Origin of the sequence: Marinomonas hwangdonensis, from assembly GCF_003721245.1 — a bacterium.
Classification (GTDB): Bacteria; Pseudomonadota; Gammaproteobacteria; order Pseudomonadales; family Marinomonadaceae; genus Marinomonas; species Marinomonas hwangdonensis.
In genome coordinates, this window is record NZ_RIZG01000005.1 from 1 (window position 1) to 230686 (window position 230686).

Consider the following 230686-nt stretch of genomic DNA (forward strand, 5'->3'; position numbering starts at 1 on the left):
TCTGATTATCTATTTTAAAGAGCGTCTGACACTTTGTTAAACTTACTTACCTTAGTAAGTGCAAACTCTTGCATGCGTCGTTGTCCGTGTCAGTGGAGGCGTATAGTACAGTCTTTATTTTTTAGCGCAAGCACTTTTTAAAAATTTTTTGTTATTTTTTAATTGAAAGACTTTTAAAACAAAAAAAGGATGCCGAAGCATCCTTTTCTTATTAACAAATTGTAGATCTACTCAACTACCCACATAACTTAACATAATACCAGCCGCAACAGCTGAGCCGATCACGCCAGCCACATTTGGCCCCATCGCATGCATCAACAAAAAGTTCTGCTTATTTGCTTCTAAGCCTAATTTATTAGCCACTCGAGCCGCCATTGGAACAGCAGAAACACCAGCCGCTCCAATTAATGGGTTTATTGCGTCTTTTGACAATCGATTCATCAACTTCGCCATTAAGACGCCAGAAGCTGTACCGATTGAAAATGCCACTAAACCTAGACTCAAAATCCCTAGCGTTTCTATATTAAGGAATTCTTCGGAGCTCAACTTGGAACCCACACCTAAACCCAACATGATAGTCACGATGTTAATTAAAGCATTTTGAGCGGTCTCACTTAAACGATCAACAACACCACACTCACGCATTAAATTACCGAAACAAAACATCCCTAATAGTGGGGCCGCTGATGGCAAAAACATTGCAACTAATAATATGACAACAACCGGAAACACTATTTTTTCTGTTTTAGATACAGGTCGCAATTGCTCCATTTTGATAGACCGCTCTTCTTTGGTCGTTAGCGCTCGCATTATAGGCGGCTGAATCAATGGCACCAAAGCCATGTAAGAATAAGCCGCAACGGCAATCGCGCCAAGCAAGTCAGGAGCAAGCCGACTAGCAACAAAAATCGCTGTCGGACCATCCGCTCCACCAATAATACCAATAGCCGCAGCATCTGCGAGTGTAAAGTCCATGATACCAAATGCGCCCAGCAATACAGCACCTATCACAGTGGCAAAAATACCAAACTGCGCAGCAGCACCAAGCAATAAAGTTTTAGGATTTGCCAGCATTGGACCAAAGTCTGTCATCGCCCCTACCCCCATGAATATGAGCAAAGGAAACAACCCAGTTTCAATACCAGCATAATAGATATAATACTGCAGCCCACCAGGCGATATCATATGACCTGCCGCATCGTAGACTGGCGCAGACATCATACCTGCACCAGGTATATTCACCAGAATGGCACCGACACCAATGGGTAACAATAAAAGGGGTTCAAACTTTTTCTTAATTGCCAAATAAATTAAAATAAGACCCACACCAATCATAACCAGCTGACCAAGTTCAAGCTGATAAAACCCTGTATCATGATATAAATTGAGAAGCTTGCTTTCCATTATTTAGTATTCCTAGCCTACAGAGTAAAAAGTGACTGGCCAACTTGAACCGAATCACCCTCTTTAATATTAATAGCACCCACAACGCCCGATCTAGGAGCGGATATTTCTGTTTCCATTTTCATGGCTTCTAGAATAATAACTGTCTGACCTTCTTCAACCTGTTGACCAGGAGCAACCAATATTTTAAAAATGTTGCCTGATAGAGGGGCCGGCACACTCTCTCCAGTGGAGGCAGCCGTCTCTTCAGAAGAAGACTGAACGGAAGGCTCTTGGACAGGGGCCGTAACTGGCTGAATATTACTAATATCGCCACCATCGGTTACCTGAACAACGAAACTCCGCCCCGAAACAGAGACAGTGTAAACACCGGACTCTTTAGAATCGACTTTGCTTGTAAACACTTCTTCTTTGGTCTCTTCGGCATCAGACACAAGGGTAGGAGTAGGCTCAAATGCGCTTGCATCACCACGGTTTTGCAAGAATTTAAGTCCAATTTGTGGGAATAAAGCGTAAGTCAGAACGTCATCAATTTGCTCACTGGATAAGGCAATATTTTTTTCTTTAGACAAAGCCAGCAACTCATCTGTTAGCTTATCCATTTCTGGTGACAGCAAATCAGCTGGGCGACAAGTGATTGCTTCAACACCATTAAGAACACGCGCTTGGAGCTCTTTATTAAACTCTGCAGGCGCTGCACCGTATTCACCTTTCAAAATTCCAGCCGTTTCTTTTGAAATGGACTTGTATCGCTCGCCGGTTAACACATTTAACACAGCCTGAGTACCAACAATTTGCGACGTCGGCGTCACCAAAGGAATCAAACCTAGATCCTCGCGAACTTTTGGAATCTCTTTTAACACTTCGTCAAATTTGTCCGCCGCACCTTGCTCCCTTAACTGGCTTTCCATATTCGTCAACATACCGCCTGGCACTTGAGCAATAAGAATCCGCGAATCCGTACCACGTAGCGAACCTTCAAACTTAGCGTATTTCTTTCTTACCTCTCTGAAGTAAGACGCTATCTCTTCTAGTTTTTCTAGATCCAATCCTGTGTCGCGATCTGTTCCTTGAAGAGCAGCCACCACAGACTCAGTAGCACTATGACCATAAGTCATAGACATAGAAGAGATTGCCGTATCAACACGATCCACTCCCGCTTCGACGGCCTTTAAAATCGTCATGTCAGACAAACCTGAGGTCGCGTGGGCATGAAGCTGCACTTCTAACTGAGTCTGGGCCTTTAGTAAACTCACCAATTCAAATGCATCGTAAGGCGTCAAAATGCCAGACATGTCCTTGATGGCGATAGAATCCGCCCCCATATCCTCAAGCGTTTTAGCATAATCCACCCAGTTTTGGGTCGTATGAACACGGCTTTTAGTATACGAGATAGTACCCTGCGCGTGCTTACCTTGTTTTTTAACCGATTTAATGGCTGTTTCTAAGTTTCGTGGGTCATTCATTGCATCAAAAATTCGGAAAACGTCTACGCCATTAACGGCTGCACGTTCCACAAATCTCCCCACAACATCATCTGCATAATGTCGGTAACCTAAGAGATTCTGACCACGTAACAACATTTGCTGTGGTGTTTTTGGCATGGCTTTTTTGAGTTCTCGAATGCGATCCCAAGGATCTTCACCAATGTATCGAATACAAGCATCAAATGTCGCGCCCCCCCAAGATTCAAGTGACCAAAAACCGATCTGATCAAGCTTTTCAGCAATAGGAAGCATGTCATCAATACGCATGCGAGTAGCAAACAAAGATTGGTGTGCATCACGCAAAACGACATCAGTAATGCCAAGAGGTTGCTTCGTAGTAGTCATATTTCAGCCTCAAAGAAATTCGAAAATTAAGTAATTTAATTAGAGTTTTTATTGTTTCTGTGTTGATGAATTGCCGCTGTAATAACCGCTACCATTTTTGCATCAACACCAACTTTACTCGACGCCTGAGCAACCGAGCGATTATTCGCAACAGGAAGAACAGCGGGCGTATCTGGAAATAAGTGATTAATCAATCTTGACATAATGGTTGTCGCAAAAATCAACACCACCAAAAATAGGAACACGGCCCCCATTCCTAACGCCATTAAACCCAAACCTTCGTCTAGCAACCCATCCATAATATCATTACCTGTATTATCATCTTGTTTGTACCAAGCCAATGTGGTCAGATGCACGCCCAAGATCGCTGTTTAATTTTTGATAACCTATTTTTTACCACAAACCAGAACAGTTTCATATTTTTTTTGCATAACAGTTAGACTTAATTCGTGAACATTTGCTCAAAACAACACTTAACAAAGACACTCAATCAAAAAACAATCGTATTAGCCGTTGCCCCCATGGAAGGGGTAATGGATCACACCATGAGAGCGCTTTTATCAAAAATCGGCGGTATGGATTATTTTGTTTCTGAATTTGTTCGTGTTACTCAACAACCTATCCCAACCAGCAGCTTTATCCGACTCGTTCCTGAACACCAAAATCAAGGCCGAACAGAGCACAAACACCCTGTCCACACCCAGCTTTTAGGCAGTAACGCCGAGCTCATGGCCGAAAGTGCTCTGCACGCTGTGCTTGCCGGCGCAACACACATTGATGTGAACTTTGGTTGCCCAGCCAAACGCGTAAACGGCCATGGTGGAGGATCGGTCTTACTCGAAACACCCCAAACATTGCATGACATCATGAGTGGCATACGCAAAAAGCTGCCAGCACATATCCCAGTGTCAGCCAAAATCCGCCTTGGCTTTAATGATGAGGCTTTACTTTTTGATAATGTGGCCGCCATTGAAGCTGCAGGAACGAACACCTTAACCGTTCATGGACGCACAAAAAAAGACGGCTACAAGCCGCCAGCTCGATGGGAAAAAATCGGAAGCATTCAAGATAAAACGGGAATGACAGTAGTTGCAAACGGAGACATTATCGATGCAAACACCTTGCTGCGCTGCCAATCTATTACAGGATGTCGACACTTCATGATAGGACGAGGCGCACTGAACAACCCATTCGCCTTTCATCAAATAAGAAAGCAACTCAATGGTGAAGTTAGTACATCCGATGCAACAGATTTTGCGGAACTGTTCGCACACTACGCATTAGCACTGCAAAATAACTACGATGACATATCAGCACTGGGGAGATTAAAGCAATGGTGCGGGCATTTGAAATTCGAATTTAACCCAGTAAATCACCACCTTTATGACTTACGACGCAGTCAAACGGTCACAGAGTTGGTTAATAAGTTCAGAGAAATAATGACAGAAAAGCCACTCTAAATAACGATATTAATTTTTAATAACACAAAATACACGTAAAGGCGCCTGTAATAACAGAATTTAAAAACGAGATAAGATTATATGGGAGGATCTAGAGACATGGTGCACCAGAGAGGATTCGAACCTCTGACCGCTCGGTTCGTAGCCGAGTACTCTATCCAGCTGAGCTACTGGTGCATAGAGATTTTTAAATTGAAATTTAATCATTTAAGAGATATTAGATTGGTGCACCAGAGAGGATTCGAACCTCTGACCGCTCGGTTCGTAGCCGAGTACTCTATCCAGCTGAGCTACTGGTGCAAATCAATACTAAACACGACACTTTTCAAGAATAAACTTTTTAAGTGTTTTTGGAAATGGTGCACCAGAGAGGATTCGAACCTCTGACCGCTCGGTTCGTAGCCGAGTACTCTATCCAGCTGAGCTACTGGTGCACTAAAAAACCCAATCTTTCTAAAGCGAAATACACTAAACAAAGACACTTGAAATGGCGGAGAGTGAGGGATTCGAACCCTCGATGAGTTTCACCCCATACTCCCTTAGCAGGGGAGCGCCTTCGGCCACTCGGCCAACTCTCCGTAACAAGTGGGCCGCATTATATACGACACATTTATCTTGTAAAGACTTTTTTAGAAATTAATTTTCAGAAACTTGATCATCTTGCTCTTTTTGAATGCGAAGATAGATCTCCTCACGGTGAACAGAGACATCTTTAGGTGCATTAATACCAATACGAACTTGATTGCCCTTAACACCTAATACAGTCACAGAAACTTCATCACCAACCATCAAAGTTTCACCAACACGACGAGTAAGAATAAGCATAATAAAATTTCCCTTTAGTTGTGTTTAAATTTTCAAAGCGGGGATTTGCCTTACAAGTCTTGTAGGGCAAATCCTACAAAATAATTGTAGCCCCTTAATAAAAAATAAACCATCCATTACGCAAAATTTTCTTTATTCTTTTGTTAAGACTCGGTCACTTCAGAAACCGCCTCACCCAACTTAAACGCTGAATGCAATGCCCTTACCGCCAACTCCATGTATTTCTCGTCGATAATCACCGACACTTTTATCTCAGAAGTTGAGATTAACTGAATATTAATCGATTCCGCAGCAAGGGCTTTAAACATAGTGCTGGCAACGCCAGCATGAGAGCGCATGCCGACACCAACAATGGACACTTTAGCAATCTTAGCATCAGAGAGCACAGCGTCAGCACCAAGCTCTTTTGCAATCATGTTCAAAGTAGACAACGCAAGATCGTATTCATTGCGATGCACTGTGAACGTAAAATCTGTCGTCCCATCTACAGATACGTTTTGAACAATCATATCCACTTCAATGTTGGCATCACTGATAGGGCCAAGAATACGCGAAGCAATACCTGGAATATCAGGAACTCTCTTCAACGTTAACTTTGCTTCATCTCTTGTAAACGCAATTCCAGAAACGGCTGGCTGCTCCATACCTTTACTCCCCTCAGTTGTTATCAACGTACCATTACCTTCAACAAAACTAGACAGCACCCTTAGCGGCACTTGATATTTACCAGCAAACTCGACAGAACGAATTTGCAACACTTTGGAGCCAAGACTCGCCATTTCAAGCATTTCTTCAAACGTAATTCTGTCAAGGCGACGAGCACTGTCCACCACACGAGGATCGGTCGTGTAAACGCCATCTACATCAGTATAGATCTGACATTCATCCGCCTTCAACGCGGCGGCAAGTGCAACACCTGTTGTGTCAGAGCCGCCTCGACCTAATGTGGTGATGTTGCCAAACTCATCCGCACCCTGAAAACCGGCCGCAACAATCACACGACCCGCATCTAAATCCGCTCTCATTGCTTCAGTATCGATTTTTTGAATTCGAGCCTTGCCATGAGCGCTGTCAGTGGTAATACGGATCTGTGAACCAGTATAAGAACGAGCGTCAAGGCCACGTTTCATAAGAGCGATCGACAATAAAGCAATGGTCACCTGCTCTCCCGTGGATAACAACACGTCCATTTCTCGAGCGCTCGGTGATGCATCAACCTGCTTTGCAAGCTCGATCAGTCTATTGGTTTCACCACTCATAGCGGAAACAACTACAACGATGTCATCCCCTTGCTGCTTATGCTTCAACACTCGGTCCGCAACGGCCTCAATACGTTCTATTGTACCAACCGAAGTGCCACCGTATTTTTGAACTAACAACGCCATATTCTTCACTACCCAAATCAAAGCTCAAACAGAGCGAATCAAGTTATACTCTTTCAGCAACCCAATCAGGCACCAATGCCAGCGCCGCAGATAAGCCATCAGGATTATTACCACCCGCTTGAGCCATATCAGGACGACCGCCACCCTTACCATCCACTAAAGGCGCAATCATCTTAATCAAATCGCCCGCTTTCACGTTTTTAGTCAATTCTTTCGTCACGCCAGCAATCAAGCTCACTTTGCCATCGTTTACCGCGGCCAATAAAATAACAGCGGATTCAAGCTTACTTTTCAGTTCATCTAGCAAGTCACGCAACGCTTTCGGATCTTCCACCTCAACCTGAGCGACCAACAACTTACCGCCATTAATGTCCACCGCTTGAGAAGCCAAGTCAGCACCAGCCAAAGCCGCCATTTTGCCTTTCAGAACATCCAATTCTTTTTGCAAACTGCGCGCGTGATCGTTCAAAGCAACCACTTTGTCTAAGACACTGTCTTTGTTGCCTTTAACAAGACTGGCGACACCGTCAAGAACCGCTTCTGTTTGGCGAGTCGTGTCAATAGCCACTTTACCCGTTACCGCTTCAATACGACGAACCCCCGCCGCAATACCGCTCTCTGTGATAATTTTAAAGAAACCGATATCGCCTGTACGACTTACGTGAGTACCACCACACAACTCGATTGAGTAATCAGACCCCATGGTCAATACACGCACTTCGCTGTCATATTTCTCGCCAAACAAGGCCATAGCGCCTTTCGCTTTTGCAGACTCAACATCCATGATGTCGGTTTCTACTGGACGATTTAAGCGAATTTGCTCGTTTACCATGTCTTCAATTTGTTCGATTTCCGTCGCACTCACCCCTTCAAAATGTGAGAAGTCAAAACGCAAACGCTCAGGATTCACCAAAGAACCTTTTTGCGAAACATGATCTCCCAAAATACGACGTAAAGCTTCGTGCATTAAGTGAGTCGCGGAGTGATTCAATGTCGTCGCCATACGCAAAGTACGATCGACTTCACCTGTTACCTGATCACCCACCGCCAAACAACCTTCTTTTAGCTCACCATAATGCAAATGTGCTTTAGCTTGTTTGGTCGTGTTAGACACTTTAAACGCGCCCGTACCACGCAACCAACCTTGATCACCAACCTGACCACCGGATTCCGCATAAAAAGGCGTCGATTTCAAAATCACAGCGGCAGACTGACCTGCTTCAATCGCTTCAACAGGAGCACCATCAACCAGAATCATTTCCACGACACACGCACCGTCTAGGTTTTCGTACCCGGTAAACTCAGTCACAGAGTCCAGCTTGACGCCGCTTGACATGTCCATAGAAAAGTTACTGGCCGAACGAGCACGCGCACGCTGTGCGTCCATTGCCACTTCAAATCCAGCCTCGTCTATTTCTAAATCATTTTCACGCGCCACATCGTTGGTCAAGTCTGCTGGGAAACCGTAAGTGTCGTAAAGTTTAAACACCGTCTCACCCGGAATAATCTTCTGATCGCCTAACTCAGAAATCGCCTCTTCAAGAATCTTCATCCCTTGATCAAGGGTTTTGGCAAACTGCTCCTCTTCTTTTAAAAGAATAGAAGACACTCGCTCTTTTAGTTTCGTTAACTCTGGGTAAGCCTCACCCATTTCACTATCAAGCGCGTCGACCAGCTTGTGGAAGAACACGCCTTTTTGGCCTAGTTTATTGCCGTGACGAATGGCGCGACGAATAATACGACGCAACACATAACCACGACCTTCATTGGATGGAATAACACCGTCAACAATCATGAAGGAACAAGAACGAATATGGTCAGCGATGACGCGTAGAGACTGCGCGCTCAGGTCTTGAGTGCCAACCACTTGCGCCGCGGCTTTAATCAGATTTTGAAACAAATCGATTTCGTAGTTACTGTGAACGCCTTGCAAAATGGCAGCAATACGTTCCAAGCCCATCCCAGTATCGACAGAAGGTTTTGGCAAAGGCGCCATAGCACCATCGGCAGAACGGTTAAATTGCATGAAAACCACGTTCCAGATTTCGATGAAACGGTCACCGTCTTCTTCAGGAGAACCTGGAGGCCCACCCCAAATATGCTCGCCGTGATCATAAAATACTTCAGAACAAGGACCACAAGGGCCGGTATCGCCCATTGCCCAGAAATTATCAGACTGGTAACGACCACCTTTGTTGTCACCAATACGTATGATTTTTTCTGCGGGAAGACCGATGTCTTTATTCCAAATATCGAAAGCTTCGTCGTCTTCTGCATAAACCGTTACCAACAGCTTTTCTGTTGGTAACTTTAAAACGACGGTTAAAAACTCCCAAGCGTAATGAATCGCATCTTTCTTGAAATAATCGCCAAAGCTGAAGTTACCCAACATTTCAAAAAAGGTATGATGACGTGCGGTATAACCGACGTTTTCCAAGTCATTGTGTTTACCACCAGCACGAACACACCGTTGAGAGGTTGTCGCACGAGCGTATGGACGTAGGTCATCCCCTAAAAAAACATCTTTGAATTGAACCATGCCCGCATTAGTAAACAATAACGTTGGGTCATTAGCTGGAATGAGCGAACTAGAATCAACAATTTGATGCTGCTTACTTTCAAAATACGATAAAAATGATTGGCGTAACTCAGAACTCTTCATAATTAGGTGAGTCTCTTTCTCTATATTCGGGACGAATTGGATTGCGTGAATAGCAGATAATGACGTACTAATTCGATGCAACAAAAGGCACAAAATAGTACACGTAAAGGATAGGTGTTTTCAAAAGAAACCGTCGCAATTTGACGCTTATTTTGTGTAATTCTTAAACGAAAGCCTCTTTTGGTGACCAAAAGAGGCTTGAGGGGAATGGCTATTTTATTTCACTGTCTACTAGATAACAATAACGAGGACGAGAGGTCATACGAGTAACCAGTTCATAACCGATAGTACCCGCGGCATCCGCCACTGTTTCCACCGGAACATTCTCTCCCCACAAGACAACAGTCTGCCCCATTTCAAGGAAATTAGACGTGTCTTTGAACTTGGCTGTAATCATGTCCATGGACACTCGACCAGCCAATTCGGCCGCCATGCCATTGATTTGCAGTGGCGCACCATTACAGGTGTGACGAGCATAACCATCACCATAACCAACAGCGATGGTCGCTAACTGATGCCTTTCCGGTGCTTCGTATGATAAGCCGTAACCTACTCTCTCGCCTTGCTCAAGCGTTCTCACGGAAATAACTTTAGAGGTTAATGTCATTGCCGGTTTCAAGCCCAAGTCTCTGCCCGTCAGCCCAACAAAGGGCGAAATGCCGTATAGCATGATGCCGGGACGAATCCACCCGCCTTCTGGTACTGCCCATTTCATGATCGCGGCTGAGTTGGCAACGCTCGCTTGTATCTCACCGATTTCACGGCGTGTTTCCTCAAAAACCGACAATTGTGTCATTGTCATACTGTCAGACACATCGTCAGCGCAAGCAAAATGCGTCATTAGTAACACTTCACCTACTCGTCCGCTCTCTCTTAGCTTGCTCACCAATTCACACGCCAGCGTTTTATCGGCTCCGAGGCGACGCATTCCAGAATCCAACTTCACAAAGATTTTTTCTATTTTTACGCCACTGTTAATGAAGCTTTCCAGTTGCTGAGCGTTCTCCATGGCAACCCAAAAACCGTTTTGCTCACAGACTGACCATTCATCCCCTTCGAAAACCCCTTCTAATAAAAGGATCGGCGACACCACATTGGCATCACGCAGGGCAATGGCTTCCTCTATGGCTGCAACAGCAAAGGCATCCGCCTCTTTATCAAGATACTGCGCCACTTTAACCGCACCATGGCCGTAAGCGTTACTCTTCACCACAGCAAAAGCTTTGCAGGTTGGATGAAGTTTTTTTGCATATTTGTAATTATGCAAAATGGCATTTAAATCTATTGTTGCCTTGAGTGGTCTTGCCATTAGATAACCTTACTTTTTATAGCGTTCAAAAGATAAATCATTCGCGTTAATTTGCGCCTTATCGCCTGCCATAATATCGGCAATCACGGCGGCTGAACCACAACTCATTGTCCAACCCAAAGTTCCATGCCCCGTATTTAAGTACAGACCATTCACACCACTTGCTCCCACTACTGGCGTGCCATCTGGTGTCATTGGACGCAACCCTGTCCAATATTCCGCTTCAGACAAATGACAACCCGCACCAAATAAATCGCTAACAACATGAGTAATGGTCTCTGTTCTTGATTTAGGCAGGTCAAGGTTATAACCCGTTAGCTCAGCCGTACCCGCCGCTCGAATCCGCCCCCCCAGTCGAGTAACCGCCACTTTGTAGGTCTCATCCATCACGGTAGAGATAGGAGCAAAATTCGCATCAGAAATAGGAACAGTAAGCGAGTAGCCTTTTACTGGGTAAACAGGGATATCAATATCACAGGCTTTTAACAATTCTTTTGAATAACTGCCCAAACACACTAAAATGGTATCAAACGCCTGCAAACCAAGCTCTGTCACCACGCCGTTAATTTTCTGGCCCTGAACGCTCAAGGACTGAATACTCGAGTTAAACTGAAACTCAACGCCTAATGACTCACACGTTTCTTTCAAAGAAAGACAAAATAGATAGCAATCGCCCGTCTCGTCACCCGTTAAACGCAGACCTCCTTTGAACTTGTCAATTACTGGTGCTAACCCAGGCTCAACCTCTAAAATCTGTGCAGGCGTGAGCACTTGATGGGGAACATTAAGCGCTTTCAGTACTTTAATGTCTTTTTCAGACGCTTCAACCTGCTCGTCTTTGCGGAATAATTGCGTCAAGCCACCTTGGCCATCATCATATTTAATGCCGATATCTTTGCGTAGCTGAATAAATTGATCTCGACTGTATTCTGCCAATGCCACCATACGCGACTTATTTACGTCGTAAGCCTTCTCTGTGCAATTGGCAAGCATTTTACTCATCCATGCTAACTTTTTGATTTCAGGCTCAGCGCTGATTTTCAATGGGGCGTGTTTCTGCATGAGCCATTTGATCGCTTTAAATGGTACACCAGGGGCAGCCCATGGTGCAGAGTAGCCAGGAGAAATCTGTCCCGCATTAGCAAAACTGGTCTCTAACCCTACTCCCGGTTGACGGTCAATCACCGTTACTTGAAAGCCTTTTTTAGCCAAGTAATACGCTGACGTAAGTCCAACAACACCCGCTCCAAGTACACAAACACGCATAAAGAACACCCCAAATCAGTAAAAGTCATTTTGACTATATTTACACAAGATATTCAGTTTTATCCTCTTATTTTATAATAATTTATAAAATATTTATCTATTAAAATGAAATAAAAAAGTTTAATACATCAAAAATGTCAAAAACATTTCTTACTGCTAAAATACTCCTCAGAAAAATGACTTTTAAGGAATCACAATGGCACACCCAACCCTGTCCACTTTTGATCAAGCCATGTCCCTTTTAAGCTACAGGGAACACGCTAGCAAAGAGCTCTTTACTAAGTTAAAAACCAAAGGACATGCTGAAGAAGACATTAGAGATGTGATTGAGCGGCTAACAGAAATGAACTATTTAAACGACGAACGGTTCGCTGAAGTTTTTGTAAGAAGCAAGATAAGCAGATCCCTAGGCGCCTATCGAATTTTGCAAGAGCTGTCACAAAAAGGCATCACTTCGGAGATCGCCAAACAAGCCATTTCCAACGCGGATATTGACTGGTTCGAACTGGCTAAACAAACAAGGGAACGAAAATTCGGAGAAGACGCGAGCAAAGACCAAAAAGAGAAAGCCAAGCAATCACGCTACCTTCAATATAAGGGGTTTAATTTCGAGCAGATAAAATACGCAATGAAGTCATCGCAATAAGCCTGACCCTCAATTATTACTTGGGGGTTATTTTTCTATTAAAGCCGCCAAGTAACGCTCTTCCAATTCGATATACTGTTTTTGTGTCGAGGCAATTTTTTCGTCAAGCTCAGCGATTTTTTGCTCTAGCTCTGCGGCGTCTTGTGACAAATCTTGGGCGTCTTGAAGTTTTAATGTTAATCGTTTTTGCTCTTCTTCGAGCTCTGCATTAAATTCTTTTAAGTTTTCTAGCTCTTCCATGTCTTGGCTGCTTAACTCGCTGTGTATCGCTGACGATGAATGAAAATCTACGTCGCTTGGCGACCTCAGTTTTCCCTCGAGCTCTTCGCGTAAAAGTCTTTGTTTTTCAAGATCATTCTCTAGCATTTCGATGTAAAGCTCAGATTCATTGACCATAAGCCTCAACGCACTTAGCTTCGCAGTCTGTTCTGCTGAGAAAGCATCAGTCTCTTCAGTAAAATCCCCCTGATACAAGAGGTCTTCCATGTTTTGCATCGCATCGCGCTCTTGATCAAAGACATCTCGAATATCAATAGACTGAATGCTGCTCTTACTGTTCTGCAGTAACGCTTTTTTTTGCTTTAGCGCTTCATCGCGCTTAGAAACATCGATCTTCAGATTATGCTTAATGACTTGTAGATTTTGTAACTTTTGTTCTAATCGTTTAACCACTCGACTACTTTCAAGTAAAGACCTTTCTAAGCGCGCAATCGATATATCGTATTCTCCAAGGTGCTTAATACCGCCTTCATTGTCTAATTTTGCACTCCGTACTTCCTCTTTTAAAAACTCAATAATAGATTTTTGATCGGCTGCTAACTGCTTAAGGTCTATGATTTTATCATCTAATTCAGAGCGCACTGAGTGGAGGAAATCAGACTGTTCTGACCCATCTAAAAACTGCTCTAAAGCATTAATATAGTGTGCGTCTTTATCCTCTCCTTCTTCTCTAAGATCTACCAAATGCAGCTTTAAACGCTCGAAAAACTCATACATACTCGCCATCTCAGCCCTAAGTAGAGCAAGAGATTCGTCAAGTTGAACCTCAACCGCCAACTGACTTTGTAATTTATCAAGCTGCCTATTTAAATCAGAAGTGATGCTCACCTGAGCAAACACCTTGTCGCCCGCTTTTTGTATGACTTTATTTAATTCTCTTAGCAAGGACTGATTCACTTTTAGGGATTTCAGTAAACCATCAATTTCTTCTGCTCGATCTACTTTGTATAAAATACTTTTAAAGGCTTCTAATAATGCCGCTAATTCGGTGTTAGGAACAGATTGCTCTATGATGCGTATTTCAATTTCTAAAAAGATAGCCCAGCATGACAAAGAGGCACGACCTGAAAAGTCTTTTGCCGAAAGCTCTGTAAGCAACTGACCGCAGATGTTTTTCTGCTGCTCTAGCAGAGAGAGCCATTGAGCTTTGTCGTCGGGTGAAATATTTTGCGTGTCGATTGTCTTCTGACTCGCAGTGTCGTCATTTATTACACTCGCATCTGCTGCCATTTTTTTTAATGAAATATAACGCGTCAACATAAAAGCAAGCATTACGCATAAAACAACACTCGAGAGAATTAATCCCCATTGCCAAATAAGCATGCTACCGCAACCTTCTATCTGCAAAAAACAAAACAAGACCTTCATCAAAGCAAGAGTTAAGAGATTTTACAACAAAAACAAAAAAAGCAGGCCTGGCCTGCTTTTCTTTATCAACAATTAATTAACGCTTTCCCATCAAAAATCGAGTGGCTCTTCACTTTCTTCAGCTTCAACATCAAGGTCACCACCCTTTTTTTCAGCTTTCGGTGTTTTAGGCAATAAGTCCTCACGGATCTTGGCTTCAATCTCTTTCGCTATTTCTGGATTATCAGCTAAATATTGCGCAGCATTGGCTTTACCTTGACCTATTTTACTGCCACCGTAGGCATACCAAGCGCCAGCTTTATCAACAAACCCTTGCTTAACACCAAGATCAATAACCTCACCCATACGATAAATACCGGCACCGTACATGATTTGAAATTCAGCTTGCTTAAAGGGAGGGGCAATTTTATTTTTTACCACTTTTACTCGGGTTTCGTTACCAATCACTTCGTCGCCCTGCTTAACAGAGCCAATTCGACGAATATCCAAGCGAACAGAAGAATAAAACTTAAGAGCATTACCACCCGTTGTTGTTTCTGGAGAACCAAACATGACACCAATTTTCATACGAATTTGGTTGATGAAGATAACAAGACAGTTCGCGTTTTTAATAGAGCCCGTTAGCTTACGCATTGCCTGAGACAACAAACGAGCCTGAACACCCACTGAAGAACTGCCCATTTCCCCTTCAATCTCAGATTTAGGAACAAGGGCAGCCACTGAGTCAACAATGATCACATCAACACTGTTTGAACGTACCAGCATATCTACAATCTCAAGCGCTTGCTCGCCCGTATCTGGCTGGGAAATAAGAAGATCGGCAATATTAACGCCTAATTTTTCCGCATAAGATGGATCTAAGGCATGTTCAGCATCAATGAAGGCGCATGTTTTGCCTTGCTTTTGCGCCTCAGCAATCACGCTCAACGTCAGCGTTGTTTTACCAGAAGATTCTGGACCGTAGATTTCACAAATACGTCCATAAGGAAGGCCACCGGCACCTAACGCTATATCTAAACCTAATGACCCCGTTGATACCGTATCGATATCCAGCTTAGAGCCTTCACCCATTTTCATGATGGCGCCTTTACCAAACTGGCGCTCAATTTGAGACAGCGCCGCGTCCAGCGCTTTTTTCTTGTTGTCTGCGATAGATGACATAGTGAAATCCTTGTGGCTACTTTTCGTTGTGACTAATTGTCGTTGTGGTAACTTTAGCGTTTTTCTACGCCAATCTCAAGAAAATACTGTATATAAAAACAGTATTTAGTTTGGTGATTTAAAACAGCGTTTTTATCCCTTGCAAAGCAGCTAAAACAGTCATTTCACGAACCTGGCTGCGATCGCCGGGGAACTGATGGCGTACCACTTTTGCTGGCTCACCACGCAACTGCCAACCTATGTAGACACAACCCACTGGTTTTTCGGCCGAACCACCCGCTGGGCCCGCCACACCGCATACCGCAACCGCAATATCACCACCCAACTGCAAAGCGCCTGAGCACATTTCTCTGACCGTTTGTTCAGACACAGCACCAAAATCTGACAGTGTTTCTGCCTGCACGGCAAGCCCTTGTATTTTTGCGTCATTAGCATAACTGATGACACCTCCATAGAACCAAGCCGAGCTGCCTGCAACCTCTGTACAAACCGCACCAATAAGTCCACCAGTGCAAGACTCCGCCGTCACCAATAAGTATCCTTTGGCCTGTAATATGTTGCCCACTTCTTGCGCCAAATCGGTCAATGTATACTTTGGATTCATTGTCATTATCCTTTAAATACCTGATAGATATCCCGTAGAATACCCCTCTAATTTTTGGATCACAATCGAGCTAGCCTACATGAGCAATACACCAGCAGATAATCACACGCCTATGATGCGCCAATATTTTGGCCTTAAGTCTCAGCATCCAAATCAACTACTATTTTATCGTATGGGAGACTTTTATGAACTCTTTTACGATGACGCAAAACGTGCTGCTCAATTACTTGATATCACCCTAACCGCGCGCGGACATTCTGGTGGTATGCCTATTCCTATGGCTGGCATTCCCTTTCACGCAGCAGAAAACTACATTGCGCGTTTAGTGAGAATGGGAGAATCTGTCGTTATAGCAGAGCAAACCGGTGATCCAGCCACCAGCAAAGGGCCGGTTGAACGCCAAATCGCTCGCATTGTGACACCAGGCACTATCAGTGATGAAGCCTTCCTTGAGGAAAAACGCGAAAACCTTTTGTTGTCTTTAGCCCATCAATCACGCAAAGGCCTTGACGTGTTTGGTTTCTCTTATTTGGACATGGCCAGTGGCCGCTTTTGCCTCTTTGAAATAGATGGCCACGAAGCCCTTTCCAGTGAACTACAGCGCCTGTCACCAAGAGAAATCTTGATTTCAGAAGACTTTCCAGCCAGAAGCACATTAAAATTGGAAAAAGGCATCTGCGAACTGGGCCCATGGCATTTCGACTATGACTCCAGTTACCGCCAACTCATTCAGCAGTTTAATACCAAAGATCTGTCTGGATTCGGCTGTGAAGCCCTCACCGCAGCGATCGCTTCTGCTGGTGCATTGCTTCAGTACGCGAAAGACACCCAACGTTCCGCTTTGCCGCATATTCAAGCCATCACGGTTGAGCACAGAAACGATTCAGTCTTGATCGATGGCGCCACTCGCCGCAACTTAGAAATCGACATTAACCTGACCGGTGGCACCACCAACACCTTAGTGGAAGTGCTAGACCAATGCGCATCCCCTATGGGAAGTCGTTTACTAAAACGCTGGCTACACACACCTGTTCGTGACTTAAATGAAATTCAAGCACGCCAACAAGCTGTCACCGAGTTGCAACAGGTGCAGGCTTATGAGCCCCTCAGAAATCCGCTAAAAAAAGTCGGGGATTTAGAACGCATTTTATCACGAGTAGCGTTACGCTCCGCTCGTCCTAGAGACCTACAACGTCTAAGATTCGCCCTAGAAGCCGTTCCCGAAATTAATGCGTTATTGGCTAAGGCCAAAGAAGAGCGCCTTAGCAATCTTAATCAACGTATTGTAGCTCAGCCCGACATCACAGACACACTGACGAAAGCCCTTGTTGAAAATCCTCCCTCTGTAGTACGAGACGGCGGCATTTTTGCTAAAGGTTATGATGAAGCGCTAGACGAACTGTTAGCCTTATCCACCAACGCAACAGACTTTTTGGCGGAAATGGAGCGCAGCGAGAAAGCACGCACAGGCATTAGTTCTCTTAAAGTGGGATTCAACCGTGTTCATGGATATTACATTGAGATCAGTCGACTGCATTCAGACCAAGCGCCTGTTGAATACATTCGCCGCCAAACACTGAAAAACGCTGAACGCTTTATCACTCCAGAACTAAAAGCTTTTGAAGACAAAGCCTTAAGCGCAAAATCCAAATCGTTAGCAAGAGAAAAAGAACTCTATGAATCCTTGTTAGATCAACTTAACCAGGTTCTTAGCGAATTACAGACCACCAGCCAAGCTCTTGCACAACTGGACGTTTTACATAATTTTGCTGAGCGAGCGGCCGCCCTCAATCTTAATTGCCCAAAACTGCACCATGGTGACGGCATCCAGATCATCGGCGGCCGACATCCTGTTGTGGAGTCGGTGATATCGGAACCTTTTGTACCCAACGATCTTGATCTTAATAGCAAACGTTCCTTATTGATGATCACCGGACCTAACATGGGTGGTAAATCGACTTACATGCGCCAAATCGCTCTGATCACCTTATTGGCGCATACCGGCTGCTTTGTGCCAGCGCAATCCGCTTCCATCTCCGTGGTTGATCGAATCTTTACTCGAATGGGTTCATCAGACGACCTTGCAGGTGGTCGATCTACTTTCATGGTTGAAATGACAGAAACGGCTAACATTTTAAACAATGCCAGCCAAAACAGCTTGGTTCTAATGGACGAAGTAGGACGTGGTACCAGCACCTTTGATGGCCTCTCCCTTGCTTGGGCGGCAGTAGATTACCTCGCTAAAGAACTGAAGTGCTATGTCCTATTTGCTACCCATTACTTTGAACTCACTACCTTAGCAGATCAGTTAGAAAACGCCGCCAACGTTCATTTAACGGCCACCGAATACGAAGATGAAATCGTTTTCTTACACAAGGTACATGAAGGACCAGCGAGTCAGTCCTATGGACTGCAAGTGGCACAATTAGCTGGCGTACCTAGAGAAGTGATTGGACATGCGAAGCACAAGCTTAAAGAACTGGAGGTCATAACAGGCATTGAAATCAAGAGCCCACACACGCACACTGACGTTAAAAGCAAAACAAAAAAAAGCTCGGTAGAAGAAAAACTCGGCGTTTATCCACCTCAACAAGCGGATCTCTTTCTTCAAGCAGAGCAAAATGCCCTCAAGCACGAGATAGAAGCGCTCGATTTAGACAATATGACACCACTAGAGGCGATGAATATGCTCTATAAACTAAAATCCCAACTGTAATGAGTATATGTTGCTGTCGGCATAAGCTAATAGCAGATAAATGTAGACTATTTACGATTGTTGCTTGCCGCGAAATAGTCTATACCTCTAAAATACGCGCAATCACTTTTTATAGCTTGTAAGGAGAAGTCGAATGGCTTTCATCGTTACCGATAACTGCATTCGTTGTAAATACACAGACTGCGTTGAAGTTTGTCCTGTTGACTGTTTCTACGAAGGTCCAAACTTTTTAGCCATCAATCCTGACGAGTGTATCGACTGCGCTTTGTGCGAACCAGAATGTCCAGCCAACGCCATTTTCTCTGAGGATGAATTACCCGAAGACCAGGAAGTGTTTGTTGAGTTAAACAGAGACTTGTCATTGATATGGCCAAATATTACTGAAAAGAAAGAGGCCCTTGCGGACGCCACCCAGTGGGACGGAGTTGAAGACAAGCTAGAACACTTAGAGCGTTAATAGCGGGATAGAAAAGTAAAAAAGCGACCCTATGTCGCTTTTTTTATGTCTAAAAAAAACAGCACATATACTGAATTTTTAAACAAAAAAAAGGGTGGCTATGGCCACCCTACTTTTTGCTCACATCCTGTTAAGCAACTCTTCCGGTGAGTAGAACATCACTGTTTGTCTCATCCTTAAGTATCCAAACTATCCCACACATGGTGCAATCCGTCTAACCACGACATCCATATAAGCTATCCTTCGCTTGCGAACATCCTAATTCGATCCTAAACACTATCCTTAGCATTTAACGTTGCACATCATGTGCTGTCATCCATGAACTTGGTTTGGATGTTTATTAATTTAACAGCTTTCAGGACGTAGTCAAATTTCTAGAAAAAAGAAATAAAACCATAAAAACCATATAAATCAATATCATAAAAACAAAACCGACCTAATCAGACATTTGAGCACATAACAAACGGAAAAGTCTGACAGACTTGTAAGAATTGGATTACAAGGAAAACCACCCAAATAGAAATCCAACCTAGACCCGAGTCTTCTTAAAACCTTATACGGCCAATAAAAACTCATCCGCCCATTTGATCGCGTCCAAATAGGTCTTTTTGAGGTCTTCTAAATCTTGCTGACTGCTAATCGTATGGCCGTTGCCATAATGCTCTACCAAATCAAGTGCATTACCTACCCGACCCGTACGATGAACAATGGCATTAATGTATTCACTCGGCAGCGGTAACTCAGCCAAGACATCATCTAACCGCATGCCGGTACAGACATCGATCATAGACAGCATGCCGGCTAAGAAGTACTTTTCTTGATTATCGTAACCACGATGCACCGCAAGCAACTCAGTGTGTTTAGCGCGCACCATGATCTGCTCCAGCAACACATGTCTGTCACCCACCATTTCCGACATGAGCAATAGATTGGTCAGCCATTTTAGTTTCTCTACACCAATCAGTATAATGGCTAAGCGTACTGAATCGACCGAAGCCACCAAGCCTGTTAACGGTGAATTGAGATAACGAAGCAGTTTATGCACCAGACCGGCATCTTGACTGACAATCTGCTCTAGTCTGTCTACACTGATCGATGAGGTGTTCAGCAGAGATGACATAAGTTGTAACAAGGTCATGCTGTTTACCTTGGAGGATTTACTCGACATCACTTCTGGCCGCTCAAAAAAGTAGCCTTGATAATAGTCCACCCCTAAAAGCCGACAGAACTGATAGTCTTCCCAGGTTTCCACCTTTTCAGCAATGATGATGGTATCGAATCCTTTTAGTGCCTCTACTTGCTTATGAAACCCCTCATGCCCAAGAGCAAGGATGTCAAGCTTGATATAGGTGGCCAACTCCACAAAAGGAATCAGCTTACTGTCAAATACAAAATCATCGAGAGCGATCGTACAGCCTAGCTTAACGAGGCGTCGTAAAGAAGCAAGCAAAGCTGCATCAAAACCCGCGTTCTCTAACACTTCGATAACGATGTTCTCGTTATTAATAGGAACGCCGCTTGGACTCAGTAGGTATTCTCGAGGAAAATTAATAAAGGCTTTGTTAGTACCGACTAAGTTATCCATGCCAAGCTCAAAGAGACTGGCAGCAATCACTTGTGACGTTGCTCCAACAGGATCAAATACATCAGCCTGATTTGCCGCCGCGCTACTACGATAAAGAAGTTCGTAGCCCATAACCGCTAAACGACTATTGATGATTGGCTGCCTTGCCACCGCAATATTGGCGTGTGCTAAAGACGCTTTTTTTGTCATAACGAATCCATTTCAAAAACAGGAGACTTGATTTACTACAATACCTAAAGATTGACATTGGGCACAGACAATAATCTTGATAACATGGCCGGTACTATAAATGCAAAATACTGTGGGGAAAATAATGCCAATATATCGCTCCAAAACGACAACATCAGGCCGCAATATGGCCGGAGCTCGCGCTCTGTGGCGTGCCACTGGAATGACTGACGATGATTTTCAAAAGCCAATCATAGCCGTGGTCAACTCTTTCACTCAATTTGTACCGGGTCATGTACATCTTAAAGACATGGGCCAGCTGGTCGCTCGTGAGATCGAAGCCGCTGGCGGTGTAGCGAAAGAATTTAACACTATCGCTGTCGACGACGGTATCGCCATGGGTCATGACGGTATGCTTTACAGTCTTCCCTCTCGTGATCTGATCGCAGATTCTGTTGAATACATGGTTAACGCCCATTGCGCTGATGCTATGGTGTGTATCTCCAACTGTGACAAAATCACACCTGGGATGCTCATGGCAGCTATGCGCCTAAACATACCTGTTATTTTTGTGTCTGGCGGTCCAATGGAGGCGGGCAAAACTAAATTGTCCGAGAACAAACTTGACCTTGTCGATGCCATGGTTATCGCTGCAGACCCAACCGCATCCGACGAAAAAGTAGCCGAATACGAGCGTTCAGCGTGCCCAACTTGTGGCTCTTGTTCTGGCATGTTTACCGCGAACTCAATGAACTGCCTGACTGAAGCGCTTGGCCTAAGCTTACCAGGTAACGGCACGACTCTAGCCACTCACTCAGACCGTCGTCGTTTGTTTTTAGAAGCGGGGCGTCGCATTGTCGACATCACTAAACGTTTCTACGAAAATGATGAAGCAAACTGGGCTCCGCGCTCTATTGCCAGCTTCGAAGCCTTTGAAAATGCCATGACGTTGGACATTGCCATGGGAGGCTCTACCAACACCATCTTGCATTTATTGGCGATTGCCCTTGAAGCTGGCGTTAAATTCACAATGGAAGACATCGATCGTTTGTCTCGTAAGGTGCCTCAGCTTTGTAAGGTTGCGCCAAACTCACCGAAATACCACGTTGAAGATGTGCACCGTGCCGGTGGTATATTTGGTTTACTAGGCGAACTGGATCGGGCCGGTATTTTACACAACCAGTGCCACACAGTGCATTCGAAAACCATGCTCGAAGCATTAGAGACTTGGGATATTATGCGTTCACCAACGCCCGAGATCATCGAGTTTTATAAAGCAGGTCCTGCTGGCATCCCTACGCAAACTGCATTCAGCCAATCTACTCGCTGGCCTTCTCTGGATGGCGATCGTGCAGAAGGTTGTATTCGCTCTATCGAAAACGCTTTCTCCCTTGAAGGTGGCTTAGCTGTACTTTATGGCAACATCGCTGTTGATGGTTGTGTAGTAAAAAGTGCCGGTGTAGACGAATCAATTCTTGTTTTTGAAGGTCGTGCCCATGTAACGGAGTCTCAAGATGAAGCAGTGAAAAACATTCTTGACGATAAAGTCGTAGCGGGTGACATCGTTATCGTTCGATACGAAGGTCCTAAAGGCGGCCCAGGCATGCAAGAGATGCTGTACCCAACGTCTTACATTAAGTCTAAAGGGTTAGGAAAAGCCTGCGCACTATTAACTGACGGTCGTTTCTCTGGTGGTACATCCGGCCTGTCTATCGGCCACGTTTCACCTGAAGCGGCTGCTGGTGGCGCAATCGGCTTGGTTGAAAATGGCGACCGTATATTGATCGATATCCCAAATCGCACGATTAATGTTTTGCTTAGCGATGAAGAGTTACAAACACGTCGTGATGCAATGAATGCAAAAGGCACAGACGCTTGGAAGCCTGTCGAAGAACGACCACGCAAAGTGTCCCCTGCATTAAAAGTGTATGCTCACTTTGCAACCAGTGCAGACAAAGGGGCTGTGCGCGACATTAGCCAAATCGAATAATTTCTAACAACATCAAGGCCGCTTCGCTAAAGACAAGCCGAGCGGCCTTTTTTCATTCATCACAGGATAACTCACTTAATGCTCAGCTATCGTCATATCTATCATGCAGGCAACCACGCTGATATATTAAAACATTTGACCGTCAGTCAAATATGTCGTCATTTTATTAAAAAAGACGCCCCTTTCTTTTACTTAGACACACACGCTGGCATTGGTCAGTATTCTCTGAAGTCAGAACAAGCGCAAAAAAACAAAGAGTACCATTCAGGCATTGCCAAGTTGCTTGACGCTAAACGCCTACCTGAACCCATTGAAGCGCTTCTTGATATTGTTCGTGACACGAACCCAACAGATACACTGGATTTTTACCCCGGCAGCCCTAAAATCGTAGACTACTACGTTCGTCAAAAAGATAAACTTCATCTTTGTGAATTACATCCTAACGACTATCCGACGCTGGCCGCCCTTTTCCCTAATAAACGCAAAGCCAATGTCGTAAAAGAAGACGGCTTTGCAGCCGTAAAAGCCATGTTGCCACCACCTCAAAAACGCGGCTTTGTTTTGATGGATCCCCCCTATGAAGTTAAAAAAGACTATCAACACGTCGTTCAAGCGTTAAAAGATGGTCATCAGCGTTTCCCTCAAGGAACCTATGCAATATGGTACCCAGTATTAAACCGTCAACAGGCCAATGAGTTTTTAAAAGCGATCAAGGCAACACGTATTCGCAATATTTTATTGCTCGAACTTTGCATTAGAGACACAGAAAAAGAGCGCGGCATGGCCGGAAGCGGTATGATTGTCGTTAATCCACCTTGGACTCTAGAAAAAGAAGCCGGGGAGTTTTTACCTATTTTAAGCAATATACTGGCAGAAGATACTCAGGCGAGCCATCAGGTCACTTGGATCACCCCTGAATAACCATCAATAGCCTAAAAGGAGCGTGCCCATGAGTCCCCCATTTGAGTTAGCGTTTAAATATATGCCAACCCCAGCGTTTATTATTGAAAGCCACACGGGGAAACTACTGGCTTACAACCGAAACTTTGAAGTTTTGTTTGAAAACTTTAATGCTACGCCAGCAGACACTTGGGACACGCTTTGCGAAGACGCCGTTTCATTGAAAGATTGGGCGAGCCTCAATGAGCAGATTCAAAATGGCCATATCAACCGCTGTGAAAGTCTCATCCGTGTGGGCGATAAACTCATCAATATGCAACTTGAGATGCAGGCTATGGGAGATTCAGTATTAGCCTGTGTTTATAATACGGATCATATGGATCTCGCTGCGGCTGAGAATACCCTACTCAAGTTTGCATTAACTGAGTCATCCGCTGGACTGTGGATATGGGAAGTCGAGTCCGATCTGGTCTCTTGCTCTAAATCGATTGCCAGCTTACTGCACTGCTCTCTTGAAAAAACACCGCATTCAACGGAAGAATGGCATAAGATTGTTCACCCAGACGATGTCAAAAGACTCGCCCGTTTAGTCGACGAACACGTTACTCACAACCAAGAACACTACGAAGTGGAATATCGCATTTTAAGAAGTGATCAAAGTTACTTGTGGGTAAAAGAGCACGGAAAAACCTACTCGAAAGATGCCAACGGCAAGGTGAAAAAGATCGTCGGCTTTGTCGTCGACATTAGCCATCAAAAAGCGCTAGAAGAACATTTGCGCAATCAAGCCACTTTTGACGAGCTAACAGGGCTGCTCACAAGAGGGGCCGCGATCACTCATTTCAAAAAACAACTGGGGTTAGCCAAACGTCAATACACACCATTGACTATGGCAAAAATCCACCTAGATGCACAAAACCGTTTAAATACCCTTCCTATGGAAGCACGCAATATTGCTATTCAGACGTCCGCTCGTTATATCTACAAAAAAATTCGCGAAGCGGACGTATTGGCCCGGGTCGAACCTGATAAATTATTACTGTTACTGCCTAACACCAGCGTGAAAGACGCTAAAACGCTGCTGAACCACATCATTCATCCTAAAGAAGATGAAAAAACCACTCTGTTAGAGGGTAATTCAGACCCGATGGATTTTTGTATTGGCATTGCCGTCTTCCCAGAAGACGGTGAAACCATTGAAGAGCTTGCCCTGAGCGCTAACCAAGCAGTAGAAAATGGCCAAGAAAAAAACAAACAAATATCCGTGAACTAGGCCAAATCACCCTGAAGGCTTAATGCACCCTATACGGCACAGTATGGGGTGCATTCCTAACCGGAAATTATGCCGCACTGGTTCTTTGGTAAACAGAAAAACGGTAGTCGTAAGGATTGGGTCCTTCCGCGTCAAATGCTTCCTCCCCTATTAAAGTAAACGACGGCCAATCTACTTCTGGGAAGAAGGCATCGCCTTGTACTTCGGCATCAACGTGAGTAATGTACAAACGATCTGCCCGTTCAAGTGCCAGTTGATAAATTTGTGCCCCACCGATCACCATCACTTCGTCCTGCCCATTCACCAAGCAAATATCTTCACCCAGAGAAATAGCGTCTTCCAGCGTATTCACCACATCAATGCCCTCTGCTTGATAAGTGGGATCTCGGCTGATGACAATATTGCGACGACCTGGTAGTGGCTTACCAATCGATTCAAAGGTTTTACGCCCCATGACAATGGGCTTGCCCATGGTCGCTTGTTTGAAGTATTTAAGATCATTCGGCAAATGCCAAGGCAAGGCATTATTAATACCAATCGTTCGGTTGGTAGACATGGCGACAATAAGTGACAACATAAGATAACCTACGTAAAAATTTGGGCTCTTCTTTACTCAAACAAAATCCAAGAGCAAAGGCTTCTGATATAATCAAGGGTTTTTATTATACGCATTTAATCGTGTTCGTCATGGCTTAACAAACAAGGCTCTTTCATGAAACAGTATCTAGATCTTTGCCACCGTATCGTCAATGAAGGCGAATGGGTTAAAAATGAACGCACTGGCAAACGCTGCCTAACCGTTATCAATGCTGACCTAACCTATGACGTGAGCAAGGGTGAGTTTCCTCTCGTCACGACTCGAAAAAGTTATTGGAAATCTGCGATTGCGGAAATCATCGGTTATTTGAGAGGCTACGACAACGCGGCGGATTTTCGTGCGTTGGGCACGAAAACGTGGGACGCCAACGCTAATCAAAACGAGGTGTGGTTGAACAACCCCTATCGCAAAGGCGAAGATGACATGGGACTTTGCTATGGCGCCATAGGCCGACACTTTCCGAAACCAGATGGTGGTCATATCGACCTGTTGCAGCAAATCATTGACGATCTTAGTCGTGGTGTGGATAACCGGGGAGAAATACTCACATTTTATCACCCAGGCGCGTTTCACATGGCGTGTCTTCGTCCTTGCATGTACAGCCATCACTTCTCTTTACTTGGCGATACACTGCATTTAAACAGCACCCAACGCAGCTGCGATGTGCCACTTGGTCTAAACTTCAACATGGTTCAAGTGTATGTTTTACTTGCTCTCATTGCGCAAATCACAGGCAAAAAACCAGGCAAAGCCTTTCACAAAATAGTAAACGCTCACATCTATGAAGACCAGCTAGAACTGATGCGTGATGTACAATTAAAACGCGAACCTTATCCACTACCAACATTAAAAATCAACCCAGAGATCAAGTCTCTCAAAGACATAGAGACCTGGGTTACCATGGATGACTTTGAGGTAGAAGGTTATCAATTCCACGATGCCATCGCTTATCCTTTTTCTGTTTAAACAAAAACACCAACCAGACATAGGGCTGGTTGGTGTTTTTAAATCCGTACCGGCTTATCGTTTAGGTGCTAACGTTTAGACTGACTTTTTTTGAGGTTTTTTAGAGGTTCTTTTTCGGGAAACGTCTTCAGCTTAAACCCTGCCACCATTAAGCCCACACCGACCAATACCATAGGAAGCGACAGCATCTGCCCTTGTGTTACCCAACCAAAAGCAAGATAACCAATCTGAGCATCGGGCTCGCGGACAAATTCCACTAAAATTCTGAACAGACCATAACAAAGTAAAAACAGGCCGGAGATACAGTAGCGAGGTTTGGCCTTTTGCGAAAAAAACCACAAAACACCAAACAGTACCACGCCTTCTAAAGCGAATTGATATAGCTGAGAAGGATGACGAGCAAGCTGCGAAGGATCATTCGGAAAAACCATCGCCCAAGACACATCCGTTGGCTTACCCCAGAGTTCGCCGCCAATAAAATTCCCGAGCCGTCCCGCACCTAAACCAATGGGCACAAAAGGGGCTAGAAAGTCCGTAACATCAACAAGGTGCTTTTTGTAACGTCGAGCAAAAAAGAACATGGCGACAATGACGCCTAAAAGACCGCCGTGAAAAGACATTCCTCCTTCCCAAATTCGCAGAATACTTAGCGGGTCAGCCAATAAGGTAGGAAATTGATAAAACACGCTATAACCAATTCGACCGCCTAGTATGACCCCTAAAGCACCATAAAAAATCGCATCACTCACCATTTCTGGTGTCCAAAGTCCGTTTGAGTGCTTCGCTCGATACATGCCAAGAGCATAGGCAGCAGCAAAACCGATGAGATACATAATACCGTACCAATGCACGGCAAGAGGGCCTATAGAAATGGCGACCGGATCAATATTTGGGTAAGAAATCATAACTTAGTAAAACGCCTCTGGCCGATTTATGCCACATTACTGGTTTTGGATGGTCGAATTAATCGCTCAATATTGGCTTCACGCATGAGTCGCGTCATAGTTTGGGTTACGGCTTCCGCGTGAGACAACATCATCACTTCACTGAGCATATGCTGAGCCTGCTCCAAGGTGATATTACGAATGACGGCCTTTACTTTTGGTAAGCTGGTGGAACTCATAGACAAAACATCGTATCCCATAGCCATGAGCAAGATAGCCCCCATTGGATCCCCAGCCATTTCACCACAGACACTTAAGCCGACACCTTCGTCTTTCACTTGATCAACAATACTGTTTAATGCTCGCAGCACAGAAGGGTGAAAAGAATTGTACAAATCGGCTACGCGGGGATTATTTCGATCTACGGCCAACAAGTACTGAGTGAGGTCATTGCTGCCCACTGATAAGAAGTCTACCAATTCAGCCAGTTCCTTAACCTGATACACGGCTGCTGGTATCTCTATCATGACACCCACTTGTGGCATGATGACGTTGTAACCTTCCTCTTTTATTTCTGCGTAACCACGGCGGATAAGCGCGAGCGCCTCCTCTACTTCGGCCACATTTGAGATCATAGGTAACATAATTCTAAGGTTATGCAGATCCGCACTGGCTTTTATCATGGCACGAATTTGTGCCATAAATATTTCCAAATGGTCCAATGTGACCCGAATACCACGCCATCCTAAAAAAGGGTTTGCTTCGTTAATAGGGAAATACGGCAACGCCTTATCTCCGCCTATGTCTAAGGTGCGCACTGTCACAGGTGCGGGGGCAAAACCCTCTAGTTGTTGGCGATAAATGCCAACCTGCTCCGCCTCGGTTGGAAAACGGTCCCTTACCATGAAGGGCACTTCCGTACGGTATAGGCCAATACCTTCTGCTCCGCGGTCTAAAGAACGCGCAATATCTGCAGACAAACCAGTATTAACAAACAAAGACAAACGATGATGGTCTAGTGTTTCACAGGGTAAATCTTTAAGCGTTTCGTACTCTTCTTCCAGCAAACGCTCTTCATCAACAATTTGCTGATAATTCTCAATCAAGGCATCAGAAGGATAGGTATAAATTTTCCCAAGATAACCATCAACAATCAGATTAACTTTATCCAACTGCGCGTAAGGAAAATCCAAGGCGCCCATCACGGTAGGTATGCCCATGGCCCTCGCTAAAATCGCCACATGGGAGTTGCTTGATCCCATTACCGATACGAGTCCTTTTATCTTATCAATGGGAATTTCGCCGAGCATAGAGGCGGTTAGCTCTTCACCGATAATAATAGAGGGTTCGCTGAAACGTTCGGCGATATTAGGCGCTTTTTCTTGTAAGTGAGACAAAATACGACGCCCAAGATCCCTAAGGTCCGACGCACGCTCACGCAAGTAAGGATCATCCATACGATTGAATTGGCTAATATGAGCCTGAATGACTTGCCTTAACGCCCCTTGCGCCCAGTTACCTTCTTTGATTTTTCGAACGATTTCCCCCGCAATGGAATTATCGTCCAGAATTTTCAGATACACATCGAATAGGGCTTTTTCATCTTGAGACAGATGCTGACTGATTCGATTACTGGCACGACGAATATCGTAGCGTACCGCATCAAGCGCCTGATAAAAGTCTACAATCTCTTGATCAAAGTCTTCTGTATAACGATCGGGAATGACATCAAGATCCGCTGGTGGAAACACCACCACACCACGCCCAATGGCGACACCGGAGCTACCCGGTACCCCCTTATAACGAAAGTCGGATCCGTTCGGTGCTGTGTTCGCATTTAACTGAGTAATAGCACCCGTGGCTTCAGCATGCGCAATGACTCCCGCCAATTGCGCCGACAGAGTAATAAGAAAAGCTTCTTCACCTTCATCAAAACGACGTTTATCTTCATGCTGTACAACCAACACGCCCAACACTTGACGATGGTGGATAATGGGAACACCTAGGAAAGAACGGTAACGCTCCTCACCTGTGCCCTTTAGGTAATGAAATGATGGGTGTATATGAGCGTCATCTAGGTTAACAGGTTCCGCTCTTCGACCTACTAAACTGACTAGGCCTTCATCGGCTTTTAAACTCACTGTACCGGCCATGTCTGCATTTAAACCGCGAGTGGCCATTAAGACATAATCCGTTGTTGTGGTATCCACTAGATAGATAGAACACACCTCTGCCCGCATTGCTCGTCTGACGCGCCGGACAATAATATCCAACGCAGCAGGCAAAGATTGGGCCGCTGTCACTTCTTGTGTAATGCGTCTGAGCAAATTTAGCATGGCTTTCCTGTCGCTCTTTCTATCTAGGTTAAATTTTTGTGTTTGCCATTTTTTTCTAAACGGCGATGTGCATTGGGGATAAGTTCTTTCAATGCTCGCCGATAAACGTCTTTCTTAAACGCCACAACCTGACCCAATGGGTACCAATAACTCACCCAGCGCCAGCCATCAAACTCAGGTGTTTCGGTGCCGTCAACACACACAGACGCGTCAGGACAGCGAATCGATAGCAAAAACCACTTCTGCTTTTGCCCAATGCATAAAGGTTTACTATTGTGTCTTAGCATGCGCTTAGGTAGACGATAACGCAGCCAACCTCGAGTCTTGCCGATGATTTCCACATGATGAGGGTCTAAGCCGACTTCTTCTTTGAGCTCACGGTATAAAGCGTCTTCAGGGGTCTCATCGGGTTTAATACCGCCTTGTGGAAACTGCCAAGCATTTTGCCCAACTCGTCTCGCCCAAAGTAACTGGCCGCGCTCGTTCATCAAAATGATGCCCACATTCGGCCTGTATCCGTCTGCATCAATCACGAGCCATCACCTTCTAATATAAGAATAAATTAGATTCATTGTTCCACAATTCCCCTATTCGCACAATTAAGACTGCTGTTATTTATTATCTGCAAGGCTATACTTTGCGTACTTTAGAAGATTTTAAAAGAATTGAGGGGAAACTGTGACACTCGCAATATTTGACTTAGACGGCACCTTATTAAACGGTGACAGTGATTACACTTGGGGACAATTTCTGGTTGAAAAAGGTTTAGTCGATACGCAAGTGTATAAAGAAGCCAACGACAAGTTCTTTAAACAGTATCAATCTGGCACCTTAGACATTTATGAATATCTCGCGTTTAGTTTGGCGCCACTGACCCAATTTTCCCAAGCCGAACTGACCGCGCTCCACCAAACCTTCATGCAGGAAAAGATCCAACCCATGATGCAAAAAAAAGCCAGTGAGCTCTTAAAGCATCACAAAGACCAAGGCCATTTTTTGTTAATGATTACCGCCACCAACCAGTTCGTGACAGGGCCTATTGGCGACGCCTTAGGCATGGATCACATTATTGCCCCCGTGCCTGAGATCGTTAACGACCAATATACAGGCAAGGTCGCGGGTATTCCGAGTTTCCAGGAAGGTAAGGTCACACGTCTAAATGACTGGCTCGCTGAGACAGGACACTCCATGGAAGGCAGCTACTTTTACAGTGACTCTCGCAATGACCTACCACTGTTAGAATTAGTCGCTCATCCTATTGTCGTTGATGGCGATGAAATATTAACAAACATAGCCCAAGAACGCGGTTGGCAGCACATATCTTTAAGAGACTAGCCGACTGGACACTCCAAAAAAAAGCGCTATCAGAAATAAATCTGACAGCGCTTTTTTACGTTCAATTCACTCACACAATAGGCTTATAGCCCCATATTATTGTGAATGCGATAAAACAAAGCTTTTAGATATTCCGTTTCCTCAATCGCTGGGTGAACCGGATGATCGGGTGCTTGTGTTCCACGATATATTAATTGCGAAAAACGCTCTAATTGGCGGCTATTGCTGCGAACGATGTCGTGTAAACGGGCCGTTTCTAAGTGCATAGAACAAGAGCCTGACACCAAGACCCCCCCTTTAGCCACCAAGCGCATCGCCAACTGGTTTGCTCGGTGATAAGCCCCCTCGCCTGCTTTAATGTCTTTACGACGAGCAATAAAGGCTGGCGGATCCATCACAACCACATCAAAACGCTCTTTATCTTCGATCAAAGACTGCATGGCTTCAAAAGCGTCACCATGCATCAAATTAGAAGCACCTTCGTATTGATTCAACTTCAGGTTTTCATCAACATGACTCAAAGCACTCTCAGACGCATCAATGAAAGTTACGTCGGTCGCCCCTGCGGACGCCGCTTGAACACCCCAGCCACCAATGTAGGAGAAAACATCTAGCACGCGTTTGCCATCGCAAAAGCCTTGCATGGTTTTGCGATTTTCACGGTGATCATAGAACCAACCCGTTTTTTGGCCATCCCAAACGGGTGCTTGAAACAAAACACCATTTTCTTGCAAGAAAACCAATTCTGGTACCGTACCAAACGCTTCTTCAACGTAGGTATCAAGACCTTCAATTTGACGCATCTTGCCATCATTTTTCATCAAAATAGCCGATGGTTTCACCACGTCTTGTAGTGCTTCGACTATCTCATTTTTCACGCGTTCCATGCCTGCGGTGGAAATTTGCACAACCAGAATATCGGCAAAACGATCCACGACTAAACCAGACAAACCATCAGAATCACCAAACACAAGACGATAATATGGCGCAGAATACGTTAATTCGCGTAAAGATAAGGCAATTTTTAAACGATGAACCAATGTCGATTTATTGAGAAAGGTGTCCGTACTGCGGCTCATAAGACGGCCGCAAATCAAAGTATTCGGGTTTATCGTCGCAATACCAAGCGGTTTACCTTGCGCTGTTTCGACAACAACCTGATCCCCTGGCGTAAATTGCTTTAATGGCGTCGCTGAGGTGTCCACCTCATTGCTGTAAATCCATTGATGTCCAGCTCTTAGACGGCGATCAGCTTGACCTTTTAGTCGAATAACACTCAAAATTTTTCACCCAGTATGTTTAAAAAAACGCTATTATAGTGACTCTATTATCAATTACTACGAAATACACGTAGTAATGCTTACATGCCTTCACATTTATAGAAGTCTGCTTATGTCATCATCAATGAACGAACAACAACTTAAACGCATCTTGCAAGGCATCAGCATTCCACCTCAACCGCAAATTATGGTGGATTTGCACATGGAACAAGCCATGCCTGATCCAGATATGGCACGTATATCGCAAATCATTTCACAAGACGTAGGCCTGTCTGCTGCGGTATTAAAGCTGGTGAATTCTGCTGCATTTAATTTACCCAGAAAAATAACCTCCATTCAACAAGCCGTAATGATACTGGGAACAAATAGTATCACCAATATAATCAATGGCCTGGCTGTAAAAAGTGAACTATCAGACGACACAATACAATCTCTGCATGGCTTTTGGGATACGGCGGTTGATGTCGCGGCTATCAGCTCCAGCATTGCGAACCAACTCAAATTTAAGTACAAAGATGAATGCTACGCCTTGGGACTTTTTCATAATGCAGGCATTCCTCTGATGATGAAGCGATTCAAAGAATATGATCTGGTTCTGAAAAAAGGCTACCAAGATCCCGAGTTCAACCTAACCAATATGGAAAACGACGCCTTCAAAACCAATCACTCCGTTGTCGGCTACTACCTTGCAAAGTCTTGGGGTGTACCCAAAAGCTGCTGTGCCGTCATAGCGAAACACCATCGCGTTGATTACTTATTTTCCCATCGTGTGCCGGGCGACAAGATCAGTTTAAGCTTTGTTTCTATTTTAAAAATGGCGGAGCACATTGCTTCGGTTTACCGCCACCTAGGGCACGCACAAGAAGATTATGAATGGCAAAAAATTGGTCACTATGTACTGGACCATTTAGAAATCAGTGAGTATGACTTTGAAGGGATTATAGAGGTTTGTCACGAACAAGGCTTAGGCACAATTTAAGACAACACCAAACAGACACACAGCCAAACAAGGATGTTATAAAGACGTGCAATGTAAGGCCTTTAAAAAAAGGCCAAGCCCTAGACTATTCTTGTAAAAACATCACCAAATGATCCAGATGGACGCTCAAGCCTATCTCTTGTCCCACCGCATGGTTATGGTGAGAAGAAGCAAAGCAATACACCACTTTTCCAGATGCTAATTTCACCCGATATAAAAAATGCGAACCACGAAACCATTTGCTAACAATAATACCCACAAATGCGCTGTCATCATCGTGCAGTATATCGTCAGGGCGCACTAAAAGATCAACCTTAGCGTTCTCCGAGAACCCATGATTTAGCTCCCCATGAATATTCCCTAAGTCAGAATGCACACAGTTAGGACCACAAACAGTCGCCGATAGAAAATCCCCATGACCAATAAAACTCGCCACAAAACGCGTCTCAGGACGATGGTAAATTTGATAGGGAGAGCCCGTTTGGTGAACCACACCCGCACTCATCACTGAGACCTGATCTGCCATCGCAAAGGCTTCCATCTGATCGTGAGTCACCAGCAAAGCGCTCATCTTTTCATGTCTGAGTATGGCCCGAATATCGGGCACAAGCTCTTCCCTTAACTTTGCGTCCAATCCCGAGAAAGGCTCGTCCATCAATAACAACTTAGGCTTAGGTGCGATAGCACGGGCCAGAGCAACACGCTGCTGCTGCCCCCCTGACAAGGAGTGAGGATAACGCCCTTCAAAACCTGCCAAGCCAACCAGATCTAATAAATATGTAACACGCTCATGCATGGCTTTTTTGGGCCATGCCGACAAACCAAAAGCAATGTTTTGCGCAATAGTCAGATGAGGAAACAAGGCAATATCTTGAAACACCATACCGATTTGACGATGTTCAGCATTCACACTAAGAGACTGATTGGCAATCACCTCGCCATCAATGCGTATTTCACCGGTCATTAATGATTCAAAACCGGCAATAGCCCGTAGCAAAGTGGACTTACCACAACCACTTGGCCCCAATAAACACCCAATCTGCCCCTCTAGCAATTGAAAAGACGCATTTTTTACCACGCTTATGCCATCGTATCCCACCGACACATTGTCTAGCTGCATTTCTTTTAACAAAGTCTGAGGGGGTAACGACGTCATATAAAAATCCTAAAAATCAGTGACCAACACGAGAAGAAATCGAACGGCTTAACAAGATAACCGGCACCAAGCCCACTAACACAATCATTAATGAAGCTGGCGCAGCGTCTATTAAACGCTCATCGGAGGCTAATTCGAACGCTCTTACCGCCAGCGTATTAAAGTTGAATGGGCGTAACACAAAGGTCGCTGGCAATTCTTTCAACACATCAACAAACACAATTAAAACCGCCGTTAACACAGACCCCTTCAGTAAAGGAAGATGAATCTGTCTTAATACCTTGTAAGGAGACAGCCCTAGAGAGCGCCCTGCCATGTCCATGCTTGGCTTAATCTTACCAAGGCCATTTTGCACAGCGCCAAGAGACACCGCCATAAAACGTACCGTGTAAGCAAACAAGAGCGCAAACAAAGTACCTGAAAAAATCAAACCAAGGTTATGACCGGTATAATCGCGAACAAAATTGATAATCCTGTGGTCTAGCCACGCCAGAGGAACAATCACGCCAATCGCAATAATGGTACCTGGCAAAGCGTACCCTAATCCCGCTATACCGACCGACACACGGACACTTCTTGCTCTGTTATTCAAACGTATCGCATAGCTCAGAACTAGGGCTAAAGACACAACTACCAGAGACGCCAACGCCGCCAAATAGAAGGAATTCCATGCCAATTCGACAAAGTTTGCACCGGGCACCTCGGCTTTAAACAGAGCCCAATAACCCAATACGATGACAGGAATAAAAAAACCCACCACGATCGGCAAAAAACAAAAGACTCTCGCCATAACCGCTTGTTTACCCCGCAGAACTACGCGTCTATGACTGGCTTTTTTCAAACCTGATGAGTGGTATTGAATACGACGACGGGAATAACGCTCTAGCAGAATTAACACGGCAACAAACATCAACAGCACACCCGCCAATTGTGACGCCGCAGTAATGTCGCCAAAACCATAAAATGTCCGTAGTATTCCAGTGGTAAAGGTACTGACCCCAAAATATTGCACTGTGCCATAGTCCGCCAGCGTTTCCATCAAGGCCAATGTCAATCCTGTCACTATGGCTGGACGAGCAAGCGGAAGAGCCAACTTAAAAAAGGCTCTTTGACTGGAATAGCCTAACGTTCGACTCACTTCCATGATATTTTCAGATTGCTCTAGGAAAGCCGCTCGACTCATCAAATACACGTAGGGATAAAGCACCAAGGTCAACATAACCATAGCACCGCCCAATGAGCGCACTTCGAAGAACCAATATTCGCCATAGCGCCACCCTGTCAGCTCCCTTATAAGGGTTTGTACAGGACCAGCAAAGTCCAAAATACCCGTGTAGGTATAAGCAATAATATACGCAGGAAAGGCCATAGGCAGCAAAAGCGCCCATGATAGGAAAGTCCGACCAGGGAATTCATACATACTGGTGAACCAAGCGCAAGGTACACCAATTAACAACACGCCAGCACCCACTCCCAGCATTAATAACAAGGAATTAGAAACGTATTCAGCCAATACGGTTTGGTAAAGGTGCGTCCATACGTCACCGTCACTGATTAGAACATTGATCAAAACAACCAAAATAGGAAGCGCTAAGACAGCGGCTACCAGAATGGCCATAATCTTTAACCCACTCCACCTAGACCGACTCGTTAAACTTGAGTGCACCACATCTGCCATTAACCATCAAAACCTGTATTTAAAGCCTGTATTGAAGAGACCACTCTTCTGCACAAGGATTCGTAAAAAGACCGAAGAAACTAGCACAACACTGTAGCTAATGCTAGCGATTCTCATTTATTTGACCGCATTCAATCTTGTATGATGCACGGAAATGTCATCAAAAAAAACGCGGGAGAATCAATGTATCAACTGATTTAAACCGTCATTCACTACCAAAGCATCGTCTAATTCGTAAACAATCCCGTCAGACAAGCCCGCGGCTTTAGACACGGCTCTTGGGAATCCTTCACGCACAAGATCCAAATCACGCTCAGTTCGAATGCAGGCATTGATGTAACAAGCTAAATTTAATACACAAGACAGTGGATCTGGATCGCCATCAGAAAAGGGGCGCTTATGGTATTGCACCGCATAACCAAGGCTGGCGGGGAATTTCCACAAATCCATCAAGGCACGACCCGCTTCCTGTGAGGTAAAGCCCAGTAAGTCTTGCTCTGCTTTTACTCTACCCGCTTTTCTATTCGCCACTAGAAGTTGAATTTCTTTCGCAATATCAGGGGCAGCAAGATGCAACAACAATCGACCAATATTATGAACAATACCGGCCGTGAAGGCCTCATCGGTTTCGACTAACGGCGTGCGCTTAGCAAACCAGTGCGCCAGTTCAGCCACTCGAAAAGAATCAGCCCAAAACTCGTTTAGATTAATCCCCTCCACTTTCGTTACTGAATTTGAAAAGCCAGAAGCAATAACCAGTGTTTTTAGCCTATCGATACCAAGCAACACCGTTGCCTCATCAATAGAGGATATCTTTCTCGACAAACCAAAATACGCGGAGTTAACCACCCTCAACACTTTCAGGGAAATGGTTTGATCATGAGACACACGCTCGCTAATATCAGCGTATTTTGCATTCGGATCATTCAATAATTGAATCAATTCACGAACAATGTCTGGGACATTAGGAAGCTTATCGGTTTGTCTCAAAAGATCTGAGGTTTGCATGCCTGGTTGCCTTTTTCATTTTCTTATTCGTTAAACACACTATGACGACAGCAGGAAACCTATTTAGACAAGCTTGCTGAGCATTAAAAGCGGTAAACGCACCATTGTTGAGAATACGATCTTTACGAAAATGACGTCAAGCCTGCCGCTCGTGCAATCAAGGTTTTCTTTAACGATGTGCTGCGGTGAAATTGCTTCATTCCCATGTTTCTTAACTGAACAAGTGCAGGTTGTTGGGTGGAAAATAAACGCTTAAACGCCTCCATACCGGCCGCCATCGCAATGTTATCTAACATGCGAGCGCGTTGATAACGTCTAAGCACGTTACTTGCTCCAAGGCATTCCCCTCGGCGATGTGCCTTGCTAAGCACCTCAACCAAAACTTTCGCGTCTGAAAAACCTAGGTTAGCGCCCTGCCCCGCAAGCGGATGAATCGTATGCGCGGCATCGCCAATCAAAGCCAACCCCGCTTTCACGTACTGCTTAGCGTGACGTTGTCGAAGGGGAACCGCTTGTCGCGGCTGGGTCACACTTAACACATCAAAGCGCGAGTTCATTGCATACTGTAAACGACGACAAAACAGCGCCTCGTCTAATGCCATCAGGGAAGCAGCTTCACTTGGAGGCACAGACCACACAATCGACACAAAGTGTCGCTGATTCACTGATGGCATCGGCAGAAACGCCAAAATACCTTCTTCACCAAAGCTTTGCCACGCGGTATTGCCGTGAGGCTGGGCAATCTCTATGGTCGCAACAATAGCATGATGACCGTAGTCCCATTCAATGGTCTCAAAATCATTTTCGATACGCAGCGTCGACATAGCACCATCAGCGCCAATCAGCACTTGTGCGTCTAAAGCGTATCCTGACGACAATTCCACTCGAACACCAGATTCGCTCAAATGATGAGATTCCAAGGTGTCCCCCAGATAAAGATCAAGAAGATTTGTCTCCCGAGCTCGTCGTATGAGTTGATCATTTAAGACCGCATTTTCTAACAAATGCCCCAGCTCAGGCATGGCCGTAGCACCGGCACTAAAATCAATATAGCCGTCCCCAAGACCATCCCACACCACCATATTGTCATAACAAGCAATACGGTCAGTCGCAATGCCTTGCCACACACCAGCCTCTTCGAGCAGCGTTTTAGACTGAGAGGAAATCGCACTCACCCGAGAATCGTAGGCTGGTGGCACAGATAAGGTATAATCGCCATGGTGCTTGTCCACAAGGGCGATACGTAACGAAGATTTAGCCAGCAAGATCGCAGACAAAGCACCGACCATGCCGGCACCGACTATAATCACATCATACGATTTTGCCATTTCACTTGCTCCGTTTGTCTTATGAATAGTTCTCTACTGAAGCCGTTTATCGACTTGCTAACATGAATGCCTCAATGTCTTGTATTTCTTTTGGTAGGCCGTGGGTCAAAACGTAAGGACCTTCGGCACGAATCAACACATCGTCTTCAATACGAATGCCAATCCCCCGCCATTTCGCGTCTACCTTGGTATTGTCTTTAGAAACGTACAGCCCAGGCTCAATGGTCAACACCATACCTTCTTCTAGTAAGCGAGACTCACCGGCTATCTTGTACGATCCACAGTCATGGACATCCAAGCCTAACCAGTGCCCTGTATTATGCATATAAAAATCGCGGTACGCTTTGCTCTCGATCAGAAAATCCACGTCGCCATGCAATAAACCTAATGTGACCAAACCTTGCGTCAGGGTTCTCACTGCGGCGTTGTGGCACGCTTCGTACGGTGTCCCTACGGTCAGCTCTTTCATTCCTGCATGATAGGCATCTAACACAACCTGATACAAAGCCGCTTGTGGTTCACTAAATCGGCCATTGGCTGGAAAGGTACGTGTAATGTCTGAGGCATAACATCCCAATTCGGCGCCCGCATCGATCAAGATCAAATCGCCATCGGCGATGACTTCATTGTTTTGAATATAATGCAGCACGCAGGCGTTGCTGCCTGATGCCACGATATTGTTATACGCAGGCTGACGCGCCCCGGATTTCATAAAAACGTAATTCAATTCTGCTTCCAGCTGGTATTCCATCATACCGGGGCGGACAGAACGCATCGCTTGTTTATGCGCCTCGACACTGATTTGCGCCGCCGTTTCCATGATAGCGATTTCTTCTGGGTCTTTACGCAAACGCATTTCAGACACTATGGGCGCTAAATCCATAAAACGTGTTGGCGCCACAGCCCCCATTCGAGCGCGAGCAGCAAGCGCATCTCGCCAACCGGCCACTTTTTCACGCAACATAGCGTCATTGAATAAATAGACTAGGTGCGTCGTGCCGTCTAAGGCGGAAAACGCCTCGCTGTCTAGCTCGTCTAATACCGCCGCTTTTTGAGCACCGAAACGGGTTACAGCCCCTTCCGTGCCAAATCGAAACCCCTCCCACTGCTCTTTCTCAGGGTCCTTGGGTAAGGTAATCAGGGTTAATTCACCCTGCCCGTGAATCAAGGCATAAGCACTGGGTTCCGGAAACCCTGTGAGATAAAAAAAACTGCTGTGGGGGCGAAACTCATACTCGCAATCATTATTACGAGTCGATAGCTCCCCGGTGCGCAACACCACCACACTGTTTTCGGGTAAAGATTGCATCAATCGCTCACGGCGAGCCTGATAAGTCTGAGTTTCGATTTTCATAATAAGTCTCGATTAATGTAAAAAACCGTGCTTTGTATGATCGGCATCGGGGTTGATGTCATGATGCTCTGTGTACAACATCATGGCAGACAACCTAACATATTCCACCAGCTCGGTTAAATCCGCTTCATTGTCATTATTGTCTTCAAGGGCGCGCATGTCAGCCTGCATGCCTGAAATATTCGCAAAATCGCGCAAAACCTGTTTTGTCTCGTCAGACAAGGTGCTTTTCTGACCGGATAAACCATAGCCTGCTAGAAATCCATGCGCCCATTGAGACAGAGTCACGCCCCGCTCACACAAATCCGCATCTTCATCGGAGATACAAGGCACAAGGGCGAACTCACCGTTTTGAAGTAACGTCAATGTCGCAGTATAGAGTTCGACAATGGCTGCGCGGCTCGCGTCTTCTTTCCAGCCTTCAATATCACAAAACTCAGCCACCATGGTTAACCAATCTTCCAATGGCAGTGTTACCCCAGACGCGAGATAGCCACATAACTGACCATGTAATTCCGCTGGTGATGCAGTAATGGATTCGCTCACAAATACATCAGCGATCAGATCGAAGTCCAATGCGTCTTTTAACCTTTCTGTGGACATGCTATGTCACCCTATTTCGGTTCAATTCTCAAAAAAAGAAGCCGCACCGAATGGCGCGGCTTCTTCTTATTTTAGTCCAATTAGCCGAGTTGCTTAAGACCTGATTCTACCGTCTGTAAAATCAGAGTATTAATCGTCATGGGGCCTACGCCACCTGGCACAGGCGTGTACGCAGCAACTCGGTCAACCAAAGGCGCCAATTCGATATCGCCAACACCACCAGGGTGATAACCGGCATCGACCACCACGGCACCGTCTTTGATCCATTCGGCTTTTATAAATTCTGGCTTACCCACCGCACCAACAACAACATCGGCTTGCTTAATAAACTCAGACAAATTCTGTGTACGAGAATGGCAAATCGTCACGGTGGCATTGGCATTTAACATCATCATTGCCATTGGTTTGCCGAGAATAGGACTACGACCAACCACAACAACGTGCTTACCTTCTAGGTTCACATCATATGCTTCAAGCAAACGCATGATGCCAGCAGGCGTGGCCGCACCGTATGCAGGCTCTTGCATTGCCATACGACCAAAACCAAGACAAGTCACACCGTCTACGTCTTTATGAGCCGCTATCGCATCAAAACACAAACGCTCATCGATTTGCTCTGGTACTGGATGTTGCAACAAGATACCGTGAACGTCTGGGTTGCTGTTTAATTCGTTAATCTTAGCTAAAAGCTGCTCAGTCGTTGTGGTTTCTGGCAATTCAATCGCCATAGAATCCATGCCTACTCGACGACAAGCATTGCCTTTCATTTTTACATACGTGGCCGACGCAGGGTCAGCACCCACTAAAATGGTCGCAAGGATCGGGGTGCAACCAGTGCGCGCTTTCAGCTCAGTGACTTGAGCTTGTAAACGGTTTTCAGTTTCTTCGGCGCAAAGTTTGCCGTCAAGAACCAGTGCAGTCATGAATGAGCTCCAGTATTTATCGCGTGGTATAAAGAGGGAGGCGCATTATACCTCAACTTTCGATTTGATATGCAATCCCGAACCGCGTTTTTTCAATATGCCAACACTTACTTAAGCCGGCTCTAAATAATCCACCAATAATTGCAAATTGCGTTGACCGCGAAATTCATTCACATCCAACTTATACACCAAACGTACTTGATTGGCGGTCTGATCTGGCCATTTTTCCAGGTCGACAAAAAAACTAATGGCGTCTAACATAAGACCACTACTGGGCTCTCGAACCATGAGTTTTAAATGTTTCTCACCAACGATACGCTGCTGCAAAATATCAAAAACACCATCAAAACAAGGCTCTGGAAACATCTGCCCCCAAGGCCCTGACAAACGGACTTGTTCAGCAAAGCTCAGGCTGAAGTCTTCGGAGGCAAGCGGGCCGTCGGTCAGCAAGGTGGCTTCTAATTGCTCTGGTGTCACCCACTCAGTAATGATGGCATCAAACGCCAATCGAAAGGCGTCATAATGGGACTCTTTAATGGACATCCCTGCAGCCATAGCGTGACCACCAAACTTACTCAGTAATTGCGGATAACGCTTAGCCAATAGATCTAGGGCATCGCGTATATGCACGCCAGGAATGGAACGTGCCGACCCCTTTAGCTCATCCTCACCCGTGCGGGCAAAGGCAATCACAGGGCGATGACACTTTTCTTTCATTCTTGATGCCAGAATCCCGATCACCCCTTGATGCCAGTCTGCATCATAGAAGCACATACCATTTGGCATGTCAGCGTCGTCACCGAGCAAGGACGCTAACGCCAGCTCGGCTTGCTCTTTCATATCAGATTCAATGGCTTTACGCTCGCGATTGAATTGATCAAGTTGTTGGGCATATTCGCGCGCTTGATGTGGATGCACCGCTAACAGGCACTCAATCCCAATAGACATATCATCCAAACGCCCCGCAGCGTTCAGCCTAGGCCCCACGACGAACCCCAAATCTGACGCCTTCAATTGAGTATGATCACGTCGTCCCACTTCAAGCAGTGCCAAAATTCCGGGGCGCGCTAGCCCTGCTTGAATGCGCTTAATGCCCTGTTGCACTAAAATACGATTGTTGGCGTCCAAAGGCACGACATCAGCGACCGTACCTAACGCGACGATATCAAGATAGTCCGCCATTTTAGGCTCTGGAATGTGCTGATCCGTAAACCAATGACGCTGTTTTAGTTCGGCTCGTACCGCCGACATCACATAAAAAATGACGCCCACACCCGCCAAATTTTTACTTGGGAAGCCACAGTCAGGATGATTGGGATTAACAATCGCATCGGCAGCAGGCAAGGCATCACCTGGTAAGTGATGATCGGTCACCACCACCTTCATACCATACTTTTTTGCGGCCAACACGCCGTCAATACTGGCGATGCCATTGTCTACTGTCACCAGTACATCAGGCGCACTCTGCTGTGCCACTTCGACGATCTCGGGGGTCAAGCCATAACCAAACTCAAACCGATTCGGAACCAAATACTCAGGCGCTATGGCGCCCATGGCCTCTAAGGCTAAAATACCAAGACTGGTGCTGGTGGCACCATCTGCATCAAAGTCTCCAACGATGAGAATTTTTTGCCCCGCTTCAATAGCATCCGCCAATATGCATGCGGCATTCGATAAATCGAATAAAGAATCTGGCCTTAATAAGAGTGGTAATCGATAGTCTAATTCTTGACTAGAACACACTCCTCGCGCCAAAAAAATACGGCGTAAACTCAAAGACATAGTCTCAGGAAGTCCTTTATCTTCAGCCTGAAAAGACCGACGCTCTATTCGCATAACTTTACCTAAGCAACTTACAAATTAACGACAAAATAAAACTGAAGCGTAACATAAATACAGTAGGATTTTTTTAGTAAGGTCATTAAATACCATTACAAAATATATGGCATTAACCTTGCTTTGTAGTTTACTGGACACATAACACAACTCTGCAACCTTTATTTAGGATGAAAAATGACTGTTTCAATCAAAACACGTTTAATTTTAATGGGCACATTACTCGCCGTGGTTCCAACGGTTATCGTTGGTCTCATTCTGAGCCAAAACGCCTTAAATAAAGGCGCGCAAGCGCTCCAAGAAAGCACACAAAAACAGCTCATTCTGTCTCGCGACCTCACAGCGCAATCGATAGAAACGTATTTTTCTTTTATTGAAAAGCAAGCCATTAGCTTGTCTCAGAACAACAGCACCATTGCCGCTGCCGAAGCCTTTTCCGATGCTTTTGCGGACTATCCTACGAACAAGGTCGCAGCCGACGAACCAAAACTTATCGATTATTACCAAAACCAATTCGACAAGAACTACAAAAGCATAAACGCCGGAGAATCAAGTAATCCCGGCAATATCCTTTCGGCTTTAAGCCCGCTTGCCAAGGCTGCTCAAGTTACCTACATCAGCAATAACAAAGCGCCTTTAGGTGAAAAAGACAGTTTAGTCAGCTCGGGCGATGGCACAACTTATGATGGCGTCCATTCAACATTTCATCCTATGTTTCGCCAGTTCCAAAAAGAATTTGGGTTTTACGATGTTTTTATTGCAGACGCTAAAACCGGTCACGTAGTCTACAGCGTTTTTAAAGAGCTCGACTTTGGGACATCATTACTAACCGGACCATACAAAAACACAGGCTTAGGAGAAGCCTTTAAAAAAGCCATCAATGACAAAAACACCACTAAAACTCATTTGATTGACTTTGCGCCTTATGGGCCATCTTACAATGCATCAGCATCATTCATTTCGTCACCTATAATCAAAAATGGCAAAGTGATTGCGGTGCTAATTTTCCAAATGCCCATCGATCGTATTAATAATGTCATGGTTCATCACGAAAAATGGGAAAAAAGTGGCTTAGGTGAAACAGGTCAAACTTACCTTGTCGGACATGATGGAATCATGCACAGTAATGAGCGCATGCTGATTCAAGACAAAGCCGCTTTTTTAGAGACGGCTAAAAAGGCAGGCTTTTCAAACAACACCCTAAAATTCATAGAAAACCGGAACACCACCATTGGTACGGTGAAAGTGAACAGCAAAGCGTTAGACAGCGCCATTTCAGGAAAAGAAGGATTCCTGATAGGCAACAACTACCTCAATACACCGTCACTCAGCGCCTTCAAACCTTTGAATATTCGGGATGTGAACTGGATTATTATCAGTGAAAAAAACCAGTCTGAAGCCTTTGCTCCTATCGTAACGCTAAAAGATAGCGTCTATTCAACTCTGGCGGTGGTTTCACTTATTGCTCTGGTTGTTGGTGCACTTCTGGGGTTATTACTGGCAAATGTTATCGTTCGACCTATTAATAACATGGTTAAACTTATGCATGACATTGCAGAAGGCGAAGGCGATTTAACTCAACGACTGCCGACAAACAGCAAAGATGAGCTTGCTGATTTAGCGAAAGGCATCAACTTATTTATAAATCACATAGATAAAACATTTTCGTCAGTAATTGCTTCCGTTATTCGGCTCAAACCTATTTCGGAAGACATTACCGATGTGAACACTCAACTTTCCATAGCAACTGACCAACAAAAGTACCAAGCAGGTAAGGTCAACGAATGCCTTTCAGAAACCAACGAGTCCACCAAACAAGTGGAAGTCGAACTGGAAGAGATTAGACAAGCCTCTAGCGAAGGCAACGTTATAGTGAACACGAGCGAGAAAGTCGTCAATCAGGTAGCACAAACCATGAAAGAGCTTTCAGTAGACGTTGCGCAAGCGGTTGATGCCCTGTCAAAACTTAAAGGCGATACTGACCGTATCGCGGGCATCATTGATGTTATTAATAGTATCGCAGAGCAAACTAATCTGCTGGCGCTAAACGCAGCGATTGAGGCCGCCCGTGCAGGGGAAGCAGGACGAGGATTTGCCGTTGTCGCGGATGAAGTTCGCTCTCTTGCCTCAAAAACTCGCCAATCGACAGACGAAGTCGCCAGCATGGTAGAAGCTATTCAAAATGGCACGCAAGAAGTCGTGAAACGCATGGAAAACAGCAAATCAAATGCCGATCAATCATCAATTCATGTGAACGATGCCATTCAATCGCTCTCACAAGTAAAGGGCGCCATGGACACTATTACTGGCAGAGTGTCACAAATTGCCACGGCAATCACCAGCCAGCAAAATAACTTCTTAGATGTGACCGCTCATTACGATGAAATGCGAAACAGCTTTGTGAAAATAAACCAGCAAACTGAGCATTCAACAATGGTAGGCAAAGATGTCATCAAGCTTTCTGATAACATCATGGTGCACATAAATCGCTTTAAAGTAACTGACAAGGATTGGTCACTCAACCGAAGAAACTTGATTCGCCAAGAATCAAAAGAACAGTAAAGGAACATTCCCTCTAGGTTGGCCATAAACTAGGGGGTCTCTTCACTTTACGAAACGCATTTCAAACAGTACAACGTCCCCCCTAATCGTGATAATAAAAACCTCTCCATCAATATGTTTTTCAAATTAACATTGATAAAAAGCATAACACGAAAACATGTTATCTGGCTCTGACCTGATTGCGACCTGCCCTCTTGGCGCTGTATAAACGATCGTCGGCTAAGGTTATGGCGTCATGTAAGGGGGTTGATTCATTCATGGTGGCAACACCCACACTCAAGGTCATGCGAAACTTGTGATCTAAATACACAAATTCATGATCTTCAATCTCTTGACGAATCAATTCGGCCAAGTCAAACGCGTCTGATTTTGTACAGTCACATACGGCCAACAGGAACTCCTCTCCCCCCCAGCGTGCTGCCAAACCTTTCTCTGGAAGGGACTGCTGAATCATCCGAGACAATTCTTTTAGCGCATAATCGCCAGCGTCGTGGCCATATTCATCGTTTACGCGCTTAAAGAAATCCACGTCAGCCAACAACAGATGAAAACTTTGATAAGTGCTTTTTTCCAAACGCTGCATTATTCCCCTGCGGTTCAATAAGGCTGTCAGCGTATCCATGTAGGCCAGACATTCAAGCTCAATAGACGTCGCCTTAAGCTCATGATTAAAGCGGGACATACAGTATTCATAAATCGCAGACAGAAATATGACAACCATTAAAGAAAACAGAATTCTCGATTTTAGCGCTGGATCATAACCAAAATCCGCAAAATGATTGTTGGTAAAATATAAAACGATAATAAGTGCCAAGGTGAACAAGGCCAGCTCTATTAAGCCGCGCTTTAACCCCTGCAAAAAAAGTGCTACCGCCGGGACACAGTAAATCCATACATGACCCGTCCCTTTCACACCACCTGAATAGATCAGGAAAATCATCAGTATATAAAGTGGGTAGATGACAAACTTACCCGATAAAACATGATTATGCGTTCTACGCAAATAGACATGGTTGGCCGTATATAAAAGCGCAACCATTAATAAGCAAAAGCCTAGTACATATTCTTCCTCGAAGAGGGCCGCCACGCCCAAAGGCAGTGTAAAAATAACACCGACAGAAGAAAAGAGATTGATGATAAACGTCCTACGCACATCATCTGAAAAAGAGCCACTGACATTACCAACATACAGAGACGTTAGCCAAAATGCCTTCGCCTTATCGTCTCGGACATAATCTTTGGCATTTTTTTTTGGAGGAAGATCATTCGCCATACAAACCCGCCACTCAATAACCATCAGATGAATTCACAACATATTAATCTAACGACAAAGATAGGCGCTGACTAATTTAGAATTTCATTCTATTACAAAGAATAAAAAATCACTGCTAATAATCATGCTAGGTTACAAATAGCAACATTGGCAAAAAGACGAAGACTTCAGACGACATCTAGGCTGGATATAAACGTGACAACAAGACGGGGACAACTGTCTCTACTTTTAAAATTCGCTCACCCAAATGTACCGATTGCATTCCTGCTTCTAGCCATTTTTCTATTTCAAACTCATTCCAACCGCCTTCTGGCCCCAAAGCCAACACACAAGGTTCTTGGATATCAACAGGACAAGACTTTGCCAAATATGGATGAGCTAATAGGCCGACTTTACCTTGCAATAAGTCCGGCAACTGATCTTCCACGAAGGGTCGAAAGCGCGGTATTAAAGACCAATTTGGCATGACGGTGTCCTTGGCTTGCTCTAAACCTTCCAATAAACATTGCTGAATAGACTCTGTCTGTAAAACAGGGCTTTGCCAGTAACTTTTTTCCACCTTAGCCGAATGTATGAGATACAAATGCTTCACTCCCATTGCGGTGATATTCTGCAAGGTTCGCTTTAGCATGTTGGGCCTAGGCAAGGCCATCACTAAAATCATTGGCAAAGGTTTAGGAGGAGATGAAAAAAGCGTTAAGGCGTGAATATAGCCAGCTTGATTTTCTACTGGTGGCTGATAAACCCCTTCGCCTATTTTCCCGTTCAACAGCCCAACCCTAAGCACATCACCTTGCTTTGCCTTAATCACTGTTGAAATATGACTTTGCTGTCGCAGCGTCAGCCCATAACGACCATCACCAAGGGCATTTTTCGGATCGAGTAAAATAATATTCATAGAAAAGGCACAAACAGAAAAAAGGAAAAGAAACGGCCAATCGAAGATTGGCCGTTATACACTTTATTGAGGAAGGATAAGCTAGATATTATCAGCCACAAAAGCCTGAACGTCACTCAAACTGTTGTCCAATACGGTGTAAGACTCATCTCGTTCAAAGAGGTCTTTCATGTGTTCAGGTAACACAGGCGACTCACAGTTTGCTTTTTCAACCGCTTCAGGAAACTTCACCGGATGCGCTGTCGCCAAGGTAATCATAGGAACACTTCTGTCCTTCCAACAATGACGCGCTGCTTCAAGACCAATGGCTGTGTGTGGGTCAAGCAGATATTGTGTCTTAGCAAACACATCTGAAATGACGTCACACGTTTTCTCGTCATCCACTTTATAACTGTCAAAGTTGTCTTTCACGAATGACCAAGCAGTATCATTAAGGGACACATCTCCCTTATTAAATCGCGCCATCAAATCGTCAACCGCTGCCCCATCGCGCCCATGAGCATCAAACAATAGACGCTCAAAGTTACTCGATACCATGATGTCCATACTAGGCGACAGAGTCACATTCAAAGACTGACGACTCATATCATTTTCTGCAATGACGCGATGCAAAATATCATTCTGGTTGGTGGCTACCACAAGCTGATCAATGGGCAAGCCCATTTTCTTCGCCAAATACCCAGCGAAAATATCACCAAAATTTCCGGTCGGTACAGAGAACGACACCTTACGATGAGGCGCTCCCACTGACAATGCAGAAGAAAAATAGTACACAATCTGCGCCATAATGCGCGCCCAGTTAATGGAGTTCACCGCACCTAATTTTGCGCCCTTCAAAAAGGACTGATCGGCAAAACTGGCTTTCACCATACTCTGACAGTCGTCAAAGTTGCCCTTTACTGCGATGTTAAACACATTATTGTCAATGACCGTAGTCATTTGACGACGCTGTACTTCTGACACTCGTTGATAAGGGTGCAAAATGAAAATATTTAAGTGCTCTGAATGGCGGCAACCTTCAATCGCCGCAGACCCTGTGTCGCCAGACGTTGCACCGAGGATCACCAGTTTGTCTTGACGCTCCGAGAGCACATAATCCATCAGGCGACCAAGCAATTGCAATGCAAAGTCTTTAAAGGCCAGCGTTGGACCACGGAACAACTCAAGAATCCATTCGTTATTGCCCACTTGCACCATAGGGGCAATCGCCGCATGATTAAAGCTCGCATAAGCCTCTTCAATCATGCCTTTAAAAGCATCTGCTGGTATATCTCCTTCAACAAACGGCCACATGACCTTAAACGCCAATTCTTGGTAACTCAAACTTGCCCAAGAAGCGATTTCATCTTGACTGAAGTTTGGCAAGGTTTCAGGCACGTACAAACCACCGTCGTTGGCCAAGCCGGCTAATAAAACATCGCCAAAAGACAGCGCTGGGGCTTTTCCACGAGTCGATATGTATTTCATTATGTTTTTCTCTCTTACGCCAAATTTTCAACACGGATTCGTTGCACAGTACCGGCAACGTCCGGTAAAGCTTCAATTGCGGCAATTGCAGCATTCATATTACGTTCTTTCACATCATGCGTCATCACGACTAAAGGCACCAATTCGCTGCCTTCACGTTCGCGCTGAATCAAGGATTCGATGCTGATCTCATTCATCGATAAAATCTGAGTAATGTTTGCCAACACGCCCGCACGATCTTTGATCGTCATATTCAAAAAGAAACCGCACTCAATTTCTTCCACTGGCAAAATGGGCACACTAGACAAAGAATCCGCTTGGAATGCCAAATGTGGCACTCTATTCGTAGGGTCTGCCGTTAAAGCACGAGCCACGTCAATAACGTCCGCGATCACCGATGAGCCTGTGGGCAGAGAGCCAGCGCCAGCGCCGTAGGTCAATGTAGGACCTACTACATCACCTTGTACCATAATAGCATTCATGACGCCGTTCACGTTTGCTAACAACTGCTTGCGAGAAATCAGGGTAGGATGGACGCGAAGTTCAATACCTGCTTTAGTTCGGCGTGCAATACCTAAGTGTTTAATCGCATAACCCAGTTGATTCGCAAATTCTATGTCTTCCGAGGTAATACGACTGATACCTTCGGTGTAAGTTTTTTCGAACTGCAGCGGAATACCAAAAGCAATGGATGCCAAAATCGTTAATTTATGTGCCGCATCAATACCTTCAATATCAAATGTCGGATCGGCTTCTGCATAACCAAGCGCTTGTGCTTCCGCCAACACTTCGTCGAAATTGCGGTTCTTTTCCGTCATTTCCGACAGAATAAAATTGCCTGTGCCATTAATAATACCGGCCAACCATTCGATTCGGTTAGCAGATAAGCCTTCGCGTAACGACTTAATGATGGGGATGCCCCCAGCTACTGCCGCCTCAAAAGCCACAATCACGCCTTTATCACGGGCTTTAGCGAAAATCTCGTTCCCATGTTCTGCAATCAAGGCTTTATTGGCCGTAACAACGTGTTTGCCATTTTCAATCGCGGTTAATACTAACTCTTTGGCAACAGAGGTGCCGCCAATAAGCTCAAGCACAATATCAATTTCTGGGTTATTCACCACATCAAATATATCACGGGTAACCTTGATGCCTGTTGTGTCACACATATCGTTATCGCGACGAGCACCCACTTGCTCAATAACAATACTGCGACCAACACGTCGTGTGATTTCTTCTGCATTATTGAGAAGAATATTAAAACTACCGGACCCCACTGTCCCCAGCCCGCAAATTCCGACTTTTACCGGTTTCAAAACAATACCCCACAGAAATAGTTTATTTTTTAATGACCACAATCGACGCCATAGTGCGCCTTGTTACGTAAATTCAAATATCTTTTATTATAACGCTAGCTTCTATCAAACCCAACGCTGAAGCGACTGAAGAAAACTCATGAGTCGCGGAATTTTCCGCGATAACGTTACAAGCCAAGTCGCTTTATTAGCTCAGGGGCTGGCAAGTAGCCGGGCAGAAAAGTGCCATCATCAAACACTATGCTTGGCGTACCGCGAACGCCCATTTCATTCCCCAGTTTATATTGGTCTGCCACTGGATTTACACAGGTATTTTGCGCTATTTCTGCGCCTAATTTAACCTGTGTCAGCCACTCTTGAGGGTCATCCGAACACCAAACACTGACCATCTTGTTGTAAACCAAAGAGCCTACACCAGCTCTTGGGTAAGCCAAATATCTTACCGTCACACCGGCGTCGTTTAGCGCAGGAACTTCTCTGTGTAATAGCTGACAATAGCCACAATCCACATCGGTAAAGACCGTAATATGAGCTTGCTCATTGCTAGCTTTATAAATAATCATTTGTGATTCAGACAAGGACTCAATCTTAGCGAATTTGGCTTTTTCCGTCTCATTAATCAAGTCAGTACCATCAACACGGTACAAGTCACCCGCCACAAAAAATTGACCATCTTTCGTCACATGAAGTGTTGGGCCATCTTTAAGGTTGACGACATACAATCCCGATGCCTGATGAAATTCCGAGTGCTTAATGTCATATTGAGGTAACGCAGCTTTTATTGCAGACAATACAGCAGATTGGTCGGCCAAAGCCACATTGACAGAAGAGAGTAGTAACAGGCTCAGCAAAGTGGATCGAGAGAGCGAGCCAGAAAAATTTAACATAGAAACCTCAAAGACATCATAATCGATCTCCATTAGGCCATACGAGGGTAGGTAATTTCCATAAAAAAAGGCGACTAAAGTCGCCTTTTTTTAAATCGGAAAAATTAACGCTTTGATAATTTTTCTTTGATACGTGCAGATTTACCAGAACGCTCGCGTAGGTAGTAGATCTTAGCTTGACGCACGTCACCGCGGCGTTTAACTTCGATGCTTTCAACCAATGGGCTGTACGTTTGGAAAGCACGCTCAACACCAATACCGCTAGAAATTTTACGAACGGTAAATGCTGAGTTAAGACCACGATTACGCTTAGAGATTACAATGCCTTCATAAGCCTGTAGACGCTCGCGTGAACCTTCTTTAACCTTAACTTGAACAACAACAGTATCACCAGGACCGAAGGCTGGGACATCTTTTGTCATTTGTTCAGCTTCTAACTGCTGAATCAGTTTAGTTTTATTACTCATGGATGTGACTCCTAATGATATGGTTTCTTACCAGCATGAAGGTTCTTCTTTCTGATAAGCTCGCAATTCCTACTCTGCCGAGGTTGAATCTTCAGTTTCGCGAATAAACTCTTCTAACAACATCTGCTGTTCCTTGTCCAACTCAAGGTTCTGCAGAAGGTCTGGCCGGCGTTGAAAAGTTCTTCCGAGCTTTTGCTTTAATCGCCAGCGTCTAATCTCCTCGTGGTTGCCACTAAGCAGCACCGATGGCACAGGTTCACCATTCAATACTTCGGGGCGAGTAAAATGCGGACAATCCAACAAACCATCAGCAAATGAATCTTCATCCGCAGACGCTTGTTTTCCTAACACTCCTGGCACCATACGAAATACGGCATCCATGAGCACCATTGCCGGTAACTCACCACCACTTAGGACAAAGTCGCCAATCGACCATTCTTCATCAATTTGAGACTGAATCAAACGTTCATCAACGCCTTCATAACGACCTGCTACCAGAATAAATTCTGCTTGTTTAGCAAGCTGTTGCACGCCTTCTTGCGTTAACGTACGCCCTTGAGGGGATAGATAAATAACTTTTGCATTGGGTACCGATAATTTGGCACTCGCAATGGCATCTTTGAGAGGCTGCACTTTCATGAGCATCCCAGGACCACCACCATAAGGACGATCATCTACTGTCTTATGCTTGTCATGGGTAAAATCACGGGGATTAAAATAATCCACCTCAACTAACCCCGACCTAATGGCTCTGCCTGTTACTCCATATTGAGTAATGGCCTGAAACATTTCTGGAAAGAGCGATATAACGCTAACCTTCACCTTGTGACCTCGGTTTGACCATTAAAACCCTGGATCCCAATCAACTACCATTTCCTGCTGCTCTAAATCAATATTTAAAACATAAGTACCTGGCGCATAAGGAATCAAGCGCTCTTCCCGATCAAAGCTACCTTCACAAGCCCGGACAACAATTACATCATTCGCACCAGTTTCCATAAGCTGAGAAACCTTTCCTAAGAGGACGCCCTCTTTTGTACTTACTTTGAGACCTTCCAGCTGACTCCAGTAATATTCACCTTCATCGAGTTCTGGTAGCTCTGCTGCATCAATGTAAATGTCCATACCGCAGATATCTTTTACTTGATCTCTGTCGCTATAGCCTTCGACTGATGCCACCAAACCACGCCCTTGCAGACGACCTTGGCTTAATTCTACAGCCTTCCACCCGCTTGGAGTTTTCAGCCACCAATGCTTGTAATCAAAGATCCCTTGCATTGGATCGGTATGAGAGAATAATTTCACCCACCCTTTGACACCATATACAGATGTAATGCGTCCAACCACAAGGGCTTGCTCAGGAGCGGCCGCTTGTTTTAACTTAGACATAGCATTACCTCTGTATTAAGCGCTTTTGCCAGCTTCTTTAATAAGCTGAGCAGCACGGTCAGAAAGTTGAGCGCCTTGGCTAACCCAATGATTTACGCGCTCTAGATCTACACGTAAACGTTCTTCTTGACCACGAGCAACAGGGTTAAAGAAACCCAAACGCTCGATATAACGACCATCACGTGCACGACGGCTATCAGCCACGTTCAAATGATAGAATGGGCGCTTTTTAGAGCCACCACGAGAAAGACGAATAGTTACCATATGATTGGTTCCTTATTGCTTAACGAAACACCTCTTGCCGAGTCGAATTTTTGACTCATACTACAAGAAGGCGGCATATTCTAGTCGATAAACTAGAAAAACAAAAGAGCGATTTACTCGCCCTTTCAATTAAATTAGAAGTTTTTTATAACCCCTAATAAAAACAAGTAGATAGCGGCGTTATTTAGGGAAACCGCCGCCGCCTGGAAAACCGCCTGGCATCATCCCTCCTAAACCACGCATCATTTTTTGCATCCCCCCTTTGGCGGACATTTTTTTCATCATCTTTTGCATTTGCTTATGCTGTTTAAGCAGACGATTTAAATCTTGGATTTGCAGTCCGGCGCCGGTTGAAATGCGTTTTTTTCGAGAGCCATTAATCACGTCAGGATTTCGACGCTCTGCAGGTGTCATGGAATTAATTAGGGCTTCCATTTGCACGAACATTTTATCGTTCACTTTATCTTGAATATTTCCCAATTGCCCCATACCTGGGAGCTTATCTAACATAGAGCTCATACCGCCCATGTTCTTCATTTGCTGCAACTGTTCTTTAAAGTCTTCTAAATCAAAGCTTTTGCCTTTCTTTAGCTTTCCAGCTAGCTTTTCTGCTTTTTCTTTATCAACTTTTTGCTCGGCTTGCTCGATTAGGGAAAGCATATCTCCCATACCAAGAATACGTGAGGCTAAGCGGTCTGGATGGAAAGGCTCTAGAGCATCGGTTTTCTCACCTACACCTAAAAACTTAATCGGCTTACCCGTGATATGACGAACAGATAAAGCGGCACCACCACGAGCATCACCATCTGTCTTGGTAAGAATCACACCGGTAAGCGGTAAGACATCCCCAAACGCTTTTGCCGTATTCGCCGCATCTTGCCCTGTCATGGCATCAACAACAAACAAGGTCTCAATCGGATTAACCGCCGCATGTAGTGCCTTGATTTCCGCCATCATGTCTTCGTCAATAGATAGACGACCTGCGGTATCGACGATTAATACATCTTTGTGGGCTTTCCTAGCATAATCGATTGCGTTGTTAACGATATCGATTGGCTTCTGCGATAAATCGCTCGGGATAAAGTCAACGCCCACTTCACCCGCTAAGGTCTCAAGCTGTTTAATCGCAGCAGGACGATACACGTCTGCACTGACCACAGACACCGATTTCTTTTCTCGCTCTTTTAGATACTTAGCTAGTTTAGCCGCCGATGTGGTTTTACCCGCCCCCTGCAAACCCGCTAGCAAGATCACTGCCGGCCTTGCTACTCTCAGATTGAGGCCATCGTTGGCCTCACCCATCACGCTTTCAAGTTCTTGTTTGACAATCTTTAGAAAGACTTGCCCAGGACTTAAACTTTTGGACACTTCTGTGCCAATGGCGCGCTCTTTTACCGCAACAATAAAATCTTTTACAACAGGCAAAGCAACATCAGCTTCTAACAAAGCCATGCGCACTTCGCGCAACACCTCTTGAATGTTGTCTTCAGTTAATTTAGCTCGACCTCGAATGCGATCAAGCGAAGAAGTTAAACGATTCGATAAATTGTCGAACATATTGCCCTCAAATTTTGCTCTGAATGGAAAAAACCTTCGGTTTCAGTTTATCCAAGATGAAATTGCCTCTATTATAACGGATAAATGATTGTCACCCTATACCTTTACTCGACGGAACCTTTAGTTTCATGACTCAATTATCGCTTTGGCTTGCTTGTTTTGCTTGTATTATTGCTGGCGCGGCGTATTACTTTCGTCCTGAAAATCGCTATACCCAGCACATAGGCACGGCTGCGATTGTGGTCCATACGGTTTCCCTTATCCAATTACTATCTTCTCGCGATGGCTTTAACTTTTTAACCATCGGCCTTTTAATAGCCCTGATTGGCAATTGCTTACTCTGGTTTAGTAATCGTGACAAAGATTTATCTTTATTGTTATCGGCGGCTTTCCCGCTAGGCGCCATCGTTATTGCGCTCAATGCAATTGAGCCTTGGCAATTAACCCAGCTATACAGCAGCTCCTGGGGAACCAGTGTCCACATTTTAATTGCCGCCGTCGCGTACAGTTTGTTTACAGCAGCTTGCGGAGTGGGAATACTACTGGCGGCGCAAGAATATCAACTCAAACATCATAGACTAAAGCAGCTCCTGCGAGTGCCACCACTGCAGACGCTTGAAAGACTGATGTTTGAGTTTATTTGGGCTGCATTTGTGATGCTAACCATAACCATCATCACGGGCTTCTATTTCATTGAAGACATGTTTGCTCAACACCTTATTCACAAAACTTTTTTCACTATCGCGTCTTGGATCGTGTTTACTGGGCTTCTTTTGGGAAGACATATCGCTGGCTGGCGCGGCCAATTGGCTGTGAAACTGACGCTAAGCGGCTTTTTTCTCCTTATGCTTGGCTATTTCGGTAGTCGCATAGTCCTGCAGATACTGCAGAATTAAGCGACTCTAATCATTAAAGAAGTTTGACAGTGCGATGTTAAAAACGAATAATTCATTCATCTTAATAATTGAGGCGATTCCTTCTTGAACGATATCCCCTTAAGTGTTCTTGGCGGAACACTTTTTTGTCTACTAATACTGTCTGCTTTTTTCTCAAGTTCCGAAACAGGCATGTTGTCGTTAAACAAATATCGACTAAAGCATCTTGTGAAAAGTAAGCACCGATCGGCGATAAAAGTCAGTTCACTTTTAGAGCGTCCTGACAGGCTGATAGGCGTCATCCTTATCGGAAATAACTTTGTTAACATACTCTCTTCAGCCATCGCTACCATTATCGCCGTCCGCATTTGGGGTGATGCTGGTGTCGCTATCGCGACGGGAGGGCTTACCTTGGTCATACTCATATTTGCCGAGGTAACACCCAAAACATTAGCCGCTATACACCCCGAAAAAATCGCTTTTCCTGCATCTTGGATTCTATCTATTTTGCTCAAGGTTCTTTATCCATTAGTTTTTTTGGTCAACACACTATCCAACGGCTTATTGCGCCTTATCGGTGTAAATGCATCGCAAGGAAGTCATGACACACTTGACTCAGAAGAACTTAGAACCGTTGTTAATGAAGCCAGTGGCCTGATACCTGCCGCTCACCAAGAAATGCTTCTGTCCATTCTAGACTTAGAAAACGTATCCGTTGAAGACATCATGGTTCCTAGAAATGAAGTAATTGGTATCGATCTTGAAGACTCAATAGAAGACATCATCGAACAAATCTGCCAAAGCAGACATACGCGCATGCCTGTCTATAACGGTGAAATCAATAAGATTATCGGTATCTTGCATGCTCGCCATGCTGCCATGTTTTTGCGTGACCCAGCACCCACGAAAGCCGCACTTTTAAAAGCCACTGTCGAACCTTATTTCATTCCTGAAAGCACGTCTTTAAATACTGTTTTGCTAAACTTTCAGAATGATCACCAACAGATGGGTATTGTTGTGGACGAATATGGCGATGTACAAGGCATCGCTGCTCTAGAAGACGTACTGGAAGAAATTGTTGGTGAATTCACCCCTCCTACATTAGACGAAGAGGAAGAAATCCAAACTTTGGAAGACGGCTCTTTCAGAATTGAAGGAACAACCCATATTCGCGAAATCAACAAAACATTACACTGGCACCTACCAACAGATGGCCCAAAAACTTTGAATGGTCTTATCATTGAAACTCTGGAATTCATCCCAGAGCATCCTATTAGCTTATGGGTAGGTCACTACATGATAGAAATTCAGGAAATTGAAGACAAAGTTGTCAAATACGCCAAACTTCAGCTGAAGCGTTAAGGAGAGACCGATGAGATACTGCCCACAATGTGGTCACACAGTGAACATGGTCATTCCTGCTGGCGACAACCGCATCAGACCAGTATGCCCAAGCTGTGACTACATCGATTACGATAATCCAAGGCTAATCACAGGCACCATTCCGCTTTACAAAGGAAAAATATTACTCTGTCGGAGAAATATTGAGCCACGCCTTGGTTTCTGGACATTGCCGGCAGGCTTCATGGAAAACCAAGAAACCACAAGCGAGGGTGCATTAAGAGAAACATTAGAAGAAAGTGGTTCTGTGGCAATCTGCAAACAAGCGTTCAGCATGATAAGCATTCCTAGAATAAATCAAGTCCATTTGTTTTACCTTGCTGAATTGGAAAAAGACGACTTTCGTCCAACAGAAGAAAGCTCAGAGGTCGCATTATTTGGACTTGACGAAATCCCTTGGGACGAACTTGCTTTTAGCAGTGTCACTAAAACGATTGAATTTTTCATCGCAGACCACGAAAAAGGTCGGTATGGTTTCCACGAAGATACCATTCATTTCAACACTGTATCGAAATAAAGTGATAGGCCACCTCTTCATAGGGGTGCGCCAACAATAAAGCCGCTAAAACACTCGCCTTCACAGCCTCACTCAGCACCATTTCCACTCGATACTCATCAACAAACTCTAATTGGTCGACCTCACCAAGAAAAGGCGTCGCTCCTTTTGCTGGCTTAAACTGACCTTGCCCTTTCACTTGCCAACAGCAAGAATCATAGTTTCCCATCGAACCAGCTCCGGCAGAAAAAACAGCTTGCTTAACTGACTCCAAATGAGATTCAGGCACATAAAATACCAACAAATACATGACACCTTCCAACGATTTACTTTAGGCCAACAATCCATCTCTCTAATTCACCAAAGGCTAACTTGCTCCTGACTCTGCGGCAAAACCAAAGCGCTCTGGTAATTAGACGTCAACAAACAAACTTTTTCATCCAATTTAGCCGCCAGTGTAGGCGCGGCAATGTTATCCGATGAGTGCACAAATACACTTGGCGTGAGTCCTTCAGATAGCCACTGAGACAATTTAGCCGCCCATTGATTTAACCACGGCTCATTACGCGGTAGATCAGGGTGCCCAATAAAACGTACGACTGGATGATTCGCAGTCGCTATAGGATGGCAAGGCACTCTCGGCTTCTTCTTCTGAGCATCCATCAAGCTTTCGCAATACGCTTCTGTAGAAAAAACTGGTCTTGAATCCATCACCACTCGATTCACTCCGCGCGATGATAGCGCCGACAAAAAGCTTGTCTCTGTCTCACTTTTGTCAAAATACACTAAATGACGCACCTCCACCGACAAAGGTGTGGACAGCGTCCACATATCACATAGTGCTAGCATCGTATCTAGAGCACGCTCGTCGTATACTGCGGGGAACTGCAACATAGTTGGGCCAAGCTTAGCTTGTAATGCTTTTAGAGACTCCATAAAGACCGACCAATCTCTTTGAACCTCACGCCAAGGCCGCTCCGTCAATCGATGAGTAACCGCTTGTGGCGCTTTAAAGCTAAACCTAAAACCGTCCATAACCGACTCATACCAACGTAATAGCTGAGCATCGTCTACCTTAGTGTAAAAAGTGCTGCCAACTTCGACTGTCGAGAATACCTGCGAATATCGGCCAATCCGCGCTGCACTTGGAAGTGAGGCAGGATATAGCCAATTAACCCAAGCTGGATGCTGCCATTGCGCCATACCGTATCGAATCATGGCGCTGGCATTTGACGATATTCAATAACATCAATCACGTACGTTTTTTCACCACTCGCTAAATGGATAATAACCTCATCCCCCTCTTGCTTTTTCATCAATGCTCGAGCAACAGGTGAATCAATACTGATATAAGCATGATGATGGTCTAGCTCATCAGGACCAACAATTCGGTACTGCCGAACCTCCCCATTTTCATCTTCCAATGTTACCCAAGCACCAAAAAACACTCTTGTTTGATCAATCGGAAACCTATCTACCACAGTACAAATATCCAACCGTTTTTCCAAATAGCGCACTCGGCTGTCTATTTCTCGTAATTGTTTTTTTCCGTAAATATACTCTGCATTCTCAGAACGATCCCCTTGAGCCGCTGCTTCACGCACTGTCTCGGTGACCGCTGGACGCTTATCCTTCCAGAGATACTTGAGTTCAGCCAATAAAGCTTGGGCGCCTTCTTGCGTAATGTAAGCGGATTTTGGTGGAGAAGGTGGACGATATCGACTCATAAGCAACCTTTATCTCTTGCAAAAATAACAGCCTCGTGAGGCACCAATAAAAATGCCGCCAACATATTATTGGCGGCACTTGGTATAACGAAAAAGTTAAACGTTACGATTCTTGTTTGTGAACATGCACATCCATTTGTGGATAAGGGATACCGACACCTCGCTCATCGAAGGTATATTTGATTTTTTCTAGTAAATCCGCACGCACTGTCCAATAATCGCCGGAAGCCACCCAAGGACGCAAAAAGAAATTCACTGAACTATCTGCCAATTCAGATACCGCGATCAAACAACTCGGCTCTTTTAGAATCCGCTCATCCGCGTCGACTATTTCTTGCATTATTTGTTTTGCTAAACGAATGTCAGCGTCGTAGCTAATACCAATTACTAAATCCAAGCGGCGCGTCGACTCTCGTGAGAAGTTCACAATAGATCCGTCCATCACCGCTGAGTTTGGCACTATAATCACTCGATTATCGGGCGTTTTAAGGTAAGTATGAAACAGCTCTATGCGATTCACCGTCCCCATTTGACCGCCCGCATCAATAAAATCACCGGAGCGAAAAGGACGCAATAGAATAATCAGCACGCCTGAAGCAAAATTAGATAGCGAACCCTGCAAAGCAAGACCTACCGCCAAACCGGCCGCACCTAGAATGGCGATAAATGAGGTAGTTTGCACTCCAATTTGACCTAATGCCATTAGAGCAACACCGGCAAACATTAAAGCGTATAAAATACTTGATGCAAACCCGGCCACAGCCTGATCTACAGACGCTTTTAACAAGCGCTTTTCACACCATTGAGAAACCTTCGACGCGATAAATTTACCCACGAAGAAAACCACAAGACCAACCACTAGATTAACCATATTGTCGATTAACCATGGCGTCCATTCGGATCCCATTTCAAGAAATGCATTTATGTCATTCATATTGTCCGAATCCTGCCCTATTCCATTTAAAGAGTATTAGATTAAAAAATCTGACTTATGCTGCCACTCATCGAGCAATTTTTCCAGCTCAGAAATGCCTTTCTTACTAAAAGTAACACAAGGTCGACCATTGACCAGATGCGTGCCTTTTACCTCGTACTCATCGATCAACACACATTGCTCACGCAATTTGTCCAGCTGCTCATTATCCAGAATGCTTATGCCAATAAAGGTGTGCCACTCGTACTCTGGCAATACTCCATTCACGGCTTTTTTCATAAGGTTAACACATTGTGGTTGTGTCATTTTGTGATAAGGCAACCCGGATTTGTGGCGAGTAAAAAAGAACATCAAAATAACAAGAAGCAGGAAGCAAAATACAGCTGAAACAAGTACGTTAATCATAGCGATTAGAGTGAGTAGCTCATCAATGACGATTTAGCTCGTAACAGATGCTCACCATGCTCCTGTTCGTAAGCTTGCATCTCCTTGAGAAATTTATCCTTTGCTAACTTAGGCAGATCTTTCCACTGTTCATGAGTCGGAATATGAGCCGTCTTTTCTGTCATTATGTAAAACGCTGAAATATCCTCATGGTCCGCCAAATTCACACCAAGCTGATCCAACAAATGCTTTATGCGAATGCTTGCTTCAACCCAGTTGAGTTCATTTGACCCTGCTGCCATGAGCAAAACGCGAATACTATCCACTCTTTTCTGGCGCTCTTCTTCATATCGAGCTTCGCCAGCACGAATCTTTTCTTCTCGGACTTGGCTTAATTTGAGCTGTTGACGAATAAACCAAAGTGAGATGACAATAACAACGAGTGAGCAAAGCAGAGCGATTAAAAACGCGTCAAAAGACATAAAGAACCCAATCCAATCAGTAAGAAGAAAAACACTAACACCAATGCCTTGCTTAAAAACGGCACAAAAAGATTTAGTTTAATGTGCTGTTTAACCACACAGAAATATCCTGTATTTGATCAGGACATACTGAATGAGGCATCTCATAAGACTGGTACGATACTCGGTAACCTTTGGATGACAAAAGATCTCTTGCCTGAATACTTAAAACGGGAGCAACAACAGGATCCTGTGAGCCATGATGAATCAGAAACGGCGTTTTTCCATTCACACAAGTGTCGGCCCCTAGTACTTGATCGCCGTTCACTAAATAGGTCGAAAGTGCGAGCACTCCAGCCAAGACATGCTGAGTGCTGAGCGCGACTTGATAAGCAATCACACCGCCTTGAGAAAAGCCCGCCAACACAATTCGGTTGGCAGCAATACCTTTACCAATCTGATCTTGTATTAACTGCTCAACCTGACGACAAGACTCATCAATGTTGGCCATATCCACTTTTCGCTCTAACGTCATTTCAAAAATATCGTACCAAGCCCGCATTGACATACCGCCGTTGATCGTCACAGGACGCTTGGGAGCATGGGGAAACACAAAACGCACGCTCAACTCCGGCGACAAGGACAGCAGTGGCACTAGTGACTCAAAATCATGCCCATCAGACCCTAAACCGTGTAACCAGATAACGGCGGCATCAGGCTGCTCGCCTATCTCTACCAAAACAGATGGCAATAATTCACTCATGTACATTCTCCAAAAAAATAGGCTATCGCACTGTGCCATAGCCTATCATATAGCCAATTTTCACTCGACATTCCTTTTTAAGATAAAAGGGGTATTAATGCTCCGCAGGAAAACGCATACCCAAAACACCTTGTTGATGATCTAACGAAAACAACACATCCGCTTTCTCAGGCATTACAGCTAACATATGCCGTGTGAGTCGTTCGTAGTACTGCATAAACTGCTTCAGCTCATCACTGGACATAACTTTTAAATCTATTGTGTCCAATAAAATGCCGTGTATGTCATTAAGATGACTTTCTAGTAAGCGCTCTTGCTTATTCCGCCAATGATAAACCACTTCATAATCAGGCGCTTGCATCCACGCCATCAAATCGATTTTAGAAAACAGAGCTTGATAACGACCTGTTAATTGCTGGTTAATAGCATGGCGCCATTGACCTTCTTTATCCATATTGGCTTCAAGCGCATTGACAGCCGTCATAAGATTTCCACTCATTGGCGGCGCCCCAACACACCAACCTTCAAACAATACAAGGTCAACAGGGCCTTGCACTTCTTGCCACAAATGCACAGGTTTACGCTCATCAGTCGACTTATCAAAACAAGGAAACTTCATCACCTCCCCTTCTTTTAACTGCTTTAAACGCTCAAACAGTATCAAAGCAAGATCCACATCGTGCGTTCCAGGCACACCCCGCACAGAAAACAAATCGTGCGTTTGTTTGGCAAACTTAAGTCTGTCATGATGAGTGCTGTACAAATCATCTAAACTGAGCACGATACAGTTCAAATCGAAACCTTTCGTCAAGATGCGACTGATAACATGACAAAATGTGGTTTTACCACAACCTTGTGCACCGCCAACCCCAACGACTAAAGGACCACGACCCGCTTTGGCTTTTTGACTTAACCAAGTCGAAAAGGGCAAATACACACTATTTAACTGATCGACAAGCGACGCATCGGCGTACAAACGACTCAGCGTCTGTTCAACTTCAAAGCGCAACCGCTGTGACAGCAGCCCAGAAGTCTCAATACTGGCCTTATTCACATTACTTTGCAGTTTATACATATCAACTACCTCCGTATTACTCACCGGTTAAGTGTAGTCAATCATCAGAATTGTGGTTGTTTTTTGTACAAAACAAATTACTTGAAAAAGACAAAACCCTTAACAGCAACACTAGGTAAATAACGGTAAAACCAGCTGACGAGGCTCGATCGATGACAAACGAAACCCCACGCCAATAAGACGCACTGGACGACGGTATCGCTCAAAAGCCTGTTTTAACAGAATAGAAAAAATCTCATCGGACCGCGGTGCTTTAATAGACTGCTCTATTGTGGTCTGTTTAAAATCGACAAATTTCATTTTAAGGTAGTATTTACTCAGTTGAGGCTCCAAACCTCTTCCTGCCATGCGTTTTTTTAGATCGGCCAGTAACATTGGCAAAACCATTTGGCACGCTTGCAAGTCGGGTAAATCCTTTGAAAAGGTATGTTCTACAGAAAGACTTTTTCTCTCCCTGGACACTATGACAGGACGATCATCAATGCCCAGTGCGAACTGCGACAAACGGAATGCCATACTGCCAAAATTTTTCTGTAAAACCGCAAAATCCAGTTGCTGCAAATCCGCACAAGTAAAAACACCCAAAGCAGCTAGCTTTTCTTGAGCAACACGGCCAATCCCAGAAATAAATTTAACTGGCACAGTAGATACAAATGCAGACTGCTTTTCCGGCGTTATAACGGTCAAACCATCTGGTTTTTCCCAATCACTGGCCACTTTTGCAAGAAACTTATTTGTGGCGACCCCTGCAGACACAGTTATACCAATCTTGCTCACGATCTGTGCTCGAATGTCTTGAGCAATGCGTGTGGCACTCCCCTCGAAAAAAGTCGATCCAGTCACATCCAGGTAAGCTTCGTCGAGTGACAAGGGCTCAATCACGTCAGTAAATTGGCGAAAAACTCGATGCATCTGGATCGATGCTTCACGGTATTTATGCATATTACCGGGCAGCACACGCAAAGACGGACACAAACGCTTGGCCACCGACGTCGGCATAGCGGAACGAACACCATACTCGCGTGCCACATAATTCGCCGTCGACAATACCCCTCGCGCACTTTCTGAACCGCCAATCGCAATAGGAAGATCCCGCAAACTTGGATCGTCACGCATTTCGATAGCAGCATAAAAACAATCTGCATCAATGTGGATTATCTTACGATTCAGTGGCATAACACTCGACATATCATTCAGTTAACAAAGGAGTAAACACAGTGTAACGCACCGAACCTTCACAAAAATATGCAATAAAGCCCACTCTTTAGCCGCTTCATACACACGAAGGCTAGGCTTGCTCTCCTTTATAATGTGACTCTCTAGTTCAAATTAGTTCAAAATTTACCTTTTAAATCAAATTACTGATAAAAAACCAAGAAAAAGCGCATTTTAGGGCGACCAAACATGGACGCTGCAACGTAAAATAGTTTACATTTTGCTCATACTTTATCGTTGTTATTTAGATAAATGAGCTGTTTTACGACTGTGGTCATTGTATCATCGGTGTCTAAACAGACATTAAACACTTTTCTTGCAACGCTTGTACTAGCATGGAAATACACAAAGGGCACTACCATGACACCACTAATTCGCACCCTTCTACTTGCCATCGGCGCTATAACGCTAGTGGGTTGTCAAAATCTAGGAGGTCAGAATGCGTCAGGGCAACCATGTACCAGCGTCGCCCCCTGTAACGGCAACGGCATTGGCGGTAGCAACACGTCAGCACCAATCAACCAAACAGGTGCTCTAAACGCTAACAATAGCATTGCCGTTATCAAACAAGAACCTATCATAGTCACTGCAACAGGTTATGCCGCTATGATGACAAGCAAACGCCTAACCCAATCTCAAGCTCGGATTATGACAATGCGAAGCTCAATGCTGGACGCCTATAGAAACCTATCAGAACGGGTTTACGGTTTGAAAATCGATGGTTCAAGCTCATTAAGCAACATGGTAATGCAAAATGATGAATTAAGAACCTACGTTGATGCCTATCTTGTGGGCGCCAAAGTCGTGGCGCAACGGGAGCATGAAGATGGCACTTTTGAAACAGTAGTAGAAATGGCACTTCAAGAGAACTTTCGTCAATGTTTAGGTTCGAACAACTTACAATCTGACCCAAACTGTCAAATTCAACCAGGCTATCGTGCGGTAAATGTTCAGAGTTCAACCCCAACCACCAATTTTTACAGTATTGAATAAGCCTTATTTATGATTATTCGCTCGTTTATTGTTGTTTCTTTTCTTTTATTTTCAGCGTTCTCACTTGCAAGAAGTGTGGATGCTGTGGGTGAAGCCGTTATTTATAACAACGATATCGCCGATGCTCGCTACAGAGCGACTCAACAAGCGATTAAACAAGCCGTTTTGGAGTCAGGTTCAAGAGTCAACATCAAAGATGAATTACACAACGGTGAACTCGATTCCAGCATAGAAATTCGCAGCTCAGGATACGTGCAAAAAGCACGTGTTTTATCCGAGGAACAAAATGGAGACTTCCTTAAAGTCATTGCTCGAGTAGAAGTCACCCCAGACTCACAGTGCAGCTCTGGCCCCACAAGCTACTACAAAAAAACCGTTGGAGTAACGGGCTTTGAACTGCAAGTGCCTCAACAAGCCAGACTGGGGGAGCTGAGCAACATTTCTCGCGAACTACCCAAACATTTGGCCGACGAAATAAACCGACAGGGCTATTTAAGGGCTTTGACGGCGACCAATGTAGCCATTTACCCGGATCTAATTAACGCCCCCTCATCCACTAACTATGACGGCTCACTCACAAACGTGACACGCATCAGCGAGCAGCTTGGTGTGCAATACATTGTCAGTGGCGTCATCAGAGACATCGGTGAAATCTATTTACGATACCCCAATGACAGAGACATCAAAGAGGCCGAAGAAGAAGGCATAGATAAAGAAAGAAAGTTTGTGGTCGATATATATATCTATGATGGCTTTAGCGGTGCGCTTTTGTTTGAACACAGATACAATGAAATTGGTAATTGGGACATTTCAGATCACGCAAGAGTGGGGTTTGGCGGCGCGAGGTTTTGGACCATTCATTATGGCAAAGTCGTGCAGCAAGCGTTAAAACAAAGCTCTATTGATATCAGTGAGCAGCTGCGTTGCCAGCCTTTTATTGCCAACATTTTTCGTACAGAGAACAATAGAATACATATTTCAGCTGGATCGTTAGCCGGAATTAAACAAGGTGATAAATTCAATATCTATCGCCGATATGAAGTGTACAATCAGCTCCAGTCTGCTCAGACCCAGCTGAATAATGCCAATATCAATGTTACAATTAAGCAAGTACAACCCAACTTCTCTGTTGGTGAGCTCGTTGTAGATTCTCGTATTTTAAACGTGCAGCAACAAGATGTCGTGATTGCTTGGTAATAACAAAACAGAACGTCACTAATTGACGAATTACATTTAGGATAAACGCAATGAATAATGAGTTACTGCACCACCTTGAACAACGCATTAACGAAGCCGTCGAAGAGATTGGCTCTCTACGCAAGCGAATTTCTGAGCTTGAAATGCAAAACTATGAATTAAGTGAAGAAAAAAGCGAAATGGAATCAACACTAAATCAAACAAGAGAACAACAGTCAAACTGGGAATCTTCTTTGTCTCAAATGCTGAATCGCTTAAATCAAATGGACAACAAGCAATGAAACCACTTTTACTTGCAGCTTTAGTACTAATGAGTGTAAACGCATCAGCTGAAGGCCAAATTGCGAGTTTAGTGAATTTTGAATCGGCAGCGGCTCGTCCAAATGCTTCAGACGGCCAGAGCAACATCACTTCCATCTTTAGTACCTCGATGGAGTACACCCTGCCGGAAAACATCTCATTCTATGGCGGGTTTTCTTTTGTTTTAGGGGAAAAGTTTGAGAGTGCGGTGACCTTAGGCTCACGCTTTTATAGCTCCACACCAGCATTTCAATTGCTTCCTGGTATACCAATGTGGTCTTTTCTAGGAGGGGGCGTATCCTTCTTAGAAGACACGGTATACTACCCAGAGGCTGGGTTCCGCATTGCAACATCAGACTCTTCGCGCCTTGATGTTTTTATAAAAATTCTTAACAGCAGCAACGATACCTACGATAAGCATGTGATGATTGGCGCCGGATTGACGTTTTAACCATAATGAAACTAACGTTTGCTATTATCATCGTTTTTTCCGTTGTGATTGTTTTTAACTGGCAACCAAACGACCACAATATTGCGGTTACGTTGCCAAGTGACGGGCAGCTGAAAGAGATGATTGGCGTCAGCAATACACCTAGTATCCCGCTTACGCCAATACAACACTGAGCCTTGTGTCTTTATGGAACAACTTATTGCAAAACTTGAGGTGAAAATTGACTGGCTTACCCAGCAATTAGAAATCGCCCACAAGGAAATAGAAAAACTTAAAGGTTACAACGACCTTTCCATTGACAGCAGCGCGTCAATGGATCTTTTGCATCAAATGGCCGATCGCTCACCAGAAGATCAACTGCAGCTCTATATCGAAGACTCTCTCGATCTTTTAAATACCGCATCAACCCCTGAGCAAACAGCAACAGACGTTGTTGATATTCAACACACCTCTGATTTGCTGCACGAGCATGCTGATAACAGCAGCACCACAACCACGACAATAGAACAGATTGATTACATGACCATACAAGAACCTGAGCTTAACGGCTTGCAACAAGACGACCAACTAGTCAACCACGACACTAGCGTACCAGAAGCAAGTGATAGCACGGCACAGACGGCCACCTTGACGCCAGAACAAAAGAAGCGTCAAAAAAACCAGAAAAACAACCGCCGTCTAATCAAGATGCTAGAAGACCGTTACCCCAAGGCGTTTGACTGGAATCAGCCTAAGCCTCTAAAAGTCGGCATAGACAAAGATATGGTGTTGGATGAAGACTTTAACAGCAGCAAACAAAAACGCGCCCTAGCCGCTTATACGCGCTCTGATCGTTATAAAAAATGCTTACTTTCAGGTCAGCCTCGCGTCGATCTAGAAGGGGTTGCAGTCAACAATGAACCTGCTTTGCCAGAGTCAATGATGCCTGCTGCGAAAACGGCAAAAACTCCCACCACTGGTCGCCCAGCAAGACCTAAGCCAACCAACAACAAAGCAGCTGGCAATAAACCCTCATCTGCAAACAGACACAAAGAAAAACCTCAACAAAAGGACAAGCGCAACCAACAAGCTAAGGTAGCGAAGAACCTTCCGCAACAAGATGAGGCTTACGACAACCTCACGCCAGAAGAACGCATGAAAGCAAAACTGGAAAAACTGTTAAATAAATCGTAAAAAGTGTTTACAGAATAAAGCGCTGCGTATATTATATGCCGCGCTGCTGTGGAGGGGTTCCCGAGTGGCCAAAGGGAGCAGATTGTAAATCTGCCACGAAAGTTTCGGTGGTTCGAATCCACCTCCCTCCACCATCTAATTCTTTTCTTTATAGATCAACATCCTATTTACTAAACAACATTCATTTTCAGCGCATTGCGCACCGCAAAAAGACCACCCTTTAGTTCATCCCATACTTCAGCTCTAGTAGCACCACAAAAAACCCATCCAATATCCATTAAAACACCGCACCTAGAATCAACTCAACCCCACCACAGCAAGCAAAATTACACACCACAGAAGACTAACGAGAAAATCTTTAGCAACGAAAGACATACACAAGAAAGAACAACAAAAAACAACCAAACAAACTCTTTGCACAAGAACGTGGAACGTGGAACGTGGAACGTGGAATTTATTGAATCGAAAAATTTTAAATTGAAAAGATTTTTTTGTATCTAAGAAGGGAAAAAGAAGAATGGTGGGTCGTACTGGATTCGAACCAGTGACCAATTGATTAAAAGTCAACTGCTCTACCAACTGAGCTAACGACCCGCTCTATGAAGATGTATTGCACAACGCTATTTTCAGTACCGATGGTCGGAGTAGAGGGATTCGAACCCCCGACATCCTGCTCCCAAAGCAGGCGCGCTACCAGACTGCGCTATACTCCGATGGCTCCTCGAACTGGACTCGAACCAGTGACCCAATGATTAACAGTCATTTGCTCTACCAACTGAGCTATCGAGGAATTAATCAGGAGAGTACAGATTATAAGTAGCGAGATAGTGGTGGGTCGTACTGGATTCGAACCAGTGACCAATTGATTAAAAGTCAACTGCTCTACCAACTGAGCTAACGACCCGACTATCAAGTAATGGGGTGGACGATGGGGCTTGAACCCACGACCGCCGGAATCACAATCCGGAGCTCTACCAACTGAGCTACGCCCACCATTACTAATGGTGATGATAAAATTAGTGGTCGGAGTAGAGGGATTCGAACCCCCGACATCCTGCTCCCAAAGCAGGCGCGCTACCAGACTGCGCTATACTCCGATTGGCTCCTCGAACTGGACTCGAACCAGTGACCCAATGATTAACAGTCATTTGCTCTACCAACTGAGCTATCGAGGAACTAATTTTATCTTTGCTGCAACATACTTCCCAAAGGAAGATGGCGGAGGAGGAGAGATTCGAACTCTCGGTAGGCTATTAACCTACGCCAGTTTTCAAGACTGGTGCATTAAACCGCTCTGCCACCCCTCCGTTGCGAGCGAGGTGTATAATACTGATTTGAAATTTCAGTGCAACCTCTTTTTAAAAAAAAATCGTTTTTTTTCGCTCACATCGCTTTTTGATGAATTTACTTAGTGCATATCGACGTAATTTTGATCAGCGCCAGCCCGAATCCAGACATTAGAGTACCAATAATAGCTCTGCCCTGTTGCATCCGGCATGGTGCAGTTAATACGGCCTCGGCCAACATTAAAAGGCTGTTCAGCAGACGCCACTACTTTAGTGTCCGATTGCCAGTCAAGCTTAGCCTTACCTTGGCCTGACACGTAGCACACCAAGTCTTTTAACCGATAATTTCCCTCTTTAAAGGTTAAACCTAATGTCACCGCTTGATCTGAAGCAAAATCCCCTCCAGTTTCTTCTGATAACAAGGGCATTGGCTTAGCGTTCAACTTTGTTTTCAACGTTGATAAATTCGCGTAAGGCCCGGCTGCTGGAAAACGAGGTAAGTTGTCAAAATTAGAGTCTGCACTGACAACGCCAGACTGCTGACCGAATGCAACCATCCCCCTCTCTCTCAGCAAGGTACGGACTGCTTCATTTGACTCGCCGTAAGGGTACGCAAACATTTTTGGAGATACACCAAGCTTTTCTTTCAGCAGTCGTTCTACTGAATCGACCTCTTCTGCCATGCGCAAAAGCCAAGCGTCTTGCGTTTCCCCTTCTTCTTTCCTAGTCATATATGGATGATTAATAGAATGGTTAGCAAATACCCCATTGGATTTTTGCATTTCTATTATTTGATCCCAGGTTAAAAAGTGGCGACTGCTACGCCCAATGGGGTCAGTGTTAATAAAGACGGTAAAAGGAAAGCTGCGTTCTTTTAGTATGGGAAAACCGGCTTCATAAATACTTAAGTAGGAATCGTCAAAAGTAATCGCCACGGCCTTCTTCGGCAGCGCTTTATTGGCCTTTAAATCGTCAAGTGCGGTTTTAAGATCAACCACTTGAAAGCCCGCATTTTTAAGATAATCCATGTGTTCAGTAAACTGAGCTGGCGTTACCGATGTCGACTTTGGCGTACTCTCGCTGACATGATGATATTGCAGAATAGGTAAATAGTCTTGCGCTTGTGCGGCCACACTGACACTCAACGCCGCCAGTAATAAACCTGATCGAGTTTTAATAAACATACGTTCCTCCGTTAATGACTCTAGGCACATTCTACGGGGGTCCTTGCCACATAACCAGTAGCAAGAAAATCGTCAACTGTTATGCCCGATTTAGCATGCCACTGCATCTACTCTTCTTGGTGACACACTTCTACACTCAAAGACATGTCACAATGAATATTAGGAGCACCCATGAGCAAGGCCCATTTCTATCAACAACTGGATCAGCAACTCCACACGCTAAAACAAGAGGGTTTGTATAAACAAGAGCGACCGCTCATCACACCGCAAGACAGTGAAATTACCACAGCAGATAGAACCCCTCTTATCAATCTATGCGCCAATAATTACTTGGGGCTCGCAAGCGCAGAGCACGTTAATCGCGCCGCTCACGATGCATTAGATAAATACGGCTATGGAATGGCCTCAGTACGCTTTATCTGTGGCACACAAAACATTCATACCGAGCTAGAAAAAAGCCTCAGTGACTTTTTACAAATGGAAGACACCATTCTGTACTCGTCCTGCTTCGATGCCAATGGCGGCCTTTTTGAAACATTACTAGATAAAGACGACGCCGTCATTAGCGATGCACTGAACCATGCCAGCATTATTGATGGTATTAGACTCTGCAAGGCCAAACGCTACCGCTATGCAAACAATGATATGCATGAATTAGAAGCTCAGCTCCAGCAAGCCGATCAAGACGGTGCAAAAACCAAACTTATCGTCACCGATGGTGTGTTTTCTATGGATGGCATCATCGCTGACCTAAAGTCGGTGTGTGATCTTGCTGATAAGTACGATGCCTTGGTAATGGTAGACGACTCCCATGCGGTCGGCTTCTTGGGTGAAAACGGCCGCGGCAGTCATGAATATTGCGGTGTATTAGGCCGCATTGACATCATTACGGGAACGTTAGGAAAAGCCCTTGGGGGTGCCTCAGGTGGTTATACCAGCGCCTCTAAAAGCATTGTTGATTGGCTGCGTCAGCGCTCGCGCCCATACCTCTTCTCCAATTCGTTAGCACCTGTTATTACGGCCACCAGCCTAAGTATCTTAGAATCACTAAAAACAGGCAGCGCAGCACGCAAACAACTGAAAGCCAACAGTGAGTACTTCCGCACTCATATGAGCGCTCTCGGTTTTAATTTGATCCCCGGCGATCACCCTATCATCCCCGTAATATTAGGTGACGCTAAACTTGCCCAAGAAATGGCCAATGCGCTATACAAAGAAGGGATTTTTGTAACGGGCTTTGCCTACCCTGTTGTGCCTATGGGCAAGGCCAGAATTCGCACCCAAATGTCGGCATCTCTGACCACAGAACAACTCAACCAGGCCATTGCGGCCTTTGCCAAAGTGGGCAAGAAAATGGGCATTATTGATACTCACACCGCCATCACTGACAATATAGACAACACTGAAAGGGTAGGAAAATGAAAACACTGTCTAAACTTCATGCTAAACCAGGTATTTGGATGACCGACGCCCCTCACCCAGAGTGTGGTCATAACGATGTGATTATTAAAATTCGTAAAACCGCCATTTGCGGCACCGATATGCACATCTATCAGTGGGATGATTGGGCGCAAAACACTATCCCTGTTCCCATGACGGTGGGGCATGAATTTGTTGGCGAAATCGTAGAAATCGGCCCAGAAGTAACCGGCTTTAAAATCGGTGATCGCGTATCAGGTGAAGGACACATTACTTGTGGTCATTGTCGAAATTGTCGTGCAGGACGTCGCCATCTTTGCCGTTCGACACAGGGTGTGGGCGTTAATCGTAGTGGTGCTTTTGCCGAATATTTGGTCATTCCAGGGAGCAATGCTTTCAAAATTCCCGATACCATCAGTGATGACCTAGCAGCTATTTTTGATCCGTTTGGCAACGCAGTGCATACCGCATTGTCATTTGATCTCATTGGTGAAGACGTTCTAATTACCGGCGCCGGCCCCATTGGTGCTATGGCGGCCGCGATCGCCAAACACGTTGGCGCTCGCAACGTGGTTATTACCGACGTAAACGACTTCCGCTTAGATTTAGCAAAAAAAATGGGTGCTACTCGAACGGTCAATGTGAGCCGAGAGTCCTTAACCGACGTCATGGCTGATCTGGGTATGCACGAAGGATTTGATGTGGGCCTTGAAATGTCCGGCAACGACATGGCGTTTCGCTCCATGCTGACGTCCATGAATCACGGTGGGAAAATCGCCATGCTGGGAATTCCCGGAAAAGACACCCTTATAGATTGGAATCAAGTGATCTTTAAAGGCTTGGTGATCAAGGGTATCTATGGTCGTGAAATGTATGAAACATGGTACAAAATGGTCGCTATGCTGCAGTCTGGTTTAGACATCAGCCCCATTATTACTCATCATTTTTCCGTGACCGATTTCCAACAAGGCTTTGACATCATGGGATCAGGAAAATCAGGCAAAGTGATACTTGATTGGAATTAAATTACTCTGGGTTATTGCGTCTAGAAGGTGATCGCGTTAGCGTCATTCTTTTAGACGCAAACAGAGCAACAACATGTTAGAGATAGGCACTCAAGCTCATCCCCGCCCCCATCAAGATGCGCTTTACATCTTGCTACACCGCAATCAGGTTCTGACGGAAGAAGGAAAACAATTTCTGATTCCTTTTACGCATTTTCAGCCCAACGCCAACATGAGCGCAGTGTATTGTGGAAAATGGCATGGTCAAGATATCTTTGTTTGTCGCTTTGAGTCTATACCCAAAGGGTTTAGCGAAAGCGGGCTCAGAGAACTGCTTTTTTTACAAGATCAAGATCACTACATTTTATTAAGCCGTGCCCACCAGCTCGCCACTTGGGATAGAGACCATCAGTTTTGTGGCCGCTGTGGTACGTCTATGACAGAAAAACATCAAGCTGAACACACCAAGATCTGCCCTTCTTGTCAGTTAAGACACTATCCACGGATTTCGCCCTGCATCATTGTTTCTATCCGCAAAGATGATCACATATTACTCGCCCGTGGCCCACAAGCCCCCAAGGACAGGTACAGCAATATCGCGGGCTTTGTTGAGGCTGGCGAAACGCTTGAGCAAGCGGTTGCCAGAGAAGTAAGAGAAGAAGTCGGCTTAGAAATAACCAATATACGTTATGTAGACAGCCAACCATGGTCATTTCCTCATCAGCTTATGGTCGGATTTTTTGCTGACTACAAAAATGGTGACATCGTCCCCGCGCTAGGCGAAATAGAAGATGCCAATTGGTATTCCATTGATGCCCTACCCAATATCCCGAACAATGCGACCATATCGGGACAATTGATTCATGCGCATGTCGCACACATTAAAGCTCAGCGCTCTTAATACCAATAATGAAAGGACAATAGGTAAACACTTACTGTCCTTTGCCACTTTTTTGTCATATTTAAACGTTAGTGTAGTTCCTCAAATTTTACCCTTCTGGAGAGATTACCATGCGTTTACCGATTGCATTACCATTATGCGCCACCGTTGTCTTGCTCAGCGGCTGCACCACAACTCATTCAGACGCTCCGTCCGCGACGTCTTCTATCGAGCTCAGCTTTTTAGGACGTTATGAATCTGGTGTATTTGATGCAAGTGCGGCTGAAATTGTGGCGTATGATGCAAGCACACAAGAAACTTTTGTGGTGAACGCAAACTCGGGGGAAATAGACGTTTTATCGATGAAAAATCCCGCATCTCCCACCAAAATAACGACATTGGATGTTAGTAAGGACGTCACGAATTTAACTGGAATCGTGCTCGGCGCGGCCAATAGTGTCAGCGTTCATGATGGCATAATGGCCGTTGCTATTGAAGCCAAAGTAAAACAAGACATGGGATACATCGCTTTTTATAAAGTTGATGGCCATGAATTCATCACAGCCGTCAAGGTAGGCGCTTTACCGGATATGGTGACCTTTACTCATGATGGTAAGCAGGTTGTTATTGCCAATGAAGGCGAGCCAAACGATGAATACACGATCGACCCTGAAGGCAGCGTAAGCATTATCTCGCTTCCAAGTGACATCAATACATTAAGTCAAAAAGACGTCACTAACGTTTCATTCCGTGACTTCAATAATGGTGGCCCACGAGCTGCAGAACGCCCAGCAGGTTTGCGTATTTTTGGCCCAAATGCCAGTGTCGCTCAAGATTTAGAACCAGAGTACGTTACCGTATCCGAAGATAATCGCTATGCTTTTGTGTCCTTACAAGAAAATAACGGCATTGCGAAAATTGACCTCAAGCAAAAATCGGTAGAAACCATTTGGGCATTGGGTACAAAGGACTACAACCAACCTGGCAACGAGCTTGACATAAGCGATAAAGATAACACCATTCAGCTAAAAAACTGGCCAGTATTGGGCTTATACATGCCTGATAGCATCGCATCCTATAGCGTTTCAGGCAGCACCTATATCGTTTCCGCCAATGAAGGCGACTCAAGAGATTACAAAGGTTTCAGCGAGGAATACCGAGTCAAGGACCTTGCCGAACTAAACAGCCGTCTTGCGCTCACCAGCTCTCTACAGCATAGCATTGAAGGTAAATTAGAGGACGACAACAACCTTGGTCGTATGAAAATGACCAGTACGTTAGGCGCGAAAGATTGTGAGCTAGTCAAAGGCGCACCAACCAACTGCACCTTTACTCAACTATACGGCTACGGTGCACGCTCATTCTCTATCTGGAGCGGCGAAACGGGCGAGCAAGTGTTTGATAGTGGTAGCGATTTTGAACGTATTACCGCCGAGAAACTAGGTAAAAATGGCTTTAATGCTTCAAACGACTCAAATAAAGAAGACGGCCGCAGTGATGACAAAGGACCAGAACCAGAAGCGCTCACTCTCGGTCAAATCGATGGCCGTACCTATGCATTCATTGGTCTAGAACGTGTTGGCGGCATCATGGTTTACGACATCACCACACCGGCAAAAAGCCAGTTCGTACAATATTTAACCAGTCGCAACTTCAGCGAAAAAGTAGAAACCTCAGCCGCTGGAGATCTTGGTCCAGAGGGCATGAGCTTTGTCTCAAAAAACGACAGCCCAACAGGCCAAGCCTTATTAATTGTTGGTAATGAAGTCAGTGGAACCACATCTGTTTACGGTATTTCACCCAAAAAATAACCCTTTATTACAACACTGCCAGCCCCCTATTTGGGGGCTTTTTTATGATCGACAGCAAACCAAATTCCACTGGGGTTTCCTAACGACTTTCTCTATACTAGGCGCCCCCTTTAACCCTGTTTAATGAGAGTGATGTGGAAGATTTACTGCATTCAATAGAACAAAAAGTAAAACCATTAATCGGTTTAGGTAAAGTAGCGGACTACATTCCCGCACTGGCAAATGTAGACCCAAACCAGTTTGGCATCGCCATTTACAGCAATGATGGGGAGCTTTATTACTCTGGGCAGGCCAACACTGAGTTTTCCATTCAAAGTATTTCAAAAGTATTTAGCTTAACCTTGGCGATCAAGCACTATGGCGACAGCATGTGGCAACGTGTAGGGCGCGAACCATCCGGTAACCCTTTTAACTCTCTCGTGCAATTGGAGTACGAAGCCGGTGTGCCTCGCAATCCGTTCATCAACGCAGGCGCCCTTGTTATCTGCGACATGAATCAGTCACGTTTTGCCTCCCCCCATTATGCGATGCGAGAATTTATACGCCGCCTAGCCAATAATCCAGAATTACGTTCAGACAAAATAGTCTCCGATTCAGAATACGAATTTCGCTCCCGTAACGCGTCTATGGCGTATTTAATGAAAGCCTTCGGGAATTTTGAAAATGATGTCGAAACCGTACTGCACAATTACTTCGATAACTGCGCCATGCGGATGAGCTGTGTGGATCTGGCCAAAGCCTTTAGCTTTTTAGCGAATAGGGGCTTCTGTCAGCACACAGGGGAGCAAGTACTGTCACCCAAAGAGACGATGCAGGTTAACGGTCTGTTGGCCACCAGCGGCTTGTACGATGAGGCAGGCAATTTTGCCTATCGTGTTGGGCTGCCAGGTAAAAGTGGCGTTGGTGGTGGTATTGTCGCGATTGTCCCCAATCGATTTTCCGTCTGTGTTTGGTCACCAGAATTGAATAAATCTGGCAACTCACTGGCTGGCATGGCCGCTCTGGAAGCCTTGTCTGAAAGCATCGGCTGGTCCATTTTTGGCTAGCCTGTCATAGGTGAGCACACCAACCCCAGCAAACAAAAAAGGGCTTATGAAAGCCCTTTTTAGTCACACTTATTTTCATCACTCTTAGCCAGTTAACCCATGTGAACTCAATCCGTGATGACTCTATAACAAGGCACATACGCACTGCCTGGTAGTTTCATCCGCTGCTGACGCACAAACGCCTGCAACAAGGTATCGAGCTTAGCCAATAACGCCTTGTCACCATGAATCTCGAAGGGTCCAAACTCTTTGATATAAGCGACTCCTTGTGCCTTGACATTGCCCGCGACAATAGAAGAAAAGGCACGGCGAAGATCCGCCGCCAACAAATGCGTGGCTTGGTTAAAGTGCAAATTCAACTCACGGACATTGTCATGGGTAGGTTCAAACGGATATTGAAATTCTTCTGGTATGTGTAACTTCCAGTTGTAATAAAAAGCGTCTTGGTGATCCCGACGGTATTGGCGAACCTCTTCCATTCCTTGTTTAATGATTCTCGCCACTTCTACTTCATCTTCGATAATAATACGGTACTTGGCTTGCGCTTCCACACCGAGCACATCACCGATAAAAGCATGAATCTGTTCAAAATACTCGGCACTTTCTTTTGGTCCTGTAAACACCAAAGGAAAAGGAACATCGGCATTTTTAGGATGCAACAGAATGCCTAAGATATATAAAATTTCTTCAGCGGTGCCAGCGCCTCCAGGAAACACCACTATGCCATGACCAACACGCACAAACGCCTCTAAGCGTTTTTCAATGTCTGGCAATATCACCAACTGATTGACGATAGGGTTCGGAGATTCTGCCGCAATAATGCCGGGTTCTGTTAACCCCAAATACACACCATTCTTAATCCGTTGCTTGGCGTGCGCAATAGCCGCGCCTTTCATTGGCCCTTTCATCGCTCCCGGTCCGCAGCCCGTGCAAATATTGAGCTCACGCAGGCCTAACTCATGACCAACACGCTTAGTGTAATCATATTCGTGGCGGGCTATCGAATGCCCTCCCCAACAAACGACCATGTCTGGATGTTTGATTCGACGAAACACGTCGGCATTACGAAGCAATTCAAACACCACGTTGGTCAGCTTTTCTGAACTGGCGTTTTCCAGTCCACGCTCTAAAAGGTACTCATGTTGGGTAAAAATGATATCGCGCAATACACTAAAGAGCATTTCCCGCACACTGCTAATCATTTTACCGTCAACAAACGCACTGCTTGGCGCATTTTTAAGCTGCAGCTTTACACCACGCTCTTGCTGAACAATACGAATATCAAAATCACTAAACTCTTCCATCGCCGCCTGAGGGTCGTCAGAATCACTGCCACAGTTTAAAATGGCCAAAGCACAACGATGAAACAAATCATGAAGCGGACCCGATTCTTCGGATAAGCGAGCGATCTCATCTTGAGATAACATTTCCAACGCACCCTTAGGTGCCACTAACGCATCAATGCGATCTTCGTACAACATGATCGCCCTCCTTACTTAGTAGTGTCTCTTGTCGAAGTCTTTGTCGGTGTCGTGACAAAAACCCATTTGTATCCTGAGAAATAAAGTATCTCAAGTCGTCTTTGTTATAGTGGGCATGCTGACGTCGTTAATCAAGCACTGACTGACAGCAAACTTAGGCTTGACGTTAACGAAAAACAAAAAGAAGCATCGTAAAACAAGGGGCTGGATTACAAAGGAGACAAGGGGCCACCTTTCTTAATGGCTTGTTGATAGCCTTCTCGCGCTTCAACTTGGCGAATATAACGGCCAATATTAGGGTATTGTGAAAGGTCTATGCGTGAGCTGGAAGCTTGAAGTGGAAAACTCATTTGCACATCAGCCGCAGTAAAATGCTCTCCAGTAAACCAAGTACGATTCGCTAGGGTTTCCTCTATCATCGCCATTTGCGGTTTGATACGCGGTGCAATAAATTTTTGCTGAATTTTGTTACTCAATGCCTTTGCTATGGGTTTTACAAAAAATGGCATTGGGCTTTTAGCCACCTTCATCATCACCAACTTCATCACCAGCAAGGGCATCAAAGACCCCTCAGCGAAGTGTAACCAGTAACGATAGTCCAACAAAGCTTGACCACCTGAAGGCTTAAAGTGTTGTTCTGTATCGTATTGGTCTAACAAGTACTCAATAATCGCTCCAGACTCGGCAACAGTGACCTCACCATCCGTAATGATAGGGGCTTTACCCAGTGGATGGATGGCTTTCAATGACTCGGGGGCCGCCGATGTATCCGGGTCACGCTGATATTCAATAATCTTGTACTCTAACCCCAGCTCTTCTAGCATCCATAAAATACGCTGCGACCTTGAACTTTCTAAATGGTGAACCGTGATCATAATTTTCCTCCTTCAATGTGAATAAAAGCCGATGCTAGAGTACGAACAAAGAGTACAAACAAAGGTCAGATCTTTCATACGCAGATAAGTAATAACTAGATGACTTATACACGCCGAATCAGAAAAACACCTTCCCTTCTTCTCTGAGGTATTGGATCAGTACTTGCAATTTCTTAGGTAAATGACCAAACGGATATTGTAGATACACTGGCGTAGCATCCGCCTGCCAACCGTCTAAACAGCGAACCAACACACCAGGGTGATGCTCCAAACGTTTAGCTACCATAAAGTTGGATAATACGCCCACCCCTTTGCCTTTTACCACAGCATCCGCTTGCAAAGTATGTTGGTCAACAACCAAGCGTGAAGCGGGCAAACGAAAACGGACGATACCATCAATAGCATGGTGCAAACTTATCTCTTCATCATGACTGTTGAGCAGATCCACCCATTGACAGGAATTCAAGTCATCAGAGCACTGTAGCCCTCCGACCAAACTTAAATAATCAGGGCTTGCGTACACACCATTAGACAAGCAGCCGATCTTCTCAGCGCGTAAACGGTCGTCTGTTGGCTCTCCTAACCAGATACTTAAGTCATTTATCTCAGAACCTTGGCTTACCCCATGACCCGTTTTTAATGACATATTGATATTAGGGTAGCGCTCTAAAAAAGCAAACATTAAGCCAGAAAACCAACCTCTGACCAAAGCATCGTGTACATACAAGGTAATGCTCCCAGACACCTCTTCTTTGAGCTCCTCTATAGCAAGCTGCCCTTCTAAAGCCGTTTTTAATATTGCCTCAGCATAAGGTAAAAATTTAATACCTGGCTCATTGGCCAGTAATTGATTCGCTTGGCGTCTTAACAAGGGTTGATTAACAGCCCCTTCTAGATGGCTAATTCGTCGACTTAACGTCGACTTAGACACCCCCAACTTATGAGCGCTTTTCCTTAAACTACCTGTTTTCATTACCGACACAAACGCCTGAAGCTCATTCAGATCGTACATCACACTCTCCTAACCTAGCCTGAGATAGGCATGTTGCAAAAATAGAAACACGGCGTACCACCCAATTATTGCCATATTACCCGATAATACGAATGATAAATATTATCAATACAGTTCACTTTTCTATAATACAAAATACGAGCGCAAATAACTAAGGAGAAAATGTTCACCATGGCCCCTTCACCACAGCATTACAAACTCACTCTATTAGCGACACTAATCGGTATGTCGGCCTCCACTCAATTGATGGCCGAAGATGGGGCAACCCAAGAAGCTCTTCGTCTTGATAAAATGGTCATCACCGCCTCGGGTTATGACCAACAAATAACAGATGCACCCGCATCTATCACAGTAGTGACTCAACAAGAGCTTGAAAAAAAGGCTTATCGAGATGTGACCGACGCTTTAAAAGATGTCCCCGGTGTTATGATAACGGGCGGTGGCTCAACAAAAGATATTACTATGCGTGGTATGAGTGGAAAATATACTCTTATCTTAGTGGATGGAAAACGCCAAGGTTCTCGTGAAACAAGACCCAATAGCGATGGCCCAGGTATCGAGCAAGGCTGGACGCCACCTCTGTCTGCTATTGAACGCATTGAAGTTATTCGAGGCCCAATGTCCTCATTGTATGGGTCCGATGCCCTTGGCGGTGTTATTAATATCATCACCAAAAAAGTACAAGAGAAATGGGGCGGCGAGCTATCGTTAAGCACCACCGTTCAAGACAACTCGACATCAGGAGACAGCCAACAAGCAGATCTGATGCTGAGTGGTCCTTTAATAGAAGATAAACTTGGCTTGCAACTTTATGGACAGATTTCACAGCGAGACGAAGATAGTATTGTCGACGGCTATGCCGACCAAGAAATTACAAATGGCACAGCGAAACTCTCTTGGGCTATGTCAGAAAATCAAAATATAATATTTGAAGCTGGTAAAGAAACGCAAAACCGAACAAGAAGCATTGGTAAATCTGTCTCGCCAGGACCAAGAGCATCTAACAGCGACACAAACTATAATCGCGAACATTACGCGATCAGCCATAATGTCCACGTAAATAACAATCAAATCGAAACGTATTTAACTCGCGAAGAAATAGACAACCCCAGTCGCAATATGAATTATCAAAGTACTGTACTTAATAACAAAACGGTCTTGCCGTTCGATGATCATATACTGACTCTTGGTGGACAATACGAGTATCAAAATCTAAAAGATGAAGGTAACCAGATCTCTGGTGGGATCAATGAATTAACTCGTTGGAACGCATCACTGTACGCAGAAGATGAATATTTTGTGACTGACAATCTTTCTATCACAGGTGGATTACGCTACAACGAAGACGAAAATTACGGCTCAAACATATCACCACGCATCTACAGTAACTGGTCTTTTGCACCGGATTGGACACTTAAAGGTGGTATCAGTACCGGTTATCGCTCTCCAGACCTGCGTCAAGGTACAGATGGTTGGGGACAAGTAACTGGCGGATCAGGCTCGTCAGTTCCAGCTGTCATTTTAGGTAATTCAGATTTAAAACCTGAAGAAAGTACAAGTCATGAACTAGGTCTTTACTGGGATAACCAACACAGCACTCAAATCAGTGCAACCGTCTTCCAAACAAACTATAAAGATAAAATTACCGAAACAAGACTTTGCAATGCTTCTTGTACTTATCAAGGCGAGAATTACCGCTTTATCAGCGAGCGTATCAACGTAGATCGTGTGGAAATGCAAGGCGTTGAGTTTACTTTATCCCATGAATTCAACAACGCTGTTTCAGTAACAGCAAACTACACCTATACCAATTCTGAACAGAAAACGGGCGATTTTGCTGGCAAACCCTTAAACCGCCTACCAAAACATATGGCCAACACGACATTAAACTTGGATGTGACACCTAAACTTACCTCTTGGACCCGTGTTCACTATCGTGGAGAGTCGAGCGAGGGGCTAAATCCTACCTCAATGCAAGAAGCACTTCCCTCCTACACTTTCGTTGACACAGGAATCAGCTACAACATCAACGAGGCTATTTCCATCTATGCAGGTATTTATAACTTACTAGATAAAAAAGTCGATACTGAAAACTACGATACGGTATTAGATGGTCGAAGATACAACGCAAAAGTAAAAATGACGTTCTAAACGAAATGTATTCTGTTTCATCTTAATGCCTTATTCGCACGCAAAGACCGCACTCAGCTTGCGGTCTTTTTTTGGCGTTATTTAACTGATAAACAAATTACAGCGTAAAAAACCACAATTTACACCATCGTATGGTGATCAAGAACCATCGCTGGGGCGCCTTCTTTCTCAATAGAATCAAAATCAAACGTCACACAGATTGACGTACCCACTTCATCATGACGGCGCTAGCCTTGACTGCAACCAATTAATCCATGCTCTCTACGCTGTTCTGAGCATAGAATTCCCATTGTATCGATTCTAAAACCGCTTCAAAAACCAAGCGCCCAAGCACTTCGCCAAATAAAACATGCTTACCACAAAACGCAACTCGCCTGGCTTCGTTAGCAGAGGCCACTGCTACGGAGTCCGTCCCTGTTCCTGTTGCAACTTCATTGGAAATTGGGCTAAGAATATTCGCTTTCTGTAACGCTGCCACTTTAGCTTCTGTCACTATCAATATTGACTCAATCATGGCGGCGGGTATCAGCGTCGCGGTCGTTATAACGATGATATTAATCGTTCCTAGCTCGTCTGGCTCATCAGACATTTGTCGATACTCCGCGGGATCGCCCACACGGCGTGCATTTGATAACCCTGCTGTCACAAGTACCGCAATACTGACACCTTGATGGGTTTCCTCTTTCATCACAAAAGAGTCCATTGAGGCCGCGGTCATCATTCCCACTGCCTTCCCCTGCCAACCATGATCACAGCAGTATCTGGCCAGAGACTCTTCAGGACGCTCTGGTGAGTCCATCGTCAATGGGACATTTCGATTTACAATATGAGAGGCTTGAACCATTCCGCCATTAAGCACCGCTGAACTGACCACAGTAAACGGCTTTTCAAATCTAACGTGAACATGCTGTGGTAAATGTTCGAACGAAAATTGGGCGACATTATCAAGTGGCATACAAATTAATCCTTACGCATCGCATTCGTATTTCTTGTCGCAGGTTATGTAAAACTAGCGGATGTGAAAATGGCTCATCAGTCATTTGCTATTTTTCCTTTCTGCAGCTAAAAAAAACGCTACCGATGGGTAGCGTTTTTAGAACACATAACGTTTAACCTGCCTCGTAATCAGTTTTGGTTGATGAAGTAGTTAATTACGTACGCTGGAAGTTCTGCAGCTGGCACAACGATTTGCTCCATAGTGTCACGATCACGAACCGTCACTGGGGCGCCTTCTTTCTCGATGGAATCGAAATCGACCGTTACACAGATTGGTGTACCAACTTCGTCATGACGACGGTAGCCTTTACCTACGTTACCCGTGTTTTCATAAAGAATACGACCAAGACCCAATTTCTGCAGCTTGTTTTTCAATTCTTTAGCAAGGGCAACGATTTCTGGTTTGTTTTTCTTAAGCGGCATGATAGCGACTTTGATCGGCGCTAGGTGCGGTTTGAACTTAAGTACAGTACGAGAAGTGCCGTTTGGTAGTTCTTCTTCTGTGTAGGCTTCTGTCATTACCGCCAATAGACCGCGGTCTAGACCAGCAGAAGGTTCGATACAGAAAGGCACTTCCCATTTGTTTTCTTCAAGATCGCGAATCGCCAACTTAGCCGTTGAATGCTCGTTCTTTTTCACTTTCGCAGAAAGACCGAACTCTTCTTGTGCTTTAGTGTGTGAACCTAGATCGTAGTCAGTACGGTTCGCAACACCTTCCAATTCTTCAAAACCATGTGGAAACTTGTACAAGATATCCACAGTCGATTTTGAGTAATGAGCCAAGTCATCACCCGTTACATATTCAAACTGAATGTTTTCTTCTGCTAGACCTTGATCCAACCACCATTGTTTGCGTGCGCCAACCCAGAATTCGTGCCATTTTTCATCTTCACCTGGCTTACAGAAGAATTCCAATTCCATTTGTTCGAATTCACGAACACGGAAGATGAAGTTACGCGGTGTGATTTCATTACGGAACGATTTACCAATCTGCGCGATACCAAATGGCAAAGTGCGAGAAGTCGAATCAACCACGTTTTTGAAGTTCGTGAAAATACCTTGTGCGGTTTCTGGACGAAGGTAAGTGTAAGACTCTTCGTTCACCATTGGACCGACGTTGGTTTTGAACATCAAGTTAAAATCACGTGGCGCCGTCACATTGGTCGAACCACAGTTATCACAGACCTTGATGTCTTTCATGTGGTCAGCACGCAAACGAGATTTACATTCGTGACAATCGACCATGGGATCAGTAAAAGTATCTTCATGGCCCGAATATTTGTAGACGTGTTTGTTTTGGATAATCGCAGCATCCAAACCTTCTACATCGTCACGCTCGTACACCATTGAACGCCACCAAGCGGCTTTAAGATTATTTTTTAGCTCCACGCCCAACGGACCGTAATCGTAAGCACCTTGCATACCACCGTAGATTTCACTGCCTTGGAAAATAAATCCGCGACGTTTACACAGGGAGACGAGTTCATCCATTGTTTTAGCTGGCATTTCTAAACACACCTTAAGCAAAATTGATTTGAAAAGGCACAACGACCATAAAGGCATCATGCTCAAATGATTTTAATCCGTCATTGTACTCTTTGACCGTATTCTGCTCAATGGCGATTATCGTACAGCGGCAGAAACATAACATTGCAAAACGAAAATATTCGCCATGAATATGGCTGGCATTTATAAAGGCATTGCTATTAAAATAGCTACCATACGAATTTCTTACACATTGTATTCATCTAAGTTCAGGACACTTTATGCCAACGCCCAAGCTCTCTATAACCACTCTATTGGGTGCCCTTGGCGTCATTCCCTTTGCGGTAGCCACCTATTTGAGCTGGGCCGATTATGATTTTTGGGGAGTTTCGGCGTATAAATTGTTTAGTACCTACAGCGCGATTATCCTGAGCTTTCTAGGCGGCGCCTTGTGGGGCCAGCTGATTCATGACGAATCCCGTCAATCCGTCAAATACCTTCTTATCTCCAGCAATGTTATTGCCTTGGTTGCTTGGCTTGCCTTATTGTTGGGTACCCCAACCCTAGCGATTGCCCTACTCTTACTGGGTTATATCAGCATTTTTTGGGTAGAAGCAAGGTCATTAAAACTCATCCTCTCGCCTAATTCTACTTACCTCAACATGCGACTCGTCATTACCTCTATTGTCTGTGTTTTGCATATTTTCATGCTGTATCCGCATTATTAAAGATTCAATAAACACAGCGCCATAGAACACACGATATAGACCACAAACAATGATCTTGTTTTCTGCTCGCTGCGTATAAACCTAACAAGTCTTATACTTATGCGAGTGATATATCATGTTAACCATTTTCTACGACGGATTTTGTCCACTGTGCACTGCAGAAATGGACACCTTGAGAAAATTAGACAATCAGAAAAAATTAACCCTTGAAGACATTCACGCGGAAGATTTCAGACAAAAATTTCCTCACATTGACCCTATCGAAGCAGATCGAGTGCTGCATGGTCAACTCGCCAACGGCCAAATCATCAAAGGCTTAGAAGTCACTTGCTTAGCATGGAAATTGGTTGGTAAACACAAATGGATGCAGGTACTACGCTGGCCTGTGGTACGCCCCATTGCCGATGCCTCGTACTTATTTTTCGCGCGCTACCGACACCAGATATCGTCCTTTGTTAGCGGTAAACCGCGCTGTGAAACCTGCACAAAAGACCGATGCGACCTGTAAGAACTGGCGATCTGATTCATCGCCCCAAAAAAGCACAGCCAATCGCGTTGTAAACGCCCGTTACTATTAGGATACTTGCCATGTCATTTTACGCTCTTATTATTGGCGCCAGCAGCACCATTGCTCAAGCCGCGATCAAACAGTTCGAAAGCAATCCGTTATGTTCAGGTGTACTCACCGTGAGTCGCCGCCATCCAAGCAGTGCGGAATCCGACGGCGCGATGTCGAACAAGGTCCATTGGTTTGAGACGGACTACAGTGAAAGCAGCATCAGTGAGGTTTGTCAGCGTCTTGCGCCTTATGCCGGCAATATTACCAAGGTGATGATTTGCAATGGCCTATTGCACAACGACAGTATGATGCCAGAGAGAAAACTTGAGGAAATAAGAGCATCCCAATTGGAAGCGATTTTCCATGTTAACACCGTGATTCCGATGCTTTGGCTAAGTCAATTATTGCCTGTTTTACAGGGTAAACTCCCTACTCAAGTGGCTTTATTCAGTGCTCGCGTAGGCAGTATTTCTGATAACAAAGCCGGTGGCTGGTACAGCTACAGAGCCTCTAAGGCTGCGCTGAATATGCTGATACAAACTAGCGCGATTGAATACGCCAGAAGAGCCAAAAACGTAAAACTCTTCTCTTTCCACCCAGGAACAACCGACACGCCCTTATCCAAACCCTTTCAACGCTCTGTACCTGATGGCAAACTCTTCACCCCAGAATACGTTGCCACGCAATTAATAGACATCATGGATACGGTCCCGATGGACAACAAAGCGGCTTTTCTAGATTGGAATAACCAAAGCATTACTTGGTAACACAGCGACACTTTGGCAGCGCTTAAATCGTTAACAACGAAAGGCGATTTAAGCGCTAACTGGCGTCTTCATGACCAATGTCTGTTCACTTAAACCATGTCCACACCTAAACCATGTCCAAACTTAAAAACACTCGCATATTATCCGCATTGGCGGCTGGTGAACGATGCACTACCCCGCGCCCTTCTAAAGCCGGCCAAGTATCGCCCTTCATCACAGCGACATCCCCTACCTTAAGACGATTAATCTGGCCATTTTTTCGCAATCCACTGCTGTGATCTGCTGAGCGATCGATTTGCCCTACAAAGCGCCTGTCTACGTGGGCATCATGCAGCCACTCACTGCCATTGCCAAGATAGGTAGAAACCAAGCGACAGGGAATCTTATCCACGTGAAAACGCGGACACATCGTCCGTGACAAGACATTGAGTCGAACACCAACTTCATTAAGATCAAACAGACAGGCAAACATATCGACTAAGAGTACGACGTCGTCAATAAACGTCTCTTTTCCTGCGGCGTCAGGCAAAACCCGATTCAGCAAAGCCCGCGTTTTTTCTGTATCGCCTTGCGCTTGAAAAGAAAATTGTGGGGTTAACGTCACCAAGGAAGCAACATACTCAGCCAATTCACCCAACGGACGCTGCCAAATAGCCATCGCAATACCGTTTTGATAGATATCCGCTAAAACACCTTGATCGGGCGACTTAGCCACCCCCATGACAGAGAAACGCGCCAGACTGTCTTGATACACCATTTTCTTCCTCTATAAATCACGCCACATAAACACAAAAATGCCCATGACTAAATGTTATGTTATAACATAAAATAAATAAAGCCTTGAATAAACACAATAGAATCCTATATGTTTATGCAGCATTTTTAGAGATTCACACTATGGAACAGCTAGATTCAACCGACCGTAAAATCCTCAATTTACTGCAACACGATGGGAACCTAAGCGCTACCCAAGTTGCGGAGCGCATTGGTTTGTCACAATCGCCCTGCTGGCGGCGCATCAATCGATTAGAACAAGAAGGGTTTATTGACTCCACAAGAGCCATTTTGAATAGAAACAAGATTGGGTTAGGCATTGTGGTTTTGGTCAACATCAAGCTGTCTTCCCACGGCCGAAAGATGCTGGATGAATTTGAGCAAGCCATTGTCGACTTTCCGGAGGTCGTTGAATGCTGGACCATTTCGGGTGCCATGGATTACAGCCTAAGAGTGGTTTCCAAAAGCATTGAAAGTTACGAGCACTTTTTGCGCACACACTTGTTGCAATTACCGCATATTCAAGAAGCCCAAAGCCACTTCACCATGCGAGAAGTCAAAAACATCACCACACTTCCTCTGAGCTAAGAGCGAACCATTAAGAACAGATCGCTCATGATGAAACACTAAGAGCCAGCTACTTGAGCAATGGGTCGTCTTTTGGCAAATGCTTTTGAATCCATAGCGCCAGTTTATGTTTCATACTAGGCAAGTCTTCTTTATCGGCAGGCAAAGCAACAATCAATTTATCGAGCACAAGCAAACGATAAATAGACTCGGTTTTTTCATTCGCCGACATGGTGGCTGAAAACCCATCATAGCCCCGTTTCAAAGCATAATTTTCACCCACTTGGATGGCTTTCTTACTCAAGGCGGCTTCATTTTTAATTTTTTTCATAGTTTTCCTTATCTCTCGCTTATGAGTCCATCGCTATGTCAACAACTTGACTCTAACAGCTTTCTCTCTTAGGTCGTGCATTTCATTAAATATAGACCTAAAAATACTTAATAAACATAATGTTAACGATATTTTTGCTTATAAGAGAGTATTTTATAAGACTATTTATAAGACTAAAGGATAAGAAGAAAAACGCATTATTGTCGACAATCTTACTTGATAAACCCCTAAAACCCGACTATAACTAGAAACATTGTCAACAATGAAGCCATTTGTTTTTATGAACAACCTTATTTCAATCAAATCTGCGACCCTGTCTGAAGACATCGCTCAGCAGCTAACGAACGCCATTGTGACAGGGCACATCCCTCAAGGCAGTAAAATCTCTGAGCCAGAACTGGCCAAACAATACGGCGTCTCTCGCGGTCCGCTGCGAGAAGCCATTGTAAAGTTAGAAGGACTTGGGTTGGTCACGCGCACCGCCAACGTGGGTGCTCGCGTCATACAACTGAATATTCAGGACATGTTGGATACCTTCACCATGCGCGAAGCATTAGAAGGTATGGCGGCCAGATTAGCGGCCACTACCATGAGCGGTGAGGAAGTAAAGAGCTTATACCAGTTAATCGACAAACATCAAGCACACCTAGACGCAAACCAAGACGACCACTATGTTCAACAAGGCGGAAACGATGACTTTCACCTGCGCATCATTCACGCCAGTAGAAACACCAAGCTGATCCGTCTGTTAACCGAAGAATTGTATGCCGTTATCCGCATGTATCGCCGTCACACCGCGGATCAACGCAGCGATCCACGCCAAGCATTGCGTGAGCACAGGGCCATTTTAGACGCCATCGCGAATCATGAAGGCGACTTGGCTGAACTGCTGATGCGTCGTCACATTAGCCGCGCCAGTCACCTATTAAAACAAGCGATGGAGCACGTCTCTGTTGCTTCACCTAGCTAAAAGACATTCATTTGAAAGAGGAAAAAATAATGACAACACATTCCGCTGGCGCTCGTTTTAGACACGCAGTCGCAACACAATCCCCTTTGCAGGTCGTGGGCGCGGTCAATGCCTATTGCGCCATGATGGCAGAACAAACTGGACATCATGCCCTGTATCTGTCAGGCGCAGGCGTCGCCAATGCGTCCTATGGTTTACCAGACCTTGGCATGACAGATTTACATGATGTGCTAGAAGACGTACGTCGTATTACCTCGGCATCCAACTTGCCCTTGTTAGTCGACATCGACACAGGATTTGGCGGCGCTTTTAATATCACCCGAACCATTCAGCAAATGGAAAAAGCCGGTGCGGCAGCGGTGCATATTGAAGACCAAGTACAACAAAAGCGCTGCGGTCATCGCCCAAATAAAGCCATTGTCAGCCAAAACGAAATGGTTGACCGCATAAAAGCCTGCGTAGACGCTCGCATTGACGACAACTTTGTCATCATGGCACGTACCGATGCCTTGGCGGTAGAAGGCATGGAATCGGCCATCGAGCGAGCCATCGCTTGTGTTGAAGCCGGTGCTGATATGATTTTCCCAGAAGCCATGATCACCTTGGACCAATACAAAGAATTTGTCGCTGCTGTGAAGGTTCCCGTATTGGCCAACATCACTGAATTTGGCGCGACACCACTTTTCAGCAAAGAAGAGTTGGCCAGTGTAGGGGTGGATTTAGTGCTTTACCCATTGAGCGCTTTTCGCGCCATGAACAAAGCGGCGTTAAATGTCTATCAGCATCTGCTGAGTGACGGCCACCAGCGCAATGTGGTCGACAGCATGCAAACGCGTAATGAGCTTTACGAGTTTCTTAACTACCATGAATACGAAGACAAACTAGACGCCCTCTTCTCTAAAAAATAAGAGCCTAAAAAATAACAACAATCATCAGGAGTAAAACATGGCTAAAGTACTTTCTGGCGCCGGCCTACGAGGCCAAAGCGCAGGTGAAACCGCACTTTGCACCGTGGGTAAAGCCGCGGCTGGATTAACCTATCGTGGTTACGACATAGATGTATTGGCCGACAAAGCCAGCTTCGAAGAAGTGGCCTACCTTTTACTGTACGGCCATTTACCGAATCGCACAGAATTGGCGGCCTACGAAGAAAAGCTCATGGGGTTGCGTTCACTGCCAGAGACCTTAAAAAAAGCCCTAGAACTGATTCCTGCAGACGCTCATCCGATGGATGTGATGCGTACTGGCTGCTCTTTTCTTGGCAACCTAGAACCCGAACTGACCTTAGAGGATCAACATCAAGCCGCCGATCGTCTCGTCGCTACGTTACCCGCGATTGTTTTGTACTGGTATCGCTTTAGCCATGACGGTGTCCGTGTCGACACATTAAATGCCCATGTTCCCTCGCTGGCAGGGCATTTCCTCACCATGCTGCACGACGAAGCCCCGAATGCGCTTCATACCCAAGTGATGAACGCTTCTTTGATTCTGTATGCTGAGCACGAATTCAACGCCTCCACCTTTACCGCTCGTGTCTGTGCCTCTACGTTATCCGACATGCACTCGTGCATAACGGGCGGCATTGGTAGCTTGCGTGGTCCACTTCATGGCGGTGCAAACGAAGCGGCCATGGACATGATAGAACCATGGAAAACCCCAGAAGAAGCCGAAGCGGCATTGCTGCACAAATTAGCCCACAAAGAAAAAATCATGGGTTTTGGTCACGCTATTTACAGCGAGCGCGACCCACGCAATGACATTATTAAAAAGTGGTCGAAGAAACTCAGCGACGCCGTCGGCGACAAGCATCTTTATGCCGTCTCGGAACGCTGCGAAGCCGTCATGTGGCGCGAGAAAAAACTCTTCTGTAACGCCGATTTTTTCCACGCCAGCGCTTATCGCTTTATGGGTATTCCAACCAAATTATTTACGCCGATTTTCGTATGCTCCCGCGTAACCGGCTGGGCTGCTCACGTCATGGAGCAAAGAGCTAACAACCGTATTATTCGACCTAGCGCCGACTACACAGGGCCAGATCATGCTGACTGGATCGATATAGACGACCGCGCTTAATTCAACACACGACCCGATAGCACCCTATTTTCAATAAGGACAAAAAATGAGTAACAACGTAGATTTGAACAACCGCCCAGATTATGACCAAGTCATTCAAGACATCGCGGATTATGTACTGAACTTTAAAGTAGAAAGCCAAGAAGCCCTCGACACAGCCCGCAACTGTTTAATGGATACGCTCGGCTGTGGCTTGCTTGCCTTGCGCTTCCCAGAATGTACCAAGCACCTCGGCCCCATCGTACAAGGCACAGTGGTACCCAATGGTGCTCGTGTACCGGGCACGTCTTTATCGCTCGACCCCGTTAAAGCCGCCTGGGACATTGGTTGTATCATTCGCTGGTTGGATTACAACGATACCTGGTTGGCGGCAGAATGGGGACATCCTTCCGATAACTTAGGTGGCATTTTGGCGGTCGCGGATCATCTTTCACAGGTTCGACTATCAAAGGGCGACAGCCCAATGACCATGCGCGAAGTGCTAGAAGCCATGGTCATGGCCCATGAAATCCAAGGTGTTATTGCCCTAGAAAACTCGTTCAACCGTGTGGGTTTGTGTCACGTGCTTTTAGTACGGGTGGCGTCGGTTGCGGTCGTTACCAAGATGATGGGCGGCGACAGAGAACAAATCATGGCGGCGATCTCACAAGCGTGGGTCGATGGCTCGGCGCTGCGCACTTATCGTCATGCACCAAACGCTGGCTCGCGTAAGTCTTGGGCTGCAGGCGATGCCACGTCCCGCGCGGTGCGCTTAGCGGACATGTCGATGCGAGGTGAAATGGGCATTCCTGGTGTGCTAACGGCTGATCAGTGGGGCTTTTATGACGTGTCTTTCTCGAAAACCAACAAAGACCAAGCCATCAAGCCAAATGACAAACGTCAGTTTTCTTTCTCGCAAGATTACGGCACTTATGTGATGGAAAACGTCTTGTTTAAGATCTCCTTCCCTGCCGAGTTCCATGCCCAAACGGCAGCCGAAGCCGCGGTGACCTTGCATCCTTTGGTGAAAGATCGTTTGGCAGAGATCGATAAGATCGTTATTCGCACTCATGAATCGGCCATTCGCATTATTTCCAAGTCCGGCCCATTGGCGAATGCCGCCGACCGTGACCATTGCTTGCAATACATGGCCGCTGTGCCGCTGGCCTTTGGTAATTTGATCGCCGAGCATTATGAAGATGACTTCCATGCAGCCAACCCCATCATCGATGAGCTGCGTAACAAGATGGAAATCGTCGAAGACAAACGCTTTACAGCCGAATATTTAGAAGCCGATAAACGTTCTATCGCCAATGCGATTCAGGTGTTTTTTAATGATGGTAGCAGTACTGAAGAAGTGGTGGTGGAATACCCAGTCGGACACCGTCGTCGTCGTGAAGAAGGCATTCCTTTGTTAGAGCAGAAGTTTAAAAACAACTTAGCAACGCGTTTTCCAAGCCATCAATGCCAGAGCATTTTTGCCCTTTGCAAGGATCAAAAAGCCCTTGAAGATACAGCTGTAAATCGCTTCATGGATTTATTTGTCATCGCCTAAATTCGTTTTCATAAACGAATTCGTCCATTCAAAAGCCGTTACAACATAACGGCTTTTTCTTTTTTCTGGTTTTCATAACCTCCTCTGTTTTTACTCAAACAGGTCATTAAAGCGTCACTGTTAGCGTTTACTTTATGCCTTGCTTGCTATTCATGCTGTTTAGTAACTTAAAACCATCAAATGAGAAATAATATCATTTGATGTTTTGGTCTTATTTGCTAGAGTAGCGGCCATTAACCCACCATTCCAACAGTAAAACCCAATGACATAGGATGTTCTACTCATGATGACGACCATACGTAATATGCGCTTACCAAACCAAGTCAGCCTTGGCGCACTGGTGCTTATTTCCGTAATTTTTGTGTTGCTGTTTCTCGCAATCAGCAACCTTCTTAATAATAAGATTAATGGCATTGTTACCCACCATCAAAAAAACGAAGTCGCGCTCGTAGCGCATGAGCTCGAAACGGCATATGACCTAACTAAGCACAACCTAGAACGAACTTCTGACTTGATCAACATTACACTGTCGCCGCTAATTCGTCGTCAAAATCAGACGATTATGATGAATGACCGTCCTATTGAAGCCAATGCGACAATATTACAAACCCTAAAAAACCGCTCTCAATCCGAGATATTGCTAGCGGAGCGGAACAATAATCAGTACTCGGTAATGTCCTCGTCATCTAACCTGAACGTGTCGCGTTTTAGCACACCCGCGACATTCGGGACATTTGGCAAGCTAACAATCAACCAGAAATCTTACTTAACCAACATCACTCCGTTAGACAGCGATAAGAGTGTGTACATTGTGAATCTGATCCCTCTTGATCGGGTGATCAATGGTATGGCACAGCACCTCAAAACACTGTCTTTTGGCCGACAAGGCTATGTGTTTGTTGCAGACACCGGGGTAAGCGAAGGCAATATGCTGATTCACCCCAGCACGAGCGTCACGGGAAAAAACCTTTTCACTCTGTTCCCTAGCGTCAAAAACGAATTTCAAAAGATGTTCCAAAACGACAACGGTGTTATCTATTACAAAGTGCAAATACAAGGACAAGATGCGGACGAACAAGAGTCCAAAGCGATTTTTCAAAAGGTAGAAGGTTGGGATTGGGTGGTGGCGATCAAAACCTACACCGCTGAGTACCAAGCAGACATCAATGCCATCCTCTACATTACAGCCGCCGTTGCTGCGGCGGGAGCCATACTATTGGCGCTGTCATTGTGGTGGTTTATTCGACGCGCTTTACGCCCTTTGATCAACATCAGCCAAGGGTTAAAAGCCATTGGGCAAGGAGACTTAACGTTTCGCTTTCAACGTCAAGCGCCCTCTACAAGTAATAATGAGCTACATCATCTACAAATTGCCGCTCAAATCATGCGCAAAGACTTACTTGTACTAATCAAACAAGTCAGTGAATCCAGCCGCGAGTTATTGGCCTCTTCCAAGCAAATCAATGACGTCAATCAACACTTAAATGACAGCGCCACGAAGAGCACACAAGCCTGCACGGAAGTCGCCTCCGCTATCGAGCAGGTCTCTGCCTCCACTCAAGAAGTGGCTAACAGCTCGATTGAAGTATCCAGTGAAAGCAATTCTGTTAATAATGTGACAGAACAAGGTTTTGCCGCAGTACAGCAAGTGGAACGAACCGTTGGTAACCTATCCAGTTCGTTTGAGCACGCAGCACAAACCATTGCCGAAGTAGAAAGTAGCACCACCAACATTGGTGCGGTTGTCAGCGTTATCAACTCAATCGCGGAACAAACCAACTTATTGGCATTAAATGCCGCCATCGAAGCCGCACGCGCAGGAGAACAGGGTCGTGGATTTGCGGTGGTCGCTGATGAAGTGCGAGTGTTAGCACAACGCACCCAACAATCTACCGAAGAAATTCAAACTGTTGTGTTACGCTTACAAGAAGGCAGCCGTTCTGCAGTGAGCACCATGCAAAACGGACGCGATCAGGTTGCACTCAGCGTCAAGCAAACCACAGACGCCGCTGAACTCTTATCTCAAATCCGTCAATCCATGGGCGTAGTAGCCAAAGGCATTGAAAGCGTCGCAGCAGCAACAGAAGAACAAAGCGTGGCCGCCATTCAAATAAAAGGCAACACCGGACATTTGTTTGAATCCGCACAAGCCACACTCGACGAGGTAAGAAACTCGCAAACCCACAGCAATCGCATCGGCGAGCTAGCGCGTCAATTACGAGAGCACCTAACCAAATTTAAAATAGACTAGCTGGAAGAATATGAACGCAGCGTCGTTGCATCGACAAAGATTACACCGCCATTGCGTGTTAAGTCTTGCGCCTTGGCAAGAGACGCTTGATCGATTCTCTGCGCTGTGTACTCCTGCGGTAGATGGCTTAATTGTGAGCCATCTTGCTGTGGAACACCCTTTCCTTCCCCACATGGGGTTTAATGCACTCAACAAAACCCTAGGCCAAAGTTACGGGGCGGTGCTGCTAGACCTAAGCCAGGGGTTGCATTTATCCGCTTTGGCTATGGTGGCCGGGACTGTCAACGGCGGCGGTTTGTTTGTCATTCACCTTGGTGAAGATTGGCGACACAGCGCCGATCTTGAACTCGCTCGCTGCCTGCCTTGGCCCTTGGAGGCAGAAACACAAACCAGTTTTTATAAGCCACTTTTTTGGGATGCATTAACTCAACCAGACTCGCCCTTTTCCACACAGTGGCCAGAAACATGGTGTCACAGTCTGACCTCTGACGAGCCAAATACCGTAACAGAGGAACAGGCGTCGCTTATTTCCAATATGCTCTCGACGCTCAATGATACCAGTGTCCATCTGCTTTTAGCGCCCAGAGGCCGAGGCAAATCTTATGCGCTTGGGTGCTTTTTAGCGCAGGCACAACGCCATGGATTGAGTGTGATGTCAACGGCGGCCACGCCTCACAATGTGGCCACTTTAAAAGCCGCGTTTGAGCAAGATTCTGAAATACTGCCATTTCAAGCACCAGATGCGCTGCTTGCATCAAACCAAACATACGATGTACTCGTGGTAGACGAAGCCGCTAGCTTACCCTTACCGATTTTAGACAAGTTGCTCAATAAAGCCGCTCACTTGGTATACAGCAGCACAGACTATGGTTACGAGGGATCAGGGCGCGGTTTTGGCATTCGCTTTGTCGAGCAGCTTGCTCAACATCAAGGACAGGTGTTTTCCCATGGTTTAACTCAGCCTATTCGATGGGGAGAAAACGACCCACTGGAATCCTGGCTGCACCTCTGTTTATTTTCCGATTATCACGCGTCGTTTTATCATCCGCAACAGCCAGCGACAGTTCGGGGACGAGCATGGTTGCAATACCCGCAACTGTTAGATCAAGCCTTTGCTTTATTAGTTAGCGCTCACTACCAAACGACACCTGACAATAAAAGATGGCTCGTAGACGACCCCAGTGTGCTGACCTTTTTGCAATACCAACAAGGACGGCTCATTGGCGTTGCCTTGGTGATTGAAGAAGGAAGCTTGCCCGACGAACTTGCCCAGCAAGTGGCGCAAGGAAGGCGACGCCCTCGTGGACACCTGCTACCACAATCGTTACTGGCACACGAAGGCATTGAAGACGCTGGCGCTTTTTCTTATTGGCGCATCAGCCGTATTGCCATTGCCGCCGCACAGCAACGCCAAGGCCGAGGCAGCCAACTGGTGCAGAGTATACAAACCAAAGCCAAGGAAGACGCCATCGACTTGGTGTGTACCAGTTTTGCCGCGACAGCAGACGTCATCGCATTTTGGCAACACAACCATTTTCACAGTGTGCGGTTAGGAACCAGCCAAGACCACGCCAGTGGAAGCTACTCGCTGATGATGCTGCATGGCACCTCAGCTAGAGCGGAACCCAAGCAGAACCTATGGCACGTTTTTTTTGCTCGCCACTGGCACACGGATTTGACGCTAGGCTTGCGAGCATTGCCAGACGACGTCTGTAAAGTATTAACCCAAGAATGCGCCTTCTTAGACAAAGATTCACTGCACGAACTCAACCACAAAGACCTCGCGGATTTACGCTTTTTTTGTGATCATCACCGACCCTACGACACCATACGAACCGCCCTTTACGCACTGGCATTATCACTGCTTGAGCGAGATCAACTGAATACCCAAACGCCAAAAGACAGCCAACTATTGGGCTGTGCTTTCAACACACTGTCAGAAAAAGACGCTCATAGACTAGGCTTTGACGGCAAAAAAGCGTTTTATCGTGCCCTGAAAGAGCGAGTAAGTCGTGAGTTAGAGAAATTACCGATGACACATTAGGATGGTGCCCAGAGACGGAATCGAACCGCCGACACGAGGATTTTCAATCCTCTGCTCTACCAACTGAGCTATCTGGGCATATAAGAAACAGATTATCTAGAGTGTAAACACACCGTTGAGGCCAAAAAAAAGCCCGCTAATTTAGCAGGCTTTCTCTTTGATCATGGTGCCCAGAGACGGAATCGAACCGCCGACACGAGGATTTTCAATCCTCTGCTCTACCGACTGAGCTATCTGGGCAAGTGGTGCGTATTATAGAGAAACCTTTTTTGCGGTCAATAGTTTTTTTAAAAATAATTTAAAAAGTTAGTTTTTCCTCTCACTCTGGTATTATCACTCCAATATCAAGGAGATACCTTCATGCTTCACATTGTACTTTATCAACCAGAGATCCCACCTAATACGGGAAACGTTATTCGTTTGTGTGCCAATACTGGCTACCAGCTGCACCTCATTGAACCTCTCGGGTTTGAGCTCGATGATAAAAAGTTACGTCGAGCTGGGCTGGATTACCATGAATTTTCTCCAGTAAAACGCTATGCCGATTTTCAAGCCTTTCTTGATCAAAATACCATTGGTACTGTTTACGCCCTAACCACAAAAGGCAGCCGTACCCACAGCGAAGCCCATTTTGTAGAAAACGATGTCTTGGTTTTTGGACCGGAGACACGCGGACTGCCCGCTGAATTTATCGAGGCATTACCCTTAGAACAAAGACTGCGTTTGCCCATGCAGGCCAGCTCTAGAAGCTTAAACTTGTCCAACACGGTTGCGGTTATGGTCTATGAATCGTGGCGTCAGCTAGGCTATGCTCAACCCAGTAATCCGAATAACTCAGGCTCGTAATGAACACACTCGCACTGCTACTGCGACGGAACGCAACCCGCCGTACATTTCGTAAAAAAGTCCATCTGCACGAAACGAGTGACATTAAAAAGCGCATTCTCTTGTTTATACTTGTCATTGTCTTGCACAGTCTGGCCATGATCTTCTTTGAAGATCTAGATTGGTGGCAGGCTTTTTGGCTGACAATGACCTCAGCCAGCACAACAGGATACGGAGACATTTCTGCCATTACATTTTGGGGGCAATTCTCAACCATAGTGCTGATTTATGGCATGGGCATCACCTTGCTCGCACAGACTGCCAGTGACTACGTGGAACTCAGACTGATGCGCAAAGAAATGCGTATCAAAGGCCGAATTAAGTGGGATGAAATGGAAAATCATATACTGATCGTCAATACCCCAAAGCACGACGCAGAACGCTACCTCAGCTTGCTCGTTAATCAAATAAACATCACACCTGAATTACAAGACACGCCAATACAAATATTAACCACCGACTTCCCTGAAGGCTTACCGATTGATTTGCGCGCAAAAGGCGTGGTTCACCACACAGGCGATCCATTGGAAGACGGCAAATTAGAATGCGCAGGGGCTAAAAAAGCGAAATACATTATTGTGCTCTGTCAGGACATTCACAATAGCCACTCTGACAGTTTGACTTTTGATACCCTGCATCGTATTCAGGCATTAAAAGCGCCTGCTTTTGTCATGTCAGAGGCCATTAACGATTCAAATCGCTCTCGATTTAAAGCAGCCGGTGCAAAAGCCGTAATTCGCCCTGTACGAGCTTACCCTGAGATGCTTGTGCGCTCATTGATCGCCCCTGGAACAGAGCAAGTATTGGAAGATTTATTCCGCCATCAAGGCGACCACACGATTAGATTGGACGTGCGTATCTCAGGCATCATGTGGCGAGACATTGTGACCACGTTAATCGAGAAAGACGTGGGCACAGCACTAGGTTACATAACGCAAAATGGTGACGTCATTACTCACCCACAAACCTATTCCGTGATTGACGCCGAAGGCCTGATCATTTTGATTAACGATGATCAAATCATTCCATCCCTACAAGAGATAGGGCGTTTTTTTCACTCTTAGCGCAACAGGCAAACGCATAAAAACTTGGGCTTCAAACTTGCTTATCTTGTAGTTTGAGCCCGATGATCTCGATCTGATCACCATGCATTTGACGAATGGTAAGGCGTATATTGCCAAAACGAACACGGTCTCCTACCACGAGATGTTTGCCAAGCTTACGCTGCAACAAATCTGACGCGGTGTCATCTGTACTCAAACCCTCTAACGGCACACCATACGCCTTTGCCAAATCAACCAAGGACGCATCACCGCGAATCGCGAATTCACCAAAAAAGTTTTGCAGCAAAAACGAACTAGACGCCTGCTGAGAAAATATCTGCGCCACATCATTCACGTCATCAGGGTGCAACAACATCCAAATTCTGTCACCTAGCTTCAACACCGTTTCAGCGTTTACTACAATAGGACGCTGTTCACGAACCAGAGACACTAGCTGAGGAGTTGATACTGTGACGCTGGGGACATTTTGTACGATAGATACCGGAATACGTATGCCTTCCGTTTGTACCAAAAACTCATACAATTCCAAAGAGTGATGGGCATCATTTTCAATCAATGAAAAACGCGTCGTTGGTGCGGGCGCAGGCGGAACGGATACCTTCAACCAACGCGCCACAACCGGCACAGTCGACCCTTGTAACAACAATGAGATCAACACCACGGTGAACGTAATTTCGAATAACAATGCTGCGTTTGAAAGGCCTGCAATCACTGGATACAAGGCCAATACAATAGGCACAGCCCCTCGTAGACCTACCCAGCTAATGTAGAAACGCTCTGACCAACGAAAACCAAAAGGCAGCAAGCACAGCATAACGGCGAGTGGACGCGCCACAAAAATAAGGAAGGTGGCAATAGCGAGTGCCTGTAAACCATGGGTTAACAAGTTTGACGGTGTCACCAACAAGCCTAACAGCAAAAACATGCCTGCTTGGGATAACCACGCCAAACCATCCATGACCTGTGAGATAGACTCTTCATGCTTAATACGGCCGTTACCCACCGTTAAACCAACCAGATACACAGCCAGAAAACCACTGCCACCAATCAGATTAACGCCTGAAAAAACCGCTAATCCAAATGAAATAATCAGCAGCGCATACAAGCCTTCAATAAGGGGAACACGGCGCAGCACCAACAACAAAAGCTTACCACCGAGCAGCCCAAGTCCGCCTCCTATCGCAAACTGCTGAACCATTTGCCCTAAGAAGAGCCAAACACTCAAAGAGTCTGAACTTTGTAACACGCCCGTTAACATCACCACCAGCAGAATAGCCATGGGATCATTGGCACCCGACTCTATTTCTAGCGTTCCACCAACGCGCTCGTTTAACTTCACACCGCTATTGCGCAGCAAACTGAAAACCGCAGCGGCATCGGTAGAGCCAACCGTCGCCCCCAGCAACAGACCGTAAATCAGCTTTACGTCAAGCAACCAGGCAGCAAAGCCACCCACAGCGGCAGCGGTTAGGATCACCCCAAAGGTAGCAAGAGATAAGGAAGGCCATAAAGCCACACGAAAGGTACTGGCTTTAGTTTGCATACCGCCATCGAGAAGAATGACGGCTAATGCAAGGTTACCAACAAAAAAGGCAAGATTTGGGTTGTCAAAACCCAGTCGGCCCAGACCGTCTTCACCTGCCAACATCCCGATACCGAGAAAGACAAGCAACAAAGGTAGGCCGAAACGAACGGTAAATGAACTAGCCAGAATGCTAATTAATAACAAAATACCGGCTAGAAAGATAAAACTGTTTGTATCGATAGTGGCAACACCCTTCTATCGGTTAAAGCTGCCCTGTGAGTGTTAAGTATTTTTCCATTAACTGTTCTTCCGTTTCCTTACGGTTCGGATCAAGAGGAATACAATCAACAGGACATACTTGCTGGCATTGGGGCTCATCAAAATGACCAACACATTCCGTGCATTTAGAGGGATCGATCACATAGATCTCATCACCCGCAGAAATGGCCTCATTAGGACATTCTGGTTCACACACGTCACAATTAATGCATTCATCAGTAATAATAAGAGACATTTTTCTCTCCTAAAACCGCCATAAAACGTACGGCGATCTCTTAAAATACGCACTGCTCGCGCATCAAATCGTTTGATAATGCTCTTGCAGAACTCGCTTCACTTCTGGATTAACAAACTGACCAAAATCACCGTTCAAAGAAGCAATTTCTCGCACTAAGGTCGAAGAAATATAGGAATGCTTTTCTGAAGGCGTTAAAAAGATACTTTCCACATCTGGCGCGATAGCACGGTTCATGTTCGCCAGTTGGAATTCGTATTCGAAATCCGACACGGCACGTAAACCACGAATCACCACTTGACCTTTTACCGAACGAGTAAACTCGGTCAATAAATTATCAAAGCCCACCACTTCTACATTAGGGAGGTGCGCCAGCACGTGTTTAGCCAATGATATACGCATCTCATGGGAAAGCGCTGGACGTTTTTTAGGGCTTGCAGCAACCGCGACGATAACCTGGTTAAACAGCTTTGATGCGCGCTCAACTAAATCCGTATGGCCATTTGTAATAGGATCAAATGTCCCCGGATAAACCGCAATAGTACTCATAGCTTTCATCCAAAAAAAATTAATAAGGGAGAAAGAGAAAAACGCTGACAAGCCACCATTCGTTCAAATTCCCGTCTAGGGTCCGCATCATATAGGAATACGCCCGTGTTCTCAATTCACAGCGAGCGTCTAGATTATTCCTTGTTCTTTACTGAGTCTACTATCAAAGCTAAATACTATAAGGCGCCAATAGCTGCTTCAAGAACGAAATCGCCAGAAAAATAAAAATTGGCGATAAATCCAACCCACCAAGGGGCGGGATAATACGCTGACAAGCCCGATAAAGTGGCGCCGTAATCTGACCAATCAAAAGCGCACCAGGATGGCTCGCCCCAGGCGCCACCCAGCTTAAGATCACTGAAATAAGCATAGCCCAAAAATACAAATCTAAAAGATGATACACAGTCCCCGCCACTGTATAGATGGCATAACCCACCGCTGGGATAGTTGCACCACTCATAAACACGACTAACAGTACTGTCAAAAACTGCACAAAAAACGCCAACACTAAAGAAGCGGTATCAACACGGCCTATAGCCGGAATCACCTTTCTCAATGGCAAAACAAAAGGACTGGTCGCTTTTACCACACCCTGACTAATAGGGTTATAAAAATCAGCCCGTGTCAGCTGGAGCACCAACCGCAATAACACAATAAAAAGATACAGGTTACAAACAACCTTGATCAACATTACAAAGGGATCTGAATACATGATTAACCGTCCTTACTTTCATTTTTTGAAGCCGAAAAATCGCTTGCTAGTGACTTAGATCGGTTAACACAGGCTGTCATGGCATCAGCGACGATTTTATCTATATCAGACGCTTCAAACGAGAGTAACGCTTGCTCTGTTGTACCATTCGGCGAGGTGATATTCTTACGCAATTGAGAAATAGGTTCATCCAGATCAATGACCATACGCGCGGCCCCCATCATCGTCAGACTGGCCAATTTGCGACTGGTTTCCTCGTCTAGCCCCTGCTCGACGCCATTTTTAATCATGGCTTCTAAAAAACGGAAAAAATACGCTGGCGCACTACCAGAAAGGCTGGTGACTGTGTGCATGTGCTCTTCTTTTTCTACCCAGACAGAGTCGCCCACGCTGGAAAACAGTTCTGTCACCCAGCTTTTTTGTTCGTCACTGGTGTGCGCATTGGCAATCAGTCCTGTCATTCCTGCACCAAGCTGTGACGGTGTATTGGGCATACTGCGAACCAAGGCAACCGGTTGACCTAACCAATGCTCCATGGCACCCAGCTCAACACCTGCGGCCACAGAAATAAACAATTGATCCGCACGCACATGGGCAGCAAAAGCGTCTATCACGGCCTGCATCTGTGCTGGTTTAACACACAGAACTATGACGTCAGCACGCTTTAGCGCTTCGCCATTGTCTGCCAACATAGAAATACCAAAGGTCTGTTGGTAGTGATCACGTTTTTCTGCGGTTCTCGATGTTCCGATGATTTTGTCAGCGGGGTAGCCACTAACAAGCATACCGCTAAAAATCGCTCTCGCCATATTCCCTACGCCAATAAAAGCAATACTTGGTGTCATCTTGTTTCCTAATTTATCGTTCTTTGAATTGGCTCAAAAAGCCCTATATGTAAATCGTGTCGCTCCATGAATCACGACGCGTTAACAGGATGCGCTCTTTCCCCAAAGATAGCGGTTCCCACACGTACTAAAGTGCTGCCCGATTCAATGGCGGCCGCCAGATCCCCAGACATACCAATCGACAGCGTATCGACACTAGTATGCGATTGCGACAAAGCCAGAAAAGCCTGTGTTAACGGCGCATACACGGCACACTGTGCGGCGTGATTCTCTTGCGGAGCCGGAATTGCCATTAGGCCTCGCAGAGAAAGGTTAGGCAAGCTGGTCACCAAAGCAACCATGGCGTCTAATTCAGCTAAAGGAATCCCTGACTTGCTCTCTTCACCGCTGATATTCACTTGAATACAGACATTTAACGGAGGTAAGGACGCACCACGCTGCTCACTCAAACGACGCGCAATTTTTTCACGATCCACCGAATGAACCCAATCCATAGTCTCTGCAATCGCACGAGATTTATTCGACTGTATTGGGCCAATAAAGTGCCACTCAATGTCTGTTAAGTCAGAGAGCGCGTGGTACTTATCAACCGCTTCTTGCACGTAGTTTTCGCCAAACGCTTTTTGCCCCAATGCGTAGGCCGCTCTAATAGAAGACAGCGGTTTTGTCTTGCTCACCGCAAGCAATTTCACATCACCTGCAGCGCGCTGATACTGACGCGTTAGCTGCTCAATATGCTGCGAAACCTGGGTGAAACGCACGCCAATAGCATCAGTCTCCTCGTTATTGATCTCAATTGTCATATCGATCATGCTCCTTTCATTAGATAAAGGGTATTTTGCCATAGGATAGAGGGAGTTGAGCGTGCATTTAAACCACACAAACTAAAAACACGTTTTTTCATCAAATGCCCCTTGCCGAGAATGAGAAACACCACTCTCGCCATCAGATCTAATAAAATGCCGCACTGGTTTCATAGTACTCACCATGAAACTCAAGACGATACCCAGAGTGCCTTCCCAATACACCCGCCGCGAGCAATGCCGCTTGATGAAGCGATCGCAAAGAAGAATGCTCTGGATAAAACGCGATACCAATGGCCACTCCGCCATTAATTAAGGTATTTTTTTGAAATTTCGCCAAATTAAGCGACGTCAGAATTTTTTCTGCTACCACCTCAGCATCGCTGTGGTGCTGAATGCGAATCCCCATCACCAACTCATGCTCATCGTACCGCGCCACAAGATCATTGTCTCGCACCGTATCTCGAATCACATCAACGAGCGTTTTCAACTCACCCTCATCCACTTTTGAAGAAGACAGCAAACGGATCGAAAACACCGCCGCGCGTTGAAACTGACGACGAGAATCTTTTAACACGATATTAAAACTGTTATCAAAACTATGACGACGCAATAGCCCAGTAGAGGGATCTCGATAATTCTCTTCTAACAGCAAAAAGTCCGCTTTTTCACGCTCAAAAATGGCTCTTATCAGAGCCGTATGATGGCACAACGCCAGCTCTATGAGCGACTCCTCCAAACGATGTGCCTGTTTCTGAAAGACCAAAGCAAGATAGACGGTACCGTGATGGTCCACGGCACTCGTCATAGCGACCTCTTCGAACGCATTGTCAGCGAAAAAAGACGACCATACGTTCCAGTCTGACGCTTGCCTGATGCCCTCAAAGTAGCGCATAGGACAAGATAAACTGGCCGCAAACGTGATCACCGCCTGAGGAATAGACGTTAGACGACCATGGCGATTTAATAAGACACGGTTCGTCGAATCTTGTTGGGGCAGATACCAGTTAGCACAATGTTTATCACATGTAATGAACAAGCAGTAAGAGTGAGACAACAAGGCCTTAAGATTCGCCTCGGCACGATTGAACAATGAGCGCAGTAACGTCCCTTGAGACAGCGCCTGTAAGATATGCGGTGTGGCGCTGTGTATTTTTTTGAGCATATCATGCTCCAGCGAGACGGTACGGTTTTTCACTAACGCAGGTTCCTTGAGCTCTCGTTTTGAGGCGTCATTGGACATCATCCACTATCCTATCGATACAAAGTGTTAAAAGCTTAAAAGGTAAGTCGCTGTAAAGCATCCTTACCTTTTATTTGTTTGTCTGTTCTTTATCTCAGCTTTTTATCTCAAACAACTTGATAAACGCGTTGGCCCGAAATATAAGTGGCCATAACACGGCCGACAAATTCTTCTTCTAAATACGGCGAGTTATGGCCTTTGGTTTTGCGCGTTTCATAGGACCATACCCAACGTGCCGTACTATCAAACAAGATAAAATCCGCAAAACTGCCCACAGACAAGGAGCCTGCCTCCAAACCAAAACACCCTGCAGGACCGGAAGTTAAACAGGTTAACACCGTCGAAAAGTCTAAATCGCCTTCGTCCATCAATTGCATCGCTAAAGGCAAGAGGATTTCAACATTCGCCATACCAGGCTCTGTGGCCGCAAAAGGCGCAATTTTTGCCATTTTTTCATGGGGTTGATGATCAGAACAAATCGCTGAAATCACGCCAGCCTTGATCCCTTCGATCAAGGTTAAGCGGTCTTCGTCACTTCGTAACGGAGGCAAGACGTGGTATTGGCCATCAAATCGACTCAATACTTGATCGTTAAGCAACAAATTGTGCACGGCAACATCGGCGGTGACATCAAGACCCGACGCTTTAGCATTCGCAATCATTTCAACCGACTTCGCACAAGACAAGCGCGCAAAATGCGCACGCACACCGGTTTTTTCAACCAGCAAGAGATCTCGCATTAGTGCAATCGTTTCGGCTTCTTCCGGAATACCAGCCAAGCCATGCATAGTGGATACCAACCCTTCATGGGCGCAGCCTCCTTCAGAAAGGCTCGACTCATCAGGGTGGAATACCACTAACAAATCATGCGTAGCCGCATACTCAAGCGCTCGTGCTAGCACCTTGGTGCTGGCTATAGGATAACGGTGGTTTGACAAAGCAACACAACCCGCGTCAGTCAACGCCACCATATTGCTTAGCTGTGCACCTTCAAGCCCCTGAGTAAGAGCACCTAATGGAAATACATTGGCCATGCCGGCGTCGTCGGCTTTGTCCTGAATGAGCGCCGCAACTGCTGGCGTATCAACAATAGGACGCGTATCGGGTGGGCAAATCAAGGTGGTGACACCACCTGCGACGGCCGCTCGACCCTCGGTCGCAATACTGCCTTTTTGCGTTTGTCCAGGCTCCCGTAACGATACGGCAAGATCAACCAAACCAGGTAACACCCACAACCCTGAGGCATCCAGTATTTCCGCCTCATCAAAGCCTTCTGGCGCGTGTCCAATCGCGACAATTTTTTGATTGTCGATAAACAGATCCGTTACCGTATCGATACCCTGACTTGGATCGATCAAACGACCATTTTGAATACGTAATTTCATGTTATTTTTCTTCCCCTGCTGCAGACGAATCAGCACTTTGTAACTGCCCACTCATCGCCATAGACATCACCGCCATCCGCACCGCAATCCCATTCGTTACCTGATCCAGAATAACCGATTGTTTGCCATCAGCAACTTCAGAAGAAATCTCTACACCGCGGTTAATCGGCCCTGGGTGCATAACAATGGCGTCCGGCTTTGCCCACGCCAGCGTTTCGACCGTTAGACCATACAAACGATAAAACTCACTCTCGCTCGGCAATAAAGCGCCTTTCATACGTTCTTTCTGCAGACGCAACATCACGATCACATCCACGTCTTTCAGGCCCGCTTCTAAGTCATGACAAATCGTCGCTCCCATCTCGGCAAAGAAACTTGGCACCAAGGTCTTAGGCCCCACCAAGCGAACTTCACTGACCCCCAAAGTGGTCAGGGCCTGCAACTGCGAACGAGCAACCCGAGAATGCAAAATATCGCCGACAATCGCGACTTTTAACCCCTCAAAACCGCCCTTGTGCCGACGAATTGTCAGCATATCTAGCATGGCTTGAGTTGGATGAGCATGACGACCATCGCCCGCATTAATAATCGCGATATTGGGTGTGCAATGCTCAGCAATAAAATGTGCCGAACCACTGTCTGAATGGCGCACAATAAACATATCACTTTGCATGGCTTCTAGATTTTTCAGCGTATCCAGCAAAGATTCCCCTTTGGAGGTCGCCGATGTCTCTATGTTCAGATTTATCACATCCGCTGACAAACGCTTGGCCGCTAGTTCAAAGGTTGTACGGGTACGAGTGGAGTTTTCAAAAAATAAGTTAACGACCGTCTTACCACGTAAAAGCGGGACTTTCTTAACCGACTGTTCACCCATGGAAAGAAAAGATTCTGCTCGATCCAGAATCTCTGTTAACAGAGTTTTATCGAGACCGTCTAGCGTTAAAAAATGCTTAAGCTGACCGTGTTCATTTAGCTGTACTGCCCGAGGCTCGGATCGCATCATGGTTTGCTTTCCTTAAACTGCAAAGACAAAATCGTCTTTTTATTATGTGTTCTAAATAAGAAAATGCCCAGCGCAGACAAGCTACAACTGGGCACCAAAGGCATAAAACGGCTGTCTCGCCCTTTTACTAGAGCAAGATGTCATTAGATGTAAAACGCTACCGTCAAACCTATTCATAGGTTAATTGTCGTCTGTGTTTAACAAAAAATAAAGCCTTGTTCGCCATTTTAATGGGCGTCAATCAAACAAACACTTAGCGGTTGAGGCCCTGTCAGCTTGACTCTTTGATCAGGATTAAGCGTTAACTGCTCACCGACAATGTCAGCTGCAATCGGCAACTCATGCTGCCCCAGGTCATATAGAATGGCGAGGGTAATACTCGCAGGTCGACCGAAGTCAAAAATCTCGTTCATCGCAGCTCGAACCGTGCGCCCAGACATCAACACATCATCCACAAGAATCACATGACGATCTTCAATCGCAGGCAAAGACGTCTGATTGACCTTAGGATTTAACCCCGCTTTAGTAAAGTCATCGCGGTAAAACGTAATATCTAACGTGGCTAACGGCTCGTTAGTAGGCACCGCAGACAGTAATTGTTCTGCCACCCAAACACCACCAGTATGAATACCAACGACAATGGCGTTTTCAATGTTTTTCTTCTCACAGTACGTCGCCAATTGTGTTTTCATTGACGCAAGAGAGCGCTCTAAATCTAACTTCATTATTCCCTCATACCTCGTTACTCAATTCGCTCATGTGTACAAAATCCTAGATGGCTTCAGCAAACCAGGTTTCTAAAATCATCTGAGCAGCCAAACCATCTACGGAGTTTTCTTTAAAGTTGCGATTGCCTCCACGGGCAATCACCTGTCCTTTGGCTTCATAGGAAGACAATCGCTCGTCTACCATATAATACGGACGATTAAAGCGTCCATGGAGCCGTTTAGCAAACTTGCGCGCCCGCTGGCACATTTCATTTTCAGCACCGTCCATGTCTAACGGCAAACCCACCACAAACGCATCAGGTTGCCATTCTTCCACTACACGAGCGATTTCATCCCAATTCGGAATACCTTCTTTTGCTTTAAGAGGCGCCAGTGGTTGCGCGGTCCCCGTTATCGTTTGTCCAATCGCTACGCCGATGCGCGTTGTACCAAAATCAAAGCCCAATACTGAACGAACAGTATTGGGCTTATGATCATTATCCGAAGACGATGTCGCCGTCATTAACCATGCCCTATATCCGGTGAAAGTCGTGCCATATCAATCCCCAGTACGCGTGTCGCCGCGGTAAATTGCATATCGCTTGGTGTATGGAATAATACGTCTAAATCCGCCTCACATACCAGCCAATCATTATTGGCAATCTCGGATTCTAACTGTCCAGCGTCCCAACCCGCACAACCAAGCGTAATACGGAAGGCTTCTGGCCCCTGTCCTTGCGCTATGTCTTCTAACGCTTCCAAAGACGCAGATAATGAAATCTCGTCCGTCACGCGCAGTGTTCGCTCCCAGGATTTATCCGCCGTATGAAGGATAAAACCACGCTCCGCCTCCACCGGCCCACCATTATAGATAGGCTCCGAACGTAATAACGGGGCATAAATAGTCAGACCCAAGTGGTCAGCCAGTTCAGTAAAATCCACATTAGCAGGACGATTGACAATAATGCCCATCGCACCTTCGCTGTTGTGTTCACAAAGATAAATAACCGTATGTTCAAAATGTGGATCATTTAAATGTGGCATAGAAATTAAGAAGTGATTTTTAAACGAGTCGAAAAATGCATTCATAGTCATGGGCCCTCTTTAATTGATGACAACGCAAACATGGCGCTGATTACTTAAACTTAAGAAGTACTTGGATCTAAAAACAACAAGATGCCAAAGAGGCAAAATAGACAGTAAAGAAGTGCAATTGAGAAGACGGTAAATTAACTGACCGACCCCTTCAGTATAGAGAAAGATAAAAAATAACCTAGCCCCAAAACACAATTTATTATGAAAACTCTGGTCAAAACACTTCAAAAGCCCGATTCCAAGCAGTAAACTGGTGATGTTTTTATACTTGAGACCCATAACATGCTTACCCTTTCATCCAACACGGCGCACACAAGATTGGCTCACGCCGACTTACTTGATCGTGCTCAAGTGATGAGTTTGGCGCGGTGGTTTCAACATTTCCAAGCCGAAACGGTCGATTTACGCTATTTCTTCCACAGCGGATGGTCTTCTTAGTTTTCCAATCAGAATACGATTTCTTCATGACTGAGTGTTTTGCGACAGCAAGGCTCCTATCTCAACTGAATAAAAACGGCTCATGCAACTCATTGGCAACAAGGAAAACAAGATGCAACTGCAAGCGATTGATTACCACAGCGATACAGCACAACAAGACTTTGTAAAATCTCTTCGAGAAACTGGCTTTGGGGTGTTGAAAAACCACCCTATCCAACAAAACTTGGTTAGCGCCATTTACCAAGAATGGCAAACTTTTTTTGACAGCGAAGACAAACACCAGTATCGCTACAACAAAAGCACCCAAGACGGCTTTTTCCCCGCCGATGTGTCTGAAACCGCGAAAGGCCACACCAAAAAAGACATTAAAGAATACTTCCACTACTACCCATGGGGCCAATGTCCACCCGCCCACAAGGCCATGCTGGCACAATATTACGCCGAAGCAACGCATCTGGCGGCAGAGCTACTGGCTTGGGTTGAAAAACACTCCCCAGCTGACGTAGCCAAGCATTACTCACAATCGCTTTCTAGCATGGTAGACGGCAGTGACCAAACCTTACTACGCGTCTTGCATTACCCGCCACTTAAGGGGGATGAAGAACTTGGCGCAATCCGCGCTGGCGCCCACGAAGACATTAACTTATTAACCATTTTGCCCTCTGCAAACGAACCTGGTCTTCAAGTGAAAGCCAAAGACGGCACCTGGATGGACGTCCCTTGTGACTTTGGCACGCTGATTATCAACATTGGCGACATGCTGCAAGAAGCGTCCGGTGGCTATTTCCCATCCACCTCCCACAGAGTCATCAACCCAGAAGGGGCAGACAAAACCAAATCTCGGATTTCTCTGCCCTTGTTCCTTCATCCAAAACCCGAAGTCGTTTTGTCGGAACGCCATACCGCAAAAAGTTACTTACATGAACGCTTGGTAGAGTTGGGCGTGATCTAAAGACCAAACAAGATGTCATTAAAAAAAATGGATGATCATCGATCATCCATTTTTTGTTTAAGCCGCATAGATAAAGTTGACTACTTTAAAGATCGATCCCTTTGGCTCTAAGCAATTCATTCACGTCGATAATCTTGCCTGTTTTTACCGACTCCTCTGCGGCACACCCAACTACAACAGACCAAAAACCTTCTTCTACCGTCGCGCTGTTGGTTTTTTTGCCTGCCATTTGATCGGCAAATGCAATGTGCTCGAACCAAGTTGCACCGTTGTGACCGGAGGCTTCGATCAATTTAGGGTAGCTTGGCTGTGATGTTTTAGACGGACGATTCTGACCACAGAAAACTTCCATTTCAGTCCGCAAACGTGCGTTTTCACTGAAGTCTTCGATCTCAGCCGCTTTCACACGACCTTCATCGCCGCACACCAATAGCTCTTCATGGAACATAGGGGCAAACATGCAAAGGTTGAAACCTGCGCGAACGCCATTGGCGTATTCAACCGTCACAAAAGCGCTATCAAGAATGTCAGATTTTTCGCCTTTGAATTCAAAGTCACGGAAGTTGGTAGACTGGGAACCATTGGCATAAACACGTACTGGACGAGACTGGGCGAACAAGTTCATTAAATCAAAGTAATGGCAGCATTTTTCTACTAGCGTACCGCCAGAGAACTTAGAGAATTTATTCCACTGATTTACTTTATCAAGAAACGGAATACGGTGCTCCATGATGTTAATCATCTTCACTTCGCCCACCGCTTTACGTTCTAGAACTTCGTGAATGGCTTCGGAATAGATAGATTTATAACGGTACTGCAAACCGATCTGCAAAACAGCGCCGTATTCTTTCGCCATTTTGGTAATTTCGTAGGCATCTTCTAACTTGGTCGCCATCGGCTTTTCCATGAAGATGTGTTTGCCCGATTTGATCGCTACTTTTAGGACATCAAGGTGAGTAAAGTTAGGCGTACAAATTAAAATACCGTCAACTTCTGGGTCATTACACGCCGCTTCTAGACTGTCATAGACTTTGAAATCTTCATCGGTGATTTTGGCGAATTCTTCTTTGGCTACTTTAACGCTGCGCTCGTTTAGATCGAACACACCATGAATAGCAGAACGACCAACGCGAGTCGCCACACGCATGTGTTCCATACCAATCATGCCGCAACCAATCAGGTTCACACGAAACTGCGCTGGCTCTTTGGCGAAGAAGTGACGCTCTTCTTCATTGATGTAATGAAAAGCTGGGCCAGTGTAACTGAATAGCTGTCCGTCGATTTTTTCTCTGCTCATGGGGTCTCACCTAACTTAGAATTATTTTGTAAGGCTAAGATAGGAAAAGCGCATCATTATGTCTAATATATGTTAATCACATACTTAATATGAAAAAGATATCATGCGCTTTAGAAAACTGAATTATTTTATTACCGTGGCGGAAGAGCTGCATTTTGGACGCGCTGCGGCTCGATTACATATTGCCCAGCCACCACTGTCACAACAAATTAAAGCCATTGAAGATGAACTTGGCGCCGTACTTTTTGAGCGCAGCAGCCAAAAAGTCTCTCTGACGCCTGCCGGAGAAGCTTTGCTACCTCAAGCAAGAGCACTGTTGCAGAACTGGGAAAAGATACAAGAACAAGTTCGCAGTGTTGCCAACGGCACAGCTGGTAACCTATCGCTTGGGTTTGTTTGGGCGGCTGGCACACCGCATTTTTCTAAGGGCATCGCGCAATTCAAACAAGACAACCATGGTGTGACACTCAATCTAGAAGAAATGACCACAGCCCATGCCCTAGATGCTTTAAGAACAGAGAAAATCGACTTAGCCATGATCTTTCTTAACCCACTGATGGATATCACGGATCTCGAACACCAAGAGTATGAAATACAAAAACATCTGCTCGCTTTACCTGACAACCATCCTCTTGCGCAAAAAGACAGTGTGCCTCTAAGTGATTTGCACCAGCTGCCGTTTATTTCCTTCACCAGACAAGCTCACCCATCGTTATACGATCAGATTATGCACTCTCTTCATGCTGCAGGAGTAGAACCCAACATTGTACAAATTGCTCGATTGACTCAAACCACTCGCACCCTAGTCGCCGCAGGCGTCGGCGTGGCGCTTGTGCCTGAATCCACCCAATTCGATCAGCGGGAAGGCTTAACCTATCGCCCGATTGATGGCGTGCTACCAGAACTCGCCATCCACTTTGTATGGCGTAAAAACAGCCTAACGCCCTTAATGGAAAGGTTAATTACTCACCTTCACGCGCAAGTACTAAGATAATTAGGCTCGAACATTCCTAAAAAAACAGCAGACAAAAAAAGCCAGTGCAAGCACTGGCCTAATGAAAAAATCACTGTTCTGAAGAATTTATTAAGATTAGTTCTGTGCCATGTAGGCTTCATCAATAGATGCTTCACACGCTTTCACTGCATTTTCTGTAGTTTCAACCCACTTAGCACCATATTCGTTAACAAACCAAGCACGAACAGGTTTCGCGGCTTCTTGGAACTGAGCTTTTTCTTCAGCCGTTGGTGCATAAACGGTACCACCAGACGCTTTAAATTCATTATACGCATCAATCTGACGGCGTTTTGGCATAACGGTTGTGACTTCACGCAGGGCATCAAAACCATCCATCATGATATGCTGAAGATCTTCAGGCATGTCTTTCAGAGAATCGTTATTCATCCACCACATAGACGCCATATAACCGTGACCATCTAAGGTCATGTATTTAATGTGCTCGTTAAACTTCATGCCCATGATGTCGGTAATACCGTTTTTTGTACCTTCCACCAAACCTGTTGCCAAGGAGGTATACACTTCTGGCCAAGGCACAGCGGTTGGGCTGCCACCCATGGCTTTCACAAGCTGCATTTGGATGGGTGAGTTGATCGTACGGATCTTCAAACCTTTTACATCAGCGGGTGTTTTAATCTGTTTTTTCGTCGTTGCGAAGTTACGCCAGCCACCCGTATTACCAATGGTCATCAAGCGCATAGTACCTGTACGATCCAGCAATTCTTTACGGATTGGACCAACCAACATTTCATTATTTAAGGCGCATTCAGCAACCCGATCAGTTGGAAATATATAAGGAATATCAATCGCTTGAATTTCAGGGAAGACATTGGCTAAACCGCCCGTCGTGGTATTAAACACCTGAATCAAATTGGCTTGCAGAGCTTCAATACATTCTGTTGGATTACCACATAGTTGACCGCCTGAATAAATATTCACCTGAATACGACCGTTAGATTGCGCCTCTACATAATCTTTTAACACCACTGCGCCGTCATAATCTTCATCGCTGGTATTTGAAAGATGCACAATATTGAATTCATAATCCGCCGCAAGCGCAGGCATAGCAGCAAGAGACAAACTCGCTGCCATAAGCGTTGGAACAAAAGCGGCTGTGGTCTTTTTTAGTAGATCGGTTTTTTTCATTTCGAAAGCTCCGTTTTTTATTATTGGATCACGTATTCTTATTCTTGGATCACATTAGTGGCAAAACAAGCCAATAGAACATTTATTAGCAGATCATCAGATGATTATTGATAGTAAATGTGCTCTTATCTTGTTATAACTTGTTTTATATCTTATATAAGACATAAAGTGCAAGAAAAGAACAGATTTTTTTACTTCATTTGCGTATTCTAAGAGCCAAAATTACAACAGGTTAAGCCATGACAGACACAACATCGAAGCCATCACCTATCTTCAAACCTCTGTATAAACAAGTTCAAGAGTTGATTACAGAGAGGATTATTGAAGGCGTTTGGAAACCAGGTGAGATGTTGCCCAGTGAGTTCCAGCTGGCGGATCTACTGGGTGTCAGCCAAGGAACGGTTAGAAAAGCGCTCAATGCACTCACCGAAGATAACGTATTATTTCGTCGTCAAGGCGTGGGGACTTTTGTGTCGGAACACACCTTACAAAAAATGCTGTTCCACTTTTTTCATTTTAAAAGTGATAATGGCGATATTCCCGAATTACCGTACGCACAGTTGCTCGAAACACGATTAATCACACCAGACAACCGTCTACAAAGCGTTTTTAATATCGCTTCAGATGAAAAAGTCATCGAAATTCATCGTGTTCGCTCTATTAAAAATACGGCCTCCATTCGTGAACTGATTTATCTGCCACATCGTTACTTTATGGATTTAGACAAAGAAGAAAAGCTACCGCATTCCCTGTATCACTACTATCAACAACATTTTAATATTACTGTCCACAAAGCCACAGACAGACTTAAAGCAGTGCTGGCCGATGAGCAAGACCAAAGCATCCTAAACGTGGCCGCAGGGCAGCCTTTATTAGAAGTAACACGAACAGCTCGTGCCTTAGACGGACGTACTGTGGAATACCGAGTCAGCCGAGCCAATAGCCAAGATCTGCATTATCTTGTTGAACTGAATTAACACACAGCTTCTGAAAACACTAAAAGAGCGCGCTGAGCCGAAAGCCAGCGCCCTCTTTTGGCTTGCTAAAATCCCTGCCACATCAAGCTCATGCCAGACAGTAGCAACAAACTAAACGCAATAAAACGCATCGCTCGACCAGAAATAGGCAGTGGAAACTTCCTAGCGACCAACGTCGCCACAACGACGACAGGAAAACCAAGCGCACATAACAACCAAGTCTCAGTATCGACGCCTCGCGTCAGGCTAACCGATCCCACGCGCAAGGCCGCCGTACAACAAAAGATCCCTAACAAGGTTGCGCGTATTCTGGCCTGATCATCTGGCTGGCGATACATCATAAAGGTAATTGGCGGACCAAAGGTCGCAAACATGCCGCCCATGACCCCACCAATGACGCCACTAACAGCAAAGGCTCCAGCAGAAGACGCTCTTCTCACCTTATGAGCTTGAAGCATCATCACTAAACTGCTAACGACAATGCACAAGCCTAAACTAAACTTCAACCACCCTATCGCGTTTTCACCAAGGTAGCCAAGCAGCCATACACCAAGATATATCGCAGGCAAACACGGCAGAATAAACCCCCAGAAAGCACGAAGGTTCACCTGCTTCCAATGTCCGCCATACAAGCCTATGCCCGCATTAATAAGGCTCAACACACTCACTGCAAACGCTGTCACTTCAATAGGCGCTAAACCTAAGGCTGACACGCTGCTCACGACAATCAGCCCAAAGGCAAAACCAGTCGTCGCTTGAATGTAACTGCCAAGAGCAAAAAACAGTAATAGAAGCAGGCTCGAACTATCCATAAGCATAAAAGCCTCCCTCGTTTGTTACCTTCTTAAATACTCCGAGAACTAATTGCTTACGTCCCATCAGGAGGCAAAGCCAAGTAAACGAGGCAAAGTCATCGTCAAGGCTGGAATGTACGTAATCAGAATAATAACCAGAATATGCACCGCCAAATACGGCAGCATTTCACGACTAATCCGCTCTACTTTTTCACCACTGACACTGGAGGCAACGAATAACACCAACCCCATTGGAGGCGTCGCTAAGCCTATGGTCAAGTTCACACACATCACAATCGCAAAGTGCAAAGGATCAATGCCGAATTGCGTCACAATAGGCCCAAGGATTGGCCCTAAAATTAGGATGGCTGGCCCCGCATCTAAAAACATGCCAACAAGCAACAATAAAATATTAATGATTAACAAGAGTAACAGCGGGTTTTCTGTCAATGTCACCATAATATTGGCGATTTTTTGTGGCGCACCGGACAAACTAATTACCGCTGAAAATGCCACAGCACTACCGACTAGGAACAAGATCACTGCAGACGATTTCGCTGTTGCATAAAATAAACTCGGCAAACTGCTCATTGTCATGGTTCGTGACAAAAGACTGACTAGCAAGGCGTATGCCGCCGCAACCGCTGCGGCTTCGGTTGGTGTAAACACCCCAGATAAAATCCCACCTAGCAAGATAACGGGCGTCAGCAGAGGCCAAAAAGCCTGCTTAACCGCCGTACCACGCTCTTTCCATGTGGCTTTTTCAGAGGCCACTTTGTATCCTCGGCGACGAGCCAAAAACCAGGTCATGATCATTAAGCTTACGCCAACCAAAATACCTGGAATAATGCCTGCCGCAAACAAACCACCGACCGATACGTTCATCACAAAGGCGTACAGAATCATGATACCGCTGGGTGGAATAATCGGACCAATCACCGAAGAGGCCGCCGTCACGGCCGCCGCAAAACGACGCGAGTAGCCATTCTTTTCCATCGCGGGAATCAGCATTTTCCCTAAGGCCGAACAATCCGCCACGGCTGAACCACTTAAACCGGCAAACAACATGGAAGACAAAATATTGATTTGCGCCAGACCACCGCGCAAATGACCGATAAAGGCTTGGCTTACCTGTACCAGCGACAAAGTAATACCACTGCGGTTCATTACCTCACCCGCCAGCATGAAAAACGGAATAGCCATTAGAGGAAAGCTATCAATGCCGTTGTATAGACGCTGCGTCAGCAAGAGATAGAACATCTCTTTGCCTTCCAGAAATAGACTCAGACCCGGCGCAAACAACAAGGCAAACGCGACAGGCATGCCCAAAAACATGACAGAAAGCAAAATCCAGAAAAATGAAATGCCCATGGGTTATGCCTCGCTTTCGCTATCAGACAACACAAACTTGTCGCCATTAGATTCATTAAAAAGACGCGTAATACCAATCAAGAAAAGCTCGGTATACACCAACATCATGACGCCAAAGCCAACCGGCATCGCCATATAAGACCAAGCTTTGGTAATCGGCAGCGCCGTGGCTAACATACGCGTTCCCTTTAAGGCAAAATCTAAACTTTTATTAAAAGCGTAATACAAAACGATTCCGACCAGCACATACAGCACCAACTCTAGCAACACACTCAATCGTCTAGGCAAAGACCCCAAAATAATATCGAGGGCCGCGTGTTGTTTTGTACGAGAGACAACAGGTAATGTTAAAAACGTCATCCAAACCATCAAATAACGTGCGAGTTCTTCCGACCAAGGCAAAGAGTCATTCAGCACATAACGACAAAAAACCTGTACCAAAATAATGGCAGTCATAACCGCCACAGCGGTGATCGCCAAATACTTGAACACAAATATCAGGGCCGAATTCAGCCGCCCTAATAGCGTTATTATTCTTATTAATAAAAGCATAGAGACACCTTTATGAGTTCTTCATTTGCGCCAAATGCGCCTTACACTGTCCCAACATATTGGCGAGATCGTTTGCAATCGACACAAAACTAAAGCCTATTTCTAACGCCCACTTCGCATCGTCAGGGGTTGGCATCACGGTTCCTACGGGTATTCCAGCTTGGTTACAGGCGGTCACACAAGCCACAATTTTGGCACGCACATCAGGATGATTTACTTGACCAGGCAAGCCCATTGTCATCGACAAATCACCTGGGCCGATAAATACCGCACTGACGCCATCAAGTTGGCCGATTTCCACCGCCAACTCTAACGCTTCAACGGTTTCCAATTGGGGAATCAAACACACTTGCTCATTGGCCGCCGCAGGGTAATCTTCACGCGTGGTATAACGGGCCGCACGATGCATTTTGGCAAAGCCACGTTTGCCCAATGGCGGATACATGCTGGCCTGAACAATGGCTTTCGCCTCTTCCACCGATTCCACAAATGGGAAATACAAGGTCATACCGCCTTGATCTAATACCTGTTTAATGGCAATTGGATCATGGCTGGGCATACGAACCACGGCGGCTGTTGGTGTTTGCTCAATCGCACGTAAAATGGGCGTCGTGTCATGTACACTGGCAGGGCTGTGCTCTAAATCCACCACCAAATAGTCATAGTTCAAAAACGCCATCGCTTCAGCAACGGTCGGGCTACCAGACAAAGTCCAACCACCAACCAACTTCTGACCGTCCAGTAAACACTGTTTAAATGGGTTAATCGTCTTGCTCATTTAGAATATCTCCGGTTCATCGATGACAGCGTCACCTTGTAAAAAGTCAAAATCGCACCCTTCATTGGCTTGGGTGACATGAGTTGAAAACATAGCGCCATAACCACGGGCAAACTTTGGCGGTGGCGGTGCCCAAGCCGCTTTTCGTGCGGCCATTTCTTCGTCGCTGATCTCTAAATTCAGCGTGCGTTTTTCTACGTCCAAGGCGATCCAGTCACCGGTTTGAACAAAGGCTAACGGCCCGCCAACATAAGATTCCGGCGCAACGTGTAAGATACAGGTGCCATAATGAGTGCCGCTCATGCGAGCATCCGAAATACGCACCATGTCGCGCACACCTTTCTGTAAAAGCTTCTTCGGAATCGGCAAACCGCCCCACTCAGGCATGCCCGGACCACCAATTGGCCCCGCATTTTTCAGCACTAAAACGGTGTTTTCATCCACATCCAGATCCGGATCGTCGATCTGCGCATTCATTTGCGCGTGATTTTCAAATACCAAGGCTTTACCGCGATGATTCAATAAATGCGGGGACGCTGCAGAGGGTTTACACACCGCCCCATCTGGACAAAGGTTTCCAGTGATCACGCCAATGGTGCCGCGGTCATTGACTGGGTTATCTAGAGAACGAATCACGTCTTCGTTGTAAATTTCTACGCCTTCCAAGTTCTCACCCAAGGTGCGACCATTTACATTGTCTTGATCCAAGTGAAGAAAGTCTTTTAGGCGCGTCAATAACGCTGGTAAACCACCCGCGTAGAACAGATCTTCCATTAGGTATTCGCCCGCTGGCATTAGGTTGGCGATGACAGGCACTTTACGCGCCCATTCATCAAACAACGACATAGGCAAATCGATGCCCGCACGCCCAGCCATAGCGATCAAATGGATAATACCGTTGGTGGAACCACCCAGCGCAACATAGGTCACAATGGCGTTTTCAAAAGCTTCTTTGGTGGCGAGAGATTTAGGTGTCAGGTCTTCAAACACCATTTTGGTAATGCGTTCGCCCGCAAGAGAGCAAAGACGTTGGTGAGCCGAATCGGCCGCCGGAATGGTCGCAGAACCGGGTAAACAAAAGCCCAAGACTTCCGCCATAGAGGTTAACGAAGACGCGGTTCCCATGGTGTTGCAGGTACCCACCGAGCGCGTCATTTTGGCTTCCAATTCAAGCCAGTCTTCATCACTCAAATTACCGGCACGCTTTTCATCCCAATATTTTCGGGTATGAGTGCCCGTACCAATTTTTTCGCCTTTGAAATTACCGTTTAGGCTCGCACCTGCTGGAATATAAATAGCAGGAATATTCATACTGATGGCGCCCATTAATAGGCCCGGTGTGGTTTTGTCACAACCGCCCATTAAAATCGCGCCATCAATCGGATGACTGCGCAACAGCTCTTCGGTTTCCATCGCAAGGAAATTTCGGTACATCATGGTGGTTGGCTTCACCATCACTTCGCCAAGTGACATGGCGGGCATTTCCAATGGATAACCACCAGCGCGAATGATGCCCTCTTTGACAAACTGGGCACGCTCTCTAAGGTGAGTATGACATGTACTGATGTCACTCCACGTATTAATGATGCCTATCACTGGGCGGTTCATGAAATCGCTGCGCTTGTAGCCCGTTTGTTGCGTGCGTTGTCGATGCGCAAACGCTCGCATATTGTCAGGAGCAAACCAACGCTGACTGCGCAGGTCTTCGATACGTTTTGCCATGATGTGGTCCTGTTTTTTCACTGTTTATTTTTATCATTTGCCGTATTAAGGATCGTGGCTTGTTTACGGCTTCTTAAAACTTGTGATATAACTCTTATATAAGACATAAGAGAAGTCAAGAACTATCCCCTTACTGATTAAAAATAGTCTCTTGAAATAACGACCTAAAACAAAAACCAACTAGAGGTACCGCAATGCTTGAACTAAAGAACACAGCACTCCTGCAAACAAAATGTTTAATCAATGGAGAGTGGGTCGAATCTTCAGAAGGCAACACGCTAGATGTATTCAATCCAGCAACAGGTGAATTAGTCGCAACCGTTGCAAGCGTTGGTCCTGCTGAAACACAACAAGCGATTGCCGCTGCTGAAGCCGCGCAAAAAACATGGAAAAAGAAAACCGCCAAAGAACGCGCTGCATTATTACGCCGCTGGCATGACCTATTAATGGCAAACCAAGAAGACCTTGCAAAGCTAATGACCGCTGAACAAGGCAAGCCATTAGCCGAATCTCGTGGCGAGATCGGCTACGCGGCGTCGTTTATTGAATGGTTCGCAGAAGAAGGCAAACGCATTTATGGCGATATGATTCCAACCTACGCGCCAGATCGTCGTATTCTAGTCATGAAAGAACCCGTTGGTGTGTGTGCCGCTATTACACCTTGGAACTTCCCCGCGGCCATGATCACTCGTAAAGCTGGCCCAGCCCTTGCTGCGGGCTGTACCATGATCATCAAGCCAGCTTCCGAAACGCCATTAAGCGCCTTAGCCATGGGCGTTCTTGCCATCGAGGCCGGCATCCCAGCAGGCGTGATTAATATCGTGGTGGGTAAAGCGAGCCAAATCGCCAAAACGCTAACGGACTCATCCGTTGTTCGTAAGCTCACGTTCACAGGTTCTACGCCTATTGGCAAATTGCTGATGAAAGACTGCGCCGACACCATGAAAAAAGTCTCTCTTGAACTGGGTGGCAACGCGCCTTTTGTTGTGTTTGATGATGCCGACATCGACGAAGCCGTTAAAGGTGCCATGATGTCAAAATACCGCAATGCCGGACAAACTTGTGTTTGTGCCAACCGTATTTATGTTCAAGCTGGCGTATACGATACCTTTGTTGGGAAATTCGCGGCGCAAGTAGCCGCCATGAAAATCGGCCACGGAACTGAGGATGGCGTTGAACAAGGCCCACTGATTAACCGCGCCGCGGTCGATAAAGTCGACGAGCATGTACAAGATGCTATTAGCAAAGGCGGCAAAATTGTCACCGGTGGTAAACGTCATGAACTGGGCGACAATTTCTATCTCCCAACGGTTATTGCCAATGCTACGCAAGACATGCTGTTTGCCAAAGAAGAAACCTTCGGGCCTTTAGCGCCAGTCTTCAAGTTTGAAACAGAAGACGATGTGATCGCGATGGCGAACGACACAGAATACGGTCTAGCGTCTTATTTCTACTCTCGAGATATTGGTCGTATTTTCCGTGTCGCAGAAGCGTTAGAGACAGGTTTGGTTGGTGTTAACGCTGGCGTCATCGCCACAGAAGTGGCGCCATTTGGTGGTTACAAAGAATCCGGCTTGGGTCGTGAAGGGTCTAAATACGGTATTGATGACTACATCAACACCAAGTACGTTTGCCTAGCAGGTTTGGATAAGTAACGGATAACTCAAAACCCTATGCAAGGTATGCCCATTCAGATATGGGCATACCTATCTTTTGTCGACCGGAGAAACATACATGCCAACATTAACCAACCAATACCCTTCCTTAAAAGACAAGGTCGTTTTTATTACAGGCGGTGGCTCAGGGATTGGTGAATACCTTGTTCATCACTTTATGGAGCAAGGCGCACGTGTTGCCTATATCGATATTGATGACACTAGTTCTAAGACGTTAAACCAAAAACTGAACGATGAGTTCAAAGTAACCCCTTGGTTTAGAAAAGTCGACGTGCGTGATATTTACGCATTGCAATCCGCCATCGACGACGCAGCCAAAGAACTCGGCCGCTTAGACGTCTTGATCAATAACGCTGGCAAAGACGATCGTCACAAAATAGAAGATGTCACCCCCGAATACTGGGATAACTGCCTAAACATCAACATGCGCCCGCATTTCTTTGGCATGCAAGCCGCCGCTAAATGGATGAAAGAAGGCGCCAGTATTATCAATATGGGCTCCATCAGTTGGATGCGTGGCCGTGCTGGGATGGTGGGTTATACCACATCAAAAGGGGCGATTCACACTATGACGCGCACCATGGCACGAGAGCTGGGTCCACGCGGTATTCGTGTTAACTCGATTGTTCCAGGGGCGGTGGTGACAGAACGTCAAAAAGCACTCTGGTTAACCCCTGAATTGGATCAAGAGTTTATCGATGTGCAGTCACTTAAATTCCGCATTCAACCAGACGATATTGTCGCCATGGCGTTGTTCCTAGCTTCTCAGGACAGCCGCGCCTGTGCAGGACAAAACTTTATCGTTGATGCTGGGATTGTCTAGCAAACAGGTGATTTCCCCGATCCCCCAAAGCAGCGGCACGTAAATCATTATGAGCCGCTTTTCTTTTCTATTATTTAAAACCCTGTCTAGATACCTCATAAATCGCTTAGATTCTGTAAACAAAAAGCATCTGCCTTGTTTTCTCTCGTCAAACGCTTTTAATTTCCGACACTGCCCATAAGAATAGTCAGTATTAAACATCGAGGACATAGCCATGAAAGAACCATTGGATATTCAATTCATCTCTGACGTCATGTGCCCTTGGTGCGTGGTCGGTTTGGGAAACCTTAACCAAGCATTAGAACAGCTGAATGACACAGTCAATGCGACCGTGACCTTTCAGCCGTTTGAGCTCAATCCAAACATGCCAGCAGAAGGTCAAAACCTCACCGAACACATCACTGAAAAATACGGCATCAGTAAAGCGCAGTCAGAACAAAATCGCGCCATGATTCAAGCACGCGGCAAAGAGCTCGACTTCGATTTTAACTTCACAGACGAAAGCCGCATACGCAATTCGTTCGATGCCCATCGTTTACTTCATTGGGCAGGCTTAGAGGGCAAGCAAGCTGAGTTAAAAGCGGCTTTGTTTAAAGCACACTTCAGTCACAATCAAAACATCAACGATTACAGCACCCTAGCGCACCTTGCGGCCAGTGTGAACCTAGACCCCGCCGCCGCAAAAGGCATCTTGGAAAATGGACATTTTGCCGAGGAAGTGCGTGAGCAAGAAGCGCTGTGGCAACAGAATGGCATATCCTCAGTACCAACAGTCATTATCAACAACAAATACGCCATTTCTGGCGGACAGCCTGCCGATGTGTTTAAAAACGCCATCGAAGAAATACTGGACGCACAAAAACAAGCTTAACAGCAAAAAGCCCCATGTCGACGACATGGGGCTTTTTGATTCACACTCACTAAACGTATAAAACCACCTAATAATATCCATATCAAAGTAGACATGCTGAGCCTTCCTAAAGGCGGTGGTTGTTAAGGCTTAAACAGAATTTTACTGTGGCAATTTTTCCATCACAAAACGCTTAAAAAGCGCCTTAATCAGCATGGCATCAAGCTCAATATTAAATTCCACGCCAAGTATATGACCAAGCGATTCAGGGCTTTCGATGAGACATACCCGCTCGCCTTGACGGTCTCTGGTGGTCAAATGCGCATTCACCAAGGTGACCATCTGGTGTTCCTTTTTCAACGTCACCATAAGATGCTTTAAAAACACTGCATTAGGGTGTTTATGGGAGTAAAAATGCCCTAATTCACAATCGGCATCGGTATAAACCGCACTGTCAAAGCGATACAGGGTAAAAAAACCATCGTCTTTTAAAACCTGTAAATCGTACTCGTCCTTATCGGTCGCTAGAATACGATATCGATCTAAACCCGCTGTTTGTTCTGTGTTTATCACTAACGCTATGGGCGTTATGGGCCCATTACCGCCAAAGCCGGTATCTACCAAATAACGCACACTATCTAGGGTTAACACAGTCACCCTATGGGTTCTGCCGACGTCTCTATCGAGATGATTATTCAGCACCCGAGCCAATTTAAGCTCTACCTCATAGCCCAAAGCGTGTAACAGCTCAAACGTCAGCTTGTTATGCTCAAAACAATAGCCACCCAAACCGCGCGTGACGATTTTGTCACTGATCTCGTCAAGATCCAACGAAATCCCCTCACCCAACACCACGGCTAAATTATTAAAGCTATACCGAGCCACATGTGCCGACTGCAGCTGACGCACAAACGCCATATTCAATACATCGGGGACCGTTAAACCGAGATCAGATAGATAGTTCTGTAAACTGAGTGGTAATGACATAGTGACTTCCTCGGTTACCGACGCGCTTATGCAACTTGCCGTGTTTTTTTCGGTATTGGGTTTAAATTGTTTAGCCCTTGATTCGCAAGGCTGTGTAGAAACGGGAGAAAATCCGACTGAGTATTGTGTCTAGACTGGCTTCCAGTTGCCGTAGACCAACCAGACAAGACACCCTATGTTTAACGTGATACTAACCCAAAGAATGAGCTTAAACGGCTGCTTCCGCGATTTGTGTTTTAGTGTACGCTGGGCCAATAAAGCGCCAGGCCATCCCCCCAGCAAAGAGAACACATGAAGCGTCTTTTCTGACGTTCGCCAACGCCCTCTTTGAGCAGCCCGCTTATCCCAAGCGAACATCAAGTAAGTCACAATGCTCAATATAAGATACAAAGAGATCAAAAGTACGGCACTGTTAAATAAAGCCATCGTTCTTTCCTAACCTTTCTACTCGCCAAATTTTAATGACGGATGGACTCACAAAGCTATCGATAAGACCTGAATTACGGCTTAACCCTTAATATCGTGTTCTCCAGAGGTTTTCTGCTTTTGATTGTATTGTTAGGGCCTTGGTTGAAGAGATTGCTTTTCTTTTAGGTACAGATAAAGAGGCAGCCCAAACGAAACACCCACTAACAATGTTCCCAACAAAGCGAAATATCTGTACTTTACTTGATACCTCTGTCCATCAACGACGATAAAGCCTAGTAACGCAACAGCCGACACCAATACATCAAGCCAAGCAAAGATACTGATTGGATTAGCCACTGCGTTACTAACTAAAAGTACAAAATCAAAACCATTGGCAAACAACCAAGGAACAAAAGCGCCATACGGCAGCAACACACCTAATAATACGAGAACTAAATAAAACCTAGCCATCTATCCATCCTTGTAGACATATCGTAGCAAGCCCTAACGCCGCGTTAGGGGGTAATCGATACAACACCGAAGATTAACACCACGCTAAAATAACTTAAACCAGCACACAAAAAATACCTAACTCAACCTGCTTCTTTTTACTTAACCCACTTGCAACCATGTTATAGGATTCAGAGAGATAATAACGTAGCTCATCGTCAAGGTGGCCTTCGGTATCAGTTTGCTGAATCCATTTCATGCCTCGACTTGCAAAATAAGGTGCAGGCCTGTAACCATCACAATGGTTCAGAAAATCAAAATTTAAGTCTGACACTTTAAAAGTAAAGGCTGATTTCCCTTCCGAACCCCAGCCTCCGACGGCAAATACTTTATCGCCAACTTTCCAAACATCGGAATTGCCCCATTGAACAACATAGGTAGTCGCGGGGAAAGAGCCGCAAAACGCATTAAATTCACCGCCGGTCATATTGTTCCCCTTTAAAGCCTTTGTTATGCACTACAAACCACCGGCTAAATCCAGAAAGTGACCAGTAGAAAATGGATTAACACTCATATCCTTCTATTTTCACACAATTCCGACCCGTTTTTTTGGCAACATAAAGCGCCTTATCTGCGCGTTGCAGTAGGCTGTCTAGGTCATCATTGGTCTGATAAAGGGCACAACCAAAACTACAGGTGATCTGAAAGGTCTGTTCGTCATGAATAATGACACTGGTTTCGATTTTTTTTCGGATGCGCTCAGCGACTAAGAGCAAGGTTTTCAAGTCAGTACAGGGAGTAATAATAGCAAACTCCTCTCCCCCCATTCTGGCAGCAACATCATTTGACCCTATGCTTTCACAAATTGACTGAGCCATACTTCGTAAGGCCTCATCGCCTGCTGCATGCCCGTAACGGTCGTTCACGCTTTTGAAAAAATCAGCATCCATCTGAATCATGCCGCATAGGGTATTGCCCTGCTGTGACTGAGAAATAATGTGCTTTCCGCTTTGGATAAAAGATCGTCTGTTTGCGATGTTTGTCAGAGCATCGGTGCGAGCCTCTTTTTCTGCTCTTTGCTTCTCAGATACCAGTTGCCGTGTTTTCTCCTCAACCTGTTTTCCCAACTCTGCCGCATGGTTTTGTACCAGTAATAAATAATCCTGTTTTATTTTTTCATTGGCTTTGTGTGTCTGTCGTGCCTGTAAAGTCAGTGTTATAAAAAGTAGTGTGGTCTCAACAATGGCTGCGATAATTGGGATATGCAGCGCGGTAATATCCTGCACTAAGAACCCATTATCCCGAAACGGGTAACTGAAAACCGCATAGGTATATAACAACCATGCACCACTAAATATGAGCGCCAACGAGTTACCTTGCCGCCACCTTAATAGTCCAGAAAAAATCAGCAACGGGAAGCCCAGCATACTGACTTTCAGAAAGTCGATGCTCAAACTGTACATCCCAAGATAAAAAAGTGGGATTTGAGACAGTCCCACCAGAACATTCAGCCTTAACAAAATATCGAGTTTTGGCAGATACTTTTTCGTCTGCAAAAACGCCCGCCCAAACATCATGGCAAACGCGACCATCAAGCCGGAGTAGATCCAGAAATGCTCTATCAAACTCGTGCTGTTTGTAATGTTGGGAATCAGACCGGAGGTTTTCCCCCACACCAGAATAGAGAAGAAAATATAGCCACTGTAATACAGGAAACTCGATTGACGCAGACTGATAAAAAGAATCAAAGACAGCAACATGATAATCAGGAAAATACCAAATGCCGTGCTATAAAAGACAATCTCAAGGGTCTTTGTGGATTCAAGCTCTTTGGGGTTCCATATTAGAAAATCCACATAAACCGCTTGTCCGGTTTTATCAACCGTTTTAACAAAATATTGCCGAGTTTCACCGGGCTTTAAAGTTGTTTCAAAAACGGGTCTCAGCTGATTCAGCGGCCGTTTAGCCCCCTCCTCTCGGATCGAAGAAAAAACTTCATCAAACTCTTCTAGAGAGGATTCATCCCGCTGAAAAAGCCAAATATCTTCAGGAATGTGGTTAAGATATTCTAGATAAAGGGTATGCTCTTCATCGGTTGGGTTATGCAGTTTAAACGCCATCCAAATCGAACTGCGAGGGTAACCGATACCGGAATAGCCTGATTCAACAACCTTAAATTGGCCCTCCTCTTCTAAGGCGGCCGCTTCATACACAGTTAGGCGGTATTCTGGGTCTTCAAAATAAGAGATTCGAGGAAACACAGAAACGCCACCTTCCGAGCCAGTAATACTGACCGCTTCTGTCTTTGCCGCAGACGTAGGGGATACCGAGAAAGCGAAGAAAAAGAACCCAAAAATTAAACATAATCGTCTTATTGTCAAAATACTCCGCGCCTCTGTAATGATGATCATCTAGTCAGGTTAAGTTTATACCAGCATTATAGAAATTGAATCTACCAGTGTACGCTGAGTAAAATTATTTCAAACTAACCGCCATGATGCTCGAATCACACAAAAAAAGGCAATCTATTGCTAGACTGCCTTTGGTTTTTTCTTACTGTGGGTGTAAAAAACGCTTTGTAATTATTGACCGCCTGAGACGGCAAAGCCGCTAAAGCCACCCATTGGTAAATCGGCCATTAAGGTTGCCGCGCCTGTCGTCAGATCTATAGAGTAAAGGCCGGCTTTTGATGCACCTTCAAGCTGTAATATTGCATAAGCCGCGTCAGAACCTTCTTTGGCAGAAACAATATCGAAGCCACCCATTGATGATAGGTCAACAGCCTTGCCATTGATGGTGATCTTAGCGACGGTTTTTAGTTCGCCAGCATTATTAGCAAGGCTGACCAATGAGTCTGTTTTACTGTCTAATGCAAACTGGAAAGTGCTCGACGCTTTAGCTCCGGCAATGGCGTTCGTGTAAGCATTGGCAAAAATTTCAGGCGTCATGCCTTCGTTGCGGTCGCCTTTTACATAAAAAGTAGAAGTGAATTTTAATACAGAATTGGCACGCTTATCTTGGTCACCAAAACCGATCGGGAAATACACCAAGTTTGTACCGTCAGAACCCACCATACGAACAGCATCGATGGCGTTATTAAAATCCATCGCCGTGGCGGTCGCATTCTTTGAAATCATGGCGCCATTTGTGAAGGTAGCACCCAGATCGGTTAGCTTGCCGGTCTTAGCATTAACAGCATAAACCGCGCCGTTGGAATAACCTAACAACTCGCCAGTAACGGGGCGATAAGCCACGGCATCCAGCTTATTGCTTAGCATAAAGGTGTCCATTTTAGCGGGAGACGCAATAGATCCAATTATTATCAAAGTCGTTCCATTGTTGGCAAGAGCGTATCCAGCGACATGGCTATCTTTGTCTGATGTTCCATAAAAGTTAGTTGAACAAGCAGAAACTGCGAAAGCAGTGGCGGCGGCAAGAATCGTCTTTTTCATCATAATCATCCTGTATGAGTTGTATTAGTAAACTAGGTGTCACCCAATTGGGCGGCTCATACAGAGATACTCATCTTTTAAAAAAAGGTTTCAGATAAACGTCATTTTTTAAAAATAATCTTCGGGGCGATAAAAAGGTAGGCACCAAATATTAGAGTCAGATAACAATATAGTTTAAATTGTTCCTGACCCTAACTCTTCCTCTGGCAATAATTGTTCCTCGCTCTTAAATAGCGACGCCTATTACTTGAATTTCAACGCACGTAAGCCATTGGCGACCACAAGTAAGCTCACCCCCATGTCAGCAAACACAGCCATCCACATGCTCGCTTGCCCCTGAAAAGCCAACAAGATGAAGATGAATTTTATCCCAATGGCCAATGCAATATTTTGCTTAAGCAAGCGCATACAGAATCTCGACAAACGAATATAGGTGGCTATTTTAGACGGGTCATCATCCATCAGAGCAATATCCGCCGTTTCAATGGCCGTGTCCGTTCCTGCCGCGCCCATCGCCAACCCCAAATTTGCCTGAGCCAATGCAGGGGCATCATTAATGCCGTCTCCGACCATGGCTACTTGTTGCCCTTCCTCCATGATTTTTTTAATGACATTGAGTTTATCTTCAGGCATTAAGTTGGCTTTAACATCTGTTATACCGACCTCCTGCGCGATAGCCCCCGCCGTGTTCAGGTTGTCTCCACTGAGCATAAGGGTTCTCAGACCCAACGAATGTAAGTCTCGAATGGCCTCCTGACTATTTGGCTTTACAGGATCAGCGACTCCAAACAGTCCCAAAACACGAGCATCTTCTATCAGTAACACACAGGACTCACCTTGCGATTCGATCCTTGCAACGTCTGCTTTATAGGCCTCTAGCGGCACACCCATGGCGCGTGCAAGACGATCATTTCCAAGACCATACCTATGCTTATTAAACTCCACCTGAAGACCTTGACCCGGCATTGCAATCAGCGTCTCTACCGTCAATCGTTCACCGACATACGCCAACGTCAGCGTTTTTGAAACAGGGTGACTTGAATGCTGAGCAATACTGGAGGCTAGCTGCTGTAACTCTTCATCCGACATCCCACTAAGATTCTTAAAGGATCTTAGCTCTGGCTGCCCCTGCGTCAGCGTGCCGGTTTTATCAAATGCCACACGATTTAGCCGACTGCCTGCCTCTAAATGACTCCCCCCTTTAATCAAAATCCCTAAGCGTGCTGCCCTAGCAAGGCCACTGACAATCGTGACAGGCGTCGAAATAACCAACGCACAAGGACAGGCAATAACCAATAAAACAAGGGCTCTGTAAAGCCAATCAAAAAAGGCTCCCCCGAAAAAAATAGGCGGTACCAGCGCTGTCGCCAAGGCGATAAAAAAGATAATCGGGGTATAGACGCGCGCAAACTGATCGACCAAACGTTGTGTAGGAGCCTTATCCGCTTGCGCTTCCTCGACACGCTTAATAATACGAGCCAGCGTCGTATTCGCTGCCTCAGCTGTCACTTGAAACTCAAACAACTCAGTTTCATTCAGAGTTCCTGCATACACCGAATCGCCCAATTGTTTTTCAACCGCCAAACTCTCGCCCGTGATCGCGGCTTGGTTAATAAACGTGTGCCCCTTCACAATGCGGCCATCCAAACCAATTCTCTCACCTGGCTGCACCTGAACACGCTGACCGATTTTCACCTGTGTCACCGGAAGGCTCTGCCAGTGTCCATCGCTCATCAAGATCCTAGCAGTATCAGGTGCCAGTGATAATACGCTCTGAATCGCATGGCGAGCACGCTCAACTGACTTTCCCTCAATCCACTCGGCCAAGGTAAACAACACTAAAACCATCGCGGCTTCCGCCCAATGCCCGATCAACAATGCACAAGTGACCGCTAAGCTCATTAGAGCATTAATGGTTAAGTCGAACTTAAGAAGCGACAACCAACCTCGCTTCAGAATGTCTGTTCCACACAACGCAATCGCCGACAACGCCAACATGAGACTGATCCAGCCCCATCCCGGAAGAATCCATCCAATCACTTCCGCCAGCAATGCGGCACCTCCCGCGAAGAATAGCTTGATATAAGGTATGGGGCTGACTTTCGCTGGAGCAAGACTTGGTGTTTCATTACTAGAACAGGCTGATGAGCCGCAACAATTCGACATTTATTGATCTCCTTAGGTTTTATCACTATAGTAAAAACCCTAAAGTTACTTCAGGGTCAAGCTCGGGGAGAAAATATGCATAGCATTGGTCAACTTGCAAAACGGGTTGAATGCCCAGTGGAAACGTTGCGTTATTGGGAAAAAGAAGGGCTGCTTCCCACGCCCTATCGTGGAGAGAATAATTACCGTTGGTATCAAGACAGTCATCTTGAGCGCGCTTTGTTTATTCGTAACTGTCGTAATCTTGATATGAGCTTAGCGGAAATCCGTCAACTCTTAAGTTACAAGGATCAACCTGACATACGCTGCGATCAGGTCAACCGATTATTGGATGAACACATTTCGCATGTCACGGAGCGTATCGCCTCGCTTACCTTACTCAAAGACACCCTGGAGAGTTTAAGGCAGCGTTGTGTGACCGAAAAAAATATGGATGCATGCGAGATCCTTGTGGGCTTGAGTTGCGATCAAGCACAAGGCACCACAGATAAGTGCTCATCACACCTACGCGGAGCCCATCCTGGCTCAAGTCGGAGTATTTAAAGGCAAGGTAGAGTCAAAATTGTTAGAAACGTGAGGTGAGCTTTTTATAAGCAGCGTCTTTATCTCGCTTACCAACGGCCTCATTCAAAAGAGCCGTTGGATTTTTCTTTAACTCTAAAATACTAGCAGAGCAACTTACTAACACTTGTCTCATAACCCCACCACAAAAGCACTAAAATAAGACCTGAATTTAAGCAATGACTAGTGGCTTGCAAAAGAGGCATAACCCCGGAATCACAACAACCGAGGCATAGTAAAAACACCACGCGTTGGCTGTTCCTCTTGAAGCGTTTGTTAGCTTACCTTTTTACCTATTTCGTGCGATTTAATCATATTGATCACTTCGTGTGATAGGTTATACTCCAACTAGACCTAAGACAGTGGAGAGTAACCATGCGTACATTAACAGCGAATGACGCTAAACGAAATTTTGGTGAATTGCTTCTTAATGCTCAACGCCAACCCATTAAGATCAGTAAAAACAGCAAAGATGCTGTTGTCGTGATGTCTATACATGACTACGAAGAGCTTGAAATGATGAAAACAGAATATCTTAAACATTGTTTCAACGCGGCTAAAGATGACTCGGCAAAAGGCAATGTCGTTGATGGTAAAGATTTTTTGAATGAGCTGTAACAAACAATATGCACAGTAAACAATATAAACTGAGTCGTTTGGCTCAAACTCATTTACGTAAAGTAAAAAATTATACCATCAACAATTTTTCTGAATTACAGTGGCAACGTTATAAAGAAACACTACTTTCTGGCTTTCAAATGCTCGCCGATAACCCTGATTTAGGACGAAGCTGCCATGAAATATACAGTTACGGCTTTTACTTTCCGATTGGAAAACACACTGCTTACTTCACAAAGGAAGAAAATTTCATCTTAATCGTAGCTGTATTGGGGCAATCTCAGTTACCGCAAAATCACCTGAAATAATAAACAATGATGGGCGATGCTTTCGATTGGTAAACTAACGCCGCCATAAACCGCGCGAGCTTGCGAGTGTCGGGCGACCGTAGGGAGCGAATTTAATGGCCTTGTTATAGAGCTAATTCGCTTTCTTGAGGAACTGGCACAGCAGACTCCAACCCTAAAATTTCTGAATACAATGTAATTAAGTGTTCGATAGTCAAATCTAATATTGGTTCATACATGAAAGAGTTAAGGTGAATATTAGAGCTAACAGTAATGCTAACCTTCTCAAGGGTTTTGATGGCTTGACTATAAGGCAATTCGTTTGTGTATGACTTTATTAAAGTACCAAACTGATTCATTGATTGACACCAATAATTATTATCGGATTTTATTTTCCGCATTTCTTCGATAAGGAAAATTTCAGATTTCATTCGAATAACTATTGATAAAACCACTTTATCTTCTAAATTAAGCCCATCATGGTTAGGCCTATTTTTAATCTCATTTGCTTTATTGAACAGTAATTCCTTGAAAGATGTTGCGTCGTTAGTAGGGTAATTCGTGCCAAACAACCTATTATAGATATCATAATAATCGCCAATAGTAATTCCGGCTGTATCCTCTTTCCAGTGTAATAGACTAGTAAGCTTCAAATAATCGGGATCAGCTTCACCTTTAATATACTCGATTAAATTTCTTGTAAAAGGTACTGTCGCACAAAGGATGAACTCACTATTAGCTATTTCTGTTTTCCACTTTCCAATAAAGTAGTTTTTGATACCTTCAGCTTGAGAAAGCTCTATGCCATTTTCAGTTCTGTTAGCCATTAAACATCTTTGACGATGAACAAAGTTATTTGCCAAAGTTCTGAAAAAATCAAAATTATGAGTAAGAATTAATTGTGAAAAATGTTCAATTTTAGAGATATCCTCAAGATATTGAACAATTGCATGCTTATTTTTGTAGTCGAAAGAGTCTGCAACGTCGTCAATAATAAAAAGCGTCTCAGCTGATTTTCGTTTTCTATCTTCTACTTCAAAGATAAAATTTAGAAGATAGAGTGCGCGTTTCTCCCCTTGGCTTAAGGACTTTATTTCGCTTCTGGTACAGTCTACTTGATCATCACCATCTTTGAACGTGAACTTTAATTTTGCCTTATCTCGTCCTAAAGCGGCTTCAACTTGGTTGAATAATGACAAAGTAAATGGCATATCGACAAAACGATTATTAAAAAGCTCTATAGCTTTAGACCAATTCGGAGCTTCTGTTGCAGCGTCTAATTCGATTTGACGTAACTCAGCCTGATTGGCAGAGAAATCCTCTAGAAATGCGCCAGAATCTGGACTGTTTTGAACATAAAAAGCCCACAAACTCCTCTTGAACTCTGCTTGGTTCTCAGGCTTTGTATTATGTAAAAGCAAATCAACTTCCGTTGCAGAAATATTTTCCAATAATGTAATCAGTGCTTGCGTTTGTGCATTTTTAGCTAAGTTGCCTCTTAACGTTTTGAGCTCAGCATCACTGTCGATTGATTCATGTACAATCCTCATCTTTTCTTGAAGTTCTTCGTAATCAATTGAAGAGACATCACCTTTTAGGTGAACTTTATGCCCACCGGCAAAGTACCCTTGTTTATTTAAGGTGTTAAATGAAGTATCAGCTTTTGCAGGGTTAAAGATTCCGCGACTATAAATTGTTCCTGCTTGATCAAAGAGCTCTTGATATCGTTGATTAAACTCATTGGATTTTGATAAAAACTCAGGACTTTCTAATATTGAAATAGCTTTAGGGTCAAATATCTCATTATAAATAAAGCTTTCTAGATCATCCCCAATGACAACTCCTTTTGCTAACTCTATTGCCTTTGCAAAATCATCCGTTTGAAAGTCATTTTTCAGTATATTTTCGATATCATCTTTTTTAACTTTTGATTTTTTCTGGAGTGATGTTTCGAGCTTTGATTTCAACTTATTAATATCTGAGACTAGTGAGTCATATCTAGCTTTACTTTCTTGATTAATAAGAATGTTCGTTACAGCTTCGTTGTCGGAGCTAATTTCTATTTCAGATTTAAGAACGTATATTTGTTCCTTTTGTATATCGATATTATCAACTTCAACAATACAAGTAGGTTGGCGGTTAAAACGTTCTTCTTTTGGCTGGTCGCCTTTTGATAAAGCATCAAAAGTTCTAGAAAACGATGTTTTCATTAGTCCATTTGGGGCATAGATTGAGTAAGCTTTAGCTTTTCCTCTGGCACTCGATAAATCAAAAGTTTCATTTAATGAAGAAATACCGTAACAGTTTTCGAGATGTACTTTTAGGTTATCCATAACTCATCCTTTTAATTATTCACCGAGACCAGATTTATCACCCAGCCCTATAACGTTGGAGCTAAGGGGCGGATTTGGCGAAGCCAAAGACGTCCCACTTGAGCGATTTGTTGTACGCGCACTACCGCGCATTAAATACGGGCCCTAAAAGGGCCATAAGAGGACCAATGCCGCCAGAATATAGGTGATCTATATATTTGCGATATAGAACTCTGCGAATTGTGGTTTCATCAGTTCCACAAGAATTGCGAATGTATTCTACGATTGAGTCTAGTTTGCTTTTCGCCACCTTTCGTGGCGAATCTCCAGTAATGTTCTGATATCTAGGGAGCATGATATGGTTGTCTAGATTTACGGTTGTCCCATAAAATTCGACAATCAGTTCATTGACGTTCATGTTTGAATGAAAAGCCTCTAACATGTCTGTAACGCCAATCTCTGGCGTGCATGGAAGGAACGAAACAGAGTTCATGACCCGACCATATAAATCTGTTATAGACCGAGTGTCATTTCTTCTGGCTGCTGGTATTGCCTCAGTTCGGACATCATCATCCAAGAAAACATGGCGCTTAACGTGGGTTGGGATAATTAACGCTGATCTTTCTAGCATCTGCATGACTTGATAGTAGCCACCAACGGGCACAACTTTGTACATTGGCTTATGGGTATTCCTGTTTTCCTCAAACTTTCCGCAAAGTTGCTCAAGTAATAATTTTGCCTCTTCATCTTCGGCAAAAAATATGAAGTCGCTTTTGACCTCTTCGTCAAATGCGATTTCACCAAGAACTTGCGCCGGAAATACATTTGTTTTTGTTGTGTACGACCCTTGTTCATCTCTGGAAATGAAAATGATGTTTCTTCTGTTGATATTTTTTATCAGAGTTGATGAGTGCGTAGAGAATATAACTGTTAAGTTTTTGTTTGTGGCTATTTGATTTATCTTATTTAGCAGCCTTACTTGAGCTTGAGGATGCAAGGCCATCTCAACTTCATCAATTAAGATTAATGAGTTGTTTTCAGCGGTAGACATTTTCTGGGCGAGTTTAAGCACGCATAACTCGCCAAGACTAAAGTTTTTTTCTGAATAGTAATGGGTTTCTCTTCCTGCTCTGTACGGTAATAGAAATGCTTGGTTTCCTGTCCCTCTTCTGGTGTTAACGAACTTTAAGCCATTCCACTTATTGTCGTGAAGGACGGAAGTTAGGAAGTCTGTAATATCATTATTTGCCTGATTAATTCGCCTTGGAATTATTTCTTCCGCATACGGCTCTACTCTGCTTCCATCTGCTTGAATAAAATGAATGCTTGGATATGGAAACTGGGAGAGGATATTTGCGTTACTCCTTGGTGTTGGTGGCCAGCGTTTTCCTCCATAGGAGTATGTGACTTCTTGTCCGTTAATTTTGTACCGTACTTTCGCATCATTAAACGTATCCAATCTTTCTTGCATAGCGGTGGTTTTGTAGTGGTCTTGAAAGGCGCGGCCATGCCTTATTCGATATAAGGCGGCTAGCAGGCTAGTTTTCCCCGAGCCGTTTAAGCCGGTGAGAAGCCAGAGCCCAGCACTCGGAATATCAAATTCGAGATTGGAGATTCCTTTCAGATTTTCTAATTCAACTCTCATTTATTATCCACTTCATGAATTGCGTATAACATTTTAATAATGCGCATGCGCAACTGCACTGTTTTTAATTTCCATATAAATCCCTATAAAAAACTGATTCTATGGCACTTTTTAACCTTTCCCACAGGCTGGTTAATTGAAAATCCGAGCGTGCGGGTTTACACATTTATCCACAGCGCGTTATATGGGCTGGGTTTTATGTTGTTGATTGATACTAAAAGACTTTCTGGCTTGCTGCCAGTACAAACGGGCAAAAATGTGATTGTTTTTTAGGCAAAGCGTGCCAATAATTGGCAATCAAAAAAATAAACTGTATATTTGTACAGCCTTAAATCAATTATCCACAAGGAATGTGTGATGTCTTCTAGTCCTTTTATGAATTTTATTCGTAATGAGCTGCGGCTACGTGGCTATAGCTTAAAAACAGAGAAGTCTTACCTGTATTGGATTAAATATTTTATTCGATTCCATAAGCTGCAACACCCACAAAACATGGGCGCAGAAGAAGTAAGAGCATTTTTATCATTTCTGGCAGTGGAGCAACATGTCGCCATTAACACCCAAAAATCTGCCTTGAATGCCCCCGCCTTTTTGTACAACAAGTTACTGGATCAACCATTGGGGGATTTAGGGTTTCAGCATGCTAAGCAAGGTCGACGTCTGCCCATTGTTTTAGCCGCTAACGAGATTCAGAAAATACTAAGCTGTTTGAATGAACGGGACCATTTGATTTTTTCATTGCTGTATGGATCGGGGCTTAGGGTTAGTGAATGTTTGCGTATTCGCATTCAAGATATTAATTTGGATCAGGGCAGTTTGGCGGTAAGGTGCAGTAAGGGTAATAAAGACAGAACCACCATTCTGAGCCGTAAGTTAGCCGAGGCGTTAAACAAGCAAAAAGCCTATGCACAACAAATTCAACAAGATGACAACGCCAAGGGATATGGCCCTTCTTTGCCCTTTGCGCTGTCTAAAAAGTACCCAAACGCCTTTCGTCAATTGAGTTGGATGTTTTTATTTCCCTCTACATCAATTAGTCCGCACCCTGTGACTGGTGAACTATGCAGGCACCATTTGCATGATTCAGTACCTCGTAAAGCATTGAAAAAATCGGTCAACAAGGCAGGGATCAATGAAAAAAGAGTTAATTGCCATACTTTCCGCCACTCTTTTGCAACTCATTTACTCATGGCAGGGCGAGACATAAGAACGGTTCAAGAGCTGTTAGGCCATAACGATGTGTCGACAACACAAATTTATACCCATGTTATAGGACAGCATTTTGCAGGAACAAATAGCCCTCTTGATCAAATTTTATGACATAAGGAGTGTGGAAGCTGTTATCGCTTTTTACTCAACCATTTAGCCCTGCGAGTGTGGTAGACGGGCTTTCGCCAAAGAGTTGTTTGTAGTCTTGTGCAAATTGGCTTAGGTGCCAGAATCCCCATTGGGCAGCGATATCGCTGACGGATTGGCTTTTGTCGGCTTTGACAAGGGCGCGACGTACGCCGTTTAAGCGGCTAACGCGTAGGTATTGGATGGGGCTGATGCCAAGGATGCTTTCAAAACTGTATTGCAGAGTTCGGCGGCTGACGTTGGCTTTTTCGCACAGCTGAGTGACGGTCACGGCTTCGTCAAGGTGGTGGTCTAAAAACTGCCGTGTGCAATCAACGACGCGTTTTCGATGGGGGTAACTGGGTGTTTTGGCGGGCTGCGGGGTTTCGACTTTTAATACTTCTAACAAGGCCATCATCACTATGTCTTGCTGTAGACGTGGCGAGGTGACTTGGTTTTGCGGTGCCAGTAAACGCGCCAGTAAAAAACGCGCTTCGTCCAACGTTTTGTCTGGTACGCCTAAGCGACCATATTGGGTCAGTTGTTCCCAATTCAGTTCTATGCCGTGTATGGAGGCAATCTGAATCAGTGATGACTTATCCACTACTAAGCCATACAAATCATAATCTTGAGGGGTGGAAAGTTGAAAATCACAATTGCCTGGCTGGCACATGATGGTGTTGGTCTTGATGGTTAGACCATTGATTCGGCTTTCTTCTTGACCTGACAGCGGGATCCCAAGCCAGACAGAATCTGGCCATACCACGCATTTTTGCTGCAATGCCTGACTGGTGTGTTCGCAGAAGACTTGCAACCCTTCTAACGGTAGTTCGGTAATCCGGCCATAGAATCGCCCACGGCTAGTTTGATCGTATTCTTGCTGCCAATTCGTTAAATTGTTGGCGTGCAAATCCGCATCATAGGCTTCGGATACACGTAAAATACCGCTCTCTTTTGGTGCATTCATCATTGAATTCAACATTTCACTGCCTGTCTTTTTTTCTTCTAATCATTGAAAAACATCAAGATAAAAACCTAAATCATTGAAAAATATACACTAATCAATGTTTGCCATTATTCGATAACGCCCACTTATAAAACGACGTACCGTTAGTAATAGCAAAACTTAGGCCTTTTTCAATGATTAATTTTTGGCCTACCCTTTTTTAGACTAGATGTGAGTAACGGTTATGAGTCATCCACATTCTTCTTATCAATTTCGTCATATTTTGGGTGAGCGGACGTTTGGTTTCGTTGATCTTGCTGATCTGATGGCAAAGGCGACACCGGCTCGCTCAGGCGATCGCCTTGCGGGGGTGGCCGCCCACAGCGCAGAAGAGCGCGCCATTGCCCAAATTACGTTAGCAGATGTGCCCCTCAAACTGTTTCTTCAGCAAGCGCTTGTTCCCTACGAAGACGATGAGATCACTCGGTTAATACTCGACGATCATGACAAGCAGGCTTTTGCGCCTATTTCACATCTTACCGTGGGGGGCTTTCGTGATTGGTTACTCAGCGATTTGGCCACCAGCGAAGTGCTGACGTCAATTCGTTCGGGCGTGACGCCTGAAATGGCGGCGGCGGTGAGTAAGATAATGCGCAATCAAGATTTGATCCTGGTCGCCAAGAAATGCCATGTGAAAACCGCGTTTCGCAACACCATTGGTTTGCCAGGCCATTTGTCGACGCGCTTGCAGCCGAATCACCCCACTGATGATTTAACCGGCATCGCGGCCAGTATGTTAGACGGTTTGCTGTACGCCAATGGCGACGCTGTGATTGGCATCAACCCCGCCACGGACAACGTGCAGCAAGCCACGCGCTTGATCAAGATGATGGACGAAGTGATCCAGCATTATGAGATTCCCACTCAGTCTTGCGTGCTTACGCATGTGACTAACACCATCGAATGTATCGAGCAAGGCGCGCCCGTGGATCTGGTGTTCCAGTCCATTGGTGGCACCCAAGCAACCAACGACAGTTTTGGTTTTAATCTTGCCACACTGGCCGAAGCGCAAGACGCGGCCTTGTCGCTGAAACGCGGCACGGTTGGCAACAACGTCATGTATTTTGAAACGGGCCAAGGCAGTGCGCTGTCGGCGAATGCCAACCACGGTTTAGACCAGCAAACCTGTGAGGCCCGCGCTTATGCGGTAGCACGTAAATTTAACCCTTTGTTAGTGAATACCGTGGTTGGCTTTATCGGCCCTGAATATTTGTACGATGGCAAGGAAATCACCCGTGCGGGGTTGGAAGACCACTTTTGCGCCAAGCTACTTGGCCTGCCTATGGGGTGTGATGTTTGTTACACCAATCACGCTGAGGCCGATCAAAACGACATGGATAATTTATTGACACTTTTAGGTGTCGCTGGCTGTACCTTTGTGATGGGCATTCCGGGTTCAGACGACATCATGTTGAACTACCAAACCACCTCGTTTCATGATGCCCTGTATGCACGCCGAGCGCTTGGCCTCAAGCCAGCTCCGGAGTTTGATCTCTGGTTAGCCAAAATGGAAATCTTCAAAAACAACGAGCAGTTCATCCTCAACCACCAGCTGCCGGATGCGTTTCATAAGTCACTGCATAAAATGATTGGAGGCAAGTCATGAGCCAAGACACCACTCATTCGGATAAATCGTTCCCAACACACCCACATACGGAGCCCGTTACAGAAAATGCGTGGAGCAAACTCAATGCCTTTACCGATGCTCGAGTGGGTCTTGGTCGTTCTGGCATCAGTGTGCCCACTAAGCATTTGCTGGCGTTTCAGCTTGCCCATGCGCAAGCCATTGATGCGGTTCACACGCAGCTGGACGCGAAACGCCTAGCCGAAGAGTTATCTGCGCAAGCATGGGCACCAAACGCGGCTCCTTTTCTGTTACACAGCCGTGCAACCGATCGAGCCACCTATTTGCAACGCCCCGATTATGGCCGCCGACTCGATGAGCATTCGGCGCATATTTTGGATCAACACAGCGCCGAGAACACAGCAGAATACGATCTTGCCATTGCTATTGTTGACGGCTTGTCTTCTTTGGCGATTGAACAAAACACCTTGCCATTTTTGCAGGCGTTGTTTGCTCATCTCGACACTAACGCCACTAACAAAAGCAACACTAAGAGCAACACAAAGACGAACACCAACAAGCATGCGCCTTGGCATATCGCGCCCTTGTGTTTGGTTGAGCAAGGCCGCGTTGCCATTGGTGACGATATCTGTGAGCGTTTAAACGCTAAATGCGTCCTGGTGTTGATTGGTGAACGCCCAGGGTTAAGCTCTCCCGACAGTTTAGGTTTGTACCTCACTTGGGGCGGCAAGGTGGGTTATACCGATGCCTACCGTAACTGCATTTCCAACGTTCGCCCAGCGGGCTTGGTTTACCAAGAAGCCGCACGCAAGGCTTTTTATCTATTAACCGAAGCGCGGACCTTAAAGCTGTCTGGCGTCAAGCTAAAAGACAGGTCCGACGACGACCTCATTATGGACACGAGCAAAGAATCAAAAAACTTTCTCATTACTTAAGGAAAAGACACCACACTTAATACTCTCAAACCAAACAGCATCAAGAATAATAATTAAAAGCAAATACTCACAAAAGGAACCACTATGACTGATCACATTGATAAGGAATACCTGGCCAAGCGCCAGTTGAAAAGAGGCTCCGCGGGCTGGATTCTGCTTGCGGGCTTGGGCGTGTCTTATGTTATTTCAGGAGACTTCGCTGGTTGGAACTTTGGCATCGCCGAAGCGGGCTGGGGCGGATTCGCTATTGCGGCAGGGCTGATGGCGGTGATGTATTTCACGCTGGTTTTGGCCTTGGCGGAAATGTCGGCGGCGATCCCTGCGGCGGGTGGCGGCTACAGTTTTGCACGTCAAGCAATGGGGCCAACGGGCGGTTATTTGACCGGTCTGGCGGTATTAATTGAATACGCTTTGGCGCCTGCCGCCATTGTGATTTTTATCGGTTCTGCGGTAGAAGCCTTGTTAGGCTTTAATGGACCTTGGGTCTACGCCGCGTTTTATCTGGTCTTTATCGGCATTCATTTAGCCGGTGCAGGCGAAGCGCTCAAGGTCATGATGGTGATCAGTGGTTTGGCAGTAATTGCCATTCTAGCCACCGCGGTGGCGCTGATTGGTGATTTTGATAGCAGTCGTTTATTTGATGTGCCTGTCACTGATGCCGTTGGCGCGTCTGAATTTATGCCAATGGGTTGGTATGGTATTTGGGCCGCATTGCCATTTGGTATGTGGTTGTTCTTGGCAGTGGAAGGTGTTCCTTTAGCCGCAGAAGAAGCCAAAGATCCAGCGAAAGACGTGCCAAAAGGCATTATCGGCGCGATGATCTTCTTACTGTTTACCGCACTTTTGGTGGTGTTTTTATTAGCCGGTGCTGCAGGCGCCGATGCGATGGGTAAGAGCGCCGTGCCATTGGTTGACGCGCTTAACTTCGCTGGACACGGCACGCTCGCTACCGTAGTCAACGTATTGGGTCTTGCTGGCTTAATCGCGTCTTTCTTCTCTATTATTTACGGCTACAGCCGCTTGGTCTTTGCTCTGTCTCGTGCGGGCTATCTCCCAAAAAGCTTGTCAGTGACGGACAAACGTAAAGTCCCTGCTCGTGCTTTGATCGTACCGGGTATTTTGGGCTTCTTGGCTTCTTTGACAGGCGAAGGCGATCTTATGCTTGCCATGGCCGTGGTTGGCGCGACGGTGTCTTATGCTTTGATGGCACTAAGCCACATTTTGCTTCGCATCAAACAGCCAAACATGGAACGTCCTTATAAAACACCGGGCGGTATTTTCACCTCGTCTATCGCCTTTGTCTTATCGCTATTGGCTTTGACTGGTGTTTACGCTTACGACCCACGCGCGTTTTTCTACACGCTAGTCTTATTCGCCATCGGCGCAGCTTACTACTTCTTGTACAGCAAAAACCGCCTTGTGGCGAAAACCCCAGAAGAAGAGTTCGACATGTTAGCCGCGGCTGAAGCCGATCTTGTGACTACCTCGCCCTAATAAAACGTCAACGCGCGACTAAGCGCCATCATACAGTGCCCTTAAAAGCCCTGCATTACTTTAATGCAGGGCTTTTTTAAATGGCTCTCCGCTGCATTGTTTGCACGCTAATTGCATCAAAAAACAATGACATACAAATAATGGAACACACACCATGAAACACTATTTAGAACGCGATTACGCCGGCTATGGTCGCCAAGGGATGCCAAACGTTAACTGGCCCAACAACGCCCGAATTGCAGTCCAGTTTGTTTTAAACTTTGAAGAAGGCGGTGAGCACTGCGTCTTACACGGCGATGAACACGCAGAAACCTTTCTATCAGAAATATTTGGGGCGCAGCCTTTTAAAGATCGTCATATGAGCATGGAATCGCTCTACGAGTACGGTTCTCGCACTGGCGTGTGGCGCATACTTAACGAATTTGAAAAACGCGGCTTACCACTGACTGTTTTTGCCATTGCCACCGCATTACAACGCAATCCAGAAGTGGCAAAAGCCTTTGTTGAAGGAAAACACGAGATTGTCTGCCATGGTTTAAAATGGATTCATTATCAGGAAATGCCGATTGAGCAAGAGCGCGAGCACATGCAACAAGCACTCGCCCTAATCGAAGAAGTCACTGGGGTTAAACCCGTTGGCTGGTACACAGGACGCGACTCACCAAACACTCGTGCCTTGGTCGCAGAGCAAGCGCAACTTAAATACGACTCAGACAACTACGGCGACGACCTACCCTATTGGGTAAAAGTTGATACGCCAGATGGGGGTAGCAAACCGCATCTGATCGTGCCTTACACGCTTGACTGCAACGACATGAAGTTTTCTTCGCCATACGGCTTTAACCACGGGGAAGAATTTTTCCAATACCTGAAAGACAATTTTGATTGTTTGTATGAAGAAGGCGCCACCGCACCGAAAATGATGTCTATCGGCATGCATTGTCGAACACTCGGCAAACCCAGCCGCTTCATGGCATTAAAGAAATTCCTAGACTATGTACAATCCCACGACCAAGTCTGGATTGCCCGCCGCGAGGACATCGCCGATCATTGGATGGAACATCATTCGCCTGTTTAGCCATAAAGAATGGCGACGCTTCCTTCTTAAAGGCGTCGCCATTCTTTGATATAAACACGCTAAAAAGTCACATATTCCGGCACAGTCACAAAAATCGAGTGACGAACTTCGTTAAACAAGGCTTTACTGCAATGGCCTTCGCCTTCTGTATCCTCTAGCAAGACAACATCACCCGCGCCAAACTGACGGGTTTCCCCGGACGATACTTTAAACTCACAACGACCTTTGATGATGAACAATAATTGACGCTGCGGTGCTGGATGCCATTTGAAATCATAATCACTAGGCGTTTCACGGAAGATCATCTCACCCGCTGGAAAACGCTCCGACAAAAAGCCAATTGGACCACCATCGCGGACATCTATCGTTAAATCACCAAAGTGACTCTTGCCCTGATCATCGTTAAAAATGCGCGTAAATTGCATCGAATATTCCTCTATTTGCCGTAATTCTATTTAGCGTAGTAATAAGCGTCCATGCAATTCAATTGGCTTGCGCATTGTCTCGTTCCTCGACACGTCAGCGCCAATTAAATGCATTGAAGCTTTTAACCGAAGAAGGCTAGCCCCCAGAATAACGTGAAAGCGATTCTTCGAGCTTGCTCGGGGAGCGAAACGTTACTGGGGAGCTACTTTCGCGTACACTCGCGAGCGAGGCGTGATTCTGAATAGCCCCACAAAACCGTTAGGCCAAACTCTGTAATGTCTGGCTAAGCACCGCTAAGGTTACGGCCACATCTGGTGTATCAATGGCTTCCGCTGGATGATGACTAATGCCTTTATCGCAACGCACAAACAACATGGCCACAGGACAAATATCGGCAATCGCCATAGCGTCGTGTCCCGCTCCAGAGAATAGAGTATGTACTGGGATATTTTGTGTTTCGATAGCATTGCGTAGCACGCTTTGCAATTTGGCATCACAATGCACAGCGTTGGCGGCATGAGTGGCTTTGCGTTCAATACGCACATTACGACGTGCAGCAATGGCTTCTAATTCTAGCAATATTTCGTCGAGAGCTATGTCGCGTTTGTCATCAAATTCGCTGCGGATATCGAGAGAAAATCCCGTGTTACCAGAGATGACGTTCACGCCATTGGGACGATTTTGAATACGTCCGACAGTGGCAACAATGCCGTGATTCTGTGCGACTTTTTCCACTGCAAGAATCATCTCACTGCTCGCACAAAGGGCATCTTGACGCAGATTCATCGGTACTGTGCCCGCGTGCCCCGCCATGCCAGTAATGTTAAATTCAAAGCGTTTTGCCCCAGCGATGGCACTTACCACGCCAACGGGCAAATCCAGATTTTCTAACACCGGCCCTTGCTCAATATGCAGCTCAAGGTAACCCAGTAAGTTGTCGGTTGCGATAGCGGCATTGGGAATGCTCGCAAAGTCCGAGCCGAAATATTTAAGCGCTTGCGATAAGCTAATGCCGTCGCTGTCTTTTACATCCGCCCAGCTCGCTGGCCATTGGCCTGTCAGTGCTCGACTGCCTAACAAGGTCGAACTAAAACGCGTGCCTTCTTCGTCACCAAATCCCACCACATCAAGGTGAAACGGCAGACGAATACCGGCTTGGTTCATCGCTGCGATCAAGGTCACAGGCGTAATCACGCCTAACATGCCATCATATTTGCCGCCATTTGGCACAGTATCCAAATGACTACCCATGATAAAACGCGGTGCCTCTGGGTTAGCGGCTTGCCAGCGTCCCCAAAGATTCCCCGCTTCATCCTGCCAGGTTTGCATACCTGCGTCTTGCATCCAACCGCCCACCAATCCATTGGCTTGCTGATGTTCTTTGGTGAGATAACGACGATCTAGGCAAGTGTCGCTTTGACTGATTTTGCCCAGTTCGTCGCAGCGGTTCATGACCAACTGAGCGAGTTTGTTATAATCAATCTTTAGACTGTCAATTCCTAGACCACCATTCATTACTTTTCTCCACTGTAAACGGCCATCGCCGCATCCACTGCCGCGCCTGCTGGTAACGCAAACCCTGCACGACGCAGCACGGTTTCAAGCGACTGCAATGTATGCAACACCGCGTCTTGGCGAGCGTTATAACCCATGGTACCAATACGCCAAACCTTGCCTTTTAATGGGCCAAAGCTGGTGCCGATTTCAATGTTAAAAATGTTCAGCAGATCATGGCGAATTTTTTCGCCATCAATGTTGTCAGGAATATACACACCCACTACGTTGGTCATCTTGTGTTTCAAGTTACCAAATGGCTTCAATCCCAAGGCTAGAACGCCTTGTAGCATGGCCTCGCCTGCTAACTGATGACGCTGAATTACCGCATCTTGGCCTTCGTTAAGTAGCTGAATCGCACATTCACGAGAACCAAACAACATGGTTGCGGCTTCCGTATGATGGTTCAAACGCTCGTCACCCCAATAATCCATGATCATTGGCAAATCAAAATAGTTCGAGCGAATACGCATACCAGACGAACCTTGGTGATGCGCATCACGAATCCCCGCTTCCACATGAGCACGTTTGCGTACACAAGATACAAAACGATCGCTTAAAGTAATCGGCGCACTGCCCGATGGGCCGCCAAGACATTTTTGCAATCCCACCGTCACAGCGTCGATTTTCCACGCGTCCACTTCCAACGGATTACCGCCGATAGACGCCGTCGCATCGGTGTAAAACAACACATCGTGAGCGCGACAAATCTCGCCTAGCTCTTCTAATGGCTGAAACATAGTGGTCGACGTATCGCCTTGTACAATCGCCAATAATTTTGGCTGTACTTTTTTGATCGCGTCTTCGATTTGCTGTGGATCAAAGACTTCGCCCCAAGGCACTTCGATGGTGTGAACCTCGGCATCGGCACGTTCGGCAATTTCCGCCAACAAATGACCAAAGCGACCAAAAATAGGGATCAAGACTTTATCGCCCGGTTCTAAACAAGACACCAAAGCCGCTTCGATGCCAGCACGAGAGGTACCATCGATCAAAAAGGTTTGCTGATTTTTGGTATTAAACACGCGACGATACAGTTCCATGACTTCGTTCATATAGCTGGTCATGGTGGGATCGTATTGCCCCACCAACTGAGTCGACATCGCCGTCAACACACGCGGGTAACAGTTAATCGGGCCTGGGCCCATTAATAGTCTGGGTGGAAAAGAAAGTGGCTGCATGAATAATCTCCTAACCTAACACTTGATAAAGCATTTTTACGCCAGTGAAAATCAACACCACAGCGAAGACTTTCTTCAATTTAGCGGCGTCTAAACGTTGGGCTAATCCCGCGCCAACGGGGGCAAACAATACCGTCAGCGGAATAATGCAGGCGGCGCCAATCACATTAACTAATCCCACGGTTCCGTAAGGGGAATCTTCTGGGCTTTGACCGAAGGCCAACATAATAAAAGCGGCAGGCAAAGAAATAATCAAACCTACTGCAGCGGCCGTGCCCACCGCACGGTGTGCTGGATAATTACAAAAAGTCAGCATAGGAACGGTTAACGTACCACCACCAATGCCCACCATAGAGCTGAAAAAGCCAACACAGCTGGCCATCACGCCTTGCCCTGCTGTACCGGGTAACGATTTGAACAGACTGTCTTTTTTACCTAACAGCATATTGAGCGCCGACAAGGTGGCGATAATACCGAACAGTAACGTCAGCCATTCGCCATCAACGCGTGTCACGACAAAGCTGCCGACCATCACGCCTAAAAAGACAAAAAAGCCCCAGCGTTTCAATAAGTCGAAATCCACATTGCCTTTGGCGTTGTGAGAGCGAATCGAGCTGATCGACGTGGGAACTATGGTGGCCAATGACGTTGCCGTCGCTACCAACATAGCCGTATCCGCGCTCACGCCTAACCCTTGATACAAGAAAAACAACACCGGCACGATAACAATACCACCGCCAACGCCTAACAAGCCGGCTAAAATCCCGCCCACCACACCCGTGGCCATCATGGCGAGAATCATGGAATAGTTTTCCATTATGAATGACATCTTTCTGTTTGCTCCTAAGTGAGATTGTTACGTAAAAAAGTATGACTAACGAACCGTGCTATTAACGCAAAGCACCACTAATGGCAGAACCATCACTGCGTGGATCCGTCGCCGCATCGGTATGACCGTCTTGATGCAGCACAACCGCACCAGCGTGACCCATTAATTCATTACACGCATCGACGATCACCAAATCGTGTCCACGTGCGACCAATTCTTCGGCGGCGATATCAGCAAAATCTCGTTCGATTCTTAAGTTATGACTGACATCACCCCAGGTTCGACCAAGCAACCAACGACCTTCGCTGATAGCTTGATCCAACGGCAGATTGTGATACACATAACGACTAAACAGGGCAGCTTGCGTCTGTGGCTGACCTTCGCCACCCATAGTGCCGTAACTCATACGACGACCATCGTTTAATTCGGCAAAAGCCGGATTCAGCGTATGGAAAGGTTTGAGGTTCGGACCAAGCTCTTGTAGAGAACCTTTTTGCAAAGCAAACGACGAGCCACGGTTGTTCCACACAATGCCAGTGGCAGGACTCACTACGCCGCTGCCAAATTCCCAATACAAACTCTGAATGTAGCTGACCATGCGGCCTTCACTGTCACACGCGCCCATCCAAATGGTGTCGCCCTGTTTGGCTTGATGTGGCCAAGGTTGCGCACGCTCTAAGGCAATCTCGTGACACATTTTTTCCAATTGCTCATCATCCAGCAAAGACGCCAAATCCATGGCTAAACGCGATTCGTCGGTGACAAATTGATTACGGGCAATAAAGGCTTGCTTGGTGCATTCAATCAACAAATGCGCCATGTCGGTGGCGGTTTTACCCTGTGTATAAAGCTTGTCATACAAGGCCAAAATCAATAAAGACGCGATACCTTGCGTCGGTGCAGGCAAATTATACAGAGTGCCAACGCTGGTTTTGACCTGCAAAGGTTCTACGCGTTTTGCCTGATAAGAATGAAAATCCGCCAAGCGAATCGGCGAGCCTGCGCTGGCTAAATCTTTCGCCAAACGTGTGGCAATATCACCATGATAAAAATCGTCTAAACCTTTTTCAGCAAGTTGTTCTAGTGTTCTTGCCAGTACTGGCAAGGCCAACATATCGCCTTGTTCGTAGATGCCACCAGCGTTTAAAAATGCCTCAGCGAAACCCTGCACACTGACTAAGTCAACAAAGGTTTTCTTACTGGCGTCAACGTAGGTTTTCGTCGCCTCACTGCCGTTTTTCGCCAATTGAATCGCATCGTCAAGTAGGGTTGATAACGGTAAGTTTTGTGCGTTGGAGGCGGTTTGCCATTCTTGACTCACTGCTAAGGCTTCTTGCCAACCAGCAACAGCGCCAGCCATAGTCAAAGCGGCCTTCCCACCACGAGCGGGAATGCTGTCGTGACCGCTGTAAAATTCCAGTGTCGCTAACTCCGCCGCTTTACCAGACGCATCAATGCCAACTGGTGTTTTTTCAGGCTCACTGATCAACCAAAAACCGTCGCCACCCAAGCCATTCATATGCGGATACACCACGGCTATCGTCGCCGCTGCAGCCACCATGGCTTCTATCGCTGTACCGCCTTGCTCAAGGATTTTTTGTCCCGCTTCTGTGGCTTTAAAGTGCGGTGCCGTAAAAGCGATCGTATTTTTATTCATCTTGTTATCACTCTCAAAAGGTTACTCTAAAAAAGGTTCGTTAAAACCTAGCGCAATAGGGTTTTTGCAAAACGAATGAGCGCCAAATCAGAGCCTTTTGAGCCGATTAAAGACAAGCCGCACGGCGCGCCGTCTAGGGTACAGACGGGCAAATGCAACTGTGGCAATCCGACTAACCCGGCTATAGCGGTTATGTCCATCAGCTGATTTCGATAGGTCGCTAGCACATCCTCATTGGCGTTCAACAAGGGCGCTATACCAGGTGTAGTCGGAATAATCAGTACTGTATCTTGAATTGCACTTTCTAACCAATCGCTAAAGTGCTTCCTTTGCTGTTTCGCAGCCGCCACATCGACTTCGGAAAGGGTTTTACACCAGTCAAAGCGCAATTGAATATCGGGGGCGAAAACCGCTCGGTCTTTGTCTAAACCGGCAACTTCATTGACCCAATCACCATGTTCCTGCCAAATTTCCGCGCCTTGCAAGGTACGAAATGTCTCACTGGTTTTCCATGCTATTGTGTCTATCACAAGCGAGGCTTCATTTAACAAACGGCCTTGTTCACGCCATGTTTGTAGCTGAGCTTTTAACTCTTTTACATGGGCCACTTGACCCATTAAATTCATAGCAATCAAGACGTTAGTAAATTCTTTTGGTAGCTTACTTTTCAACAGAATACTGGCGGTTTTTTCTAAAGTGTTTAGATCTTTAGTCAGCCAACCCACTGTATCGAAAGAAGGCGCAAGCGCCACCATATTATCAACGGGAATAACACCATGCGTCGGACGTAATCCGAATAATCCGTTGTAACTTGCAGGCACACGAATCGAACCGCCAGTGTCTGTGCCTAAACCAATATCAGCAAGGCCTGACGCCACCGCCACCGCTGAACCCGATGACGACCCGCCTGGGAGACGATCGGTTGTCATCGGATTTGAGGGTGTTCCGTAATGAATATTTTGGCCATTCAGGCTATAAGCCAACTCGTCCGTTATAGTTTTACCGCAAAAATTTGCCCCTGCATTAAGCAAAGCAGCGACACTTGACGCGGTTTTTGTCGGAATAGGATGAGTGGCAAGCCAAGTCGGATTACCCGCAGACGTCGGCAGCCCCGCCATATGAAACAAGTCTTTCACCGCCAAACGTAAACCGCTTAACGGTAAAGCATTATCAGTGACCGCAGACTCACTCCAGACGGCGTTGGAGAGTGTCAAAAAAGGATTGTCTACCATGAAATGTTTCATATGCCCTCCACTTGATTAATACATATGAAACAATCGTTTCAACAACCTGTCAACTGAAACAAAAAGAAATTCTTTTTTTTCTGCAAAAATGTCGCAAACAGTGTGGGTTAGTTTCTTTTAAAAAAATTACGGTTCGAGCTCATCCAAATCTTCATACAATGCCGAAATCGCCTGCGTCTGACGGCCCGCCGCATCACCCAGAAAACCAAACACGCGATTGCACAACATAGAGATTAGACTCATTGGCGCGGCATAACTGTCGAACGGGCTTTCATTACCAAGATGGCAAACGAGTACATGAGAGACTTGTTGATTATAAATCTGTCCCGTTGGGTCAGTAATCAACACCGTCGTTCGGCCTTGCAAGGCTTCAACGATTTTTTTGAATTGACGAGTACGGCGCCTAAAACCCAATAAAACAATCACTTCATCATTGAGAATATCGTGTAGATCTTCCCCTAATGTTTGACCCGGTTGCGGCAGCAAACGAACGGAATGACGCACTTGTTGCAACTGCTGACGAAAATGCAACGCCAACGGATACGCATTACGAAAACCAATCAAGGTGACGCGTTTCGCATTGGCCAAGCGCTCGCTGATCTCGTTCAGGGTATCTGGTCGCAAGCCTTCAAAGGTCAAAGACAAGTTTTTCAGCTCTTGCGCCGTTTGATCCAAGGACGAACCTTGGGTGAAAATCGGCACACCACTTTCGCGCAACGCCAATTGCGCCTGCTTCGCACCTTGTTGGGACTCATAACCCAGTTGACGAAAAAAACGACTCACGGTCGCTTTTGACGTATGGGTGTTTTCCGCAATCTCGGCGGAGGTTTGACTCACAATCGCCAAAGGGTTCTGTTGTAAATAGTTCGCTATGGACCGCGCTGAGGGAGACAGCGTTGGGTAAGTCTGCTCGATCAGGGATAGCACATCCTGCTTTGTCGCCACGTATTAACCTCAATTCGGAAATATTTTGCTCTACGGTAATGGATTATCATTCTGCTGCCAACTTAGATTATCGACTTTAGGCGTCTTAGAGACGCTTGCACCAAAAAATCAACTTCGCCCCATATTGGCGCACAATATAAAAACAGAACGCCCTATTTCATCGCCTGGCCTTATCGTGATCGAGCTTGATATCGAGGCACTTTCCGTCGTTTTTGCTGTGATTTGTTACACAAACCCATAATCGAGAAACTTTTGTTTCATATTGGCATGGGTGTTGCAAATTGTGTTTCAGGCATTCACAAAAACGAAACAGGAACCCCAACCATGAAAAAATTGAGCAAACTATTAAGTAAAGCTGTCATCATCGCTGCCGCTGGCTTCAGCGCACTCAGTGCCAGCGCTGACGTCTTACAAGATATTAAAGACCGTAACCTGATACGCATTGCCGTTCCTCAAGACTTCCCGCCTTTTGGCTCTATCGGTACCGATTTGAAACCACAAGGCATTGACGTAGACATGGCCAACTACATTGCTAAAGAGATGGGCGTAAAAATCGAAATCGTTCCCGTCACCAGTGCCAACCGTATTCCTTATCTACAAACCAAAAAAGTGGATTTGGTGATTTCCAGCCTTGGGAAAAACCCAGAGCGTGAAAAAGCCATCGACTTTTCCGTGCCATACGCGCCTTTCTTTTTAGGCGTGTTCGGCTCTAAAGAGGTAGCCGTGACAGACATCAGCCAGCTAGCCGGTAAGACGGTTGGTGTGACTCGTGGTTCAGTGGAAGACTTGGAATTGGAGAAAAACGCGCCTACATCCGTTAACGTACGCCGTTTTGAAGACAACAACACCACGCTAACCGCTTACTTATCTGGCCAAGTAAACTTAATCGCTACAGGTAACTTGGTGGCGGCTGAGATTGCCAATCGTCAGCCACAACATGCCCCAGAGAACAAATTCATGCTGAAAGACTCGCCTTGCTACATCGGCATGGCAAAAGGGGAAGTCGCACTTCAAGCCAAAGTGAATGAGCTTATCCAAAAAGCCCTGGCATCGGGTGAACTCAATGACATTTCCATGAAATGGCTAAAAGCCCCCCTTCCAAAAGGCTTTGGCGCTTAAGGGTTTTGTTATGTTGTATTTCTCTGATCTATTGCAATACAGCGACGTCTTCTTCAGTGGTCTTATGACCACTGTTGAACTGACCGTGCTGACCACTTTTTTGGGCGTAGCATTGGGTACAACTTGTGCGACTCTACGCCAATACGGCAATCTCGCAGGCCAACGAATCGTCTCGGTTTATGTGGAACTGATCCGTAACACGCCCTTTATTGTGCAATTATTTTTTATCTTTTTCGGCTTACCCGCCATCGGCATTATGTTATCCCCTTGGGAAGCCAGCATGATCGCTTTGACCATTAACTTAGGCGCGTACAGTACCGAAATTATTCGCGCAGGCCTTGCGAGTATTTCCAAAGGCCAAGTAGAAGCCGCGAAGGTGCTGGGCTTAAACTTTCGCCAAACACTCACTCGGGTGATTTTCATTCCGGCATTTGAAAAGATATACCCTGCACTCACCAGCCAATGCATCATTGTTATGTTGGGTTCGGCGGTGATTTCGCAAATTTCCGTGCAAGACTTAACCTACGCTGCCAACTTAGTGCAGTCGCGTAATTTTCGCGCCTTTGAAAGCTATTTGGTAACGGCCCTGTTGTACCTCGGCTTGTCTATTTTGTTGAGGTTTGCTTTCAACGCATTAGGAAAGCGCCTATTTGCTTATCGTTCGGTGCAATAAAGACAACCTCATGAGGCTAGCCCAATGATCGAATTTTCTAACTACGACATTTTGCGCAACTTATTGTTTGCGACACAATGGACGATTTTGTTGTCACTCGCGGCGTTTGTCGGTGGTACTACCGTCGCGCTCGCATTAACCGCCATGCGTTTAACGCGCAACGCAATCATGCGCACTCTGGTGCGTATGTATGTGGAATTGTTTCAAGGCACGCCATTGCTGATGCAAATGTTCTTGTGCTTTTTTGGCTTATCCATGCTTGGTTATGAGATCTCCGCTTGGGGCGCTGCGATTTTATCGCTGACATTTTTTACCAGCGCTTTTTTAGTGGAAATCTGGCGTGGCTGTATCGACACACTGCCAAAAGGCCAATGGGAAGCCAGCCGTTGTTTGGGTTTGAGCTTCTTACAAACCTTGCGCTTTATTATCTTGCCGCAAGCGATTCGCGTGGCGACAGCGCCAACCGTGGGTTTTTCAGTACAAGTTATTAAAGGTACCGCGCTGGCGTCGGTGATTGGTTTTGTCGAACTGACTAAAGTCGGCACCATGCTAAACAACGCCACCTTTGAACCCTTTAAAGTCTTTACGCTGGTCGCGCTGATTTATTTCATGCTCTGTTATCCACTGTCTTTGTACAGCAAGCATTTGGAGAAAAAATTCAATGTCTCTCGTTAACTTACATCAAGTCCATAAATACTATGGCGATCATCATGTTCTTAAGGGCATTGATCTTGATATTAAAGCCGGTGAAGTTGTCTCCATCATAGGTCGAAGCGGCTCAGGTAAAAGCACCCTATTACGCTGCATTAATGGTTTGGAACAATACCAAAAAGGTGGCATTACCCTGGATGGCAAAGAAGTCACCACAGATGACATTCAAGTACGTCGTCTTGCCCTAAGCGTGGGTATGATCTTCCAAAACTTCAACTTGTTCCCACATATGACGGTGGGCGAAAACGTCATGCTTGCACCGACCATTGTGTTGAAGAAAAGCAAAGCCGAGGCCGAAGCCACCGCTCGCGCCATGCTAGAAAAAGTCGGACTGGCTGAGAAATTCGACAGTTTCCCAGAAAAACTGTCTGGCGGTCAGCAACAACGTGTCGCCATCGCCCGCGCCCTGGCCATGTCACCCAAAGTCTTGCTGTGTGACGAAATTACCTCAGCCCTCGATCCGGAACTCGTCGGTGAAGTATTAAAAGTACTCGAACAATTAGCAAAAGAAGGCATGACCTTAATCTTGGTCACTCATGAAATGAACTTCGCCCGCGACGTAGGTAGCCGAGTTGTCTTCATGCACCAAGGCAAAGTCTGGGAGCAAGGTGATTCAAAAACCCTCTTATCCAACCCACAGACAGACGAACTGAAACAGTTTATGGGCGCCGTGCTTTAACGTTTCGGAAATCAAGGATGGAATACAGTCGAGGTATCATGACGGCCTTTAAGAAAACACCGCATGATGCCTTGGAGAATGTATCTCAAATCTTATTGGTTGATATCTCTAATGCGAATCGCCATACGCGATTTAATCGGCACCGACTTGAAGCCAGTGACAGCAGTGGCTCACCCTGTCTTTAGAGCCAGCGGCGCACTTGAGTCTTGTATTGGTGATAAGACTCAGCAAACTTTTCTTGCATAAAGCGCTCTTCTGGTACGATTTGAAAACGATTCATGTAGATAATAAAAGCGGGCAAAAACAACATAGAAACGACATTGCCTAAAAACAAACACCACCCGCATAACGCCAGTAAAAATCCTAAATACATTGGATTACGGCTGTAGCGATACACCCCACGCACCACCAAATGACTTGACTGATCCGGCACCCTAGGGTCGACCGTTGTACCGGATTTTCTAAACTGTAAAACGCCAGCAATGGCGATACAAATACCAAGCAAAACCATAGCAGCCGACCACAAGTCCACATAGGGAAAGGTAAAATGTAAATTCATCGCAATGCGCGACACCGCCCACATACCAACGGCAACGACCGCGACCAAGACAACAGGGGGAATTTTAAGCTCAAGGTTTTTCATGACACTCTCTTTTGATCATCAACAGCACCAAGCGATTTTTCCATAAAGACGTTCAGTAGTGGCTCTGGATAGCATCCCAATGGCCCACATTTTATATAGTGGACTTCCCAGAGCTTGCTTAATTGGCAGGGCTTTGTCTTTCGCACTGAAGGTGACCATTTACTCATTGCCAACATCGTGTGCTTCGACATTTTGACTAAGTTAAATAAAAATCACCAGCTCTGACAACAACGCTCAGATCAGCATTTCATAATGCTAACCTTTTTAACAGTCCACAATCCACTTCGTCATGATCCAACCCAAATACCGACGACCAAGACCATTCACCGGGGTTGAGCACAAATCCATAGTTAAGCGTTAAACCAGATTCAATCTTGATGTCACCAAGTAGAGCATCATTTTGGTCGGTGATGAGATAATGTTCGCTGACCACTTCATCGCCAGCGATTAGCTTTTCTGCGACTTTATTGGAGTAAATAAGCAGTCGAATAGGTTCAACGGATTGAATTCCAATATTGTCGCCTCCGAAGTCACCAGCTGCGAATCGAATCGGCGAGGAAACACAGGCCGCTTGGTCTTCTTGTCGATTATCTTTTTTGGCGATAAGCACACCTTTTCCAGCGATACCTCGCAGCTGCAATAAAGTCCCAACTTTCGGCGACTCGATGTAAACCACGGCTTTTACGTCATCTGAAAATGCTAAGTTACTTTCATTCGTGGTTTTTGCTTCACTGCTGCAAGCAGAAACCGACAAAAGTAGCAAAATTGAGCATAACATGGTGGATAAGTGGGGTAAGTTATTAACATCTTTCATGTTTGGCTCCTGTTTATAGCATGGGGTTATTTTGTGGATAATGTCCAAAATCGCTGTCAGGTTCACTTGGTAAGGCCAATAACATCAGCAAAACAAGCATGCCTATCGCGGGAACCAAAACCACCAGCAACCACCAAGCGGAACGGTTGGTGTCATGTAATCTACGTACAGTCAAAGACAGCATGGGTAAAAAAACTAACAAGCTATAAAGCGCCTCTTTCCATGTCGATTGAAAGACTATTTCCAACACAACAAACACAACCGAGATCAAACAGTTCACTAAAAAGAACATCCAAAACGCTTCCAATGATGCTCTTCCTGAAAATTGCGCATAACGTTTCCACGCATCAAAATACCAGTTCATACTTTTCTCCTTTGACTAATCCCGAGGGATATTGAAGGCTTAAAAGTACGTTACGAAAAAAAGATTCGCGTCCTAAATCAGGTTTAAGGACGTTCTTGAAAAGGATCTAGGACATAATAAAGATCAGAGTGATAAAAGATGGAGCCAAAATGATCGCTATTCCCTTACCTTTTGTGATTGCCATGTTGTTATCTATGTTGGCGGTTTTGTTGTTTATTCGCCGAGAAGAAACCACGCCATCGGCGTTTGTTTTTATCGCGTTATGCGCTCTAACGATAACGGTCGTTGGCTTACGCTGGACGTTTGATTATTCGTTATTTCGTTTAATTCAACCTATCTTGGCGTCTTGTATTCCCGTGACGGCCTGGTACTGTTTTTCGAGCGCTCACCAACGCTACAAACTTAAAGTGTGGCATTTATTGCCGCCTATTTTTGTCACCTTGGCGTCTTTTACCTATCCATTCTGGCGACCACCTTTGGACCCAGTTTTAACACTGCTTTATGTGGGTTATGGCGTTGCGCTGATTCATGCGTCGTTTAAAGCATCGAACCTGCCTGAACAAGTTCGTTTATCCGATATCGACAACGCCTTAAAAGCCGAACGTATTGCGGGTGCCATGCTGTTAATATCCGCCATGATTGATGGCGCTTTGGCAGTCGATTTTTCTTTTTTTGCGGGCGAACATGCGCTGATAATCCTCTCTATTGGTCATGCGGCATTACTGCCTATTCTGGCTATCAGTGTCATTATGATAAGCCTAAGTATCGCGCCCAGCGTTAACGAAGTGTCCGACCTAAATAAAAAAACACCGCTCGCAGAAGAATCAAAAGACAAGCCACAGCATCCGTTAACAGACGATGAAGTGAAAGACATAGTGCACAAAATAGACGTGCTGCTTAGCACCAAAGAAGTGTTTCTCGATCCAGACTTAACACTCGATAGACTCGCCAGAAAAGCCTGTATTCCAGCGCGTCAAATCTCCGCTGCCATCAACCAAGTTTACGGTCGCAACATTTCACAAGTAGTGAACGAATATCGTATTGAACGAGCCAAAACACTGCTGCTCTCAACCGACAAAGCCATCACCCAAATTTATATGGATTCAGGCTTTCAGACGAAGTCTAACTTCCATCGAGAGTTTTCACGCGTAACACAACAGACACCGAGCGCCTTTCGGCGCGCGAGTATGAAGAGTTAAGACGTTTTGAGAAAGTGGATGATGTCTTGATACATCATTTGATGAAGTTCATCCCGAGATCGTTCATTACCGTCTTGGCAAACAATGCCATCGCCCGGTTCTTCCTCTTCTATCATTTCAATGGCGCCGGGCTTGCAAAGCTGCATAAAGCTAAAGTGCGCCGCGTCTGGATAGACAATGTATTCACGATTATTTGAGGGGATATACTGCGCGAGAAAACCTGACTCTTCCGCTTGTGGTAAATCGCCAATATCGACACCCGCCGCAAGGATCAAGGTAGGAGTGGTTAAGGCCTGTAAACTCTGACGTGACAAGCTTCGCGCCAAGCCCAAATCCAAAGAAATAACTCGCTTGATTCGCTCATCTTTTAAGCTGCCAGTTGGCTCGCCAGTTTGAGCTCGATCCAAACCCAATTCAGCCGTCAAACCACACACACGGGGGCTGTCTTTAAAAGCACATTCTTGCTTTAGCTGATCACGATCAAATTGCGCGCCAGCAAGCTGCATCACAGTCCAACCGCCTAATGAATGGCCAATAGCGGTGATGTTGTCGGCACCGATATTTGACAGTAGATAAGACTCGTTTAAAAACCAATCTAACAAACGCGATATATCCTTTGGACGTTGCCACCACTGAGTCGCCGCTTGCACGGAATGATCAAAAGAGGTGGTACCGGGATGATCAAGCGATGCCACAACAAAACCGTCTTGTGCCAACTTCGTGGCGAGCCAATTTTGATTACGCCAGTTGCCACGATAACCATGAGAAATCACTACTAGAGGAAACTTACCCGCCAGCGGCGTTCCAACTCGTACCACATCGGTTCCCAAAAACGCCGCATTTTCCGCGATTCTTTCAGTGGGAAATGTCGTCTGTGATGGGTACCAAACACTGGCTTTTAACGGCCTATCGCTTTCTGTGTACAATTGAACCTGATCAAACCCTACCGCATACGCCAAGGTATTCGTGGCCCAACAGGTAACCAATAAGATGAAACTCGCAAATCCTCTCATGATGTCGCTCCTCTTCAAGGTACTTTTTAAAAAAGTCACTATGAAAGGAAAATATTGGCAAAGCGTCCTAAAACAGGATTGAGGACGTTATGAAACCGGATAACTGTCTTCGAAATTAGGCAAACCGCAGTAAAGCGTGCTAATGAACAAGCGTTTGCTGCACTTAAAGGACGGATTGCTCTAGGTTCCGATGCGAACTTAACCATAGTCGACCTTAACGCTAAACGAGAAATCCGCAGCGATTGGATCGCTAGTGTCAGCGGTTGGACACCCTATCATGGCAAAACCATAACAGGCTGGCTAATTCATACCATAGTGGGCGGACAACTTGCCGTAGAAAATGAAAACTTGATTGGAAACCCCGTAGGGACAGTTATTCGCCTTATGCCCATGGTTTTGTAATGTCGGTGGTTATTGCTTGGTAAACATTTATAATGAGTGCTGTTCCCATCTACGACGTTGCTAAAAGGTTTTCTAATGGATAAAAACGCGCTGAATACGTTAAAAACGCTGACTGGTAGCCACCTTTTCCGAGAGGCAACGACGGTGCCGATCGACGAAGACCGTTTTGTTCAATCTGAAGCCATAAAGCGAGAGTGGGAAGAAAACAACAAGTATTGCGGCTTAGGAAAGTTTGCGGCGATTGTGGCTTTGGGCTGCGTTATTATTCGGTTGTTAATGATTAATCCAAAGCCTTTATTTGAGTTGGTCCCCATCTATGTATATTTAGGGGTGGTGGTTTCGATGGTGCTTGGGTATGTGGTTATTTTATTTTTCGCCTTGGCATTCGGTTTTAAAGCGCGCAAAGCGACACGGAAAAAATCCTTAAAAGCACACTTTGAGGCAAGTGGTGTGGCTTTTTTTGAGCGTCTTGACGATTTTTCCGTGCCAGCCATCAGGAAGGTCAATGAGGATGTACAACTCGCAAAAGAAGGCGATGCCGATGCACTTTATCGACTGTCTGAGACTTTATTGAGTGGTAAAGTACTCAAAGCGAATTATAAAATGGCGGTTTCATTGGCCGCGCTGGCGGCGGAGTTAGGCAACAGCCGCGCGGGGCTGATTGTCGCAAAAGCGTTTAATCATGATCTCTATGAAAAGTTAAACCACCACCCTGATAACGCTAACGCCCGTGATATTCAAAAAGATCTCGCGCTCTATATCACCTGGCTTCAAAAAGCCTCGCAGCTTGGCTCTTACGAAGCAACGAGACGATTAAAAGAAATGGGAACAAAAGCGACAGATAAGGTGACGCCCTGCTCGGCACAAGACGTGATTAATACCGTGCTCGACACAGAGCTATAGCGACAAATCGGCCAGCCGAAAGGCGGCTATTTTATGCACTTCACTCATGGCTCGATCAAATTCAGTTTGCAAGTCGTTGGGCATTCTTGATTCAAAACCTGCCAGAATCTGCTCTTTAGTGGCCCCTTTAACGGCCATGATGAAAGGGAAACCAAACTTGCTATGGTATTGGTCGTTTAACTGCAAGAAGTAGGCGAGTTCTTCTTGCGAACACTGATCCAGCCCCGCCCCAGATTGTTCAGATTTTGATGCTGGCGTCAACGAACCAGACAACGCGGCTTTTCCTGCGAGATCAGGATGGGCGCGTAGTAGCAGCAATTTTTGTTCGTCGGTACTTTGGTCCACAATGCCGCGCATAGCGGTTTGAATCTTTTCCATGTCATTAAAATATTCACTTGGATGCTCAGATTTCTGTCGCCATAATTGTTCTGCGACCCAAGATGAATGCTCGTAAACACTGGCGAACAAAGCAATGAACGCCGCTTCGTTCAGTTGACTACAGCTAACTGACGGATGGTGCATAATAGGACTCCAAATCCAGACGTTTTGCGCCACATAAACACATGGCATAAATATTGAACCCGATGAAAGCGTATTCTTGAATACATTTCACTGGCTAACACGTTACTTGCAAAAAACAGGCAAGCTAAGCCATCTTTTTTATATTTTATAGGGTAAAACAATGGGCTACTTAACCACTCACATTTTAGACACTACCAAGGGCATCGCTGCAGCGGGCGTAAAAATACACCTTTATCAGCATGGCGCCGATGGCCAACGACGTCTTCTTCACAGCACTGTGTCCAATAACGATGGACGTTGCGATCAGCCCCTGTTGCAAGCGGATCTCTTCTCTGTGGGGGTTTATGAGCTGGAATTTGCCATTGATGAGTATTTTTCTGCTACTGACCCTAAACAAGAACACGAGCCGTCGGCTCCCCACTTTTTAAACACTGTGGTGATTCGCTTTGGTATCAACGACGAAAACGCCCATTACCATATTCCTCTGTTGGTCTCGCCTTACTCTTACAGCACCTATCGTGGCAGCTAACAAGCTGTCATCAGACCATAGCCTAAGACGTGACGAGCCACAATAGCGCAAAAAACCAACACGCTGCACCAAGATAATTCAATTTCTGTCCTATCGGTCAAAGTAAAAACTGTCTCGCTTTTTACTTTGACGATGCTTCCATCAGTACAGCCTCCTAAAACAAAGGTTTCGCAGATTAAAATTCAGGTTCATTTGTTTCATGGCCTGTTTATTGCCTTTTACTCCATTAACAACATCCACAAAGCTCACAGCAACGAGCTCAGACATTCAGGAGTAAGGCATGAAAGCACTCATTATCGGCGCGGGAATCGGTGGCATGTCAGCGGCGGCAGCGTTAAAACAACAAGGCATCGAATGCGCTATTTTTGAAGCGGTAAAAGACATTAAACCTGTTGGCGCCGCATTGTCGATTTGGTCTAACGGTGTCAAATGTATGAATCATTTGGGCATGGGTAGCATCATGGACGAACTGGGGGGGCCTATGCACAACATGGCTTACCTCGATGGTTTAAGCGGAGCAGTGATGACGAAGTTTAGTCTCGCGCCTCTAGTGGAGGCCGTAGGTGAACGTCCCTGTCCTGTATCGCGCGCTGACTTACAAAGCCAGATGATCGATTGGTGGGGGCGCGACAGCATTCAGTTTGGTAAGCGCATAGAAAAAGTCGAACAAAGCGACACCGGCGTTACAGCGTATTTTACCGATGGCACTCAAGCATTTGGAGATTTTATGGTCGCCGCCGACGGCACACATTCAGCGGTGCGTGCTCATGTGCTGGGCTATCAAACGGAACGCCGCTACGCCGGTTATGTTAACTGGAACGGGCTAGTGGCCATAGACGAAAGCATTGCACCTGGCAACCAATGGACAACCTTTGTGGGTGAGGGCAAACGCGTTTCCATGATGCCAATTGCCGATGATCGCTTTTATTTCTTCTTTGATGTTCCACTGCCAACCGGACTGGCACAAGACAGAAGCACAGTCGTGAATGACCTGACCGGTTATTTTGCTGGCTGGGCTGAACCGGTACAAAAACTGATCGCAGCGATTGACCCCGACACCACAAACCGCATCGAGATCCACGACATCGAGCCGTTTGATACCTTGGTAAAAGGCAACATCGCCCTGCTTGGTGATGCCGCGCACAGCACCACACCAGACATAGGCCAAGGCGGCTGTTCAGCACTGGAAGACGCCGTTGTCCTTGGGCAATGTTTTAGCGCGGAAGCGAAAAACGTATCAGGCATGCTTGCGGCACTGAAAAACTACGAAGAAGCGCGCCGCCTTCGCGTCAAAGATTTGGTACTAAAAGCCCGCAAACGCTGCGACGTCACTCACGGCAAAAACATGCAAGAAACCCAAGCATGGTACGACGAACTCAGACGCGAAACAGGCGAAAACATTATTGCCGGCTTACGTACCACCATCTTAGAAGGGCCTCTTGCGTAACTTGTACAATCGGCACCCTACTCTCACTGTTTAAACTGCCATTGTGGTAGTTGGGTGTCTGGGTGCGATAAACGAATAAGGTCGGCTTGATAAGTGGTTTCTATTTGGTTTCCTTTGCTGAGTTGACTCGGCGTGCCATTAAAAGTGACTCGACCTTTTTCTAGAAGAACCAGATTGTCACCATACAGGGCAGCAAGATTAATGTCGTGCAAGATACAGAAGATTCCCAGACCTTTTTGAGTGAGTGTTTTTAAGAGTCTTAATACCTTTTGTTGTTGATGAAGATCCAATGCAGAAATGGGTTCGTCTAAAAATAGGTATTTTGGCTCTTTCGTATATTTGTCTTGGTTTGAATTTGGGTCTGCATACAGCTGCACTAGGACTCTGGCGAGCTGAATACGCTGTTGCTCACCACCCGACAAATTGGCGTAGCGGCGGGGCTCGGTGTCAGCCATGCCAACATCCATTAAGGTCTCATGTATTAAGGCATTGGCTTGTTGATCAGACAAAGACCATGGCGCGAGCCCTAGCGATACCACTTCTTTGACGGTAAGGGTAAATGGCATGTGTATCTGCTGGGTCAATACCGCGCGTTTTTTAGCTAGATCTGCCAATGACCAATCCGCCAAGGGTTTATTATCTAAGTGGATGTGTCCGTTATCGGCGTGAAGCGCTCCAGAACAGCATTTTAATAAGGTGGATTTTCCCGCGCCATTAGGGCCAAGAATGATGGTCAGTTGGCCCGGTTGGATAGACAAAGACACTTGATCCAATAGGGGTTTTCCAGATCGGCCGAGAGAAAGTTTGTTAACGGTTAACATTAGCTGGTTGCTCGAATATTTTTTAACAGTAGCCATAAAAAGAATGGGCCGCCAAGTAGGCTGGTGACCAGACCGACAGGCAATTCGGCTGGAATAACCAAGACTCTGGCGAAGGTATCTGCACTGGTGAGTAGGCTAGCGCCCAGTAACGCCGAACAGGGAATCACGATGCGGTTATCCGCGCCGAACATCATGCGAATTAAATGTGGCACCATGAGACCAATGAAACCAATCAGCCCGGTGAATGCCACGGTAACGCCGACACATAAGGCCACAACGGCAATAAGTTTCACCTTAAAGCGTTCCACATCCAAACCCAAATAGCGGGCCTCTTCTTCCCCAAGTAATAGCAAATTCAGGTTTTTCGATTGACGCCAAACGTAGCAGAGCAAAGGCAGCAGAATGCTGGCGACAACGGCGACCTGTTCCCACCTTGCGCCACCTAAGTTACCCATTGCCCAAAACGTCAACGCGCGTAATTGTTCATCGTTGCTTAAATAAGTCAGCAAACCCGTTGCAGAACCAGACAGTGCATTGATAGCAATGCCCGCCAACAATAGATGCAAAACAGAGACTTGGCATTTGTGTTTAGACAACTGGAAAATGAGCCAGCAGGTTAATACCGCCCCTAAAAACGCAGCGCCGCTCTGCATATAGGACTGCGCCCAAAGAGGTAAACTGCCCGAAAATGGGTTGAGAACAATCAAGATACCAACAAAGACAGAGGCGCCAGATGAGACCCCCAGCAACCCAGGGTCAGCCAGTGGATTACGAAACAAGGCTTGCATTAATGCACCAGACACCGCCAATGCCGCGCCGACCAACACCGCCATGAGCAATCTAGGAAGCCGAACCGTCATGAGAATTTGCTTGTCTATCTCGCTCATAGAGGAAAAGAGTACGTCTTTCCAAGCGATCGAATACGCGCCCTGCGTTAAAGCGAATAACCCGACCAGACACAAAATAGCCATCAACATTGGATACGGGATATGAGAATATGAATGAGATTTCATGGCACCCATTCTTCAAGCTGATGATGCAGAGATTGGATTGCCTGCGGTGTCCTTGGCCCAAGTCCTAAAGCAAGCAAGGCGTCCAGTGATAGAAGACGTTGAGCTTTGCCAGCGGGCGTGGCGAGCATACCGGGCAATGACCAGATAGCGCGCTCTCCAACTTGGCTAAGACCTTGTTGCGTGACCACTATGGCGTCTGGCTGCGCCCGCAAAATGGCTTCGGGAGTTAACGTCTTAAAACCGTTTATGCTGCTAACTGCATTGGTGGCCCCCGTGAGTCTAAACAAGGTGTCTGGGGCGGTATTCTTGCCAGCCACCATTGGCGCACCGCCTATTTGCAGTACAAAGAGTAAACGTGGTGGGCGTTGTTGCGCCCATTGTTCAGGTATCTTTAATTGATTAAACGCCTGTTCCACTTGGTGGACCACGCTTTTTCCTTTTACTTCTTGATTTAACGCCGTCGCCACTTGGGTGATTTTATCCAGTATGCCTTGTTGCGTATCGGGAGCCTCTATGGTCACTAGATTCATGCCCGTATCTTTTAGTTGTCGTAACACTGTGGCCGGCCCAGCGGCGGGGGTGATCAACAAGGTATCTGGGTGTACACTGAGCACGCCCTCTGCGGATAAGGTCCGTTGATAACCTACTTTAGGCATCTGATCCGCCGCCTCTGGATAAATACTGCTGGTATCACTGGCCACAAGTTGAGATTCGGCCTCTAGCAAGTAGACAATTTCGGTGATGGTACCGCCAATACTGACAACCCGTTGTGCCGCATTCGCGCCGGTAGACATAAGCCCCGCCAACAAGGCTACCCATAAGACGCGAGAAATATGACTAGAGCGCATTACTCGTCTCCTGTCGCTGTTTGCTCTGTTGGGCGTGCGGACGTTTTTCGATGAAATGGCTACTTTTAAGGGAATGACTTTCTTTCACCGCGCTGACGATTTCTCGCCATAATGGCAGCTCTGGTTGACCCGGTTTGCGTTTGCCAAATAACGTAACAATGGAATCGCCGTTGGCGTTGAACGCTTCAATTGATGTAATAAGACCGTCACGGCTAGGGCGCTCGATCACCCACGCCTCTGCAATTTGATCGACTCTTAGATGAAGGTTGAATTTAGGATCCAAAACATTAAACCACGGACCTTGGATAAGTAGTTTATGAACACCACCAGAGTAAATTTGAATAGCGCCCGCATTGCCAACAAACACCATGATCTCAGCGTTTTTAGCCTCGGCTTGAGTAAGGGCATGGGCAAGGCTATCTGATGTTAGTGAGGTTGCCCAATGTGAACCGATTTGAGCCAATGCCTGAGTACGAGAAAGCCCATGTTTCTTTAGCATGCCATGGTATTCATGGACATCGTTTAAGCGAGCCCAATCGGCTGCGAAAGCTGCTTGATCAAAGCCTTCGGGCAGCTCGGTTGGTGTGGTTTGTGGCCTTGCTTGAATAAAGGTTGGGAGCTCTGGGTTGGTGTCTTTGAACGCTTCAACAAGGCGTTGCCATTCATCATGGTTGGACGCTTCGGTGCGATATACTTTGTGAACAGCCACACCGTGCTGATTGAAAAACTGCAGGCTGTGGCGACCATTTTCAAGCAGATAAAAAGCACAATGCCATTGACCGATGAACAAACGCAAGTCGATGTCTTTGGACAAGACTAGGCCGGTTTTCCTTTCTTCGTCAAATTGGAAACTGTGGTAAATGCCTGTCGTTTCATGGACCGCTTGGTCGTTGCGGGTGATGGTCATGACATCGCCGACGTTTTTCAGCTCAGCAAGTAGAAGATGAAAAGGCGCACGCAGTCGCCAAGCGTCTATATCTTGCCGACAAGCCACTAAATCCCCTTCGGTGATGTTGAGCTCTTTGGCAAGCTCTCGGGCTCGTAAGGTTGAGCCTGCGGCAACCGCCGCTTGGTATTGAGAATAAGCAAAATGCGGGGCTTTATTTATAGGTAATGTTTGAGACATTTTCATAATCCATGTAACAAGAGTGGTGTTGAATAATGGTTTTTTGTTTTGCTTAAAACGATAGGGTCGCGTCTATGCCAAAGTTTCTTCCGGCCCGTGTATAGCGATCTAGGTTTGTATTGTTCACAGCAATGTTGCGAACATCATTCCAGTTCGAGTATTTTTCATCCGTCAGATTGAACAGACCGACATTAAATTGCAGGTTTTCTGAGGGTTTGTAATAAGCGGTTAAATCAACAAGCTGATAGTCGGACGTTGCCAGCCATTGCTTGCTATTCGTGATGTCCTCTGCCTTTTTACTGGCAGCCCAAGTAAGATTGAGTTTACCGCCCCATTGCTCTGAAGGCGCATCGTAGCCTAACCCAAGGACGGCACTCATCGGTGAAATGCTGTCTAGTGGCTCGTTATCTTCTAAGTTATCACCCTCTGCATAAGCAATAGCACCATTTAACGTCCAACCTTCTCTAAGCGCTTCAAAGCTTTTTGATAGATGTAAGCTACCTTTAAATTCGACACCCTTGATAACCACTTGATCAATATTGCTGTTAGTAAATTCTCCTCGTCGATAAGCGGCAGAGGAACCCAAGGACACCTGCTCTATAAAGCGACGATAGTCGTTGTAAAACGCCACCAATTCAGCAGCACCGAGACGATTTTCTGCTCGCACACCGGCTTCGACGAAAAGACTTTCTTCTGGTTTTAGGTTTGGATTGGGCTTAATCCTATAACCATTTCCACCCACCGAGTTTTCAAAGTAGTAGTAAAGCTCGTTTAAATTTGGCGCTCTAAAACCTGAGCCAGCTTTACCAAACAAGGTATAGGTGTCGTTAATCGCAAAGTCAGCCGCAAGCTGTGCCGTAATGGCTTCGTTTTTATTGTCACCCCATGAGTCAATGTATTCATCGCCCTTGGTGGTGTACTGGTAATTGTCGTAACGAATGGCAGGAATAAGTGTGAGTTTATCTGTCACAGACCAATGGTCTTCTAGATATAGGCCAAAGATATCGGCATCAGCCAATGGAGCAAAGCGCGAGACTGTTGTCGTACCAGAAACCCTATTTTTATTTAAATTTTCTAAAGATTTAACGTCATAATTAACACCATAGCGAATGTGATGTGCGTTGATTTGCTTCATCAAATCGGCTTTTACACTGATGATGTCCTCATCATAAAAGCGGTCAACCAGTCGGTTATTGGTAGATATATGGGTTTTATTGGTGGTTTTGGTGTTTTGGTAATCCCATTGCCACATCAAGCGATCATATAGGGTATTAGCTTGTGTGTTTTCATGGAACAAACCAACACGGCGGCGAATGCTTTGATCCTCTAGGCCTCGCTGTTCAGTGGCCGTACTTTCTGAGTAAAGGGTTGCTTTTGTGTTGCTATGAAAGTATTCCCCCACCATACCAACGCGGTTGTGATCGTTGAGTTGAGCCTGCACCTTGGCAAGCAGATTGTCTGATCCTGTGTTGAATGGATCTACTGATCCTCGTGTGGCACCAAACGATCGATCTTCTCCTGCGTCACCCTTGTGGTTTTTATTTTCGTGTCCGTCACGGTGTGTATAAAGCAACAAAGATTCTACTTTGCCTGTGCGGTTTGCGGCTGTGATGGTTTGATGAAACTCGTCAGAAGCGCTTTTGTAGCCCATTTTTAACGAGGCGCTCGTGTCATTGACTTCTGGAGCTAAAAAGCGACTTGGCTCTTTGGTTTGATATTTCACCACGCCACCTAGGCCACCACTGCCTTCAACTATGTCGCCACCCTTGATGATTGTTGCTGATTCCAATGAATCCGTGTCTAGGGTGTTGCGCCCCGCGCCCAGATACGCGATTTGACCACGACTGGCTGGCGGCGCATAGGAATCGGCTTGCGGTACGCCATCGATGCTAATTTTAATTCGATCGCCTTCTAAACCACGAATATTAATACCGCTGATACTGGAGCGAGAATCTCGACTGGCTTCAACTCCTGGCTCATAACGAACTAAATCGTCTAGGTTGCGTGTCAGGGTTGCTGCCAAAGTATCGCTATCAACTTGCGACACCGAACTGCCAGCTTTAGAAGATGGCTCTGCGACATAACTGGCTTCTATCATAATCGTATTTAGCTGAGTGTCTTGTATTAAGGAATCAGCAGAAAAAGCTGGGGACGCCGCCATAATGGACAATGCAAGGAAAGACAGGGAGGTAGGTAAAGCCGTTTTAGTCATGTTACTTCTCATTAGTTAATTAAATTGTCTTTTTGGTATCAAATCCTTTTATGAGAATGATTATCACATACGTAAATACAAATGAGAATAGTTTTTATTTGTAAATTTAGTTGAACGGACAAGATTAGATAACGGCGGATTTTTTGCCTTTGTCGGCAACATCAAGTAAAACAACAGCTTCTCTTTTATCTGCCCTGTAGCCATTACTAAAGCGAGTATTGCGATAACATGACTTTTCCAACACAAGGCGCCAAACTTGCTCTTGCCGCTTGGTTAGAAGCCCACTCTGATTTTCGACTCTCAGCTCATGCGAGCGATTTATCTACGGCGCTAAAAACACTAGATACCACTCCTCAGCCCACCAGCTATCTTGCTCAGTTCTCACGTCTAAAAGGATATTTCAATCGTGCGGTTCTAGGTTTGTTGATCGTGGCGTTTCTGCTGGGGTTAATGGCGGTTCCTCCTGCTTTCGCGACGGGGGAATCCAATCAGGTCAATATTTTTTGGTTGTTGATTATCTTGCTGGGATTTCATGGGCTAAATTTTGTCGTTTGGCTGGTCACCATAGTGGCGACCATGGGGCGGCAAACAGAAAGCCAAGGGATGCTGTTAAGTCTATTGATTTTTCTCAACAAGAAGCTAAGTAAGCACTCACATATTCACACTGAAGTGAGTGCCGCTTACTTGCACTGGCAGTGCCCTGCCCATTCCAATAAGTGGTTGGTAAGCGGTGTTTCCCACGTTGCATGGGCGAGTTATCTACTCGCTGGCTGGATCATGACTTTGTTGTTACTACTAACCAATCAGGTGAATTTTGTCTGGGAAACCACGCTGCTCAGTGACCACGCTTTTCTTCAGCTCACTCAATCGTTGAGCCTATTGCCGCAGTGGTTTGGGGTGGCGGTACCCAACCAAGTGGATATTCTCGCAAGTCGGGTCGATCTAATGTCACAAAGCGCCTCTACCAGACAACACTGGGCCAATTTTTTGCTGGCCAGTATTGCCTTTTATGGGGTACTACCACGGCTCTTATTCATGCTCGTAAGCTTAGCTATGTATCATTTTAAACGAGCAAGACAGCCTTTGAGTACACAAGAGCAGATTATTCTGAATCGTTATCAACAAGCAGAAAATCAGAACCGTACGGTTCTCGATGCCGATCCTTCGCCAACACAGACTCTCTCTCGCCATGCAAACACGAAAGAGTACACTAAACTGCCTCGTCGCGCTTTTTCACAACGCTGGGCCTTATTTGAATGGAGTTCGGCGCAACCCGAGTGTTTGAATACGGCTCGCAGTTTGACCTGTTTAAACAGTCGTGAAGAACAAGAAGCGTTTTTAAAATCGTCCAGTGATGAGACAATTTACCTGTTAGTGGACGGTGAACAAAGCCCAGACCGTGGCAGCCGACGATTTTTTAGTCAAGCGAGCAAGGTGCATCCCTCATTGTTTATGGTGATTTCAAGCCCTGAACAAGCTAAGTTTACTGATGATTGGCAGCGCCTTGCCAGAGAAGTCCAGATGACTGTTACCTCACTCACGCAAAAGGAGTAAACCGTGTCGATTTCCCTTTTAGTCGTTGGTCACGCGAACACCGGTAAAACATCCTTGATTCGTACCCTGCTACGCCGTCAGGACTTTGGTCAGGTAAGCGACAAAGCGGGGACCACTCGTCACGTAGAAAGCGTACAGATAAAAATCGGGCATCAGTCTGTCATGACGTTAACCGACACACCGGGGTTTGAAGACTCTATTGGCCTGTGGCATCTTCGCCATTCGAACGAGTTTCGTTCTTATCAAGGTGCCGATTGGTTATTACCCTTTTGCGCCAGCCATTACGCACAAGAGGAGTTTGAGCAAGAAGCCAAAATACTCAAGCAGCTTACGCAAGCCGACATTATTTTATACGTGATTGATATACGCCAAGCCCCTCTGGGGAAATATTTGGATGAGTTGGCGCTATTGGCCAGCGCCAGTAAACCCATTATTCCTATCTTAAACTTTAGTGCTGCGCCCAGCGCTCACCTAGAAGCTTGGCGCAAAGTCCTGGCAGAGCGGCATTTACACGCGGTAATAAAGTACGACACGGTGGCATTTTATTTTGAAGATGAAAAACGCCTCTACCAAAGCATTCAAAGCTTGATGCCAGAAGACTACGACGCCATCACCCAGCTTATTCAGTCACGGGAAGACGCCGCTCGGCTGCGTCAAACCATGGCGATCAGTCAGTTAACGGCCTTGTTGATTAAAGCGGCCAGCACGCGTCTTGAGTGTGCAAGTTACCCGCCAAAGGCGGAGGATTCTTCTACTTTTGAAAACAAGATTCGAGCGTTAGAAAGTGGTTTCCTCAGTGGCTTATTGCGTCTTTATGAATTTCAGCCAGAAGACATGGTGGCTACCCCACTGGCGATTGAAAACAGCCTTTGGCAACAGGATATTTTTGATACTGACACGCTCAAGGAATGGGGCATAGAAACTGGCACCAGTGCACTAAAAGGCGCGGCTATTGGTGCCGGGATAGATGTCATGTCGGCGGGGTTAACCCTAGGCACGGCCACCACGCTAGGCGCTCTTTTAGGAGCAACGTGGAAAACAGGCCAGCATTACAAAGACACACTCATGAGCAAACTCACCAATCGCTATTATTTGTGTGTCGATAGCCCCACGCTGACTCTCTTGTGTTTGCGGGGATTGAGCGCCATTCATCATTTGCATCAACGGGGACACGCGTCTCAGCAAGCTTACTCACTCAGCCATAAGACACAACACAAGGATCTAATCGAACAAATGCAACCGTATTGGAAGCAGGCACAGCAACACCCAGAATGGGAAAAACGCGATTTGCCCGAAACGCACCCCAGCGTTAAAGGTTTGCAAAACCTATTAGAAAAAGCGCTTCTTCTTAGCGATAACTAACTTTTTCCCAATGGCGAGTCCAGTTGTCCATGGCGAGCAAGCTCTTGATCTAGGCGTTGCTGTGTCTCGTGCATCTGTTGCTCGCACTGTTTTATCAGGGCCACCACATCCGTCTCTTGTAAGCCTACGGTGTCTATCGGGGGCAACATTTCGACCAGTACCTTGCCATTGTTTAAGCGATTCAAGCTCACTTGACCGTGGGTGCTACTGCACACCACAGGAACAATTGGCACACCCGCCTGAACTGCCGCATAAAAGGCACCACGCTTAAAAGGCAACCAACCACGCCCCCGGCTTCGTGTGCCTTCTGGAAACATCCAAATAGACAGACCGGTTTTTTTCATACTGAACACAACTTGATCAATGGTGGCGATGGCTTGTTTGCGGTTTTCGCGATTAATCAGGATATTACCACTGGCCCAATACAGGGCGCCAAAGAAGGGAATCCAGCGCAAGCTGGTTTTACCCACGGTAACCACGCCTTTGGGGACCACAGCCGCCAATGTAAACAGATCGTAGTTGTTTTGGTGATTAGCGACATACACCGCCTGAGGAATGTTTTTTGCGGACTCAGCGACTCGACCTTCAACCGATAGGCCAAACACTGGAGCCACTTGGGCGAAAACACGACCCAAATAATGCACGCGGTTTTTAGACCACAAGGTCAGAAGACAATACACAATCCCTAATAGGGTCACGCCCACAATCAAAAACAACAACACTAACATTCGAATCAAAAGCAGCATATCGAAGTAGACCTTCCTTCGCAGTCTTAAAATTACGTTAGACTAAATTGGCTTAATTTAGTTCGACTTAGTTTACTTTATTAACCTAACTCAACTTTTATGGAACGCCTTTCGCCACTTGAAAAACTCTGCGGCAACCAATGGTTTAGAGAAGAAATAGCCTTGTATTTTATCACATTGATAGGTGTTTAATAGCGCCACACCTTGGGCATTTTCTGCGCCTTCGGCCGTCACTTGCAAGCCCAAACTGTGGGACAAATCTATGGTGGCTTTGGTAATAAACTCATCGTCTTTGTTGGTATCAATAAACTGAATAAAAGCGCGGTCTATTTTTACTTCATTGACCGGCAGCTCGCGTAAATAAGACAATGAGGACTGACCTGTACCAAAGTCATCAATGGCCAGATGTATGCCCATGTCCCGTAGCGCTTTAAGCACACGAATAACTTTCACTCTGTCTTTCATCACCGCACTTTCGGTCACTTCCAGTGCCAAGGATCGTTCCGGTAAACCGTGGGTTTTTAATGCTTGTGCTACCATATCGGGTAAGGTTTCATCCAAAAGATCATGGGCCGATAAATTCACTGCCACACGGATTTCATGCCCTTGTGCCCACCAGATTTTCAGTTGCGCCAATACGCTATGAATGACCCACTTGGTGAGTATTTGAATGCTCCCGGAGCGTTCCAACAGCTCAATAAATTCATCGGGCGGAAGAAAACCCAGCGTTGGATGAATCCAGCGTATTAAAGCTTCGGCTTCATGGCAGTCCTGAGTTTTGCCGCTGACTTTTGGCTGATACACCACAAACAACTGGTTGGCGACCAAAGCCTCAGGCAAATCCCGTATGATACTCAATTTTCGACGATGATCTTCATCCTGACCCGCTTCATAAATGACAACAGATTCATTCTCTGCTCGTGCCTTGTCGGCCACAATGTCCAATCGTCTCATGGCACTGTTAACACTGTCTGTGGCGTGCTCGAAGGGCAGTACCGCAATACTGATGTCCAAACGAACCATAGAACCTTTCTCAGACTCACATTTTTCACTCATCATGCGATCATCGTGGTCACAGCTCACTTCACACTCTTCGTTGAACAAACGCTTCAAATCGTCACAATCTTTGGAGGTAATATTGTGCTCTGTGATCAGCAGAAATTTATCGCTACTTAATCGAGCCAGTATCTCTGTGGCACCATTCCAACGCTGCAACCGTTCGGCCATCTTGGTCAAGAGTATGTTGCCCACATCGAAACCCAGCATGTTATTAATCTGTTTGAAGTGGCGGATATTGATAAGTACGAGAGAGCCTTCTTGCTTAGGCAGAGCCTGTATTAGGTAGCGCTCTACGGCACTTTGATTCACTAAGCCCGTCAACGGATCATGCCAAGCCTGATACGTCAGCTCTTCCTCACGGGCTTTAATCGATTCCTGCATGACCTCCATAGTATTGGAGAGCACGCCAAATTCGCCTGCCATCTTAGGGGCCGCAATGATCTTTTTATTGGTACCACGGCCGATTTGAGTGGCGTACTCCACCAAGCGACTGATAGGTTGAGTCATATTTCGCGCCAACCCGATACCAAACAACAAAGCCAAAGCTAGCGCGCCAGCAAAGATCAACACTAACTGGTTGCGTGTACTATTATAACTTTCTAGCCAAGGTCCATAGGGTAAATGAATCAACCCCCATTGGTCGGGTACCCCCAAATCCACACCGAGCGTTAAGTATTTTTCATCGCTCGAAAAAACGGGGTTATTAAGCAGGTTGATCACACTATCAATGTCTCGAAAAAGCGCTTGTTTGTCTGCCAATGGTAAGGTGGACCAGCCGGCTAAACGATAAGTGTCATCGCTTTCAGAAACAAAACTGATATCAAGTCCAGTGACGTTTTTGATTTGTTCTGCGAGCGCTTGGTCTAGCAGAAACGCCATACCCACCCATGCCACCACATTTGGCGCTCTGACCGGCACCAGCACTAATTGATAGGCACGACTACTCAGATTGATCATGGTACTAATTGACGCCCCACCCGTTCGACGCGCTTCATACACCAGATCAGCAATGGTACTGCCAACGTTAAGCTCCTGAGTTGAGGTGATCAGCTCGCCAACCGGGGATACCAGCAATGACACATCAGCGTTGATGCGAGCTCCGTGGTTTTGCAAAACAGAACCTATCGTGGCTGTTTCTCGAGTCGCAACGGCTTGTTTAAAACCAAAATCAGAGGTGAGAATTTCAACGCCCTTGGTTAACTGTTCAGCACGGGCCTCTAAAAATAAGTCAAATACATTGCGAGATACGTCAATCGAATCGACACCTTGTCGATAATTGTCTTTTTTTAAGGACGACAACACCGCTAAGGCGGTTCCCAACTGGGCCAACGCAAGCAATATTAAAACAAACACAATCAGTCTTGCTTGAAAGCTCTTCAACGGTGAAACCTCTGTGATAATGGTGGTCCATTTAACTAAGCATGCATGGCTGAACGCGTCTCTTCAAGGCAATTTTTACCTAATAATAGTCCGTTTTATCCAGACCATTCGTTTTCTTAGACTGTTCGCTTTGCTCAAACCATCAGTTTTGCCAGTAATTGCTTTTCCAGTAGTCCATTTGGTCTTCTTCTAAAAAACTCCAAGCAACAAATCGACTAATTTTTTGTCCCTGTGCCATTTCAATGGTCTTCACTTGGCGTGCGTTCACTTCTTTCAAAGTACGGTAAATAGCGTCTAGATTGCTTTGACGCGCCACCAGAGAGGTAAACCAAAAACAACGATCCGCGTATTGCACGCTTTCTCTAACCATTCGACATACAAATCCCGCCTCTCCACCATCGCACCACAGTTCTGCCGCGGTACCGCCAAAGTTCAATATAGGTTTTTCGGTCGTCGTTTTCTTACTTTTAACACCACGCCATTTACGCTGAGATTCATCGGTCATGGCCGTTTCGCTAGTATGAAATGGCGGATTGCATAGTGTTAAATCAAAGCGGTCTTTTTCTTTCCAAACGCTGTCAAATATCTTAGCCGCTTGTGTTTGCAGGCGGACGGTGATTGCGCCTTTCAAACACGCATTGGATTTGATGATGGTGTCACAGGTGGCGACCGCAACAGGATTAACATCGGAGCCGACAAACTGCCAAGCGTATTCTTGATGGCCGATGATAGGGTAAACACAATTGGCCCCAACGCCCACATCCAGTACCTTGACGCCTTTACCTCGGGGAATCACGCCCTGGTTACTGCTGGCTAATAAGTCGGCAAGGTAATGTATGTAGTCCGCTCTTCCAGGAATGGGAGGACATAAATAGCCGAGCGGAATATCCCAAAAAGCCACACCGTAAAAATGATTCAACAAAGCGCGGTTTAACGTTTTTACCGCCTCTGGGTTAGCAAAATCGACCGACTCGTTTCCATATTGATTTGGTTGAATAAAAGCCGAAAGTTCAGGACAAGAGTCGGCTAACAGCGCAAAATCATAACGCGCGCGATGGGGATTACGCGGGTGCAATTCCAACTTATTGGCACGCTTACCTTTCGTATTCTTGCTTTTTAAAACCACTGTTATGCCATTTGTTTAAATCAAAGTATGAGTATAACCGAATTTCTTCGTTGCAATGAAACGCATTATTATCGTCAAATACAGGCCGATTCACCCTAAGCACTTATAACCACAGGGTAAATGGGATAACCGAAATTCCCAAGATAAGCGCAATTGCCACTAAAGTAAAAAAAGCTTCTGCTGGGTTTTGGCGTGCATGTTGCAAGTAACCGAGTATCCACTGCCCCGCTGAAATGGGCCTCATGGTTTGAGCTCGAGCGATCTGATCTTGACGAATTAATTCTAAGGCTTGCTCTGCTTGATCCTTATCTTTGACCCAAAGCCCCGCCATAGATATTTGCCAACGACCCGCCGTAGTTTCATAAAAGGCGATATCATGATCTGTGAGCAGCTGACGAATCTCATCGGCTTCCTCATCAGGCACATATTTAAGTCGAAAAACCAACGTCGCCATTTCACCTAACCTTAAGCAAGAAAATACAGCGCTAAAGGGTAAGAGATGCTAGCAAAGAATACAATCTCGTGAGATGGGCTTTTTATTGGCAGATACTGAAGTTGGAGTTATAAAACAGGCTTATTGAATCATGTTTTGCTCTAACCAAACAATGACATCTTGTTCCGGCAGTGGGCGACAGAAATAGTAACCTTGCACTCTATCCACACCCAAGGCTCTCACTGCTTCAAGCTGGTCTTCTCTCTCCACACCTTCCGCCACCAGCTCCATGTTGAGTTCTTTCGCCAGTTTTGTCATCGACGTTAATATTTGACGGGTGAACTGATCATCCTGCAGACTACCAATAAACACTTGGTCTAATTTTAGTGTGTCGTAAGGAAAGCGGCGCAAGAAATCCAATCCAGCATAGCCAGTGCCAAAATCATCCACTGACAGACCTACTCCTAACGCTTTAATATGCTCAAAGCGACTGACCATAACAGGTAAATCTATCGCATTTAGAACACTGGTTTCTGTTACTTCAAGCGCTAAGCGGCCTTTCAATTCTGGGTATTCCGTTAAAATGTGTGCCAGCGTACCGGCAAACTCTTGTTTTAATAAGCTATGTCGATCAACGTTGACAGATATACTAATTCCACTCAATTGCTTGGGGTATGCACGATAAAAAAAACCTACTTTGCGGATAACCATCCAAGTCAGTTCGTCGATCAAACCGAGCTTTTCCGACATCTCTACAATAAAAGGCGGAGACACATTACCATGATAAGGAGAATGCCATCGAATGAGTGCTTCCATCGCGTATTTCCCTCGCCCATTAATTGGTACGATAGGTTGAAAGTGCACATCAATCGCACTCTGTCTTATGGCTCTTTTCACACAGTGACGCAAAGACTCTCGATAATAAATTCGCAGAGCATAAATCACGCTGCATAGTACAAATAGAAGAATCCAACACACTATCAGCAAGGGCATGAATAACCAAAAACGCTCCCAATAGGCATTGTAAGAAACATACGAAACCAATCCCATTGACCAATCATCAAGAGACATTGCATCTTGAAACAATACGCTACTGTCAGAAGAATCCTGCTTAGATGACAGTATTCGCTTGCCTAATGTTAGTTCGTAGCCATAATCAGACGGGAAAATCGAATCAAGAATGGAAGAAATACTCTGCGGAGGCGCCAAACCATTAACCCCAATACCATTTTCACCCTGATAAAAAGCAAAAAAAGTCGACTCTCCCAGTGTGTTTGAATCCATTAAAGACACAGTACTTCGCTCTTGGCTGTTTTGGATACGAGACACAATGCTCTTATAGAGAGAGATATTGATAGGCCCAAGACTAGAGCAATAGACTTTGTAATCCCCATTAAATAACCCCAGCTCTTTAAAGAAGGGAGAATAAAAAGAGGACTTACGTAACCGATCAACATCTTCTTGTTCGCAAGATAAGGCACTGTTGTCGGTAATCTGCTTTAACTCGATGAAAATTTCATCCATTTGAGTCGATAGAGCGTGTTTTGCTTGAGTTGTCCGATTGTTTAGATCGTTGAGTAAAAAGACATAGAGGCCCAGCGCAGTAAGAAATCCACTGAACAACAAGGTGAATAAGCTAAAAAAAACAATGGCTTTTTTTCTGGCTAATAAAAAATCCATGGTGGTGTGCAACATGCGCTACTGTCTCTCCCTTTACACGCTCACAATATACACTGATTGAGACACATTCGTCATTAGTGTAATGTTCAAGCTTTTTTATCATCACACGAATAAAGAAAAACACCAACAAAAAAGGCCGCCAAAGGCAGCCTTTCTTGACCATAAAAAATACTAGTTGTTTGTCTTGGCTTTCTAAAAATCAAAGCGTCGATAGAATCACCTCTCTCACTGAGGTGTTTTTTGAATAACAATGGATAAGTAGCCTACCTCAAAACCAAATTTTGTCATGATGGATTCATTCATCACCACATCATCTTTGACCATATACATACGATCATCCACGTTAATGTCTAAAATACGTCCTTTGTACGGCACTTGAAGCACGTATTTCATGAACAAAGCATTACCTTCAATATTAACTTCTCCAGAGCCCACCACATCATTGGCGGTTGCTGTGTAATTGCCTTGCTCGTCTGGGGTCATGATCCACGTTCGATTCTGGATTTCGCCATCATCAAACACAAAGACTTCTGCTAGAGTGCCGACACCGTCTTCCCAGCTGCCTTCTAAGGTAGCATTAAAATAGCGAATCACTTCGCCACTGCGATTTTTTAAAATACCATGGGCAGTGAGAGGCCCAGAGAAAAAGCCCTGTAAGTCAAACTTTGGGGTATTTTTGGCGTACAACGATATATCAGGCGTCGAACACGCTGACAGCAGCACCAGAGACAAGACGCCAACCATGAATGTTTTTACAGAGCGAGAAAACTTTTTCATCCTATTTTCCTTTGATTCGCTAACAAAATTGTTACACAGCTAACACGGCATCAATCGAGACTGAGTTGATTAGTACAGTGTTCATAATGAAAATCTAAAAATATCTGTACTGAATATCGACACTTTGGTATTTGCCATTTTCATCACAGATGTTGGCGCGCCCAGTAAAGCGTAGCAAGGTTTTCTCGGCTGGGTCATAAGCGACTATGATGGGATCTACTGCCATTCTGACAAACCATGAAACCGGTGTTAACGTGAAACAGGTCGCCTCGGCTTGCGTTCCCGCAATGCATTCCGCTAAACCAACACGAAATGAAAAGTTTGATTGTTTACTGGGGACCAGATATTCAATGTCCATTTCTTTGCCTGAGGTTAACGTATCCCAGTATTGTTTAACAAAGGCGTCAAAACCTGCGTCGACCACCATACCTGGCACCAGCAGAAGGGTGTCTTGTTTAGGTTCCGCACTGCGATTTTCTAGATAGTTCACTCGCAGCGCATTGTTTTCTTGCTCGACTTCTATTCTTTCACCGTTTCGCTCATTGAGCTGGATGAAACTTGGGGTAATCCTAGAGTGAGTAAAATCAAGTGTTTTATTACCAAACACTACCCCGTCTGGCTCTGAGTATTCCACTTCATGGCGATCATCACTGATTCTCTGGTGAGTTTCTCGATACAACAAGGCGCCTGTTTTTAAGCTGTAAGCACTCCCCACGATTTTCTCAAACGGCACTTGGTTTTCAAGGGAGGCCGTATCCAATACAGTATCTTGCGCGTCAGACGATTCGGCAAAGCACGAAGCACTCAGTGAAAACGTCAAGCACATTGCTAAGAAAGACCGCTTAAACGGTAAAGACATCAAGAGCTGAATCATTTTCCTACCCTTATTTATTAACGTGAAGTATCAAACAGCGACCATTTTTCACTTAACCAAAAGCCCAATGGCAATACTAACGCCCATACTATGGCGACCACCGCTAACGTCAGCCACACAGGCTCTGCCAAGCTGACACCCGCCAAATTCGCACCAGCAAAATAACTCAGTACTGGGCCTGTGGTTCCCATTAAGGCAGACAGGGCATAACGAGCCCGAAGAAACGCTAAGCTGTGAACAAACAAAGTAGCAACGGATACCCAAAGACACATCAGCCATACTGGTGGAAGCCGTGCTGTTAGGCTGTTGTCCGCTTGCACTATCGTATCTACACTGGGTAAAAATAAACCCAACTGAAACAAAGTCCCATCAATCACCACACCCAGCGCTAAAAAAGCCACTATCAGGCGCCATTCACGGCGCGTGTGCATAAAATAAACATGGTGCAATACCAAAAACATTAGGGTCGCCGCTACCGCCCAAAGATTGCCCGCCAATACACACACGAACCAAACAAGCTGAAATAAAATGGCATTCAAAAGAGGCTTAATGCCATTTATCTTTTTCATTTTGATTCAATCGACAAACGATGATCTGGCTTGGCAAAAATAAACTGCCCAGTGCTGATCGCTCTTTCTTTAAAGCCGCCTTCGCAATACGCTAAATAAAAGTCCCACATACGACAAAAGACATCATCAAATCCCATATTGGTTACTTCATGGCGCGCGGCATGAAATCGTGTTCGCCAATCTGCTAAAGTTTTTGCGTAATGCTCAGTGATGTCTTCTAAACCCACAATTTGCATGTCGGTTTTTGATGCAATCTTATGAGCAATCACCTGATTAGATGGCAAGCAGCCACCTGGAAAAATATAACGTTGAATAAAATCCACAGATCGGCGAGCGTAATCATAACGCTGGTCTGCAATCGTGATGGCTTGGATAACCATGACACCATGGGGTTTCAGCAGCTCGCTGCATTTGGAAAAATAGCTGTCGTAGTATTCATGACCCACGGCTTCAATCATCTCGATTGACACCAGTTTGTCGTAGGTGCCTTTCAGGTCTCGGTAATCTTCCAGCAATAAGGTAATTTTATCTTGCAAGCCTTCTGCTTCCACTCGGGCTTTCGCAAACTCATATTGCTCTTTAGAAATCGTTGTTGTCGTTACCTGACAGCCATAGTGCTTAGCCGCATGAATGGCCATGCCGCCCCAGCCTGTACCGATTTCTAGTAGGTGGTCTTTTTCGCTCAACTGCAACTTTTGACAAATACGATCCAGTTTATGCACAGATGCTTCTTCTAGTGTCGCACCTAATTGTGGATAAATGGCGGAAGAATACATCATGGTGGGATCTAAAAATAAGGAGAAGAAATCATTCCCTAAATCGTAGTGCGCCGAAATATTTTCTTTGGAACCGGATTTGGTATTGGCGTTTAATTTGTGCGCAATCTTAGCGCCGATACGACTCCAAATAGGACGTTTTGCGTCCATTTTGTTGATTAAATTGAGGTTGGCCACCATTAACCGAATAACAGCAACAACATCGGGAGACGACCATCCACCTTTCATATAGGCTTCACCAGCACCAATACTGCTGTTCAAAAAAACATCTCGATAAGTATGAATGTCGTGAACCTGTACTTCAGCAACATACTGAGCGCTCTCTTTATCTTCACCAAAAGTATAAATGACGCCTTTTTCTTCCAGTGTTAAGTGGCCGACTTCCAGTTTATTCAGCATCGCAAATACCATTTTGCGAGCCATGCTATCAAACCATGTTGCTGTAACGTTTCTCTTCTTCACTTTTTCGTTATCCATGCTAACGGAGTTCATGACGATTAATCTCCTACTGTGTTTGCTACTTTGTGGTAGACGATGAATCCGGATGTGAATAGAAAGGCACTCTTTTCACCCATAATTTTAATGCTTGCCAATAAATACCAAATACAACTTTCATCGTCATAAACGGGTAATTAAGTAATATTTTAAACATAGACGAAGGCGTTATTGGCATTCGTTTCAATGACAAGGTGGCATCAAATACGCATTGCTCGTCTAACAAAGTCTTGTTCTGCATGTGCACCGCTAATTTTTTATCGGGCGTATTACTACGCCAATCGTAAAAATGGTCCATCGGATGAAAAGGCGACACATGCATGGCCTTATTTATCTGGGTACGATTAGTGGTCTGGTTTGGATCACATTTCAGCACATAGGCAATCTTTTCGCCCCATGGCGTATTGGTCACCTCAAGCAACATGGCTTGCAGCTTATCTTCTTTGTCAAAGCAATAATAAATCGTGATGGGGTTCACAATGAAACCAAAATAGCGACAATTGGTGAGCATTCTCACCGCCCCTGACAAATTCAAACTTAGGCGCCGGTTCACCTCATCAAGAACCGCCGCTTTTATGCTTAAAGATGCATCACCAAAGTAGTCTTTTCGTGAAAATCGTGCCAAAGACCATGCTCGTGTAGACCACCAAGGACTCATAGCTAAGACATCATCGAGTTCATCAAGGTCAAAATACATCATAAAAACACGATATTTAAACGCATGATGACGGGGTGCAAACCGTCGATGTCGGACGCTGCCATAATAAATCGCACTGTGCTTGGGTGTGAAATTTACCATGACACTCCCAATCCGTTGGCAACACGCACCCCACTCCAGCAGCCGTCTTCGTGAAAACCATTACGCCAATAAGCACCACAAAACCAAGTTTTATTCACACCATTAATGTCAGCCCAGCGATCTTGCGCCTTAATGCCATCTAAGGTGAAAGTGGGGTGTGCATATTGGAAGCGACCGATAATCTTCTCTTCAGCAATCATATCTGTTTGGTTTAACGTCACTACATAAGTCGCGTCGCTCGAAAAATGCTGCAGAATATTCATGTTGTAACTTAGGGTCGCGTGCTTAGTACTGTCTGTTCCTAAATGATAATTCCAGCTCGACCAAGCCAATTTTTTGTTTGGCAACAAACGTGTGTCCGTATGAAGCACAACATCATTATTACGGTAAGGAATGGCGGACAAAATCGTGTGTTCATCTCTGGAAGGGTCTGATAATAGCGCCAGTGCTTCATCGCTATGACAAGCAAACACGACTTGGTCAAAGACTTGCTGTGTACCATCAGAGAATTCGATAACGACGTCGTTTTCCGCGCGTCTCACTTTAGAAATGTTAGCATTCAGTTGGATATTGTCTTTAAACGAAGCGGTTAACGGCGCCAAATACGCGGAAGACCCCCCTTCAATCACTCGCCATTGAGGACGATCGTTTACGCTTAATAAGCCATGGTTTTTGAAAAATCGTACGAAAAACACTAGGGGGAAATCCATCATTTCATCCAATGTGGACGACCAAATGGCGCTACCCATAGGAATCAAATAATGACTTGAAAAACGACGACCATAGCCTTTTTCCGCAAGGTATTCACCTAAGGTGACACCTTCTTTTAGTGTGCCGCTTTCTAGATCCTGAATCGCTTCTTTATTAAATCGAAGAATGTCTTTTAGCATTCCTAAGAAAGGGACATTGAGCAAATTACGACGTTGGGCAAATAAGGTATTGAGATTATTGCCGCCATATTCTAAACCTGTGCGCTGACAGCTGACACTAAAGCTCATCTCAGTTGCTTTCGACTTTACCCCAATTTCGTCCATCAAACGGATAAAATTAGGATAGGTCCAATCATTAAACACAATAAAACCGGTATCGATAGAACGGTTACCGTCACCTTCGGGCACATCAATCGTCGCTGTGTGTCCGCCTATGCGTTCAGCTGACTCGTATAAGGTGATGTCATGTTTTTTCTGAAGTAAATACGCGCTGGTTAAGCCTGAAATCCCTGAACCAATAATGGCAATTCTCACTCACTGTCTCCTTGAAACATGTTTTAACATCAGACGTAACACAAAATTTGGCTTGACTACACTGATCATGAATAATTCATCTGAACTTATATTAGACTTTTTATCTAAATGGAATATTGAATACAGTATCTCATTTCTTCTTTGGTGCCAGCATAGACAACCAGAGCTTAGGAAAGTGCCTACCGGCCCACAGCATCATGGATAAACGCTTAGGAAAAGCAAATTCGAAAGGCCGTGAACCTAAGGCTTTGTACATTCTTTTCGCTGCATCATCGGCTGACATTAAAAACGGCATGGAAAAGGTGTTTTTTTGCGTCAGTGGCGTATCAACAAAACCGGGTAACAAACACGTTACATCAATATCAAAGGGTTTTAAATCCATTCTCAGTGAAGATAAAAAATACCGTACGGCCGCTTTACTGGCGCCATACGCTTCCGCTTGAGGGAACGCGGCTTGAACAGCCTGCGAACCTACTCCAACAAGATGGGAATGGGGTGTGGCCTTAAGCAAAGGCAAACAGACATCCACACTATTAACCAAACCAAAAAAATTGACGGACATCACGCGATCCATCATTTGCCAGTCTGGCTCACTCTCTGTTAAATCTAAATACTCACACGTTCCCGCATTGAGTACCGCACATTCTAGATGTGTTGTGTGAGCAAATATCGCCTGTCTTGTGCTCTCCACTTGGCTGGCATCGGCAATATCAAAAGGCAAAAAAACCAAATCAGCGTGCGCTTCCAATAAAGGTGTTAATGCTTTTTCGCTTCTTGCACTGGCGATGACCTTCCAACCATCATCTAAATACTGTTTTGCTAATGCAAGCCCAATTCCGGAACTGGCTCCCGTAATCCAGACGACATTTTTTTCTCCGTTTTTGCTGACAGATGCACTCACCCTCTTCTCCTTAAAATCACATTGCTAGCCGCTTCTTTAGTCCTTTGATCGCTGTTCCCAATAAAGGAACATGCTCATAAAGCATCTGACCTAAATCGTATACGTCTTCATGAAAATAGATCCGCTCGTCGAATTGCACTTGGGTGATGCCCCGAACCGTAATGGTTTTGCAGCCCAGCTTTGGGTGTTTAAAATGCATATTCCATTTGATATAAGCCATATTGTCAGAAACAATTTGATCTAAATACTCAAACCGACCGCTTCTTACGTTAGCAGACATTTCGGTTAAATAGGCATGAAGAGGCACAACCCCTCTAAGTTCATGTACAGGGTCTTTAAAAAAGATGTTTTCAGAGTAGATTTCATCAATTTTGTCGAGCTGTGGATTTTTTACGTCTAAGTAAAAGGCTTTAAAGCGCTCTATCAATAGATAATTCGAATCCTTTTTGGCGTCCGTCATACTGTCTTACCTTGGCAACTGTCTTAAACGACAGAAATTTATATTCATTAATAGTTTAAAACGCATGAAAACGCACTTTGGATCACATGCAAACCCTGTCTCTCACAACAAAAGCCCTTTATTTACAAATTTCATAAAGAAAAATGATCCGCTCCTTTAGACATAGCGTATATTTGTTATACAGCAACATAAGCATTCCTTTTGGGAGCACTATGAATGGAACGCGCACCATTACTTCAACCAGATGAACAAAGGCTGACAGACATTTCTGCCATTGCCGAACGTAGGGATCAAGCGGCTTTATCGCGCCTATTTGATCACTACGTTCCCAAGATTAGATCATTTTGTCTTGCGGCCCAACCGGGCGCAAACCTAATGGCTGATGACATTGCTCAAGAGGTAATGATACGTATATGGAATAAGGCTCATACTTACAAACCTGAGTCGGCCTCATTAAATACCTGGGTTTTTACCTTGGCAAGAAATGCACGTATCGATTATTTGCGTAAGAACAGCCGTCATCAATCCGATATCGATCCTGAATATTTGTGGCAGAACATAGTGGATGAAAATGCCGATCCATTTAAAGACGCACAACATAAAAGGGATCAAGAAAGAATTCAGCAAGGACTCAACAAGCTCCCACCCGATCAGAAAGAAGTTTTGTTGAAAGTTTATTTAGAAGGTAAAACGCACAAGGAAGCCGCCGAAGAGCTTTCCCTGCCTTTGGGCACGATCAAATCTCGAGTGCGCCTTGCTTTACACAAACTCACTATTTACATTAAGAGGTAGTATCGATGATTAACTACCATCCATCGATTGAAATTTTAACCGATTACGCTGCGGGTTCACTACCTTTAGCCCATTCTCTGTGTGTTTCCACTCACTTAGAACATTGCAACGAGTGCCAGCAACAAATTAAAAAACTAGAAACACTGGGCGCTCACTTGTTTGATCAAGGGCACACCGAACATCGTCAGCTGAGCAATTTAAAGGACAGCTTTTTCAAACGCTTAACAGAAGAGCCTGAAGATCTTGTGGAATCACCTCAAGCGAACAAAAAACCGGTCAATGAAGACGTGATGCAATGGGACGATTACAAGATCCCCAATAGCTTACGTCAATTTATTACCAAGGGTTACAACGAGCTTAATTGGATGCGACTTTCTCCCTCTTTCAAGATCGCAACCCTTTACAACGAGGAAGGCGGTGCCCAAGTGGCGCTCACGAGAATAAAAGCAGGCGCTCACATGCCAGTGCACACTCACACCGGCGACGAGATCACCCTGGTATTACAGGGGGCTTTTTCCGATGAAAGCGGTGTGTATCGTAAAGGTGACTTTATTAACCGTGATGCCAGTCACAAGCATCAACCTATTGTCACTAAAGACGCTGAGTGCATTTGCTTAACCGTATTGGATGCCCCCATCGAATTTACTGGCTGGTTTGCGCGTTTACTGAACCCATTGATTCGTCGTTACCACCCTCATTCACATTGATGCCAACCGATAACTTCTGTTAACCGCAGCGAAAATTCACTTACGTTGACAGAAGTTATCGAATAGTAAGCAAAAATAGTGAAAATCTGATATAGTGCCTGTTCAAACTATCTACAAGGACTATTTATCATGGCAACTAAAAAGAAACAGCCAGCTGCTTCGGAAACTTCGGAATCCATTGAAAAGCAAATGCAAGAGTTTCTTGCTCGTGGCGGTCAGATTGATAAAATCAATTCAGGGGTTAGCGGCCAGTCGCAACTAACAGGAACACGTCATATTTCATTGGGCAACAGCAAAACCAAAGCTCAGTAAACACTATGGACATTTTACTTATGTAAGTGTCCATTGTTACTTTTATGATCACCGCCAACAATCGTTTTAGAGATGAGCCCAATAGGAAGCAGAAATCATGCTAACCGACTCTGATCGTAATTTTTTTCGTCCAAAATGGCGCAGAGTGATAACCACTCTTTTCTGTGTCGCTTGGTCTGTTCTAGAGTGGGTCTCAAACGAGCCAGTCTGGGCACTTATCGCAGTAGGCATTACAATTTACTGTATTTGGAACTTCTTCTATAACTTTGACGAAGACACCCCGTCAGAACAATAATCTTTTTTTTACCCCCTTCACATCTACCTTGTTCATCTTTTCGCCATATAAACGTCATGTCTTTGTCATGGTGACGCTCTACCCTCGATATTAAGATCCTCAAAAATTATTCGAGCGGAGCATTATTGTGATACACGTCGAGCAAATGATTGCGAATAAATCACCTCAGTTTTTCGATAAGAGCCCATTCATCACTCGCCCAACGTTAAGCATTTTAAAACGCTTATTCCACGAAAATGAAGTAAACCAATTCCTGGAAAAAAACAACGGCTGTGCTGGCTTCGAATTTATTGACAGGGTGCTGGATCATTTTAACTTTGGCTATCAAGTAAGCCAGGTAGATCGACGCAATATCCCCGCAAGTGGCCGGGTGATGATCATCGCCAATCACCCTCTTGGGGCATTAGATGGCTTGGCCCTATTAAGACTGATTGGTGAAATACGTCCTGATGTGAAAATCGTCGCCAATGATCTGTTAATGGACTTTGACGGTTTAAAAAAACTCGTACTTCCTGTCGATAACCTAGGAGGCAAAACAGGCCGACAGCAACTCAAGGCCATCATAAATTGTCTACATAATGAAGAAGCCGTGATCATTTTCCCCGCCGGTGAAGTGTCCCGTCTGTCACCCAGCGGTGTAAAAGACCAACAATGGAACCAAAACTATTTAAAGCTGGCGCAAAAAACCAACAGCCCGTTGTTGCCCGTTCACATCGGCGGACGCAACTCTATGCTGTTTTACACCAGCTCTTTTCTATATCGCCCTCTTTCTACAATACAACTTGCCAATGAAATGTTTCGTCAAAAAAATCGCTGTATTCCTATGCAAGTTGGTCAGGCAATCCCCATTCAAGAACTGGCACAATTACCCTTAAGCGATAAAGAAAAAAACAAACTGGTAAAACGCCATCTGTACAGAATTGCCAAGGGTAAAAAACCCTTACTCAAAACCGAAAAAACCGTTGAGCATCCACAAAATAGACAACGGATAAAACAAGAGCTTAAGTTAGCCGAACACCTTGGCAGTACAAAAGATCATAAGCAAATTTACTTATTTGACTACGATCCGGCCTCTGTCACCATGAAAGAAATCGGTCGCCTCCGTGAAATCGCCTTTCGCAAAGTAGGCGAAGGTACAGGTGAGCGCTCTGATCTGGACAAATTTGATCAATACTACCGCCATTTAATTCTTTGGGATGAAGACGAATTGGAAATTGTCGGTGCTTATCGTATTGGTGAAGTCGCTCGCTACATGAAATCAGACACGCCTAACCGCATCTACAGCGCAGAACTGTTCCGCTACTCTTGCGATATGGAGCCTTACTTTGAGCAAGGAATCGAATTGGGGCGCAGTTTTATTCAGCCAAAATACTGGGGCAAGCGCAGTTTAGATTATTTATGGTATGGCATTGGTGCGTATCTCGATAAACACCCAGAGATTCGCTACATGTTCGGCCCTGTGAGTTTAAGCAACAGCTACCCTCAGGTAGCCAAAGACTTTATTGTGTCTTTTTATCAACTGTATTTTGCCGATAAGGAGCACTTGGCACGGCCTTTCACACCGTACCAAGTCAATCCAGAGCACGCTGACATTATTTCCAACCTATTCAACGGCAACGACTATGAAGAAGACTTCAAAGTATTGAAAGAACAGCTCAGTCACTTTGGAGCGAGCGTACCCACGCTCTTCAAACAATACAGTGAATTATGTGAGCCTGGCGGCGTTCGCTTCTTAGACTTTGGTGTCGATGCCGATTTTGGCTACTGTGTGGACGGCTTAGTCCTAGTCGATCTGAATACCGTCAAAGAAGCGAAAAACAAGCGTTATCGCGGCCACAGCCAGATTGAAACCCTAACCATCAAACAAAGCCAAGAATTACGACCTTGAATTATGATGATGCTCACGGGAATGACGCGAGGGATGCCGATGTTTGTCAGACTCGCCCGTTTTATAAAACATCAAATAAATTACTTTCACAATTAACATCATGGTTAGCACAATTAAAACGATCATTTGAGCATCCATAAAACACCTCATTATTGTTGTTGGTGTTTCTTCAGTATAGAACACCGAGGCGTTTTATGCGTATTTTTGCATCAATAGCGCATTACTGGCCTGAAGCTTGCTAGTGTTAAGCAGGTTATTGGTAAAAAAATGTCTGACTGTTTTTATGATACTGTGGATGATGGAGAGCAAAATGATTGAAAAAACCTATTTAAAAACCAAACCGGAATGTAAGGTGAAATTTGTTTTACCTGCAGAACAAATCTGTGATGACAAGAGTGTCTTTCTAGTGGGCGACTTTAATGAATGGGATACTTCTTCACACCCCATGCGGAAACAAAAGTCAGGGGTATTTGCCGCAACGCTGAACCTTAAGGTAGGCCAGACGTATCAATTTCGTTATGTAACCGAATCACAACGCTGGCTGAATGATGACAGCGCAGATGGCTATAGCAATAGCCCCGTTAGCCCAGATCAAAATAGCGTTTTAAGCCTTTGATTCCCCTTCGCTTAGCATTAAATCCGAACCTATAACGCAAGCATTTATACAATACAAGACGGTCAAAAGATCGTCTTGTATTGTCCTACTAAAAAGATAGAATTCCCCACTTTCGCGCTCAGTTTTTGGCCTCTGTCTGCCATTTTGCTGAAAAAACCTGTACAATGTTTTTTATTAAACGCTCATTTAATAAAAAATTCACATCATAGCGCACAATGTTAATTGCGCTAAAACCATCAAAAGAGAGGCTTATCATGGCACATCAGCAGCAATATATTCATGGCCGCTACCATGCATCTACTAGCGGAGAACACTTTGAAACAATCAACCCAGCCACAGGCGAAGTGATTGCAACAGTAGAGCATGCAGGACCAGCTGAGCTAGATGCTGCCATTGAGTCTGCTAAGCAAGGCCAAAAAGTCTGGGCGGCGATGAGCCCTGTCGAGCGCGGACGTATTCTTAAAAAAGCCGCTGAACTATTGCGTGAAAACAACGAAGAGCTTGCCCGACTTGAAGTACTCGACACAGGGAAACCCTTACAAGAGGCCATTTGCGTGGACATTCAAACAGGCGCGGATGTAATCGAATATTACGCAGGCCTAACAGATAAGATTCAAGGGGATTACCAAGATCTTGGCAATGGCAACTTCTTCTACACTCGCCGCGAGCCACTGGGTATTTGCGCTGGCATCGGCGCGTGGAACTACCCAATTCAAATTGCCATGTGGAAATCCGGTCCGGCCTTGGCCGCTGGTAACGCAATGATCTTCAAACCGTCTGAAGAAACACCACTTACGGCGCTTAAACTGGCTGAAATCTTTACCCAAGCTGGCTTACCCGATGGGGTTTTCAATGTCATTCAGGGCGACGGTCGTACAGGCCAACTGATCACCTCACACCCAGACATCGCCAAAGTCTCTTTCACGGGTGAAGTAGGAACAGGCAAAAAAGTCATGGCCGCTTCAGCGCAATCGTTGAAACAAGTCACCATGGAACTGGGCGGTAAGTCTCCGATGATTATCTTCCCTGATATGCCAGTGGATCAGGCCGTGTCTGCCGCCATGTTGGCGAACTTCTACACCCAAGGCGAAGTGTGCACCAACGGTACTCGCGTATTCGTTCACGCTGACATGCTAGACGCCTTTACCAAAGAACTAAAAACACGCACCGAAGCCATGATCATTGGCGACCCAATGGACATGAATACGCAAGTCGGCGCCTTGATTTCCAAAGACCACATGCAAAAAGTCTTAGGCTATATTCAAGCCGCTAAAGACGCTGGGGCGACCTTGTTATGTGGTGGTTACCAAGTCACGGAAAATGGCTTAGACAAAGGCGCTTTTGTGGCTCCGACTGTCTTCACCGACTGCACGGATGAGATGCCACAAGTACGTGATGAAATCTTCGGCCCTGTGATGTCAGTGCTGAGTTTTACTGACGAAGACGAAGTGATCGCCCGCGCTAACGACACCAAGCTTGGCTTAGCGGCTGGCGTCTTCACCAAAGATTTCGCCCGCGCTCACCGTGTCATTGGCCAGATGCAGGCGGGCATTTGCTGGATCAACGCGTGGGGTGCCTCCCCTGCGGAAATGCCAGTAGGCGGCTACAAAGAGTCTGGTATCGGTCGTGAAAACGGTATTGAAACCTTGTACCACTACACGCAAACAAAGAGTGTCTTTGTTGATCTTAACGACATTCAAAGCCCTTACTAAGCGAAGCGCTTAACTCTTAATAGATGAGACAAGTCATGGCAAATGAAATCTACGATTACATTATCGTCGGTGCTGGCTCCGCAGGGTGTGTGCTAGCAGACCGACTGACAGAAAGTGGCGAACACAAGGTATTGCTACTCGAAATGGGCGGCTCAGATAAAAGCATTTTTATCCAGATGCCGACGGCTTTGTCCTACCCGATGAACTCCAATAAATACGCGTGGCAATTCCACACCGAAAAAGAGCCAGGCCTTGATGGCCGTGAAATGCATTGCCCACGAGGCAAGGTATTAGGCGGTTCATCGTCCATTAACGGCATGGTGTATGTTCGTGGCCACGCTTGCGATTTTGACGAATGGGAAGAAAACGGCGCTAAGGGTTGGAACTATCAAACCTGTCTGCCCTACTTCAAAAAAGCCGAAACTTGGAAAGGTGGCGAAGACTTATACCGTGGTGGCCAAGGCCCATTGTCAACCAACAATGGCAACGACATGACCTACAATCCTCTTTACCAAGCCTTCATCAACGCTGGCGTACAAGCTGGCTATGGCAAAACCGACGACTATAATGGTTACCGTCAAGAAGGCTTTGGCCCAATGCACATGACGGTAAAAAATGGCGTGCGAGCTTCGACCTCCAACGCCTATTTACGTCGTGCCATGGCGCGCCCTAACCTAACACTCAAAACCGGTGTACTGAGTCATAAAGTCCTCTTTGAAAATGAAAAGGGCGATGGCAAAACAGCCACTGGCATTGAGTTCAGTAAAAATGGCCAAGTTCAACAGGTCACCGCCAGCAAAGAAGTTATCTTGTCGGCGGGTTCCGTTGGTTCGCCCCAATTATTGCAATTGTCTGGCGTGGGCCCCAAAGACGTCTTAGAAAAAGCCGGCGTTCCTATGGTCCACGAATTGCCTGGTGTCGGTGAAAACTTGCAAGACCATTTGGAAGTCTACTTTCAATACCGCTGCAAACAGCCTGTTACCCTAAACGGCAAATTAGACTTGATTAGCAAAGGATTCATTGGCACACGCTGGATGCTGTTCAAAACAGGGCTCGGCGCGACCAACCACTTTGAATCCTGTGGTTTTATCCGCTCTCGTGCGGGCCTTAAATGGCCGAACATTCAATACCATTTCTTGCCTGCCGCCATGCGTTACGATGGTAAAGCCGCCGTTGAAGGCCATGGTTTTCAAGTACACGTTGGCCCGAACAAACCAGAAAGCCGAGGTACACTGTGGATTGAGTCGGCTAATCCAGCGGCCAAACCGCGTATCTTGTTTAACTACATTTCCACCGAGCAAGACAAACAAGACTGGCGCGATACCATTCGTTTAACCCGTGAGCTGCTGCAACAAACGGCGCTAGACGAATATCGTGGTGAAGAAATTCAGCCGAGCGACAAGGTACAAAGTGACGCACAAATCGACCAATGGGTAAAAGAAAACGTCGAAAGCGCCTACCACCCTTCTTGTACCTGTAAGATGGGTGACGACAACGACCCAATGGCCGTGCTGAACGAGCAATGCCAAGTCCGCGGCATACATAACCTACGCGTGGTGGATTCGTCGATCTTCCCAACGATTCCGAACGGTAACTTAAACGCCCCAACCATCATGGTCGCGGAAAAAGCCGCTGACATGATACTTGGCAAAAAAGCATTACCAAGCCTAGACGCTCCCGTTTGGATTCACCCAGAGTTTGAAACCAAACAACGCTGATTAACGTGCTAACTATCGTGTTACGCACCAAACGAAAAAGCCCGCATAACAATGATGCGGGCTTTTTTTTAGCTTATGACTAGCGTTTAAACCAGCGCCACACAAAGAGCACTCTGATTAACGCGGCGGCGACGTAGGTCATGGCGCACGCCGTGAGGATTTTTTTCACTTTTGGCAGATCTTCCTGCGGTATGTACTGACCTTCCGTCAAAATAGGTAGGGCTTTATTAAAACTGGCGTCCCATTCTTCGGGTAGGATCGCCAGTTGCACTATGACTGCCAAAAAGCCTGATAAACCAACAACGACGGCATGCAGTGGCACCGCATAGGGCACTTGCAGCAGCAAGGTAATAGCAGGCCAACCAAGCAATAAGATTGCGGTTACGCGCCGTGCCATGTGCGCCAGGGGCAAGTAGCGGGTACTGAGTCGTGAGATAGGTTGCTTTTTTTCATGGGCAATCGCATGACCTACTTCATGAGCAGCCACAGCAACCGCCGTTAAAGAGCGACCATGCAATACACTGGGACTGAGTCGTACTACGTGTTGCCCATAATCAAAGTGATCTTGGCCCTCTTGACTGGTTTCAATTTTCACTTGATTCAACTCAAAGCGTTTAACCAGGTGGTGCGCCAATTCTCCCCCAGTACCAGGCAAGTCTTTACGCTCTGTCGCGTAACGCTTTAACGTAAACTTGACCCAAGCGCTCGGCCCTACGATCAGAGTGAGTGCTAACAAAATACCGATTATCCACAACATAGTTTCACTTTTCTCATGTTATTCCGTCTTTGAAATACGCGCGGCCATTTTGGCCTTTCTGACTGTCATCACTTACACTGTATAAAATAACGATTAACCAATAAGAGTCTGCTATGAAAAACCCTTTAGTTGGTCCTATTCTCGCTATTTTACAGTCCCATCCCAATGGGGTCAGTGAGTTTGACATTCTTAAAACATTAAAAACTCAAATAGCCGAGTTTAACCAGCTGGCCGACGATGCCAATTTACAGCTTTTCCGCCAACATTTCCTGATCATGAACGCCTTGTATCAACTGCAAAGCCGCCTTTGGCAGGAAGAAAATCTGACCTTAAGCATCAGTGCGATGCGAATTCATTTACTCAGTGCCACACAAATAAGCCAATCTGACAGCACGACATTAAGCGACAGTGTGGAGGCAAAGTTAGCCGCTTACTACCTAGATTGGAGTGAGTACGAAAAAACCGACGCTGGCGAGGTGTCGCGCTTACTAAACAGTTTCTATAAGGGCATCAGCCTAGAAGGCAACCGAGATTCGGCCCTTAAAACCTTAAATATACAGCACCCTAATCCCAGTAAAACCGATATCAAACAACAATACCGCAAACTTGCCCAGCAACATCATCCGGACCGAGGCGGAGATAAAAATACCTTTATCGGTTTAAGGCAAGCCTATGAATTGCTGATGTTTTAACAAGGTTTAAACAACAAGCTATACGAATGAACCTCGCCCTTTGTTTGTGGTCTTATTCATTCCACCTTGCTACTTTATACGACATTTTATAGAAATAGGGCTTATGATTTTTTCTTCTGTTTACCTACGTTTATCTTGTTTCGCCTTGTTAGTGACCCTAGCGGGTTGCAGTGTTAATGAAATCGATTATTCCAATGACTTTGAAAACAATGGTCGAGATGCCAACGGCTTAAAACGTGACAGCTTATACTTGCAAGAAAGCCTTCCACCTGGGTTACCTTATCCAGACGACCATTTTCAGAGCGGTCTTGCGCAACAAATTGCCTATTTAAACCGTATTCCAGAAAAGCATTACATGCTGGAAAATATTCAAACCAGCGTGACTGAGTTAAAGCAGGTGGCCACTGAAATAGACCACTGGTTACGTAATCCGACTCAGCAACCCAAACTGATTGCTCACCAATTGGCGGGGCAAGACCAAAGAGGCAATGTTCAAGTTACCGGTTATTATGTGCCTGTTATGCCCGCTCGGCAGGAATCTGATGATGTATTTCGTTACCCGCTTTATCGAAGACCCGCACAACGCGACGAAAACGGACAATTTCCTTCCCGAGAAGCCATCGATTTTGAAAACGCCCTAGCTGGCCAAGGACTCGAAATAGCCTACACGGCGGATCTCATTGATAACTTTTTTCTGCATGTTCAGGGCTCTGGCGTTATCGAGTACCAAAATGGTGAACGCAAACTGTTGTCTTGGGGCGGCGTCAATGGTCACGCTTATCGCAGCATAGGTAAGGAATTAATAGAACGAGGGGAGATAGATAAAGCCAGCATATCAGCACAAAGCATCCGCCAATGGTTGCTGGTCAACCCACACCGCCAGCGTGAAATTTTATCAACTAACCCAAGCTATTTGTTTTTTAGCGAAGGATTAAGTCAACCCGTTGGCGCAGCAAACGTGCCACTTACCCCGCTGTATTCTGCGGCAGTCGATACTAGCCTAATCCCACTTGGCTCTGTTTTATTAGCCAAATTACCGAATTTAGATTCATACGGAAATTTGATTGGTCATGAGTTTCGTCTGCTGCTAGCGCAAGACAGAGGCGGCGCCATTAAAGGGCCTGGGCACATAGATTGGTATCAAGGAGTGGGAGATGAAGCACTGATCAATGCCGGAAATTTAAAACACTTTGGCAAAGTCTGGTTGCTACTCCCCCAAAATCCACAGCAAAAACTCATTGCCCAATGAATTTTTTTATAGCGCGCGTTTTATCTAAAATCACTTAATTTAAAAGACACGGGGAGGTTGATGCGCAGCTCACTCTCCGTCATGCCTTTTGGAAAAGCGGGCAGTGGCAGTGACCGTTTTATCATGTCCAACACCGCATCATCCAGACGTTTATGTCCAGAGCTTTCGAGGATGGCAACCTCAGACACAGAGCCGTCCGCATGGGCAACAAAGGATAAGGACACAACGCCTTCTTCGTTGCGACGACGCGACGCTCTTGGGTAACGCTTATTTTGCGCCAAGACTGACGTTAGCTCGGTAAAATAGCTCGCTTTGGCACCTGGGTCTCCCCCGCTGCTGGCAGCATTCGCACTTCCTGTGGTGGCTTTTTGACTCGCAGTCGCGGCAGGGGCCGTTTGTACGGGCGGTTGTGCCGCTGGTTTTACTTCAGGTGTCGGCCTTGGTTGTGGCTTAGGCTCTGGTTTTGGTTTCGGCTTGGGTTGTGGCTTAGGCTCTGGTTTAGGTTTCGGTTTAGGCTCAGGCTTCTTGATCTCAATAGGCGATTCTTGTTTAACAACAACAGGCTCTGGCTCCTGAACCACTTCAGGTTCTATCACAGGCTCTTCAACCACTTCAGGTTCTACCACAGGCTCTTCAACCACTTCAGGCTCTTCAATTACTTCAGGTTCTTCAATTACTTCAGGTTCTTCAACCACTTCAGGCTCTTCAATTACTTCAGGTTCTTCGATTTCTTTAGGTTCGACTTCTTGCTGAACGTCTTCAATAGGCTCCTCTACAACGTCTTCAGTCTCTTTGACTTTCTCCTGAGCCGCCGTTGTTTGTGCCGCCGCTCCAAGGTCACCCAACATGCCAAGATCAAACTCAATGCCTTGAGAACCCGCTGATTGGCTGCCTTCTGTTGGATGATAAAACACCGCATAAAAAGCCCCTGCGTGAAGCGAAAGCGCCAAACCACCGGCAATCACCCAATGACGCGTGGAAATCATTCTTCTCCTCGCTCTAACTGTGTGGCCAAGCTCACCTTGGTCAAACCCGCCAAACGAACCTGATTAAATACTGGGCGCAGTTTTTCTAAAGAAATGGCGCCGTCTGCTTTGATTTGCACCCAAAAGGCCTCTTTGTTCTCTGCTGCAGTAAATTGTTGCTCTAAATAAGCTTGTATCTCATCTAGTACAAACCTTTCATCGTCCACATACAAGCTATCGCTATCATCCGAACCGACCACAATAACAACATTCGGGTCCGTCACGGCGCGCGTATCATTAATAGAGTAAGGCGGCATCACAGCAATAGGATCGGCTTTTTGGATTTGACCGGCTACCATGAAAAACACCAACATCAAAAATACCACGTTAATCAGTGGCACCATGTTGTCATCCTTGTTGGCGGCCCGCGCAGCGTATTTTTCGCCTATTTTCATTTTGTCTCCGGCATAGCAAAGGCATTCGCAATAGACACAGTTTTTGCGCCATTGAGCTTTAAACGATCAGCCAGCTGCATCAAGCTCTGAAGTGTCACCCCCTCTTCTGCTTTGATGATAAAAATGGCCTCATTGTGGTCAGCAATCAGCGTTTGAAAATACGCTTGATCAGCGAAACGAATCGCTTGATCCTCTACCCACACCTGAGCATCATTTTGCTTCAACGTTAGGATGATGTTGTCCTTTTCTTCTTCGGATTTTGGCGTATCAGGTGTCATAGACAGGGGCGTGTCAACAATACGCCAAGGCACAAAACTGGAGGTCAACATAAAAAACAACAATAAAATAAACACCACATCAATCAGTGGCGTTAAGCTAATGGCATTTTTTCGTTTAGGTTGAGAAAGGTTAAGCGGCATGCAACATCTCTTTGGTGGCTTTCGCGACCAAATGCTTCGCTTGTTTACTGGTGAACACCTGCGTTACTGCGTCGTTCATGTTGTGCGTAATTCGTTCTACTTTACGTTCGAGCCAGCTTTGTAGGGTGACAACAGGAATCGCAACAGCCAAACCCACCGCCGTGGTTAATAGCGCCTGCCAAATGCCACCAGACAATACCGAAGGGTCTACCTGACTGCCCGCTCCTTCCATTTGTTGGAAGGCGGTAATCATCCCCAGTACGGTTCCTAACAACCCCAGCAGTGGGCTTAATGTTGCAATGATTTCCAATGGACGAAAGTACGAGCGCAATTGATTCAGCTGTTTCATGGCGCGTCGCTCTACTTCTTCGCGAATCAAGTCTACGCTAGTACTCGACGCTAATAAGGCGCGCATGGTGTAACCAACAAGCGCATCGATCGGACGCTTTTCATCTAACTTTTCAAGCGCACTGTCAGCGCATTCGGTACGCCATACGTCCAAAGCCAAATTGGTCGTTTTCAAGCTTTCAGCACGCAGCGACGAAAACTGCCACAACTTCAGCAAAACAATCGTCAGCGCGACGACAGAAAACACCATCAAGATCCATACGACAGGCCCACCGACCTGCAAAAAATCGATCACTTTCTGCTGTACTGAATTTTCCACGAGGCTCTCCGATTGATTATAAAACTTTACTAATGTTATTCATTCTCAATCTCATTTTCAACAAACTTGATATTTTTCTATTATACCGTTGTCATAGTGTGATTATTGAACAAAAAAATCGACTCATCCCATGATAAGTCGATTTTTTATTCCGCTCTTTTGGCTTTGAATGATATCAGTCGTTTTTCTTTAACTATTTAGTACGCTTGCATCAAACCAATTTCACGCGTTTGTTCGCTGATAACGGCCTCAGCCATCTTTTTTAATACAGGGTCACTGCTAAATTGCAATAGCACTTCGGCCATAGAAACAGCGGCTTCATGATGAGGAATCATGCCTTCCACAAAGTCACGGTTCACATCGCCACTTGACGCTACACGATTCATATCCGACATCATTTGTGCATTGACCGCGTCATAGGCGGCGATTATTTGCTCGGCATTACCGGATGGGCGCGGATCACCATAATTCGCCAACCAACTATTCATAAACGCAATCTCGGTCGACTGAGCGGCAATAATGTCTTGTGCTAATGGTCTCAAGGCGTCTGAAAGCTGTGAGGAAGCCAATAGCTGCTCAGCCATGTCAATCGCCCCCTGGTGATGCGGAATCATGCCGACAACAAAATCGTAGTCCACATCACCAGTTAACGCGATGGCATGCATGTCCATCATCATGGTTTGATTCGCATCATTAAACACAGATTTATCCATGTGTCCATGCTGTGCAGCATGCTGACCCTGATGGCTTTGGTGATTTGCATTGCCTTGATGGCTGGCGTGCTCGTCCATGTCTTCATGAGACGGAAGCGAACATCCCGCGACCACTAAGGTCACAGAAAACAAACTGGCTAAAGCGCATTTTTTAAATATAGTCATAATACTATCTCACGTGATTGTGTGCATGACGGCAAGCATAAAGATTCAATGAACTGAATACGGTTAGGTTGCCAACAGTTTTGAGGCCATGAAAAAAGGCCAGTCAGTACGCAATTAATGTGATAAACGCGGAGGGGGAGTAACGGGTTCTGATACGTTATTTCGCCACTGTTGAGTCAGCGACAAAGGAGGCCAGGCGATGATCGCGGTGGCGAAAAGCATAACGGGAGACGGCAAGGCAACAAGCGCACAATGATCAACACAATCCAAGTAATGTTTACTATCGGCATGACCCTCAGCGCCTAATGATGAGTACTTATCCGACATGGACGACACCGACGCCGTACCATGAGTAGAATGAAAAGATTCAGACATCGTTGCCCCTTGATGTGACATAACACCATAGGAGCTTGCTTGAATGGAAGCGGACAACACCAGCCACACCCCAGTCAACAAACACATTACGATCATTACAAAACGAGGCGCTTTTAACACGTCATCTAATCCCCACTAAATATGCTCTCAGCATACTCGGCAAACACGTCATGGGCAAACATCACTATCTGTTTATTCAAAGTAAAAGCCGGTAAATATGATCTAGCTCACACAGGGTAAATACCACTCAACTAAAAACGCCGCTCCAACTGCGCTAACGCGCGTTGGTAAAAACACCAGGCACACCAACCAGCCAGTATATTTGCGACTAACACGCCGATGAAGAGGCCTTTGAGACCCGCAAGCTCTGCACCTATCCACAAACAAGGCAGAAAGAAAGCAAACAGCCGCAGTGCCGATATAGCAAGTGCGTTGTAAGGTTTACCAAGCGCATTGGATACTGACACCATCAACATACAAATTCCCAAGGAACCAAGACTGATAGGCACCAGCATAAGATGCCAGGTTAAAATATCCGATACGATTTGTTCGCTGGTCAGCAAACGAGCTAAGGGTGCCGCTGCAAAAAAGGTGGCGATAGCCACTAACAACTGAAAACCGAGTACGAAACGACACGCCAACACTACAACGTAGCGAATATCATCGAGTCGCCCTTCGCCTAACAAACGCCCTATCATGGGCGGCATAGACATGGTCAGCGCCAACACAGCCACAATTGAGAAAAACTCAAAACGCGAACCCAGCGCCCAAGACGCCACGGCAGCCGTACCAAATCCCGCAATCAATTTCGTTGCCAACATGGAAGATACTGGCGGTAACAACTGGCTGACCATCGCAGGTCCCATAATATGGCCAATCGCCGCTAAACTTTTACGAATGTTAAGGTCCTGCCAGTCGAAACTCATCCAGTGCTTATTCGCCACCTGTGGGGCAACAATCAAAAGACCAATACTAAACGCTACTGTAGTTGCCATAGCGGCGCCATTTAAGCCGAGCCCAAATGTAAAAATAAAAATCGGATCTAGCAGCAAATTCAAAAGACTGGTGACCACCATCATGATGCCGGGCAACAAGGTATTCCCGTTGGAACGACAAATGCTGTAGTAAAAATAGATCAAGGCCCCGACCCAAGCACTCAACAACCAGTGAGGCCAATAAGCATCAATAATAGGATAGACAGCATCTGGGGCGCTCAATAACGCCAAAATCGGGTATCGGAAAACCCAAATAAGCCCCCCAAAAAACGCAACCCCTACGCCTCCCATTATGAGGATGAGCCCTCCTAATTGCTTAGCGTAACGAACATTACCGGCCCCTAAAGCTCTTGAAATAATCGACGTTGTGGCAATACCCAAGCCAACTTGTAAACCAATCACAATCATCTGAATGGGCAAGGTAAAACCCTGTGCTGCCAGTGGTAAAACCCCCAACTGACCAATAAAAGCACTGTCTACCAACTGAAAGCTCATTAACGACAAGATGCCAAACAACATAGGCCAAGTCATAGCAAACAGCTGCTTGGCAAGCGGCGCAGAGGAAGAAACCTGAGAGGACATAGACATACTCGTAAGAAAAACAGATCGCCTATTCTATCTCATTTCAAGGTTTTACTGAATTTGTGCCCATAACCCAACATCACCAAAGCGATAAACGAGAAGAGCACGAAACCACTCGCTAAAGGCACGGCAGTAAAATTGTAGAACTGACCAACCGAGGCCGACAGTACAATGGCAATAAGACTCGATAAAGAGGAAATCAATGAGGCGCCCAATCCAGCCATCTTCCCGAGTGGCTCCATCGCCATCGCATTCACATTACCAAATATCATACCTAAGCAAGCAAACATCACCATGCCTAATCCCATAAAAAGCGCAAACGGTGGCACCCCATCAAAAAACAGAGAAACAATAAGTAGCACACAAGAGGTCAATAACAAGACGCTCAGGGCGGAAACAACACAGGGCAACATGCCGACTCGCTGCACTATTTTACCATTTGAAAAACTGATGATGGACGACCCAATTGCCAGCATGGCAAAAAAGAGCGGAAAGCGATTTCCCGTTTGATACACATCCTGAAAAATCGATTGTGCCGTGCTAATGTGCAGTAGCAAGCCCGCAAAAATGCAACCTAACAATACAGTAAATGCCATGACATCCCGACGACCCACAATAATACGCACATCCGCCATTAAACGTTTTCGGTTAAGTGGGATGCGATTTTGTGGCGCCAAGGTTTCGGGTTGGCGAAAGAGCAACCAGCCGCCAGCCATCGCGGCCTGCATAATCAGTAACGCAAAAATCCAATGCCAATTTGCGACTTGAATCACCAGCTGCCCAATCGCAGGAGCAAGCAATGGCACCAACATAAACACCATCATCACAAACGACATAATACGGGCCATGTCAGCGCCCTTATATAGGTCTCGAACCAGTGCACGGGAAGCAATTTTCGGGCCTGCGACACCCAAACCTTGAATCATACGACCCAGTAAAAACACCTCAATAGAAGATGCTAACAAGGCAATAACAGCGCCCAATATATAAATACCGATGCCAATTAAAATGCTTTTTTTACGACCGATCGCATCCGACAAGGGACCAAAAATGATCTCACCAAACACCATCCCCAAAATCATCGCTGACACTATCCACTGCGTCTGCTGATAATCCACAATCGCCAAGGATTCCGCTATAAGTGGAAACGCCGGCAGCATGGCATCCATACTCAGCGCAGTAAGAGACATCATCAAAGCAAACAGTGCAATGAATTCTTTTTCTGGTAACTTTCTTGATTGCATAGGTCTAAATCTTTCAAACTTGATATACAAAACAGCCCATACTAATTAAACAGAACTGTTGTGTCGCCTCTTAATAAAATACATAGCGCGTAACTTGTCGATAAGTGTCTTCGGGCGCAAGTAAGATTGGCGGAAAGTGAGGCTGGTTTATCGCATCTGGCCAATGCTGTGCTTCAAGCGCAAGACCTGAGTAAGCCGATAAAACGCCTTGGTTAATATTTGATTCGACATCTAGTTGGATATGACGACCGTCATAGATCTGTAATCCTGGCTCAGTGGTTTGATAATCAAGAGTTAGCCCAGTAATGGGCGCTTTAAGCGTCGCAACGGTTTGTAATGGACGGCGTCCAAGCGAAAGACAGAAGTTTGTATCAAGCCCGGGGTAATCGTCACGATTAATACGGCGTAACTGATTAAAATCCAAGGTGCTGCCTGCGGTTGGCGTCACTTCGCCTGTTGGAATTAACCCTGCATCGACTGGTAAGTAGTGGTCAGCGTGAATGCGGAGCTGATGATCCAAGATAGAGCCTTTGCCATCAAGATTGACATAACTGTGGCCAGCAAAATTACAAATTGTGAGCTGATCCGTGGTTGCTGTGATTTCCATTTCCAATGTGGTATCGATCAGACGGTAAAATACGTTGATAACCATGTTTCCTGGATAGCCCATTTCTCCGTCAGCTAGAGGCGTTTGCAGCTGAACCATGTCGTTCGTTTGCTCGATGATAGACCAGTTTTTACTGCCTGTGCCTGCAGGGCCGCCATGTAGATGGTGGGCTTCAGGTAAAGTAGGCGGGAGTTGATAGGTTGTCCCATCGATTAAGGCATGCCCTTTATTGGTTCTGTTTGCTACTCGGCCGACAACCGCACCAAAGTATTTTGCTCCTTGAAGATAATCAGTCAGTTTGGGCGAACCTAGAACTAAAGAATGCTCGTAGCCATTTAAATAGACAGATTGAATGCTTGCGCCTAATGTCAAAATAGACACCTTGAGCTGGGCGTTATTTAGCATGATAGATTGAATTTGGTTTAAATCTGGCGCTCTGTTCACAGAAGTATCCTTTCAAATAAACGGGAGCCGAAGCTCCCGAAAGTGTAGATAGATCGCTATTGGATAAATTAGATATTTTCTAACAAGTCGTTAATACGATATTGCGCTGTTTTCAGTGCATCGTCTATTGATTTGTTACCACTAATCGCGGATCCCAACTCTTCACCAAGAATATCTTGGATCGCAAATTAACGAAGAACCAGAACATACCAATCAAATAGAATAAATGTTGTTTTTCATATCTTTTTCGGTATGCCGTCGAGTGAAACAATAAAAGGCAAATAAGCGTATTAGCTGCTGCAGGGCACGCACAAATTTCGTATGATAATTTTACTGTGTATTTATGCCATTCATTCAGAAGGACTTTATGGAATTCACTTGGATTTTATTCGCGTTTGTTTGCGGCTTAGCCGTTAAAACAATCAATCTACCGCCACTCATTGGCTTCTTGCTCGCTGGTTTTTTACTCAATTTTCTGGGCATGGAATCCAATAGCACCTTGGACACACTTGCTAACATCGGCATTACCTTGATGTTGTTTAGTATAGGTTTGAAGCTTCATGTTAAAGACTTACTCAAACCTGAAGTGTGGATAGGTACGCTCAGTCACATGGGCGTGTGGACGCTGATGTTTACGGGCATCGCCTTAGGTTTAGGGGCGTTGAGCTTACCGTATTTTGATGTCCTTGATTTTAAAACCGCGGCACTCTTAAGCTTTGGGTTGAGTTTTTCCAGTACCGTTTGCGTGATGAAACTTCTCGAGGAAAACGGCGAGCTGAGAACTCGTCATGGACAACTTGCGCTCGGCATATTGGTTATGCAAGACATAGTCGCGGTGGTATTTCTGGTCGCTGCAACGGGAGAGATTCCGTCTATCTGGGCGATTGGCTTGTTGGGGCTATTATTCCTGCGCCCCTTGATCAATAAGTTAGTTGATAAAGCGGGACACGGTGAAATGCTCCCTCTAACGGGTGTATTTTTAGCGCTGGGTGGGTATGAATTGTTTTATCTCGTCGGCGTCAAAGGCGACTTAGGTGCACTGGTATTTGGCATTTTGCTCGCGTCCCACCCAAAGGCAACAGAAATGAACAAGTCATTGATGAATTTTAAAGATTTATTTCTGATCGGATTTTTCTTATCCATTGGTTTTGCGGCGCTCCCAACGCTTAACATGATTGGCATGAGCCTGATCATCACCTTAATCATTCTAATAAAATTTGCGCTTTTCTTTGTCTTAATGACAAAAATGAAGCTACGCGGCCGTACCTCTTTTCTGTCTTCTCTCATTCTCTCTAATTACAGTGAGTTTGGCTTAATAGTGGTTGCACTGAGTGTTTCTAATGGTTGGTTAGCGACAGAGTGGTTGGTTATTTTGGCCCTCGCGGTGTCTTTTTCCTTTGTCATTACCAGCATTATCTACCGTAAATCCCATCGTCTGTATCGCCGAAATAAAGAAGTTATCCGCCAGTTTGAAAGCCGACAATGTCTTCCTGAAGATGTTTTCGTACAACCCCAAAATGCCGATGTGCTGATTATCGGGCTGGGGCGCGTGGGCCGAGGAGCATTTGACTCTTTAAAAGGGTTGCTTGGAGATTCCGTCGCAGGAATGGACGCCGATCGAAACCGTATCAAGATCATGCGAGAAGCCAACGAAAACGTCTTTTACGGCGATGGTGAGGACGCGGATATGTGGGAACGTTTTAATACCGATGGTATTCGCCTTGTGATGCTAGCGTTGCCCATTGCAGAGGACAGTACGAATATAGCCATACAGCTGCGTAAGGCTAACTATACTGGCCAAATCGCTGCCATCGCGCGCTACCAAGACGAGCGAGACGTTCTCATCGCATCGGGTATCGACACGGTATTCAACTTCTACACTGAAGCGGGTACGGGCTTTGCGGAAGAAAGTTTGGCGCTGATTCGGACAGCAGAAAATACAGCGGCGACAGCTTAAAATAAGCCATCACTACAAAAAAGCCATGCTAGTCACCTAGCATGGCTTTTTTTTATTTATCTCGTTATGCAGATCTAGCTTCATCTATCTTGGCTTTGACTGCTTCGGCTTTTTCGGTCAGTTCCGAATAGAGTCGGATGTCGCCACCGCGTTGAGCTTGCATGGCTTTTTCGAGTAGTTCGCCATATTCTTTATCGAGTTTTTTAATTGGGTCGGATTTTAGAAAAGAGAACATAAATGAGCCTATTGCTGTGGGTTAATGGTGTTCATACGGACTCTATTCGAGTTTAGATCCTTTTATTCTTGCGAATCACTAAAACAAAAACGCCAACCAGATTGTCTCTGATTGGCGTTTTGATTTTTTAGACATAAAGCGCTATTCGCACTTAAATATCGAGGAAGTCCATGATTCCTTCGGCTGCTTTACGGCCTTCGTCAATGGCCGTGACCACCAAGTCTGAACCGCGCACCATGTCGCCACCAGCAAAGATTTTTTCATTGGTGGTTTGGAACATAAACTTACCCTTGGTTGGGGCAACCACTCGACCACGCGCATCGGTTTCAATGCCAAACTTTTCAAACCAAGGCGCTGGGCTCGCTTGGAAACCGAAGGCGATCAAAACAGCGTCCGCCGGAATGATCTGCTCGCTGCCTTCAACGATTTCTGCCGTACGACGACCATTTTCGTCTGGCTCACCCATTTGGGTTTCCACCACTTTAACGCCTTCCACCTTGCCGTCACCAATGATTTCGACAGGCTGACGATTAAATAGGAAGCGTACGCCCTCTTCTTTGGCGTTTTGCACTTCTTTACGCGAACCCGGCATGTTTTCTTGGTCACGACGGTAAGCACACGTCACGCTTTTTGCGCCTTGACGAATCGCGGTACGGTTACAGTCCATTGCGGTATCACCACCACCCAAGACAACCACTTGCTTGCCTTTTAAGTTAATGTAGTCCGCTTCGTCTTCTTCGAAGTCCAAACAGTGGTTGACGTTAGACACGAGATAATCGAGGGCATCGTAAACGCCTGGCATATCTTCGCCTGGGAAGCCGCCTTTCATGTATTTGTACGTCCCCATACCTAAAAACACGGCATCGTACTCTTCTAACACATGCTCGAACGGCACATCATCACCAACGGAAGTGCCCAACACAAACTCGACGCCCATTTCTTCAAAAATTTCACGACGACGGGTCATGACGCTTTTTTCCAGTTTAAATTCTGGAATACCAAAGGTCAGCAAACCACCGATTTCTGGGTATTTATCAAATACCACAGGCTTAATGCCGTTACGTACCAAGATATCCGCACAAGCTAGACCAGCAGGACCCGCTCCCACAATAGCGACCGTCTTGTTCACAGGCACCACATTCGACATATCTGGGCGCCAGCCTAAAGCAAACGCGGTGTCTGTAATGTATTTTTCAACAGAACCGATTGTCACCGCACCAAAACCACCTTCACCAAGCGTACAAGCACCTTCACAAAGACGATCTTGTGGACACACGCGACCACAGACTTCTGGCAAAGAGTTGGTCTGATGACTTAACTCTGCGGCTTCGATAATGCTGCCTTCACTGACCAATTTTAGCCAGTTTGGAATGTAGTTGTGCACTGGGCACTTCCACTCACAGTAGGGGTTGCCACACTCTAAACAGCGGTGCGATTGATCTTTCGCACTTGTTTCCTCAAAAGGTTTATAAATTTCGACGAATTGTGCCTTACGAGTGATTAAAGGCTTCTTTTTAGGATCTTTACGATCCACTTCGACGAATTGAAATACGTTGTTCAAGCGCTCAGACATAAGCTGCTATCTCCTCGGCTGCCTGTAAACAAGCAGCACTTCTCTCAAATGGGTCAGACTGATTCGTTCTTGGTGCGGATTGCTGATCACCTGTCACACAACCCAGCACCATAACCATGTATTTTATTCCGGACGTTGACGAGTGTTCGCCAAGAGCGCACCTAAACTGGCGGCTTTGGGTTTCACTAGCCAGAACTTGCCAATGTAGTCATAGAAGTTTTCTAAGATCTCATGGCCCCATTCGCTGTCTGTTTCTCGCACGTATTCTTCGATCACAGAGCGAAGGTGTGAACGGTATTCTTCGGTTAACTCGGTACCAATGCGGTGGATTTCCACCAGCTCGTGATTGTATTTATCCACGAAGGTACGATCCAGATCGAGCACGTAAGCGAAACCGCCTGTCATGCCAGCGCCAAAGTTGTAACCTGTGTTACCTAACACGGTGACCATACCGCCGGTCATGTATTCACAACAGTGATCGCCCGCGCCTTCAATAACCGTATGGGTGCCCGAGTTGCGTACAGCAAAACGTTCACCAGCGGTACCCGCCGCAAACAATTTACCGCCAGTGGCACCGTATAAACAGGTGTTACCAATAATGGCAGAATCTTGTGACTTAAAGTGTGAGCCACGTGGTGGACGAATGACCAGCTTACCGCCTGTCATACCTTTACCAACGTAATCGTTCGCATCACCTTCTAGGTACATGTTTAAACCGCCTGCGTTCCATACACCGAAACTTTGACCAGCTGTACCCGTCAGCTTCAAGGTTAATGGCACGTCAGACATACCTTGGTTACCGTAACGCTTCGCGATCTCACCAGACAAACGGGCACCGATAGAGCGATCACAGTTAGTCACCGTAAACTCGAACTCACCGCCTTCTTTCTCTTCGATCACCTCTTTCACTGTCTCCCACATTTTCAGCGCTAATAGGCCTTTATCATGAGGTGGGTTAAGTGGTGTGACACAGTATTGTGGTTTGTCCGCTGGGATCAGGTCGTTGTTTAAAATAGGAGACAGATCCAGGTTGCGTTGTTTATCGGTCTCACCCGGTAACAATGCCAATAGATCTGTACGGCCAATCAAGTCTTGTAGACGAGATACGCCAAGCTTCGCAAGCCACAAGCGCGTGTCTTTCGCCATGAACAAGAAGAAATTCTTGATCATTTCAACGGTACCAATAAAGTGATCGTCCCGCAGACCTTGGTCTTGTGTCGCAACCCCTGTCGCACAGTTATTCAAGTGACAAATGCGCAGGAATTTACAGCCCATGGCCACCATAGGCGTAGTACCAAAACCAAAGCTTTCCGCGCCTAAAATAGCGGCTTTAACCACATCTAGGCCAGTTTTTAGTCCACCGTCTGTTTGCAGACGAATTTTGCCACGAAGATCATTGGAGCGAAGCGCTTGTTGCGCTTCTGCTAAACCCAATTCCCAAGGCGAACCCGCATGACGAATAGAGGTGATTGGTGATGCCGCAGTCCCCCCATCGTAACCAGAGATAGTAATTAAGTCCGCGTAGGCTTTCGCCACACCCGCCGCAACGGTTCCCACACCCGGTTCAGAAACCAGTTTTACTGACACTAACGCCTCTGGGTTGACTTGTTTCAAATCGAAAATCAGCTGAGCTAAATCTTCTATTGAGTAAATGTCGTGGTGAGGTGGTGGTGAAATCAGGGTCACACCAGGAACAGCATAACGCAGACGCGCAATCAAACCGTTCACTTTACCACCAGGTAACTGACCGCCTTCACCGGGTTTTGCCCCTTGTGCGACCTTAATTTGCAACACTTCAGCATTCACCAGATATTCTGGCGTTACACCGAAACGACCAGAGGCAATTTGTTTGATCTTAGAGCGGCGCTCTGTTCCATGACGAGCTGGGTCTTCCCCACCTTCACCAGAGTTAGAACGACAGCCGAGTTCATTCATCGCTTGCGCCAAAGCTTCATGGGCTTCTGGCGACAAGGCACCTAATGACATACCCGCGGAATCAAAACGCGGCAAGATGCTTTCAATGGATTCTACATCGTCCACAGAAATGGCTTTGGCTTTCTCAGACAAGGCAAACAAATCACGCAACATAGACGCTGGACGCGTATTAACCAACTCCGCGTATTTGGTGAAGTCCTCAAACTTACCACTGCCCACTGCCGTTTGCAGATTGCGCACTACGTCTGGGTTAAACGCGTGGTATTCCGCGTTATGAACGTATTTTAAGTAACCGCCATGCTGAATGGGTTTGCGCAATTTCCATGCGTTGCTTGCGATTGTCGCTTGCTCACGTTGAAAATCTTCAAATTTTGCGCCCTTGATACGATTGGCTACCCCTTTGAAACAAAGATCCACAACAGCGTTATCCAAACCAATGGATTCGAACAGCTGCGCACCTCGGTAGGATGCCATAGTCGAAATACCCATCTTAGATAGGATCTTCATCAGGCCTTTATTGATGCCTTTGCGATATTTAGAGTGGCACGCTATGGGGTCACCTAATACTTCGCCTTTATCGATCATGTCGTTGATTAATCGATAAGACAAATAAGGGTAAACCGCTGTCGCACCAAAGCCTAATAGGACAGCAAACTGATGAGGATCACGAGCAAAACCCGTGTCTGCAATGATATTGGAATCACAGCGTAAACCCACATCAGACAAATGGTGATGCACCGCTCCAACGGCCATAGGCGCTGGAATAGGAAGATGGCCTTTCTCAATATCACGGTCAGTTAAGACAACCATGACAGCACCATTTCGCACCACATCTTCTGCACTAACCTGCAAATTTCTGATGGCTTGCTCAAGAGAAACGTCTTCTGGATTATAATTGGTGTTCAAACGCACCAAACGGAAGCGATGATCCTCTAATGCCAGTAAACGGCTGTATTTGCGTGGCGACAATACCGGCGAAGACATGATAATACGATTGGCGTGCTTAGGCGTTTCTTCAAATAAGTTTCGCTCAACCCCGATGCAGGTTTCCAATGACATAACGATAGATTCACGTAATGGATCTATTGGGGGGTTGGTGACCTGAGCAAACTTCTGACGGAAATAGTCTGTCAAAGGACGTGTCTGACTCGACATCACGGCCATGGGCGTATCATCCCCCATGGAACCAACGGCTTCGTGACCACTTTCAGCCAAGGGACGGAAAATCTGCTCGCGCTCTTCAAAAGACACCTGAAACATCTTTTGATACACCAACATCTCGTCCTTGGTAAAAGGAATAAATTCTTGCGTGGATTCTTCCAGCAGCGATTCAACACGAATGGCTTCTTGCTTCAGCCATTTTTTATAAGGATGAAGGGACTTCAGACGGTTATCAATGTCTTGGGTGTGCAGCATTTTACCAGTTTGTGTGTCGATCACCAGCATTTGACCTGGTCCTACACGACCTTTTGCTACGACATCTTGAGGCTTATAATCGTATGTTCCAATTTCAGACGCCAAGGTAATGAAACCATTTTTGGTCACTACCCAACGAGCAGGACGCAAGCCGTTACGATCCAGCATACAGATAGCATGACGACCATCCGTCATAACCAAACCGGCTGGGCCATCCCAAGGCTCCATGTGCATGGAGTTGTATTCGTAAAATGCACGCAACTCCGAGTCCATGTTTTCTACGTTTTGCCATGCTGGTGGAATAATCAAACGCGCCGCACGGAATATGTCCATCCCCCCAGTGACCAAAACTTCTAACATGTTATCCATAGAAGAAGAGTCGGATCCCGTAAGGTTTACCAAAGGCTGTAAATTTTGTAGTTCAGGTATTAAAGGCGAACGCAACTTATTGGCACGCGCCAAGGCCCAGTTACGGTTACCTTCTATGGTATTGATCTCACCGTTGTGTGCCAACATGCGAAATGGCTGAGCAAGTGGCCATTTTGGCAAGGTGTTCGTCGAGAAACGTTGATGAAACACACAAATAGCGGTCTGCAGTTTTTCATTGCCCAAATCTTTGTAAAAAGAGGGCAAATCTACTGGCATCATTAAGCCTTTGTAAGACAATACTCTGTCTGACAAGGAACACACATAGAAATTTTCATAGTGTGCCAAAGCGATTTCTGTCTGACGACGAGCCACAAATAAACGCGTCGCAAACGTACGAGCGTCCATTCGATTGCTGTCAATGAACACTTGCTCAATACGCGGCAAACACTCTTCCGCAATACGGCCAAGGCAAGACGAATCAGTTGGCACTTCTCGCCAACCAACCACATTGAGCGCCTGATCTTGCAATTGCTTGGTCAGTTCGTTGCGCTGTTCTTCTGCTCGCGCTTCATCTTGATCCAAAAACACCATGCCAATGCCGTACAAGTCCGACAAGGTGTGTTGAAATAAATTGATTGCTTCGTTGCGCAAAAACGCATCCGGCTTCTGAATTAAAAGACCACAACCGTCACCCGTTTTTCCATCAGCGGCAATACCACCGCGGTGCGTCATACTTGTCAAAGATTGGATCGCTGTTTTTAATAAATCATGGCTTGGATTGCCTTCCATATGAGCAATTAAACCAAAGCCACAGTTGTCTTTGAACTCGCCAGGACGATAAAGGCCTGCATTCATACACCAACTCCCACAGTTGAAACGTAAAAAATAACTCTTAGATATAAATCGGCTAGTTAGATGGCGGGGGTAAAAAATGTGAGCGGTAAGAAATTCTCTTTAAGAATGACTACCATTTCCCCAATATGCCATCAAAATTGGAAAATCATACTACCCCGACGAAGGGAACTACTCAAATCGACTTAGGCCTAGGTTATGTTATTTTGGCGTTTTTTAGAGGGGGTTTAGCGTCATATAATCAGGACTTAGAGGATTTTCTACGGCTGGGGTTTTTGCAAACAGAAATTTCCACTGTTCATTGAGGTTTTTCAGAGGAATACAGTGATTTTTACCAAATAAAGCAAAAACTCGAATAAAACGGCATAATGCGGCACTTTTACCGCACTAAATCCTGCTTTTACAGCCCGAAGAACCGTTTAATCCACTCAGTATCCAAACTAAATGACAGCCTATTTTGGTTTATTGAGCCTTTTGGATGTCGCCTTGTATACCACGAGCGCTTCTCGCCCAAGGGTTTAAACTACGCAGGTCCTCAGGCAGAGACTCGGCGGCGGCGATGGCTTCACTCCGGTTTCGGTAAATACCATAAACCACGACAAACCAATCTTTGTCATTGTGTTTTGACTTGAAGTAGCCAAATGAGTCCACACTGCCTTGATCCCGAATAAACTCTCGAACGGTATTTTGGTTATGAGTTCCTAACAACTGTAAAGTGTAACGATTCGGGTTTTGCGACAACCACCATTGTGTTTTATCAAATCTATCTGGCGTAACGGCAGGCGTGCTTGGCACTACTGGAGCGGGCGGTGTGGGCGCTACGGGGGCCGCTTGGTTTGATGCAATGGGCGCTTCGGAGCGAATCGGCGCCGAGGGGATCGCTGGGGTGGTCATAGAAGGACGTGGCGCTGCTTGGCTCTCAGACATACTGATCGGAGGTACCGACGTACCTGCAGGAATAGGAGGCAATATAATTTCGCCTTCTTGACCAATTCGGCGCTGCATAGCGTCCATTCGAGCGAGCGTTTCAGCGGAGGATTGCCCCTGTCTGGGCGCCAACGGGATAGCATTGCCGGTTCTGTTGTTTGCAACACTGGTATTAGAAGTACTGGATTGGTCGGAAAACAAAACGGCGACTAGAATCCCCAACATGACCAATGACAACAAAGCCATATGCGCCAGTGGAAACCCCATTGCTAAATTCAAGCGAAATGCCGATTTCTCAGGTTTATTGCCATTGCCCATCATAGTCTGGGCAATTTGATTGATCCGACCGGGATATCCTCCCGATTCTTGATGGATTTGTTTCACCTGTTTGTCATTAAACGGTAAATTGATCCCGCCTCCTACCGCACGGACACGGTGCAACAGGTAAGCACGAGTTTGCTCTAACGAGTAAGGCGCAAGCGTAAAGGAATGACTTAATTGCTCATAACGAGAACGCTGATAAGCATCTAAATTGCGAGAAAGTGAATACTCACTAAACAAAACTACATGAGGAACCGTTTGGCTTTCTGTTGCCAAAGACATCATGTCAAGCAGCATACTGACCGCGTCTGTGTTTAGCTCCTGAGCATTATCAATAAGCACTAAGGTCGACTGCCCTTTCTGATCCAGATCGTGAGAAAGTTTCAGCAAAGGACCAAATGTGGTTTCATTGGGTGGTTGTGTAAAATGACCAGCAAACCCCACATAAATGGCTTGTAGCAGCTGTCCTGCGGTCATCAACATAGTGGCTTTAACGTGACTCACCACTGTGGTGTCATCTTGATGCCGAGCAAATTCCATTAAAAAGCGGCTTTTCCCACTGCCCTGTGGCCCTTGTACAACAGACAATAAACTGCTGTAGCGACTCAAATGCTCCAGTAAGGCCAGCTGCTGATTACCTTCTTCACTGGCGAAATAAGCAGAACCGTCTTTCGAGCCGAAAGGATCCCTCAGCGTCGCCTTTGGGGGCTGATTGAGCGCATCCTCAAGATCAAACTGGAAGTCTGGCTTAGACATATGAGTCCTTCAACAGTAAATCACCAACAATAAATAACCCAAAATCACTCACAAACAATCAGTAAATAGACAGTCAATCTGGACGCTGGTTAAGCGTTGACGGCTTGCTTACTGGCTTCTATAGCATCTTCAAGACAAGCGTTGAAGGCGTCTATAGGGAAATCTGACGTCACCACAGCCGTGCCTAACTCAGCAAGTAATACCAAACGTAGGTTGCCATCTAACACTTTTTTATCCAGCGCCATACGCTCAATAAACTGATCTGGCGTCATAGTACTCGGTGGCAAGGTGGGCAGATTGGCCGCTTGAAATAATGCCACAGATCGACTCACATCTTGTTCCGTTAGGCTGCCCATACGCCAAGAAAGATCAACGGCTAACACGCTGCCGGCAGCGACCGCTTCACCATGCAACCAGTTACCGTAACCCATTTCGGTTTCAATGGCGTGACCGAAAGTGTGACCTAGGTTCAAAATAGCACGAAGACCACCCTCTCTCTCATCCTGCGCGACCACATTCGCTTTTGCTAAACAGGAACGATAAATGGCATCACTGATTTTGTCATTGTCCAACGCCATTAGCTGAGGCATGACTTGCTCCAGCCAATCAAAAAATGGCGTGTCGCAAATCAGGCCATACTTAATCACTTCCGCCATGCCCGCAGATAACTCTCGCTGAGGCAGCGTTGATAAGGTTTCAGTATCTATGATCACCGCTTGCGGCTGGTAAAACGCGCCAATCATGTTCTTTCCAAGCGGGTGATTCACTCCAGTTTTGCCGCCCACTGACGAATCCACTTGAGACAACAAGGTTGTCGGCACTTGAATAAACGGCACACCTCGCTGATAGGTCGCAGCAGCAAAGCCCGCCATGTCTCCTACCACGCCTCCCCCTAAAGCAATTACCGTCGTAGTGCGGTTATGCTTGGCTTCTAGCAAAGCCGACATAATAATCCCATAGGTGTCTAGTGTTTTATAGACTTCACCATCTGGCAAAATACAGGTATCAACGTGGTAATCTTCAGACAGCATAGACACCATAGACGCCAAATACAAAGGGGCGATGGTATCATTGGTCACTATCATGACCTGCTTGCCAGAAATAGCCTCATCGAAAAGGGCTTTTTGATGACGAAGGCCTTGGCCGATATAAATAGGGTAACTGCGATCACCCAGATCAACGGTTAACGTTTGCATCAGGATACAATAATCTCCGTATTAAGATGGCGCTTGATCGCCGCCAATACTTTGTTGGCGACCGACCTTGGATGACGCGCATCGGTTTCAATAACCAAAGTCGCCACCTCTTTGTATAAAGGGTCACGTACTTCAAACAGTTTTTTTAGGGTCGCTCGTGGATCACCCGTTTGCAAAAGAGGACGGTGGGTACTTTTTGAAGTCCGATACAGTTGCTGAGCGACCGAGGCGTATAAGTACACCACTAACGCATTTTCATGCAGAATATCTCGATTTTCTTCGCGCATAACGATACCGCCACCCGTCGCCAATACACAGTCTTGGGTTTTTGACTGAACTATGTCGGCTAGTGCTTGAGTTTCACGGCGACGAAAACCGTCCTCACCTTCTTTTTCAAAGATCCAAGAAATGTCGGCACCGGCGTTATCTTCTATCACTTTATCTAAGTCATAGAATTCTTTGCCCATTGACTGGGAGATCAAGCGACCTATCGTCGTTTTTCCCGCGCCCATGGGCCCTACTAAAATAATATTGGGGACTTTTGTCATTGTATTCAATTACATCGGAATTAAGCAGATTTAGACCGTGGCCTAGTTATCTGACATTTGTAGCAGCTTTGGTGTAATAAATACAAGCAATTCAACCTTTTCTTGCTGTTCAGTACGCCTTTTAAACAGAGCACCCACCCAGGGAATGTCACTGAAAAACGGCACACGACTTTCATACTCAAAACGCTCTTCGCGAAAAATCCCGCCTAACACCAGTGTTTCTTGGTTTTTCACCACAACCTGCGTGTTTAGACGATTTGTTTTTAAGCTAGGTACGCCATTGACGAGATCACCAACAGAATCTTGGTGAATATTGAGCGACAATAAAATGTGGTTGCCTTCTTTTACAAGGGGGGTCACCTCTAAAACCAAAGCGGCTTGACGAAACTCGACGCTCACCTTGTCGTCGTTGACAGTCTGATACGGCACTTCTGTTCCTGATTCAATGCGGGCAGCTTGACCTTCGGAAGTGACGATCTTTGGCTTCGAAATCACATTAGCAAGCCCCTCACTCTCCATCATATCTAGGGTAAACCCCAATAGCCCCGACCCACCCACACCAGATAGCCCCAAACTGGCTGAGGGTGCCAAGGCGCCTAAGTCCACCGCACCGCCGATAGACGAACGAATACCGTCTGATAATTTGGCTTGCCAGTTTACCCCAAACTGGGATTGGGCCGTCCGACTCACTTGGGCGATCTGCGCACTAATTTCTATTTGCCTAAGGGGGGAGTCAAGCCAGACTAAGGTTTCTTCAATGTCAAAGAAGGAATCGCAGCGATTCGCAACAATAGAATTGGTCCTATTATCGACAATGAAAGACAAAGCGGGGTACAAAGCCTGCAAATGCGCACCCACCGTTTCCGCCTTAGCGTGTTTTAGTACCCAATAAGCCCTAGGGCAATGATCAACAGCGTCTTCATTTTTTGCGACTAAAGACGGTGTGTCAGGCAGCAACACTGCGACTTTACCCTGCCATTCAAGTTTTACATTAGGATGTTGAGCCACCGCTTCCATAACGCCTTTCCAACTGGCGTCTTTAATAGAAAGCGTTAAAACCGTATCTATTTCTGGGCTGATAATAACACTTTCATTCATTTTCGACGCCAGCCAAGGCAGTACTTCTTGCAGTGAGCGTGACTCAAAATACACATCCATCGCTGGCAACGCACGAGAGAACAAGAGCGTTCCGAGCAATCCAAGCAACAATAACACTTTCCTTTTTTTAGTCACCTTGCCCCCCTGTAGTGGCTGTCACTATCGTTTGCGGCACCCCATCTATTGCTACCAAGGTAATGGACTGCAAGCTCACAGACTGAACGGTGACACCCGCTTCTGGCAACCAGATTCCTGCTGTGACCCATTGGGGATTATTCTGATAAGAAATCAACGCCGAGGCATGCGCGTCATTTCGCATGGTCGATAGAATCTGCCAATCATTAGGATGAAAGCGGTCTGTTCGTAATCTGACAGGCAACCAGTTTTGATAAGTTCGATTGTTAACAGGTTGAGCCATGCTCATCTCTAATCGCCCGTACCATTGACCATTTGTCTGCCTTTTCCACACCGCCGAGCGCAAGGTGAGAGCAGACTTTTCTTCAACGGTTTCCTGAAAATGTTGCCACTCCAAAATTGAGGCCGTGCCCTCAACTTGCCATTGCGTTGGCAAACCCTTCAATGTGGCAATGACCTTGTGTTGCACCCAAGGCATATCGCTGAACACAAGCTGCTTTATGCGTTGAGCTTGATGCTGCGTCTGCTGCCAAGCTGTATCTATTTGGCTTTCTATCAATGAGTGAGTATTCACATCGCTCAGCGATCTTGATAAAACGGGGTACCAAACCGCTACTTGCAACCCAAGCAACAAACACACAAGGGAGGCTTTTATATCAGACGACAAAAAAACGTTATTTTTGATGTATTTTGATAAAGGCATCGACCACCTCCTTTTGATAACTGAGAGAAGTGGCTTGATGTGGCTGTTGATCAAGTTCCCAGTGCCAGTCCGGATAACGCCTACGCCACTGGGTCAATAATCTATCCAACTCTTGCTGAGGTAGCGTCATGTGCAAATGGGTTGACGGTGTTTCTGCTATAAAGTGACCAATCCGAACGGAATCAGGTAAACCTTGTACCAAAGACAGTGTTGAATGGACAAAGTCATCGGAACTCAACACCGACAACCATTCTTGCTGAGCAGCGCGTTTCTCCTGATAGCGCGACACCATCTCGCTTACCTTCCCCTCGAGGTGCGCGTAGTACAAAAACGCAGTACTGTGTATAAGCAAGCTCAACCCAATCAAACCGATCCAAAGTCGTCGGGCGTGTTTACGTTGCTCTGCTTCGGGTTGATACACCGACAGTGAGTACTGCGAGCACCGTGACCAAGACAGTCCATTTTGCGCAACTTGGTTACAACGACTCCATGGCACCAACAAACATGCTTGAGTCCGTCGCTTAAACGGTGCTAATAACCGCTCAACCCACTCAGACGAGCAGGCAAAAACCGTTAACACGGCGGCACCTTGATCAACCTCTTGATACTGATAACAATAAAACAGCGAATCTGGTGCAGAGAAAGTGGTTTCTGTTGCGAAACTAAGGGCGGCTAAAGGTCTAAGGGCTGGCGATATGCGATCTTCAATTCTATGCTCAGAGACAGACAACCACGCATCGGGCACTACGACAATGCAACGACCTGCTTTTTTCAGCGTATCGACTGACAGGGTTTGCTGAATAGAAGCGAGCTTAGTGGCATCAGGGAGCGCATTGTCTGAAACGCTAGGCTGGAACAATCGAGTGTAATTGGCGGGGTCAACGAGCGTACAACACTCAGCAGAATAGATCGCTAGCTTAAAGCGAGATGAGAGCTTCATATTTCATCCTTGAAATGACAAGCAAGTGTGTATTTTTTGTGTGATAACTTTATTTGATTTTTAAACAATAACACGATTTGATGCAAATTTAACCGACTATTGACGGTTTATCTTCGGTATAATCATTCTTTTTTACCCAGCACTTACTTAGGTTAATATGGCTAAGACACTCAAAATACTTCTTCTTCTCGGCGCTCTTGGCGCACTAAGTGCGGTTGGCATTGTTTACGCTGTGTATTACAACGTGAAAGACAATATCCCCTCCGTTGCCGAACTAAAAGATATTGAGTTGCGCATTCCCCTTCGTATCTACACCTCTGACAATAAGCTAATTGGTGAATTTGGTGAGCAGCGCCGTACGCCTATTCAGTTTGAGGATATCCCTGAAAACTTGGCTAATGCCATCTTGGCGGCTGAAGACAGTAATTTTTACTATCACCCAGGTGTTGATATTATCGGCTTAGGTCGAGCCGCCTTTCAGCTAGTGACGACCGGAGAAAAGCAAGGTGGCGGCAGCACTATTACCATGCAGGTGGCACGTAACTACTTTTTATCCTTCGAGCAAACTTACACACGCAAATTTACTGAGATTTTTATTGCGTTAAAAATGGAGCGCGAATTAAGCAAAGAAGAAATTCTTGAGCTCTATGTGAATAAAATCTACTTGGGTAATCGCGCCTACGGATTTGAAGCCGCCGCACAAGTTTATTATGGCAAGTCACTTGATCAACTCGACCTTGCGCAGCTTGCTATGATTGCGGGGTTGCCTAAGGCCCCTTCTCGCTTTAATCCAGTTGTGAATCCTTCCAGATCTCTTATCCGACGCAACTGGATACTCCAGCGCATGTTGTCGCTGGGCATGATAGATAAAGACGCCTATCAAACCGCGGTAGAATCTCCTATTACGGCAAAAAATCACGGCGTGAGGCCGGACATTGAGGCAAACTATATCGCCGAAATGGTCCGTTTAGAACTGTATGATACCTTCGGCGATGATCTTTACAATAACGGCATGACGGTATACACCACAATCCTTTCAGAACGTCAAAAAGCCGCTAATGATGCCATTTATCAAGGCGTACTCGATTATGATATGCGTCACGGCTACCGTGGTTCTATTGAAACTCGAATCGATTTAATCGACGCCCCACTCGATGAACAAACTCAAGCCCTGCAAGATATTCCACGGTTCCGCGACTGGCAAACAGCCTTGATACTGTCTGTGGAAGAAACGACGGCTGACGCTCGCTTAGCAAATGGAGAACGCACAACTCTACCATGGGATTCCATAAAGTGGGCAAAAGCCTATATTAATGAAGACACTTGGGGCCCTGCTCCAAGTAAGGTAGCTGATGTATTAGTGCCCGGCGACATAGTTCGTCTTCGCCCCGACAGCGACGTTGAATGGTTGTTAGCGCAAAAACCTACCGTACAAAGCGCATTAATTTCGTTGAACAGCAAAGATGGCGCTATCGAAGCCTTGGTGGGTGGATTTGATTTCTTTGTGAATAAATTCAACCGGATAACCCAGTCAAAGCGCCAGCCAGGATCTAACTTCAAACCCTTCGTTTATGCTAATGCTTTGGATAAAGGTTACACCGCCGCCAGCATTATTAACGATGCTCCGGTGGTATTTAATGATAGTAATTTGGCGTCTGCGTGGCGGCCAACAAACGATGGCGGTAAGTTTTATGGCCCTACTCGCCTACGTCAAGCACTCTACCGCTCACAAAATGTGGTATCCGTTCGACTGCTTGATGAACTGGGCATACAATCTACTTTAGAGTTTTTAAAGCGATTTGGATTCGATCCAAATGAATTACCACACAACCTTTCCTTATCTTTAGGCAGTGCGAACTTATCGCCGTTACAAATAGCGACAGGCTACGCGGTTTTTTCTAATGGAGGCTATCAAGTGCAGCCTTACCTAATTAGCAGTGTTATCGATCGACACGGGGAAAGTATCTTCGAAGCCACTCCCGTTACCGTCTGTTCTACCTGCACTCCGCTGGAAAAAACCACCGACAACGAACTTCAAATGGGTTTATTTGAAACGACACAAGGTATTATGAGCCTTCCTATGGCGCCACAGGTATTAGACCCAGAAGTAAACTTTATCGTTTACGATATGTTACGCGATGTTATCCAATATGGTACCGGACGACGCGCCCGCGTACTCCAACGAGATGATATAGCAGGTAAAACAGGCACCACCAATGAAGGGCGTGACGCCTGGTTTTCAGGTTTCAATGGAGACATTGTCACATCAGTCTGGAGTGGCTTTGATAATTCAACACCGCTTGGGCGTGGCGAATGGGGTGGTTCAGTTTCATTACCGTCATGGATAGACTACATGCGCAGCGCCTTAAAAGACTCACCACCTGCGTACGTACACAAACCGTCTTCGTTAGTAACCGTTCGTATTGATCCCAATACGGGGGAACGAGCTTTACCAGGACAAACTGATGCGATTTTTGAAATTTTTAGACAAGAATATGTACCACCCCAACGCAACCTCCCTCTCCCCATTTTAAATAATGGGGTAGGCAGCGATTCACAAGAAAGCCCTCAACAGAACAACATTCTAGAAAATCTATTTTAGCCAAGGTGTTTTTGACCACAGCATTTTTGAACGCTGTATTTTTAGGCTGAAAGAAGCAAAAAAAAGCGATGCTCTGTTAAGAGCATCGCTTTTTTATACTAAAAAATCGCTTAGGCACCAAAGTGCTCAAGGTTTTCAAGCGGGTAGAAATCTGGGTATGGAAGCATTGCTACGCCAGAGTCCACTGCGGCTTGAGCCACAGCGGCAGAAACAACGTTCAGCAAACGAGAATCCATCGGCTTTGGCAAGATGTATTCTTTGCCAAAACTTAATGGTGCACCGCCGTACGCTTCAACCACATCCGCTGGCGCTTCTTCTTTGGCCAAATTCTTCAGTGCATGCACTGCAGCCACTTTCATTTCCTCATTGATCTTAGTCGCACGCACATCGAGCGCACCACGGAAAATGAAAGGGAAGCCAAGTACGTTGTTTACTTGGTTAGGGTAGTCAGAACGGCCTGTTGCCATGATCAAATCATCACGCGTGGCGCGAGCCAACGCTGGGTCAATCTCTGGGTCTGGGTTAGAACAAGCAAAAACAACAGGGTTAGCCGCCATTTTTGATAGCTGCTCAGCCGTCAATAAATCTGGACCTGATACACCGATAAATACATCAGCACCATCGATCGCGTCATCAAGCGTACGCTTATCTGTATCAATCGCAAACATGGCTTTAAACTGATTCAAGTCATCACGACCTGAGTGGATCACGCCCTTACGATCCAATACAAAAATATTGTCACGTTGCGCACCACAAGCAATGATCAGCTTCATACACGCTGTTGCAGCGGCACCCGCACCAAGACACACAATCTTCGCATCAGCAATGTCTTTACCTTGAAGCTCAAGCGCATTCAACAGACCCGCTGCGGTAACGATCGCTGTACCGTGTTGGTCATCGTGGAACACAGGGATAGAACAACGCTCAATCAGCTGACGTTCAATCTCAAAACACTCAGGCGCCTTGATGTCTTCAAGGTTAATACCGCCATAGGTATTGGCAATACGAGCCACTGTATCGATAAAGGCTTGTGGACTTTCAGATTCTACTTCTACGTCAACCGAGTTAATGCCAGCAAAACGCTTAAACAATAGCCCCTTACCTTCCATAACTGGCTTACTGGCCAAAGGACCTAAGTTACCTAAACCTAAAATAGCCGAACCATCAGAGATCACAGCAACCAAGTTACCTTTACCAGTGTAGCGGTAGGCATTTTCAGGGTCTTTCGCAATTTCACGGCAAGGCTCTGCTACACCAGGACTGTACGCTAATGCAAGGTCACGTGCTGTGGCTGTTGGCTTGTTAATGGTAATGCTTAATTTTCCTGGAACTGGGAATTCATGATAATCCAGTGCAGCTTGCTTTATATCTTCGGCCATTATGATGTTTCCGTCTCTTATGGTGTAGTTAATTAATATTATCGTAGACAACTGGCGTTTTACTCATGGGCTTTTTCAAAACCAATGCGGTAACGCCTTATAATTTTAGATTGTCAGAATAGTCGATCTCGGCACCACTTTAAAGCACAAACCCATAGGTAATTTCTATATTACCAAAAAGCCGTTAACGACTTAGGGTCTCGTAAATCATTAGGGTGCCTTACGGTGAGAACCCAAGATTTAAAAGCGGAGTGTCGACTGTTTCTTTGATGCTGCCAGCCCCTTACCTCCACGACTTTACCTTCGAGGTAAAACACTTTTTGTGCAGGCCAATAATCAAGGACATTAGGTGGCAGATTAATAACAAGATCCTGGTCGGTCTCTAACCACCAACCCCCTCGGTTCTTTGTTACAGATGTGATGGTAACACGAGAAAATGCAAAGCCAGCTTTTGGCTGCCACTGCAAATTTTGCTGCCATAATCCCTTTTTAGCAACTCGGGCCGCATTTTCTGCCGCCTCAAAACACGCTTGATAATCTAAGTTGGGAGGGACCGCGATGCGATAACCAAGCCCTCTGGATAGTAGCTGACTCGCCACTGAAATACGATCTTTATCGAAGAGATAGTACAAATAACGACCGTATCGGTCGCGATCACTTTTCGCCGGCTCAATATAAACAAACGACCCAAGATGCGAGCGAACAAACTGCGTCGCCTCAACCGCAAAAGGCTCATGATTGCCTTTTTTGTGATCCAGTTCTGGGGTATCGATACCAACCAAACGTACTTTTCGACCGTCACTTAGATGGATGGTATCGCCATCCACTACTCGTTCGATTCGAGCCTTTTCAAGTGCGCCTGTTGCCAGACACAGCTCATCGGCATCGGCCGCTACCGACAAAAACAAAAAAAGCGCCAAGTAAACTGGGCGCTTTTTTAATGCCATCACTATCATCCCACCAATTACTTAGTAGTACGACGTGCTCCGAAACGCTTGTTAAAGCGATCAACACGACCACCAGTGTCCAACATTTTTTGCTGGCCTGTGTAGAATGGGTGACAGTTGCTACATACGTCGATGTGCATGTCTTTGCCCGCTGTGGAGTTAAGGCTCATCGTGTTACCACACGTACAAGTTGCTGTAAGTGCAGAGTAATTTGGGTGGATATCTTTTTTCATTGTCGTTACCTTAAGGTTTGATGTGCCGCCACTTGGTCGAAATATATGGGCTATTGCCGCGCCAAGCACCGCACGGTTTCTTGTACAAAAAACGTTGTACAGACATTATACAGTGGTGCTAAGAGTCGCGTATTTTAGGCATCTATTACGCAATCAGCAACCTTTTTATTGTGCTTTTCCTGCTAAAATTGCGGCTCGCAACCAGCAACCGGTCTGACGTACACTTAACGCTAGATTGATTACGATTCTTTTTGCTTATTAAACAAAGGTCTACCTTAACGCATGCCAGAGGCGCTACTTACATCTCACCCCTTTATCAAAGTCGCGCTACCCGTGCCGATGCGGACGCTATTTGACTATAAAGTCCCTAAAGCAACGGCTCTTAGACATGAGTTGCAACCGGGGATGCGGGTCAAGGTTCCCTTTGGAAACAGCAGTCGTCTTGGCGTTATTGTGGCGTTGAGCCACACCAGCGATTGGGAGCATGACTTGGTTAAGCCACTGACATCGCTGTACGACGAAGCACCTGTCATCAGCGCCGAACTCATGGCTTTGTGTGAATGGGCCGCTCGTTACTATCATCATCCTATTGGCGACGTTATTTTTCATGCCCTACCTGTGCTATTACGAAAAGGCGAAAAAGCCGAGTTTCGTACCGAAAATTGGTGGTTTACCACAGCACAAGGGCAAGCCTTTTCATTGGATCAATTAAGCCGAGCACCGCGCCAGCAAGACTTCCTCAAAGCCGCTCAACAGCACCCGAATGGCTTAAGCCAACAAGCAGCGGCCGTATTAGACCTTGCTCCCGCTGCAGGAAAAAGTTTGGAAGACAAAGGATTATTGCGCCGAGAGCCTCGCTCTTTTAATAAAGGCGGAGAAAGACACGCTCACCAGACCCAAGTTCCTCCCACACTAAACCCAGAACAATCTCGAGCCACTGACCATTTATTGGACCATCGCCACCACTTTCATGTTGCCCTGCTTGATGGCGTGACTGGCAGTGGCAAAACCGAAGTATTCTTACGCTTAATCGAAAATCTGATTAAAGAAGACAAGCAAGTTCTGGTGATGGTGCCTGAGATAGGACTCACACCACAAACCCTAAAGCGCTTTGAAGTGCGGTTTAATACCGATATTGTGCTCATGCATTCCAACATGAATGATAGAGAGCGATTAGATGCTTGGCTATTGGCCGCCAGCGGACATGCTAAAATCATTATAGGCACTCGCTCTGCGGCGTTTATGCCCGCGCCGAACCTTGGCTTAATCGTCATTGACGAAGAGCATGATACTTCTTATAAGCAGCATGAAGGGTTTCGTTATCATGCTCGTGATCTAGCCATAAAACGAGCACAAGCATTGGACATCCCCGTCTTATTGGCCTCGGCTACGCCGTCCTATGAGAGCCTAGCCAACGCCATACAAAAACGTTTTGCTTGGTTAAAATTGCGAAACAGAGCGGGCAATGCCCACATCCCTCAAATGGAACGTGTAGACCTACGCGGCAAAACTCTGATTCATGGTTTTAGCGAACATGCTCTAGCCAGCATGAAGCTTTGCCTAGAGCGCAAAGAACAAGTACTGGTGTTTTTAAATCGTCGAGGTTATGCACCCACGCTCATGTGCCATCAATGTGGCTGGATTGCCGCTTGCGATCATTGCGATGTTAATCTCACCGTACATAAGCGCGCCAACAAACTGCACTGCCACCATTGCGACACACAAAAAGCCTTGATTCACACTTGTCCAGAATGCCAGTCAGAAGAACTATTTACGGTGGGTGAAGGCACAGAACAGATCGAAACCCAACTGGGCACGCTGTTTAAAGACACCCCTATCTTACGTGTTGATCGTGATAGCACTCAACGCAAATCGGCAATGGCAAAGCTGACACAAAAAATCCATGAACACGATCAAGCCATTCTTGTTGGCACACAAATGCTGGCGAAAGGACACCACTTTCCCAATGTCACACTGGTGATCATTATGGATGCAGATGCAGGGTTATTTTCTTCTGATTTTAGAGGCATGGAGCGCACCGCTCAGCTCGTCACTCAGGTTGCTGGACGCGCTGGACGCGCCCAAAAAGCCGGCCACGTTTTATTGCAAACCTATCACCCAGATCATGCGGCCATCGAATGCTTGTGCACTTTGGGGTATGAACACTTTGCGATTGATGGTTTGTCAGAACGTAAGTCGCTTTCTCTCCCTCCATTTTTTCACCAAGTGATTATCCGCGCGGAGTCCAGCAACGAACAAGAAGCCATGCAACTATTAACCGCGATGAGAAACGACCTTGAACCACTGTTTGCTAAAGGCGTGTATCTTGTGGGCCCTTATGCTGCCATCATAGTTCGCAAAGCTGGGCAACATAGAGCACTCATCTCCATAAAAGCAGCCCACAGAGCGCCACTTCATGAGGCAACACAAAGGATGACCGATTGGCTAGAGCAGTCGACAAAACATCACAAAATTCGTTTTGCTATCGATGTCGATCCACTGGAAACTTACTAAGCTTGCCCCCATAATGTGCGACTTATACGCAACCTCATTATTTTATATAGCAAAAAGCCAAGATTATGTTTAATCCCGTACAGATAGCGACCAAACGCACGCCGCCAAGAAAAGGCGCAACACGTCGATCACCGGCACCCCGCAAACGAAAAACGGCTTGGTGGTTGTGGCTGCTTGTCCCAGGCATTGTTGTCGCGTTTATTTTTGGCCTAATGCAGCTGAATCAGGTGTCACCAGACGCAAAACCTGCCGCCTCCCAGCCCGCCAAGGTCACACCTAAACCGGTTGCTCCAGCACCCGCTAAAAAAACCGTAGAAGCGGCACCAAAAGTTGAGGTAGCGCCCAAAAAAGATACCTTTGAGTTCTATCAAATTTTACAAGACAGCAAGGTCGATACCAGCCACGTAGACGCTTATCAATCTACACCAAGAGGCGAGCAAGATTATTACTACATGTTACAGGCAGCTTCTTTCAGAAATCCCGAAGACGCAGACAGAATGCGCGCGCAATTAATTTTATCTGGGTTAGTCGAAACCAGTGTTCGCGAAACAACGGGGCAGAATGAAAAACCTTGGTTCCGTGTCATTCTTGGCCCCTACGATTCCCGCTCAAAAATGAAGCGGGCAGAAGACAGATTGGTCTCTATGGATATTTCGCCTTACTCCTACAAAGTAGATAAAGAACAATAGCGGCGCCTTGCTTGAAATTTATTTGTCTGCCCCCATTTTGTTAAGATCGAAATGGGAGTAGACAATGACCACAATTCTAACTGTACGAAAAGGTAATCAGGTTGTCGTAGGCGGCGATGGACAAGTCTCTTTAGGCAACACCGTGATGAAAGGCAATGCTCGAAAAGTGCGTCGTCTTTACCGTGGAGAAGTGATAGCAGGTTTTGCTGGCGGAACCGCTGACGCCTTCACCTTATTCGAACGCTTCGAAGGCCAACTCGAAAAACACCAAGGCCATCTTGTTAGAGCTGCCGTAGATCTTGCCAAAGACTGGCGTTCCGACCGAGCGCTGCGAAAACTAGAAGCCATGTTGATTGTCGCAAACAAAGACAGCACCTTAATCATCACAGGCACAGGCGATGTCGTCGAGCCACAACATGGTGCCTTGGCAATTGGATCAGGCGGCAACTACGCCGAAGCCGCCGCACGCGCCTTAATCGACAACACCGATTTATCCGCAAAAGACATCGTTGAGAAAAGCCTTAACATTGCTGCCGATATCTGTGTATTCACCAATCACAGCCTAACCATAGAAGCGATCACCATAGACCCGCAGCTCGAAGATAAGTCTGAATAAAGCACTGTCTGACGCGACGCAGCAACCACCATCACAGATTATAGAAGAGAATTGACCATGAGCAGCATGACCCCAAGAGAGACGGTTAACGCCTTAGACAATCATATTATCGGCCAACAAGAGGCCAAGCGTGCCGTAGCCATCGCGCTGCGCAACCGCTGGCGTCGCATGCAACTTCCTGAAGATATGCGCGCCGAAGTAACGCCGAAAAACATTCTTATGATAGGGCCAACGGGTGTGGGTAAAACCGAAATTGCACGTCGTTTGGCTAAACTATCCAACGCACCCTTTATCAAAATCGAAGCCACCAAATTTACCGAAGTAGGCTATGTTGGCCGTGATGTAGAGTCTATTATTCGTGATCTGGTCGAAATGGCTATCAAGATGTTCCGCGAACAAGAAACCGAAAGATTGCGCCACAAAGCAGAAGACGCCGCAGAAGACCGGATTCTGGATGTGTTATTACCACCGGCTCGTGGCGGCGATCCAGAATTGGAAGACAACAGCACGCGTCAGATTTTTCGTAAGAAATTACGTGAAGGGCAATTGGACGACAAAGATATCGACATTGACGTTTCTGATTCCCCAATGGGTGTAGAAATCATGACACCGCCAGGCATGGAAGAAATGACAAGCCAACTGCAAAGCATGTTTTCAAGCTTGGGCTCTAAAAAAACGAAAAAACGCAAAATGAAGGTAAAAGACGCCTTGCGCCAGGTTCGCGATGAAGAAGCAGCCAAACTGGTCAATGAGGAAGAACTCAAAGCACGTGCCGTTGAAGCAGTGGAGCAAAACGGTATCGTTTTCTTAGATGAAATCGATAAAGTCGCAAAAAGCTCAGAACGCTCTGGCGGTGAAGTGTCCCGTGAGGGCGTACAGCGTGACCTATTACCTTTGGTAGAAGGTTGTACGGTGAGCACTAAATACGGCATGATCAAAACCGATCACATCTTATTTATTGCCTCTGGCGCCTTTCATTTATCCAAACCATCCGACTTGATTCCTGAGCTGCAAGGCCGCTTACCGATCCGAGTCGAACTGGATGCTCTGACAGTCGACGATTTCAAGCGCATTTTAGTCGAGCCAAGCATGTCCTTGACCAAGCAATATGTGGCACTGGCTAAAACAGAAAGCATCAACCTAAACTTCACCGAAGAAGGCATCCAGCGTATTGCCGAGATCGCGTTTCAAGTAAACGAACGCACGGAAAACATCGGGGCCCGTCGCTTGCATACGGTACTAGAACGCTTATTAGAAGAAGTGTCTTATTCTGCCAGCGACATGCCGAATGACCAAACTGTGGACATCACCGCGGCGTATGTGGATGAACAGCTTGGTGAAATCGCCAAAGACCAAGACCTCAGCCAATACATTTTATAAAGCATGACAGTGAGCCTTCCATGAAGGCTCACTTAAAAAGGAAAGCAAGCATGGCCACCCCCGCGCCAACCAAAATTCACTACCATAAGCAATCTCGCGAGTTGGCGGTCACATTCGCCGATGGTCAAGCGTTCCGCCTAAGTGCTGAATATCTGAGGATTCACTCACCTTCTGCCGAAGTTCGTGGACACGGTATGCAAATACCCATTTTACAATACGGTAAAAAAAACGTGGCCATCCATAATATCGAAGGAGCAGGTAATTATGCTCTAAAAATATCCTTCGACGATGGTCACGATACTGGCCTTTATACCTGGGAATACCTCTATAATATTGGCAAAAATCACGATGAACTCTGGCAAATGTACCTTGATCGCCTTGAAAAAGAAGGTAAGACGCGGGACACTTCTGTGATTCAGATCCACCAGCTTTAACGGCTTGTCATACTTCCATCTACCTCAGGAACATTTTATGAGTTCACTCAGTTTATCGGCGCTTAGTGTCATTGAAAAAGCGATTAATCTAGCGCTCAAGCAA

The 230686-nt window shown here is 45.7% G+C and carries 216 protein-coding genes and 15 tRNA genes (1 of these 231 cut by a window edge); 83 read left to right on the plus strand and 148 right to left on the minus strand.

Annotated features, from left to right (window positions below; genetic code table 11):
* Positions 1-231 precede the first annotated feature (231 nt).
* The 3 genes from EBI00_RS09380 to EBI00_RS09390 are packed head-to-tail and all read right to left on the minus strand — an operon-like array spanning position 232 to position 3592.
* Positions 232-1404 (minus strand): sodium ion-translocating decarboxylase subunit beta, encoded by a 1173-nt coding sequence (locus EBI00_RS09380; RefSeq protein ID WP_123095686.1) that lies wholly within the window; start codon positions 1402-1404, stop codon positions 232-234.
* Positions 1405-1421: 17 nt separating this feature from the next.
* On the minus strand, positions 1422-3236 hold the full coding sequence (gene oadA / locus EBI00_RS09385; RefSeq protein WP_123095687.1) for a sodium-extruding oxaloacetate decarboxylase subunit alpha: 1815 nt from the start codon (positions 3234-3236) through the stop codon (positions 1422-1424).
* Positions 3237-3271: 35 nt separating this feature from the next.
* A complete protein-coding gene (locus tag EBI00_RS09390) occupies positions 3272-3592 on the minus strand; it encodes an OadG family protein (RefSeq protein ID WP_241557002.1) in 321 nt (106 codons plus the stop codon).
* A 177-nt stretch (positions 3593-3769) separates the two neighbouring features.
* On the opposite strand from EBI00_RS09390, the gene EBI00_RS09395 reads away from it, so the two are divergent.
* Positions 3770-4696 carry a tRNA dihydrouridine synthase gene (locus EBI00_RS09395; protein ID WP_241557003.1) on the plus strand — a complete coding sequence of 309 codons (927 nt, stop codon included), beginning with the start codon at positions 3770-3772 and terminating at the stop codon, positions 4694-4696.
* 100 nt (positions 4697-4796) lie between these two features.
* Here EBI00_RS09395 and EBI00_RS09400 read toward each other — a convergent pair.
* The 9 genes from EBI00_RS09400 to EBI00_RS09440 all read right to left on the minus strand — a co-directional run bounded on the left by EBI00_RS09400 (position 4797) and on the right by EBI00_RS09440 (position 12143).
* A tRNA-Arg gene (locus tag EBI00_RS09400) sits at positions 4797-4873 on the minus strand.
* A gap of 46 nt (positions 4874-4919) precedes the next feature.
* Positions 4920-4996 (minus strand) — tRNA-Arg (locus EBI00_RS09405).
* Between the two features lie 57 nt (positions 4997-5053).
* Positions 5054-5130: transfer RNA gene (locus EBI00_RS09410), tRNA-Arg, on the minus strand.
* A gap of 54 nt (positions 5131-5184) precedes the next feature.
* Positions 5185-5274 (minus strand) — tRNA-Ser (locus EBI00_RS09415).
* Between the two features lie 58 nt (positions 5275-5332).
* A complete protein-coding gene (gene csrA / locus EBI00_RS09420) occupies positions 5333-5521 on the minus strand; it encodes a carbon storage regulator CsrA (RefSeq protein ID WP_123095688.1) in 189 nt (62 codons plus the stop codon).
* Between the two features lie 143 nt (positions 5522-5664).
* Complete coding sequence (locus EBI00_RS09425; protein ID WP_123095689.1) at positions 5665-6906, minus strand: aspartate kinase; 1242 nt, start codon at positions 6904-6906, stop codon at positions 5665-5667.
* A gap of 43 nt (positions 6907-6949) precedes the next feature.
* The gene (gene alaS / locus EBI00_RS09430; RefSeq protein ID WP_123095690.1) at positions 6950-9568 is read right to left on the minus strand and encodes an alanine--tRNA ligase; all 2619 of its coding nucleotides are present in this window, start codon (positions 9566-9568) and stop codon (positions 6950-6952) included.
* Positions 9569-9779: 211 nt separating this feature from the next.
* A complete protein-coding gene (gene alr, locus EBI00_RS09435) occupies positions 9780-10877 on the minus strand; it encodes an alanine racemase (RefSeq protein WP_123095691.1) in 1098 nt (365 codons plus the stop codon).
* 9 nt (positions 10878-10886) lie between these two features.
* Positions 10887-12143: a D-amino acid dehydrogenase gene (locus EBI00_RS09440; RefSeq protein ID WP_123095692.1), complete on the minus strand. Its 1257-nt coding sequence runs from the start codon at positions 12141-12143 to the stop codon at positions 10887-10889.
* Between the two features lie 196 nt (positions 12144-12339).
* Between EBI00_RS09440 and recX the strand changes: the two genes are divergently transcribed.
* Positions 12340-12789 carry a recombination regulator RecX gene (gene recX / locus EBI00_RS09445; RefSeq protein ID WP_123095693.1) on the plus strand — a complete coding sequence of 150 codons (450 nt, stop codon included), beginning with the start codon at positions 12340-12342 and terminating at the stop codon, positions 12787-12789.
* Positions 12790-12816: 27 nt separating this feature from the next.
* Here the strand turns inward: recX and EBI00_RS09450 are convergent, their stop codons facing one another.
* From EBI00_RS09450 to EBI00_RS09460, 3 genes are all read right to left on the minus strand, one after another.
* Positions 12817-14391: a coiled-coil domain-containing protein gene (locus EBI00_RS09450; protein ID WP_123095694.1), complete on the minus strand. Its 1575-nt coding sequence runs from the start codon at positions 14389-14391 to the stop codon at positions 12817-12819.
* Positions 14392-14526: 135 nt separating this feature from the next.
* Positions 14527-15597, minus strand: coding sequence for a recombinase RecA (recA, locus tag EBI00_RS09455; protein ID WP_174714916.1), 1071 nt, complete (start codon positions 15595-15597; stop codon positions 14527-14529).
* Positions 15598-15715: 118 nt separating this feature from the next.
* Positions 15716-16201: a CinA family protein gene (locus EBI00_RS09460; protein WP_206612577.1), complete on the minus strand. Its 486-nt coding sequence runs from the start codon at positions 16199-16201 to the stop codon at positions 15716-15718.
* A gap of 79 nt (positions 16202-16280) precedes the next feature.
* On the opposite strand from EBI00_RS09460, the gene mutS reads away from it, so the two are divergent.
* Positions 16281-18917, plus strand: coding sequence for a DNA mismatch repair protein MutS (mutS, locus tag EBI00_RS09465; protein WP_123095696.1), 2637 nt, complete (start codon positions 16281-16283; stop codon positions 18915-18917).
* Positions 18918-19050: 133 nt separating this feature from the next.
* A complete protein-coding gene (gene fdxA / locus EBI00_RS09470) occupies positions 19051-19374 on the plus strand; it encodes a ferredoxin FdxA (RefSeq protein ID WP_123095697.1) in 324 nt (107 codons plus the stop codon).
* Positions 19375-19927: 553 nt separating this feature from the next.
* Here the strand turns inward: fdxA and EBI00_RS09475 are convergent.
* Positions 19928-21148: an EAL and HDOD domain-containing protein gene (locus EBI00_RS09475; protein ID WP_123095698.1), complete on the minus strand. Its 1221-nt coding sequence runs from the start codon at positions 21146-21148 to the stop codon at positions 19928-19930.
* Between the two features lie 124 nt (positions 21149-21272).
* On the opposite strand from EBI00_RS09475, the gene ilvD reads away from it, so the two are divergent.
* The 3 genes from ilvD (at position 21273) to EBI00_RS09490 (ending at position 25290) form a co-directional block, all read left to right on the plus strand.
* Positions 21273-23117 (plus strand): dihydroxy-acid dehydratase, encoded by a 1845-nt coding sequence (gene ilvD / locus EBI00_RS09480; RefSeq protein ID WP_123095699.1) that lies wholly within the window; start codon positions 21273-21275, stop codon positions 23115-23117.
* 78 nt (positions 23118-23195) lie between these two features.
* On the plus strand, positions 23196-24038 hold the full coding sequence (locus EBI00_RS09485) for a 23S rRNA (adenine(2030)-N(6))-methyltransferase RlmJ (protein ID WP_123095700.1): 843 nt from the start codon (positions 23196-23198) through the stop codon (positions 24036-24038).
* A 28-nt stretch (positions 24039-24066) separates the two neighbouring features.
* Positions 24067-25290, plus strand: coding sequence for a PAS domain-containing protein (locus EBI00_RS09490; RefSeq protein ID WP_123095701.1), 1224 nt, complete (start codon positions 24067-24069; stop codon positions 25288-25290).
* 67 nt (positions 25291-25357) lie between these two features.
* On the opposite strand, the gene folA is transcribed toward EBI00_RS09490, so the two are convergent.
* A complete protein-coding gene (folA, locus tag EBI00_RS09495; RefSeq protein WP_123095702.1) occupies positions 25358-25867 on the minus strand; it encodes a type 3 dihydrofolate reductase in 510 nt (169 codons plus the stop codon).
* Positions 25868-26002: 135 nt separating this feature from the next.
* Here folA and EBI00_RS09500 point away from each other — a divergent pair, with 135 nt between their 5' ends.
* Positions 26003-26854 carry a thymidylate synthase gene (locus tag EBI00_RS09500; RefSeq protein ID WP_123095703.1) on the plus strand — a complete coding sequence of 284 codons (852 nt, stop codon included), beginning with the start codon at positions 26003-26005 and terminating at the stop codon, positions 26852-26854.
* A 68-nt stretch (positions 26855-26922) separates the two neighbouring features.
* Here EBI00_RS09500 and lgt read toward each other — a convergent pair whose 3' ends face one another.
* Genes lgt through EBI00_RS09515 form a run of 3 tightly spaced genes read right to left on the minus strand, consistent with a single transcriptional unit; the run spans position 26923 to position 30607 of the window.
* Positions 26923-27759 carry a prolipoprotein diacylglyceryl transferase gene (lgt, locus tag EBI00_RS09505; RefSeq protein ID WP_123095704.1) on the minus strand — a complete coding sequence of 279 codons (837 nt, stop codon included), beginning with the start codon at positions 27757-27759 and terminating at the stop codon, positions 26923-26925.
* Positions 27760-27785: 26 nt separating this feature from the next.
* On the minus strand, positions 27786-30074 hold the full coding sequence (gene ptsP, locus EBI00_RS09510; protein ID WP_123095705.1) for a phosphoenolpyruvate--protein phosphotransferase: 2289 nt from the start codon (positions 30072-30074) through the stop codon (positions 27786-27788).
* Between the two features lie 23 nt (positions 30075-30097).
* Entirely contained in the window at positions 30098-30607 is a 510-nt protein-coding gene (locus EBI00_RS09515) for an RNA pyrophosphohydrolase (RefSeq protein ID WP_123095706.1), read from the minus strand.
* A 145-nt stretch (positions 30608-30752) separates the two neighbouring features.
* Here EBI00_RS09515 and EBI00_RS09520 point away from each other — a divergent pair, with 145 nt between their 5' ends.
* A complete protein-coding gene (locus tag EBI00_RS09520) occupies positions 30753-31409 on the plus strand; it encodes a histidinol-phosphatase (protein WP_123095707.1) in 657 nt (218 codons plus the stop codon).
* 83 nt (positions 31410-31492) lie between these two features.
* Here the strand turns inward: EBI00_RS09520 and EBI00_RS09525 are convergent, their stop codons facing one another.
* Complete coding sequence (locus EBI00_RS09525) at positions 31493-32689, minus strand: class I SAM-dependent rRNA methyltransferase (protein ID WP_123095708.1); 1197 nt, start codon at positions 32687-32689, stop codon at positions 31493-31495.
* Between the two features lie 112 nt (positions 32690-32801).
* Here EBI00_RS09525 and EBI00_RS09530 point away from each other — a divergent pair, with 112 nt between their 5' ends.
* A complete protein-coding gene (locus EBI00_RS09530) occupies positions 32802-33668 on the plus strand; it encodes an HDOD domain-containing protein (RefSeq protein WP_123095709.1) in 867 nt (288 codons plus the stop codon).
* A gap of 85 nt (positions 33669-33753) precedes the next feature.
* Here the strand turns inward: EBI00_RS09530 and EBI00_RS09535 are convergent, their stop codons facing one another.
* The 8 genes from EBI00_RS09535 to recJ form a co-directional block, all read right to left on the minus strand.
* On the minus strand, positions 33754-34824 hold the full coding sequence (locus tag EBI00_RS09535; RefSeq protein ID WP_123095710.1) for an ABC transporter ATP-binding protein: 1071 nt from the start codon (positions 34822-34824) through the stop codon (positions 33754-33756).
* A 16-nt stretch (positions 34825-34840) separates the two neighbouring features.
* Entirely contained in the window at positions 34841-36442 is a 1602-nt protein-coding gene (locus EBI00_RS09540; RefSeq protein ID WP_241557004.1) for an ABC transporter permease, read from the minus strand.
* A gap of 240 nt (positions 36443-36682) precedes the next feature.
* Positions 36683-37510, minus strand: a complete 828-nt coding sequence (locus EBI00_RS09545) for an HDOD domain-containing protein (protein WP_123095712.1) — start codon at positions 37508-37510, stop codon at positions 36683-36685.
* Between the two features lie 122 nt (positions 37511-37632).
* Positions 37633-38838, minus strand: a complete 1206-nt coding sequence (locus tag EBI00_RS09550) for a UbiH/UbiF/VisC/COQ6 family ubiquinone biosynthesis hydroxylase (protein WP_123095713.1) — start codon at positions 38836-38838, stop codon at positions 37633-37635.
* A gap of 46 nt (positions 38839-38884) precedes the next feature.
* Positions 38885-40192, minus strand: a complete 1308-nt coding sequence (locus EBI00_RS09555; protein WP_123095714.1) for an aminopeptidase P N-terminal domain-containing protein — start codon at positions 40190-40192, stop codon at positions 38885-38887.
* Positions 40193-40204: 12 nt separating this feature from the next.
* Positions 40205-40795, minus strand: coding sequence for a UPF0149 family protein (locus EBI00_RS09560; protein WP_123095715.1), 591 nt, complete (start codon positions 40793-40795; stop codon positions 40205-40207).
* A gap of 80 nt (positions 40796-40875) precedes the next feature.
* A complete protein-coding gene (gene folD / locus EBI00_RS09565; RefSeq protein ID WP_123095716.1) occupies positions 40876-41718 on the minus strand; it encodes a bifunctional methylenetetrahydrofolate dehydrogenase/methenyltetrahydrofolate cyclohydrolase FolD in 843 nt (280 codons plus the stop codon).
* Positions 41719-41829: 111 nt separating this feature from the next.
* Positions 41830-43554 (minus strand): single-stranded-DNA-specific exonuclease RecJ, encoded by a 1725-nt coding sequence (gene recJ / locus EBI00_RS09570; protein WP_123095717.1) that lies wholly within the window; start codon positions 43552-43554, stop codon positions 41830-41832.
* A gap of 177 nt (positions 43555-43731) precedes the next feature.
* Here recJ and EBI00_RS09575 point away from each other — a divergent pair, with 177 nt between their 5' ends.
* Positions 43732-46116 carry a methyl-accepting chemotaxis protein gene (locus tag EBI00_RS09575; protein WP_123095718.1) on the plus strand — a complete coding sequence of 795 codons (2385 nt, stop codon included), beginning with the start codon at positions 43732-43734 and terminating at the stop codon, positions 46114-46116.
* 160 nt (positions 46117-46276) lie between these two features.
* Here EBI00_RS09575 and EBI00_RS09580 read toward each other — a convergent pair whose 3' ends face one another.
* From EBI00_RS09580 to ffh, 10 genes are all read right to left on the minus strand, one after another.
* Positions 46277-47389, minus strand: a complete 1113-nt coding sequence (locus EBI00_RS09580) for a GGDEF domain-containing protein (RefSeq protein ID WP_123095719.1) — start codon at positions 47387-47389, stop codon at positions 46277-46279.
* 178 nt (positions 47390-47567) lie between these two features.
* Entirely contained in the window at positions 47568-48287 is a 720-nt protein-coding gene (locus tag EBI00_RS09585; RefSeq protein WP_123095720.1) for a 16S rRNA (uracil(1498)-N(3))-methyltransferase, read from the minus strand.
* An 81-nt stretch (positions 48288-48368) separates the two neighbouring features.
* The gene (thrC, locus tag EBI00_RS09590) at positions 48369-49754 is read right to left on the minus strand and encodes a threonine synthase (protein ID WP_123095721.1); all 1386 of its coding nucleotides are present in this window, start codon (positions 49752-49754) and stop codon (positions 48369-48371) included.
* 14 nt (positions 49755-49768) lie between these two features.
* Positions 49769-51070, minus strand: a complete 1302-nt coding sequence (locus tag EBI00_RS09595; RefSeq protein WP_123095895.1) for a homoserine dehydrogenase — start codon at positions 51068-51070, stop codon at positions 49769-49771.
* Positions 51071-51237: 167 nt separating this feature from the next.
* Positions 51238-51957: a thioredoxin fold domain-containing protein gene (locus EBI00_RS09600; RefSeq protein ID WP_123095896.1), complete on the minus strand. Its 720-nt coding sequence runs from the start codon at positions 51955-51957 to the stop codon at positions 51238-51240.
* Between the two features lie 104 nt (positions 51958-52061).
* Positions 52062-52424 (minus strand): 50S ribosomal protein L19, encoded by a 363-nt coding sequence (gene rplS / locus EBI00_RS09605; RefSeq protein WP_123095722.1) that lies wholly within the window; start codon positions 52422-52424, stop codon positions 52062-52064.
* A 69-nt stretch (positions 52425-52493) separates the two neighbouring features.
* Positions 52494-53246 (minus strand): tRNA (guanosine(37)-N1)-methyltransferase TrmD, encoded by a 753-nt coding sequence (gene trmD / locus EBI00_RS09610; protein ID WP_123095723.1) that lies wholly within the window; start codon positions 53244-53246, stop codon positions 52494-52496.
* A 21-nt stretch (positions 53247-53267) separates the two neighbouring features.
* Positions 53268-53813, minus strand: coding sequence for a ribosome maturation factor RimM (rimM, locus tag EBI00_RS09615; protein ID WP_123095724.1), 546 nt, complete (start codon positions 53811-53813; stop codon positions 53268-53270).
* A gap of 15 nt (positions 53814-53828) precedes the next feature.
* Entirely contained in the window at positions 53829-54077 is a 249-nt protein-coding gene (gene rpsP / locus EBI00_RS09620) for a 30S ribosomal protein S16 (protein WP_123095725.1), read from the minus strand.
* A gap of 180 nt (positions 54078-54257) precedes the next feature.
* Complete coding sequence (gene ffh, locus EBI00_RS09625) at positions 54258-55634, minus strand: signal recognition particle protein (protein ID WP_123095726.1); 1377 nt, start codon at positions 55632-55634, stop codon at positions 54258-54260.
* Between the two features lie 128 nt (positions 55635-55762).
* Here ffh and EBI00_RS09630 point away from each other — a divergent pair, with 128 nt between their 5' ends.
* From EBI00_RS09630 to EBI00_RS09640, 3 genes are all read left to right on the plus strand, one after another.
* Entirely contained in the window at positions 55763-56530 is a 768-nt protein-coding gene (locus tag EBI00_RS09630; RefSeq protein ID WP_123095727.1) for a cytochrome C assembly family protein, read from the plus strand.
* An 84-nt stretch (positions 56531-56614) separates the two neighbouring features.
* Complete coding sequence (locus EBI00_RS09635; protein WP_123095728.1) at positions 56615-57871, plus strand: HlyC/CorC family transporter; 1257 nt, start codon at positions 56615-56617, stop codon at positions 57869-57871.
* A 10-nt stretch (positions 57872-57881) separates the two neighbouring features.
* Positions 57882-58427, plus strand: coding sequence for an NUDIX hydrolase (locus EBI00_RS09640; protein ID WP_123095729.1), 546 nt, complete (start codon positions 57882-57884; stop codon positions 58425-58427).
* Here the strand turns inward: EBI00_RS09640 and EBI00_RS09645 are convergent.
* From EBI00_RS09645 to dinB, 9 genes are all read right to left on the minus strand, one after another.
* The gene (locus EBI00_RS09645; RefSeq protein WP_123095730.1) at positions 58408-58716 is read right to left on the minus strand and encodes a YqfO family protein; all 309 of its coding nucleotides are present in this window, start codon (positions 58714-58716) and stop codon (positions 58408-58410) included. The genes EBI00_RS09640 and EBI00_RS09645 overlap by 20 nt on opposite strands.
* Before the next feature lie 47 nt (positions 58717-58763).
* Positions 58764-59624 carry a DUF72 domain-containing protein gene (locus EBI00_RS09650; RefSeq protein ID WP_123095731.1) on the minus strand — a complete coding sequence of 287 codons (861 nt, stop codon included), beginning with the start codon at positions 59622-59624 and terminating at the stop codon, positions 58764-58766.
* A complete protein-coding gene (gene greB / locus EBI00_RS09655) occupies positions 59621-60133 on the minus strand; it encodes a transcription elongation factor GreB (protein ID WP_123095732.1) in 513 nt (170 codons plus the stop codon). The genes EBI00_RS09650 and greB overlap by 4 nt, the downstream gene beginning before the upstream one ends.
* A gap of 103 nt (positions 60134-60236) precedes the next feature.
* Complete coding sequence (locus EBI00_RS09660; protein ID WP_206612578.1) at positions 60237-61067, minus strand: mechanosensitive ion channel family protein; 831 nt, start codon at positions 61065-61067, stop codon at positions 60237-60239.
* 36 nt (positions 61068-61103) lie between these two features.
* On the minus strand, positions 61104-61346 hold the full coding sequence (locus EBI00_RS09665; protein WP_241557005.1) for a hypothetical protein: 243 nt from the start codon (positions 61344-61346) through the stop codon (positions 61104-61106).
* Positions 61347-61477: 131 nt separating this feature from the next.
* Positions 61478-61933, minus strand: a complete 456-nt coding sequence (locus EBI00_RS09670) for a DUF2489 domain-containing protein (protein ID WP_123095734.1) — start codon at positions 61931-61933, stop codon at positions 61478-61480.
* Positions 61934-62006: 73 nt separating this feature from the next.
* Positions 62007-62675, minus strand: a complete 669-nt coding sequence (locus tag EBI00_RS09675; RefSeq protein ID WP_123095735.1) for an alpha/beta hydrolase — start codon at positions 62673-62675, stop codon at positions 62007-62009.
* Between the two features lie 94 nt (positions 62676-62769).
* A complete protein-coding gene (locus EBI00_RS09680) occupies positions 62770-63750 on the minus strand; it encodes a hypothetical protein (protein WP_123095736.1) in 981 nt (326 codons plus the stop codon).
* A gap of 111 nt (positions 63751-63861) precedes the next feature.
* Positions 63862-64926: a DNA polymerase IV gene (gene dinB / locus EBI00_RS09685; protein ID WP_123095737.1), complete on the minus strand. Its 1065-nt coding sequence runs from the start codon at positions 64924-64926 to the stop codon at positions 63862-63864.
* A gap of 399 nt (positions 64927-65325) precedes the next feature.
* On the opposite strand from dinB, the gene EBI00_RS09690 reads away from it, so the two are divergent.
* The 7 genes from EBI00_RS09690 (at position 65326) to EBI00_RS09715 (ending at position 69213) form a co-directional block, all read left to right on the plus strand.
* On the plus strand, positions 65326-65958 hold the full coding sequence (locus EBI00_RS09690) for an LPP20 family lipoprotein (protein ID WP_123095738.1): 633 nt from the start codon (positions 65326-65328) through the stop codon (positions 65956-65958).
* Between the two features lie 9 nt (positions 65959-65967).
* The gene (locus EBI00_RS09695; protein ID WP_123095739.1) at positions 65968-67155 is read left to right on the plus strand and encodes a flagellar assembly protein T N-terminal domain-containing protein; all 1188 of its coding nucleotides are present in this window, start codon (positions 65968-65970) and stop codon (positions 67153-67155) included.
* Between the two features lie 50 nt (positions 67156-67205).
* Entirely contained in the window at positions 67206-67436 is a 231-nt protein-coding gene (locus EBI00_RS09700; protein WP_123095740.1) for a cell division protein ZapB, read from the plus strand.
* The gene (locus EBI00_RS09705) at positions 67433-67906 is read left to right on the plus strand and encodes an NRDE family protein (RefSeq protein WP_123095741.1); all 474 of its coding nucleotides are present in this window, start codon (positions 67433-67435) and stop codon (positions 67904-67906) included. Before EBI00_RS09700 ends, EBI00_RS09705 begins: the two co-directional genes overlap by 4 nt.
* Positions 67907-67911: 5 nt before the next feature.
* The gene (locus tag EBI00_RS15985; RefSeq protein WP_158600743.1) at positions 67912-68079 is read left to right on the plus strand and encodes a hypothetical protein; all 168 of its coding nucleotides are present in this window, start codon (positions 67912-67914) and stop codon (positions 68077-68079) included.
* Positions 68080-68092: 13 nt separating this feature from the next.
* Positions 68093-69079, plus strand: a complete 987-nt coding sequence (locus EBI00_RS09710; RefSeq protein WP_123095742.1) for a ProQ/FINO family protein — start codon at positions 68093-68095, stop codon at positions 69077-69079.
* Positions 69080-69129: 50 nt separating this feature from the next.
* Positions 69130-69213: transfer RNA gene (locus tag EBI00_RS09715), tRNA-Tyr, on the plus strand.
* A 384-nt stretch (positions 69214-69597) separates the two neighbouring features.
* Here the strand turns inward: EBI00_RS09715 and EBI00_RS09720 are convergent.
* From EBI00_RS09720 to EBI00_RS09760, 9 genes are all read right to left on the minus strand, one after another.
* Positions 69598-69673: transfer RNA gene (locus tag EBI00_RS09720), tRNA-Lys, on the minus strand.
* Positions 69674-69715: 42 nt separating this feature from the next.
* A tRNA-Pro gene (locus EBI00_RS09725) sits at positions 69716-69792 on the minus strand.
* Position 69793: 1 nt separating this feature from the next.
* Positions 69794-69869, minus strand: a tRNA-Asn gene (locus tag EBI00_RS09730).
* 38 nt (positions 69870-69907) lie between these two features.
* Positions 69908-69983 (minus strand) — tRNA-Lys (locus EBI00_RS09735).
* Positions 69984-69996: 13 nt separating this feature from the next.
* Positions 69997-70072: transfer RNA gene (locus tag EBI00_RS09740), tRNA-His, on the minus strand.
* 27 nt (positions 70073-70099) lie between these two features.
* Positions 70100-70176: transfer RNA gene (locus EBI00_RS09745), tRNA-Pro, on the minus strand.
* A gap of 2 nt (positions 70177-70178) precedes the next feature.
* Positions 70179-70254, minus strand: a tRNA-Asn gene (locus EBI00_RS09750).
* 41 nt (positions 70255-70295) lie between these two features.
* Positions 70296-70386: transfer RNA gene (locus EBI00_RS09755), tRNA-Ser, on the minus strand.
* Positions 70387-70487: 101 nt separating this feature from the next.
* Positions 70488-71549 carry a polysaccharide deacetylase family protein gene (locus EBI00_RS09760; protein WP_123095743.1) on the minus strand — a complete coding sequence of 354 codons (1062 nt, stop codon included), beginning with the start codon at positions 71547-71549 and terminating at the stop codon, positions 70488-70490.
* A gap of 171 nt (positions 71550-71720) precedes the next feature.
* Between EBI00_RS09760 and EBI00_RS09765 the strand changes: the two genes are divergently transcribed.
* The 5 genes from EBI00_RS09765 (at position 71721) to glsB (ending at position 77709) form a co-directional block, all read left to right on the plus strand.
* Entirely contained in the window at positions 71721-72971 is a 1251-nt protein-coding gene (locus EBI00_RS09765) for a glycine C-acetyltransferase (RefSeq protein WP_123095744.1), read from the plus strand.
* Positions 72968-73993: an L-threonine 3-dehydrogenase gene (gene tdh / locus EBI00_RS09770; protein ID WP_123095745.1), complete on the plus strand. Its 1026-nt coding sequence runs from the start codon at positions 72968-72970 to the stop codon at positions 73991-73993. Before EBI00_RS09765 ends, tdh begins: the two co-directional genes overlap by 4 nt.
* A gap of 73 nt (positions 73994-74066) precedes the next feature.
* Positions 74067-74873: an NAD(+) diphosphatase gene (gene nudC, locus EBI00_RS09775; protein WP_123095746.1), complete on the plus strand. Its 807-nt coding sequence runs from the start codon at positions 74067-74069 to the stop codon at positions 74871-74873.
* 110 nt (positions 74874-74983) lie between these two features.
* Positions 74984-76663: a choice-of-anchor I family protein gene (locus EBI00_RS09780; protein ID WP_123095747.1), complete on the plus strand. Its 1680-nt coding sequence runs from the start codon at positions 74984-74986 to the stop codon at positions 76661-76663.
* Between the two features lie 134 nt (positions 76664-76797).
* Positions 76798-77709: a glutaminase B gene (gene glsB, locus EBI00_RS09785; protein ID WP_123095748.1), complete on the plus strand. Its 912-nt coding sequence runs from the start codon at positions 76798-76800 to the stop codon at positions 77707-77709.
* 107 nt (positions 77710-77816) lie between these two features.
* Here glsB and ppnN read toward each other — a convergent pair whose 3' ends face one another.
* The 3 genes from ppnN to EBI00_RS09800 all read right to left on the minus strand — a co-directional run bounded on the left by ppnN (position 77817) and on the right by EBI00_RS09800 (position 81077).
* Positions 77817-79190, minus strand: coding sequence for a nucleotide 5'-monophosphate nucleosidase PpnN (ppnN, locus tag EBI00_RS09790; RefSeq protein WP_277749206.1), 1374 nt, complete (start codon positions 79188-79190; stop codon positions 77817-77819).
* A gap of 209 nt (positions 79191-79399) precedes the next feature.
* A complete protein-coding gene (locus tag EBI00_RS09795; RefSeq protein ID WP_123095749.1) occupies positions 79400-80065 on the minus strand; it encodes a glutathione S-transferase family protein in 666 nt (221 codons plus the stop codon).
* Between the two features lie 118 nt (positions 80066-80183).
* Positions 80184-81077 carry a LysR family transcriptional regulator gene (locus EBI00_RS09800; RefSeq protein ID WP_123095750.1) on the minus strand — a complete coding sequence of 298 codons (894 nt, stop codon included), beginning with the start codon at positions 81075-81077 and terminating at the stop codon, positions 80184-80186.
* A 171-nt stretch (positions 81078-81248) separates the two neighbouring features.
* On the opposite strand from EBI00_RS09800, the gene EBI00_RS09805 reads away from it, so the two are divergent.
* Positions 81249-83228: a ligand-gated channel protein gene (locus EBI00_RS09805; protein ID WP_123095899.1), complete on the plus strand. Its 1980-nt coding sequence runs from the start codon at positions 81249-81251 to the stop codon at positions 83226-83228.
* 247 nt (positions 83229-83475) lie between these two features.
* Here the strand turns inward: EBI00_RS09805 and EBI00_RS09810 are convergent, their stop codons facing one another.
* Positions 83476-84183: an adenosylcobinamide amidohydrolase gene (locus EBI00_RS09810; protein ID WP_123095751.1), complete on the minus strand. Its 708-nt coding sequence runs from the start codon at positions 84181-84183 to the stop codon at positions 83476-83478.
* Between the two features lie 170 nt (positions 84184-84353).
* Complete coding sequence (locus EBI00_RS09815; protein ID WP_123095752.1) at positions 84354-85730, minus strand: glycine--tRNA ligase; 1377 nt, start codon at positions 85728-85730, stop codon at positions 84354-84356.
* 260 nt (positions 85731-85990) lie between these two features.
* On the opposite strand from EBI00_RS09815, the gene EBI00_RS09820 reads away from it, so the two are divergent.
* The 3 genes from EBI00_RS09820 to EBI00_RS09830 all read left to right on the plus strand — a co-directional run bounded on the left by EBI00_RS09820 (position 85991) and on the right by EBI00_RS09830 (position 87763).
* Complete coding sequence (locus tag EBI00_RS09820; RefSeq protein WP_123095753.1) at positions 85991-86437, plus strand: DUF3429 domain-containing protein; 447 nt, start codon at positions 85991-85993, stop codon at positions 86435-86437.
* Positions 86438-86552: 115 nt separating this feature from the next.
* Entirely contained in the window at positions 86553-86945 is a 393-nt protein-coding gene (locus EBI00_RS09825) for a thiol-disulfide oxidoreductase DCC family protein (RefSeq protein ID WP_174714917.1), read from the plus strand.
* 80 nt (positions 86946-87025) lie between these two features.
* A complete protein-coding gene (locus EBI00_RS09830) occupies positions 87026-87763 on the plus strand; it encodes an SDR family NAD(P)-dependent oxidoreductase (RefSeq protein ID WP_123095755.1) in 738 nt (245 codons plus the stop codon).
* A 106-nt stretch (positions 87764-87869) separates the two neighbouring features.
* On the opposite strand, the gene EBI00_RS09835 is transcribed toward EBI00_RS09830, so the two are convergent.
* Complete coding sequence (locus tag EBI00_RS09835) at positions 87870-88520, minus strand: DUF1826 domain-containing protein (RefSeq protein ID WP_123095756.1); 651 nt, start codon at positions 88518-88520, stop codon at positions 87870-87872.
* A 140-nt stretch (positions 88521-88660) separates the two neighbouring features.
* On the opposite strand from EBI00_RS09835, the gene EBI00_RS09840 reads away from it, so the two are divergent.
* A complete protein-coding gene (locus EBI00_RS09840) occupies positions 88661-89125 on the plus strand; it encodes an Lrp/AsnC family transcriptional regulator (protein ID WP_123095757.1) in 465 nt (154 codons plus the stop codon).
* A 49-nt stretch (positions 89126-89174) separates the two neighbouring features.
* Here EBI00_RS09840 and EBI00_RS09845 read toward each other — a convergent pair whose 3' ends face one another.
* Positions 89175-89435: a DUF5062 family protein gene (locus EBI00_RS09845; protein ID WP_123095758.1), complete on the minus strand. Its 261-nt coding sequence runs from the start codon at positions 89433-89435 to the stop codon at positions 89175-89177.
* 262 nt (positions 89436-89697) lie between these two features.
* On the opposite strand from EBI00_RS09845, the gene EBI00_RS09850 reads away from it, so the two are divergent.
* From EBI00_RS09850 to EBI00_RS09875, 6 genes are all read left to right on the plus strand, one after another.
* Positions 89698-90405, plus strand: coding sequence for a GntR family transcriptional regulator (locus tag EBI00_RS09850; RefSeq protein WP_241557006.1), 708 nt, complete (start codon positions 89698-89700; stop codon positions 90403-90405).
* A gap of 29 nt (positions 90406-90434) precedes the next feature.
* Positions 90435-91313 carry a methylisocitrate lyase gene (prpB, locus tag EBI00_RS09855; RefSeq protein WP_123095759.1) on the plus strand — a complete coding sequence of 293 codons (879 nt, stop codon included), beginning with the start codon at positions 90435-90437 and terminating at the stop codon, positions 91311-91313.
* Positions 91314-91350: 37 nt separating this feature from the next.
* Entirely contained in the window at positions 91351-92478 is a 1128-nt protein-coding gene (gene prpC / locus EBI00_RS09860; protein WP_123095760.1) for a bifunctional 2-methylcitrate synthase/citrate synthase, read from the plus strand.
* A 46-nt stretch (positions 92479-92524) separates the two neighbouring features.
* The gene (prpD, locus tag EBI00_RS09865; protein ID WP_123095761.1) at positions 92525-94012 is read left to right on the plus strand and encodes a 2-methylcitrate dehydratase; all 1488 of its coding nucleotides are present in this window, start codon (positions 92525-92527) and stop codon (positions 94010-94012) included.
* Between the two features lie 283 nt (positions 94013-94295).
* The gene (locus tag EBI00_RS09870; RefSeq protein WP_123095762.1) at positions 94296-96263 is read left to right on the plus strand and encodes a methyl-accepting chemotaxis protein; all 1968 of its coding nucleotides are present in this window, start codon (positions 94296-94298) and stop codon (positions 96261-96263) included.
* A 10-nt stretch (positions 96264-96273) separates the two neighbouring features.
* Complete coding sequence (locus EBI00_RS09875; RefSeq protein WP_123095763.1) at positions 96274-98307, plus strand: tRNA(Met) cytidine acetyltransferase TmcA domain-containing protein; 2034 nt, start codon at positions 96274-96276, stop codon at positions 98305-98307.
* A gap of 2 nt (positions 98308-98309) precedes the next feature.
* On the opposite strand, the gene EBI00_RS09880 is transcribed toward EBI00_RS09875, so the two are convergent.
* Both EBI00_RS09880 and EBI00_RS09885 read right to left on the minus strand, forming a co-directional pair.
* Positions 98310-98385, minus strand: a tRNA-Phe gene (locus EBI00_RS09880).
* An 86-nt stretch (positions 98386-98471) separates the two neighbouring features.
* A tRNA-Phe gene (locus EBI00_RS09885) sits at positions 98472-98547 on the minus strand.
* A 120-nt stretch (positions 98548-98667) separates the two neighbouring features.
* Between EBI00_RS09885 and trmL the strand changes: the two genes are divergently transcribed.
* Positions 98668-99153, plus strand: a complete 486-nt coding sequence (trmL, locus tag EBI00_RS09890; RefSeq protein WP_123095764.1) for a tRNA (uridine(34)/cytosine(34)/5-carboxymethylaminomethyluridine(34)-2'-O)-methyltransferase TrmL — start codon at positions 98668-98670, stop codon at positions 99151-99153.
* Positions 99153-100256 (plus strand): potassium channel family protein, encoded by a 1104-nt coding sequence (locus tag EBI00_RS09895; protein ID WP_123095765.1) that lies wholly within the window; start codon positions 99153-99155, stop codon positions 100254-100256. The genes trmL and EBI00_RS09895 overlap by 1 nt, the downstream gene beginning before the upstream one ends.
* A gap of 31 nt (positions 100257-100287) precedes the next feature.
* Here the strand turns inward: EBI00_RS09895 and EBI00_RS09900 are convergent, their stop codons facing one another.
* The 12 genes from EBI00_RS09900 to EBI00_RS09955 form a co-directional block, all read right to left on the minus strand.
* Positions 100288-102021 (minus strand): potassium/proton antiporter, encoded by a 1734-nt coding sequence (locus tag EBI00_RS09900; RefSeq protein ID WP_123095766.1) that lies wholly within the window; start codon positions 102019-102021, stop codon positions 100288-100290.
* A 22-nt stretch (positions 102022-102043) separates the two neighbouring features.
* Positions 102044-102295, minus strand: a complete 252-nt coding sequence (locus EBI00_RS09905) for a YfhL family 4Fe-4S dicluster ferredoxin (RefSeq protein WP_123095767.1) — start codon at positions 102293-102295, stop codon at positions 102044-102046.
* 63 nt (positions 102296-102358) lie between these two features.
* Positions 102359-102844: a pantetheine-phosphate adenylyltransferase gene (gene coaD / locus EBI00_RS09910; protein ID WP_123095768.1), complete on the minus strand. Its 486-nt coding sequence runs from the start codon at positions 102842-102844 to the stop codon at positions 102359-102361.
* 169 nt (positions 102845-103013) lie between these two features.
* Positions 103014-103556 (minus strand): YggT family protein, encoded by a 543-nt coding sequence (locus EBI00_RS09915; RefSeq protein WP_123095769.1) that lies wholly within the window; start codon positions 103554-103556, stop codon positions 103014-103016.
* A 2-nt stretch (positions 103557-103558) separates the two neighbouring features.
* Positions 103559-104401 carry a pyrroline-5-carboxylate reductase gene (gene proC, locus EBI00_RS09920; protein WP_123095770.1) on the minus strand — a complete coding sequence of 281 codons (843 nt, stop codon included), beginning with the start codon at positions 104399-104401 and terminating at the stop codon, positions 103559-103561.
* Between the two features lie 71 nt (positions 104402-104472).
* The gene (locus EBI00_RS09925; protein ID WP_123095771.1) at positions 104473-105204 is read right to left on the minus strand and encodes a YggS family pyridoxal phosphate-dependent enzyme; all 732 of its coding nucleotides are present in this window, start codon (positions 105202-105204) and stop codon (positions 104473-104475) included.
* A gap of 148 nt (positions 105205-105352) precedes the next feature.
* Positions 105353-106450 (minus strand): GGDEF domain-containing protein, encoded by a 1098-nt coding sequence (locus EBI00_RS09930; RefSeq protein ID WP_241557007.1) that lies wholly within the window; start codon positions 106448-106450, stop codon positions 105353-105355.
* 104 nt (positions 106451-106554) lie between these two features.
* Entirely contained in the window at positions 106555-107832 is a 1278-nt protein-coding gene (locus EBI00_RS09935) for a dihydroorotase (protein ID WP_123095772.1), read from the minus strand.
* A 1-nt stretch (position 107833) separates the two neighbouring features.
* The gene (locus EBI00_RS09940) at positions 107834-108838 is read right to left on the minus strand and encodes an aspartate carbamoyltransferase catalytic subunit (protein WP_123095773.1); all 1005 of its coding nucleotides are present in this window, start codon (positions 108836-108838) and stop codon (positions 107834-107836) included.
* Positions 108839-109065: 227 nt separating this feature from the next.
* A complete protein-coding gene (gene pyrR / locus EBI00_RS09945; RefSeq protein WP_123095774.1) occupies positions 109066-109563 on the minus strand; it encodes a bifunctional pyr operon transcriptional regulator/uracil phosphoribosyltransferase PyrR in 498 nt (165 codons plus the stop codon).
* Positions 109564-109609: 46 nt separating this feature from the next.
* On the minus strand, positions 109610-110068 hold the full coding sequence (ruvX, locus tag EBI00_RS09950) for a Holliday junction resolvase RuvX (protein ID WP_123095775.1): 459 nt from the start codon (positions 110066-110068) through the stop codon (positions 109610-109612).
* Positions 110068-110640, minus strand: a complete 573-nt coding sequence (locus EBI00_RS09955; RefSeq protein ID WP_241557008.1) for a YqgE/AlgH family protein — start codon at positions 110638-110640, stop codon at positions 110068-110070. The genes ruvX and EBI00_RS09955 overlap by 1 nt, the downstream gene beginning before the upstream one ends.
* A 282-nt stretch (positions 110641-110922) precedes the next feature.
* On the opposite strand from EBI00_RS09955, the gene EBI00_RS15990 reads away from it, so the two are divergent.
* Together EBI00_RS15990 and EBI00_RS09960 are read left to right on the plus strand one after the other, a co-directional pair.
* The gene (locus EBI00_RS15990; RefSeq protein WP_158600744.1) at positions 110923-111078 is read left to right on the plus strand and encodes a hypothetical protein; all 156 of its coding nucleotides are present in this window, start codon (positions 110923-110925) and stop codon (positions 111076-111078) included.
* 112 nt (positions 111079-111190) lie between these two features.
* Positions 111191-112030 (plus strand): 2OG-Fe(II) oxygenase family protein, encoded by an 840-nt coding sequence (locus EBI00_RS09960; protein WP_123095776.1) that lies wholly within the window; start codon positions 111191-111193, stop codon positions 112028-112030.
* Between the two features lie 85 nt (positions 112031-112115).
* On the opposite strand, the gene EBI00_RS09965 is transcribed toward EBI00_RS09960, so the two are convergent.
* Entirely contained in the window at positions 112116-113327 is a 1212-nt protein-coding gene (locus tag EBI00_RS09965) for a Gfo/Idh/MocA family protein (RefSeq protein WP_123095777.1), read from the minus strand.
* 103 nt (positions 113328-113430) lie between these two features.
* On the opposite strand from EBI00_RS09965, the gene EBI00_RS09970 reads away from it, so the two are divergent.
* Entirely contained in the window at positions 113431-114321 is an 891-nt protein-coding gene (locus tag EBI00_RS09970; RefSeq protein WP_123095778.1) for a LysR substrate-binding domain-containing protein, read from the plus strand.
* Positions 114322-114417: 96 nt separating this feature from the next.
* Here the strand turns inward: EBI00_RS09970 and EBI00_RS09975 are convergent, their stop codons facing one another.
* Positions 114418-115488 (minus strand): TRAP transporter substrate-binding protein, encoded by a 1071-nt coding sequence (locus tag EBI00_RS09975; RefSeq protein ID WP_123095779.1) that lies wholly within the window; start codon positions 115486-115488, stop codon positions 114418-114420.
* Between the two features lie 239 nt (positions 115489-115727).
* On the opposite strand from EBI00_RS09975, the gene EBI00_RS09980 reads away from it, so the two are divergent.
* On the plus strand, positions 115728-116465 hold the full coding sequence (locus tag EBI00_RS09980; protein WP_123095780.1) for a GntR family transcriptional regulator: 738 nt from the start codon (positions 115728-115730) through the stop codon (positions 116463-116465).
* A gap of 65 nt (positions 116466-116530) precedes the next feature.
* Here the strand turns inward: EBI00_RS09980 and EBI00_RS09985 are convergent, their stop codons facing one another.
* The 5 genes from EBI00_RS09985 to araD are packed head-to-tail and all read right to left on the minus strand — an operon-like array spanning position 116531 to position 121682.
* Positions 116531-117283 (minus strand): TSUP family transporter, encoded by a 753-nt coding sequence (locus tag EBI00_RS09985; RefSeq protein WP_123095781.1) that lies wholly within the window; start codon positions 117281-117283, stop codon positions 116531-116533.
* A gap of 60 nt (positions 117284-117343) precedes the next feature.
* Complete coding sequence (locus EBI00_RS09990; protein ID WP_123095782.1) at positions 117344-118630, minus strand: TRAP transporter large permease; 1287 nt, start codon at positions 118628-118630, stop codon at positions 117344-117346.
* A gap of 3 nt (positions 118631-118633) precedes the next feature.
* Positions 118634-119182, minus strand: a complete 549-nt coding sequence (locus tag EBI00_RS09995) for a TRAP transporter small permease (RefSeq protein ID WP_123095783.1) — start codon at positions 119180-119182, stop codon at positions 118634-118636.
* A gap of 10 nt (positions 119183-119192) precedes the next feature.
* The gene (locus tag EBI00_RS10000; protein ID WP_123095784.1) at positions 119193-119960 is read right to left on the minus strand and encodes an HpcH/HpaI aldolase family protein; all 768 of its coding nucleotides are present in this window, start codon (positions 119958-119960) and stop codon (positions 119193-119195) included.
* Positions 119961-121682, minus strand: coding sequence for an L-arabinonate dehydratase (gene araD / locus EBI00_RS10005; protein WP_123095785.1), 1722 nt, complete (start codon positions 121680-121682; stop codon positions 119961-119963).
* 194 nt (positions 121683-121876) lie between these two features.
* Between araD and EBI00_RS10010 the strand changes: the two genes are divergently transcribed.
* The 3 genes from EBI00_RS10010 (at position 121877) to EBI00_RS10020 (ending at position 125052) form a co-directional block, all read left to right on the plus strand.
* Positions 121877-123337, plus strand: a complete 1461-nt coding sequence (locus EBI00_RS10010) for an NAD-dependent succinate-semialdehyde dehydrogenase (RefSeq protein ID WP_123095786.1) — start codon at positions 121877-121879, stop codon at positions 123335-123337.
* Between the two features lie 79 nt (positions 123338-123416).
* A complete protein-coding gene (locus EBI00_RS10015; protein ID WP_123095787.1) occupies positions 123417-124181 on the plus strand; it encodes an SDR family NAD(P)-dependent oxidoreductase in 765 nt (254 codons plus the stop codon).
* A 214-nt stretch (positions 124182-124395) separates the two neighbouring features.
* Entirely contained in the window at positions 124396-125052 is a 657-nt protein-coding gene (locus EBI00_RS10020) for a DsbA family oxidoreductase (protein ID WP_123095788.1), read from the plus strand.
* A gap of 141 nt (positions 125053-125193) precedes the next feature.
* Here the strand turns inward: EBI00_RS10020 and EBI00_RS10025 are convergent, their stop codons facing one another.
* From EBI00_RS10025 to EBI00_RS10055, 7 genes are all read right to left on the minus strand, one after another.
* Entirely contained in the window at positions 125194-126018 is an 825-nt protein-coding gene (locus EBI00_RS10025; protein ID WP_123095789.1) for an arylamine N-acetyltransferase family protein, read from the minus strand.
* Between the two features lie 129 nt (positions 126019-126147).
* Entirely contained in the window at positions 126148-126444 is a 297-nt protein-coding gene (locus tag EBI00_RS10030) for a DUF1294 domain-containing protein (protein WP_123095790.1), read from the minus strand.
* A gap of 132 nt (positions 126445-126576) precedes the next feature.
* Entirely contained in the window at positions 126577-126897 is a 321-nt protein-coding gene (locus tag EBI00_RS10035; protein ID WP_123095791.1) for a DUF2834 domain-containing protein, read from the minus strand.
* 94 nt (positions 126898-126991) lie between these two features.
* Positions 126992-127363, minus strand: a complete 372-nt coding sequence (locus EBI00_RS10040) for an MmcQ/YjbR family DNA-binding protein (protein ID WP_123095792.1) — start codon at positions 127361-127363, stop codon at positions 126992-126994.
* 76 nt (positions 127364-127439) lie between these two features.
* Entirely contained in the window at positions 127440-129257 is a 1818-nt protein-coding gene (locus EBI00_RS10045; RefSeq protein WP_158600745.1) for a sensor domain-containing diguanylate cyclase, read from the minus strand.
* Between the two features lie 201 nt (positions 129258-129458).
* Complete coding sequence (locus tag EBI00_RS10050) at positions 129459-130331, minus strand: DUF4394 domain-containing protein (protein ID WP_123095794.1); 873 nt, start codon at positions 130329-130331, stop codon at positions 129459-129461.
* Between the two features lie 240 nt (positions 130332-130571).
* Complete coding sequence (locus EBI00_RS10055) at positions 130572-132494, minus strand: heavy metal translocating P-type ATPase (RefSeq protein ID WP_123095795.1); 1923 nt, start codon at positions 132492-132494, stop codon at positions 130572-130574.
* A gap of 75 nt (positions 132495-132569) precedes the next feature.
* On the opposite strand from EBI00_RS10055, the gene cadR reads away from it, so the two are divergent.
* Positions 132570-133037, plus strand: coding sequence for a Cd(II)/Pb(II)-responsive transcriptional regulator (cadR, locus tag EBI00_RS10060; protein ID WP_123095796.1), 468 nt, complete (start codon positions 132570-132572; stop codon positions 133035-133037).
* Positions 133038-133059: 22 nt separating this feature from the next.
* Here cadR and EBI00_RS10065 read toward each other — a convergent pair whose 3' ends face one another.
* On the minus strand, positions 133060-133191 hold the full coding sequence (locus EBI00_RS10065; protein WP_479680896.1) for a hypothetical protein: 132 nt from the start codon (positions 133189-133191) through the stop codon (positions 133060-133062).
* A gap of 239 nt (positions 133192-133430) precedes the next feature.
* Here EBI00_RS10065 and EBI00_RS10075 point away from each other — a divergent pair, with 239 nt between their 5' ends.
* Together EBI00_RS10075 and EBI00_RS10080 are read left to right on the plus strand one after the other, a co-directional pair.
* Positions 133431-133673 (plus strand): type II toxin-antitoxin system Phd/YefM family antitoxin, encoded by a 243-nt coding sequence (locus EBI00_RS10075; RefSeq protein WP_123095797.1) that lies wholly within the window; start codon positions 133431-133433, stop codon positions 133671-133673.
* Positions 133674-133681: 8 nt separating this feature from the next.
* Positions 133682-133981, plus strand: coding sequence for a type II toxin-antitoxin system RelE/ParE family toxin (locus EBI00_RS10080; protein ID WP_123095798.1), 300 nt, complete (start codon positions 133682-133684; stop codon positions 133979-133981).
* Positions 133982-134085: 104 nt separating this feature from the next.
* On the opposite strand, the gene EBI00_RS10085 is transcribed toward EBI00_RS10080, so the two are convergent.
* A complete protein-coding gene (locus tag EBI00_RS10085) occupies positions 134086-136293 on the minus strand; it encodes an ATP-binding protein (protein ID WP_123095799.1) in 2208 nt (735 codons plus the stop codon).
* Between the two features lie 121 nt (positions 136294-136414).
* A complete protein-coding gene (locus tag EBI00_RS10090) occupies positions 136415-137917 on the minus strand; it encodes an ATP-dependent nuclease (RefSeq protein ID WP_123095800.1) in 1503 nt (500 codons plus the stop codon).
* Positions 137918-138274: 357 nt separating this feature from the next.
* Between EBI00_RS10090 and EBI00_RS10100 the strand changes: the two genes are divergently transcribed.
* On the plus strand, positions 138275-139237 hold the full coding sequence (locus EBI00_RS10100) for an integron integrase (protein WP_123095802.1): 963 nt from the start codon (positions 138275-138277) through the stop codon (positions 139235-139237).
* A 34-nt stretch (positions 139238-139271) separates the two neighbouring features.
* On the opposite strand, the gene EBI00_RS10105 is transcribed toward EBI00_RS10100, so the two are convergent.
* The gene (locus EBI00_RS10105) at positions 139272-140234 is read right to left on the minus strand and encodes a helix-turn-helix domain-containing protein (protein WP_123095803.1); all 963 of its coding nucleotides are present in this window, start codon (positions 140232-140234) and stop codon (positions 139272-139274) included.
* A 208-nt stretch (positions 140235-140442) separates the two neighbouring features.
* Between EBI00_RS10105 and EBI00_RS10110 the strand changes: the two genes are divergently transcribed.
* The 4 genes from EBI00_RS10110 (at position 140443) to puuE (ending at position 145350) form a co-directional block, all read left to right on the plus strand.
* On the plus strand, positions 140443-141864 hold the full coding sequence (locus tag EBI00_RS10110; protein ID WP_123095804.1) for an ethanolamine ammonia-lyase subunit EutB: 1422 nt from the start codon (positions 140443-140445) through the stop codon (positions 141862-141864).
* Positions 141861-142778, plus strand: a complete 918-nt coding sequence (gene eutC, locus EBI00_RS10115) for an ethanolamine ammonia-lyase subunit EutC (RefSeq protein WP_123095805.1) — start codon at positions 141861-141863, stop codon at positions 142776-142778. Before EBI00_RS10110 ends, eutC begins: the two co-directional genes overlap by 4 nt.
* 84 nt (positions 142779-142862) lie before the next feature.
* Positions 142863-144272 carry an ethanolamine permease gene (gene eat, locus EBI00_RS10120; protein ID WP_123095806.1) on the plus strand — a complete coding sequence of 470 codons (1410 nt, stop codon included), beginning with the start codon at positions 142863-142865 and terminating at the stop codon, positions 144270-144272.
* Positions 144273-144426: 154 nt separating this feature from the next.
* Positions 144427-145350 carry an allantoinase PuuE gene (gene puuE, locus EBI00_RS10125; RefSeq protein ID WP_123095807.1) on the plus strand — a complete coding sequence of 308 codons (924 nt, stop codon included), beginning with the start codon at positions 144427-144429 and terminating at the stop codon, positions 145348-145350.
* A 59-nt stretch (positions 145351-145409) separates the two neighbouring features.
* Here the strand turns inward: puuE and EBI00_RS10130 are convergent, their stop codons facing one another.
* From EBI00_RS10130 to EBI00_RS10160, 7 genes are all read right to left on the minus strand, one after another.
* A complete protein-coding gene (locus tag EBI00_RS10130; protein ID WP_123095808.1) occupies positions 145410-145775 on the minus strand; it encodes a cupin domain-containing protein in 366 nt (121 codons plus the stop codon).
* A gap of 259 nt (positions 145776-146034) precedes the next feature.
* Positions 146035-147291, minus strand: coding sequence for an allantoate amidohydrolase (locus EBI00_RS10135; protein WP_123095809.1), 1257 nt, complete (start codon positions 147289-147291; stop codon positions 146035-146037).
* Positions 147291-148511: a pyridoxal-phosphate-dependent aminotransferase family protein gene (locus EBI00_RS10140; RefSeq protein ID WP_123095810.1), complete on the minus strand. Its 1221-nt coding sequence runs from the start codon at positions 148509-148511 to the stop codon at positions 147291-147293. Before EBI00_RS10140 ends, EBI00_RS10135 begins: the two co-directional genes overlap by 1 nt.
* A gap of 10 nt (positions 148512-148521) precedes the next feature.
* A complete protein-coding gene (locus tag EBI00_RS10145) occupies positions 148522-149340 on the minus strand; it encodes a sulfite exporter TauE/SafE family protein (protein ID WP_123095811.1) in 819 nt (272 codons plus the stop codon).
* Positions 149341-149401: 61 nt separating this feature from the next.
* Entirely contained in the window at positions 149402-150997 is a 1596-nt protein-coding gene (locus tag EBI00_RS10150) for a gamma-glutamyltransferase family protein (protein WP_123095812.1), read from the minus strand.
* 47 nt (positions 150998-151044) lie between these two features.
* On the minus strand, positions 151045-152241 hold the full coding sequence (locus EBI00_RS10155; protein WP_123095813.1) for an amidase: 1197 nt from the start codon (positions 152239-152241) through the stop codon (positions 151045-151047).
* A 126-nt stretch (positions 152242-152367) separates the two neighbouring features.
* On the minus strand, positions 152368-153186 hold the full coding sequence (locus EBI00_RS10160) for a MurR/RpiR family transcriptional regulator (RefSeq protein WP_123095814.1): 819 nt from the start codon (positions 153184-153186) through the stop codon (positions 152368-152370).
* A 324-nt stretch (positions 153187-153510) separates the two neighbouring features.
* On the opposite strand from EBI00_RS10160, the gene EBI00_RS10165 reads away from it, so the two are divergent.
* From EBI00_RS10165 to EBI00_RS15995, 5 genes are read left to right on the plus strand one after another with little or no spacing between them, the layout of a single operon-like run.
* Positions 153511-154305, plus strand: a complete 795-nt coding sequence (locus tag EBI00_RS10165) for a transporter substrate-binding domain-containing protein (protein ID WP_123095903.1) — start codon at positions 153511-153513, stop codon at positions 154303-154305.
* Positions 154306-154315: 10 nt separating this feature from the next.
* Entirely contained in the window at positions 154316-154978 is a 663-nt protein-coding gene (locus EBI00_RS10170) for an amino acid ABC transporter permease (RefSeq protein ID WP_123095815.1), read from the plus strand.
* 24 nt (positions 154979-155002) lie between these two features.
* Positions 155003-155653 (plus strand): amino acid ABC transporter permease, encoded by a 651-nt coding sequence (locus EBI00_RS10175; RefSeq protein WP_123095816.1) that lies wholly within the window; start codon positions 155003-155005, stop codon positions 155651-155653.
* A complete protein-coding gene (locus tag EBI00_RS10180; RefSeq protein WP_123095817.1) occupies positions 155640-156368 on the plus strand; it encodes an amino acid ABC transporter ATP-binding protein in 729 nt (242 codons plus the stop codon). Before EBI00_RS10175 ends, EBI00_RS10180 begins: the two co-directional genes overlap by 14 nt.
* Positions 156369-156385: 17 nt before the next feature.
* Complete coding sequence (locus EBI00_RS15995) at positions 156386-156553, plus strand: hypothetical protein (RefSeq protein WP_158600746.1); 168 nt, start codon at positions 156386-156388, stop codon at positions 156551-156553.
* Here the strand turns inward: EBI00_RS15995 and EBI00_RS10185 are convergent.
* The 3 genes from EBI00_RS10185 to EBI00_RS10195 all read right to left on the minus strand — a co-directional run bounded on the left by EBI00_RS10185 (position 156550) and on the right by EBI00_RS10195 (position 158189).
* Positions 156550-157011 carry a methyltransferase family protein gene (locus EBI00_RS10185; protein ID WP_123095818.1) on the minus strand — a complete coding sequence of 154 codons (462 nt, stop codon included), beginning with the start codon at positions 157009-157011 and terminating at the stop codon, positions 156550-156552. The genes EBI00_RS15995 and EBI00_RS10185 overlap by 4 nt on opposite strands.
* Positions 157012-157258: 247 nt before the next feature.
* Positions 157259-157825 (minus strand): hypothetical protein, encoded by a 567-nt coding sequence (locus tag EBI00_RS10190; protein ID WP_123095819.1) that lies wholly within the window; start codon positions 157823-157825, stop codon positions 157259-157261.
* A 13-nt stretch (positions 157826-157838) separates the two neighbouring features.
* A complete protein-coding gene (locus EBI00_RS10195; protein WP_123095820.1) occupies positions 157839-158189 on the minus strand; it encodes a DUF805 domain-containing protein in 351 nt (116 codons plus the stop codon).
* A 149-nt stretch (positions 158190-158338) separates the two neighbouring features.
* On the opposite strand from EBI00_RS10195, the gene EBI00_RS10200 reads away from it, so the two are divergent.
* A complete protein-coding gene (locus EBI00_RS10200; protein WP_123095821.1) occupies positions 158339-159388 on the plus strand; it encodes a helix-turn-helix domain-containing protein in 1050 nt (349 codons plus the stop codon).
* Here EBI00_RS10200 and EBI00_RS10205 read toward each other — a convergent pair.
* The gene (locus EBI00_RS10205) at positions 159385-160401 is read right to left on the minus strand and encodes an alpha/beta hydrolase family protein (protein WP_123095822.1); all 1017 of its coding nucleotides are present in this window, start codon (positions 160399-160401) and stop codon (positions 159385-159387) included. The genes EBI00_RS10200 and EBI00_RS10205 overlap by 4 nt on opposite strands.
* A 477-nt stretch (positions 160402-160878) precedes the next feature.
* Between EBI00_RS10205 and EBI00_RS10210 the strand changes: the two genes are divergently transcribed.
* Positions 160879-161706, plus strand: coding sequence for an SEL1-like repeat protein (locus tag EBI00_RS10210; protein ID WP_123095823.1), 828 nt, complete (start codon positions 160879-160881; stop codon positions 161704-161706).
* On the opposite strand, the gene uraD is transcribed toward EBI00_RS10210, so the two are convergent.
* Positions 161701-162228: a 2-oxo-4-hydroxy-4-carboxy-5-ureidoimidazoline decarboxylase gene (uraD, locus tag EBI00_RS10215; protein ID WP_174714918.1), complete on the minus strand. Its 528-nt coding sequence runs from the start codon at positions 162226-162228 to the stop codon at positions 161701-161703. The genes EBI00_RS10210 and uraD overlap by 6 nt on opposite strands.
* A gap of 160 nt (positions 162229-162388) precedes the next feature.
* Between uraD and uraH the strand changes: the two genes are divergently transcribed.
* Together uraH and hpxO are read left to right on the plus strand one after the other, a co-directional pair.
* Positions 162389-162757: a hydroxyisourate hydrolase gene (uraH, locus tag EBI00_RS10220; protein ID WP_123095824.1), complete on the plus strand. Its 369-nt coding sequence runs from the start codon at positions 162389-162391 to the stop codon at positions 162755-162757.
* A 280-nt stretch (positions 162758-163037) separates the two neighbouring features.
* The gene (gene hpxO / locus EBI00_RS10225; protein ID WP_123095825.1) at positions 163038-164204 is read left to right on the plus strand and encodes an FAD-dependent urate hydroxylase HpxO; all 1167 of its coding nucleotides are present in this window, start codon (positions 163038-163040) and stop codon (positions 164202-164204) included.
* Between the two features lie 23 nt (positions 164205-164227).
* Here the strand turns inward: hpxO and EBI00_RS10230 are convergent, their stop codons facing one another.
* The 5 genes from EBI00_RS10230 to EBI00_RS10250 are packed head-to-tail and all read right to left on the minus strand — an operon-like array spanning position 164228 to position 170224.
* The gene (locus EBI00_RS10230; RefSeq protein ID WP_158600747.1) at positions 164228-165025 is read right to left on the minus strand and encodes a heme ABC transporter ATP-binding protein; all 798 of its coding nucleotides are present in this window, start codon (positions 165023-165025) and stop codon (positions 164228-164230) included.
* Positions 165025-166038 (minus strand): FecCD family ABC transporter permease, encoded by a 1014-nt coding sequence (locus EBI00_RS10235; RefSeq protein WP_123095827.1) that lies wholly within the window; start codon positions 166036-166038, stop codon positions 165025-165027. The genes EBI00_RS10230 and EBI00_RS10235 overlap by 1 nt, the downstream gene beginning before the upstream one ends.
* Positions 166035-166886 carry a heme/hemin ABC transporter substrate-binding protein gene (locus EBI00_RS10240; RefSeq protein WP_123095828.1) on the minus strand — a complete coding sequence of 284 codons (852 nt, stop codon included), beginning with the start codon at positions 166884-166886 and terminating at the stop codon, positions 166035-166037. Before EBI00_RS10240 ends, EBI00_RS10235 begins: the two co-directional genes overlap by 4 nt.
* Positions 166876-168012: a hemin-degrading factor gene (locus EBI00_RS10245; RefSeq protein ID WP_158600748.1), complete on the minus strand. Its 1137-nt coding sequence runs from the start codon at positions 168010-168012 to the stop codon at positions 166876-166878. Before EBI00_RS10245 ends, EBI00_RS10240 begins: the two co-directional genes overlap by 11 nt.
* Positions 168013-168064: 52 nt before the next feature.
* Entirely contained in the window at positions 168065-170224 is a 2160-nt protein-coding gene (locus tag EBI00_RS10250) for a TonB-dependent hemoglobin/transferrin/lactoferrin family receptor (RefSeq protein ID WP_158600749.1), read from the minus strand.
* Between the two features lie 228 nt (positions 170225-170452).
* On the opposite strand from EBI00_RS10250, the gene EBI00_RS10255 reads away from it, so the two are divergent.
* Complete coding sequence (locus EBI00_RS10255) at positions 170453-171778, plus strand: DUF2868 domain-containing protein (RefSeq protein ID WP_123095831.1); 1326 nt, start codon at positions 170453-170455, stop codon at positions 171776-171778.
* 3 nt (positions 171779-171781) lie between these two features.
* The gene (locus tag EBI00_RS10260; RefSeq protein ID WP_123095832.1) at positions 171782-173140 is read left to right on the plus strand and encodes a DUF3482 domain-containing protein; all 1359 of its coding nucleotides are present in this window, start codon (positions 171782-171784) and stop codon (positions 173138-173140) included.
* Here EBI00_RS10260 and EBI00_RS10265 read toward each other — a convergent pair.
* From EBI00_RS10265 to EBI00_RS10325, 13 genes are all read right to left on the minus strand, one after another.
* The gene (locus EBI00_RS10265; protein ID WP_123095833.1) at positions 173137-173886 is read right to left on the minus strand and encodes a 1-acylglycerol-3-phosphate O-acyltransferase; all 750 of its coding nucleotides are present in this window, start codon (positions 173884-173886) and stop codon (positions 173137-173139) included. The two genes, EBI00_RS10260 and EBI00_RS10265, sit on opposite strands and share 4 nt — an antisense overlap.
* A 90-nt stretch (positions 173887-173976) precedes the next feature.
* On the minus strand, positions 173977-176325 hold the full coding sequence (locus EBI00_RS10270) for a bifunctional diguanylate cyclase/phosphodiesterase (protein ID WP_123095834.1): 2349 nt from the start codon (positions 176323-176325) through the stop codon (positions 173977-173979).
* Positions 176326-176467: 142 nt separating this feature from the next.
* The gene (gene rlmF, locus EBI00_RS10275) at positions 176468-177451 is read right to left on the minus strand and encodes a 23S rRNA (adenine(1618)-N(6))-methyltransferase RlmF (RefSeq protein WP_123095835.1); all 984 of its coding nucleotides are present in this window, start codon (positions 177449-177451) and stop codon (positions 176468-176470) included.
* A gap of 103 nt (positions 177452-177554) precedes the next feature.
* Positions 177555-177905 carry a DUF6164 family protein gene (locus tag EBI00_RS10280; RefSeq protein ID WP_123095836.1) on the minus strand — a complete coding sequence of 117 codons (351 nt, stop codon included), beginning with the start codon at positions 177903-177905 and terminating at the stop codon, positions 177555-177557.
* A gap of 120 nt (positions 177906-178025) precedes the next feature.
* The gene (locus EBI00_RS10285; RefSeq protein WP_123095837.1) at positions 178026-179579 is read right to left on the minus strand and encodes an EAL domain-containing protein; all 1554 of its coding nucleotides are present in this window, start codon (positions 179577-179579) and stop codon (positions 178026-178028) included.
* Positions 179580-179789: 210 nt separating this feature from the next.
* On the minus strand, positions 179790-180341 hold the full coding sequence (locus tag EBI00_RS10290; protein ID WP_206612580.1) for a DUF3833 domain-containing protein: 552 nt from the start codon (positions 180339-180341) through the stop codon (positions 179790-179792).
* 94 nt (positions 180342-180435) lie between these two features.
* A complete protein-coding gene (locus tag EBI00_RS10295) occupies positions 180436-181215 on the minus strand; it encodes a hypothetical protein (protein ID WP_123095838.1) in 780 nt (259 codons plus the stop codon).
* Positions 181216-181232: 17 nt separating this feature from the next.
* Positions 181233-181784: a DUF2878 domain-containing protein gene (locus tag EBI00_RS10300; protein WP_241557009.1), complete on the minus strand. Its 552-nt coding sequence runs from the start codon at positions 181782-181784 to the stop codon at positions 181233-181235.
* Positions 181781-183052, minus strand: coding sequence for an SAM-dependent methyltransferase (locus tag EBI00_RS10305; RefSeq protein WP_123095839.1), 1272 nt, complete (start codon positions 183050-183052; stop codon positions 181781-181783). The genes EBI00_RS10300 and EBI00_RS10305 overlap by 4 nt, the downstream gene beginning before the upstream one ends.
* Positions 183053-183077: 25 nt before the next feature.
* The gene (locus tag EBI00_RS10310) at positions 183078-183854 is read right to left on the minus strand and encodes a DUF1365 domain-containing protein (RefSeq protein WP_123095840.1); all 777 of its coding nucleotides are present in this window, start codon (positions 183852-183854) and stop codon (positions 183078-183080) included.
* A complete protein-coding gene (locus EBI00_RS10315) occupies positions 183848-185098 on the minus strand; it encodes an NAD(P)/FAD-dependent oxidoreductase (RefSeq protein ID WP_123095841.1) in 1251 nt (416 codons plus the stop codon). Before EBI00_RS10315 ends, EBI00_RS10310 begins: the two co-directional genes overlap by 7 nt.
* A 130-nt stretch (positions 185099-185228) precedes the next feature.
* Positions 185229-185999, minus strand: a complete 771-nt coding sequence (locus EBI00_RS10320; RefSeq protein ID WP_123095842.1) for an SDR family NAD(P)-dependent oxidoreductase — start codon at positions 185997-185999, stop codon at positions 185229-185231.
* Positions 186000-186015: 16 nt separating this feature from the next.
* On the minus strand, positions 186016-186459 hold the full coding sequence (locus EBI00_RS10325) for a nuclear transport factor 2 family protein (protein WP_123095843.1): 444 nt from the start codon (positions 186457-186459) through the stop codon (positions 186016-186018).
* Between the two features lie 216 nt (positions 186460-186675).
* Here EBI00_RS10325 and EBI00_RS10330 point away from each other — a divergent pair, with 216 nt between their 5' ends.
* From EBI00_RS10330 to betA, 8 genes are all read left to right on the plus strand, one after another.
* Positions 186676-187251, plus strand: coding sequence for a sigma-70 family RNA polymerase sigma factor (locus EBI00_RS10330; RefSeq protein ID WP_123095844.1), 576 nt, complete (start codon positions 186676-186678; stop codon positions 187249-187251).
* Between the two features lie 5 nt (positions 187252-187256).
* Positions 187257-187958, plus strand: coding sequence for a ChrR family anti-sigma-E factor (locus EBI00_RS10335; protein ID WP_123095845.1), 702 nt, complete (start codon positions 187257-187259; stop codon positions 187956-187958).
* Between the two features lie 129 nt (positions 187959-188087).
* A complete protein-coding gene (locus EBI00_RS10340) occupies positions 188088-188270 on the plus strand; it encodes a hypothetical protein (RefSeq protein WP_123095846.1) in 183 nt (60 codons plus the stop codon).
* A 97-nt stretch (positions 188271-188367) separates the two neighbouring features.
* Positions 188368-188565 carry a hypothetical protein gene (locus EBI00_RS10345; protein WP_123095847.1) on the plus strand — a complete coding sequence of 66 codons (198 nt, stop codon included), beginning with the start codon at positions 188368-188370 and terminating at the stop codon, positions 188563-188565.
* A gap of 127 nt (positions 188566-188692) precedes the next feature.
* Positions 188693-190453, plus strand: a complete 1761-nt coding sequence (gene olsF / locus EBI00_RS10350) for a bifunctional ornithine lipid synthase OlsF (RefSeq protein WP_174714919.1) — start codon at positions 188693-188695, stop codon at positions 190451-190453.
* A 310-nt stretch (positions 190454-190763) separates the two neighbouring features.
* Positions 190764-191069, plus strand: coding sequence for an isoamylase early set domain-containing protein (locus tag EBI00_RS10355; RefSeq protein WP_123095848.1), 306 nt, complete (start codon positions 190764-190766; stop codon positions 191067-191069).
* Between the two features lie 254 nt (positions 191070-191323).
* On the plus strand, positions 191324-192781 hold the full coding sequence (gene betB, locus EBI00_RS10360) for a betaine-aldehyde dehydrogenase (protein ID WP_123095849.1): 1458 nt from the start codon (positions 191324-191326) through the stop codon (positions 192779-192781).
* A 35-nt stretch (positions 192782-192816) separates the two neighbouring features.
* Positions 192817-194499, plus strand: coding sequence for a choline dehydrogenase (betA, locus tag EBI00_RS10365; RefSeq protein WP_123095850.1), 1683 nt, complete (start codon positions 192817-192819; stop codon positions 194497-194499).
* 79 nt (positions 194500-194578) lie between these two features.
* Here betA and EBI00_RS10370 read toward each other — a convergent pair whose 3' ends face one another.
* On the minus strand, positions 194579-195256 hold the full coding sequence (locus EBI00_RS10370) for a zinc metallopeptidase (RefSeq protein ID WP_123095851.1): 678 nt from the start codon (positions 195254-195256) through the stop codon (positions 194579-194581).
* 113 nt (positions 195257-195369) lie between these two features.
* On the opposite strand from EBI00_RS10370, the gene EBI00_RS10375 reads away from it, so the two are divergent.
* On the plus strand, positions 195370-195948 hold the full coding sequence (locus EBI00_RS10375; protein ID WP_123095852.1) for a DNA-J related domain-containing protein: 579 nt from the start codon (positions 195370-195372) through the stop codon (positions 195946-195948).
* 103 nt (positions 195949-196051) lie between these two features.
* Positions 196052-197197, plus strand: coding sequence for a murein transglycosylase A (mltA, locus tag EBI00_RS10380; RefSeq protein ID WP_123095853.1), 1146 nt, complete (start codon positions 196052-196054; stop codon positions 197195-197197).
* A gap of 20 nt (positions 197198-197217) precedes the next feature.
* On the opposite strand, the gene EBI00_RS10385 is transcribed toward mltA, so the two are convergent.
* The 9 genes from EBI00_RS10385 to EBI00_RS10425 all read right to left on the minus strand — a co-directional run bounded on the left by EBI00_RS10385 (position 197218) and on the right by EBI00_RS10425 (position 204828).
* Complete coding sequence (locus tag EBI00_RS10385; protein WP_123095854.1) at positions 197218-198183, minus strand: energy transducer TonB; 966 nt, start codon at positions 198181-198183, stop codon at positions 197218-197220.
* A complete protein-coding gene (locus EBI00_RS10390) occupies positions 198180-198617 on the minus strand; it encodes an ExbD/TolR family protein (RefSeq protein WP_123095855.1) in 438 nt (145 codons plus the stop codon). Before EBI00_RS10390 ends, EBI00_RS10385 begins: the two co-directional genes overlap by 4 nt.
* Complete coding sequence (locus EBI00_RS10395) at positions 198614-199036, minus strand: ExbD/TolR family protein (protein ID WP_123095856.1); 423 nt, start codon at positions 199034-199036, stop codon at positions 198614-198616. The genes EBI00_RS10390 and EBI00_RS10395 overlap by 4 nt, the downstream gene beginning before the upstream one ends.
* Positions 199026-199703, minus strand: a complete 678-nt coding sequence (locus EBI00_RS10400) for a MotA/TolQ/ExbB proton channel family protein (protein WP_123095857.1) — start codon at positions 199701-199703, stop codon at positions 199026-199028. Before EBI00_RS10400 ends, EBI00_RS10395 begins: the two co-directional genes overlap by 11 nt.
* Before the next feature lie 197 nt (positions 199704-199900).
* Entirely contained in the window at positions 199901-200581 is a 681-nt protein-coding gene (locus tag EBI00_RS10405) for a DUF305 domain-containing protein (protein WP_123095858.1), read from the minus strand.
* A 114-nt stretch (positions 200582-200695) separates the two neighbouring features.
* Complete coding sequence (locus EBI00_RS10410) at positions 200696-201076, minus strand: hypothetical protein (RefSeq protein WP_123095859.1); 381 nt, start codon at positions 201074-201076, stop codon at positions 200696-200698.
* A 131-nt stretch (positions 201077-201207) separates the two neighbouring features.
* Positions 201208-202533, minus strand: coding sequence for an MATE family efflux transporter (locus EBI00_RS10415; protein ID WP_123095860.1), 1326 nt, complete (start codon positions 202531-202533; stop codon positions 201208-201210).
* 38 nt (positions 202534-202571) lie between these two features.
* Positions 202572-203777, minus strand: a complete 1206-nt coding sequence (locus EBI00_RS10420) for a multidrug effflux MFS transporter (RefSeq protein WP_123095861.1) — start codon at positions 203775-203777, stop codon at positions 202572-202574.
* A gap of 70 nt (positions 203778-203847) precedes the next feature.
* Positions 203848-204828, minus strand: coding sequence for an aldose epimerase family protein (locus tag EBI00_RS10425; RefSeq protein ID WP_123095862.1), 981 nt, complete (start codon positions 204826-204828; stop codon positions 203848-203850).
* A 367-nt stretch (positions 204829-205195) separates the two neighbouring features.
* Here EBI00_RS10425 and EBI00_RS10435 point away from each other — a divergent pair, with 367 nt between their 5' ends.
* Positions 205196-206785 carry a cation:proton antiporter family protein gene (locus EBI00_RS10435; protein ID WP_123095863.1) on the plus strand — a complete coding sequence of 530 codons (1590 nt, stop codon included), beginning with the start codon at positions 205196-205198 and terminating at the stop codon, positions 206783-206785.
* 64 nt (positions 206786-206849) lie between these two features.
* Here the strand turns inward: EBI00_RS10435 and EBI00_RS10440 are convergent, their stop codons facing one another.
* The 9 genes from EBI00_RS10440 to EBI00_RS10480 all read right to left on the minus strand — a co-directional run bounded on the left by EBI00_RS10440 (position 206850) and on the right by EBI00_RS10480 (position 219789).
* Positions 206850-207020, minus strand: a complete 171-nt coding sequence (locus tag EBI00_RS10440; RefSeq protein WP_012071773.1) for a DUF6435 family protein — start codon at positions 207018-207020, stop codon at positions 206850-206852.
* A gap of 151 nt (positions 207021-207171) precedes the next feature.
* Positions 207172-208593 carry an FAD-dependent oxidoreductase gene (locus tag EBI00_RS10445; protein WP_123095864.1) on the minus strand — a complete coding sequence of 474 codons (1422 nt, stop codon included), beginning with the start codon at positions 208591-208593 and terminating at the stop codon, positions 207172-207174.
* A gap of 123 nt (positions 208594-208716) precedes the next feature.
* Complete coding sequence (gene gltB, locus EBI00_RS10450) at positions 208717-213168, minus strand: glutamate synthase large subunit (protein WP_123095865.1); 4452 nt, start codon at positions 213166-213168, stop codon at positions 208717-208719.
* A gap of 459 nt (positions 213169-213627) precedes the next feature.
* On the minus strand, positions 213628-215169 hold the full coding sequence (locus EBI00_RS10455; protein WP_123095866.1) for an SPOR domain-containing protein: 1542 nt from the start codon (positions 215167-215169) through the stop codon (positions 213628-213630).
* An 89-nt stretch (positions 215170-215258) separates the two neighbouring features.
* On the minus strand, positions 215259-216365 hold the full coding sequence (gene aroB / locus EBI00_RS10460; protein WP_123095867.1) for a 3-dehydroquinate synthase: 1107 nt from the start codon (positions 216363-216365) through the stop codon (positions 215259-215261).
* Positions 216365-216913: a shikimate kinase gene (locus tag EBI00_RS10465; RefSeq protein ID WP_123095868.1), complete on the minus strand. Its 549-nt coding sequence runs from the start codon at positions 216911-216913 to the stop codon at positions 216365-216367. The genes aroB and EBI00_RS10465 overlap by 1 nt, the downstream gene beginning before the upstream one ends.
* Before the next feature lie 42 nt (positions 216914-216955).
* Entirely contained in the window at positions 216956-218146 is a 1191-nt protein-coding gene (locus EBI00_RS10470) for a type IV pilus secretin PilQ (RefSeq protein ID WP_241557010.1), read from the minus strand.
* The gene (locus EBI00_RS10475; RefSeq protein WP_123095869.1) at positions 218139-218849 is read right to left on the minus strand and encodes a hypothetical protein; all 711 of its coding nucleotides are present in this window, start codon (positions 218847-218849) and stop codon (positions 218139-218141) included. Before EBI00_RS10475 ends, EBI00_RS10470 begins: the two co-directional genes overlap by 8 nt.
* Positions 218821-219789 (minus strand): hypothetical protein, encoded by a 969-nt coding sequence (locus EBI00_RS10480; RefSeq protein ID WP_123095870.1) that lies wholly within the window; start codon positions 219787-219789, stop codon positions 218821-218823. Before EBI00_RS10480 ends, EBI00_RS10475 begins: the two co-directional genes overlap by 29 nt.
* Positions 219790-219946: 157 nt before the next feature.
* On the opposite strand from EBI00_RS10480, the gene EBI00_RS10485 reads away from it, so the two are divergent.
* On the plus strand, positions 219947-222391 hold the full coding sequence (locus EBI00_RS10485; RefSeq protein WP_123095871.1) for a penicillin-binding protein 1A: 2445 nt from the start codon (positions 219947-219949) through the stop codon (positions 222389-222391).
* Positions 222392-222501: 110 nt separating this feature from the next.
* Here EBI00_RS10485 and EBI00_RS10490 read toward each other — a convergent pair whose 3' ends face one another.
* From EBI00_RS10490 to rpmE, 3 genes are all read right to left on the minus strand, one after another.
* Positions 222502-223770, minus strand: coding sequence for a malic enzyme-like NAD(P)-binding protein (locus EBI00_RS10490; protein WP_123095872.1), 1269 nt, complete (start codon positions 223768-223770; stop codon positions 222502-222504).
* Between the two features lie 170 nt (positions 223771-223940).
* Positions 223941-224717 carry a thermonuclease family protein gene (locus EBI00_RS10495; protein WP_241557011.1) on the minus strand — a complete coding sequence of 259 codons (777 nt, stop codon included), beginning with the start codon at positions 224715-224717 and terminating at the stop codon, positions 223941-223943.
* A 17-nt stretch (positions 224718-224734) separates the two neighbouring features.
* The gene (gene rpmE, locus EBI00_RS10500; protein ID WP_123095874.1) at positions 224735-224950 is read right to left on the minus strand and encodes a 50S ribosomal protein L31; all 216 of its coding nucleotides are present in this window, start codon (positions 224948-224950) and stop codon (positions 224735-224737) included.
* A gap of 282 nt (positions 224951-225232) precedes the next feature.
* On the opposite strand from rpmE, the gene EBI00_RS10505 reads away from it, so the two are divergent.
* From EBI00_RS10505 to EBI00_RS10530, 6 genes are all read left to right on the plus strand, one after another.
* Positions 225233-227464 carry a primosomal protein N' gene (locus tag EBI00_RS10505; protein ID WP_123095875.1) on the plus strand — a complete coding sequence of 744 codons (2232 nt, stop codon included), beginning with the start codon at positions 225233-225235 and terminating at the stop codon, positions 227462-227464.
* A 65-nt stretch (positions 227465-227529) separates the two neighbouring features.
* Positions 227530-228153: an SPOR domain-containing protein gene (locus EBI00_RS10510; RefSeq protein ID WP_123095876.1), complete on the plus strand. Its 624-nt coding sequence runs from the start codon at positions 227530-227532 to the stop codon at positions 228151-228153.
* A 64-nt stretch (positions 228154-228217) separates the two neighbouring features.
* On the plus strand, positions 228218-228769 hold the full coding sequence (hslV, locus tag EBI00_RS10515) for an ATP-dependent protease subunit HslV (RefSeq protein ID WP_123095877.1): 552 nt from the start codon (positions 228218-228220) through the stop codon (positions 228767-228769).
* 57 nt (positions 228770-228826) lie between these two features.
* Positions 228827-230149, plus strand: coding sequence for an ATP-dependent protease ATPase subunit HslU (hslU, locus tag EBI00_RS10520; RefSeq protein ID WP_123095878.1), 1323 nt, complete (start codon positions 228827-228829; stop codon positions 230147-230149).
* 50 nt (positions 230150-230199) lie between these two features.
* Positions 230200-230583 carry a gamma-butyrobetaine hydroxylase family protein gene (locus EBI00_RS10525; RefSeq protein ID WP_123095879.1) on the plus strand — a complete coding sequence of 128 codons (384 nt, stop codon included), beginning with the start codon at positions 230200-230202 and terminating at the stop codon, positions 230581-230583.
* 37 nt (positions 230584-230620) lie between these two features.
* Positions 230621-230686: the start of a ubiquinone biosynthesis accessory factor UbiJ gene (locus EBI00_RS10530; RefSeq protein ID WP_123095880.1), read on the plus strand. It continues 567 nt past the right edge of the window; 66 of the gene's 633 nt are visible here — the first part of the coding sequence; the start codon lies at positions 230621-230623; its stop codon lies beyond the right edge, outside the window.

What these genes read in the sequence shown, in the direction of transcription:
- EBI00_RS10240 (WP_123095828.1), bottom strand. Translation starts at nt 166,886, where the DNA reads ATGCGCTCTAGTCATATTTCTCGCGTCTTATGGGTAGCCTTGTTGGCG.
- EBI00_RS10525 (WP_123095879.1), top strand. Translation starts at nt 230,200, where the DNA reads ATGGCCACCCCCGCGCCAACCAAAATTCACTACCATAAGCAATCTCGC.
- lgt (WP_123095704.1), bottom strand. Translation starts at nt 27,759, where the DNA reads ATGATTTCTTACCCAAATATTGATCCGGTCGCCATTTCTATAGGCCCT.
- ptsP (WP_123095705.1), bottom strand. Translation starts at nt 30,074, where the DNA reads ATGCTAAATTTGCTCAGACGCATTACACAAGAAGTGACAGCGGCCCAA.
- EBI00_RS10310 (WP_123095840.1), bottom strand. Translation starts at nt 183,854, where the DNA reads ATGGTAAATTTCACACCCAAGCACAGTGCGATTTATTATGGCAGCGTC.
- EBI00_RS10340 (WP_123095846.1), top strand. Translation starts at nt 188,088, where the DNA reads ATGGCAACTAAAAAGAAACAGCCAGCTGCTTCGGAAACTTCGGAATCC.
- EBI00_RS10325 (WP_123095843.1), bottom strand. Translation starts at nt 186,459, where the DNA reads ATGACGGACGCCAAAAAGGATTCGAATTATCTATTGATAGAGCGCTTT.
- EBI00_RS09915 (WP_123095769.1), bottom strand. Translation starts at nt 103,556, where the DNA reads ATGTATTCAGATCCCTTTGTAATGTTGATCAAGGTTGTTTGTAACCTG.
- EBI00_RS10475 (WP_123095869.1), bottom strand. Translation starts at nt 218,849, where the DNA reads ATGCCTTTATCAAAATACATCAAAAATAACGTTTTTTTGTCGTCTGAT.
- EBI00_RS09810 (WP_123095751.1), bottom strand. Translation starts at nt 84,183, where the DNA reads ATGCCACTTGATAATGTCGCCCAATTTTCGTTCGAACATTTACCACAG.
- alr (WP_123095691.1), bottom strand. Translation starts at nt 10,877, where the DNA reads ATGGCAAGACCACTCAAGGCAACAATAGATTTAAATGCCATTTTGCAT.
- EBI00_RS10155 (WP_123095813.1), bottom strand. Translation starts at nt 152,241, where the DNA reads ATGAAACATTTCATGGTAGACAATCCTTTTTTGACACTCTCCAACGCC.
- EBI00_RS10055 (WP_123095795.1), bottom strand. Translation starts at nt 132,494, where the DNA reads ATGTCGAATTGTTGCGGCTCATCAGCCTGTTCTAGTAATGAAACACCA.
- recA (WP_174714916.1), bottom strand. Translation starts at nt 15,597, where the DNA reads ATGTCATCTATCGCAGACAACAAGAAAAAAGCGCTGGACGCGGCGCTG.
- EBI00_RS09600 (WP_123095896.1), bottom strand. Translation starts at nt 51,957, where the DNA reads ATGTTAAATTTTTCTGGCTCGCTCTCTCGATCCACTTTGCTGAGCCTG.
- EBI00_RS10105 (WP_123095803.1), bottom strand. Translation starts at nt 140,234, where the DNA reads ATGTTGAATTCAATGATGAATGCACCAAAAGAGAGCGGTATTTTACGT.
- EBI00_RS09705 (WP_123095741.1), top strand. Translation starts at nt 67,433, where the DNA reads ATGAAACCACTTTTACTTGCAGCTTTAGTACTAATGAGTGTAAACGCA.
- EBI00_RS10495 (WP_241557011.1), bottom strand. Translation starts at nt 224,717, where the DNA reads ATGGCATTAAAAAAGCGCCCAGTTTACTTGGCGCTTTTTTTGTTTTTG.
- EBI00_RS10390 (WP_123095855.1), bottom strand. Translation starts at nt 198,617, where the DNA reads ATGAAAATAGGCGAAAAATACGCTGCGCGGGCCGCCAACAAGGATGAC.
- EBI00_RS09990 (WP_123095782.1), bottom strand. Translation starts at nt 118,630, where the DNA reads ATGGGCATTTCATTTTTCTGGATTTTGCTTTCTGTCATGTTTTTGGGC.
- EBI00_RS09760 (WP_123095743.1), bottom strand. Translation starts at nt 71,549, where the DNA reads ATGTTTATTAAAACTCGATCAGGTTTATTACTGGCGGCGTTGAGTGTC.
- rplS (WP_123095722.1), bottom strand. Translation starts at nt 52,424, where the DNA reads ATGAGTAATAAAACTAAACTGATTCAGCAGTTAGAAGCTGAACAAATG.
- EBI00_RS10490 (WP_123095872.1), bottom strand. Translation starts at nt 223,770, where the DNA reads ATGGCCGAAGATATAAAGCAAGCTGCACTGGATTATCATGAATTCCCA.
- EBI00_RS09650 (WP_123095731.1), bottom strand. Translation starts at nt 59,624, where the DNA reads ATGATTCGATACGGTATGGCGCAATGGCAGCATCCAGCTTGGGTTAAT.
- EBI00_RS09380 (WP_123095686.1), bottom strand. Translation starts at nt 1,404, where the DNA reads ATGGAAAGCAAGCTTCTCAATTTATATCATGATACAGGGTTTTATCAG.
- EBI00_RS09805 (WP_123095899.1), top strand. Translation starts at nt 81,249, where the DNA reads ATGGCCCCTTCACCACAGCATTACAAACTCACTCTATTAGCGACACTA.
- csrA (WP_123095688.1), bottom strand. Translation starts at nt 5,521, where the DNA reads ATGCTTATTCTTACTCGTCGTGTTGGTGAAACTTTGATGGTTGGTGAT.
- EBI00_RS10445 (WP_123095864.1), bottom strand. Translation starts at nt 208,593, where the DNA reads ATGTCTGAGCGCTTGAACAACGTATTTCAATTCGTCGAAGTGGATCGT.
- EBI00_RS09835 (WP_123095756.1), bottom strand. Translation starts at nt 88,520, where the DNA reads ATGGTGTATCAAGACAGTCTGGCGCGTTTCTCTGTCATGGGGGTGGCT.
- EBI00_RS10065 (WP_479680896.1), bottom strand. Translation starts at nt 133,191, where the DNA reads ATGAGACAAGTGTTAGTAAGTTGCTCTGCTAGTATTTTAGAGTTAAAG.
- EBI00_RS09850 (WP_241557006.1), top strand. Translation starts at nt 89,698, where the DNA reads ATGAAGCCATTTGTTTTTATGAACAACCTTATTTCAATCAAATCTGCG.
- EBI00_RS09820 (WP_123095753.1), top strand. Translation starts at nt 85,991, where the DNA reads ATGCCAACGCCCAAGCTCTCTATAACCACTCTATTGGGTGCCCTTGGC.
- EBI00_RS09955 (WP_241557008.1), bottom strand. Translation starts at nt 110,640, where the DNA reads ATGACTATGAATGCATTTTTCGACTCGTTTAAAAATCACTTCTTAATT.
- EBI00_RS10330 (WP_123095844.1), top strand. Translation starts at nt 186,676, where the DNA reads ATGGAACGCGCACCATTACTTCAACCAGATGAACAAAGGCTGACAGAC.
- eat (WP_123095806.1), top strand. Translation starts at nt 142,863, where the DNA reads ATGACTGATCACATTGATAAGGAATACCTGGCCAAGCGCCAGTTGAAA.
- EBI00_RS09935 (WP_123095772.1), bottom strand. Translation starts at nt 107,832, where the DNA reads ATGAAATTACGTATTCAAAATGGTCGTTTGATCGATCCAAGTCAGGGT.
- EBI00_RS09830 (WP_123095755.1), top strand. Translation starts at nt 87,026, where the DNA reads ATGTCATTTTACGCTCTTATTATTGGCGCCAGCAGCACCATTGCTCAA.
- folD (WP_123095716.1), bottom strand. Translation starts at nt 41,718, where the DNA reads ATGACTGCACTGGTTCTTGACGGCAAACTTTGCGCCGAAGAAACTGAA.
- EBI00_RS10210 (WP_123095823.1), top strand. Translation starts at nt 160,879, where the DNA reads ATGGATAAAAACGCGCTGAATACGTTAAAAACGCTGACTGGTAGCCAC.
- hslV (WP_123095877.1), top strand. Translation starts at nt 228,218, where the DNA reads ATGACCACAATTCTAACTGTACGAAAAGGTAATCAGGTTGTCGTAGGC.
- ffh (WP_123095726.1), bottom strand. Translation starts at nt 55,634, where the DNA reads ATGTTCGACAATTTATCGAATCGTTTAACTTCTTCGCTTGATCGCATT.
- EBI00_RS10385 (WP_123095854.1), bottom strand. Translation starts at nt 198,183, where the DNA reads ATGATTTCCACGCGTCATTGGGTGATTGCCGGTGGTTTGGCGCTTTCG.
- EBI00_RS10505 (WP_123095875.1), top strand. Translation starts at nt 225,233, where the DNA reads ATGCCAGAGGCGCTACTTACATCTCACCCCTTTATCAAAGTCGCGCTA.
- EBI00_RS09485 (WP_123095700.1), top strand. Translation starts at nt 23,196, where the DNA reads ATGCTCAGCTATCGTCATATCTATCATGCAGGCAACCACGCTGATATA.
- EBI00_RS09540 (WP_241557004.1), bottom strand. Translation starts at nt 36,442, where the DNA reads ATGGCCATTCTGGTAGCCGCTGTCTTAGCGCTTCCTATTTTGGTTGTT.
- EBI00_RS10405 (WP_123095858.1), bottom strand. Translation starts at nt 200,581, where the DNA reads ATGACTATATTTAAAAAATGCGCTTTAGCCAGTTTGTTTTCTGTGACC.
- EBI00_RS15990 (WP_158600744.1), top strand. Translation starts at nt 110,923, where the DNA reads ATGCTTACCCTTTCATCCAACACGGCGCACACAAGATTGGCTCACGCC.
- EBI00_RS10370 (WP_123095851.1), bottom strand. Translation starts at nt 195,256, where the DNA reads ATGTTGTGGATAATCGGTATTTTGTTAGCACTCACTCTGATCGTAGGG.
- EBI00_RS09930 (WP_241557007.1), bottom strand. Translation starts at nt 106,450, where the DNA reads ATGATGTCCAATGACGCCTCAAAACGAGAGCTCAAGGAACCTGCGTTA.
- EBI00_RS10200 (WP_123095821.1), top strand. Translation starts at nt 158,339, where the DNA reads ATGATCGCTATTCCCTTACCTTTTGTGATTGCCATGTTGTTATCTATG.
- EBI00_RS09640 (WP_123095729.1), top strand. Translation starts at nt 57,882, where the DNA reads ATGAGATACTGCCCACAATGTGGTCACACAGTGAACATGGTCATTCCT.
- EBI00_RS10190 (WP_123095819.1), bottom strand. Translation starts at nt 157,825, where the DNA reads ATGAAAGATGTTAATAACTTACCCCACTTATCCACCATGTTATGCTCA.
- EBI00_RS10010 (WP_123095786.1), top strand. Translation starts at nt 121,877, where the DNA reads ATGCTTGAACTAAAGAACACAGCACTCCTGCAAACAAAATGTTTAATC.
- cadR (WP_123095796.1), top strand. Translation starts at nt 132,570, where the DNA reads ATGCATAGCATTGGTCAACTTGCAAAACGGGTTGAATGCCCAGTGGAA.
- prpD (WP_123095761.1), top strand. Translation starts at nt 92,525, where the DNA reads ATGAGTAACAACGTAGATTTGAACAACCGCCCAGATTATGACCAAGTC.
- folA (WP_123095702.1), bottom strand. Translation starts at nt 25,867, where the DNA reads ATGTTGTCACTTATTGTCGCCATGTCTACCAACCGAACGATTGGTATT.
- EBI00_RS10480 (WP_123095870.1), bottom strand. Translation starts at nt 219,789, where the DNA reads ATGAAGCTCTCATCTCGCTTTAAGCTAGCGATCTATTCTGCTGAGTGT.
- EBI00_RS09700 (WP_123095740.1), top strand. Translation starts at nt 67,206, where the DNA reads ATGAATAATGAGTTACTGCACCACCTTGAACAACGCATTAACGAAGCC.
- EBI00_RS10255 (WP_123095831.1), top strand. Translation starts at nt 170,453, where the DNA reads ATGACTTTTCCAACACAAGGCGCCAAACTTGCTCTTGCCGCTTGGTTA.
- EBI00_RS10245 (WP_158600748.1), bottom strand. Translation starts at nt 168,012, where the DNA reads ATGTCTCAAACATTACCTATAAATAAAGCCCCGCATTTTGCTTATTCT.
- EBI00_RS10130 (WP_123095808.1), bottom strand. Translation starts at nt 145,775, where the DNA reads ATGCAATTTACGCGCATTTTTAACGATGATCAGGGCAAGAGTCACTTT.
- rpsP (WP_123095725.1), bottom strand. Translation starts at nt 54,077, where the DNA reads ATGGTAACTATTCGTCTTTCTCGTGGTGGCTCTAAAAAGCGCCCATTC.
- ppnN (WP_277749206.1), bottom strand. Translation starts at nt 79,190, where the DNA reads ATGTTGTACGAAGATCGCATTGATGCGTTAGTGGCACCTAAGGGTGCG.
- EBI00_RS10085 (WP_123095799.1), bottom strand. Translation starts at nt 136,293, where the DNA reads ATGGATAACCTAAAAGTACATCTCGAAAACTGTTACGGTATTTCTTCA.
- hpxO (WP_123095825.1), top strand. Translation starts at nt 163,038, where the DNA reads ATGAAAGCACTCATTATCGGCGCGGGAATCGGTGGCATGTCAGCGGCG.
- EBI00_RS10145 (WP_123095811.1), bottom strand. Translation starts at nt 149,340, where the DNA reads ATGTCATTCATAATGGAAAACTATTCCATGATTCTCGCCATGATGGCC.
- EBI00_RS10375 (WP_123095852.1), top strand. Translation starts at nt 195,370, where the DNA reads ATGAAAAACCCTTTAGTTGGTCCTATTCTCGCTATTTTACAGTCCCAT.
- EBI00_RS09845 (WP_123095758.1), bottom strand. Translation starts at nt 89,435, where the DNA reads ATGAAAAAAATTAAAAATGAAGCCGCCTTGAGTAAGAAAGCCATCCAA.
- EBI00_RS09800 (WP_123095750.1), bottom strand. Translation starts at nt 81,077, where the DNA reads ATGTACGATCTGAATGAGCTTCAGGCGTTTGTGTCGGTAATGAAAACA.
- EBI00_RS10335 (WP_123095845.1), top strand. Translation starts at nt 187,257, where the DNA reads ATGATTAACTACCATCCATCGATTGAAATTTTAACCGATTACGCTGCG.
- gltB (WP_123095865.1), bottom strand. Translation starts at nt 213,168, where the DNA reads ATGAATGCAGGCCTTTATCGTCCTGGCGAGTTCAAAGACAACTGTGGC.
- nudC (WP_123095746.1), top strand. Translation starts at nt 74,067, where the DNA reads ATGTTAGAGATAGGCACTCAAGCTCATCCCCGCCCCCATCAAGATGCG.
- EBI00_RS10140 (WP_123095810.1), bottom strand. Translation starts at nt 148,511, where the DNA reads ATGCAGCCACTTTCTTTTCCACCCAGACTATTAATGGGCCCAGGCCCG.
- dinB (WP_123095737.1), bottom strand. Translation starts at nt 64,926, where the DNA reads ATGCCACTGAATCGTAAGATAATCCACATTGATGCAGATTGTTTTTAT.
- EBI00_RS10170 (WP_123095815.1), top strand. Translation starts at nt 154,316, where the DNA reads ATGTTGTATTTCTCTGATCTATTGCAATACAGCGACGTCTTCTTCAGT.
- coaD (WP_123095768.1), bottom strand. Translation starts at nt 102,844, where the DNA reads ATGAGTACTATTGCGGTTTATCCGGGGACATTTGATCCTATTACAAAT.
- EBI00_RS09490 (WP_123095701.1), top strand. Translation starts at nt 24,067, where the DNA reads ATGAGTCCCCCATTTGAGTTAGCGTTTAAATATATGCCAACCCCAGCG.
- proC (WP_123095770.1), bottom strand. Translation starts at nt 104,401, where the DNA reads ATGACACCAAGTATTGCTTTTATTGGCGTAGGGAATATGGCGAGAGCG.
- hslU (WP_123095878.1), top strand. Translation starts at nt 228,827, where the DNA reads ATGAGCAGCATGACCCCAAGAGAGACGGTTAACGCCTTAGACAATCAT.
- EBI00_RS09940 (WP_123095773.1), bottom strand. Translation starts at nt 108,838, where the DNA reads ATGATGCGATCCGAGCCTCGGGCAGTACAGCTAAATGAACACGGTCAG.
- EBI00_RS09980 (WP_123095780.1), top strand. Translation starts at nt 115,728, where the DNA reads ATGACAGACACAACATCGAAGCCATCACCTATCTTCAAACCTCTGTAT.
- EBI00_RS10285 (WP_123095837.1), bottom strand. Translation starts at nt 179,579, where the DNA reads ATGTTGCACACCACCATGGATTTTTTATTAGCCAGAAAAAAAGCCATT.
- EBI00_RS10440 (WP_012071773.1), bottom strand. Translation starts at nt 207,020, where the DNA reads ATGTTCTCTTTTCTAAAATCCGACCCAATTAAAAAACTCGATAAAGAA.
- prpB (WP_123095759.1), top strand. Translation starts at nt 90,435, where the DNA reads ATGACAACACATTCCGCTGGCGCTCGTTTTAGACACGCAGTCGCAACA.
- EBI00_RS10030 (WP_123095790.1), bottom strand. Translation starts at nt 126,444, where the DNA reads ATGGCTTTATTTAACAGTGCCGTACTTTTGATCTCTTTGTATCTTATA.
- alaS (WP_123095690.1), bottom strand. Translation starts at nt 9,568, where the DNA reads ATGAAGAGTTCTGAGTTACGCCAATCATTTTTATCGTATTTTGAAAGT.
- EBI00_RS10420 (WP_123095861.1), bottom strand. Translation starts at nt 203,777, where the DNA reads ATGCAATCAAGAAAGTTACCAGAAAAAGAATTCATTGCACTGTTTGCT.
- araD (WP_123095785.1), bottom strand. Translation starts at nt 121,682, where the DNA reads ATGGCAAAACGTATCGAAGACCTGCGCAGTCAGCGTTGGTTTGCTCCT.
- EBI00_RS10510 (WP_123095876.1), top strand. Translation starts at nt 227,530, where the DNA reads ATGTTTAATCCCGTACAGATAGCGACCAAACGCACGCCGCCAAGAAAA.
- EBI00_RS09575 (WP_123095718.1), top strand. Translation starts at nt 43,732, where the DNA reads ATGACTGTTTCAATCAAAACACGTTTAATTTTAATGGGCACATTACTC.
- EBI00_RS09580 (WP_123095719.1), bottom strand. Translation starts at nt 47,389, where the DNA reads ATGGCGAATGATCTTCCTCCAAAAAAAAATGCCAAAGATTATGTCCGA.
- EBI00_RS09680 (WP_123095736.1), bottom strand. Translation starts at nt 63,750, where the DNA reads ATGTATAAACTGCAAAGTAATGTGAATAAGGCCAGTATTGAGACTTCT.
- EBI00_RS09995 (WP_123095783.1), bottom strand. Translation starts at nt 119,182, where the DNA reads ATGCTTTTATTAATAAGAATAATAACGCTATTAGGGCGGCTGAATTCG.
- EBI00_RS09815 (WP_123095752.1), bottom strand. Translation starts at nt 85,730, where the DNA reads ATGCCAGCTAAAACAATGGATGAACTCGTCTCCCTGTGTAAACGTCGC.
- EBI00_RS15995 (WP_158600746.1), top strand. Translation starts at nt 156,386, where the DNA reads ATGGAATACAGTCGAGGTATCATGACGGCCTTTAAGAAAACACCGCAT.
- EBI00_RS10250 (WP_158600749.1), bottom strand. Translation starts at nt 170,224, where the DNA reads ATGACTAAAACGGCTTTACCTACCTCCCTGTCTTTCCTTGCATTGTCC.
- EBI00_RS10355 (WP_123095848.1), top strand. Translation starts at nt 190,764, where the DNA reads ATGATTGAAAAAACCTATTTAAAAACCAAACCGGAATGTAAGGTGAAA.
- EBI00_RS09765 (WP_123095744.1), top strand. Translation starts at nt 71,721, where the DNA reads ATGAGCAAGGCCCATTTCTATCAACAACTGGATCAGCAACTCCACACG.
- EBI00_RS10265 (WP_123095833.1), bottom strand. Translation starts at nt 173,886, where the DNA reads ATGCTGCTTTTGATTCGAATGTTAGTGTTGTTGTTTTTGATTGTGGGC.
- EBI00_RS09690 (WP_123095738.1), top strand. Translation starts at nt 65,326, where the DNA reads ATGACACCACTAATTCGCACCCTTCTACTTGCCATCGGCGCTATAACG.
- EBI00_RS10300 (WP_241557009.1), bottom strand. Translation starts at nt 181,784, where the DNA reads ATGAAAAAGATAAATGGCATTAAGCCTCTTTTGAATGCCATTTTATTT.
- EBI00_RS09660 (WP_206612578.1), bottom strand. Translation starts at nt 61,067, where the DNA reads ATGAATGACATAAATGCATTTCTTGAAATGGGATCCGAATGGACGCCA.
- ilvD (WP_123095699.1), top strand. Translation starts at nt 21,273, where the DNA reads ATGCCAATATATCGCTCCAAAACGACAACATCAGGCCGCAATATGGCC.
- puuE (WP_123095807.1), top strand. Translation starts at nt 144,427, where the DNA reads ATGAAACACTATTTAGAACGCGATTACGCCGGCTATGGTCGCCAAGGG.
- EBI00_RS10175 (WP_123095816.1), top strand. Translation starts at nt 155,003, where the DNA reads ATGATCGAATTTTCTAACTACGACATTTTGCGCAACTTATTGTTTGCG.
- EBI00_RS10235 (WP_123095827.1), bottom strand. Translation starts at nt 166,038, where the DNA reads ATGAAATCTCATTCATATTCTCATATCCCGTATCCAATGTTGATGGCT.
- EBI00_RS10205 (WP_123095822.1), bottom strand. Translation starts at nt 160,401, where the DNA reads ATGAGAGGATTTGCGAGTTTCATCTTATTGGTTACCTGTTGGGCCACG.
- EBI00_RS09925 (WP_123095771.1), bottom strand. Translation starts at nt 105,204, where the DNA reads ATGACAATTGAGATCAATAACGAGGAGACTGATGCTATTGGCGTGCGT.
- mutS (WP_123095696.1), top strand. Translation starts at nt 16,281, where the DNA reads ATGAGCAATACACCAGCAGATAATCACACGCCTATGATGCGCCAATAT.
- EBI00_RS09670 (WP_123095734.1), bottom strand. Translation starts at nt 61,933, where the DNA reads ATGTCTTTTGACGCGTTTTTAATCGCTCTGCTTTGCTCACTCGTTGTT.
- recJ (WP_123095717.1), bottom strand. Translation starts at nt 43,554, where the DNA reads ATGCGAATAGAGCGTCGGTCTTTTCAGGCTGAAGATAAAGGACTTCCT.
- EBI00_RS10185 (WP_123095818.1), bottom strand. Translation starts at nt 157,011, where the DNA reads ATGAAAAACCTTGAGCTTAAAATTCCCCCTGTTGTCTTGGTCGCGGTC.
- EBI00_RS10465 (WP_123095868.1), bottom strand. Translation starts at nt 216,913, where the DNA reads ATGACAAAAGTCCCCAATATTATTTTAGTAGGGCCCATGGGCGCGGGA.
- EBI00_RS10050 (WP_123095794.1), bottom strand. Translation starts at nt 130,331, where the DNA reads ATGATGAAAAAGACGATTCTTGCCGCCGCCACTGCTTTCGCAGTTTCT.
- EBI00_RS09905 (WP_123095767.1), bottom strand. Translation starts at nt 102,295, where the DNA reads ATGTCTCTTATTATTACTGATGAATGCATTAATTGTGACGTGTGTGAA.
- EBI00_RS10035 (WP_123095791.1), bottom strand. Translation starts at nt 126,897, where the DNA reads ATGGCTAGGTTTTATTTAGTTCTCGTATTATTAGGTGTGTTGCTGCCG.
- EBI00_RS10090 (WP_123095800.1), bottom strand. Translation starts at nt 137,917, where the DNA reads ATGAGAGTTGAATTAGAAAATCTGAAAGGAATCTCCAATCTCGAATTT.
- EBI00_RS09555 (WP_123095714.1), bottom strand. Translation starts at nt 40,192, where the DNA reads ATGAAAATCGAAACTCAGACTTATCAGGCTCGCCGTGAGCGATTGATG.
- EBI00_RS10485 (WP_123095871.1), top strand. Translation starts at nt 219,947, where the DNA reads ATGGCTAAGACACTCAAAATACTTCTTCTTCTCGGCGCTCTTGGCGCA.
- EBI00_RS09895 (WP_123095765.1), top strand. Translation starts at nt 99,153, where the DNA reads ATGAACACACTCGCACTGCTACTGCGACGGAACGCAACCCGCCGTACA.
- EBI00_RS09960 (WP_123095776.1), top strand. Translation starts at nt 111,191, where the DNA reads ATGCAACTGCAAGCGATTGATTACCACAGCGATACAGCACAACAAGAC.
- EBI00_RS09560 (WP_123095715.1), bottom strand. Translation starts at nt 40,795, where the DNA reads ATGTCCACAGAAAGGTTAAAAGACGCATTGGACTTCGATCTGATCGCT.
- EBI00_RS09695 (WP_123095739.1), top strand. Translation starts at nt 65,968, where the DNA reads ATGATTATTCGCTCGTTTATTGTTGTTTCTTTTCTTTTATTTTCAGCG.
- EBI00_RS09585 (WP_123095720.1), bottom strand. Translation starts at nt 48,287, where the DNA reads ATGAATATTATTTTACTCGATCCGAAAAATGCCCTTGGTGATGGTCGT.
- EBI00_RS09675 (WP_123095735.1), bottom strand. Translation starts at nt 62,675, where the DNA reads ATGAGTGAATTATTGCCATCTGTTTTGGTAGAGATAGGCGAGCAGCCT.
- ruvX (WP_123095775.1), bottom strand. Translation starts at nt 110,068, where the DNA reads ATGACGGCGACATCGTCTTCGGATAATGATCATAAGCCCAATACTGTT.
- EBI00_RS10395 (WP_123095856.1), bottom strand. Translation starts at nt 199,036, where the DNA reads ATGCCGCTTAACCTTTCTCAACCTAAACGAAAAAATGCCATTAGCTTA.
- thrC (WP_123095721.1), bottom strand. Translation starts at nt 49,754, where the DNA reads ATGAAATACATATCGACTCGTGGAAAAGCCCCAGCGCTGTCTTTTGGC.
- prpC (WP_123095760.1), top strand. Translation starts at nt 91,351, where the DNA reads ATGGCTAAAGTACTTTCTGGCGCCGGCCTACGAGGCCAAAGCGCAGGT.
- EBI00_RS10280 (WP_123095836.1), bottom strand. Translation starts at nt 177,905, where the DNA reads ATGGCGACGTTGGTTTTTCGACTTAAATATGTGCCTGATGAGGAAGCC.
- rpmE (WP_123095874.1), bottom strand. Translation starts at nt 224,950, where the DNA reads ATGAAAAAAGATATCCACCCAAATTACTCTGCACTTACAGCAACTTGT.
- uraD (WP_174714918.1), bottom strand. Translation starts at nt 162,228, where the DNA reads ATGCACCATCCGTCAGTTAGCTGTAGTCAACTGAACGAAGCGGCGTTC.
- EBI00_RS10180 (WP_123095817.1), top strand. Translation starts at nt 155,640, where the DNA reads ATGTCTCTCGTTAACTTACATCAAGTCCATAAATACTATGGCGATCAT.
- EBI00_RS09710 (WP_123095742.1), top strand. Translation starts at nt 68,093, where the DNA reads ATGGAACAACTTATTGCAAAACTTGAGGTGAAAATTGACTGGCTTACC.
- aroB (WP_123095867.1), bottom strand. Translation starts at nt 216,365, where the DNA reads ATGCAAACGTTAACCGTTGATCTGGGTGATCGCAGTTACCCTATTTAT.
- EBI00_RS10455 (WP_123095866.1), bottom strand. Translation starts at nt 215,169, where the DNA reads ATGTCTAAGCCAGACTTCCAGTTTGATCTTGAGGATGCGCTCAATCAG.
- tdh (WP_123095745.1), top strand. Translation starts at nt 72,968, where the DNA reads ATGAAAACACTGTCTAAACTTCATGCTAAACCAGGTATTTGGATGACC.
- EBI00_RS10345 (WP_123095847.1), top strand. Translation starts at nt 188,368, where the DNA reads ATGCTAACCGACTCTGATCGTAATTTTTTTCGTCCAAAATGGCGCAGA.
- EBI00_RS10150 (WP_123095812.1), bottom strand. Translation starts at nt 150,997, where the DNA reads ATGAATAAAAATACGATCGCTTTTACGGCACCGCACTTTAAAGCCACA.
- EBI00_RS09870 (WP_123095762.1), top strand. Translation starts at nt 94,296, where the DNA reads ATGATGACGACCATACGTAATATGCGCTTACCAAACCAAGTCAGCCTT.
- pyrR (WP_123095774.1), bottom strand. Translation starts at nt 109,563, where the DNA reads ATGAAGTTAGATTTAGAGCGCTCTCTTGCGTCAATGAAAACACAATTG.
- greB (WP_123095732.1), bottom strand. Translation starts at nt 60,133, where the DNA reads ATGAGTCGATATCGTCCACCTTCTCCACCAAAATCCGCTTACATTACG.
- EBI00_RS09395 (WP_241557003.1), top strand. Translation starts at nt 3,770, where the DNA reads ATGGATCACACCATGAGAGCGCTTTTATCAAAAATCGGCGGTATGGAT.
- EBI00_RS09840 (WP_123095757.1), top strand. Translation starts at nt 88,661, where the DNA reads ATGGAACAGCTAGATTCAACCGACCGTAAAATCCTCAATTTACTGCAA.
- EBI00_RS09450 (WP_123095694.1), bottom strand. Translation starts at nt 14,391, where the DNA reads ATGCTTATTTGGCAATGGGGATTAATTCTCTCGAGTGTTGTTTTATGC.
- EBI00_RS10110 (WP_123095804.1), top strand. Translation starts at nt 140,443, where the DNA reads ATGAGTCATCCACATTCTTCTTATCAATTTCGTCATATTTTGGGTGAG.
- EBI00_RS15985 (WP_158600743.1), top strand. Translation starts at nt 67,912, where the DNA reads ATGAAACTAACGTTTGCTATTATCATCGTTTTTTCCGTTGTGATTGTT.
- rimM (WP_123095724.1), bottom strand. Translation starts at nt 53,813, where the DNA reads ATGTCTAAGTTAAAACAAGCGGCCGCTCCTGAGCAAGCCCTTGTGGTT.
- EBI00_RS10290 (WP_206612580.1), bottom strand. Translation starts at nt 180,341, where the DNA reads ATGAAAAAGTTTTCTCGCTCTGTAAAAACATTCATGGTTGGCGTCTTG.
- EBI00_RS10025 (WP_123095789.1), bottom strand. Translation starts at nt 126,018, where the DNA reads ATGTCATTACCACTCAGTTTACAGAACTATCTATCTGATCTCGGTTTA.
- EBI00_RS09535 (WP_123095710.1), bottom strand. Translation starts at nt 34,824, where the DNA reads ATGACGTCGTTACCCCCTCAGACTTTGTTAAAAGAAATGCAGCTAGAC.
- EBI00_RS09630 (WP_123095727.1), top strand. Translation starts at nt 55,763, where the DNA reads ATGACTCAATTATCGCTTTGGCTTGCTTGTTTTGCTTGTATTATTGCT.
- fdxA (WP_123095697.1), top strand. Translation starts at nt 19,051, where the DNA reads ATGGCTTTCATCGTTACCGATAACTGCATTCGTTGTAAATACACAGAC.
- EBI00_RS09875 (WP_123095763.1), top strand. Translation starts at nt 96,274, where the DNA reads ATGAACGCAGCGTCGTTGCATCGACAAAGATTACACCGCCATTGCGTG.
- EBI00_RS10295 (WP_123095838.1), bottom strand. Translation starts at nt 181,215, where the DNA reads ATGATTCAGCTCTTGATGTCTTTACCGTTTAAGCGGTCTTTCTTAGCA.
- EBI00_RS10165 (WP_123095903.1), top strand. Translation starts at nt 153,511, where the DNA reads ATGAAAAAATTGAGCAAACTATTAAGTAAAGCTGTCATCATCGCTGCC.
- trmL (WP_123095764.1), top strand. Translation starts at nt 98,668, where the DNA reads ATGCTTCACATTGTACTTTATCAACCAGAGATCCCACCTAATACGGGA.
- EBI00_RS10435 (WP_123095863.1), top strand. Translation starts at nt 205,196, where the DNA reads ATGGAATTCACTTGGATTTTATTCGCGTTTGTTTGCGGCTTAGCCGTT.
- EBI00_RS09970 (WP_123095778.1), top strand. Translation starts at nt 113,431, where the DNA reads ATGCGCTTTAGAAAACTGAATTATTTTATTACCGTGGCGGAAGAGCTG.
- EBI00_RS10080 (WP_123095798.1), top strand. Translation starts at nt 133,682, where the DNA reads ATGCACAGTAAACAATATAAACTGAGTCGTTTGGCTCAAACTCATTTA.
- mltA (WP_123095853.1), top strand. Translation starts at nt 196,052, where the DNA reads ATGATTTTTTCTTCTGTTTACCTACGTTTATCTTGTTTCGCCTTGTTA.
- EBI00_RS09975 (WP_123095779.1), bottom strand. Translation starts at nt 115,488, where the DNA reads ATGAAAAAAACCGATCTACTAAAAAAGACCACAGCCGCTTTTGTTCCA.
- EBI00_RS09530 (WP_123095709.1), top strand. Translation starts at nt 32,802, where the DNA reads ATGTCATCATCAATGAACGAACAACAACTTAAACGCATCTTGCAAGGC.
- EBI00_RS10015 (WP_123095787.1), top strand. Translation starts at nt 123,417, where the DNA reads ATGCCAACATTAACCAACCAATACCCTTCCTTAAAAGACAAGGTCGTT.
- betA (WP_123095850.1), top strand. Translation starts at nt 192,817, where the DNA reads ATGGCAAATGAAATCTACGATTACATTATCGTCGGTGCTGGCTCCGCA.
- EBI00_RS10135 (WP_123095809.1), bottom strand. Translation starts at nt 147,291, where the DNA reads ATGAATGGTGGTCTAGGAATTGACAGTCTAAAGATTGATTATAACAAA.
- EBI00_RS09500 (WP_123095703.1), top strand. Translation starts at nt 26,003, where the DNA reads ATGAAACAGTATCTAGATCTTTGCCACCGTATCGTCAATGAAGGCGAA.
- EBI00_RS09825 (WP_174714917.1), top strand. Translation starts at nt 86,553, where the DNA reads ATGTTAACCATTTTCTACGACGGATTTTGTCCACTGTGCACTGCAGAA.
- EBI00_RS09545 (WP_123095712.1), bottom strand. Translation starts at nt 37,510, where the DNA reads ATGCAAACCTCAGATCTTTTGAGACAAACCGATAAGCTTCCTAATGTC.
- EBI00_RS09475 (WP_123095698.1), bottom strand. Translation starts at nt 21,148, where the DNA reads ATGACAAAAAAAGCGTCTTTAGCACACGCCAATATTGCGGTGGCAAGG.
- EBI00_RS10000 (WP_123095784.1), bottom strand. Translation starts at nt 119,960, where the DNA reads ATGAGCAAGACGATTAACCCATTTAAACAGTGTTTACTGGACGGTCAG.
- EBI00_RS09780 (WP_123095747.1), top strand. Translation starts at nt 74,984, where the DNA reads ATGCGTTTACCGATTGCATTACCATTATGCGCCACCGTTGTCTTGCTC.
- EBI00_RS09425 (WP_123095689.1), bottom strand. Translation starts at nt 6,906, where the DNA reads ATGGCGTTGTTAGTTCAAAAATACGGTGGCACTTCGGTTGGTACAATA.
- EBI00_RS10100 (WP_123095802.1), top strand. Translation starts at nt 138,275, where the DNA reads ATGTCTTCTAGTCCTTTTATGAATTTTATTCGTAATGAGCTGCGGCTA.
- EBI00_RS09665 (WP_241557005.1), bottom strand. Translation starts at nt 61,346, where the DNA reads ATGAAAAAAGCCGTGAATGGAGTATTGCCAGAGTACGAGTGGCACACC.
- EBI00_RS10415 (WP_123095860.1), bottom strand. Translation starts at nt 202,533, where the DNA reads ATGTCCTCTCAGGTTTCTTCCTCTGCGCCGCTTGCCAAGCAGCTGTTT.
- EBI00_RS10195 (WP_123095820.1), bottom strand. Translation starts at nt 158,189, where the DNA reads ATGAACTGGTATTTTGATGCGTGGAAACGTTATGCGCAATTTTCAGGA.
- EBI00_RS09460 (WP_206612577.1), bottom strand. Translation starts at nt 16,201, where the DNA reads ATGAATCCAAAGTATACATTGACCGATTTGGCGCAAGAAGTGGGCAAC.
- EBI00_RS09550 (WP_123095713.1), bottom strand. Translation starts at nt 38,838, where the DNA reads ATGGCAAAATCGTATGATGTGATTATAGTCGGTGCCGGCATGGTCGGT.
- EBI00_RS09795 (WP_123095749.1), bottom strand. Translation starts at nt 80,065, where the DNA reads ATGATCACGGTTCACCATTTAGAAAGTTCAAGGTCGCAGCGTATTTTA.
- EBI00_RS10075 (WP_123095797.1), top strand. Translation starts at nt 133,431, where the DNA reads ATGCGTACATTAACAGCGAATGACGCTAAACGAAATTTTGGTGAATTG.
- EBI00_RS10230 (WP_158600747.1), bottom strand. Translation starts at nt 165,025, where the DNA reads ATGTTAACCGTTAACAAACTTTCTCTCGGCCGATCTGGAAAACCCCTA.
- EBI00_RS10020 (WP_123095788.1), top strand. Translation starts at nt 124,396, where the DNA reads ATGAAAGAACCATTGGATATTCAATTCATCTCTGACGTCATGTGCCCT.
- EBI00_RS10305 (WP_123095839.1), bottom strand. Translation starts at nt 183,052, where the DNA reads ATGAACTCCGTTAGCATGGATAACGAAAAAGTGAAGAAGAGAAACGTT.
- recX (WP_123095693.1), top strand. Translation starts at nt 12,340, where the DNA reads ATGGCACACCCAACCCTGTCCACTTTTGATCAAGCCATGTCCCTTTTA.
- uraH (WP_123095824.1), top strand. Translation starts at nt 162,389, where the DNA reads ATGGGCTACTTAACCACTCACATTTTAGACACTACCAAGGGCATCGCT.
- betB (WP_123095849.1), top strand. Translation starts at nt 191,324, where the DNA reads ATGGCACATCAGCAGCAATATATTCATGGCCGCTACCATGCATCTACT.
- eutC (WP_123095805.1), top strand. Translation starts at nt 141,861, where the DNA reads ATGAGCCAAGACACCACTCATTCGGATAAATCGTTCCCAACACACCCA.
- EBI00_RS09985 (WP_123095781.1), bottom strand. Translation starts at nt 117,283, where the DNA reads ATGCTTATGGATAGTTCGAGCCTGCTTCTATTACTGTTTTTTGCTCTT.
- EBI00_RS09645 (WP_123095730.1), bottom strand. Translation starts at nt 58,716, where the DNA reads ATGTATTTGTTGGTATTTTATGTGCCTGAATCTCATTTGGAGTCAGTT.
- oadA (WP_123095687.1), bottom strand. Translation starts at nt 3,236, where the DNA reads ATGACTACTACGAAGCAACCTCTTGGCATTACTGATGTCGTTTTGCGT.
- EBI00_RS10040 (WP_123095792.1), bottom strand. Translation starts at nt 127,363, where the DNA reads ATGACCGGCGGTGAATTTAATGCGTTTTGCGGCTCTTTCCCCGCGACT.
- EBI00_RS09965 (WP_123095777.1), bottom strand. Translation starts at nt 113,327, where the DNA reads ATGAGCAGAGAAAAAATCGACGGACAGCTATTCAGTTACACTGGCCCA.
- EBI00_RS09440 (WP_123095692.1), bottom strand. Translation starts at nt 12,143, where the DNA reads ATGCGTGTTTGTGTACTTGGAGCGGGTGTTGTTGGACTTACGTCAGCG.